Genomic DNA, 223,299 nt, shown 5'->3' with positions numbered 1-223,299 from the left:
CGCTGAGGCCCAGCCATTGCTCGGACAGCGCCACCGCATAGGCGCCCAGCCCGAAGTAGAGCCCGTGCCCGAAGGACATCAGCCCGGTGCGCCACAGCACCAGTAGCCCCAGCACAGCAGCGCCGCGGGCCAGGCCGAACATCATGTTGTTGACGACCCAGGCCGGCAGCATCAGCCCGGCCGCGGCCAGCGCCAGAAGGGCAAAGGCCGTGAGGCGCACGGTCTTGTCGGATAGAATTGCTTTATGCATCAGATTTTCCTCGCCTTGGCGGGTGCGAACAGCCCCTCGGGGCGCACGATCAGAACTGCGGACATCACCAGGAAGATCACGAACAGTTCCAGCTCCGGCAGTTTGTGGACCGCCAGCGCGCGCAGCAGGCCGACCAGCAGCGCGCCGATCAGCGCGCCGGGGATCGAGCCCATGCCGCCGATCACAACAACGGCAAAGCTGAGCACGATGACATCGACCGCGAAGCCGGGCGCCACCGACACGGTGGGCGCGATATAGGCGCCGCCAAGCGCACCCAAAACGGCGCCGGCGCAGAATGTGACGACGAACAGGCGGCGCACGTTGATGCCGACGATCAGCGCCATCTCGCGGTCATGGATGACGGCGGTGATCAGCTTGCCCCAGCGGGTGCGGGTCAGCATCCACCAGCTTCCCGCGGCGACGGACAGCGCCACGCCGAACAGGGTCAGCGAGTAGACGTCGCGGAAGATGCCGCCCACCTCGACGCTGCCGAGGGCCACCATCGGCTGATAGGCGAAATAGGGGTTCACGCCGAAGATCAGCAGGATCAGATCCTCGAGGATCAGGAACACCCCGAAAGTGGCCAGCACGATCAGGATTTCCTCGTGATCGTACAGCCTGCGCAGCACGATCCGCTCGATCAAGAGGCCCAGCACGATACCGACCGCCAGCGCCGATCCGGCGATGATCAGGAAACCGAACCAATCGGGAAAGCCCATTTCTGATGCGGAGCCGATGAAATAGGCGGCGGTGTAGGCACCCCAGGCGTAAAAACCGCCGTGGGCCACGTTCAGGATCTTCATCACCCCGAAGATGATGGTGAGACCCGCCGCGACGATGAACAGGTATGAAGCATAGACCAGCCCGTCCAGCAGTATGGTAAACAGTAGTTGCATGAGTATTTTCCTCCTCCCTTCTTCTCCAGCAGCGGACAGGGCAGGGCCGCCCCGCCCGTCACCGGGGAGAGCCGGGGTCAGCAGCTGGCGCCGGGCATGCCGGCCTCAAGCCATTCGATGCCTGTCTGGCCTTCGGGCGGCATGATGCAATTAGCGGGGTAGAACACGACGTCGGTGGCAACCGGTTCACCGCTGTCCTTGTTCCAGCCGGTGATGCCATAGCCCACCGGATGCACTGCTTGGTGGCCGCCACCGAGCGTCATTGAAATGCGGCCGCCGAAACTGTCCCATTCAAGTCCTGTCAAGGCGTCGATGATTTGCGCTTGCCCCGGGAAGCCGCCGACTGCCTCCGCGGCCTTGTCCATCGCGATCTTCAACGCCAGGATGGACTGGGCGTACTGATAGGACGGCCCCAGCGGGTATTCGCCGTATTTTTCCTTGTAGTGGTCGACGAACCAGCGGTTCAGCGGCGAGTCCATGTCGCGCACCAGGAGGCCGTATTCACCGCGGGTGCCAATCACTACGCCTTCGGGAAAGCCCTTGCCCAGGCGATCCACTGCCGAGGCGCCGAGCGTCGAGATGAAGGTTTTCTGCCGGAAGAAGCCGCGCACGTTGGCCTGCAGAACAAAGGCCTCCATGTCGCCGTCCCAGAAGCTGGAATGCACCAGCGGCGCCTTGTCGAGCGACAGGGTGGAAATCTCGGTGCCGAACTGGCCCGCGAACAGTTTCGGGAACTGCGGGTTGTCGGAGGCCTTGGTGTCCGGGTTGATGGTCTCCATCGCCAGGTCAAAGAACTTGTAGCTGTCCTGGCCCCAGGCGTAATTCTGGTTGATGCCGGTATAGGCAGGCGCATCGCCGAACTTGTCGCGAACATAGAGCGCGGCAGCAACGCCATCGCCAACCGCGTGGCCGGTGGTGCGGAAGACGTATTCCTTGCCGCCCTCCTCGAACAGACGTGGCGAACCGCAGACCGGGATGATGGTCAGCGTCTTCAGCTCTTCGGCGACCGGCGCCACCGACAGGCAGGACCCCGACGAGATATAGCCGATCACTGCGTCCACGCCCTGTTTCTGGACAAGGTTGCGGTATTCAGCGACCTGCTTGGTATTGCCGCCGGCCTCGTCCACGAAAATCGGGGCAAGCCGCGCCCCGGCAAAACCGGGGGTATTATAGGGGGCGGGCAGCTCGCCTGCGTTGATAGCTTCGATGACCAGTTCGGCGCCCTGGTGGCCCGGTACACCGAACGGCCCGGCGGCGGGGCCGGACAGAAAGGTGACGATGCCGACCTTGAATTCCTCCTTGGCGGCTGCGGGCAGCGCATTGAGCGCGGTGCTGGCCGCAAGGCCGAAGACGCAGGCAAGTTTCAACAGGTTGGGTTTCATGGTTTTTCCTCCCTTAAAGTGTTGCGGCCACGGGTTGATCCCCCAGCGCGATGTCATGGATTTCCAGCCCCGCGCCGTTCAGGCGCACGGCTTGTTTGCGCTGCCATTCGCCGGTCTCCTCCGGGAAGTCGCTGCGCATGTGGGTGCCGCGGGATTCCTGCCGCCTCCGCATCGCCAGGCACATGGCCTCGGCCAGACGGGCGACCCGGGCTAGGCGTTGGACCTCGGTAAAGCCGTCGAGATCGTCCCAGCCCAGTCCGGCAATTTCGCCCTGCAGGGTGCGGATCTGCGCCAGCGTTTCCGCCAGCAGCGCGTCGGAGCGGGCTGGGCCAAGGCCTTTCTGGGTGAGCTGGCGCACCTGTGCCAGCAGGCCCGCGGGGAGGGCGCCCTTGCCCGCGCGCCGGGTTGGGGGCGGATTGTCGGTGGAACGCGCCATGTTGGAACGCGGCTGCAGATTGGTGGCCGCGTGGCGGCCGGAGATGGCTCCATAGGTCATCGCCTCGACCAGCGCGGTGCCGCCGTGGCGGTTGGCGCCGTGCAAACCGCCGGCCACCTCGCCCACCGCATAGACGCCGGGGATCGAAGTTTGACCGTCGGTGTCCACCCGCACGCCGCCGATGGTGTAGTGCGACGAGGGCGAGATCCGGACCGGGCGTTCGCGGTAATCCGGCACGTGTTTGGACAGGAAGGTCGCGGTCAGCGAGTCCGGCGCCCATTCGGCGTCCTGGGTTTCGCGGAAGTCGATGAAGACCTCGCGCCCCTCGATGATCTCCGACTGGATGATGAAACTGAGGAAGTCCCAGTTGTGCAGCGCGGCAAGCGCCGACTGGCCGGGGCCCATGTGTTTCAGGATCAGGTCCTCGCCGTCGGAATTCACCAGCTTGGCGGTGGAAGGGTAGTCCGGGTAGAGGAAGATCGCGGGCGCGCCTTCTTCGTTCACCGCCAGCGGGTAGAACTGGATGAACTCCATGTCGACCAGCTCGGCACCCGCTTCCAGCGCCATCGACTGGCCGTCGCCCAAGAGGTTCTGCGGGGTGTCGGTGAACTCATAGACGCCCTGCATCCCGCCGGTGGCCAGGATCACTGCCCGGGCGGCGATTTTCACTGGTGAGCTGTCCACATCGGCCCAGACGCTGGGGCCCTCGCGGTGCAGCGACAGGGCGCTGCCCTTGATCCGGCGCACGTTGCTGGACTTGACCGCCTTGCGCAGCTGCGAGAACAGCGCGGTGCCATGGGTGGAGGAGAACTCCATCATCAGCCCGGTCATGTCCTCCGCACCGTCGCTGCCGTAGGTTTCGTCCAGGATGTCTTTGCCGCGCATGCCGGTGGACCGCCGCACCCGGTAGCCGCGCGGGGCGCGGTCGACGGGGATGCCGTATTTTTCGATGATCGCGCCCATTTCGGCGGGCGCCTCGTCCACCAGCCGACGCAGTAGGGCGGTGTCGCACAGCCCCTTGCCGGTCACGTCGGACATGGCATCGAAGACCTCCTCCTGCGGGAAGCCGTCATGCGCGGCATAGGTCAGGAAGCCGGTGGAGATCGCGGTCGAAGAAGCCTGCCCGTTGAACAGCAGGACAACATCGGCGCCCGCTTCGCTTGCTGCCAGGGCCGCGACCTGGCCTGCGCTGCCTTCTCCGATGACGAGAACGTCGGTTTCGATGATATTAGTCACTTGTTCCTCCTGATGTCTCAGCTTCAAGGCTACGGCTGCGGGGCGGCGGGGCCGCTGCTGAACCGGGGCAGGGGGAGAAAATAATTTCCTTTATTTATGAGCGACTTGCGTGGTTTCCGTCTGGCTGGCGCAAGTGAATGGTGTCGAAATTGACCCTATGTGGTATCAAAAATGATACCAAATCGGACTCGGGAGGCACCGGCATGAAACGCGAATCGGATATTCTAGACATGCTGCCCTTCGGGGTGCTCAGGCTGCAGGGGGAGCGGATCACCTATGCCAACCGGATGCTGCGCAGCCTGTTTGACGGCGGGCTGACGACGCTGTCTGAACTCGCCGACCGCTATCCGGAGCTGGAGGATCTGCGCCGCCGCGACGGGGCGGAGCAGGCGCCGGCCTGGATCACCATCAACGCCTCGGTGTTCTGCGTGGCCAGCGTCCGGCGCGACACTGCGGTGGAGCATTATTTCCTGCCCAGCTGGTTCGTCTCGGCCACCGACGAGGGGCTGAAAGCGCTGCAGGATAATTTCGACGATTTCGTCGAAATCTTTGAAAACTGCTTTGATGGCATCTACGTCGCGGACGGGGCGGGACGCACCCTGTGGATGAACGCCGGTTTCGAGCGCTGTTACGGCCTGAGCGCGCGCAACTTCCTGGGGCGCGACGCCAGCAAACTGGAACGCGAGGGGTATCTCGATCCGCTGATCACCTGGAAGATCATCACCACCAAAAAGCGCCAAACCGCGCTGCAAACAACGAAATCCGGGCGCAAGGTACTGGCCACCGGCATCCCGCTGATGGCGCCGGACGGCACGGTGCGGCGGGTCATCATCAATTCGCGCGACACGACTGAGCTGATTGAAATGCAGGGTAAGCTGACGGCTGCTGAACAGGAGATCCGAAACTACGAAAGCGAGCTGCGGGAAATCCGCGAGAACGCGGCGCAGGATGGTGAGTTGTTCTGGGCCAGCGAGGACATGCAGGAGACCGTCCGTCTTGCGATGCGGGTGGCGCGCACAGATGCGGCGGTGCTTATCAGCGGCCCGTCGGGTGTTGGCAAACGCAAGCTCGCGGATTTGATCTTCCGTTACAGCAAGCGCAGCCGCAAGCGGCTGCTGCGCTTCGGATTTGGCGGCTTACCGGAAGCCGCGGTTATGGAGGAGCTGTTCGGCAAGGAGGCAGCCGAGGCTGGCCGTGACGAGGGTCTGCTGGCGCGGGCAGTTGGCGGCACCATGATCTTGGAGCGGGTCGACCTGATGCCGCCGCGGGTTCAGGAAAGGCTGTCCTCTTGGCTGCGTACAGGAAAATCACGCCCTGGCCGCGAAGGCAGGGACCTGCGGTTGATCGCAACCAGCCGCGGCGATTTGAGCACGATGGTTAACGCGGGCAGATTCCGTGAAGATTTGTACTACCGCCTTGCAGTTGCTGAGATATGCATTCCGCCTTTGCAAGACCGCGTCGCGGACATTGCCGGGCTTGCGCAGCATTTCCTGGAAGCTTTCAACAAGCTGCACGGTGCGGAAAAATACTTTGACCGCGCGGCAATTAACCGTTTGGCGCGCTGGACCTGGCCGGGCAACGTGCGGGAGCTGCGGACCATGGTCGAGCGGATGGTTGTCACCGGGGAGGAGGCACGCATATCAGCGGTCATGGTTGAAGCCGCCTTTGCCGGAGCGACAAATCCGGTGATCCCGCAGGGTGGGATGTCAGGCCGGGTGCCAGCCGAAGAAGTGCGCGACAGGGTCCGGGCCTTTGAGGCTGATCTGCTGCACGATCAGGTAGCCCGCGCGGGCAGTATTCAAAAGGCGGCCGATGCGACCGGTATCAGCGTTTCCACGATCAAGCGGAAGCTTGCCTGGAGGAAGGTCTCGGAGGCAGCGGGGACAAAATTGTCAGAATGACCCCGCCTGGCGCCGGGCGCGGCCTTTCAGCAGAGCGGGCTGCGGTCCACATCATGCTCCTAGGCCGCGGGCAAACCTGCCTACTTCGCGGTGATGACCTCTATTTCGACCTTGAACTCTTCGCGTGTGAACCCGGAAACGATCAGCAGGGTTGAGCTGGGGACCCGCCCGGTTCCGGCCAGGAATTCATCCCGCGCGCGCATGTAGCCGGCCATGTGGTCGCGGCTGGTGACATAGGCGGAGATATGGGCGGTATCACCGGGCCTCATATCCCCCTCGCGCAGGATTTCCGTGATGTTTTCGAAGCAGACGAGGGCCTGATCATAGCTGCTTTCGGGGATCGAATCATCTGCCCGAATGCCAAGCTGCCCCGAGGTCACAATGACCCGTTTCCCCGCCGGAATCTCAGTGCCATGCGCATAGGCGGCGAAAGGCGGTCGAATAGTGGTTGGGTTTAAGGCTTTCATTTCATGTCCTTTTTTCCGATCGCTTAAAAGGCTTGCAAGAGGGAAAAGAGTTTGCAAGCCTAAAGACACTCTCTGGCACAGATCAACATCAGGGCCACGCAAAACCAATTCTCTGAAGGAGGGGGAATATGGCACCGCGTGTCCTTTTGGTGCGCCATGGCGATGAGCCGGCCGACGACCGTGTGGTTACCTGGCTGGCGGCGAACGGCTATGAGGCCGTGACCCGGAAACCTTTTGCGGGCGACCGCCTGGATGATGTGGGCGAGGTCGCGGCATCGGTGATCTACGGCGGTCTGTTCGACGTCTTTGAGAGGGAAAAATACCCGTTCCTGCTGGAGGAAGACCGCTGGATCGCGCAGTGCCTGGAGAAAGGCATCCCGCTGCTCGGAATCTGCCAGGGGTGCCAGCAGATCGCCTATCATCTTGGCGCTTGGGCGGGGGCGCCGGAGCGGGAATTTTTCGAGTTCGGCTATTACCCGGTTGAACCCGCTGAGGAGGCCGGAGAGTTCCTGGAGGCACCGCTGGTTGTTACCCAGGCGCATTACCACACATTTGACCTGCCCGCGGGGGCAGTCCGGCTTGCCGGAAATTCAGAATACCCGAACCAGGCCTTCCGCTATGGAGAAAACGTCTTTGGCTTCCAGTTCCACGCCGAAGTGACACCGGCCGGCTTCCGCCGCTGGCAGGACAGCAAGGCGCATGTTTACGGGCGGCCCGGGGTTCAGGACGTGCAATCCCAGAACCGGCTTATGTCGGCTCATGATGCGGAGCAGGCGCGCTGGTTCAACGGGTTTCTTGACAGTTTTCTGGGGCAGGCGGCATGAGCGTTCAGGGACATTGGGCTGAGCTGAAAGCGCCGGATTTCCAGGCTTTGCCGGCGGATTGCGTGGCGGTGCTGCCGCTGGGCGCGACCGAGCAGCATGGACCGCATCTGCCGCTGTCGGTCGATACGGACCTGACGCAGGCGGCGGTTAGGCTGATGCTGGCGGATCTCAGCCCTGAGCAATCGGTTCTGGTGCTGCCCGCGCTGACTATCACCAAGAGCAACGAGCACGACCGCTTTGCCGGGTCGCTGAGCCTGTCACCGGAGACGCTGCTGGCGGTGCTGCGTGACATCGGTGCCTCGGTGGCTCGTGCAGGTGTTGCCAGGCTGGTGTTGTTCAACGGGCATGGCGGCAATACCGCGCTGCTGCAGGTGGCAGCGCGTGAATTGCGCATCAGCCACGATCTGATCGTGGCCGTTTGCTCATGGTCGGGCTTTGCTGAATCGGAGGGTCTTTTCGAACCCGGCGCTTATGCGGTGGACCTGCACGCGGGCGACAGTGAGACTTCGGCGATGCTGGCCGCCCGGCCCGATCTAGTGGACATGGGCAAGGCAAAGAATTTCCGCACCGCAATGGAGGACTGGGCCGAGAATTTCCGTTTTATCGGACTAACCGGCCAGCCGGCTGCGCCGGGCTGGATTGCAGACGATCTGAACCCCGAGGGGGTGTGCGGCGATGCCTCCGCGGCCACCGTGGCAAAGGGGGAGGCGATGCTGGCCTCTGCCGGACGCAACTTCGCGCTGTTTCTTGCGGAGTTTGCCCGCTTTGATCACAGGAACGGCTCATGAGGGATACCCTTCCTGCAGATGCGCGCCTGCCCGGTGTGCTTATCCCGGCTGCACTGATCGCTGCGGCAGACCGGTTCGGCGGGCAGTTGTACGGCGATTGCCTGGCGGGCGACCTTGTCCTTCGGGACGGGCGGGCCGCTGGACTTGAACCGGCCTCGGCCCCGCTAGAGCAGCTGGTGCTGCCCAAATTCACCGAGCCGCATGTGCATCTCGACAAATGCCACACCATTGACCGGATGCAGGGGATCGGCGGCGGGCTGGGTGATGCAATCGCCGCACAGGCGCAGGACCGCAGGATATGGACAGCCGAAGACATCCACCGGCGGGCGGGTCGCGGACTGCAGGAGCTGCTGTCGGCAGGCTGTGCCACTGTTCGCACGCACGTCGATTGGGGTATCAGCCCGGACCCGGCGGCTGCACCATTAGCCTGGGACATCCTGCGGGAACTGAAGGAAGAGGCCCCGGCAGGGGTGATCCTGCAACGGGCGGCGCTGACCGGTGCCGACATGATGGCCGACATCAGCTATGCCCGTGCCTGCGCCCGCCGGGTGGCTCAAAGCGGCGGCGTTCTGGGCGCCTTTGTGCTGGGCCAGCCTGAGCGGCAGGCCGGAATTCTCAACACCTTCCGCGCCGCGGAGGAAGCCGGGCTTGCGCTGGATTTTCACGTCGACGAGGGCCTTGCGACCGGTCTCGACGGATTGGAGATGATCGCCGATGCGGCGCTGAAAACCGGTTTCCAGGGCCCGGTTCTGTGCGGTCATGCCTGCAGCCTGATGAATCACACCGATGAAGACGTGCAGCGTATCGCGGAGAAGCTGGCCCGTGCGAGGATTTCGGTGGCAGCACTACCCGCCACCAACCTGTATCTGCAAGGACGCAGCGCAGGCACCCCGGACCGCCGCGGGTTGACCCGCATCCATGAATTGCAGGCCGCCGGGGTCAATGTGGTGCTGGGCACCGACAACGTGCGTGACGCATTTTGCCCGTTGGGCAGCCACGATCCGCTGGCGACCCTCTCGCTGGCGGCACTGGCCGCGCATCTGGACCCGCCTTTTGGCAGCCATCTTCCGATGATCACCACCGGCGCCCGCAAGGCGCTTGGCCTTGCGCCCGTAACCGTCGACGGGGCTGCAATCGGGGATCTGCAGCTGTTCGACGCTCTCTCGGTCACGGACATTCTGGGCAGCCGTGCTGCCCCGCAACCTCTGGCCGAGGCCTTGCAAGGAGAACAACAATGACAGAGATGCCGCTGGAACACCCCCGCACCGATTGGGCCGCATTTGCCGACAGCCTGTCGCCGGTGGAGGTGATTGACGAGCCGGTGCTTGTGAAGAAACGCTCGCGCGATTTTTTCTGGTACAGCCCGGTTCTGAATGCACAGCTGAAGAAGTGCTTTGGCGATCTGGTTGCGGTGCCCAAGACCCCGGATGAAATGTGCCACTGCCTGCAGCGCGCCTTTGCGGCGGATGTTCCGGTCACCCTGCGCGGCGGCGGCACCGGCAATTACGGTCAGGCGGTGCCGCTGAAGGGCGGGCTGATCATCGAGACCACGAAGATGAACCGCATCCTCGAGATCGGCGAGGGCTATGTGCGGGCCGACGCCGGGGCGCTTATGGCCGATGTGAACGCTGCTCTGATTGAGCAGGGCTGGGAAATGGCGATGTTCCCTTCGACCCAGGACATTGCCACTATCGGCGGCTTCGTGGCCGGCGGATCGGCCGGGATCGGGTCGATCGCCAACGGCGCCCTGCGGGAAAAGGGCAATATCATCCAGCTAAAGGCGCTGTCGCTGGAAGCAGAGCCGCAGGAGCATGCTTTTGACGCCGAAGCGGCGCTGCAGATCCACCACGCCTGGGGGCTGAACGGCGTAATCACCGAAGTCACCCTGCGCACGGTTCCGCACCGCAACTGGATCGGCTGCATGGCCACCTTCGACAGCTACCGAGACTGCTATGCCGCGGGCTATGCGCTGGCGGCTGCGCCGGACATCGGCTGCAAGCTGGCCAGCACAGTCGAGGCGCGGATCGTTGACTATTTCCCGCGCCTCAAAGGGCACCTGCGGGAGGGCAGGCACCTGCTGGTCTCGCTTGTCCCGGCGGAGGATATGGACGCCTTCCGCGCGCTCATTGCGGCGCAGGGCGGCCATCTGGATCTGGCGATGAGTGATGCCGAGCGGCAGGCGGCAAAGCTGCCGCATGTTTTTGAGTTCGCGTATAACCACACGACCCTGCAGGTGCTGAAGGCGGACCGCTCGGCCACGTATCAGCAGATCGGGGTGCCGGATCCGTCGGACGCGGATGCGGTTGCCGCCGCGGGCGCGGCTTTGGGTGATGACGTCTGGCAGCACCATGAGTTTGCCCGGCTGGACGGCAGGATCGCCGCCTTTGATCTGCCGATCATCTGGTTCTCGGACGAGGCGCGGTTGCGCGAGATCAACAGCATCTACGAGCAGCACGGCCACAGCGTAGCAGACGCGCATACCTATTTCGTCGAGGGCGGTGGATTGAAGAACGCCGACTACCGGCATCTGGCGTGGAAAAAGCGAATGGACCCCAAGGGACTGCTGAACCCTGGCAAGTCACGGGCCTGGGAGAAGGTGAAACACCTCTCCGCTGAGGAAATCGAAGCAAAGGCAAAGGGCTAAGGAGACCCCAAATGACTACCATTCAGACAAAACCGCTGACGCCGAACTTTGGTGTCGAAGTAAGCGGTATGAACCTCTCCGACGTCAGCGAGGGGCAAAATTTCGCCGAACTGCGCGCGCTGTTCGAAGAACATTCAGCGCTGCTGTTCCGGGCGCAGGACATTAGCAACGCGGAGCATATGGCGCTAGCGCAGCTCTTTGGCCCGATCGAGGACCGCAAGGCAGATGAGCGGAAACCAGGCGAGAAATTCGAGGTACCCGAGGTCTCCAACGTGCAGAAAGACGGTTCCACGTCGGGTGAAATGGATCTGCACACGCTGAACCTCAAATCCAATTTCCTGTGGCATTCGGACAGCACTTTCCTGCCCACGCCCGCGCTGACCAACATCCTGATCGGCCGGGTTGTCACCAGCGAGGGCGGCGCCACTGAACTGGCCAGCACCCGTGCCGCCTGGGCGGCGATGCCGGAGGCGCTGAAGGCAAAGATCCGCGGCCGCGGTATCTGGCACCGCTACAGCCATTCCCGGCGAAAGATATCTCCTGAGCTGGCTGAATTGCCGATGTTCAACAAATGGCCCGACCAGCATTGGAACGCAGTCTGGCCGAACCCGGTCAATGGGCGAGAGGCGCTCTATATCGCCAGCCATGCCTTTAAGGTCGATGGCTATGACGAGACCGAAAGCCAGGCGCTTCTGGATGAACTGATGGCGTTCTGCACGCAGCCGGAATTCACCTATTCTCATCAGTGGGCTGTAGGCGATGTGCTGATTTGGGATCAGCGCGCGGTGCTGCACCGCGGCACGCCATGGCCGTACGAACAGCCACGCACCCTGTCCAGCATTTGCGCGTCGGTGACTGAGGACGACGGGATCGGCAGCATCCGCATGCCTGCATAAGCCCTGCACTGGCCGGGCGGGGTCCCGGCCAGTGCAATACTGCGCCGCAGAGCGCTTTCGGCCAGCCTCACGGCACAACAGAGAGGGAAACAATGACCTATTTTACCAGCACAGGAAAACCGCTGCCGGATTCACTTACACAGCAGGCCCGCCGCCTCGGAACTGATCCTGTCAGCCGCCGGGAATTCCTGGCAACGGCGTGCTCCTTTGGTGCAACCGCCGCAACCGCCTATGCGATGATGGGCCTGACTGCACCCGCACAGGCCGCAGCCAACGCGCAGATGGGGGGCACCGTCCGCATCCAGCAGCAACTCGTGGCGATGCGCGACCCGCGCAAGTTCGACTTCAACTCCCTTGCAACCTTCACCCGCGGCTGGCTGGAATACCTGGTGCAGTACAATTCGGACGGTACTTTCACCCCGGTCCTGTTGGAAAGCTGGGAGATCAGCGATGATGCCACCGAATACGTGCTTCATGTGCGCGAGGGTGTGACCTGGAACAACGGCGACCCCTTCACTGCCGAAGATGTTGCGGCCAACATCGCCCGCTTCTGCGACGGCACCGTCGAGGGCAATGCCATGGCCGGCAAGCTGCAGGTGATCATCGACCCGGAAACAAAAAAACTGCTGCCAAATGCGGTCGAAGTGACAGGCAGCCACACCGTGCGGCTGAAACTGCCGCAACCGGATATCTCGCTGATTGCGGGCTTTGCCGACTACCCCGCTGCCATCGTGCATCCCTCCTTCGACGAGGTGACGATGCTGGACAATCCGATCGGCACCGGCCCTTATTTGCCGGAATTCTACAGTACCGGCGACAGTGCCGCACTGGTGCGCAACCCGGACCACAAATGGTGGAATGCCGGCAACGGTGCCTACATGGACCGGGTCGAATTTCTCGACCTGGGCGCCGACCCGGCGGCGTTCTTCGCCGGTGCCGACGCAGATGAGTACGACGTCAACTTCGACACCGAAGGTGATTTTATCGCGTCCTTCGACTCGCTGGACGGCTGGACCAAGCATGAAGTCACCACTGCGGCCACGGTTCTGGCCCGCTGCAACCAGACCACCGAGGTGGATGGCACGGCCATTTATGCCGATGCGCGGGTGCGCCGGGCGCTGGCAATGGCGGTGGACAACGCGGTGGTGCTGGAAATTGCCTATGGCGGCCAAGGCCGTGCGGCGGAGAACCACCATGTATCGCCTGTGCATCCCGACTATGCCGATATCGGCGCGCCGGTGCGTGACCCCGAAGGTGCCATGAAACTGCTGGAAGAGGCTGGCATGGCGGACTTCGAGCATGAACTGATCTCGCTTGACTCCGCGTTCTGGAAGGCAACGGGCGATGCTGTCGCCGCGCAGCTGCGCGATGCAGGCATCAAAGTCAGACGAAAGGTTTATCCTACTGCGACATTCTGGAACGATTGGGCGAAGTACCCGTTTTCGGTGACCAACTGGAACCACCGCCCGCTGGGTATCCAGACACTGGCGCTGGCCTACCGGAGCGGCCAAGGCTGGAACGAGTCCGGTTTTGCCAATGCCGAGTTCGACGGTCTGGTCGAACAGGCTCTGGCAACCGCCGACCCGGCGGCTCGCAGCAGGATCATGGCTAAGCTCGAACAGATCATGGTGGATGAAGGCGTCATCATTCAGCCCTACTGGCGATCGCTCTACAACCACTCTAGGAGCAACCTTAAGGGGGCCGCGGTCCACATCTCCAACGAGCTTTACCCGCAGTACATGTACTGGGAAGCCTGACCTTTGAACACTCTGCCCGCCGGCCGGATTCGGCGGGCAGACAGCAGCGGAGAGCAGAGCATTGCTGGAAACCACCGTACTGGCCGCGCAGGCCGTCAGCGTTGCCTTCATGGCCGCCTGGCTAACAATTGGCGCGCTGGAAAATCTCCTGCACCCCTTTCTGAATGAAACCTACACCGCCGAGGTCATGGACATGACCCGCATGCGGGAGGAGTACCCGGAAGCCTACCGCTTTGTCGCCTATCGACGGGTCACCAGCAGCAGGCTGCGCCGCGTCCTGTTCCGGCTCATTGTCTCGTGGGAACTCACGGCCACTGCCGCGCTTTGGGCCGGTTCAGCCGCGCTTGCCATGTCCGCCGCCGGACGGCTGGCACAGGACACGGCCATTGCCCTGGGGCTGGCTGGAACCTTGATGTTTACCGCGACCTGGTGCGGGTTTCTGATCGTCGGGAACTGGTTTTGCTACTGGTTCGGGCACGAAGGCGGTCAGAACACGCATTTCCAGATGACGCTGTGGGGCATGCTCAATGCCGTGCTGCTGGTCGGTGGCGCCGTTGTTGTTCTCTAAAGCAGGCGGTTGAAGTGAAGAGCGGCCGTTCCTACCGGGCGGGGCCGGCTGCACCTATCAAATCTTCTGCAACTTCTGTCGGCCCCAAGGGTAGCCTGTGTTGTGGAACGCGGCCGTAAGATTTCTGCGGTGACAACGCAGGCCGGAAGGCTAAGGCCGGATATGCTTTGGCATGCCCGCGCCTTTTGCCATCCACCAAACTCCGCAAATCAGAGACGAAGCAAGGCAGATAGACGTTGTCGCAGATATTGCTTCTGACTGGTCATGACGACGCAGCTTTGAGAACAACGCCGAGAGGATTGCCCCGACAAAAGCAAGACCGTAGCGGAATGTCTCACATAGGCGCCTTTTGAGGCCGTACGCTATTATGCGTTTATATGATTGCGGAGAGGGCAGGTAGGATACGGCGGTTGCCTGCTCCCGCAACCAAACACATCACTGTAATAGCAGTAGCTTAATAGCCGCCCAAGGGGCGGCTTTTTGCCATCCAGAACAGCCCGGTGCTACAGCGGTGCTACGCAACGCTGCAAACAAGCGAAAAAACCTAAAGCCAAGCAGTGCGACTCGGAAAGCCGAAAACAGCCCCTTGGCGACATCCGTACCAGAAACAGCGGGCACACTCCGCTGCGGTCGCGAAACTCTGGGGCAACATTCCCGGAAGTAGGCGCCCGATGGATGAGGCGATGTGGCATGAACCGCACCGGGTTTGCCGGAGGCTTCAACTCCTGAGTAGGATGAAGCCACAATGAGCAAGACAACAAACAAGTATTCTCCTGAGGTCCGCGAGCGTGCGGTGCGTCTGGTGCTGGACAACCAGAGCCAGCACAGTTCCCGCTGGCAGGCAATCATGTCGATCTCCGCGAAGATCGGCTGTTCGGCGCACACGCTGAATGAGTGGGTGAAGAAGGCGGAAGTCGACAGCGGCAAGCGGGCGGGTGTTCCAACTGATGTCGCCGACAGGATGAAGGCGCTTGAGCGGGAGAACCGCGAGCTGCGCCAGGCGAACGAGATCCTCCGCAAGGCATCGGCGTATTTTGCGATGGCGGAGCTCGACCGCCGGTCGAAGTGATGGTGTCATTTATCCGCTGCCCGGCAGCACATGCGCAGCATGTGCGAGAGGGGACATGCATCGCGGTGAGCATGGGGTCGAGCCGATCTGCATTCGCCATTGTCTCTCGGACCACTGGCGTTCCAATGGCTCCTTCCTGCCGATTGCCCCTTCCACGTATTACGAGCATCTGGCGAAGCGGGCCGATCCGGCCCGGTTGTCGGACCGTGCCCGGCGTGACGCGGCATTGCGGCCCGAGATCCTGCGTGTTTTCGAAGAGAACTGGCGGGTCTATGGCGTGCGGAAGATCTGGCGGCAATTGCAACGGGAAGGTTTTGACGTCGCCCGCTGCACGGTCGCCCGGCTGATGAAAAGTATGGGGCTTCAAGGCGCTCGCCATTGTCCTCGGACCAATGGCGGACAAAGGCTCGCTCCGGGGCAAGCCGCACAAAACCACGGTGCCCGACAAGAAAGCCCCGTGCCCCCTCTCGCACATGCTGCGCATGTGCTGCCGGGCAGTGGATGGACAAGGTAAACCGGCAATTCCGTGTGCCCGCGCCCAACATGCTCTGGGTCAGCGATTTCACCTATGTCGCCACCTGGAAAGGGTTCGCCTATGTCGCCGCTCGCCATTGGGCTCGAACCAATGGCGCCTTCAATGGCTCGCTCATTGACGCCTATGCCCGCAAGATTGTCGGCCCCCTCTCGGCAGATTTGGCATGGCCAAATCGCCTGCCGGTCAATGGGTCGTGTCAGCACTTCGGCGCATGCCGGGTTCGTTCTCGACGCCCTGGAACAGGCTGTTCACGAGCGGCGGCGGACAAAGGCGATGGGGCTTGTTCATCACTCCGACCGCGGCAGCCAATACCTTTCGATCAAATACACAGAACGGTTGGGCGAAGCTGGCATCGAACCTTCCGTCGGCAGCGTTGGGGACAGCTATGAGTTCAAGCGGGTCTGCGCAGCGGATCAAATGATCCGGGGGGATCATTTGAAGGCGCAGAACGCGCTGGCTGAAACGATCAATGGCCTTTTCAAGGCTGAGGTCATTCACCGCCGCGGCCAATGGCGCAACTTCGAAGCCGTGGAATACGCAACGCTCGAATGGGGGGATTGGTTCAACAACCGCCGCCTGCTTGAACCCATTGGGAACATCCCGCCGGCAGAAGCAGAGGCCAATTTCTACGCCGCTCTGGAAACTGAGGACATTGCCGCGTAACTAACTGAAATCAGCCTCCGGCAAACCCGGTGCGGTTCATTACTGACTTTCTATCGTCCGGTCAGTGGCCGTAACCTTTACAGAAGCATCCTCCGGGAACCCGGTGGCTGCATATGTGGAATTTTTGGTCCCGGTCCACCCGTTTAAGGACGCCAGGTTTTTCCCGCGAATCCGCATCTTTGCGGCGAGGGAAACTCTCAACGCTCATCGACTCCCCACCAGCGCATTGTCTGACGGCAGTGGTGGTCGATTGCCTTCGCAGCCTGTTCGATGTCGTGCGCACGCAGGGCTGCAATGATGGCGAGATGCTCTTCCATGGCGCTGACAATGCGGTCAACCAGAAAGGCACGGGCGGCCTGAATCACCGACAGACGGTTACGGTTGGCATCATAGACGCCGCGCAGAAAAGGATTGTCCAGCCCGCTCGCCAGCAGGTCATGCAAGCTGAGATCGGTTTCGAGGGCCTGAGCCGGCAGATCGCCGCCGCTGCCGGATTGCGCCAGCTGCAGCATCGTTTCATGCGCGCCTCGCAAACGGTTGAGCGGCATCGGCACACCGGCCCGGATCAGACGGCAGGCCCCTTCCTTGTCCAGCAGCGCACGCATGTCCAAGCAGGCACGCGTCACTTCCGGGCTCGCGTCCATTACCACGATGCCGCGCTTGGGCAGGATACTGACTAGGGATTGTGTCTCTGCCCGCTTGACAGCCTCGCGGGTGGCGGCAATCGGAAAGCCGAGCAATTCGGCAAGTTTGGGCATGGAAATGAACTCATTGGCCCTGAGCGTGCCTTTCCGTAGGGCAGCCAGCAGCGCTTCGAACGCCTGGTCCGCCTGCAGCTCCTGTCCTGATCCGGTCGCGTCTTTCATGCTCAACCCTTTGAATATCAAATGAATCAATAAGTCCTTCAAGAAATCCGGATAGATGCTTTTCGGAATCCCTGATTGTCACAACCATAATATAGCACCTAACATTTTAGAGAAGATGTCAACAGGCATTTGATAGTGACGGCAAGGGAGGAACACATGTCAGCACAGCAACAGGAGATTGAAGCGGGAGTTCAGGAGGAGGGAATCCGAATGCCGCATATCTACGTGATCCTATTCGTGTTCACGGCGCTGGCCGCGCTGGCGACACATTTCGTGCCGGCCGGGCTGTACGACCGGGTGACCCTGGCGAACGGACGCAGCGCCGTCGATCCGGACTCCTTCCGATACGTCGAGGCCAGCCCGATCGGCTGGGAACAATTCATGCTGGCCGTGCCGAACGGTCTGGTAAACGCCTCGACGGTGGTGTTTTTCACCTTCATCATTGGCGGCATGTTCATGGTCATACGCCGCACCGGCGTGATTGATGTGGTTGTGGACAAGCTGACCCGGCGCTTCGCGGCCCGCAGCGTGCTGATGATACCCGCCCTGATGGTGATCTTTGCAGTCGTGGCGACACTGATCGGCACCCAGGAGCTGGCGCTGGTCTATGTGCCGGTGATCCTGCCGCTGATGATCGCGCTGCGGTTCGACTCGGTCACTGCGGTAGCCACCGCGCTGCTGGCGACAACCGCAGGCTTTACCGCCGGGGTGCTGAACCCGATCAACACCGGGCTGGGCCAGACCATCGCCGAGCTGCCGCTCTACTCCGGCGCCGGACTGCGGGCTTTGCTGTTCATTTGCCTTCTGGGCGCCGGGATAGCCTATCTGATGCGGTATGCGCTGCGGGTGCAGAAAAACCCGGAGGCGAGCCTGCTGGCCAATGACCCCAAGGAAGCCGCCAAGCGCGAAGCCTATGTGCATGACCTGGACGCGCCGGCAATGCGCTTTACCACCCGTCAGGCCTGGGCGGGGATTGCCGCGCTCATGTTCTTTGGCCTAATGGTCTGGGGCGTGCTGACCCGCGGCTGGTTCATGATGGAAATGGCGGGGCTGTTCGTGCTGATGGGCGCAACTGTCGGGCTGATTGCCGGGCTGACCCCGGGCAAGATCTGCGACGCCTTCAACGAAGGTTTCCGTGACGTGCTGATGGGCGCGATCATCGTCGGCCTGGCCCGTGCGGTGGCAGTCATGCTGGAGCAGGGCCAGGTGATGGATACGCTGGTTCATGGCTTGGGCAATCTTGTCGGCGACTTTCCTAGTTCGGTATCCGCGGTCGGCATGTTTGTGTCGCAGCTCGGCTTCAATTTCGTAGTGCCGTCGGGCAGCGGCCAGGCACTGGTCACCATGCCGATCATGGCGCCGGTGTCGGACCTGATCGGCGTCACCCGCCAGAACGCCGTGCTGGCCTATCAGCTGGGCGATGGTCTTTCAAACATCTTCTATCCGACCTCGGGCTACTTCATGGCAACGCTTGCGCTGGCTGGAGTGTCCTGGGACCGTTGGGTCCGGTTCTTCCTGCCGCTGTTCGGTCTGTGGATCGGGATCGCAACCCTGTTCCTGATCTACGCGCAGGCGGTGAACTGGACAGGCTGAGGCGAACACGGGAAACAAAAGGGAAATGCGGCGGCCGCTTGTCGGTCGCCGTGTGGTGTTTTTCAGTGTTGTGCTAGGTGCTGAGCAATATGCCGATCTCAGCCCGGAACGGACATAGACTTTGGGTGCCGCGCCAAGGATGCTGCCGGTGCGAAATTCTATGGCCACCTTCCCAGAAGCGGACGCTCGCCAAGGCGATGTCGCATTGTTTGATACTGCGGTCAGCACCAGCGGCAGTGATGCGCAGAAAGCACCAATTGCAAATCCCTTCCTGTCGCCAGATCAGGCCACGATTTTCGCCGCGGCGACGCGATCAAAAGCTGTCGCTCGTCGAGGGCGCAGCATGAAACTGGCATCGTGTGACCTGGTTGCGGGACAAAGTGAAAATTCGCTGCAAGCTGCTTCAAAGGCGGCGAACTGCGCATCTTGCCTGCGGCCGCTTCACTGGAAGGGCGGAAAGTGTGAATTCGCCGCAACCTACCCGACCAGTGAAAGCGGCCATTCGCAGCCGAGAGATCAAATTCTGTAATTCTGAAGGTAGCGGGCAGCCTGAGAGGCTGCCCGCGATGCGAACGGAGCCATCTTATTACGGCAAGAACGTAAGTCCGCATGCTAGGACTACGCCTGTCACGAGCAACACTACCAGGCAATAGCCCATGATATCCTTGGCCGACAGGCCTGCGATAGCTAGCGCTGGCAATGCCCAGAAAGGCTGTATCAGGTTGGTCCAGGTATCGCCCCAGGCTACGGCCATCGCTGTCCGCGCAGGCTCGACACCCAGCGCAGCCCCGGCTTCGAGCATGATCGGCGCTTGAACCGCCCATTGGCCGCCGCCGGAGGGCACGAACATGTTAACGATGCCTGCCGACAGGAAGGTGAACAGCGGCAGCGTGTCCGCAGTGGAGATCGAAACGAACCAGTTCGACATCGTGACCGCCAGGCCGGAGCCCACCATCATCCCCATGATCCCCGCGTAGAAGGGGAATTGAACGATGATGCCGCTGGCACCATCCACCGCCTCCTTGACCGAAGCGAGGAACTGCGACGGGCGGCCGTGCAGCAGGATGCCAAGGAACAGCAAGGTGAAGTTGACGATATTGAGGTTCAGCCCGGCGTCGGTCCCGAAGATGTAATAGCCGACATAGACCAGCCCCAGCACACCGGAGGCCATTGACAGGACCATGCTGTTCTCCAGCCGGGAAGAGGGAGAGTCCGGCCCGGCCCCGTCAGCGCCGCTGTCCTCTCCAAGCTTGGCCGGATCGATTGTCACCTCCTGGCCTTCCGGCGGGGTGATCAGCCAGTTGACCAGCGGGATAACGATAAACAGCGCCAGCAGGATGCCCAGGTTCATAGGCGAGAAGATGGTTTCGCTGGTTGGTACGACGCCGATTTTGTCGGCGGTGAAATGTCCGTCGGTGGCGATCACCAGCGGCACCGAGCCGGACAGCCCGCCATGCCAGACCATGAAGCCGCTGTAGGCGCTGGCGATGGCCAGACGGTAGTCCAGCCGCGGAAGGCAGCGAGCCAGTTCACGTGCGAACAGCGCGCCGATCACCAGGCCGAAACCCCAGTTGATCCAGGCTGCGACCAGCGAGACGAGGGTGACCAGGACAATGCCTTGCCGGGGCGTGCGGGCGGCTTTGGCCAGCACCTGAAGCAGCCGCTTGAACACTGGTGTGCTGGCTACCACAAAACCGGTCACCAGAATGAGCACCATTTGCATCGAGAAGCTAAGAAGGTTCCAGAACCCTTCGCCCCAGAACTGTGCCATTTCCACCGGTCCGTGACCCTGGATCAGCATTCCTGCTCCGAAGACGACGAGGGTCAGCATCAGAACCAGTACAAAAGCATCCGGCAGATAGCGTTCGACCATACTGACAGACGCGCGAGTGATACCCTGTATCATTGTTGAGTTCCTCCTTGATTATCACTTCTGCGGACGGATCGGCATCCGGGCGGCGAGCCCCAGCGCGGTCTCCAGAACCTGGGCGGCGGACAGCAGATCAAAATCGCCCTTTGGCTTGCCGATCAACTGCAGGCCCACCGGCAGCCCGCTGCGGGTGGTGCCGCAGGGGATCGAGACTGCCGGGCAGCCGGTCAGCGTGATAACAAAGGTCAGGAACATCCAGTCGATGTAGCTGGTCAGCTCCTGGCCGCCGATATGGGTCGGGAAACGCTGTTCAACGGGATAGGGCGGCACTGCCACCGTCGGGCAGGCCAGCACGTCGTATGTTTCGAAGAAGGCTGCGACATTGTGGAAAATGGCGGCACGGGTCCGCTCCGCGCGCAGCACCTCGTCCGCGGTGATGTTCTGGCCCTTTTCAATGTTCCAAATGATTTCCGGGGCGACCCGGTCGCGGTCGGTTTCCAGCAGGTCGCCGCGCAGGCTGGCGACCAGCACCGCGCGCAGGGTCTGGAAGGCCTCCAATCCGCCCGAGAAATCCGGGCAGGCCTCTTCGACCGCAGAACCGGCCTGGGCAAAAGCCTGGGTGCCGCTGCGGCAGATGTCGGCCACTTCCGGATCGACAAGAGACAGGTTCAGATCCGGCGTGAAGGCCACACGTCGGGGCGCCCTTGGTGCGCGCACCGCTTCGACAAAGGGGGTTGCGGGCGCCGGGAAGGACAGCGGGTCCTTGGGATGCGAATGAGCCAGAGAGTCCAGCATCAGCGCCGCATCAGCCACATTGCGGGCCATCGGACCCTCGACCCAGAGCGGATCGAAGGGCAGAAGGCCCGCCCCGCGCGGCACGCGGCCGACGCTGGGGCGCATGCCCACGATGCCGCAGTAGCTGGCCGGAATGCGCAGGCTGCCGCCAAGGTCGTTGCCGGTGGCCAGCCAGGCTTCGCCCGCTGCCAGCGCTGCGGCCGAACCGCCGGAGGAACCGCCCACGGTCATCCGCAGATCCCAAGGGTTGCGGGTGGCGCCGAAAACGGGATTGAAAGTGTTGGCCCCGGCGATTTCGGGAACGTTGGACTTCGCCATGGGAATGCCGCCGCTTTCTTCCAGCGTCTGCACCGTAAAGTCGGATGCCTCTGCCTTGTTTTCGGCAAAGATCGGCGAGCCGTAGGTCGTCACCTGCCCGGCGACATCATTGTAATCCTTGACCGCGACCGGCAGTCCCGCCAGCCATCCGGGCCGGTCGGCGCCGGGGTGCGGCTGCGAAGGAAAGGCTTTAGCGGCCTCGCGCGCCTCGTCAAAGAAGCGGATCGGCAGGGCGTTGACCGCCGGTTCAACCTCTTCGATCCGGGCGATTGCTGCCTCCACGAAATCGAGCGGCGTCGCCTCCCCCTTCTTCAGCACGAAAACCGCCTCGGTGGCTGTCATGCTGATGAATTCATCGGTGGTTTCTGGTTTTACTGTCATCTGGGCTCCTCCCCATGCGTAATGTTGGTCTGATGTTGGCCGCCGGCCAGTGGTTCAGCTGGCGGCGGGGGTGTGAAGATTGGCGAACTGGCGGCGTAGCTCTGCCTTTTGCACCTTGCCCATGACGTTGCGCGGCAGCGCATCGGCCAGCAGGACCGATTTCGGCTGCTTGTAGCGGGCCAGTTCGCCGGAGAGGGCCTTGAGCAGGGCGGCGGTGTCGAGCGACGCGCCGGGTTCCGGCACGACGATGGCCGCCACTGCTTCGCCGAAATCAGGATGCGGCACCCCGAACACGGCGGACTCTGCCACGCCGGGCAGCGCGTCGAGGGCGGATTCGACTTCCTTGGGATAGACGTTATAGCCGCCGCTGATCACCAGGTCCTTGTCGCGGCCGATGATGTGCAGATAGCCGTCAGCGTCGATGCGGCCCAGATCGCCAGTGATGAAGAAGCCGTCTTCGCGGAACTCCGCTGCTGTTTTTTCCGGCATGCGCCAGTAGCCCTGGAACACATTCGGGCCGCGGACCTCGATTGCGCCGGTTTCACCCCGCGGCAGGACAGCGCCGGTTTCGCGGCCGGTGATCCGGATCTCAACATCAGACAGGGCAAAGCCGACCGCGCCGGTGCGGCGCTCGCCATCATAGGGGTTGGACGCGATCATGCAGGTTTCCGTCATGCCGTATCGCTCCAGGATCACATGTCCGGTGCGCTCGGCGAATTGTGTATGCACATCCTGCGGCAGCGGCGCAGAGCCCGACACGAAGACCCGCATTGCTGCAGCCGCAAGCGGGTCCAGACGGGGCGACTTCAGCAGGCGGGTATAGAAGGTCGGAACCCCCATCAGCACCGTGGCATCGGCCATTTCATCAATGATCTGGTCGACGTCGAAGCGGGTCAGGAAGATCATCGTCGCCCCGGCGGCCAGCGCCATGTTGCAGGCCACGAACAGTCCGTGGGTATGGAAGATCGGCAGCGCGTGGATCAGCCGGTCGGCGCCGGTGAAATGCCAGGCATGGTTGAGAGCAACGGTGTTGGAAACCAGATTGCCATGGGTCAAAACTGCCCCCTTGGAACGCCCGGTGGTCCCGGAAGTGTAGAGAATGGCAGCAGGATCGTCCGCGTCGCGTTTGACCGGCGCGGACTGCGGCACAACCTGGACGGCGCGCTGCATCAGCGTGCCGTCGCCGGCAGCGCCCAGGCTTTCCACCGTCAACGCGGTAGAGGCGCGGGCCGCGTGCTGCGGCATCACTTCGGGTGCGCAGACGAACAGGCGCGGTTCCGCATCACGCAGAAAATAGTCAATCTCGGCGCCGGTATAGGCGGTGTTAAGCGGCAGGAACAAGCTGCCGGTGCGCAGGCAGGCAAGATACAGCAGCACTGCCTCCGGGCTCTTGTCCACCTGCACCGCAACCCGGTCTCCGGAACGCACACCCAGCTCCTCAAGCGCGGTAGCAAACCGCAGCACCAGATCATGGGCCTCGGCATAGGTGATGTGCGGCTGGCCCGGCCGTTCGAACATTACCTTGGCGCCATCCTTGCGGCAGCTGGCGTCGAACAATTCAGGGATGGTGCAGGTCATTTTCTGTCTCGCTTCACAATTGGTTTCGGTTATCCGGACGATTCAGGCGCCTGAGCCCTTGCCGCTCCGCAGGGCGCGCCGGACTGCGGGACCGCAGGCCACAGTGCCCTCGCCGGCGAGGGCCTCGTGGCGGGCTTCGATCTGATCCAGCTCGTAGAGGTAGTTGATCATCAGGCCATGAGCGCGCTGCAGCGCCCCTTCGGCAAGATCCGCCGGCCAGTTGATACGGTGCGCAGAAGCGCCGTTGCCCAGATGAAACCGCGCCACCGGATCCACGGGCAGGCCCGCGTCTGTTTTGCCGTGAACGAAATACTGCGCCGCCCAATCCTGAACCTTAGGTGCCAGCCTCTCACGCAGGTCTGCATCCTGCTGCCAGCTTTCCGCCGCCAGCTGTACCGCCAGTTCCTGTGCCCCGGCATCTTCCTGGCCGGCCAGCCAGCGTGCAAAACCCGGGGCCGGGGAAAGAGTGACGAAAGTGTGGATCTGCGGTAATTCCTGCGAGAGGCTGCGCACCACCTGCTTGATCAGGAAGTTGCCGAACGACACGCCCTTGAGGCCGGGCTGGCAATTGCTGATGGAATAGAACACCGCGGTATTGGCGGCTTCGCCCGCAGCATCGCTGCCCCCGGCCAACAGCGGCCCGATCGCGCCGGGGATGCCCTGGCACAAAGCAACCTCGACAAAGATCAGCGGCTCGTCGCCGGTCGCCGGGTGGAAAAAACCGTAGCACCGGCGGTCGGACGGCTCGAGCCGCCGCCGCAGGTCGTTCCAATCCCTGATTTCATGCACTGCCTCATAGGCAACGATTTTTTCGAGGATTGCCGCGGGCGAATTCCAGTCAATCCGCCGCATCACCAGAAAGCCGCGGTTGAACCAGGAAGACAGCAGGTGGCTGAAGTCGCTGTCCAGCGGTGCCAGTTCCGGCGCGCCGCGCATCAGCCGCAGCAGGTCTTGGCGCATCCGCACCAGTTGCAGAGTGCCGCCGGGAGGGTGGTTGAGCATGCGCAACAGGCTTTGCCGTTTAGGCTCCACAGCCTTGAACAGGCCTTCCAGAGCCTCTTCAGACTGGCCAGTTTCCCATTCCGCAAAAGCAGACCGGACAGCAGCAGGGTCTGCACTGTAGTCTTCCAGGAGCATCCGGAAGAAACGCGCCCTGCCTTCATCATCCAGCTCGCGATAGGCGGCAAGCGCCTGTTCTGCCACGGCGATCCGGGAAGCTTCGCCGCCTTTCCGCATGAGTTCGGCGCAGTCGCTGGCAAGCCGCTGTGCGGCAGGTTGCGATGACGATTGCGCAGCGGTCTTCGAACGCATGCGGTCTCCGATGCTCTGCAAAAGGTCGCTTAGCAACGTGATGTTCGGCCCGGTCATCGCCTCTCCTCCCTAGATTTCACTTTCTTATACATCAATACCGATTTGTTGTATATAACAGAACATCATGTGGATTAATCACGCTCAAGCTTCTATATTCCTTGCAGGATTTCAGGGGATCGCCGCGCATGGCTCGAAAATCAAACACAGTCCGCATCCGTGAAGCGCTCGAAAACGCCATTGTTAATGGCCGATTCGCACCAGGCATGCGGATTGATCCGGAAGCACTGGCTCAGGAGTTCGAATGTTCCCGCACCCCGATCCGCGATGCGCTCCAGCAGCTTGAAGCGTCAGGTCTGGTCCGGATCCATTCCAAGCAGGGCACTTTTGTAACTGAGTGGAGCGTGGAAGAGCTTGCCGAGCGGTTCGAAGCGATGGCTGAGCTGGAGGCCACCTGTGCCCGATTGGCCGCGCGGCGCATCACGGATGAAGAGCTGGCAGAGCTGGAGGCACGGCACGAGTCTTGCCGTCAACTGGCTGAAGAAGAGCGGTTTGACGACTACTATGCGGAAAACTCAGCCTTCCACGCCTGCATCTACCGGGCTACGCACAATGCCTTCATAGAGCAGGAAGCAATGCGCTTGCATTCAATGCTGCAACCGTACCGCCGCATCCAGCTGCAAGTCCGCAACCGGGTGAAGAGATCATTTCATGAGCATGATGCGGTAGTTTCGGCCGTTCGCAGCGGCGACGACCAAGCCGCTGAAAAGGCAATGCGTGACCATGTGCTTATTCAAGGCGACCGCTTTCATGATCTTCTTGCCGCACTGCGGATGGATGCCCAGCAAAGGAAAGAGAACGCTTCCTGATCCTGTGGACCGGCTCTCATTACAATGATTGGAGTCACTCTGTCACTCCTACGGATGAGGCGTGCGTACTGTTGCGCCGGGAGATCCATCTTAGATGATGCGCGTTAGCTAAACGGCCGTCTTGGAGAGGCCACGGTGCAGCAACTTAGAGGACAATCAATGTAAGGAAAGGGCTGACACTAATTCGGCCCATGGAGGCTTTGCACGCTTCTTACCCGTTCATGCCTCGTGCAGCATTCAGTAGTATGGGCTCACTGCCGCCATGCGGCGGCACAGCACCGAGAAACCAGCACAAGCCTGCCCCAGGCCAGCTGTGATCGGCTCAAGCCAGCCCTTTTGCGACATTCGTACCAGGTGCAGCGCGCACTCCGCTGCATGCGCGAAATTCCAGGGCCGCCTTCCCGCAAGCGGACGCTCGGTGAGGCAATGTGGCGTCCTTTGATGCTGCGGTTAGCACCAGGGGCCGCGAAGCGCAGAAAGCGGATTTTGCAAACTCAGCCTTCTGAAGCGTTTAGGTGATGCTTCATGCTGCGATTCCAAGCGCAAAAGCTGACGTTCGCCGCAGGTGCATCGACTGGGCATGGGCGAATGACAGCTGTGCCGGACAGGGACGAAGCCGCTCGCGCGGCACTGGTGCCTGTGGCAGGCGTTTTGCATTGATCTGACACCTGTGCATTTGGGAATGGGCGCGGCTGTCTTTCGATTGGGACCTCTCAATCGAAAGACAGGAGGTTCCCATGGCGGAGGAGAGAACAACGCCGCTGCGCGCGCGGATGATCGAGGACATGCGGATCAAGGGGCGGGGTGACAAATCTCAGAAGTCGCACATCCGGGCAATCAAGGACTTCGCAGGGTTTCTGGGACGGCCGCGTCATCGCACTGAGGTTCTTCTTCGAGACGACCTGCGGGCGGGCGAGAGTGCAGGCGGAAATGAAAATGATCCGGGGGATCATTTTCCCGCCAAACGCGGCATATGCAGTTCCGCACCCAGCCGCGCAAGCTCCCCGTGGTGTTCAGCGCCGAGGAAGCAGCGGCACTGCTGCGGGTCGCGCCAGGACCGGGGCTGAAGCACCGGGCGGCGCTGAGCATTTCCTATGGGGCCGGGCTCAGGGCGTCGGAAGTCTGCAATCTCAAGGTCAGCGATATCGTGCCAGAGGCGCGTCTCCGACACGCCAGCGACCGGATGCTGATCCATGTCGAACAGGGCAAGGGGCAGAAGGATCGGAAGGTCATGCTGTCGCCGGGATTGCTGAACCTGCTGCGCGAGTACTGGCGCGAGGCGCGGCCCGAGGGCTGGTTGTTTCCGGGCAAGCCCAAGATCAACCCCCTCTCGTCGCGCCAGCTCCATCGCGCCTTCAGCTCGGCAAAGCTCATCGCGGGGATCAAGAAGCCGGGCAGCACGCTGCACACGCTGCGGCACAGCTTTGCGACGCACCTTCTGGAGGCCGGGACGGACGTGCGGGTGATTCAGGTGCTGCTCGGGCATGCCAAACTCGAGACCACGGAACGCTACACACATGCCGCCACGAAGCTGATCCGTGACACGGCGAGCCCCTACGAGACGCTGGCCAAGCTGCAGGATCGAAGCCGGGAGTAGCGGACCGGGGCGGTGCCCCGCCCGCGGCTTGAAATCGCTGACGTCTTTCGCGCCCATGGTCCCGAATGGCGGCGGGGCAATGCCGGGCATGTCAGCCTCACCCAGCTCAGGGTGATGTCCACTGCCCGGCAGGGTCTTGCAAAGCAAGATCCCGAGAGGGGGCGATCGAAGCCTGCCGGACCGAGGCGCTCGGCGGGCATGTGGCAGCCTGCGCCAAATGCGGCCACCGGCACGTCGCGTACAATTCCTGCAAGATACCATTGACCGGCAGGCGATTTGGCGGCGCCAAATCTGCCAGGAGGGGGCACTGCCCGAAGTGCCAGGGGCCGGCCGCGCGCGACTGGATGGCAGCACGGGCCGATGACCTGCTGCCGGTGGAGTATTTCCACGTGGTTTTCACCCTGCCGGCGGAGATCGCACGGATCGCCTACTGGAACAAGAAGACGGTCTACCGCCTGCTGTTCCGAGCGTCAGCCGGGACCGTGACGACCATCGCCGCCGATCCCCGGTATCTTGGCGCCCGTGTGGGCATGACCTCTGTGCTCCATACCTGGGGTTCGGCGCTGACCCACCACCCGCATGTCCACATGATCGTGCCCCCTCTCGGCAGATTGCTGCGCAGTCGCCTGCCGGGCAATGGGACGGCGGCCTGTCACCTGACACTACACGCTGGATCGCCTGCCGCCCTGGTTTCCTTCTGCCCGTGCGCGTCCTGGCCCGGCTGTTCCGGCGCCTGTTCCTGGAAGGGCTGTCGGCGCTGCACAAGGCAGGGCAGCTTCAGTTCTTCGGTGATCTGGAAGGACTGGCCGACCCCGCAGCTTTCGCCGCCTGCCTCGCCCCGCTCCGCAAGACCGAATGGGTCGTCATCGTGCCGGAGGCGCGCCTTCGACACGACGCCAAACCGCCCTGCGGCGGGCCTGAGGCTGTCCTCGCCTATCTCAGCCGGTACACCCACCGCGTGGCGATCTCGAACCATCGCCTTGTCAGCGCTGATGCCGATACTGTGGCGTTCCGACGGAAGGATTATCGGATCAAGCGCGGCGACCGGATGAAGGTGATGCGGCTCAAGACCGGCGAATTCATCCGCCGGTTCCTGCTGCACGTCCTGCACCCTCTCGGGCATGCAGGCATACCCTGCCGGGCAACGGACGGCTTTCACCGCATTCGCCACTATGGCCTGCTGGCCGGCGCCACCCGCAAGGCCACTATCGCCCGCATCCGCGGCTTGCTTGTGAAGACCCCGGCGGAACAGGAAACGCAGGAGACTGCTGAAGCCGTACCGCTCACTCTGCGCAAGCCGTGCCCTTGCTGCGGCGGCCCGATGCGCATCGTCGAAATCTTCCGGCGCGGGCAAAAACCGATGAGCCGCGCGCCACCCAGGGAGCAGGCCGCATGACGAAACGCCCGTCCACGCCGCGAAGACTGCCCCGGTTCCAACTCGTGCTCCGGAACGCCCCCGGTGCGCCCGGTCCTGTGGCTGGCCCGCAATCACCCGGTCAACGGCTCCGCCGGCATCCGGAACGCATGATCACAGCCCGCTGGACAACCTTTCTCAACCGGCGCTTCCTGCCTGGCTGGCGCTCAGAACCGGCTCTCGCAATCACCCGCAGCATACTTTCCCCATAGACGCCGCCCAGCCTCCCACGGCTTCCTCCTTGTCAGGTTATTCAACACGGGCGGGGTTGCACTCGAACGCCACCGATGCGTCGCGGCCCGCATCGAAAAACCCTCGACGGAGCAGCCTTTTGCTCTTGCAGCTATTGCTGCCGCAAAAATTCCGCGCTCCCACAGCGCGAGACTTTCGGCAGCGCGGATTTCCTGCGTATCGGCGATCCAATGGATCTAAGCACTGGCATGGTGCCCGAACTCTTGATCCCGCTGGACTGAGCGTAGGGGACATCTAGGGAGACGTGAAAGGGGAAAGGAATTGCAGGAATATGGTAAGTGGCTGATTCCCCTTCGTTAAATAGTTTCTTTATTCCCTTGCCTTTACCGCGCGCCGCTCCCATTTCAGCGATAGGCAACTCATGGAGGGTTGCGGGGTCTCTGATGGAGAAACACATGAGCAGAGCAGCTTTTGGCGCTCTTCTCGCGGCCTTGGCGGCTGTTCCGGCAAATGCAATGAGCGCCGGAATTGATACCGATGGCGACGGCAAGGCGTCTTTGGAGGAACTGCAGGCTGTCTATCCCGGTGTGACCAGCGAATTGTTTGCTGAAATCGATGCAGATGCAGATGGCTTCGTGGACGACGAGGAGATGGCGGATGCGGTTGCAGCCGGGGTTCTGGAAAAACCGGTCAAGGAGTTGTAGCTGCAGGTGCAGCGGGCGTTCTTGCGGCCTGTTCCGTCTGAACCCTTGTTTCGGAAAGGGGTATCACCATGACTATTCGCAGACTGCTTGATGAACTGGAAACGGATATCCAATGGATCGCTCCGGTCTCACCCATGGATGTGGCCATCGCCCTGCTTGCGCAAAAGGACACCTCAGCGCTGCTGGTGTCCTCCGACAAGCGGTTGGTGGCGGGAATTCTGACCAGTAGCGACATTGTCCGCTATCTTGAGGCCCATCAAAAACTGCCGGTCAATCTGCGTGTGCGGAGCGTAATGACGCATCCAGTCATCTCCTGCGATGCTCGCCAACCCGTGCAGCGGCTGGAATGGCTGATGTCCAAGCACCATGTGCGTCATATTCCGGTTACCGAGGATGGGGAACCGGTTGCGGTGATCAGCATACTCGATGTCACCCGCTACCGGCTGCTGACCGCGGAGCAGGAGGCGGCTGAACTTCGGGACTATGTTGCTGGGGCATCCTGGCGGGCCAGACCGCGCCCGCACCGGCAGAATTGAAGCGGATCGAAACCGCGCCCGCCTGGCGTGGCGCATCTGAGGATTACGCATATGGTTTTGGCCGGCCATATCAAACTGGCAGCCGCCAGACAGGCGGCACATGATCTGGCGGAGAAGCTTCTGCGCCTGATCCCGCGACACGGTTCCCGCACTGCGTTGCGCGAAGAAGATACGCCACCGCCGCGTCCGGAAACCCTGATGGAGGATGGTTGGGAACCGGCGGAAACGCTGCAGAGGGAAGCGGCACAGCGGCGGTACCTGCCGCCTGATTGCGATGGCGGCATTGTGGAAAAAAGCGATACGCCAGGGCGCTATAGTGGTGGCCGGTACCGCGGCTGAACCGACAGAGGAAGGTTCACGCGCGGCGTCCTGTCAGCGGTCCAGAGTTTTCTCGTAGACCGCTTTGCCGTCGCCGTCGCGGTAGAAGTCAGGAAACTCGGCGCGCAGGGCGTAACCCATCCGTTCATAGAACTGGCGGGTTGCTGAATAGGGCGGGCTGCTGGATGTGTCGATATAGACCTTTCGGCCCTGCACTTGGCGAATTGCAGCCTCGACCCGTTCCATAAGTAGCCTGCCCAGACCGCTGCCTTGAAGGGACGGGGCTACTGCGATCCAGTAGAGATCCCAGCTGTGATCGCTGCCCGGCACCGGACCGAAGCAGGCGTAGCCCTGTAGCTCGGTGCCGCATTCGGTAAGCAGGAAGTGGTAACCGGAGGCAGCTCCGGCGCTGAGCCGCTCCTCTGCCAGCTCACCGGCGATTTCGATTTCCTCCTTGGAAAACTTTCCGGTTTCCGCAACCAGCCGCGTGATCCGGGCGGCGTCTCCGGCCCGCAGGGTCTTGCGCCAGCGGCGTTTCGGGGACGGGGCAGGGAGGGGCAGAACCTGCGGCTTCTGGCGCTGCACGATCCCCTCGGCCAGTCCGGTAAAGAAAGCTGCGGCGTTGTCGCCGAGAGTGCGCACCAGGTAGCCGCCTTCCTGAACCACAAGAATGGGGAACGGATGCCGGCCGATGCTGGCGCCTGCGAAGTGGAAATCCTTCGGCCTGAGCTTCCAGGTGCCGGTCGGGTCGCCGCGGCCAGTGTCGAAGCCGAGGCAGAGAACTAGATAGCCGGGATCGTGCCCTGCGATCCGCGCCAGCGCCTTCTCCATGGCGGTGTGGAAGTCTTCGGGCGTTGCCTGTTCGGCCAGAGGCAGGTTGAGGTTGTACCCGGCGCCGCTGCCTTGACCTGTTTCATCGCGAAAGCCGGTGAAATAAGGGTAGGCAAAGCTGGGGTCGCCGTGGACGGAGACCGTCAGCACGTCGGCGCGGCTGTAGAAAATATCCTGCTGGCCGTTGCCGTGGTGGTAGTCAATGTCGAGCATCGCGACCCGCCCGTGCTGGGACAGGAAGTTGGCGGCAATAGCGGCGTTAGAGAGGTAACAGAAACCGCCGAAGGTCTTGAATTCGGCGTGGTGGCCGGGCGGGCGGATCAGTGCATAGGCGGCTGGAGCGCCGTTCAGTTCCTCCTCTGCAGCGGTGAGTGTGCAATCGACAGCGCGACGGGCGGCAGGCCAGGCATTTCGGTTGATCGGGGTGAATGTGTCTATGCACCAGTATCCTGCCAGCACGGTGCGTTCGCGCGGACGGCGGGCCGTATTGCGGACCGGAAAGACATATGGGTAGACCGCGCCTTTCTCCGGCGCCTCTGCGCAGGCGCTGCGCAGGAAGTCGACCAGTTTCGGGTCATGCACCGCCTTGATCCAGCGGTCCGGGAAGTGCCGCGGCGGCTGGCGGGCGAACAAACCGGTGGCGTCCAGCGCGTTGGCGATGGTAGCGACCCGTACCGGGCTTTCAACATAGCCGCGGGTATGGACATGGTGAATGTCGTGGCGGTCGTTGATAATCATCGGAATCTGCAGCCCGGACGGCGGCGGCATGCTGACCGCGCGGACGGCATAGCGCGGCGGGCGCAGCCCGTAGCCTCCCGAGGTGACAGAGGCCACGACCTTCCGGACGTATTCCGGCGGGCAGAGGTCCGCGTATTTCCGTTCCAGGATGGCGCGGAAGATCTCCTTGAGCCGTTCGGCTTGCGGCAAGTCAAACTGGCCCAGGCCATCGAACACCAGATGCGGCATATCCGTGTCCTCTGGCGAGAGCGGCAGCTCATAGCCGGTGCCGGTGATGGGCCGGGCGCCGTAGCGTTCGTAGAATTTGAGCCGGGCCGCGTTCTGGGCCAGGGCGTATCGGTCCTGGACGTTTTCGGGGTCATCAGGCAGGCATTCGAAGTAGAGCCCCGCAGCCCCCAGCGCGGCTGCCTCCTGCCGGATCCGCTGATAGAGCGCTCCGCCGGTGCCGGAGCCTGCGGTCTCCACCGGGGTTGCCGCCAGAATGTCCAGGAATGCGAAATCGAGCTCCGGGTCGAACAGCAGCAGGGCAGTGCCGCGCACGTCGCCGCGTCCGTTTTCCGCTACAAAGAGCGACGGGATGAACCGTTTGGCAAACGGATTGTTCAGATGCTCCGGCAACGCGTCGATATCGGCGGACCGTTTGCCCGGAAACTGGGCGCGCAAGATCGCCAATGCCTTGCCAATTGCGGTCTGGCTGGCGGAGGCGTGGGCATCAGCAATCTTGCGGATGCGGAACATGGCGCGGGTCCTTTTCAGCTGCGGCGAGGGGGAGCGCTGCGAGATGCGCGATCAGGGCGTCATAGCCCATCCCGGTCTGTTCAGCGGCAGCGGCGAAACCTGCATCCGGCGCCAGGCAGGGGTTGGTGTTCACTTCCAGGATCCAGGGGCGGCCGCCCGCATCAACGCGGAAATCCACACGCGCATAGCCGGAAAGACCAAAAACCTCCCAGGTGCGCCGGGCGAGATCCGCAAGCAGGCCCAGAAGAGCATTGTCGCTGTTCGGAAAGGTGAACTGCCGCGGTGTGTGATGGTAGCTGTGTGCGGTTTCATCCCATTTGGCGGCGTAATCGACGATGCGGGGGGCATCGGGGGTGAAATCCTGAAACAGGATTTCGGCGGGCGGCAGCACTTTAACGTCTTCGCCGAATTCCAGCAGCGACAGGTTGAATTCTCGCCCTGGGATGTATTCCTCTGCAAAGAACCTGCCGCCGAAGCGGGCTTCGCGGCGAGCAATCTCCTTAACTGCGCGAGCGCCGGGCACAACTGATTGAGGATCGATCCCCAGCGAGGCATGTTCCGTAACGGATTTGACAATCACCCGGTCAAGCTTCGCGAGGGCAGGGCCGGACTGCGGCCAGGCCGGTGTCGGCAGGCCGTGCCGGGCCATTAGGCGCTTCTGCGCGGTTTTGCTGAGGGCAGCCAGCTGCGCCGCCGAGGAGCAGCCGGTATAGGGAATACCGTCTTCTTCCAGCAGCGGCAGCACCTCGGCCGCGCGCTGCATGTCGCGGTCGATGGCTTCCACCATGTTGAAAACCAGCCCAGGGCGGTCTCCAACTGCCCAGGGCAGCGTAGAAGGGCGGCCCGAGACATGCGCGAGCCGGGCGTCAAAGCCTCGCCGGCTCAGCGCGGCGCGGATTGCCTCCGCAGTATCGCGGGTGTCGCGTTCGTCGGGGTCGTCTCCGCTCGCCCCGTGCATAACGATGATGGAAAGCGGTTTCATAGCGCTGCGCAGAGCGCCTTTGTGCTGTCCGCCAGGCGGCAGCGGCGGACAGCGGCATCCAGAATGCCGCCGATCAGCCCCTGGTAGTCAAGGCCTGCCCTAGCCGACAGGATCGGCAGGTCGGAATGGCTGGGGTGCAGGCCGGGCAGGGTGTTCACCTCCAGAAAATTCGGAATGCCGGCTGCGTCGGAGCGCAGGTCGGTCCGCGCCGCGTCGCGGCAGCCGAGCGCACGGTAGGCGGCCAGCGCGGCGGCGCCGGCCGCACGCGCCTCAGCGTCATCGGCGAGGCGGTAGCAGACGCGGGTTTGCCAATGCTCCTTGTTCTGAAAGCTGTAAATTTCCGCCTCTGCGGTGTCGAGCAGCAGGATTTCCATCACCGCAATCACCCGCGCCTCCGACCCGTTGCCGAGGATCCCCGCAGTGAATTCGCGCCCGGGCAGGAAGCTTTCGGCTAGAACCGGCTGGCAGAAGCGCTGACGCAAAGAGCGGGCAGCGGCAGCGGCCTGATCCGCAGTGTTCACTTTGGATGCATGTTCGCAGCCCTTGCCGGTGCCTTCGGCCAGCGGTTTCAGGAAGACCGGAAACGGCAGGTTCAACCCGCCGTCATCCTCTGGCGTTTCCAGCACCGCAAAGGGCGCTGTCGGGATGCCGGCATCGCGCACGATCCGCTTGGCCATCGCTTTGTCCAGCCCCAGCGCCTGGGTCAGCGGGTCGGAAAAGGTATAGGGGATATCGAATGCTTCCAGCAGGGCAGGGACCTGCGCCTCGCGGGCGCGGCCCCGCAGCCCCTCGGCGATGTTGAAGACCAGATCCCAGCGGTCGCCTGCTGCCAGCCGCTGTGTCAGGATACGGACATGGCCGATCCGCTGGGTCTGATGTCCTGCTGCGCGCAGGGCAGTTTCGATGGCGGTGATGGTTTCCGGGCTGTCGAACTCGGCCATCGCCTCATCGCTGAGGCCGCTGCCCTGGTGGTCGTCGCGCAGGTCGTATGTCAGGCCGATCAGCATGGCCGGTGTCCCTTTGATGCGCCCAGGCTGCCGCCCGGGTCGGAGTAACGGTAGAGAGTGTTCTCGAAGTTGCGCAGGATTAGGTCGCTGCCGTCACGCCCCGCCACATAGTCCGGCAGCAGCGGGATCTTGCCGCCACCGCCGGGGGCGTCGATGACGAACTGCGGGACCGCATAGCCGGTGGTATGGCCGCGCAGGCCCTCGATGATCTTCAGCCCTTTTGCAACCGGCGTACGGAAATGGGCGGAGCCGGTGATCGGGTCGCACTGGTAGAGGTAATAGGGCCTGACACGCCGCATCAGCAGCGCCTGGTACATCGGTTTGAGGATATCAACACTGTCGTTGATCCCTTTCAGCAGCACAGTCTGTGAGCCAAGCGGGATGCCCGCGTCCGCCAGCCGCTTGCAGGCCTCAGTGGCCTCGGGCGTCAGCTCAGCCGGGTGGGTCACATGAATGGACATCCACAGCGGATGGTGCCTTTTCAGCATCCGCACCAGATCGCGGGTTATCCGCATCGGCAAGACGATCGGCATTTTAGTGCCAAGCCGGATGAACTCCACATGCGGAATCGCGCGCAGGCGGCCCAGAAGGTAATCTAGCTTGTCATCCGCGATGGTCAGCGGGTCGCCGCCGGACAGCAGCACATCGCGGACCTCCGGGTGCGCAGCGATGTAGTCCAGCGCCCGGTCCCACTGGGATACCGAAAACTGGTATTCACCGCCCGCCTGACCCACCATCCGTGACCGGGTGCAATAGCGGCAGTAGGTCGAGCAGGTGCCGGTGGCCAGGAACAGCACCCGATCCGGGTAACGATGGACCAGTCCCGGCACCGGGGTGTCGTGGTCCTCGCCCAGCGGGTCGCCTGCCTCGCCCGGGAGCTGCAGGTATTCCTGTCCGACGGGAATATGGGTGCGCCGCAGCGGCTCATCCGGATCATCCAGCCCCATCAGGCTGGCGTAATAGGGGGTGATGCCGACCGGCAGTCCGCCCTGATGCCGGGCCAGTGCTTCCTGTTCCCCATCGCTCAGATCAAAGATCCGGCTGAGCGCCTCCTGGCTGCGGATGCGGTTGCGCATCTGCCAGCGCCAGTCGTTCCAGTCTTCCGCGGCAGCCTGGGGGAAGAAGACCTTGCGGAAAGCTCTGGTCCTTTCCCCGGCCGGAAATTTTGGCGACCGGGGGTGGCGGTTTCGAAAATGAGGCGGGGAGATGCGGGCCTTTGAGCTGTCTCGCAATTGCAGATCAGAAGGGCTCGCGGTGGTCTCTGGAGGGTCCTGGCTTTCCTGAATGCCTGGGCCTGCAGCAAGGGGATGATCCATCCATGGGTTTCCTTGCGCCCAGAGTGCCGTCGCGCGCCAATCGTCGTTGCTGTCACAGCTCTGAGACAAGAAAAACCTGTGGCCGTTTCAGGTGAAAATCAAGCAGTTTTGCAGGCGGTTACACAGATACTTCGGCGGCTTTCCGCTAAGCGCCACGGCCTGCGGTCCATGCGTTGAAACCCCGCAGGCGAGAAGGCTGAAAAGAGTGTGCTTTCTATTCGTCCGTGACGGCGCGGGCCTTGGCAGCGCGCCGCTCCGGAGTGTTCCAGACCGGTACGAAGAGAGCCGATCCGTTGCGCCAGATGCGGGCAAGGACGGCCTCCTTGCGGCTGGAGGCCAGTTGGGCCGCGGCAGTGCGGAAAGCCGCCAGATCGGGCAGCGGCATGCCGTCCAGATGGGTGATCACATCGCCGGGGGCGAGGCTGCCGGGACGGTCCGCGCCGCCGGTCCAGACCAGCAGCCAGCCTTTCTCATCAGCGGGGATGGCCAGTTCGCGCCGTGTTTCGTCATCCGCTGGAACAGCGGCCAGCTCGAGACCTAAAAGAGAAAGTTCCGCCTCGCTCTGCAGTTCCGGCATGGCTATCCCTTCCGGGGCAGGGGCGATCCTGATCGCCTGTTGTGACGGCGTACCGTTGCGCCACAGCGACAGCTCTGCCACGCCGCCTTCCGGCAGTCCGGCAATCAGCTCCACCAGCTTTTGTGTGGCGGTAACGGGGGTGCCGTTCACCGCCAGAACGATATCTCCAGGCTGCAGCCCGGCGGCCATGGCCGGAGAGGCGGGCTCAACCCTGGTGATGATCTCGCCTGCCTGCCCCTGCGCATCTGTGAGCGCGGCCAGCCCGGGGGTAAGCGGCTGGCTCTGGGCGCCGATATACCCACGCAGCACCCGGCCGTTTTCCAGCAACTGGGCGGCGACCTCCATCGCGAGGTCGGCCGGCACCGCGAATCCCATTCCCGCGCAGCCCTCGCACCAGGACATCATAGCGGTGTTGACGCCCACCACACGGCCACCGGTATCGATTAGCGGGCCACCGGAGTCGCCGCTGACCACCGAGGCGTCGATCTGGATAAACCGGTCATAGGGGCTGGTCAGCAGATCGCGGTCCAGCCCGGCGATGATACCTTCGGTGGCCGAGAGGCCAAGGCCGAAGGGGTTGCCCAGCACCACCACCCGGTGTCCGGGTTTTAGGCTGCCGGGGTCGCCCCAGCTAAGCGCCGGCAGCGGCTTATCGGCAGCTATTGCCAGCAGCGCAATATCGGTGTGCTCATCCTGCCCGATCAGGCGGCCGCCGAAAACACGGCCGTCGTGCAGGTGGACGGTAATGGTGTTCGCGCCATTCACGACATGGGCATTGGTCACTATCAACCCGTCCGCACCGATGATGAAGCCGCTTGCCATTGTGCTGGTCTGATCCGGCTCGGCTAGCCCAGCTCGTCCCGAACGGAAGGCGGAAGGCCCGTCCTCTCCTGAAGCAAATCCGCCGTAAGTATTAATCATGACGGTTGCAGGCAGCAGCTCCTCTATGATCGGCGCAAAGGACCCGGTTGCGTCTAACTTAGACGAGGGCATGGCGGATTGCGCCTGGAGCGGTGAGGAAAGCAGGCAGGCGGTTGCGGTGAGCAGAACAGCTTTGCGGAAAGCAGCGGTTTTCATGGAGCAGTCATGCGGGACAGATTGCACACTGCGGCGTGATTTCTCCCGTCAGTCCAGTGGTCCGGCTGCGCGTGCCACGGTCCCGAAGAGCGGCAGCACAGTGCGGACAAGAGATTAGATGGCGCGTATGGCCAGAAAGAAAAGATACGGCTGTGCATATTTCTGCGCGAGGCCGGTAGATTCTTACAAGTGCGGTGAAAAAGCCTTTGGCAGCAGCGGGCACAGCTGCGGCAAAGGCAGTACAAGCGCCAGAATGAAGGGTAAGGTACTGGGATCAAGCGGGTATTAAACTCCTAGTTTATTTAGAGGGAAATCCGGCCGCTTTTTTGCAAGGCGCCTGCCCCGAAGCCTGTTTATCCTGTAGTCGAGTTGACCCTTCGACGAAAAGCTCTTCAGGCTTCCTGGCCTTCTGGGTGAACGCAGCCGGAGCGACCCAGGGGGGCGTGGGGCTGCGATACAGTTGCATGCGGGTTAGCAGTTGTTATTTAGCCGGTTGAAGAAAGAGAGCGGCCGTGAGGGTTGCCGCAGGGTGGTCATGGGACTGCGATGCGGCCTGTACAATTATACTGTGTGTGGGCTGCTGACGCCTTCGTCGTTGAACACATAACCGACACCTCGGATCGAACGTATCAGGTATGGCGCTTCTCCGGGTGCCTCGATCTTGCGCCGTAACCGGGCCACATGGCCGTCGATGGTGCGATCCAATGGCACCCAATCGCGCCCGTACAAAGCCTTTGACATGTCATCGCGGCTTAGCACCCGGCCGGGATAGCGTAGAAAGAGTTCCAGCACTTGCTGTTCCATGCTTGTAAGATCAACTGTCTCTCCATTCGGGCGCCGGATGGTTCCAAGCTCTAAGTCCAGCAAGTTGCGGCCCAGTGTGACCCGGCTGCCGGCCGCTGATGGTTTCCGGTACCGGTCCAGGATGGCCTCAATCCTCAGGATGATCTCTCGGACGAGGAATGGTTTGACCACGTAATCGTCGGCGCCGCTTTCAAGGCCCTTAACCCGGTCGAATGGTTCGGTCCTGCCGGAAATCATCAGGATTGGAAGGTTGCGTTGCTTGCGCAGTTCCCGGGCCAGATCCAGCCCGTCCTCCTGGCCCAGTTTCAGGTCCAGGGTGACAATGTCTATTTCGTAGTCCCTGATGGCCGCGAACAGGGTTTCCCGGTCCCAGGCCTCAACCACGGTCCAGCCCTGTTCCTCTAGCCCGATGCGCAGCGTCTCCCTCACATCGGGTTCGTCTTCAACGGCAAGGACAGAAATCTGTGCCATGAGAGCATATGTCCTGTTCAGGACCATTGTACCCATTTCCCACTTGCGAGGGAAGCCGCGGGGGGCGGTACAGCCATCAGTTGCCACAACCCTCTACGACCAGCAGCTGCAGTTTTCATTGACGGCTGTCATTGCGGGTTTTGCGGCACGGCGCACCATGCACTTATTCGCTGCTGCCTGGAGGCGTTTCCATGGCCCTAGCGCCAGGAGACTAACAATGGGCCGCGGCTCAACGAAAGCTTTGCACCAGGCCGGGGTCCACCAGGCCTTCGATGCGGCGCTATGGGACAGTACGAGTCATGAAAACGAACATCGCAAATGTTGATGAGCTTCAGCACCGCCTTGAAGAAACCGGACAGTTGCCGCTGTGCGGCCGCTGCGCTCAAAGCCGCTTGAAGCAGCAGCACGTCAAAACCGCAGTCTGGCGGGAAGCGGAACTGATGGTTGTGGAGAACATTCCGGCCTTGGTCTGCCCGGCCTGCGGCGAAGAGTTTATCGGTCCGAAAACCGAGGCTGGCTTGCAGCGGATGTGCAACAGAGAGGGTACAGTCGGCTTGGTCTCGCATCTGACCGTGCCGGTGATCGATTTCGCCGTGCTGAACCCGGAATGCGTATGACATTGTCAAATTCGGTGCTCCTTGCGCTGCTCATCTTACCGCGCCTTATCCTTTTTTAGGGCGGGCCCTTTGAGTGGCATGGTGAAATGGGTGGATCCGCTCCCAATAGGAGTAACTTGTCTTCCGGTGTCAGATGCGAAACGGCCCTGCTGGCGGGTGGTATCCGCACAGCAGGGCCGCTCTATTGTGATGGCTTCAGCCGCAGGTTCAATCCAGCGTGGCCAAAGTTCCGGCTTCAGCCGCGGCGTCCATTTCCTCCTGGTCGAGGCTGCCGTCCTCATTGGCGTCCATTGCGGTGAACTGGTCTTCAGTGACATCGGGGTAGACCGCTATCAGTTCCTCGTAGCTCGACATGCCGTCTTCGTCGGTATCGACGTCCGACATCGCAGCCAGGGCAGCACTAGCCGCCATGGCAATAACAGCAGCTGTAAATGCGTAAACTTTCATGGAAATCTCCACTGCAAAACGGTGCGTATTTTTTACGGACCGGCAACAGCAGGATAGATGCTGTCAAACGGGTTTCATTGACGGGCGTCAACGCTGTTTGCGGGCCCGTCCGGATCGGCGGGTTTACGCCTCACGGCTCTCTTCCGGCCAAACGCTTGTACGGTTCTTCGTGGCGATCACTTGACTGGCGTGGTGGTCCAGATTGCACCGCGCCGGAGCCAGGCAATGCTGAAGCACAGACACCGCCAGCCTGCGTGTTTCCAGGCAGCCCGCTGTGGCGGCGGCGTCGTATTCCGCGCCGTCCAGGAAATTGTCCCGGCTGAAGTCCATTGAGGCAAACAGAGTTCTGCTGACATCGGGGTAGGCCTGGGTCAGCTCCTGGTAGCTGAGTTTTCTGTCGTGGTTGGAATCGACATTGCCTAGGGGTTCGACCGGCGCTGCCAACAGGACAAAGGCGGCTGCAAGGGCAGCGGCCAGGCTTGGGACTGCGTAAGTAAACACTCTCATTTTCACCTCCAAAACAAAAAAGCGCGTTACAGACACGCGCCAGCGGTTTCAGCTTAGAAAGCGGCGCGATTCCGGCCATTGACAGCCGACAATGGTGGCGCGGCTGTGCCGAGGCTATAAGCGGAAACGGGGATATTTCCGGGCGGGAAGCTGCCGCCGTTGACGCCCGTCAATGTTGAGCAGCCCTGCGTCCCGTATCTGCTACCAGAGTTGTCTTTGCAGAGTGCCAGCCCAATGCCCCACCCGGAAAAACTGCCGCCGCGGCCCGCTGGTGATAACCAGGGGATTGCGCCGGAGAATACTCCCTGGACCTATGAGACTGGCGAAACTGGGGGAGCGCCGGGTGGTTTCTTGTCGATTGCGGAAAGATTGGAGCGGAGCCGGAAAAATATGTCGGGGCGCTGGCTGACTTGGGGCTGAGCTGTGCCGAAATAGCAAGCTATTACTCGGTGGAGCAGAGGTGTGTTCAGCATATGCTGAGGCGGCAGAAGGTGGCGCCGGGAAGGACCAAACTGCGCGCGTTTGCAAGGTTAATGCGAGACAAGCTGTTTCCCCGCTTGCAATAAGCGCGAACCGCAAGACTGTGGCCCGGTGCGGGTCCCTATCCGTACCGGGCGTCGAATGTACCGCAACTGAGGCCAAAGAGATCGAGGCCCGCTGCCAAGTGGTCGCATAGCATAGGAGTGCCACAGAGGTATCCGGCGGTTCTGCCGTTCTGATGGTCTTCTGCCATGGCGCGCAATTCCGGCCAGTCGTCAAGGCTGGTGCCGTCACGCCCCAGCCACATCAGTGCAACCAAGTCCATCTGCGCGTCCAAGCTGAGGTCGGATATGATAGAGATCAGTTCCTCCTCCACTGGGTCGGAGGGGCGGTCCTCAAGAATACCAAGCGCCATGTCGTCCTCGTCCATGCCGCTGGCAGAAGGGTCGGTGCAGTCCGATTTGCCGTCGTAGTCCCTGGCGAGGGCGATGATGTAACATACTGTGTCAAGTGGCACCTCCAGATCCGGTGGAGCGATCTCAGGCGCAGTGCTGTGGTCTAATATTGCCATGGCGGGTCTTTCTGCGGTTTTAGCGGGCTAGGACAACAGTGCATTGCGCCCGGCGCATCACCTGATCGGAGACGCTGTCATGCAGGAACCGCCGCACTAGTCCCAGTCCATTCCTGCCGATCACGATCATGTCGCAGTCTTCCAGTGCGGCGACGTTCAGGATTTCTTCGGCGTATTCACCAGGCAGGGTCAGGCGGCGAATGCTGCTGGCCCCTGCGGCGCGGGCGGTTTTCTCGGCCCATCTCTGAATCAGCCGTCCGATTGCTGTGACGGCCTGCGCAGTGGTGCCTGCGCGGCTGGTTTCGTTGAGTAGCTGGCCGATATTTCCAGGCACATTGGTGAGCGCCAATTCTCCCGCTACGTGGTCCACGATGTGCTCCACTTCGGCCAGATGCAAAAGGTCATCCGCGCGCCTCCCGTGCAGCAGAACATGAAGGATGATCAGCTCCGCCTTCAGGGCCGCGGCCAGGCTTGCGGCGACCTGAACCGCCCGCTCCGCTGCTTTGGAGCCGTCGGTTGCCACAAGAATTTTCTGAGTCATGGCAGGTTCCTTCCGCATCGGCAGGTACGCGGGCACCAGCCCGCCGGATTTTTGTCCGGCAGGCAGGCGCCGGGATGTGTCAAGCGTGGCCGCCGCGGTAAACTTCGAAGACGGTCCAGCCAGTAAGAGCGGCGACTATCAGACCGCTGACGACGGCATTCGCTGTTGCGGGAAACGTGGCTTGGAAGCCGAGTACCCAGGGTGAGATCAACAGCCAGGCACCGAGCGCGGCACCAATCCATTCCTCCCATTCGCGGAAGGCGAACAGCTCAAAGGCTGCGAGAACCGCGACAACAGCCCCAATGATTATGAAATTCCAGACCGCAGCTGGAAACCCGGGGACCGGTTCCCCACCACCGTCTGGCAAGCCGAGCAGCCGTGGGGACAGTATCAGCCAGATCCCAACAATCAGCGTGATCCAGTCTTGCCAGTGCTGTTTACTCAATTGCCGTTTCATTGGTTCATCCTCATGTCTTGAACCGCGGCCTTCTGCCGCCCTGGCGATATTGCCATGCTGGTGCGGATCCGCATTGACTGCTGTCAATCTGACCCCTTGCGACTGTGCTGCTCCCTTGAGGCGGCTTGCTGTGGTAACATCCAGTGGCACAGTACGGAGCGCAGTTGATGGCCAGGGAGAGACAGCCATCTACCGGACAGAAGTCTGCATCCCGCAGCGGCGGACTTGCGCAGTTCATTACAGCGGCACCGGCGGCTTTAGCGTTTCTGGACGCAGATCTTCGCTATACCGCGTGGTCGAAAGCCTGGGCACGATTGCACGGGTTCGGGGCCCGCGACCTCGCTGGCGTGCGGCATCAGCAACTGCGTCCAGACAGCCCCGCGGTCTGGTGTGAGGCACTGAGCCGGGCGCTGGAGACGGCCAGTGGCAGCTCAGGAATGGACAGTTTTGCGACCGGGGGTCGAAGGACGGTAACTCTGCGGTGGCGAGTAGAGCCTGCAGCGGACCCGGACGGAGCCGTGGCGGGGCTCAGCCTGTATTGCGAAGCGGCGGGGACGGGCAGTGACCATGACATGGAGCAATCCAAGCGGCAGTGGCTGGAACCCATCGGGCGGCTGGCTGGTGTTATCGCTCATGACTTCAACAACCTGCTGACGGTGATCCTCGCCGATCTGGAGCTGGCAGCATTCAGAACCCGGGATGAGGACGCGCGCGGCTTGCTGCGGCGGGCGAGCGAGGCGGCGGAGATGGGAGTCAGCTTCAACAAGCGGCTTCTGGCACTGGCAGGCGGTCGGAGGTTCGCACCGGCTGTGATAAAAGTGAACCAGCATATCACCGACACTTGGCAGGTTGTGGAAAGAATTCTGAGTGAGGATACCCGGCTGCAGTTCCATCCCGGTGCGGATGTCTGGCCGGTGAAAGCCGACCCAAGCGAGTTGGACGGTGCTCTTTTGAACTTGGTGGCGAATGCGCGTGATGCGATTAATGGCAGTGGTGAGGTCACGATTGCCACGAAGAATGTTCAACTGACGACTGCGGAGGCTGCCGGAATAGGTGGTGCGATGCCTGGTGATTTTGTGCGTATCTCCGTCGCTGACACCGGCAGCGGAATGCCGTCCGAAGTTGCCACGCAGGCGATGGAGCCGTTTTTTACCACTAAACCCGCCGGTGCAGGCAGCGGCCTGGGGCTGACGAGCGTCGGAATGACAGTGGCCCGGGCGGGCGGTTTCCTGGTGCTGGACAGCATACCTGGGGAGGGGACCACGGTCAGTCTATACCTGCCGCGCACCCTTGAGGTCGCGCAGGATCCGGACGACGGGAAGGATGCGGATCTGCCCTTTGGCGACGGTCAGTTGATCCTGGTCGTAGAAAACGACCCGCTGGTGCGGGAAGCGGTCCTGCAGCGGCTGGAAGTGTTAGGCTATGCCGTGCTGGAGGCCGCCGACGGCGAGACAGCCCTAGCTTTTCTGGAGCAGGGGGAACCGGTAGACTTGGTGTTTTCCGATGTTGTGATGCCGGGCAGACTTTCAGGCCATGGCTTGGCGTTGCTGCTGCGCCGCAGATTCCCGGGTGTCGGGGTTCTGCTAACCTCGGGCTATGCCTCCCGGATGTTGCCACGGCGGCGGCGGCTGATGGTGCGGGCCGAACTGATCGCCAAGCCCTATTCGCTGCAGGTGCTGGCGCGGGCGGTCCGACGAGCCCTGTTGGCAGCAGGAAAGGCGGAGAGGTAAGACGCAGGCCGGACAGCCGGGGCGGATCCGGCCTGCCGGAATGCCCGTGGCATCGCTAGGAACGGGGTTGCAAGGGCATTCGCTGTGCCGCGCGGCCCGTGCAGTGGGCGGCGGCCGCAGCAGTCTGGCAGCTTGCTCTGCAAAGTGCATTGACAGCCGTCAACGGCCGTGAAGAGAGGTGCAGTGTTTCAGGAGGAGAGTGTCTCGCGGATTGCGTTAGCCAGCGAATGGTAGGGCAGGCGGACCAGGTTCTTTGCAAATTCCCGTGTCACTTTCGCCTGCAGACTGTCCGGTACCTCGTCGCGCCAGACGCCCAGAATGTTCGGCGACGCAAACAGCACGAGCTTGTCAAATTTCTGATCACGTTGCACTGCGTTCAGGAATTCGGATACTTCGCGCAGGAATTCGCACTGGTCGGCCCGTTGCGGCGACTGGTGCGGTTGCGTGGCCGGAGGGCGTCCGCTGCCGGTGGAGGCAAAGGCGCGCCCAGGTTTGCCGGCGATGATGTCGCGGACGTGCTGTTCCGGAGCCTGCAGCACGATCTCCAGTCCGGCGGGGCTATGGGGTTTAGGCAGCCCCTGCAGGATCCGCGCACGGTGAGAATTGATGATGACATACCAGAGGCGGTCCGGGTTCACGAGGTGCTCCGGAACCTGTGCATTCAGCGGTGCCGGGGCTGTCGTGCCATGCTGCAAACTCTCTGGTCCGATGCGGGGAGTCGGCATGAAAACCAGTGTGGAACAGGTTGCTGTAGGTTTCTGAAGCGGTTCCTGGATTTGGCAAGCTGCTTTACGTATCGTGTCTGGTGCGGGCATGGCATCCTCGCTGGTTGCGGCTCCAATGATATCTTGAACGGCATTGCGAAGCGTGCATTGACAGCTGTCAAGGCGGAGGCGGCTGTTGTCTTCTGCGTCCCGCTGCCCGCTGCCCGCTGCCCGCTGGCGGCAAGGGTCAGGGCATGTTGTTCCAAGTGTTGTGCAGCAGCGATAGGCCTCCCATCAGCGCCAGCGCAGTTCCACAGATCAGAGACTGGGCCCGTGCGAAGGGGATCTGGTGAAACCCAAGCATCCAGGGCGCACAGGTTATCCAAAGCCCAAGCAGCAAGATGGCCAGTTCCAGACATCTGAGGAAGACACGCATTTCCAGCAAAGCTAGTGCCGATGCCGTCAGACCGGATGCGAAGGAGTTCATGGCGATATGCGTAAGGTAAAGGCCGGCGGGCCAGTCAATACGGAAAGCAAGCGGCGCCAGCAGGAGCCGGAGACCGGCGGTGAAACTCACGCAGTCCTGCCAATGGGCACGGTTCATTGGCAGGACCATTTCTGAAACGGGGGGATCACGGTTCCACGTTGAGACCATCGACCACGCTGCTGACGCCCGGCACTGCCCAGGCGGCGCGGCGGGCAGCATCCCGTTCAGCCTCGGTGCGGACCCGCCCGGTCAATGTGACCGCGCGGTCGTCGACTTTGATCAGAATCCCCTTGGCCTCCCTGGCGGCGTCGCGCCGCAGGGCGGTTTCAATGCGCATTCGAACGTTTGTGTGGCTGACTGCAGAGGTGATCCCGATCTGGTTGATGACTTGCTTTACCCCCGAAACCTTCTCCACGGCCCGTTCGGCGGCGGCTTTCTCATAGCTCCGACCGGCTTGGCCGGTGAGGGTCAAAACGCCGTGCTCGACCTCAACCTTTATTGCGTCCCTGGGGACCGAGTCGCTCCAGCGCAGCGCTTCTACCGCGCGCTTGGCGATCTTATCGTCTGCGTCCAGATGCTCGCCAATGGAGCGCACTTCGATCTCCATCACAACAGCGCGTACGCCGCTGACGCGTTTGACGGTCTTGCCGATTGCCTGTTTCTGTGCGCCGGTTGGAACATGGCCGGTGAGGGTCGCGATCCCATCCTCCACCGAGACGCCGATTGAGGCCGCGTCGATGCTGGGGACGAGGTCCAGTTCCTCGATGATTTCCCGTCGGAGTGTGGTGTCTTTCATAGTTGGCTTCCCGAACGCGCCGCAGCGCCTTTCGCCGCGGTGGCACCAGTTTGAACCAAATGCCGGAAGTTTCATTGACGGCGGGCAAGAGTGGCGTATCTGCGCTTCGGGACACGGATGGCTTCTGCTAGACTGTGCCGCCCGGCATTGGAGATGAGCCATGGATATCGAGCTGGCACGGACCTTTCTGGCAGTGGCCGAAACCGGCAGCTTTCTGGAGGCCGCGAAGCGGGTGCATGTGGCTCAGTCGACCGTCAGCCTGCGCATCCGGGCGTTGGAACAGCAGCTGGGGCGGAGCCTGTTTGACCGCAGCAAGACTGGGGCAACGCTGACAGAGGTTGGACGGCATTTCCAGCGCCATGCGCAGACATTGGCGCGAACTTGGATGCAGGCCAAACTGGATGCGGCGCTGCCTGCCGGGATGGAGGCGGTGCTGGCGGTCGGTGCGCCCTCCAGTCTGTGGGACGGGTTCCTGACCGGGGCCTTGCCGGGTCTGCGGCGGGCGCTTCCGGGATTGGCAGTGCGGGCCTCAGCCATGGCGTCTGACACTCTGGTCCAATTGTTCGGCCAAGGCGGACTGGATCTGATGGTCGCATACCGGCCGCAAGCGGCGGCGGGGCTGGCGGTGGAGCAGCTGTTCGAGGATGAATTTGTGCTGGTCAGCAGCAACCCGGATAGCAGCGCGGATCCGTTCGGCACTGAATATGTGCTGGTCGACTGGGGGCCGGAATTTCGCGCCGATCACCTGCTGGTCTTGCCGGACATTCGCACGCCGGGGCTGCAGCTGGACATTGGTACGCTGGCCTTGCAACACCTGAGGAACGTGCCGGCCTCTGCCTACTTTCCTAAACGGCTGGTTGCGGCGGATCTGAGGGCGGGCTGGCTGCGCCGGATAGAAGGGGCGCCGCGATTTGGCTATTCCACCTATGCCGTGACTAGTGCAGGCCAGCGCGGCGAGTATGCGGGGCAGGCGGCGCAGTTTTTGCGGCAGTATGCCCTCGGTGGCGGAACCAGGGTGCGGAATGGGCCTGCGGATGGCGTGTAGAACACTGGAAAATATGATGTATTTGAATTCTCGATAACACAGGCGAGAAAAAATCATCACTGAAGCGCTTTTACAGTTCAGGCGCATGGCACATTTTCGCGGTACGAGACAACTTTTGGCCGGATCAGTCCCATGGGTGCGAAAGACATCATTTTTTCCGAGAACGCCCGGCACCGGATGTTGGGCGGTGTCAATGTTCTTGCTGACGCGGTGAACGCGACGCTGGGTCCTCGCGGCCGCAATGTGCTGATCGAAAAAAGTTTTGGAGCGCCGCGCTCCACCAAGGACGGGGTGTCCGTGGCCAAGGCGATTGAGCTGCCGGACCCGGTTGAAAACATCGGAATCCGCCTGATCCGCGAGGTGGCCGAGCGTACCGCCAAGCTGGCAGGCGACGGCACAACCACCGCCACGGTCCTGGCTCGCTGCATCCTGCGCGAGGGCTGCAAGGCGGTTGCAGCGGGGATGAACCCGATGGACGTGAAACGCGGGATTGACCGCGGCGCTGCTGCGATGGTGGAAGCACTGGCGGGCTTTTCGCGACCAGTGAATACCAGCGCGCAAATCACTCAAGTTGCGACCATCGCTTCCAATGGCGACAGCGAAGCCGGACAGATCCTGACCGAGGCGATGGAGCGGGTGGGGCGGACTGGGGTGATCACCATCGAGGAGTCCCAGTCGCGCGAGACACGGCTGGAAACGGTGGAGGGCATGCAATTTGATCGCGGTTACCTTTCGCCCTACTTCATCACCAGCGCGGAAATCCTCAGCGTGGAGCTGGAAACTCCATTCATCCTTCTGTTTGACAAGAAAATCTCGAACCTTGCGCCATTCATTCCGGTGCTGGAAGCGGTGATCAAGCACGGCAAGCCTGTGCTGGTGATTGCCGAGGATGTGGACGGGGAGGCCCTGGCGGCACTGGTTGTCAACAAGCTGCGCGGCAGCCTGCAATGCGCCGCGGTGAAGGCGCCTGGTTTCGGCGATCGGCGCAAGGAGATTCTGCAGGACATTGCTGTGCTGACCGGTGCCACGGTCATTTCGGCCGATCTGGGCATGAAACTGGAGAATGTCACGCTGGACATGCTGGGGCAGTCGGTGCGGGTGATAATCACCAAGGACGACACCACGCTGGTCGGCGGCGGCGGTGCAAAACCGGAGATCGAGGCGCGCTGCAACGCGATCCGGCAGCAGATCGAAGAGACACAGTCTGACTATGATCGTGAAAAGCTGGAGGAGCGGCTGGCGAAGCTGAGCGGCGGTGTGGCGATTGTCGAGGTTGGTGGGGCCAGCGAAGCCGAGGTGAAGGAGCGCAAGGACCGGATCGAGGATGCGCTGCATGCCACCCGCGCGGCAACAGAGGAAGGGATCGTGCCGGGTGGCGGCGCAGCGCTGCTCTATGCTGCGCTGGCGCTGGATGGGTTGGAGGCCGCAAACGGCGATATGCGGGCGGGCATCGCCATCATCCGCAAGGCGGCGGCAGAACCGGTACGCCGGATTGTCCGGAATGCGGGCAAGGATGAAGCGTTGATCGTCGGCAAGCTTCTGGAGAAGAACGACACCGCCTGGGGCTATGATGCGCAAAACGATTGCTTGGCCGACATGTTTGAGTCGGGGATTGTGGATCCAGCCAAGGTGGTGCGGATTGCCTTGCAGAACGCTGTGTCGATTGCCGGTCTGATGATGACCACCGAGGCGGTGGTGGTGGATCACTCCAAGGCGGCTGCACACTCTGGTTACCCTGGCGGCTTGGACGGTAAGGATTTCTAACGCGGCCTAGCGGCTTGCCGGTACTGCGGGCTGAAGCCTTGCGGTGAAGTTGCAGCAGGGCGGCACCGTCTTTCGATGGGTTGGTTCCGCTGCCGCACAGACAGAGTGAGAAAAGCATGGCCGATACCAGGACAGATCCCGGTAACGTGGACGAGGCCGAAGAGCGGCTTAGCCGGGCGCGGGCAGAGCCGGACGGTACGGCGTTGGCAGACGTGCTAGAGCCGCTTGCACTAAGTGAAGCGCTGCGAGAGCCGACCAACCTTCCGCCAGAGGACCGGAGCCTTGCGCTGTCGCTGCTTCCTGCGGCACGGGCTGCGGAAATCGTAGAAGCAGCCCCGAACGAGCTGGCTGCCAGCTTGGTGGTGGGGTTGGAATCCGGGACCGCGGCCGGGATCATTGATTAGCTGGGGTCGAACATCAAGGCCGATGTGATCGGCGGTCTTGATGATGCGGAGGCTATTCTGGCTCGTTTGACGCCGGCTGATGCAGCTGACGTCAGGCGTCTTTCAAGTTACGATAGCCACGTCGCCGGCGGTTTTATGGCTGCGGAGGCCTTCACGTTTCAGGAATCTGACCGGGTCGGCGAAGTCTTGCTGCGGTTTGTTTCGGATACCGAGGATTTCGAACGGTATCGAGGTCAGCACCCCTATGTGTCAATCGGCGGTATCGTCCCCTTGTTACTGAAACGTGCCGATCAGGACCCTGCAGCCGCCAGCGGGCCGCTGTTGACCACGATCACGGACATGGCCGGGTTTTTCCTGGTCCTCAGCCTTGCCAGCGCGCTGATGCCGTTCCTGGTATGACACCTGCGCCACTAGCCAGCTCATGCAGCGGTTTCACTCCCTTGGTCCTGCGCCGCCTGCTGTGGCTGGCCGCCGAGGCTGAGCATGCCGCAAAGCCGCCCCTTTCCGTCCAGCACCGGCATGTGCCGGAACCGCCCGATCTCCATCAGGAAGACCGCATCATCCAAAGGTTCATCGGCGCTGCAATAGACCGGGTTGCGGGTCATAACCTCGCCGGCGGTCACCGTGGCGGGGTCCCCGCCAGCTGCCAGTACCCGGATCACGATGTCCCGGTCAGTAAGAATGCCAAGCAGGCAGTCCCTGCTGCCGATGACAACTGCGCCCGCGTTCTGCTGCTGCATGATACGCGCGATATTGCGGATAGGGGTATTGGCCCCAGCGGCCGCAGCTGCGCGCGACATGGCCTGTCTGACTATCATGGCTGCCTCCTGTGCTGAACGTTGGGAGGATAACCTTCTAGGCCGAAACGGCATTGACCGCCGACAACAGCCTGCTTGCCGCCGGTCAGAACTTTTCGTACCGGCCGAGCCGCCGCAGGAGATGTTCCCGCTGTTCGAGAAGGTCCAGCACCAGCGCCACGCCGGCGGTATTTATACCCAGATCGCGGCTGAGCCGCCGCGCCTTCTTGGCGCGGATGATGGACAGGCCGCGAAAGCGCCAGCTCGCCGCTCCAGTGCCTTCGGGATCCAGTACGCCCTGCTGCACCAGTTCCACGACCCAGTTTTCTTCGGTGCGGCAGAAACGGCATAATTCCTCCAGGTTAAGACTGTCGAGAACCTGGCTGCCCGATGCGGTGGCTTTCATGTGCTTATCCCCCAATGCTGGCACGCGGGTTGAACGGGATTTCCCGGGCCATTTGTTCAAACAGTCTGCGCGCGGCATCGGTCGTGACCTTGGGATTGACTATCCTGAGGGTGGCGTAGATGTCGCCGGAGGGCGACCCTGGCAGCCCTTTGCCCCTAAGGCGCAGCATCTGGCCATTGCGGGCGTTGGGCGGCACTTTCACCGCGAGGCTGCCAACTGGCGCTGGCATCCGGATTTTGCCGCCGAGCGCCGCCTCCCAAGGCGCCACCGGCAGATCGAGATACAGGTCCCTGCCGTCGGCCCGGTAAACCGGATGGGGTGCAAAGACCACCTCCAGCAGCAGGTCGCCGGGCGGACCGCCGCCGGGAGACGGCGGACTTTGGCCGGGCAGGCGGATGTGCTGGCCCTCCACAATCCCCTTGGGGATGTAGACCGGGATTTCGCGGGACTGCAGCTGCACGGTCCCATCTGCGGCTGCGACAGGTGTTTGCAGCGTCAGGACCCGGCTGCCGCCAGTGTAGGCGTCCTGGATATCGATCCGGATGCGGGCGTGCTGTCTGGTGCTGCGTTCGTGCTGTGTCTTGGTAAAGGGCGAGGGCCGCCGGAACAGGGTTTCGAAGAAGTCGCTGAAGACTTCGCCCCCTTCAGCGCCGCCGCTGGTAAAGCTGAAGCCCTGCCGCCAGCCAGGCGGCGGTGTGAAAGCCTTGCCGGAGGATTGTTGCTGCTGGTTCCAGAGCCGGTCATAGGCGGCGCGCCTTTCAGGGTCCTTCAGCACCTCGTATGCTTCGGTAATCTCCCGGAACCGCGTCTCGGCTTCGGGAGAGGCGTTGATGTCGGGATGAAACTGGCGCGCCAGCCTGCGGTAAGATCGCTTGATCTCTTTGCTGACGGCGTCCCTTTCCAATTCCAACGCCTGGTAATAATCCTTGAACTCCATACCAGCGCCTCCGCTGTTCCGGTCTTTCCGCAACTGTGCCACAGCGGGGCCGGGGGGCGATTGACCGCCATCAATGCCGTACAGCCGGGAATCTGCGACATATGCGTGGTACGCAGCTTGTCCCCATGACGGCTAAATGCAGCCGGAGCTTTCCAGCTGCCGCGGAACCTCCTTCAGCCGGGAATTCCTGCCAGGACACCCGGCTGAAGGATCAATTGGGCAGAGGAGAATAGGCGTGTTTAACAGTACGCGGTTTTCAGCTGGCAGAACAGGTGTCGCTAGGTGGGGACGGTAAGGTAGTAGTTGTTTGGGGCATGAGGCTGGTCGGGTAGCTGAGGACCAGGAGGCTTGTGTTCAGCAAAAGAATTTTTCTTTGTGACGCGTTTCAAGCCGGAAACGGCACAGGCTGAAGAACGGAAAATCGGGGTCTGTGCCGTCTGAAGATTCCTTTGTACAGCAGTGGTCCGCGGCAGGCCGAGAGGAGAGAAGACTGTTCGGGGGGAAGTCTGCTGCCAGCCGCGTATCACGATAAAATTTTGGACTGAAAGTTTCGCAGCTTTGGGAGCGCTTTGCGCACAATTCTTTACAAAACAGTCTATTCCTCAAAACGGCTGGCAGGCGCAGACTGGCACTCCGCTGGCAGCGCTGCGCCGCTGAGTCGCGCCGTGCCTGCTTGGTTCATCCTGTCTGGGGGGAGAGCCGGAATGCATTACGGGACATTGACAGCCACTGCTTCTGTAGGGCGATGCCGGGGGTGCCCGGTCAACCACGTGGGTATTTGCGCAGCAGCGGGAGAACAGGCCTCTGCTTCATTTTCAAGTCGGGCTCATCTGGCCGGATTCCGGGCGGGAGAAACGATTGTGCCGCAGGGCGAAGAGGCTGGGTACGGCGGCATCATCGTGGAAGGCACGGTGAAAATCGTAAACATCACGGAAGCCGGCGCGGCGCATGTGCTGCAGCTGCTGCAACCGGGTGAATGGGCTGGCCCGGCGTTTCCGGAGCGGCCGGGCGTTGCCTGGGATGCCGCGAGCGATGTCAAAATTTGCTGGATAGCGCTGCCTGCGCTGGAGGCACTGTTGCAGAAGGAACCCAAGCTGAGCCGGGCGTTGCTTGCCTCCGCCGCCCGCCAGCTGAATGCACAGTGGGACTGGGCGGTTTTGCTGCGTAGCGGCGGCACGTTGTGCAGGATTGCCAGCTGGCTGTTGCTCGAGGCAGGGGGGGCAGGCGCTGGTCTGAGCAACTGTAGCGAAGGTGCCGTTGTGGTTTTCGACCTGCGGCGCCGCGACCTGGCCTCATTACTGGATATGACGGTGGAGACCCTGTGCCGAGGGCTAAGCCAGCTGGAGCAACACCAGGCCATTGTCATGCTGACGCCTAAACAGGCGGCGGTAAGCAATATGGGTGTGTTGCAGCGGATCGCCAAGGGCGAGCGTGGTGCAGGGGAGGGAAAGGCAGAACCGATCGGGCCGCTGTCGAATAACTCTGCTTTGGTGAAGCACTCGCTTACTGCCACCGGCGAAGCTTCCATTAGCGGTGCCTAATCAGCCAGAACCCGCCCGGTTCCGATCGGGCAGGGCAGGAACCGGTCGTCCTATGACCGCTGTCAATGCCCCGTCGGCAGGGGTGTGGTTTGGGTGGCCTTGTTAAAACTGTTGCGGAGCAAAATCCCGGAGGGGGTCATGAAGGTGTCCAGTCAGCAAATTCAGAAGGAGCGACCGCCCGAGGCTGCGGATCGCGCAGTCCTTTTGCCAGTAGCGCAGGCAATGCAGGTCTGTGCAGAAGTCTGGGGGGAGGCCTGCAAATTCACAATGGCCCGCCTCGACGAATACGTTAAAACGCAGCACTGCATACTGGGCTGCATCAGTCTTGACGAGATCCAATTGGTGCAGTGGCGCCATGTCCAGAAGATGATGGATGATTACCACGAAGAAGCCGGGCGAATGGCCCGATACTGGCAGGGATTGCCAGAAACTCCGCGGTTTCAGCCTGCGCCAACAGGGCACCGTGGTGAGAAGGTGATAGAACAACCGGCCGGCAGTCAGGCAGCCTAGAGCCTGCGGCCCGGGGCGTTGATTGCCGTCAATGCAATCCTGTGCCAGTGCGGCAGACTGGCGGTAAGGCAGTTCGTTGCCATTTCGGGAAAGGACGCGCCGTTGAGACGCAAGCATTGGCAGAATTGGGTCATCACCGCCCTGGGTTGCTGGCTCGCCGTCACGTCGTGGCTTCATTATTCAGGACCGACCGACGGTGGCTTGGCCATCCCGGCCAGTTGGAGCTTCATCGCAGCCGGATCGGCAGCCGCAGTCCTGTCGGCGGCTGCCCAGTACACCAGCAACAACTGGGAGGAATGGGGCTGCGCGGCAATTGGTCTTTGGCGGGACCTCTCACCCAGGCCCCTTGGATTTACTGACAATGAGCCGGTGGCATGGACCGCGGCTCTAAGCGGCGGGTCTATCATGGTGCTGGTCGCTTGGTGCATCGCGCAGGGCCCCTGGCGGAGGAAAACCTGACCCAGAGCCTGGCAGGCGGATGCTCTGAGGCCTGCGGCAGAAACTCCGGGCAAGGAATACTAGGAACAATTTCTGGTGCAGCATGGACCAGCAGCCTCCCGAGAACATGATGCTTTCCGACGCGATTGCGCAGCTTGCGGCGACAGAGAAGTTCTGCCGCCAGCTGTTTCTGCTCACTTCCCTGCAAGACGGGCAGCCTTGCTGGGAACCGCCGGTGGATCTCTTGGAAACCAACGGCGAGCTGCTTGTTTATGTGGTGCTGCCAGGCGCCAAGGCCGATGACGTTGAGGTGCGCATTAGAAATGACGAACTGATCATCCGGGGGCAGCGGGAACCGCCGCCGGAGCTGTGCCATGCCACTGTGATCCGGCTGGAGCTGCCCTTTGGCCGGTTCGAGCGGCGTATTCCGATCCCGCCGGGCACCTATGCCGTCAAGCGGCAGACGGTGCGGGGGCATCTGCTGATCCGGCTGTCCAAGAGCGGACAGGGAGAGACGGCATGAATCAGGCCAGCGCTTCAGAAATGGCCCCGCTGCAGGAAATGCAGAACGTTCCGCTGCCGGAAGACGGGTTGATTCTGCTGCCGGTGCGCGAGGTGGTCGCCTTTCCCGGAACAGTCTTCCCGGTCTCTACCGGGCGGGCCAAATCCATTGCGGCAATCCAGCAGGCGATCCGCCAGTCGCGGCCTGTAGGGCTGCTGCTTCAGCGCAACCCGGCGGTCAGCGATCCGGGGGCAGAGGACCTGTTCCGCATTGGCTGCACTGCGAATATCCTTCGGCTGATGACCTCGCCCGACGGCGGGCATCATATAATCTGCCAGGGGGTGACCCGGTTCAGACTGATCGAATTGCTGAAGGGGCCGCCGTTTCCGGTTGGCCGGGTGCTGAGCCTGCCGGACGTGACCAGCCATCAGCCTCAGGTCGAGGCCCGGTTTTTGCATCTCAGAAGTCAAGCGGCAGAGCTGCTGTCGCTGTTGCCGCAGAGCCCTGCTGGCTTGGAAGAGGCAGCACATGCAGCCACCGAGCCGGGCGCGCTGGCGGATCTGGCAGCGGCTTATACCGACATCCCAATTGAGGAGCGGCAAGAGATCCTTGAAACCGTCGATATTGCTGCCCGGCTGGACAAGGTGTCGAAGATCCTGGCAAGGCGGCTGGAAGTGCTGCGCATCACCCGTGAGATCAGCGAACAGACACGTGCCGCCTTTGATGAGCGCCACCGCGAGGCAATCCTGCGCGAGCAGCTGGCGGCAATTCAGCATGAGCTGGGCGAGGATGGCGGCAATGCGGAGGAGATTGCTCAACTGGGCGAGGCGATCACCCGGGCGGGAATGCCGCCGGAAGCCGAGGCAATGGCCCGCAAGGAACTGGCCCGCTACGCGCGCCTGTCTGACGCTGCGGGGGAGGGGGCGGTTCTGAGAAACTGGCTCGACTGGATGGTGGAATTGCCCTGGCAGGTGCCAAGCAGCCAGCCGGTCAGCCTGATTCAGGCGCGGGGCATTCTGAACGCCGACCACTACGGATTGGAAAAAGTCAAAGCGCGGATCATTGAGTTCCTGGCTGTGCGCAAGTTGTCACCTGAGAGCCGGGCGCCGATCCTGTGCTTTGCCGGGCCGCCAGGGGTTGGCAAGACCTCCCTGGGCCAATCGATTGCGCGTGCCCTGGGGCGGGCCTTTGGCCGGGTCAGTCTGGGCGGTGTGCATGACGCGGCGGAGATCCGCGGCCACCGGAGAACCTATATCGGGGCGCTGCCGGGCAGCATTGTTCAGGCCGTGCGGCGGGCGCGCAGCCGCGACTGCGTACTGATGCTGGATGAAATCGACAAGCTGGGCCACGGCATCCAGGGCGATCCCTCTGCAGCGCTTCTGGAGGTGCTGGACCCGGAGCAGAACAGCACCTTCCGCGACAATTACCTCGGAGTGGATTTTGACCTGTCGCGGGTGGTGTTCCTGACCACTGCCAATATGCTGGAGGGCATTCCGCGGCCGCTCCTGGACCGGATGGAGGTAATCAGCCTGCCGGGCTACACCGAGGAAGAAAAGCTGGAGATCGCCAAGCGCTATCTGGTGCCGCGTCAGCTGAGGGCCAACGGACTAATGTATGAGCGTCTCCGGTTCACACCGCCGGCGCTGCGTCTGATGATCCGCAGCTACACCAGGGAAGCCGGGGTGCGGCAGCTGGAGCGCCAGATCGGGGCCGTCCTGCGGGCTGCCGCAGTCCGCTATGCTGAAGGCAAGCCGGCCAAAAGCAAGCTTGGGGCGGAGCAGGTGGAGGCCGCACTGGGGGCGCCGCTGTTTGAAAATGAGACCGCGCCTCGCACCAGCACGCCGGGGGTTGCCACTGGGCTGGCCTGGACACCTGCCGGCGGCGACATCCTGTTTATCGAGGCTAGCCGCGCACCGGGCAAGGGGCGGCTGATCCTCACCGGCCAGTTGGGGGCGGTGATGCGGGAGAGTGCCCAGACCGCACTGTCGCTTTTGAAGGCGCAGGCCGGGAGCCTGGGGCTGGAAGCCAATAGCTTTGACAGCCTTGACATTCACGTCCACGTGCCCGCCGGGGCCACGCCCAAGGACGGCCCTAGCGCCGGGGTGGCGATTTACACCGCGCTGGTTTCCTTGTTTTTGGACCGAACTGTGCGCAGCGATACTGCGATGACCGGAGAGATTTCGTTACGAGGGGTCGTTCTGCCTGTGGGCGGAATCAAGGAAAAAGTGCTGGCTGCCGCTGCGGCGGGGATCACCCGGGTGATGCTGCCTGCCCGCAACCGGCGCGATCTGGAGGACATTCCCGAGAGTACCCGCAAGCATCTTGATTTTATCTGGCTCGAAACTGCCGGAGAGGCGCTGCGCAAGGCGCTGCAACGCGCTGAGCGTAGAAAGGGCGCAGCGGCTGGAAATTCAGAAAGTTAGTCATCAAACATTGAAACGGGCGCCGGTTCCGCGGCGCCCGTGTGGTCATTTGCTTTGGGAAAATTCGGCTGTATCATTCGGCGAGTGCAAAACCATCTCTGTTGATCAGGACATGATCTTCGGGAAGAAAGGTTTGCTCGGTGCCGTCAGCCAGCGTCAGCAGGCAGCCTTTATCACATGCTTCCTCTGAGGATTCGCCGGGACCCAGATTAATGTCATGGGTATCGCCACCTGCCATGAACCGCACCGTGACCGGGTCAGCCCGAATGTTGGTGAGCGTAAGCGCCATTGCCTTCCCGGCAAGCGCCAAAATCACCACGGCAGGAAGACCGGTGCGGAATGCTCTGTAAATGGTTGTCTCCCGAAGAAGCAGGTTACGTTTTCCCAGTGTTTGCCACGGACCTGGACTGCTTGCCGGAGGTAGACTGGGAAGGTTTGCCAGTAGCAGATGCCGGTTTGACAGGTGCCGGCTTTGGTTTTTTCGGTGTGGATCTTGGATCAGTCATTCTGTTCACCTTGTCAGCGCGGGATCATTTCCCGCACCGTGACGGTGGCGGATCGCAGCGGAAGTTTCATTGACGGCAGGCAATAACTGGGGACCTTCGGTCGGTTGCCGCTGGTGTAAGGGCGGCGCGCGCCAGGGCACCGATAGTTGCTGTGGCTGCATTACGGTCAGCCTGGCCTGTAGGGAGCCAAGGGCGATCTGCTACCTACACAAGTCCTGCAGGCTGGTTGCGGTACAAAGGTTCAATCACCAAAAGCCGCAAAGCGGTCTGCCAAAGCTGCTGTTGAATGCGGTCGCACGATCAAAATGGCGAAAAAATGCTGTAAGGCGCAAAGAACTCTTCGGCTGATATTGCCCTTCTGATGATACCGACATTCAGGTCGCTGAAGCGCAAGACACACTTGTTGAATTTGGCAGGCTGCCGTTATGACAGCCTCCTCAGAAATAGACGTAGCGCCGCTGCCCCGAACTGCCCAAGGGATCGCCTGTGTGCTCACTGGAATGGTCCTGTTTGTCGGGCAGGACGTTCTGATGAAAGACATGCTGACCCATTATCCGGTGTGGATGCTGATTTTTGTCCGGTCCATCGTCGCCTTGTTAACTCTACTGCCGCTCGTCCTTTGGCTAGGTGCGCCGCATCGCATCTTCACCCCTCTCTGGCCGTGGTATTTGGCGCGCGCCGTGCTATTTGCCTCCGGATTCGCGATGTTCTATTCAGCATTTCCCTTCATGGGACTGGCTGAGGTCACTACACTGTTCTTTTCGGCACCTCTGATGACCGCGACGCTTGCGGCCGTTTTCCTGCAAGAAAAGATCGGGCTTCACCGTGCAGCAGCACTGCTTGTTGGCTTCGCAGGTGTTGTCATTGCGATGAACCCGGCAGGCGGCAGCTTTGACTGGATTGCCATCCTGCCGCTTCTGTGCGCTCTCACCTACGCAATCAGTCAGACAATTGTGCGCAAGATCGGAGAGCAAGACACCTCTCTGACCATCGGTCTCTACACCATCTCATTCTCGGGCGTTCTTATCATACCGATGGGATACGCGGTGTCGCAGATGATTGAGATCACACCTGAACTGAGTCACCTCCGTATGGGCTGGCCGGTACCTCAGGCGGAGGGCATCGCTATGCTCGCTTTATTAGGGAGTATCGGAACAGTGGCCTACACCCTGGTCTCCCGCGCCTATCAGATAGCAAATGCGAGTGTGATCGCACCTTTTGACTACAGCTATCTGCCTCTGGCTGCGGCCCTCGGCTATCTGCTATGGGGGGAGGTGCCGCCCAACACCACTTTCGTCGGAATGGTGCTGATCGTGGTGAGCGGGATGTATACCGCTTATCGGGAACTGCGCGTCAACCGAACCACCGCCGGCAATCCCCCCACCGCCCAGACGGTCTTCACCCCGGGCGCGCCCGCAGTGGTATTGGCGGATGCGCTTGATGCAGAGGCAGTAGAGCTGAATGAAGCTGACGAATAACTGACCTGAATGGCGGCCGACGAGGTCTAGGTATACTGCTTCCGGAGTCGTCTGCTCAGACATAAGATGGTTGGTGATGGTTTCGCGCTTTATCGCAGAAAATCGGCCCAAAGGACATGAACCGGACTTATTGCGGTGCAGCGCCTGATATTTGGCCAGTGGCAAGATCTTTGGCCGGTTGCGCTTGACGCAGAAGCAAAATGGGATGAGCCTCACACCCACTTAGCAGGTTAGGTGCTCAGCCCCTGCATCTGGCGGATCGGATTTGAGATGAATCGATCTGGCTCGGATGTCCAGATTTTGCAGATGTATTCGTAGGCTAAGGCTTAAGGCTGTTGAGGGCCCTGAGCCTACTCGCAAAGTTGTAAACCGCGGTGAAGGTGCCGAAGTGCTTGCGAAGCTGCGCGCGGTTGTCGGAGCAATTGCGGCGATCGGCAGTTGCGTCGCGCCTGTGTGAATTTTCGTTTCGGGTTTTCTGCACTCGGCATGAACTGCAGATTTCGCCGCTGCAAGGCAGCTCCGAAATTTTCGCAGTTGCCGTATTTTCTGTGCTGCGGGCGCGCAGCGAGAAAATCCAATGAGCAACTTGGGCTCACTGCCGCCTTTCGGCGCCGCGGCGACCAGGCAACCGCCCTGAAAGACCAGAGCGGATCTCGGTTGCTCCCAGGCATGACGGCAGCCAGCCGAGGGTGTGTGGAAACTCGCCTGGTTTCTCGACGATGAGGATGTTTCAGTCGATTTTGTAGAGGCAGCCGGATTTTGGGTCACTTTAGCGCCTTATTCGCCGGAGGGGGCTGAATCCGCGCTCTTGTGGCGTTTTTTGCTGTACGATTTGAGCTGAGCGCCGCCCATCAGGCCGGAATGGCAGTAAGAAGCCCACGTACCCCGATCAGGGCTATCATCCGCTTGGTGTTATAGGCGAGGACATGGAAGGCCATCTCGGTGCGGACGTTCTTGAGCGTTCGCATCCGGAAGTGCGTCGCTCCCATCCAGCTCTTGATTGTGCCGAATGTGTGCTCGACGGTTGAGCGGCGGAGGCCCATCAAGGCCGGGTCTCGGCTCAAACGGCCACGCATCTCGTCGACCAGATGCTCGTGTTCCGTAACCGCCCGATTTGAACCGCCTGCTCGTGTGTCCTGGAGATTGCTAAGAGACGTCCATAAAGACGTCTTTAATGACGTCTCCTACAGGGAGGGAGGCAGCTGTGCGGGGCGAAATTCTTGGCTTGGAGCGTCGGCGCCGCTGGAGTGACGACGAGAAGTTGGCGATTGTGCTTTCGGTCGGGGTGAACGGCGCGACCGTGTCGCAGGTCGCACAGCGCCACGAGATCAGGCGGCAGCAGATCTATGCCTGGCGATACGAGCTGAGGAGGAAGGGGCTTCTGACGCCAGACGACGCGACGCTATTCCTGCCCGTCGATATTACGTCGCCGCCGGAACCGCCGGAAGCGTGCGCCCCTGAAGCGAGCTTGGCGTTGATTGAGGTGGTTCTGCGCAATGGTCGCAGCTTGCGGGTCGATGCCCATGTGGATGCGGCGGTGCTGACCCGTTTGATCCAGGCGGTGGAGGCGGCATGATCGGCCCGGGCACCGGCATTCGCGTTTACCTGGCCTGCGGTCACACTGATATGCGCAAAGGTATCGCGGGGCTTTCAGCGATCGCGCAGGATGTCTTGAGGCAGCGGCCATCGAACGGTGCCGTGTTCGCGTTTCGAGGGCGCCGCGGCGACAGGGTGAAGCTTCTGTATTGGGATGGCCAGGGCTTTTGCCTGTATTACAAAGTCCTGGAGAAGGGTCGTTTCCCATGGCCTGCGGCGACGGATGGCAGCGTGCGTCTGACCGCCGCTCAATTGGCCATGCTCTGGGAGGGGATCGACTGGCGCAGGCCGGATTGGGGCGCGCCACCAGCCCGGACGGGCTGATTTATCTCTCTGGAATTGTTTGTTTTTATGGCGTCCGATCTGGGAGAATGGTATCCACCACCATGTCCGTAGAAGCCACGCCTCTCCCCAATGATCCCGCCGTTCTGAAGGCGATGATCGCCGCGTTGCAGGCGGAAAACCAAAAGATGTCCGCCAGTTTGCGGGCGCATGATCTGCTGGTTCAGGCGCTGCGCGTCCGGATTGCCAGATTGCAGAAGCAGAAATTCGGCTCCAGTTCGGAAAAGATCGAGCGGGAGATCGAGCAACTGGAACTGGCGCTGGAGGACCTGCAGGTTGCGCTCGCCGAGGCGGATGAACTGCCGCCGGAGGGCGATGATGAGCCGGAGACGGACAACCAGACCCCGGAACCAGCCGAACCGCGGGAGTCGAGGCGCCGCCGTCCGAAGGTGTCGCAGGACACGCCGCGCGAACGCCGCGAGCTTGACCCCGGCGACAGTTGCCCGGATTGCGGGGGCGATCTGCGTGTGGTCGGGGAGGATGTCAGCGAGCTGATCGACATGATTGCAGCCCAGCTGAAGGTCATCGAGATCGCGCGTATCAAGAAATCCTGCCGGCGCTGCGAGCGTATGGTTCAAAGCCCGGCACCCAGCCGTCCGATCCCACGGAGCATGGCGGGCCCGAACCTTCTGGCTTATGTGCTGACCTCGAAGTTCGACGACCACGTGCCGTTGTATCGTCAGAACGAGATCTTCGCCCGCATGGGGGCAGACATCCCTGACACGACCCTGGTCGACTGGTGCGGCGGGGCAATGAAGACGCTGGCGCCGCTGATCGAGAAGATCGAGGCCGAGATCATGGCCAGCAATCTTCTGCACGCAGATGACACGCCCATCCGGGTTCTCGATCGCGGCCGCCGCGACAAGGGGCTCGGAAAGGGCGTCAAGAAAGGCCGGATCTGGGCCTATGTCCGGGATCAGCGCCCATGGGCGGGCACGGCCCCGCCGGGTGCGGTCTATCACTTTGCCCCGGACTGGAAGGAAGAGCATGTCCTCGCCCATCTTAGCGAGACCAGCGGCATTCTCCAGGCTGATGGCTACAAGGGGTATGCCAAGCTCTATGCCGCGGACCTGGACGGCAAGAGCCAGTTCCGGGAGGCCGCGTGCTGGGCGCATCTTCGCCGCGACTTTCACGATGTCTGGACCGCGACGAAATCCGCAATCGCGCGCGAGGCGCTCGACCGTATCGGCAAGCTCTACGACATCGAACGGGAAATCAGCGGCAAGCCTGCCGAACTGCGGCTGGCCGTGCGCCAAAAGGAAAGCAAGCCCAAGGTTGATGCGTTCCGGGACTGGGCCGAAAGGCAGCTCACCCGTATTCCCGGTAAGAGTGATCTGGCCAAGGCGTTCCGCTACGGGCTGAGCCGCTGGGCTTCATTCACGCTGTTTCTGGAGGACGGGCGCGTGGCCATCGACAACAATCCCGCCGAGCGCGCGCTGCGGCCCATTGGCGTTGGCAGGCGGAACTGGCTATTCGCGGGTTCGGATACCGGCGGTGAAACGCTCGCCCGCGCCATGACCGTCATCGAGACGGCAAAGATGAACGGCCTCGATCCGCAGGCCTACCTCGCAGATGTCTTGGACCGTATCCACGATCACATGGTCAACCGGCTGGCCGAATTACTCCCTTGGAACTGGAAGCCGGCAGATCAGAAACGCAGCGAGGCTGCGTGATGGCAGCGACGACCTACGTCTGCTCCATCGCCCATGTCGCCAGCCTGCTGGGCGAGGATCCTGGACTTCTCGAGGCCATCGTCAGCAACGACGACAACCTCTCCTACGGCAACATCGTCAGCGTCCACATCGGACGGGACGACTACATTACGGCGCTGACCGACGAGGGCATCGACGAATTGCGCGACATGCTGGCATCAGCACGAGTGTCCGTTGAGGCATGGCACAGCTTCCTCGAAGACTTCGTCGCTGAGCCCGACATCATCGCCCGCGTCAACAATCAACCGCTGCGGTAAAAATCGGGCGCTTACCGTGTTCCCATCGGGTGATACGACGTTCCCTGCCGGTCGTGCAGCGCGCCTTGACAGGGCAGGCCTGACAGACGCTGGTCCAGTATCGCCGTACCACCAGGCCGCCTTCTTCGGTCGTGTAGCGGTATGTCAGCGTCTCACCTGCCGGGCATCGGTAGATATCCGCATCCGCGTCATAGGCAAAGTCGGCCTTCACATACATGCCCTTCTTGCGGTTGGCTTCACGTCATCCGGTGAGGCTGTCTCCGGAGATCGCCCGAGCCAGGAGGCAAACCGCTTGCAGGCCCGCAGGTGGCTGGTCTGCGACGCCGGTCCGAGATTGCGTGCCGGCATATCCGCTACAGGCGCGTCCACGTGCTTCTGAGACGGGAGGGCTGGGTGATCAACATGAAGAAGACACGCAGGATTTACAACGGGTTGGGCCTGAAGCTCAGGAATAAGCACCCCAAGCGCCGGGTGAAGGCATAGCTCAGAGAAGACCGTCAGGAAGCCGTCGGGCCGAACGGTGTCTGGGCGATGCACTGCCCGAAAGGCGATTGCGCTAGCGCAATCTGCCGGAAGGGACTTCGTTCACGACCAGCTCGCCCTGGGTAGGAGGTTGCGCATCCTGACCGTTGTCGACACGCATTCCCGGCTCTGCCCAGCGGCCGATCCGCGCTTCACCAATCGGGGCGAAGATGTTGTGCAGACGCTCGAACGGGTCTGCGGGCAGATCGGCTACCCCAAGACGATCAGAGTCGATAACGGCAGCGAGTTCATCTCGCGGGACCTCGATCTCTGGGCCTACGCCAACGACGTTACCCTCGACTTCTCACGGCCTGGAAAGCCCACGGACAATGGCTTCATTGAGGCGTTTAACAGCAAGCTCCGGGCGGAATGCTTGAACGCACACTGGTTCATGAGCCTTGCAGAGGCCCGCGAAAAGCTGGAGGATTGGCGTCGGCACTACAACGAGGACAGGCCGTACAGCGCAATCGGATACAACGTCCCGATTGCCATGCATTATCCCGATGGCGTCACCAGCCCGTCATCGTGACCGAGCCGGAAAAATCCAGCTTCTGGCGGTCCAAGGTTGGGGCTCAGAGCACGAGTGGGCAGACACTACAACATGGTGAAGGATATCACGGGGGGCAGGTCAGACGCTTTGCAGTGTCGGCAGATCCGCTCACCGAACCCTTCGCTCCAGAACGCGGTGTTGCAGCGAAGGCATCGGCGCTCCCGCGGCACGTCTCCGCAGGCCGGAGACAAGAATACTTCATTTTGGTCGGTATTGGCCAAAATTGGCCTGCCTCCATCATTAAGTGGTGCTCTTTTTGGGTCTGCGCACAAACTGCTAGTCATGCCGTTCGCCATCCGCCTCTGATATTCCCAATCCAGAGTAAAGGTGCCGGATCTGAGCTTCGGAGACACCGTCGGATTGCATAACGAGGCGCACCATCGGATCGGCAAGCATTTCCTCGAAAAGGAACGTCGACAGCTCTTTTCCAGAAAGCTTGTCTTTGGCCCGAGCACTGTCGAGATCCGCCAAAGAAACGGTCAGGCTCCTCACCAGACCAGGGTGTGATTTCCGGGGATGCAGATGCACCAGAACCGAAGCCTTCCAGGCTTGAGGATCCAGGTGGTCAGGAGGCGCGGATAATTCGGTTTCAATATCATATTCTCCGGCAGGGAGCGCCTCATCAAAGCCCGGCAAGGTGAAGGATCGGGAGAATACTGCGACGGTCCTGCTGCTGAACTGATCCATTGATCTATCTCTCCTCTGCTGCTGAGCTGTATTTGCACGGCCCATAGAGTGAATTTCTCCGCCGCTTGAAGATTTCCTTGACCTCCAAGCGGCAGGATTGGGCATTTCCGGGGTTATGAAAGACGCCCGAAGGCTGCCACATGAGCCATCCGGTCTTTGAGAGAGATGTTCCGATCGTCTGATTTCCGGAGCTATTTTCAGGCCGGAGGCGAGGCACGGAAAGATGCGCGACTGACACCAATATAGATATTCGCAGCACCATTTACTACGGAACGCCGCACAAGGAGGTCTCTGGCCGCGGTTTGGACCCGTGCTGCAAAAGAAACGCCTGCATCAAAAAAACTCCGGAAGCCGGCAATTGCGGCTGCCGGCCGCACCTTCTGTCAATGGTGTATTTCTGTGCAAAACTTTCGAAACATCAGGGGCTGCCATGGCGCGCACAAGGGCGCTGTAGCTCATTTGCAACGGCATCTCGCTGCCGATGCGAAGGGGGCAATTGGTCGTCTCAACCACAATGTGATCGCTGGTTGCACCGGCAAAGGTAACAGCCGGTGGAAAGGTCAGCCCTGCAGCGTCGGTGTCTTGCAGCCCGAGGGCCAGGATCGAGCGGGTTGTCCAATGATTGCCTGGCACCAGGCTCAGCGCCGAGAGGGCCGGGTCGGATAATTTCAGCGGTACCGGCTTTGATTTGATTTTCGTCTCGATCACCTCAGCCAGCAGTGTGAAAGCATCTGTATGAAGCCCGCTGATCGGGTGTCCCGAAACAGGGTCAGTTCCCAGCAGGATAGCCTCGCCTATGCGCAAATTGTTGATCCGGCCTGCGGGCGCGCCACCGAATGCCCATGGCAGGTTTGCGGAACTGCCCCCGGAAACCACTTCGGCGAAGGGGCCGCACACCTGCTCAATGTCATCAGCAAGGGATGAGAGTGCCGCCATCATCGCGGAGTTGGGGGCTGCATCAGCCAGACAGGCGAAATTTGCACCAATACCTTTGAGAAGCACACCCGGCGTCCTGGTGACGTGAAGGGCAGCGTCAGTCAGATCCTCGGGCATGATGCCCTCCCGCTGATCGCCCATTTCCACCATCAGAATTATCTCGTGGCTGGTGCCTCTGCGCAGGGCCGCAGCGGCAAGCTTCGCTATAATGCTGGTCTCTGTATTGAAGCTTGCTTCACAAGTTTCGACGATATGCCCGACCTGGCTCAGCATCGGGGTCCGGATCATCAGGATCGGACAGGTCAGCCCTGCTTTGCGCATGCGTCTTACACTTGCAAGCCGCGCATCTGCCAATCCGATCGCGCCGCCTTCAAGCATCGCCCTTGCAACACCAGGATGGCCGCACACGGCTTTTGTCACACCGGTCACGGTAATTCCGCAGGGCTTCAGGCGCTCCACGAGCCATCGTGTGTTGTCGCGGATTTTACCCAGGTCAATTTCGATACGCGGCGCGGTCATAGCGCTGCCGCAATATTCACCGGCCGCAACTGGGGATATGCGGACAGTACAAGTTCAGCCAGATGCGCCGCGGGACGGCTGAGGGCATCGCTGACAGGAAGGTCCAGAGTGCCGGCATGGTCCTTGATGGCGGCGGTGATTTCCTCTTCGGTCATCCCCTCGTGATTGAGCGTCACGCCGATCACCTTGGTGTCCGCAAAGGCCTCGATCAAAGCGATCTCGTCACCGGGATCAGGCATTGCCATGTTCGGAAAGTCGCAACGGTGCGCCCGTTTGGGTGCGTGCTGAAGGATCACTGCGTCCGGCTGGCTGCCGCGCAGAATGAATGCAGAGGTGCAGAATGCCGGATGGCTGAGTGCGCCCTGGCCTTCGATCAGAATGACGTCTGGCTGTTCACCTTCGGATGCCGCAACAATGGCCCCTTCAAGTTCCCCGCAGCAGAATTGCGGCGGCACAGCGTCCATTGCTACGCCGTATTTGGCACCCTGCATTAGGCCGGTCTGGCCGGTGCCAACCAGGACAGTCTTGATCCCTTGCGCATTCAGTTCGCGGGCAAGAAGCGTTGCCGTCGTCCGCTTTCCAATAGCACAATCGGTCCCTAGTACAGCAATACGGATTGCCTTCACATTCGCTACACTGCCGTCAAACAGGCGCATGTCCTTGCTGTTCCGGGGTTTGCGGATATCGCGAAGAGAGACGTTGCGCGATTTGGCAGCCGAGGCGATTTCCGGGTCGTCGCCAAGGTATTCATGCAGCCCGCTGACGATGTTCATCCCTAAAGATACTGCAACCAGCACAACACGGCGGTCATCCGCCGACAATTTTCCGTCTGACGGAGCCATCCCATAGATCAGCGTGTCAGGAATGGCTGCCTCGTGAGTAACTGCCGCTTCAAGATCGCCAAAGACTGGAATGTGGTTCAGGGCGCCGTCAAGGATCTGCCCGCTGTCGCCCCCTGCGTGATGGCTGTCGATCACCGAGAGTATGCGATAGGCGTGTGAGTGCCGGACAAGCCCGTTTGCTGTCTTGCCGTCGACACGTGCGAAATTCCCTTCGCAGTACACGATTGCGGTAGGGATGCGAGCGGCAGGGGGATCGCCCGGTTTCTGAGAGCGTTCAGATGATCGTAGTTGCGGACCGCTGGCATTTTGCCATACCGGCCTTCCCGCTTTGACTGCGGTTTCCATGGGATTTCCTTCTGAGAGGCCCGCGCTCAGGGCTTTGGTGCTCTTGATGCAGGTGTTGAGGCTGCCAAGCCGGCAGCCGGAGGTGTGACGCCTAGTTGTTCAGAACACAGCGGCCTTTCTTCTGCTGGAAATTCTTGTTGCACTCCCAACGGTTACCCGTCCTGGCAAGATGTGCATTTTCCGGCAGCTCAATCAGGATACAGAGGTCACCAGACACTGCGTAGCCGCGCTCGCATTTCCACTGACGACCATAAGCTGCCGCATCCAGGAAGGCGTGTTCAGGAACTTCAATAGCTGCGCAGACGTCGCCTCGAGCTTCGAAACCGCGGTCGCAAAGCCAGCTTGGCCCGTGTGTGCTGTTGGTCAAATAGGCGTTTGGCGGCAGAATTATTTTCTGGCAGATATCGTCAATCTTTCTAAAACCGCGCAGACAGTTCCACCGTGTTCCTGAGGGCGCGAGATACCCGCCTTCGGGCACAAAGACTTTTGCACAGGACGACCCCTCAACCTCAATGAAACCGTGCAAACACTCCCACCCTGAACCGTAGTTTCTATGCGTAGGGTACGCATTTTGCGGGACAACTACAGCAATGCAGGTGTCGTCCGCGGCCCGGTAAGACCGGTCGCATTCCCAGCCATCGCCGTAACTGCTCTTGTGTGCGTTCTCAGGCACTGAAGAATCGGCCGCTTGCGAATATGCAGGCACTGTGAAGACTGCCAACAGGCTGAACACCACAACGAGCCGCGTCATCAGGACTTGGGGAAAGCTCAATATTCTGATCAGCCGGTCGAACATCTCTGTACCGGCGTGGAGAAGCGGCATTGGCAAAAAGAAACTACGATGCATCCAAATCCAGCCCGGCAAGACAAGCCTGTGCAAGATCACGGTTCGGGCTCTCTGAGCCTGGGACCGTTGCCCAGCCAGTTGCGATAACGGCATCCCGTCGCTTGAACGACATCGCCTCCTGGATTGACGCCAGCTTGGCGGTCCGTTCGGAATCTGTTTCAGCCATGTTGACGCAAACCGGTACCAACGCAGCAATCAGTTCGTCATGGGACCTGGAGCTAGCCATTGATTCCGCTTGACCTCCAGTCACCCAGCCGCCCCAGGAAAAACCGACGATTGTAATAGAGACTGCACCGATCAAGGCACCATAAACGCCGGGTCTCAGCCATTCGGGATAGGTCATTTCTGGTCCTCCTGCGGAGAAAGCGCCGCCTCGCTATGATTGCTGTTTGGTGTCAAATCCGCTGTCGCGGTTCAGCGCCATTTCCAAGTCCTTCTGAGTGATCAGGCGCAGTTCGGTCCGGCCCGCGCGGCCGCCCCTGCCGTGGACCATCAGGTAAGTTGCTGTTGTTCGGTATGCTTCGAAGCTGAGCCCCTGAATAAGCTCCTCTTCCACGATCACTTCGTACTCTCCGGCAGGAAGTTCGTCTGCGTAACCCGCCAAAGAAAACGGATGGGAAAACGTCACCATCAGTCTGGACGACCGTGTGTTCATCCTGATTCTCATTGATTTCCTGTATGGCGATTGCTCGCAGCGGCTGCCACGGGACGTCTGGTGACCATTAGGGCGAGATCACGGCGACGCTGAGCTTCATCAAAGACTTTAAGGCGAAAGGGATGGTCACGTGCTGATCGATGTTAGCGCCTAACGGTTTTTCTAGTATAGCTGGTTCTATGTGTGGTTTTGATCAACCGAGGAGGCTGGTGCTGCCCTGCCGCTATTCTGTGCCAGAATACCATGCTCTCTGACGCCATAAGTTGATGCAGTGCCCGCCCCCAATTGGCCACGCCTTTCGCTGGCGGATGAAACTGATCTTTGACAGGCGTCCGCAACACGGCGCCGCTAGCTAACCTAGGTCAGTGCGCACTGATCAGGACCCATCTAATCATTTCAGACGGGCCGCGCATTTGCGAGCGTGAGTGTTACGAGTGCCAAGAAGCGCAGAGGATGTGCCGGCCCCAGTTGGCTCTGCATGTGATTTACGCTTCTTTTCTCCTCGGCCGCCGAAGAAAGGACAACCGAATGACACCCGAAACAAGAGAGTTATCCGTGAGGCTGGCCTCGGTCAGGGCTGCCTGCGAAAGAGCCCCCGCCGGGCCGCGAAAGGCTGCAGCCTGGAAGCATTACCGGCTGGCAGAGCTGGCGCAGAGTGAGGAGAACGACACCGAAATGTACAGGGAACTCGACGCGGCAATACAAGCGCTCGCGTAACTTCACCCTCCTGAACCGATCACCCGGCCGCCCAAGTATTGCCCGAAGGCCGCCGCTTCATGTAAGAAGCGGTCCAGTCTGATCCAGATATGCCGGGTCGAAATCCGCCAGCGCCACCAGGCGGTCGAAACTGCCGAACTTCACATAACCGTCGCGGAAGGTGACCAGATCTCGTTCCCGCAGTTGGCGCAGGACACGATTCACATGGACTGCGGTCAATCCCAGCGCGTCGGCCAGGTGGTATTGCGTTAACGGGCAGGCGTAGCCCGCTTTGCTTCCCATCCCGACGAGAGCCAGCCTCGCACCAAGTTCCAGCAGGAAATGTGCCATTCGGGCATCCGCATCACGGCGCCCAAGTCCCACAAGATGCTCAACCACCATTGCTTCGTCCCGGGACGCGGCCCAAAGTATGGCTGCCGCCAGCCTTGGCGTATCGGCAAATGCCCCTAGAAGGTCTTCCGCCAAAACTTCGGCGGCTTCGATCTCCACGATAGGTTCAATGCTATGGTCAGAGGTGCGCAGCAGAACGCTGCGCAATCCCAGGAAATCTCCCGGTATCTGGAAGTCAACGATCTGGCGCGATCCCTCCTGCTGGATCTTATAGGAGCAGGCCCAGCCGGAGGACAGAATGTAGGCAGCTTGTCCCGGCTGACCCTGATGCACAAGGTCGCTCCCGGCAGCAAAAATTCTGCGGCGCTGGTGCAAACGCTCCAGCACGGCAAGCTCATCTTCTGACAATACGGCAAAAGCTGATAGCTTTCTTGTAAACGGGCTGTTTTTGATGGCGTTCATGGCCCCCCGACAGACGCGGCAATTCAGAACGTCCCCAGGACAGGGACTGCTCTCGATCAGTCCAGCATACTCCGTTTTCTGCAAAGATGCCCTTGATCACCAGTCTGCCACATTGGCTTGATTTGCAATGCAAGAAAGGAAAATGCAGGATGCCTGAGCATTCCGGCAATGCTGGAATGGCCGCCCTATCAATTTGCGAGGCTCTGCTGCTTGCCATGAATGACCTCCAAATGATGCCGGAGCATGAAATCGCCGTAGGAGGTCATTCCACCATGGGGCAAGGTGCTTGACAGCTAACGCCCCAAAACGGAAGCCCGCCTCCTGCCCATTGCTCCCGCTAAGACCAGGCGCAGCATCCGGAACTTTGGGCTCTATCCGACCCACTGCTGCGGTGCGAATGCAGGTCCGGTCCGGGTTGGCGAACGGCACGTGCCGCCCGCCAACGTGGTTCTAATGTCGATTTGCTCGGCGATGCTCAAAACATCTTCAAGTTCGACACCGAGGTATCGCACAGTGCTGTCAACCTTTGTATGCCCCAGCAGCAGTTGAACCGCCCTGAGATTTCCGGTTTTCCGGTATTTCTCCGCTACGTTGGTCCGGCGCAGCGAATCCTCCCGCCAAACCCAGACATCAGCACCGCACTCACACCTCAGCTTACTGGTGGTTTGAATGGTCTTTGTCAGGTTGCTTTTTTTGGGGGAAACGCCGCAGACGCTTTGGGCAGCAGATAGCCCAACCCGTTCATGAACTAGAACGCGTCGTTCTAGATCTGTCATCCCGGGTAAAGAGGGTGTCAAAACAAAATTCATCCTTCGCCGCTTTTGTTTTCCGGGCCCTCAGACGCCTTGCCGATGTCAAGGGAGGCAAGGCAAGCCTGCGCGACGTCCAGGTCGGGCGTCATTGTTCCCGGTACGGTTGCCCAGCCAACCAAAACAAGGGCATCGCTCTGGAGATAGGTAGGAGCATTCTCGATTGCTTTCAGCTTAGCTGCCTGTTCCGGATCGGTTCGGGCCATGTTCAGGCAAACAGGCACCAAAGCCGTAACAACGTCGTCGCGGGACATGGCCATAGCCCTGCCGTGCGCCGTTGCCCCGGTCACCCAGCCGCCCCAGGTAAATCCACCGATGCCTAACAATGCCGCACCGGCAACGGCGCCGCAGATGCCAGGTGTAAGCCACTTGGAAGCGTTCATTGTAACTCCTCCGGCGGAGCAAGCGCCGCCACGCAATCTTCAGGTGTCAAGTTGAATGCCGTGGCCAAGCGCAGTTTCCAGGTCGGCCCGGGTTATTGGCCGCAACCCTGTCCGGCCCGGCAAACCCCCTTTGCCGTGTATGGCCAGGCAAATCGCCGTTCTGCAGTAAGCCGTGAAACTCAGCCCTTCGATAAGTTCCTCTTCGACCAGCACTTCGCATTCGCCGGCAGGCAGTTCATCCGGCTATCCGGGCAGGGTAAAAGACTGCCGGAAGGTCACGGTGGATCTGATTGAGCGAAAAGGCCATCACCGGTCTCCGCGATGTTTGCATGTCCTCCGCGCGGCCTTGGCTGCAGCATCCCGGTTGCAGAGTGGCAGCCGAGCTTTGCGGTCACCCAAAATTTATCCCAGAACAAAGCGGTGTGCGCTGACCCATGTTAGCGCCGCTGAGACCCCGGGAGATGGTATTCGTGCGGGCGAACCCGGACCTGCCGTGCTGTGTAACAGCAGGAGGCAGGCCGCTGGCTGATCTGCGTCAGCGCGTGCTCCGGGCGATGCGGGTATGATCGGAGTTATCCGAAGCTTTTTACCCGGCAAGGGGCGGCCCCGCACTTCCGGAACAGCCATTCCCAGATCCGGACACATCAAAAGGGAGGATATGCCGATGCCTGCAGCTGGCATTCATTACCCGCATAACCCTGAGTTTGACCGCTTTTTGCAAGCCTTCGTTGGCGAGGACCGGAATGGCAATGCCGTTACGGTTCTTTCGGCGCTTGCGAGACTTGAACTCGAACCTTGGGAGGAGGCAGCCGGGCTTGCCGCTTTGGAGAAAGAGGACGCGGGTTCGCGACTGGAGATGCTGCTGTCGCAATTCCGAGACGTGCCCGCACTCAAACAGGATTATGGATCGGTCGCGCGGAAGCTGACCCGCCTTCTCCCCGAACGCCGCAAGCGCTTGACGGCCGTTTCTGGCAGCGCAGAAAACGGGCCGGCAAATTTGTCCGGGTTGATCTGGGCGGCACTGACGATCTTCTTTCTGATATTGCAGTTAATGCTCGCAGGGACTCCGGGAACGGGCCAATGACCTTGGGCAAAGCACAGAACGGCGACCGCAGTGACGGTAAGGACAACGCGATCCTCTGGGATCTGGAGGAGCGGTGCTGGACCAGCGGCGCGGACAGCGCCCGCACCGTGACTGCAAAAAATGCAGTGATGGTACTTCCCTATCCGCCGGGCATCCTTCAGGGCGGGCAGATCCTGGAGCATGTGAAGCAAAACACGGGCTGGCGAACCGTGGAAATGAAAGACCGCAGCCAAATCAGGCAAGGGGCCGTTGCGGTTCTCGCCTACCGCGTATTCGCCGAAAAAACAGGCTCGCCAATCTATGAGGCGCTCTGCGCATCCACATATCTGCTGGACAACGGCCGGTGGCTGCGGCTGTCACATCAGCAAACCCCCACCACCTGACGCCAGCAGGATGAATCCTCACCTTGGGGCGATACCTTTAACGCACCTATCGGCATGTGAACCGGCTATAACACGCGGACCCACACCAAGCTAACCTGCGTCAGTGCTGCGGAGCAAAGAACATGGATATATGGCATCGTGCCCGCCGAATCTCCGGCGGTGCTCATTTCCGAACAGCAGAGAAGCGCAGGAAGCGTGCAGTTCCTCAAACGGTCTGCGTTGCCCTGCGCTTCTTATTCTCGGAATGTCCAGGAAAGGACACTCTCATGACACCTGAACAGACCAATGCTGCCGAGAAGATGACCTCGGTCAAAGCTGCCTGTGACAAGGCAATCGCCGGCCCCAAAAAAGACCGGGCTGTGAAGCACTATCAGGCGGCCGAGAAGGCGCACGCGGCGAAGAACCACGCCGAAACGAACAAGGAACTTGACGCGGCTGAAAAAGCGCTTTCGTGATACTCCTTTGTTTTAAATGAAGATTGGGTCGCCCCAAGTTATTCCGGGGGGGGGCGGCCTCTTTCATTTCAAGAGCGGGCCGGTCTGATCCAGATACGCCGGATCGAACCCCGAAAAGTCCACCAGCCCGTCATAGTTGTCGAACGTTACGCGGCCGTCCCGAAAGGTCAGCAGGCCGCTTTCGCGAAGCTGCCGCAAGACACGGTTCACATGAACGGAGCTTAAGCCGAGTGCATCAGCAAGATGATACTGTGTCAAAGGGCAGGCGTATCCGCGCTTGCTTCCCAATCCGACCAGCATCAGCCTCGCCCCCAGCTCCAGAAGGAAATGCGCCATGCGCGCCTCCGCGGCGCGCCGGCCAACTCCAACAAGATGCTCGACCACCATGGCTTCGTCCCGTGATGCCGCCCAGAGGATTGCTGCTGCCAGGCGGGGCGTCCTCTCGAAGGCTTCCAGAAGGTCGTCCGCGAAGACTTCCGCCGCCTGAATATCCGTGACCGGCTCGAAGCTGTGGTCGGACGTGCGCAGCAGCACGCTGCGCAATCCAAGAAAATCCCCCGGTATCTGGAAATCCACGATCTGGCGGGTTCCGTCCGGCTGAAGCTTGTAGGAACACACCCAGCCGGCGGCCAGAATGTAAGCGGCCTGATCCGACTGCCCCTGATGCACGAGATCACGCCCCGCCGTGAAGGACCGGCGGCGCAGATGCAAACGCTTCAAAACGTCCAATTCATCTTCAGACAAGGCGACGAAAACTTGGAGCTTCCGTGTAAGCGGGCTTTCTTGAATGTCTGCCATCGGCTCCTCGTAAGCCGGTCAAATACTCCCGAAGCAATCGCGCGGAGACTGCTTTCGATCAGCCCAGCATACCATTTTTTCTGCGAATATGCTTGGGATAAGCGAGGCCGCCCGGCCGCGCGTTGTTTTACCACTGCCTGGAAGGAAGCCCTAAAATGCGTAGCAAGAAGGACTTCTCAGGAATGGCTGCCCTCTCAATCTGCGAGTCGATGCTGCTGGCGATGAACGATCACAAGATCCTGCCCGAACGCGAGATCGTGGGTATCCTGCGCGATGCCGCAAAGACACATGAAAACGCAGCTGTTGCTGATGGCGAGGCAGAGGCGCATCGGGCCGTGGCGGTTCTCATCAACCGGATCATTGCCGGTGGTAACTCCGTTCGGAGGCCGCCGGGGTGACATACTCAATCGCAGCGGGTTAGACATCGCCTATGCCGCTTTCGTCCGACTCGTACGATGCACGGGGCCAACAGCCCGGTCAGCAGAACATGCCGGGTGGCACGGGCAGCCAAGACGGCAGCGTCCAAACTGACATGCAGAATTCCGGATCCGCCTCGACCGCGCGGCAAGCGCGGGTCCCGCCAGGACACTTGCCCGTCACGGGCAGGGCAACCGGCGCGGCACACCCTTCCGGTGTGACCGGACCGAGGCAGGAAGAGGCCCGGCTGACCGCATCAGACTGGACACGAACCCTGGTGAAATACCGGCAGCCAATTCCCTCACGCAGCATTTTCGAATTGACGGTCACGCTCGTGCCTTTCGTGGCAATAGGTGGCCCGCACCGCCGCAGGTACTGCGCTGTACTCTTCCCAAAACATCCGGAAGAAACGCGCCCTGCCTTCATCATCCAGCTCGCCATAGGCGGCAAGCGCCTGTTCTGCCACGGCGATCCGGGAAGCTTCGCCGCCTTTCCGCATCAGTTCGGCGCAGCCGCTGACAAGGCAATGCGCGACCATGTGCTTGTTCAAGGCGACCGCTTTCATGATCTTCTTGCCGCACTGCGGATGGATGCCCAGCAAAGGAAAGAGAACGCTTCCTGTTCCTGTGCGCCTGCCTGCTAAACTGTGAATAGTGGTCAGCTGAAACTCTTGCGGATCAAGTGTGTGTACTGCCGCATCGGAAGATGCAACTTAGTTGCTGCACGTTGGTTAAACGGCCGGTTTGGGGAAGCAGCAGTGCAGCAACTCTGAGGATAGACAACGGCAGGAGTGGGTCGGCACTGCTTCAGACAATGGCAGCTGTGTGCGTACCATACCAGATCGTGTCTCGCGCAGCATTCTGCAGGTCGGGCTCGGACCCGGCTTCACCGCGCGCCGGATGAACGGCAGATCCAGGGTTTTCAATACTTCGCTGCCCCTGGCACCAGTTCACGCGATGTGCTGACAGTGCGCCCTCGAATGGGCGCTAGAATTGACATTTTCAGTCCCCTGACCGATATAGCCTGCATGGTTGAGAAGGACATCCACATTGTCGCCCGGTTGGCCGGTAGCCCGTTGGCGGGATGCCGGGATGCCAATCACGCAAACTGACCACGCTGATTGCCAGCCTCGGCCTCGCCCTTTCGGACGAGGTTGTCAGGCGTGGATAACGTGCCTCGTCCTCCCTTTTTCCTGGAGACAAACATGGCACAGAATATCTACGACAATCCCGATTTCTTCGCTGGCTACAGCCAGCTACCCCGACAGGTTCACGGGCTGAGTGGTGCGCCGGAATGGCCCGCAATCCAAGCCATGCTGCCTGAGCTGACCGGCAAGCGCGTGGCTGACTTGGGCTGCGGCTTCGGCTGGGCTTCACGCTGGTTTCGCGACCAGGGGGCGGCTTCTATTCTTGGCTTTGATCTGTCACAGAACATGATCGAACGTGCAAGAACCGACACCGAGGTGTCCGGAATCGAATACCGCATAGCCGATCTGGAAACGCTCGAACTGCCCGAGGCGGCGTTCGAACTTTTCTACAGCGCCCTGGCCTTCCACTATGTGCAGGATTTCGACCGGCTGATCCGCATGATACACGCAGCGCTGGCGCCCGGCGGGGATCTGGTCTTCACCATTGAGCACCCGATCTTCATGGCGGCCGCCCGTCCGCAGTGGACGCTGGACGAAGACGGCCGCAAGACCTGGCCGGTCAATGGCTATTCTATTGAGGGTGGACGCCGCACAGATTGGTTCGCCAAGGGTGTATTGAAACACCATCGGACTTTGGCCACTACCATCAACACGCTGATCGGCGCGGGGTTCGAGCTGCGCCGGGTGGAAGAGTTCGCGCCCGCACCAGAACAGATTGCAGAGATCCCGGAGCTGGCTGAAGAGCTGGAGCGGCCGATGATGCTATTGGTTTCGGCTCACAAGAACTGATCTCGCCGCCGCCCGGTCTTTTCGCCTGGGCGGCGAGCTTGGCTGCGACTTTGGTTGTTCCAATATTTGCGTCTTAGGCTAAGGTTCATCTTGGTTGCGGCGTGACAGAGGGAAGGCAAGTTGGCCGCCTCGCAGGGCCCACAGTTCAGCAATCCCGATCAAGCGGGCAGCCGCACATCGGTCCATAGTCCTCTGGTGAACTCCGGGAGCGATAAATTGCAGGTCGGTGATAAGCTTATCTGGCAGATTGAGACACGGCTGAAGGATGATATTTCCCTCGAAGGGTTGGCCGGGCTATGCGGGGGCAGCCCTTATCACATGAGCCGCGTGTTCAGGCTGGCCACTGGCCTGTCTCCAATTCCTATCTGCGCAAACGCAGGCTGTCTGAAGCGGCCAAAGTGCTTGCATGGCAGGACACGGCCATTCTGGCGGTCGCGCTCGAGGCTGTTTAGGGCTCTCCCGCGAAGCGTTCACCCGTACCTTCGCAGCATGTTCCGGGGACCCGCTCAACAAGATCCGCGAGTCTCGGTCACTCTCGTCCCGGTCAACGATGGAGCTATTGCAAATGAAAAAGGACATGATCGTCACAGTCCCGGAACACGAAATCCGCGAGCGGGCGGCCTTCCGGGTGGTTGGCTTGAGCGTCGAATGCTCACTTGAAGATACCAGTGCAATCCCGGCACTCTGGCAATCGTTTAACGCACGGGAAGAAGACGTGCTGAACGCAGTCTCCGGAGCGGCCTATGGTGTCTGCTGCAATGCCGACGAGGCGGGCCGGTTCAAATACCTGGCGGGCCTTGAAGCCGTGCAAGGGACGCCCGGCATGGATTTCGTGGAGATCCCGGCGAACCGTTACGCGGTTTTCACGCACCGCGGCCATATCGCGGGCCTGCCCAAAACGGTTTACACGATCTGGAACAAATCGCTGCCGGATGCCGGTCTGGAGCCAGCTGAAGCGCCGGTTTTCGAGCTTTACGACAAGCGGTTTGACCCTGAGACCGGGCGCGGCAGCGTGGAGATCTGGGTCCCGGTCTCCTGATAACACCACGGCGGGAATGCCCTCCTCAGCTAGTGTGGGCCAGAACGTTCAGCAGTTTCCCGGCCGGGTCGCGGACGTAGAAGCGGCGCACGCCCCAGGGTTCGTCCGCAGGACCGTAGACGATATCAATACCGAGACTTTCCGCCCGTGCGAAAACCGTATCCACGTCATCAACTTCAATCGACAGGTCGGGCACCGGGGTACCAGATCCGCCATGGCTTGCGATGCTGATCTGGACGGAGGCGGCGGTTCCCGATGCGAGCGTCACGATCCAGCCGTGGTCCATGACGATATCCAGATCAAACAGCCGGGTGTAGAAATCCTGCACCTCGCACACCTCAGCAGCGGGCAGGTTTGCAACAATGCGCTTGACCGTCATTCAAGAGCCTTTCTCTGCCATCGACGCCATCATCGCGGCGGTTTCACGGTCCGCTGGAAAGAGAGCTTCGATGGTAACTTCGGAGAGGGTCACATCCACGGCGGTGCCAAATACCGTTGTTGTGCTCAGGAAGGCCAGCGGCCCCGTGTCGCCTTTCAGCCGCAAGGGAACGGCTATCCGGCTCTCTCCCGCCACACCGGACCGGCGGGGCGCAGGGGCGGCAGGCACGGGGAATGCTGCGAGTTCTCTGTGCAAGGCCACAAGTTTCGGGTCGGCCGAATGATCAATTTCACGGGCGAGCCGGGCCAGAATGTGGCTGCGCCACTCCGCCAGGTTGAGGATGCGGGGTGCCAGCCCTTCGGGATGCAGGCTCAGGCGCAGCACATTCACCGTGCCCTCCAGTAGTTGAGGGGCGGCGCCATCAAGCAGGGCATACACCGCGGCATTGGCCGCCAGAAGCTCCCAATGCCGGTTTACTGCCAGTGCCGGATGCGGCATGTACCCGTCCAGGAGCTGCCGGATGGTCGCATTTGCCGCGGAAAGTTCCGGCGCGTCGAGCGGGCGCTGCGGGTAATGCGGCGCGTGGCCCGCGGCCACCAGAATGGCGTTGCGCTCGCGCAAGGGAACCTCAAGCTCCTCGCTCAAATGAATGACCATATCGCGGCTGGGGCGGGCGCGGCCGGATTCCACAAAACTCAGGTGGCGCTGGGAAATCCCGGCCTCTGCGGACAGTTCAAGCTGGCTCATCCGGCGCCGCTGGCGCCACTGGCGCAGCAGCTGCCCGGCGGTGTCCTGTATCACATTCATAGCTGCAACCTATCCGGTCATTTTTTACCCGGCAATTACCTCCGGCGTAATCGACCCCAGAACATTCCTCCGCAATGATCAGCCTATCGCCCGGACATCCTGGCGGGAAACTCAGAGCAAAGGAACAAGTTCATGACCAATTCCGGTACGCAATTTCGGCTCCAATCCATCCTGAAACTCGACGCCGCCGCCTGCGCGGCATGCTTATTCCTGGCTCCGGCCCCGTTGCGCAGCTGACGCAGATCAGCGCGCCGCTACTGTTCTGGGCGGGCCTTCTGCTCATTCCTGTGGCAGGCTTCATGGCGGCCTGCGCCAGGGCAGACCACGTTCCCGTCTGGGCGGCCAAGGTGGTCGTGGCGGGCAATGCGCTTTGGGTGCTGGCCAGCCTCGCACTGCCGCTGGCCGGACTGATCGCGCCCAATGGGCTGGGCTGGTCCTTCGTTCTGATCCAAGCCGCTGCGGTTGCGCTGCTGGCCGGGCTGGAATGGCGCGCAGCACAGCATCGCCCCGCCGCAGTGTGAATGGCCAGCAAAAGGAGACAAGCCATGACCTGCTATGCCATTGGCCATCTGCGCCAGGTCGAAATGGGCTCGGGGATCATTGCCTATGTTGAAGGGATCGACGCCACGCTCGCCCCTTTCCAGAGACGCTTTATCATTCTCGGCGGCGAAAAGCAGATGCTGGAGGGGCAGTTTCAGGGGGATCTGATCGTGATTGCCTTCCCGGACCGTCAGTGTGCCGAAGCCTGGTACCATTCGCCGGCCTATCAGGCGCTGCTGCCCCGGCGCACGGAGCATTCCGAAGGCGAGGTGTTCCTCCTCGAAGGTGTCGATGCGGATCACAAGGCAACGGATGTGCTGCGGTGATACGCAGCCTCCGCCGCCCCGGGCTGCCTGCAAAGGGGGCTCACGGCATGGCGACCGGGTTCGGCTATGTTCACCCCGACAAGGCGCCGGAACTCTTCATTATCGAAGTGGGGGTTGCCGATGAATGGCGCAACCGGGGCTTGGGCAAGCGGCTTGTCACTGCCTTGCTTGACCACGCCCGCGGCCAGGGCTGCTGTGCAGCCTGGGTGCTGACGGAAGAAGACAACAGGGCCGCGCGCCGCATTTATGCCGCGGCGGGCGGGTCCGAGCAGCCAGGAGTGATCATGAACCTTTTCGAGTTTGAGTAGCGTGGCAAGCGGTTGCCCGGGGCAGAATGGTTTTCCGTGGCTGCCAGGCGGCACATAGTTTTGCCATTTGCGGCAGAACCTCTCCCTTTTCGTGTCTCCGGGACCCCGCCCGCGCCTCCTGTTCCGCCAGTGGCGAAGCCTTCCTGATTTTCACTTCGGAAGACCTGGTGTCTTCCTGAGGGCAAAGCAGGGTGGGCGCAGCCCGGACTGCGTCCGGATGGCAGGCGGACCGGTCAAACGGAAAATGCCAGGCGCGCTATAGCTTCCCTTCGCCACGCCGGCCGCAATCTCACACTGTGCGCAACAAAGCAGACCCGCCATTCTGTTTGGCTCTTCTCGTGCGTTTCAGACATTGCTCGTGCCGTCAGTGCTCGTCGGCAATGCGTCGGTTTCCGCCAATTTCTCCATATCCCCGAGCATCGCGATCGCATACGCGGCGTAAGGTCCGATCCATCTGGTTTGCAGGTCGTGGATCGGTAGCGCATCCAAGTGGTTCCAGCGTTCTCGCCCGCGCCGTTCGACCACCAGCAGCCCGGCTTTTTCCAGAACCGACAGGTGCTGCATCACGGTGCAGCGGTCAAGATCCGCCAGCGTGTCGCACAGGGCGCCCGTCGTCTTCGGGCCATCCTTGATCAGGTCGAGTATCCGCCTGCGCGCCCGGTGGCCAAGCGCCTTGAACAGCGCGTCGTGTTTTTCTTCGTTTGACATGTTATGTTTTTATAACATTATGAAGGGAAGGAACATAGGATTCGCATCATGGAGCTGAAATTCACAGTGGCGGGGCGCATATCCAAGCCGGTCGAGGAGGTCTTTGAAGCCGTGGTCTCTCCTGACTGCCTGTCGCAATACTTCACCACCGGCGGGGCCAGTGGGCGGTTGCAATCCGGGGTCGAGGTGACATGGGATTTTCAAGACTTCCCGGGCGCCTTCCCCGTTTTGGTACAGGAGGTGATCCCGAACAGAAAAATTGTGCTGCAGTGGGAGGCGGACGAGAAAAGCGCCACTTGGACGACCGTGACCATGGAATTCAGCCCGCTGGACGACGGCCGCACGCTGGTGCGGATCAGCGAGTTTGGCTGGCCGGAAACAGCGGCAGGTTTGAATTCGTGTTTTCTCAATTGCGAAGGCTGGACGGGGATGCTCTGCGCCATGAAGGCCTGGCTGGAGCACGGGATCAACCTGCGCGCCGGTTTCTACAAATGACCCTGCAGTTCCAGAGAAGGAAAGCGTAATATGGAGCCGGGAAAAAACATCGCCATCAAAGTCCCCCTGCATCTCTGGGAGGACACGGTGGCCTTCTACCGCGACAAGGTAGGCCTGGCAGTCACCCGTGAGCTGGACAATAGCACGGGGTTCAACTTCGGCAGCCTGACCCTGTGGATAGACCGCGTCCCGCAGCAAAGCCAGACGGATGTGTGGATCGAGCTGTTCGACGACGACCCCGACGCCGCCCTCTCGCGACTTGGCAGCCCCCGCCGGGACGAACTGGAGCCGCTGACCAATGTGACCGGACATTGGACATCGGATCCGGCCGGAACGGTGATCCTGTTGCGCAAAGAGCAGATGGCGTGAGTCATTGGATTGGTGGTGCCACCCGGTTGTTTCTCGGGTGGTTACGTTCAGCTTCGACGGTTTTCCGGGTTGCCGGAGTCCGGTCACGAATGTCGTTGAAGGGCTCAGAGTACGCGCTCAACCAAGATCTGGAACGCTCCTTGTCAGGGAGAAAATGGCACACGAACTTGGGCTCGTTCCCATATCTGGAAAGGCATTGAGCAGCGTCGCCTCCCGTGCAGCCCGCGCTATCCCTCTCGTCCGGGTTCGCCCGGATCGTTGGAGTACAGTGCGATCTTGTTGCCTTCAGGATCGCGCAGGCCGCCAACATAAAAATGAGGTCCATACGAGACACGGAAACCGGGCTGGCCCTCGTCAAAGCCGCCGGCGGCAAGCGCAGCGGAGTGAAGGTCGCGAACCTGCTTTTGACTGCGAGCCTCAAAAGCGATCATAGCACCGTTTCCAGCCGAGGCCGGACGTCCATCGAAGGTTGGTCTGACGCAGAAATCCGGCAGAGCAGCAGCCTGACCCGGTTGCTCGGACAGCGTGCAGCTGAGACCCTCAGGACCCTCCTGCAGCCCGTAATCAAAGGCTGGCAGGAACGCAGAAAAAAACCGTTCTGCGCGCGCGATGTCATCAGCGCCGACAGTGACGTAAGCAATCGTTCTGCGTGTTCCGTTCTTGGGGCTTGGTAACTGCAACGAGTTTACTGCACTATGGTAGGCCAACACGCTATCCGGCTCATTAACCGCTACACGAAACGACGCAAGTTCGACCATTTAGATATATTGCGGCGAAGGGCTTTGAGCGAGCGCTCGGCGAAAATCCGGAACGCCCCTGTACGGAGGGCGATGGGTGTTGGTCTTGCGTGCACTCCAGTAATTTCCCGGATTTTGAATGGTTTCGCATGGGGTATTTTGAATGGTTTCGCATAGGGCTCCGTAGCCATGGCAAACGTCTGGAGCCAGGTTGCCAGCGGCAAGACGATCACGGCTTCCGGACCATCGGGCGGCCCATTCTCAGCACAGAGTGCTGAGGTGCCCGTCAGATCAAGCCTGAAATTCCACACCTAATTCCTGGTGGTAGTCTTGCAACCCCCATGCCCCTTCATTGATCGATTGAATACAGGATGAGATCGAGCGCCGCTCCACGGGTGGCTCAACCTCAGGCTTTTCTTGACCCGTCCTCCAGATAGGCCCGGAAATTGTTCAGGATCGCCTGCCAGCCGTCGCGCTGCATTTCCAAGGGGTTTTGCTCTTCCGCGTCGAAGGTGGTCGCGACTTTTGTCTTGCCGCCAGCGGATGCGAACGTCGTTCGGGCCTTGCGCCCGTCCGTCATGGCCAGTGTGAGCGCCTTGTTGGGGGCGAGCTCCTCGTAGACGGCCTCGAATTCGAAACCAAAGCTGCCGTCTTTGGCTTCCATGCGGGCCTTGTATTTGCCGCCCAGTTTCAGATCCGCCTCGGCGCTTGGACAGCACCAGTCGTCGGAGGCAAAATTCCACCGGGTGATGTCGGCCGGTGTTGTATAGGCTTGCCAGACACGATCAATGGGTGCGTCGATTGTGGTGCCTATGGTGATCTGCTGCTTGTTCATGGTTAAGTCTCCTCAGCTTGCATACTGCTTTTTACCTCGACGACCGGTGCGAAGCCGCCATGGATCAGCCGTTTGCCGTGGGCACAGCGGTCACGAAGCCATCCATGCACGGCATCTTTTCCACCGGTTCGGATTTCTTTTACATCGAACGCCCGTCGACAGGCGTCGCGGACAGCGCCCGGGGATCGACCCCTTCGAGCGTATTGACATTGATTGCGGCAATCTCGCTGCCGTCCGGCATCCGGCCGTAGGAAAAGCTCTGAATGCCGCAGGTTTTGCAGAAGAGATGCGCGATCTCGCGCTTGTTGAAGCGGTATTCCGTCAGGTTCTCCGCGCCGGAATGAAGTACGAACTTGTCTCGCGGTGCAAAGGCCAGGACAACGCCGAGCGGCTGGCACCGCGAGCAATTGCAGGTGATCGACTGATCGAGGTCCAGGTCGGCCTCAAATGACACAGCCCCGCATTGGCAGCCGCCCTTGTAGTGTTTTTGCATCGGTTCAATCTCCTTTTGCCGCCGCCTCCAGCGCGGCGATGTCGATTTTTTGCATGGTCATCATTGCCTCGAAGGCGCGTTTGGCCATGCCGCGGTCGGCCCCCGTGGTCAGATCGAGCAGCAGTCTTGGCGTGATCTGCCACGAGTGCCCCCACTGGTCCTTGCACCAGCCGCAGGCGCTTTCCTGTCCGCCATTTTCGATAATCGCATTCCAGTAGCGGTCGGTCTCTTCCTGGTCCTCGGTCACGACCATCAAGCTGACGGCCTCGTTCGGCGTGAAGGCCGGACCGCCGTTCAGACCGACGAATTTGCGACCGAGCACGGTGAACTCGACGGTCAGTTCGTCGCCTTCCTTGCCGCCGGGATACCCGGAGGCCGCGGCGTTCACCCGGTCCACATGGCTGTCGGGAAAGGTCGCGGCATAGAACTCTGCCGCTTTCCTGGCTTCGCCGTGGTCGAACCACAGGCAGGTGACGAGGCCTGTCATGAGTTTTCTCCTGGTATCTGTTGCGGCCTGAGCCCTCGCGCCGGAATATGGTCCGATGCAGTGCTATTCAAAGAAGCCCTTCGGCGTCTCGCCCTGAAGGAAGGGCTCGATGAAGGCATGCAGTAGGCCGGGCTGATTGATGACCGCGGTGTGCGACGTTGCCGGCATCACGGCGAGACGGGACGCCGGCAGCGGTTGACCCATGTCGCCCATCATCCCGCCGCCAAGCAGGCGGAACATCGAGACCGAATGCTCAAGCGTCGCGACGTCAGCGTCGCCGGTGATGATCAGCACCGGGATGTCCAAAGCTTTCATTTCCTCGCCCCACGCCATTGGCTCGTGTTCGAGCGCAATCAATTTCTCGACCAGGGCCGGAAACCCGTCCGGATCAGCGGCCAGTTCGCGGTATTCCGCGGCGAACGGCATCTCCAGGAACATCTCGACGTTCATCTGCGGGATGAACTCCTTGAAGGCCGGCTGCCAACCCTCGAAATCGTACGCAGCCGAGGCTGCAACGAGCCGACCGACCTTCTCGGGGGCGTCGATGGCAAGCCTGAGCCCGGCGGCGGCCCCCATCGAATAGCCGAAGACGTCGGCCTTATCGATCCCGACCGTCTCCATGAAGGCGGCGACATCGCCCGCAAGGTTCGGGTAGGTGATCGGCCGGTCAATATCGGTCGTGCGGCCGTGGCCCTGGAATTCCAGAGCATATACCTGGTGGGATTCCGCCAGCATCGGGATGATCCGGCCCATCGACGGGATGTTCATGTAGGCGCCGTGCAGGACGATCAGCGGGTCGCCGCTCCCGGAAACCTCGTAATACATCTGCATGCCGTTGACCTCGACACGGCCGCCCGCCGGCGTATCTTCGGCCAAAGCCGGACCGGTTGCCGCGAGCATTGCGGCCACAAGGACAGCTCGAAACATGATTGCGTCTCCTTTCCTGAGGCGGGTTCGGTTCAGGCGGACCCCTTGCTGCCCTCGTAGTTGAGCATCCAGGGCGTGCCGTATTTGTCGGTGAACATGGCGAAGCGCTCGGCCCAGAAGGTTTCATCAGGCACCATTTCGACGGCCTCCGCATCCTTCGCCAGCGCGCCGTAGATGCGGTCGAATTCCTCGCGCGATGCCGGTGCGATCGAGACCCGGAAACCCTGCGGCTTGTCATACATCTCTTCGGTGCTGTCGGAAGCCATGACAATGGCGCTGCCCAGCGACATGGCCATGTTCATGATCATATCATCGCCGCCCGGCATGCGGCTTTCCGGATCCGGCGCATCGCCATTGCGGAAAACACCGCTGATCTTGCCGCCGAGAACATCGGCGTAATGGCTCATCGCCTCAAGGCAGTTGCCCTTGAAGAACAAATAGATTGTTGGTTCCATTTCTGTTTTCTCCCTTTCAGTTGAAATGTTGTTGTGTCAACGCCTGCCATTGCTCGCATCGCCGCCGCGGCGTTGAAGAATTTCTTTTGTGCATCGAAAGCGCGCCAGGCCGCGCCCGCCATCAGGCGAACGTTCGAAGACGGTGATGGTGGGTTTGCTTGGGGAAGCCATCATGGTCCTTCTCTTTCACCGGACGGGGCGAACAGCATTTCGATGTAGCGTTTCAAGTGATCGACGCTCTCGCGCGCGATGGCGCGGTCGCCTGTTGCCTTGGCGAGGATGAAGGCGCCCTGCAGTACCGCCTGGGTGTGGGCGGCGAGGCTGGCCGATGTCCAATCGGCCTTGATCCCGCGCTCTTTCATGGCCGCCTCGATGTCCGGCTCCAGCGTCGCCGCATGACCGAAGATGCTGGCGGCGCAGGCCTCGCGGATCGCCGGATGAGTGCCGTAGATCTCCTGCGTCATTGTGCCGGCGAGGCAGGTGAATTCGGCGAGATCGCCCGCGATGATATCCTTGCGGAACTCGGCATAGCCGATCACCCGGTCAAACGGATCGTCGTGCTGGTGATAAGGAGCGTCCGCAAAAAAGGCGGAAGTCGTCTCAGCCCAGTAAGCAGCCGCTGCCACGCCCAACGCCTGCTTGTTCTCGAAATGATGGAAGAAGGCGCCTTTGGTGACGCCGGCCGCCTTGCAGAGATCGTCGACCGTGGTCGCTGCGAAGCCTTGCGTTCGAATGACATCCCGGGCGGCTTCCAGCAGCCTCTTTCGTGCATCGCCGCGCTCGGGATTCTGTTTGGTTGGTCTGGGCATGCGAATTAATACCAACCAGTCGGTATTTATGTCAAGCCAGTGTCCGTCGCTCTAGACCCGTATCGAATGTCGTGGCCGGCCGTGCCGAAGCATCGGCACTTTTGGCAGTAGTGGCATCAGATGGCCGCTTGCGTGACCTGGCCTCCGTGCGGGAACCGGCCCTCCCGTCAAGCCTCTGAAGTCGCAAAGCCCGCGGGAAACTGCTTCCGCAGACCAGGTCTGGCGCGCGACAGGCGATGCCGCGAAATCGGCGGACCGGAAATTCCGCAAGGCATCGGCAGGGAAGCTCTTGAAAAGCGGTGTGCCGGCAGGGTTTCCCGCCCGTCTCGGAGGGGCGCCTGCCGCGGTCCCGGCGGGAGGGAGGATTTTGCCAATGACGGCATCTCTGCCGGACACGGCAATTGAACATGCGCAGGAGACGGAGCCAAAGGTTCTCGATGCCTCCACGCGACCCTTGTTCACCGGGTTGCACCGATACGGGGCTCGCCGAACTGTTTGATAACCGCGGCTTCGAAGTCACCGGCCGCACCGGCAGGCGGCGGCACGCCTGCCGGTGCGATTGCGGGGACGGCCGCCATTCACACAGTTGCGGGGGCATTCCTTATTCGGCCGGCTCAACTGCCGGCGCAAGCCCCTCGCCGGACGGTTGCACGGCCCCTGCGGCGTCAAGCTCCAGTTTCTGAGCGCGGGCCGTCTTGAAGACAGGTGCTGCGTCCAGGTCCTCGCGGGTCGCGTTGAGCACAAGCTTCATGCCGCCGCCTTCGGGGGTCACCAGCTTGATCTTGTTCAGCTCGATTGCCACCTCTTTCTCGCCGATGCCAAGGAAGCCGCCGACGCCGATAACAACGCCTTCGACGGCCCCGTCAAGGTTGACAATCAGGTTGTTGATGTCGCCCACAGGGTCTCCTTCGTGCGAGAAAACGGTCAGGCCGATCATATCCTTGGCCAGGATCGTATCCTCGCTTTGCAGGATGATCTGGCCCTCGACAGGAGCAATGGACGCCTCGGTTCCGCCCGTTGCGGGCGCGGTTTGTCCGGCAGGAGCCGGATCGGCACCTGCCGCGGGGTCCTCCGCTGGATCAGCAGCTTGCGAATAGGCGATTGCCGGGACGCTTGCGAGGACAGACACAAGCGCAATTCTTTCGAGAGTGCTACGCATATCTTTTCTCCATTTCTTCTGGTCGCCGCCTTGTGCCGGATTGGACCAAGCCGGTACCGATAAAACGCATTTCCGTAATTCCCAGTTCCCCGGGCCGCCTTGATAGGCGCATCCCCGGCCGGAAACCGCCTATCAAGGCGCTGTGTCTGCAGGCCGGGAACAAAGCAGGCCGGGAACAAAGCAGTGCCCTTGTGAGTTGCTACAGTGACAGCAACGAAGGAGACGGCCATGCCAATCCCCAATCCCAAATTGGAACAGATGCACGCCGAACTTTGCGCACGGCTCTCAGAACGCCAAGGCGAGCGGATCCGCACCCGGCAGACTGACAGCGCCGGAGGACGGTTGCTGGATAGTGCCGCGGCCGAGATCAGGAATTGGGCGGAGGATGCCGGCAGGATAAACGCCAGCGCCGGAGACTCTGAACAAATTGCAGAATTGATCGGGCGGGCGCGGCAGATCAGCATGACGCTCAACTGAGGCCGGCAGGAGATTGCGGAGTATCCGGAGATGTCTGTCGTCAGAGATTTTGGGCCAGTTGGCAGCCTGAGCGAAGAGAGGGTCTGGCTCATCTGGTTGGTTTGATTATGCGGCGGATCTTCGGTGAAGCAAGCGCCGGGTTTCGATAGTCTTTCGTTTGATCCTTTCTCGTTGTTTCAGGATGGTCTGGCCGCGCCCGAAGTAGACATCGGCCGGGGTGAGGTTCTGCAGGCTCTCGTGGTATCGTCGGTGGTTGTAATGCTCGACGAAGGCGTCGATCTTCTGCCTGAGATCGCCGGGCAGGAAGTAGTTCTCCAGCAGGATGCGGTTCTTCAGGGTCTGGTGCCAGCGCTCGATCTTGCCCTGGGTTTGCGGGTGATATGGGGCACCGCGGACATGATCCATCTGCCGATCTTCCAGCCAATCGGCCAACTCGCCCGAGATGTAACTCGACCCGTTGTCACTGAGCAGGCGGGGCTTGTGCAGGCCCTTCGCCTGATCACAACCCGAAGCCTGCAGCGCCAGGTCGAGCGTGTCGGTCACATCGCCTGACTTCATCGTCGTGCAAAGTTTCCAGGCGATGATGTAGCGGCTGTAATCGTCGAGGATCGTGGACAGGTAGAACCAGCCCCAGCCGATGACCTTCAGGTAGGTAAAGTCGGTCTGCCAAAGCTGGTTCGGTCGGGTCGTCTTGTCACGGAACTTGTCAGAGGCGGACAGAACCACATAGGCCGGGCTGGTGATCAGGTCGTAGGCCTTGAGGATGCGATAGACCGAAGCCTCTGACATCGAGCCATTGGAACGCCATTGGTCCGAGAGACAATGGGCGAGGATACTTTTCCGTGTCAGTGAATTGCACGGTCAACTCGCGCGGCGACAGATCGCTTTCCTGCAGGGCCAAGTCCTTGATCTTCTCGCGCACCGGCTCAGGGATGCGGTTCCAGACCCGCGACGGCCTGGGACTGCGATCTTCCAGCGCCTCAGGGCCGCCCGACAAATACCGATCATACCAGCGGTAGAAGGTCGTTCTGGGGATGCCGAGCTTGTCCAGCGTGCGCCTGGTCGGCAGGTGCGCCCCTTCCACCAGCCGGATGATCTCCAGCTTCTCAGATGCGGGATACCTCATTCGCCGTCGCCCCCATCCGCGATCATGCTTTTTTTGAGCAGCCGCAACTCCAGGGCCTGCTCAGCGACAACCTCCTTTAGATCTCGGGCTTCACGGCGAAGGTCTTTTACCTCGCTCGACGTCGCCGCACGCGCCGTATCGCCCGCCAAGCGTTTCTTCCCGGCTTCGAGGAATTCCTTGGACCGGCTGTAATACAAGCTCTGCGCAATGCCCTCGCGGCGACACAGCTCTGCAATGCTGTCTTCGCCCTTCAGGCCGTCCAAGACGATCCTGATCTTCTCCTCAGCTGAGTACTGCTTGCGGGTGGCGCGACGGATGTCCTTGACGACCTTCTCGCCGTGGCTCTGCTTGGTTCCGGGTTTCTGTCTCATCTCCACTCCTTGGTGGTTACGATGTGTCAGAAACTCTCTCTTATCAAATCACCCTAAACTGTCCCATTGGCGCTGACGTCAGACATTATGCAGAAGAGAACGCGGATATCGTGACCCGCTTCATGTCTGCCGCCATCGAGGCACAGAACATCCTGGTCGAAGACCCGGACCGCGCCGCAGAATTGCTGGAAACCGCGATGCAGCGCCGGGGCCGGGACCTGACCGCCGAGGTTCTGCGGCCGGGCCTGGACGATTTCGACTTCACACCGAAGATGGACGGCCAGGAAATCTCCGAGGCGCTGGGCGAGGTCTTCGACAGCCTGGCCGCCGAAGGCAAACTGCGCGGCGACAAGCCCGAATACATGGACTTCATGAACCCGCGGTTCTTCGAAGAAGCCGCCAAGACCGTTCAGCCCGCCGGGAGCTGACCCCCCTGAAATGGCTCGACCCGCCTCACGTGCCCCGGTGGGTACCGGGGTGCGAACACTCCCTCTTTGTCCGGAAGAAAGAACATGACGGATACCAACCTTCTCATCATCATGGATGATGAACACAGCGGCAATGCTCTGGGCTGTGCCGGACATCCTTTCGTCAAGACGCCCAACCTCGACCGCCTGGCGGCGCGCGGCACGCGGTTCCGCGATGCCTATACCAACTCGCCGATCTGCGTGCCGGCGCGCGCCGCCTTGGTCACCGGTGAATACCCGCACAAGACCGGCTGTTGGGACAATTGCATTGCCTATGACGGCAAGGTCCGCAGCAGGGGCCATGAATTGCAGGACGCCGGGCTGCGCACCGATTGGATCGGCAAGCTGCACTACCTTCAGAAGCCGGGCCAGCTTGGCTTTGACCGGGAACAGCTGCCGATGCGGCTGCTGAACCATGGCGACACCCACGGGCTGATCCGCGACCCGCTGCGCCGCCCGCATTGCCAGAGCTTTGCCGAAAAGATCGGGCCGGGCGAAACAGAATATATTGAATACGACAGGGCCATCCGCGACACCGCCTGCCAATGGCTGCCCTAAGACACCGGCCGGCCGGTGTTCAGCGAATACCACGCCACCGCCGCCAAGTCGGACGAATTCATGATCCGGCGCGGACGTTGCAAATACATCCACTATGCCGGTTTTGCACCCGAGCTTTACGATCTGGAAACTGACGCGGATGAGCTGAAGAACCTCGCGCTTGATCCGGCCTACAGCGGCCTTTTGGCCGAATTCGAACGGCAATTGCGCGATATCGTCCCGCCCGAAGAGGCCGATGCAGGCGCCAAGCGTGACCAGGGGCAGCTGATCAAGAAACTCGGCGGGTGGCAGGCCGTGGCGGAATATCTTTCGCCTGCTGCGACTCCCGCCCCGGCACTGGAGATGCAATCATGACCAAGACATCCCTTGCCACAGCGAAAGGAGCCCCCTCCATGTCCGCTGCCCGCTGATCCCGTCGCCCTACGACACATTGAAGGGCATCTTTTCCGGCAACCGGCTGACGCCGTTCTTTGCCATTCTCGGCTTCGGCCTGCTCTGGGAGGCCATGGTGCGCCTCGGCGGCGTCAACATGGTGATGATGCCGCCTCCCTCGCTGGTGCTCTTGCGGCTCTGGGACATGATGGGGCCCGGCGAAGGCGCCACCCCCGATGTCCTGATGCTGCGCCATATCGGCGTGACGCTGTTTGCGCTGCTGGCGGGGTTCCTGGGGGCGGCGGTGGTCTCGTCCGCCATCGGCCTGACCATGGGGATGAATTCCACAGTCTACGCCTGGCTGAACCCGATCATCTCCATGTTCATGGTGATCCCGAACATCGCCTTCGTGCCGGTGCTCGTGCTCTGGATGGGGCTGGGAATCGAAACGGTGATCGTCGTGGTCATCACCGGGTCCTGTTTCCCGATCATCTATACCGCGGCTGCGGGCGTGCAGAACGTGCCGACCCGGATGATCTGGGCTGCGCGACCGCAGGGGCCTCGCGCTGGCAGATCCTGCGCTCGGTGCTGCTGGGCGCGACCATGCCCTATCTGATCGCCGGTCACAAACTGGCGTTGGGCCGGGCTTGGCGCGCAGTGATCGCGGGCGAGATCTTTGCCGCCACCAAATACGGCGTCGGTTTCATGATCTACGATGCGCGCACTTTCCTCGACACCGAAGCCATGTTCGCAGGGCTGATCGTCGTCGGCGTGATCGGTGTCTCGCTGGAGCGCATCATGTTCGGCTTCATCGAGCGGCGCACGGTGGAGCGCTGGGGCCTGTCCACCAAGAAACGCATCTGAGGAGAGACGTCATGACCGATACGGTAATTTCCGCCCGCGATGTGGGCAAGCGCTTCAACCCTGGAACCGACAAGGAGGTTATCGCGCTTGGCGGCATCGATCTCGAGGTCAAGCAGGGCGAGTTCATTTCGCTGCTCGGGCCCTCGGGATGCGGCAAATCCACCTTTCTCTACATGGTGGGCGGGTTCGAGAAACCGACCTCCGGAAGCCTGACCATGCATGGCCAGCCCATCACGGGGCCCGGTGCGAACCGCGGCATGGTGTTCCAGGAATACCTGCTGTTTCCCTGGATGAAGGTGAAGGACAATATCACTTATGGCATGCGGATCGCCAAGGCGTCCAAGGCGGAGCAGGAGGCGAAGTGCCGAGAACTGGTCGAGATGATCGGGCTGGAAGGGTTCGAGGACGTCTACCCCGAAACGCTCTCGGGCGGCATGCGCCAGCGCGTCGCCATTGCCCGCGCCCTGGCCTATGATCCCGAGTTCCTGCTGATGGACGAACCCTTCGGCGCGCTGGATGCGCAGACCCGGTCGCGCTTGATCACCGACCTGATCCGCATCCACAAGGCGACGCAGAAGACCACGTTATTCGTCACCCATTCGGTGGAAGAGGCGATCCTGTTGTCAGACCGTGTCGCGCTGTTTTCGGCCCGGCCCTCGCGTATCAAGGAGGTCTTCGAGATCGACATGCCGTATCCGCGCAAAGTCACGGATGCAAAGTTCGTCGAATACGAAAAACGCATCCTCGGCAGCCTCGACGAGGAATCCACCTGCGCCCGCGAAGTGGCGTAACCCGGAGACAGGAGCTTGCCACGAAAGATCTACCGAACCCCGCCGCCTACGCCGCTTGGTCCGATTTCCACCGCGACGAGATTGCGGCCAATTGGACCAACCGCCAGGTCGGCTCCAGGATCGTGTCGGAACACGGCAAGACCCGTGTCTGGCACCTGAACCTCGCCCCGGGGGAGAGATTGCCCTTCCACCGGCACGACTGCGATTACTTCTGGACCGCGGTCACCCCGAGCCGCGCGCAGCCACTACCGCGATGGCGATATTCGCGAAGTCAGCAACAGCGCGGGCGATACCAAGCATTACGAGATCGCGGATGGCGCGTTTTTCATCCATGATCTGGAGAACACCGGCGACACAGCCTTGATCTTTGTGACCGTCGAATTCCTGCCGTGATCCCCCGCGCCGCCCCGGTCCCGAAAGGAGACGCGGGGCGGCGCTTGGGGACCGCTCAATTCTCTGGAATCATGCAACTTTCAGCAGCAGCGGGACTGGCTCAAAAATGTCGCCAGAAGTCCGGAAGCCCTGTAAGTCGGCGAGCGCAGCTGACCCTGTCGCATGCTTCGTGCATCTTGAGCCGATACGAAGCTGTATTTTGTGAGCGATACCTGCGCCACGGCCCGATGGCCTCTGAAGGTAGGGGGCGGCCAAGTTCGCAAGCGGTGTCCCAGCCCCGCATTGCAGCTCTTATCCCGGGCTGCGAGATGTTGCGCATCTCACGGCGGGGAGTGCGTCTCGCAATGCGCGCTGCAAATCCGTTTCTCAATTCGTTGGGCGGTGAGATCTACGCGTCTGTCACCGATGGTGAATGGCGTGGCGGCGCGGTATGAGGTCTTAGCGAACCAGCTATCGGCCTGGCGCCGGCTGGCGAAGCGGGGAACGCTGGTATTGCCAGCGGCGGAGCTGGACGAACCTGTCTTCGCCCCGCTGGTGGTCTGCGATGTGCCGGAGGCGCCGCCAGAGCCGGACATGGCGGTGTCTTTGCCCCCTAAACCCGGGCCACTGCTTTTGCCGTGGAAGGGGGACAGAAGATGGCTCGGAAACGGCATTCGGACGCGGACATCCTGAAGCTTTTGCGTGAGATCGAACTGAAGCTGGCGGATGGCGGCGGCGTACGCACTGCTTGCCGTGGTGCCGGTGTCAGCACGCGGCCTGCTGCACTTGGCGGCGCCGGTTCGGTGGCTCGCGCGTCTTGCGGCGAGTGTCTTTGGCGACCCCATCAGCCGCCGGTTTGTCGCCGGTTCCAGCTTTCCGTCTCATCTTCACTCCTTGACGGTTCAGATGAGCCAGAAACCTTCCGGTATGCAAATCCCTCAATCAGGCCCACAGGTGCTGATGTCAGACAGGATGAAAACCCATCCTGATGGTGTGGATCCGTGGACATTGGATCTGCTCGCGCGCAAACCGGCCCGCCTTGCCACCGTAGCCATGGCAAACAAAACTGCCCGGATTGTCTGGGCTGTCCTGACCAGGAACGATCACTACCGGCCACGCCCCGCCTGAGCTGAGGAGAACAGGGACCGGGACAGCAAGACCTTCGAGAAGTTTGAGCACAGTCAGCCCGCCCGCCAAGACACCCCGTCGAATGCCAGGGACACAACGTCGTCCGAGACTCCGTATGGGACTTGGCGTGCGGAAACCATCAGGGCCAGCGGCCGCATGTGCCGCGCAAAAAGGCCGGACACACGTCTGCTTCTGACCAGTGCGAAACCAGATCAGAAATGTCTTGCTCTGCAAGAGCAATCCACACAGGTCGCTCATTGCCACGGGAAGCTGGATTCATTCCGTCCCTGCCTGGCAGGTCAATCTTAGCTGCATGCTGAACTACTGAACCGGGCAGACCGTCTCCAGCGGCACCGGGACCGGTGTTCCGGTTACCGGGTCGGGATGGATTTCGACGGGCAGGCCGTAGACCTGTTCGATCAGTTCCACGGTCAATACCTGCTGCGGCGCGCCATGCGCCACCACCCGGCCTGCTTTCATGACCACGATTTCATCAGCATAGCGGGCCGCCTGCGGGATATCGTGCAGCACCGTGATGCAGCTCCGCCCCTCGCGGGCCAGGCTTCGCATCAGCCGCAGCACCTCTACCTGGTGGCGGATGTCCAGCCAGCTGGTCGGCTCGTCAAAAAGCATCGCAGGCGTGTTCTGGGCCAACACCATGGCGATGAAAGCCCGCTGGCGCTGGCCTCCGGACAGGGCCGCCAGCTTGCGCCCGGCCAGATCCTCCAGCCCCATCCGGGTAATGGCACGGGACACAACAGCCCGATCGGCGGCATTGCCGATGCCCAGCAGGTTCTGATGCGGTGCGCGGCCATAGCCTACCAGATCAGCCACGGTGACCCCGGGCGGCACCTCATTGTCCTGCGACAGCAGGGACAGCCGCCGGGCCAGTGCGCGGGGGGACAGGCGCGCGATATCTTCATCGCCAACGCGGATCCGCCCGCCCTCCGCCTTAAGCTGCCCGGATACCGCCTTGAATAGGGTAGACTTGCCGCAGCCGTTCGGGCCGATCAGCGCGGTCAGCTTGCCTGCGTCAAACCGCAAGGTTGCAGGGTGGAGGCGGAACGACCTGTAGCCTGCCACGAGATTCTCAAGCTCGATCATCCGGTGCCTCTCTGACTGCGATTTTCTGATATGAGAAGCCAAATGAAAAACGGCGCGCCCAGCAGCGCGGTGACAATCCCGGCGGAGATCTCGGCCGGCGGTGCGATGGCGCGGCCGGCAGCATCCGCGCCTGCGCAGAAGATCGCGCCGGTCAGCGCTGCGGCAGGCAGCAATGGCCAATGGCGCCCGCCGACCAGCCGCATGGCGATATGCGGCGCCATCAGGCCGACAAAGCCGATAACCCCGACCACGCTGACGGAAATGGCTGCCAGAAGGACTGCCACCAGAAAGGCGGCTCCGCGCTCCAGCCGGTTGCGCGCTCCCAGCGCCGCCGCTCGGGCGGGACCGAGATATTGCAGATCCAGCCGGAAGCTCAGCAGGAAGGCCAGTAAGATCAGCACGGACAGGACCGGAGCGACGCCGGCAAGATGCGTCCAGCCGCGGCCCCACAAGCTGCCTGTCAGCCAGATCATCGGCGCCGAAAACTCAGGCCCGGTCTGGGTGACCAGCAGGAATTCAACTGCAGCATCCAGTGCAAACCCGGTTGCAACGCCGATCAGGGTCAGCCGGGCGGCATCGACCTGTCCGCGGCTGGCCATGATCCACACCAGACCGCCAGCCGCAAGTCCTCCCGCTGCTGCCGCATAGGGGGCCAAACCGCTGGCGTGAGCGGGCAGGATCAATGTGCAACTGAGAACCGCAAAGGCGGCGCCGGAATTGATGCCGGCGATTTTCGGGCTTGCCAGCGGATTGCGCAGCAGCGACTGGATCACCGCCCCGGAGACAGCGAGCGAGGCACCGGTAAGGGCCGCCAGAAGGGTGCGGGGCAGGCGCAGGTTGAGGAGTATGAAATCCTGACGGGGCCCGTCAAAACCAAGCAGCGTGTTCCAAAGGACGCTGGCAGGGATGGGAACTGCGCCGCTGGTCAGGCCGAACAGCACCGCAGCAGTCAGAACCAGCGAGAGAAGGATCAGGGTACAGGAAGTCCGGCGGCTGCCGAAACGGTGATAGGGTAAAGGATCAGCGCGCATTGCCTGCTCCTTTGCCGCTGAGAACGGCCGCCAGAAGCCAGGGTGCGCCGATCAGGGCCACCACCACGCCTACCGGAATCTCCGCCATGCCTGGCCACAGTTTCGAAAGCGCATCGGCCCAGGCCAGCAGTCCGGCGCCGAGAAGCGCGGCCAGCGGCATCAGCCGGCGGTAATCCGGCACCGCCAGGCTTTTGGCGAGATGCGGCACCACCAGTCCGGCAAAGGCGATCGGCCCGGCGACGGACACGCTGACCCCGGTCAGGATGGCTGCCACAGCAGTGCCGGCGGCCAGCGTCCGGCGGGGGTCCGCGCCCAGCCCGTGGCTGGCGGCCTGTCCCAGCGCCATCAGGTTGAGCCGGTGTGCCAGGGCAAAGGCTGCGCCGCCGCCCGCCACCGCAACCAGAGCCAGCCGCCCCACGGCATCCATCCGAACTCCGGCGACATCGCCGACTGTCCAGCGCACGATCTGGCGCGACACGTCGTCTTCCAGCGTATAGCCGAGCCGCACCGCGGCAAACCCAAGTGCGCCCACGGCAATCCCGCCCAATATCAGGCGCATGGCATCGATACGCCCGGAAAATGCCCCCGAAATGGCAAAGGTCAGAGCTGCCGCAGCGAGGGCGCAGAACGTCGCCAGCAGCGGCAAAGGCACCGCCGCAAATCCGGGCGCCGCCACGCCCAGCACGATCCCCAGCGCCGCCCCCTGGTTGATGCCGAGCAGGCCTGGCGAAGCCAGGTTGTTGCGTGTCACCGCCTGGAGGAGCAGCCCGGCCATCCCGAGGTTGGCGCCCAGCAGCACCGCCGACAGGGTGCGCGGCACCCGGATATCACGCATGGTCTGTTCGGCCAGTGTCGCCTCGGCACCCCGGAACAAACCTGACAGGTCGGCTAGCCCGACATCACTGCGCCCGCCTGTGGCCAGCGAAAGCCCGGTGCCGCCCGCTATGGCTGCACATCCGGCCAGCATCCAGAATACCCGGTCCCAACGGGCCGTATGCCGCTCGCCGGCCTGGATCACACAGCGGGACCCGTTCACTGGAGCGACTTTGCGATGGCCAGAAGATCTGCTGCGGACTGTTCGGCGGTCAGCATGCCCCGCGACCGGGACCAGAGATCGGAAGAGACCTCGAAAACATGTCCTTTCCGGACCGCTTCAAGCTGCTGCCAAAGTGTTTCGGACGCCCAAGCCTGATCAATCGTATCCCCTTTGCCAGGTTTGCCCAGGATCAGGACGGCAGGATCGGTTTCCGATAGCTGCTCAAGCGTCACAGGCTGGTAGAGAGCACCGTAAGAGCCGCCCTCGGTCACAGGCCCGGCTGCCTCGAAACCCAGTGCGGACAGCAATGTGCCGGCATAGGATTGCGGGCTGTGCAGCCAGAGGCCCCGGCTGCCGGCGACCCCGAATTGCGCTGGGCGGTCATCGGCTGCAGGCGCGATTTGCTCGCGTATCGCGTTCATACGTGCGGCGTGACCGGTCTGAAATGCAGCCATTTCCTCATCCCGGCCCACCGCTTCACCGATACGGGCAGCCTGAGACAGCACGTCCTCGTAACCGCCAGTCAGGCTGTCGTAGAAGATCACCGGAGCAATCTGCTCCAGCGTGCTGCGGATTGTGCCATGCCGGGCGGTGTCTGCAATGATCAGATCAGGCTGCAGCGCGGCAATCACTTCCAGGCTCGGGGTTTTGCGGGTGCCGACGCTGGTCCAATTGTCCCCGATCAGGTCCCGAAGCACGGGCTGGATGCGCTCGGGCTTGTTGTCATCCGCAATCCCCACCGGCACCAGACCAGCCGCGGCCAAGGCATCGAGAAAGGAGAATTCCAGCACCACGATCCGCTGCGGTGCATCGGGGACCTGCGCCGTGCCAAGCGCATGAACCACCTCGCGCGCCTGAGCAGCGGCAGCGGCGAAACCAAGAACGACGGCAAGAATGAAACAGCGCATGTAACCGGGACCATAGCTTGTTCGCATACCTGGCTCGCCGGAAGGCTGGCTGATGGCTGCCGCAGTTACAGGCAAGGCCACGCGCCGTCAAAGTCTTTTTGTCGGAAAAGCGGTCATGCAGACTATCCGCGGTCCCACGGCCATAAACAGCCTGCAAAAAAAGTTTTTTTGTCAGGATTGACGCCGTAGGGGCTGCCACCTATGAGAGCCGGGACCCAGCCAAGCGGCAGCCCGTCAAGCCCGGTTGCATCAGGACCATGTGAACCGCGGCGAATACAGCCAGACAAAAGACAGAGAGACCTGCCGGTTGCCCGATGATCACGGGTGCCGGCCGGCGCAGAGAATGCGCTGACCAGCTCCTGCAAGCAGTTCTTCCGGATGCGAAATTCGATCGGAACGAGGAACACGAAAATGCGAACCACTCACGCAGGAAACACACACATACGGCCAGAGCGGTCTCTCGGCTTTCCAGTCAGCACCTTGGGGCTTTTGATGCTCTCAGCAGCCGGTTTGGGGATGCCGGCGGCTCTGCACGCGCAAACCGCCAATCAGACTGATGCCGAGGTCATCGAATTGGAGGCGATATCCGTTGACGGCAGCTGGCTGGGCGATTCCACGGAAGCAGAGGTCAAGCGTTACCCGGGCGCACGTGATGTCCTGTCTGAAAAGGACCTCCACCAGCAGGGCAACCGGACGCTGGACGATGCGCTGCGCAAGGTTCCCAGCGTCCGTGTCGAAGACGAGACCGGCACGGGCGTGCTGCCCAACATCGGGATCCGCGGCCTCAACCCGCTGCGAAGCGAGCGGGTCATGATGCTGCTGGACGGCATCCCGCTGGCGCTGGCGCCTTACACCGGAACCGGGCTCTCGCTGTTTCCGGCCAGCCTGGAAACGATCGCCCGGGCCGATATCGTCCGCGGCGGCGGCGCTGTCCGTTTCGGCCCGAACAATGTCAGCGGCGTGATCGACCTGATCAGCAAACCGATCCCGCAAGACCTCTCCGGCACCGCCAAGCAGAAATTCATCGTGGATGAGCGCACGGGCAACCTTCTGAGCGACACCTACTTCCGGTGGGGCGGCTTCGTGTCCCCCGACTTCGGCCTGCAGGCGCAGGTCAACGCCGTGACTGGCGACGGCGGCCGGGAGCATTCCGGAACCGATGTCCTGAACGTCATGGTTGATGGTGAATGGCGGATTGATGACCAGAGCAGCCTGAAGGGCCGCCTGCAGTATTACGATGTGGACGCGGAACTGCCCGGCGCGCTGTCGCCTCAGGCCTACGAACAGGATCCGAGCCAATCAACGCGCCCGCATGATGCCTTCGATGCAAAAACCCTGCGCGCATCTCTGACCTATGACCGCCAGATCGGCAGCAGCGGGGAATTCCATTGGGTGAACTTCGCGCACAAATCGGACCGGACCTTCGATTTCGGCCAGCCGTTCGATCCGGACACCCCGGCAACTGACGTGGCCAGCAGCCCGCGCGAGTTCACGGTCTACGGCACCGAGCCCCGCTACACGCATCTGTTCCACACCACAAATGCCTCGCACAAGCTGGTGGTCGGCGCCCGTTACGTGCGCGAAGAGGTCGATTTTGCCGTCGACCGCACCAATCTGGCCACCGGCACCACCACGGCCGCGCGGGACTGGTACTTCAAAACCGACGCCTATGCGGCTTACATCAGTGACACGGTTTCGCTGATGAATGACCGGCTGGAGATCACCCCCGGCCTGCGCTACGAATCCGTCGAGACCGATTTCAGCGACCGCATCAACAATACCGCGTCGGGCAACCGCACCACCGAACTCCTGCCCGGCCTGGCGCTTGGCTTCCAGGCGGCGGACAGCGTCTTCCTGTTCGCCAATGCCAACAAGTCCCTGCGCGTTCCGCAGGTGGCGCAGGTGACCCGCGGCGCTCCGGTCAGCAACGAACTGGCGTGGAACTACGAGCTGGGGATGCGCTATGAGCCAACATCGGACATCAGCCTCAGCGCTGCGCTGTTCCGGATCGATTTCTCCGACCAGATCGAGTTCGACCGGGCCAGCCTGCAGTTCCAGAACCTGGGCGAAACCCGTCACCAGGGCGTGGAACTGACCGCGGCGTGGCAGCCCTATACGGTGCCGGGCCTGTCGCTGAAGGCGCATTACACATTGACCGATACCGAGCAGCTTTCGGGGCAATTTGCGGGCAACGAAGTGCCCTACGCCTCGGATCATCAGGTCAATGTGACGGCCGAGTACGAGTTGGACAGCTGGGCTTTCGGCCTCAATGGCCATTACCGCAGCGCTGCTTTCAGTGACGCTGCCAATACCCAGGTTGAAACGGCCGATGGCTCGGCTGGCCCTCTGCCGTCAGCCTGGGTGTGGAACCTGCAGGCGTCCAAGGAGCTTGGCGTTTCCAACCGGAATGTCCGCCTTACCGCAGCGATCAACAACCTCTTTGATGAGGACTATTATACCCGGGGTGTTGACGTGAGCCCGATCGGCCGTGTTGCCCAGCCTGGACGCAGCCTTGTTGTTGCGGTCCAAGCTGACTTCTGATCGGCGGCCGAGGTAAAAAGCGCACCATCGCCGGTCAGGGCGCCGTCATTCCATCGCTCATGGAACGCACGCCTGGCCGGCACCTCCGGACCGATCCCAGTCTCACGTGCCCCAACTGCAGCCAGTTCCAGAAAGCCGGACTGAGGAAATTGCGTGTCAGACGGTCAGCAGCTTCCGGGGGCGCTCAGCATTGCGCGCCGGGAAAAGACTGCACGGGGCCTGGAGCCTTTATGATCTTTCGGCTGAAATCGGCATGCAGGTCCGAGGGTGCCGCGCTTTGCTCCGGCTTCTGCGCCGGGATATCCTTCCGCTTTTGTCACACGAGGCGATCACACCAGGCTCATTTGTTGCTTTGGCTTAAGCAGAGGCCTGACCAGCTCGTCTCGCGGGTAAGCTGGATTGCGCGCCATGCAATCGTGCCATGGCGCGCAGGCCAGAGGAGGCGGGCACTCGGCTTGGAATGAACACCTTCGCCGCAAGCGCCTTGGCGAGGATCTTGAATGAGAACGGTGATCCGCCGACGTTCACCGGACAATTTCTTCAGCCGCTCGCGCAACTTGGTGTCCTCAGGCCGGGCCGGCTGCCGCCGGCAGACACGCGGATCGATGCCGGCCAGGGCCCAGGCCCGCCGCTGGTTGTGGTTCTTCTTTCTCATGGCCCAGTCCACAGCTCGCCTCCGTGAACCAGGCTTCGGATGTTTTTCCGGCATTTCCTTCAGCGTGGCCACGTCGGGCATCTGCTCCGCCAGCGTTCTACGCGCTTTCGCGGCCCCTTTGGGGGCGCGTGACTATAATCAACCATCCCTGGACGAGCCGCCAGGTTGAACGGTGATCCGCACAATCAAGGAGGCCTCCGTCCAGCGGTACCGCTCCGAGACCCATGCTGCGCCGGAAGGCCGCCTCGACGGGTTCATCGCCGCCTATAACTATGCGCGCCGTCTGCAGACGCTAAAGGGGCAAATGCCATGCGAATACATCTGCAAGATATCGACAAACGAGCCGGATCGTTTCATCGCTGATCCGAGCCGCCACGCCCCAAGGCTAGACATCTAGCTGTCCTGGCTGCCGACGAACATCCGGTCCTTGGCGGCGGTGATGTGGTGACGCATGGTGGCTTCGGCGACCTCGGGCTGCTGCAGGCGGATCGCCTGCAGCACCGCGCGGTGCTCGGCCAGCACCAGCTCCTGGCGCGCGGGCTTGTCCAGCAGCGTCAGCGAGCGCGACAGCTTGACCCCGAAGGCGATCTGCTCGCCCAGCGATTCCAGCACCGAGGCAAAGAACGGGTTCTTGGTGGCGCGCGCTACCGCCAGGTGCAGCATCTGGTCGGCCTCGACGCCCAGGCCGCTTTGCTCATAGGTTTCTTCCATCACCTGATAGGCGTGGTCCATCGCCGCCAGATCCTCGTCGTCGCGGCGGCGGGCGGCCCAGGCGGCTGCGGCGCCTTCGACGTCGATGCGGAATTCATAGCAGCGCTGCACGTCGGAGATCGATTCCAGCGGCGCAAAGCTGATCAGCTGGCGGTCGGGCTGGCGCAGCACATAGCTGCCGGAGCCGCGGCGCGATTGCACGATGCCATCGTCGCGCAGACGCGACAAGGCGGCGCGCACAATGGGTCGGGAGACGCCGAAGGTCTGCGCCAGAACCTCTTCGGCGGGCAGGCGGCTGTGCACCGGGTATTCCTCGTCGAGGATCTTTGCCATGAGCTGATCGTAAACCTGATCCGCCAGCGTAGGGCGTCGTGTCTCTGCCAACGTGGTCTCCTTTGTTTCGGTTCGGGCCTGTTCCTGGGTCGGGCCGGGCGCTCGGGCTGGACCGTTCTCTCCTTTATAGGCGCAAACGCGGCCGTTGGAATGGCCCGGCGGTGCATGTGCCGCCGGGCCGGTGATCAGGCGCCCCGCCGGAGCGGGGGCGGGCTACCTGGCCCCGGCGGCGGCCGGTTTGCCGGCCGGTTTGCGGATCACCAGGAAGTAGACGAAGACCAGCGTCAGCAGCACGAAGAACAGGCTGTCGAGATTGGTGAAGAAGGTCGTCGGATCACCATTGGACAGCGCCAGCGAGCGGCGCAGGAATTCCTCGAGATTGGGGCCGAGGATATAGCCCAACAGCATGGTGATGACCGGAAATCCGTTGCGGCGCAGATAGAAGGCCAGCACCCCCAAGGCCAGGGCCATGAACATCTGGAACGTCGAATAGGTGGCCACATAGCTGCCGACCACCGCCAGCAGCGCGATCACGGCATAAAGCACATCCTTGCGCAGCGCGACGATGCGGATGAAGTAGGGGCCGATCAGGTAGAGCGTCAGCGGGATCAGCACCACGGCGCTGAACAGCAGCGCGGCCAGCATCGGCGCGATCAGACCGGCCTGTCCGGCCATCAGCTGCGGCCCCGGCTGGATGCCGTTGATGACCAGCACCCCCAGCATGATCGCGGTAATCGGATCGCCCGGGATGCCGAAGGTCAGCATCGGCACCATGGCACCGCCGCAGACAGCATTGTTGGCGCTTTCGGAGGCGACGATGCCCTTGGGGTTGCCCTTGCCGAAGCTCTCGGGGTCGTCGGAGGTGCGCACCGCCTCGGTATAGGCGAGGAAGGACCCCATCGAGCCGCCGGCCCCCGGCAGCGTGCCGACGAAATAGCCGATCAGGCAGGATTTCAGATAGCAGCCCAGCCCGATTTTGCGGATGTCGGCAAGCGGCGGCAGGAAATCGCGGCGCTTGATCTTGACCTTTTCGGCGGCGGCGGTGAGCAGGCTGGTATCGCGCGAGGCGCTGGCCTGCATCAGCACTTCTGCGATGGCGAAGGTGCCGATGATCACCGGCATCAGGTCGATGCCCGCGGTCAGGTTGGCATTGCCAAAGGTGAAGCGGGTGACCGGCTCCATTGCGTCAAGCCCGACGGTGGCCAGCATCAGCCCGATGCAGGCGGCCAGCCCGGCCTGGGCGATGCGGCCGCGCTGGGCGATCACCACCACGATGATGGCAAAGGCGAGCAGGGCGAATTTGCCGGTGGTTTTGACCAGCAGCGACAGTTCGGCCACGAAGGGCGCCACCGCGATCAGCAGCAGCGCGCCGACGGCACCGCCGAACATCGACCCCAGCGCCGCATGACCAAGCGCCAGCGCGCCCTTGCCCTGCTGCTGCATCGGATAGCCGTCCAGCGCCGTCATCATCGATGAAGGCGCACCGGGGATGTTGATGGTGGTTGCGGTGATGCTGCCGCCGCACATGCCGGCCATGTAGATGCTGGCGCAGGCCATCAGCGCGGTCTCGACGTTGAGGGTGTAGGTCACCGGCAGCAGCAGCGCCATCGCCAGGGTGGCGGTGAGGCCGGGAATGGCCGCGAAGATGGTGCCGATCACAAAGCCCAGGACCACATAGGTCAGGTTCATGGGCTCCAGGAGCAGGGAAAAGCTGCTCAGGACAAGTAAGATGAAATCCATGGTTTACCCCCAGAGCGTCGGGAGGCGGACCCCGAACAGCTGCTGAAACATGACATAGGCGATGCCGGTGATCGCGGCGGAGAGGGCGGCCTTCTGCAACAGCTTTTCAAACGAGGAGAACAGCAGGATGATCGCAAAAACGAACAGGCCGGAAGAGAGGAAATAGCCCAGCGGCTTGAAGGCGAGGATGTAGACAAAGACCGCCGCCGCCACGCCGAGGTGGGTCCAGCTGTGCGGTGCCTCTGCCGCGGGGGCAGCGGGCCCGGCCTGTCCGGCGCGCAGCCGCTGCAGGATCAGAATGGCGGAAAACAGGACCGCGGCGGCGCCCACCAGGATCGGGAAGAAGGAGGGCGTCAGGCCGCTTTCGGACATCGGGGAGCCCAGGCTGAGCGCCGAAATGAGGTATCCGGCGGACACTGCAAGAGTGACAAAATAGAATAGCAGTTGCCTGTTTAAGAGCATCGTCTTCTCCCGGGCTGGGGTGGTGGGTCGTGAGTGGTATGCGGGTGCCGGAACGGGGGGCGGGGTGCAGTCCAGCCTGCCGGTCCGCGCCGTTTCGGCAAAAGGGCGGGCCGCTGGGTGGGGCAAGCTGGCGCCGGGCCGGGCCGGGCGTCATGTCCCCGGGGGCAGGCCGGGGACACGGGGGAGCCTCTGCGGCAGTGCCTTACAGGCCCAGCTCGTCCATCAGCGAGAAGGTCTTCTGCTGCAGATCGTCCTTCCAGGAGGTGACCTCGTCAGAGCCGAGCCAGTCGGGGGTGACACCGACCTGCTGGAGCCAGCCCTGGAATTCGGCGCTGTCGTAGGCTGTCTTGAAGGCGGCTTCGAGCGTGCCGATTGCTTCTGCCGGGGTGTCCTTGGGGGCGGCGAGCACGATGAAGCTGCCGGTCTGCAAATCATAGCCCTTGGAGGCGATGGTGGGCACGTCTGTGTAGGTCAGGTTCTGCACCGAGGTCAGCTCCACCACGCCCTTGGCGTCGCCGGATTCGATGATGCCGCTGAAATCGCCCAGGCTGGAGATCGCCGCGTCCAGCTCACCCGACAGCAGTGCCTCGGCTTCCGCGGCGGAGGAGCCTGCATAGGTGATCACGTTGAAATCGACGCCCAGCAGTTTTTCCAGCTGGCTGGCCGACAGATAGGGGCCGGAGCCCTTGGGGGCGACGCCGAGGCGCACCTTGCCGGGGTTGGCCTTGGCGGTTTCGACCAGCTCTTCAAAGCTGTCGATGCCGGAGTGTTTGGACACCACGATGGCGTCGGCCTCGCTGGTGATGCGGGCGATCGGGATCATGTTGTCCAGCGAATAGCCCGGCACCATCTGGCCGCGGGGCAGGGTGATGATGCTGTCATAGGTCAGCACGCCGACCGTGTGGCCGTCGGGACGGGCATTGGTCATCTGCATCAGGCCGGTTGCGGTGACCGCGCCGGCGATGTTTTCGACGTAGATGGATTTGGGCAGTTCCTGCTCGGCAATGTTGCTGATCTTGCGCGAAATCGCATCGGCGCCGCCGCCGGCGGGCCACGGCACGATCAGCCGGATGTCGCGGGCCGGAAAGTCCGCCGCGGCAACCGAGGTGCCGAAGATGCAGGCGCCGAGCGCTAGTGCCAGTTTGTGTTTCAAGCCCGTAGAAAACATAGACCTGTTCCTCCTTCACAGATGTTGTCGTCCAGATAAGTTCCGCAAATTGCGGGGTCCGGGCGGCGGGATCCGGCTGGATGCCCGGCCGCCGAGGGTCGGTGGTGATCTTTTGTGTCGATTGGCAGAAGATGCGCGTCCGGCTGCGGGTGCTGCCCGGCTGAAGCGCCTTTCGGGGCGGGACAAGCCCGCGCTTGAGATGCGACCGTTAACATCCTCCCATATGCTGTCTGGTCTTGGCCTGGGGCGACGTGCTGCGTGCGCTGCGAGCCATGGTTCACTGTACTGAGTTGAATTTTACAAATCAACGCTAAAAATTACCAATTAGGCGGGATTTTGCGTCCAAAAGTGCCTAATTTGTAAAGTTTGACTACAGGTTGCGTCAGCTCGCGCAGTTGGTGCGGTGATTTTTTGCGGAGTTGATAGAATCTGTAATGCTGGCAGGGGATGCCCGATGCAGGGTCTGGGCGGGCGGCCCGCCTTTGGCGGCGGGCCGGAGGGCTGCGCCTCAGACAGCGGCGAGATCGGCCGGCAGCAGTGCCTCAGGCAGGTTCTGGTAGCAGACCGGGCGCAGGAAGCGGCGGATCGACAGGGTGCCGACGGATGTCGCGCCAAAGTTGGTGCTGGCGGGGTAGGGGCCGCCGTGGACCATCGCATCGCAGACCTCGACCCCGGTTGGAAAGCCGTTGGCCAGCACCCGGCCGGCCATGCGCTCCAGCACCGGCAGCAGCTCTTGCGCCAGGGCCAGATCGCTGTCGTCCATCTGCAGGGTTGCGGTCAGCTGGCCCTTGAAGCTGCGCCCGAGCGTCACCAGCTGCTCCGGGGTTTCGGCGCGGATCACCAGACCAAGCGGGCCAAAGACTTCCTCGGCCAGATCTTCGTTCGACAGCCAGTTTTCAGCGGAAACCTCGAACAGCTGCGGCGTGGCGGCGCGGCCGTCGCAGGGCGGCGGCAGCAGGGTGTTCACGCCGGCGCCCTCCGCCATCCGCCGCGCGCCGCTGCGGTAGGCCTCGGCCATGGCGCCGGTCAGCATGGTCTGCGGACCCGTATCGGCAAGCGCGGCGGCGGCCGATTGCACAAAGGCATCGGCATCGGGTCCGTCCAGAACAATGGCAATGCCCGGATTGGTGCAGAACTGGCCTGCGCCCATGGTCAGGCTGGCGGCCCAGCCGGCGCCCAGCTCCGCCGCGCGGGATGCGGCGGCGGCGGGCAGGACGAACATCGGGTTGACGCTGCCCAGCTCGCCGAAAAACGGGATCGGTTCGGGGCGTGCGGCGCAGAGATCGAACAGGGCGCGGCCGCCGCCAAGGCTGCCGGTGAAGCCGACCGCCTTGATCCGCGGATCGGTCACCAGCGCAGCGCCGACGGCGCGGCTGCCACCCTGCACCAGGCTGAAGATGCCCGCATCCATGCCCAGCTTGTCCAGCGCGGCAACGATGGCGTCGCCGACAATCTCGCTGGTGCCGGGGTGGGCGCCATGCCCCTTGACCACCACCGGGCAGCCGGCCGCCAGCGCCGCGGCGGTGTCGCCGCCTGCGGTGGAAAACGCCAGCGGGAAGTTCGACGCGCCGAAAACCGCCACCGGGCCGATGGGGCGCTGCACCATGCGCAGATCCGGGCGCGGCAGCGGCTGGCGGCCGGGCAGGGCGGCGTCGTGGCGGCGGTCCAGGTGAGCGCCGTCCAGAATATGCTGGGCAAACAGCCGCAGCTGGCCGGTGGTGCGGCCGCGCTCGCCTTCCAGCCGCGCCTCGGGGAGGCCGGTTTCCGAGCTGCCGATCTCGGTGATCCGGGCGCCGCGGGCGTCGATCTCGCCGGCAATGGTGTTCAGCAGCGCGGCGCGCTGCTGGCGGCTGCTGGCGGCAAAGCCGGCAAAGGCGGCCTCGGCGGCGGCGCAGGCCTCGGCCACCACCGCAGGCGTGCCCGCGGCATAGTCGTGGGCCGGGCCGGATGCGGGCGCCGAGGTGAAACGCTGCGGCGCGTCGATGCGCCGGCCTGCGATCAGGTGATTTCCGTGCGGTGCAAAGGTCATGTCAGCGTCCCGCCTTTTCGCGCCAGGTGTCGAATTTCACGAGGTTTTCTTCCTCCGTGGCCGGGTAAAGCCCGATGATGCCGGCGCCGGCCTGCACCTGTTCCAGCACGAAATCCTCATAGGCTTCCATCTGGGTGCATTCTTCGGCGATTTCTTCGGCCAGATGGGCGGGGATCACCATCACCCCGTCGCCGTCGCCCAGCATCACGTCGCCCGGAAACACCGGGGCATCGCCGCAGGAAATCGGCACGTTGATGTCGATTGCCTCGTGCAGGGTGAGGTTGGTGGGCGCGGAGGCGCGGGCGAAATAGGCAGGTATGTCCAGCGCGCCGATGCCTTCGGCGTCGCGCACGCCGCCGTCGGAAACCACCCCGGCAACTCCGCGCTGTGCCAGCCGGGTGACCAGGATCGACCCCGCGGTGGCGGCGCGGCTGTCCTTGCGGGCATCCATCACCAGCACGTGGCCTTCGGGGCAGGTTTCCACCGCCACGCGCTGCTTGTGATCGCGGTCGCGGAAGACGGCCAGCGGATTGCGGTCCTCGCGCGCGGGGATGTAGCGCAGGGTGAAGGCCTGACCAACCATGCGCACGGGTTTGCGCGCCACCGGCGGCACGCCCTGCACGAACTGGTTGCGCAGGCCGCGCTTGTAGAGAGCGGTGGCGACCGAGGCGGTCGACACCTTCTTCAGATTGTCGCGGGTTTCGGCTGGCAGGATGTAGTCGCTCATTGCTGGTTCCTATCGCGTGGCATGTTCTGTCTTCCCGGGCGGCGGCGCACGGTGCCGCCAATCGTGCGCGCCGCAGTGCGGGTTGCGCCCGAGTTGTCAGGATTAGTACGCGAGGCTCGAGATGTTTGTCAATATTAGTAATGATAGATTACAGATTGGGGCGCGAAATCCGCTTTGTGGCTGGTATTTCTGCTATTATTGTTTACATATATGCTTGAAGCTCTGCCAGGAACCGCTTTCCCGAGCCGCCGGTCCAGCGTGTGGTCCAGCGTGTGGTCCAGCGCGCAGTGCGGCGGGCGTGCGCCTTGGCGCCGGCCGCGATGGTGATGGCCTCGCCTGGCGCGCCTTCGAAGAGATTGTGCGCGAAGAAGGCCTCAAAGCATTCCACAACAAGAAAGAACGGCGAAAGCTCGGCCTATGACCTGAGCCCAGCAAGGCTTTTCAGCCCTTCGATATGTGGGGTCTACGGGCTGCAAAGCAGGAACGTCACGCCTCTTGGTGACGTTCCTGCTTTGCAGAACCAGTGACATTTCTGAATGGCGTTTACACGCCCTCATGGAATCGGCTGGGAACAGGGGGGCGGCCTGACCTGCATCCAGCCCGGAAAACCTCGACAGAACGCCTCCGCAGAGCGCTATAACCGGACGGTCCGGCATGAGCGGCTCGACCTCTGCATTTTCGAAAGCATCGACGCAGTGCAGCAGAGTGCCACTGCATGGCTGTGGTCCTGCAGCAATGAACGCCCCAACATGGGCAACGGCGGGATGACCCCCGCCCGGAAGCTGAAGATGGCCGCGTAAATTCTACGACCAAGCCTCCGTAAAAATGGGGGACTACCAGAAAACGGGGGGATTTCCGGATGGCGGAACTACTCCCCCTGCACGCGGATTGCCTACGCTGCAGCCTCATGCTCTTCAAGCATCAGAATGGCTCGCTTGCGCGTGAAGATCTTGCTGGTCTGTCCTTCCGGCAGAGAAAGTTTCTGCAGATAACCCGTGCATCTTCAGGAGACCAAGTAACGGCGCCGCGCCATAAAAAGCTTGGCTGCGGCGCCATTCGCCTTCACCTTTTTCCGGCCACGATCCGGTCGAGGATCAGGGCGCAGAACAGGATCGCCAGACCGGCCAGGATGCCTTGGCCGGCAGCCGCATATTGCAGCGCTTCCAGCACGTCCTCACCCAGCCCCTTGGCGCCGATCAGCGAGGCCACGACCACCATCGCCAGCGACAGCAGGATGGTCTGGTTGACGCCGGCCATGATTGTCTTGCGCGCCAGCGGCAGATCCACCCGCCACAACAGGTAGCGCGGGGTGGCGCCAAAGGCGAGCGCCGCCTCGCGCACGGTTTCCGGCACCTGCTGCAGGCCCAGCACGGTGAAGCGGATCACCGGCGGGCTGCCGAAGATCATCGTCGCCACCACGCCCGCGGGCTTGCCGGAGCCGATGAAGGCCACCACCGGGATCAGGTAGACGAAGGAGGGCATCGACTGCATGAAGTCCAGCACCGGGCGCACCACCGCAAACACCTTGGGGCGGCGGGCGCAGTAGATGCCAAGAGGAATGCCCAGCGTGATCGAGATCAGCGCTGCAGCCCCCAGGAGGGCAATGGTGGTCATCGCCTTTTCCCAGAAGTCCAGAAGGCCGAGATAGGCCAGCGCGGCGCCGGTGAAGATCGCCACCCGGGCGCCTGCGGACAGATAGGCCAGCATCACGGTCACCAGCGCCACCACCGGCCAGGGAGTATCGACCAGCACCACCTCGATCCAGTCCAGAAGGGTACGCATGCCCGCGGTCAGCCCGTTAAAGAAGCCGCGGCCCGAGGTCTTGGTCCAGTCGAATGCCGCCTGCACCCCGTCGCCCACGTTCAGCCGCCAGTCGCGGTTGGTGGGGAAGGCGTTCAGCAGCGAGAAGGCATCGGGCATCGCGAATTTCAGCGCCGACAGCACAACCACCGCCGCCGCCAGCACGGCGGAGACCGCCAGCCGCGGCATTGACCAGCCGCTGGCCACGCGGCGGTCGGAGCGCCAGCGGGCAAACTGCCCCTCCAGCGTCCAGTTCGCGAGCGAGGCCGCCAGGAGTTTGACCGCCAGCAGCAGCGCCGCGCCGGCGATCAGATAGATGATGCCGCTGGCATTGGCCGCTGCCGCCGCCTGCTGCGCGCCGGCCAGCGCCGCCTCAAGCGATTCCGCCGCGCGTTTCAGCGCCTCCAGCGAGGACGCGCCCGAGGCCTCTGCCGCGGCGATCTGCTGGTGCCGCAGGTCCAGCGTCTGGGCGATCTGCTCCGCGCGCAGCCGGGAGTCCCGGCCGAGGTCGCCGAACAGCCCCATCGCGATCTGGATGTAGGCCAGCGTTTCCAGCAGCAGAAAACCCAGGAACCAGGACCACAGGCCCCGGGCGCCGAACCAGACCGGCCCCAGCACCGCGGCGGCGCGGTTCAGGGTGAAGCGGTAGCCCGGCGCTTCCATCATGTGGCTGAAGACCCGCTGGTAATAGGCCTGCGACTGGCCGGTGAATTCCCCCACCAGCGCGTTCAGGCGCCCGGCGGTCTCCGGCTGGATCTGTGATTGATCGATATGTTTCATCATCGCCTCCTTACGCCTGGCTGTCCTGAATGGCGCGGATCAGGCCCGCGCGGTTGATCACCCCCACGGTGGCGCCGCCGTCGGCAACCTTGACGATGCCGTGGCCGTCCACCGCCAGTTCCATCAGGTCGCTCAGGTCCATGTCGGGCCTTGCCACCATGGCATCGGCGGGCAGGGCGCCGTGGGTGGCCTCGAACTCGGCCACCGGTTTCATCACCGAATGGGCAAAAATCATGTTGAGCTTGGAAATCCCCGCCACGAAGTCCGCCACATAGTCATCCGCCGGATTGAGGATGATCTCCTCCGGCGTGCCGGTCTGCACGATGCGGCCGTCTTTCATGATGGCGATGCGGTGGCCGATGCGGATCGCCTCATCGAGGTCATGGGTGATGAACATGGTGGTCTTGCCGAGCTTGCGGGACAGCTCCATGAACTGGTCCTGCAGCTGCTTGCGGATCAGCGGATCCAGCGCCGAGAACGGCTCGTCCATCAAGAGGATCTCGGGGTCCGAGGCGATGGCGCGCGCCAGCCCCACCCGCTGCTGCATGCCGCCCGAGAGCTCATGCGCGTATTTGTCCTCCCAGCCCGACAGCTCCACCAGCTCCAGCACCCGGTCGGCTTCCTCCCAGCGGCGGGCCTTGCCGGTGCCGCGGATTTCCAGCGGCATCGCCACATTGTCGCGCACCGTGCGGTGCGGCATCAGGCCGAAGTTCTGGAACACCATCGCGACGCGGCGGTTGCGCAGGTCGCGCAGGCCCTCGGCGTTCAGCCCCATTACATCGTCGCCATTGATGTAGATATGCCCGTCGGTCGGCTCCAGCAGCCGGTTCACATGGCGCACCAGCGTCGATTTGCCGGAGCCCGACAGCCCCATCACGCAGAACAGCTCGCCCCGTTTGATCTGGAAGCTGGCATCCGCCACGCCGACCACGCAGTTGAACCGCTCCAGCACCTGCGCCTTGCTCAGGCCTTCCGCATGAATGGCCCGCAGCGCCTCGTCCGCGCGTGCGCCAAAAATCTTCCAGACGCCGCGTGCGTCAATTGCGATGTCGTCCGCCATGGCCTCCCCCTGTCTTTGAAGTCTCGTACGGGCACCTGCAGCCGGCTGGGCTGCAGGGCCAAGGATCGGGATCAGTTCAGGCCCAGCCAGCCGTCCACGATTCCGCCATTCGCCGCCAGCCAGTCCGACACCGCCGCGTCGATCTCCTGGCCCTGGATCACCACCTGATAGGTGAGTTTGGACAGCTCGCCCGCATCCATGTCGATCTGGCTCAGGAAGGACGCCGCCGCCGGGTTCCGCTGTTCCAGCGACTTGGAATAGGCCACGGTCACCGTTTTCACCTGGTCGCCCGAGGTAATCGAGGATTTGCTGTACCAGTCCGCGTCCTGATCGGGCTGGATGATGGTATAGGCGTTCGGGTCGTGCTCCGGCTCTTCAATCATCGTCACGTCATAAAGCGCATGCACGTAATGCGGCTTGTAGCAGTAGAAGACGACGCCCTCTTTCTGCTCCACCGCATCCTTAAGCCGCGAATAGAATACGGTTTCATCCTCGGAGGACGGCTCCAGGAAGGTCTCGATTCCGTAGTCGCGCACCTTCACCTTGTGCACATTGGTCGAGGCCCAGCCGGAGGCGCCCACCCAGATCTCGCCCTTGCCGTCGCCATTGGTGTCATAAGCCTCCTGCGCCGCCGGGGTGGCGAGGTCGAAAATCGACTTCATGCCGTGCTCCTCGGCCATATAGGTCGGCGTGCAGAACCCCGAGCGCCCCTCGTAACTGCCTGCGGACAGCGCCACGGTGCCTTTCTGGTCCACATATTCGTCGGTGAAGGACGCCTGGTTCGGCAGCCAGACATCGGGGTGCACGTCGATGTCGCCGCGGCCGCCGTCCATCGCGGCAAAGATCACCGCGTTGGCGCCGGGGGCGTAGCCTGTCTCACCGCCCAGGCGGGTTTCGATCACCTGGCCGATGATCCGGCTCATGATCTTGGCGCCGGGCCAGCTGGGCTCGCCCACCATGACCTTCTCCTGCGCCATGGCGCCGGTACCGATGCTGAGGGCCGCAAGTGCGGTAAGCGTTTTCAGCGGTTTCATCTTTTCTCTCTCCTGTTGGTCTGTGGTTCAAGCGCCTCAGGCGCGGGCCCGCTTGCGCTGCGGGTCTATGAAGGGAATGTCCGTGACGGTGGCGCCAAGGCGCTTCATCCGCCCGTCGAGCTGGCCGATTTCCAGCCGGGCGCCGTTTTCGGCGTGCTCGACGTTCAGCCGGGCGATGGCGATGGCGTGCTCCAGCGAGGGCGAGCGGGTGGCCGAAGTCACAGTGCCGACCTGCCGTTCGCCGTCGTAAACCGGGCTGCCGTGCAGCGGCACGTCGTTGCAGCCCAGCAAAAGCCCCTTCAGCACCCGGCGCGGCTCGCGCGCGTTGCGTTCCAGCGCCGCCTTGCCGGTAAAAGAGGGCTTGCTCAGATCGACGGCAAATCCCAGCCCGGCCTCGAATGCATCCACGCCCGGCGCGAATTCCGCATTGGCGGCAGCCAGCCCGGCCTCGATCCGGATAATGTTCAATGCGGCGGAGCCCATCGGGGTGATCCCGAATTCCTCGCCCGCGGCCATCACCGCGTCCCAGACCGCCACCGCGTCTGCCTTGGCGCAGAAGATCTCAAAACCCAGCTCGCCGGTGTAGCCCGAGCGCGCCAGCATGAAGGGCGCGCCTTCGCGGTCATGCAGTCGGGCCACCGTGACCCCGAACCACTTCAACTGGTCCAGTGCCGGCACATGCGGCTGGGTAAAGGCGATTTTGCGCAAGAGATCCCGAGACTTGGGGCCTTGAATGGCCAGATTCGGCATCGCCCCGCGCATGTCATGAATACGGACCTGCAGGCCCGTCTGCTGCGCCAGCGTTTCCAGCACCCGGCCGCTTTCCTCGGAGCCGCAGCACCAGCGGAACAGGTCGGGGGCCAGGCGGAACAGGGTGCCGTCGTCGATTACCGTGCCGGCCTCGTCGCACATCAGTGTGTAGAAGCCGCGCCAGACCGCCAGCTTGGCCACGTTGCGGGTGGTCGCCCGCTGCAGCAGCACCTCGGCATCGGGGCCGGCAATGTCGTATTTGCGCAGCCCGCTCATGTCCTGAACCGTGACCGCGTTGCGGCAGGCCCAGTATTCGCCGGTGGTTCCATGCGACGGGAAACTCACCGGCGCCCAGAGATCGCGCGCGGGGGCAAAATGCTGGGTCAACGGTTCAAGCCGTTCATGGAATGCGGAGTTCTGGCTGATCGACATCGGGGCGTCTTCCTTTTCGCGGTAGGCAACAGCGCGGCGCAGGGGTGTTTCGGGGCGGTAGATGCGGATATGCACATCCGTCGGGTTCCAGCCGTTGATCGGATCGATGTCGTCCGGGCAGGCGGTGGAGACGCAGACAAGATCCTCCAGCGCCCGCATCGCCACATAGTCACCGGGGCGGGAGTGGGATTCCTCGGTCAGGATGTGATGCGAATGCGGATCGACCCAGGTGTTCCAGAAGAAGTTGATGGCCGGCCAGGCCGACCGCCGCGCCACGCCAAACCGCGCCAGCGCATGGGAAATATTGTCGGAGCAATTCACATGGCCGGGAAAGCCGCGCTCCTCATAGCCGCGGGCGGTGCAGGCGAGGCCAAAGGTGTCGTGCCGCCCGCAGGTATCCTGCACCACGTTCAGCAGGGGGCGCATCTCGCGGTCAAAAAACTTGTCCAGCAGCCCCGGCCCCGGATAGGCGCGGCGTACCATCGACCGCGTGGCGGTGCCGTCGATCATCAGCTCCTCGCCCCGCTGCAACGCCGCCGCATTGAAGGCGGTGAAGTCCGAACACTGCTGCCCCTCGACGTCGATGATCTGGACAATCTCCCCCTGTTTCACCTCATAGGACATGGCGGTGGCACGGCTGACGGTGAATTCCTCGCGGGTGTCGCCCAGCAGCGGCGGCAGCAGCGGCCCCGTTCCCGCCGCGGGCTGCCAGGTCACCCTGGCATTACCCGCCACCCCGCCATGGGCGAGCTGACGGCACTCCGCCGGGCAGCTGATCCACACGGTGGCAGCCGCCCCGGCCTTCAGCACCAGCGGTTCTTCGGGCATGTCCAGCGTGCAGGCCGGGATGTCCGCCGCAGCCTCACCGCCGTTGCCGGCGATCCAGCCCAGCAGCTCCGCGGCGTCGCAATCCGCCAGGGGCATCGGCGCGTCCGCCTGCAGCCCCAGCGCTGCCAGCGCCGGCCGTCCGCCATCATCAAAGGCAGCAATCCGCAGCGCGGCACCGCCCTGCGGCGCCTCCAGCGACAGAAGGTCCCCGGCTCGCATCTCCTGCTTCAGCAGTTCGCGCGGCGCCAGCACCCGGGACACCCCGCTCTGCCCCTTGGCGAAGCCCGGAAAGGCCCTTTCCGGAGTCTGGAACCCCATGTTGTCGAAGTCGTGAAGCACGGCGTAGCGGGTCATTGCGGTATCCGAATCTCAGGTTTGAAACTAGTTACATGGTTGATGAAACCAGTTACATGTGTCAATGTTTTCTTTAACGCCGGAATTCAGGACTGTAGATGGCAGGCAGGGATGAGCAGTAAGATGACCAAAAAACGGGCGAACCTCAGGGATGTTGCTGCGGCGGCAGGCGTTTCCGTTGCCACCGCGTCGCGGGTCATGAATACCCCCGAGGCGGTGTCCGAGGCGACACGCCAGAAGGTGCAGGCGGCGATGGACAGCCTGCGGTTCATGCCCAGTGCCGCCGCACGCGCCATTAACAGCGGACGGTCCCGTTTCGTCGGGGCGCTGGTGCCAACGCTGGACAATGCGATTTTTGCCCGCTACCTGTCCCGGCTCGAAAGCCAGCTGGACAAGCACCGCCTGTCGCTGGTGGTCTCCACCACCGACGGCATCCCGGGCATCGAAGCAGAAAAGGCCCGCACGCTGGTCGACATTGGCGCCGAGGCGCTGATCGTGTCCGGGGTCACCCACGGCGCCGCCCTTTTTGAGCTGATCGACCGCGGCGGGATCCCGGCCATCGCCACCTCCTGCTATGATCCGGACTTTGCCCTGCCCACCATCGGCTATGACAACGCTGCTGCGGCCCTAACCGCGCTCAGCCATCTGAGCGGGCTCGGCCACAGCCGCATCTCGGTGATCCACGGACCGACGGACACCAACGACCGGACCGGCACCCGCGTCGAGGCGCTGCGCCGCCGCCCCGGCGGCGCCCAGCTGGAATTCCACCTCGAGCCGCTGTCGATCGAGGGCGGCTGCAACGGCGTGCAGAAAGTGCTGCAGGCCCGGCCGGACACCACCGCCATCCTTTGCATGTCGGATGTTCAGGCCACCGGCGCGCTGTATGAGCTGCAGCGCCGCGGCATCCCGGTGCCGGGCGGGGTGTCGCTGATGGGGATCGACGACCTGCCCGGATCCGCCCACCTCTGCCCCGGGCTGACGACCGTGCATCTGCCGGTGGCCCGCATGGGCCTGGCGGCGGCGGACGCGATTGCCGGCTGGGTCGAAACCCGGAAAGTGCCCGAGCCAAGCCTGTTGAAATCGGATCTGGTTGTCAGGGCCTCGACAGCACGCACAGGGGCAATTGACGGACAGCGCGCTGCCGGAAAAGCGAGGACGGACCTGGGCAAATAGGCCATTCTGTGATCCGCCTGGCACGTTCGTTCACAGCGGACCCCCAGGCAATCCATTCTCCAATATCCGGCTGCTGGTCACATCGGGCCGCTTCTGTGATGCTGCCGTTCGCCCAGTCTGCAGCATCCGTCCCTTATGGGATGTACCGGCTGCTTCACCCGGCAGGTCAGGCTTTGCCTGTCTCTGCAAACAGGAAAAGCAGTCATGAAATCCAGGAACCCGGGAAACCCGGACGAGATTTCCGTCATCGGCATTGGCACCGGCATCGGGCGGGAGATCTTTCACTTCGCCGGGGTTGATCGCTCAGGCCAGCCTGTTGAGCGCAGGAAGATCAAGCGTTCGGCGCCGAGGCCGGCCTTTGGGAAACGGCCGCGCGGCGGTGTCGGCACGGACGCCTGCCTGAGCGCTCATTTTGTCTGCCGATTGCTCCGGGAGCCTGCTTTGGCAGCCGCGGATCATCCCTGCGGTTTACCTCAAGCCGTTCAACAAGGGACCGAAGAACGGCGGCAATGATGCTGAGGCAAGCAAAGCGGTCTGAGGCCGGGGCAGAAGCGCAGCACCCGCCTTCCGGACACGGCGCAAGCAAACGTCTTGATCGGGACATGTTCTCCTGCTTGCTCGAATGCCCTCGCGCTGCAGGCGGGATTTTCATGGTCCTTCCACCAAACGAAACGACGTATCCGCTTGTTCCCAGGGCGGTGCAGCTGCCCGGCGAACAAAGGGTTTCAAAGACGCGCTGGGGAGCGGGTTTGGGCGTTCCGAACTTGTCCTAGCCTTCGGGGATCCCCGCCTTCTTCAGGCTGGCAAGCACCATCTCGCGTGAGCCGGGGTTCCGGATCGGGAGGACCTTCCTGTAATGCGACACGTTCGCTTCCGGGCAAATAGCCAGCAGGCGGGCGGCAGTCGCTTCGGCGTCCTGCGGGCGGCCGAGCATGGCATAGGCGGCAATCAGCACCCAGTAGGTAGAGTCCCATCCGGAGTTCCGGGCCAATGACCGCTGCGCCAGTTCGATGGCATGTTCGGGGCGGTTGCAGAGAAAGTGGCCATAGGCCGCCACGGTCAGGAAGCTGAAAAAATTGGGATCCTTCGGGCACAGCTCCATGGCGCGGTCCAGCAGCTTGAGGCCGGCCGCGGCATCGTCTCCGAAAATCAGGGCACAGCCTGCCATGGCGTTGACAAAACCGGATCCGGGGTTGATCTCCACCGCGCGTCTGACGGCGTCCAGCCCGGTCAGGTGGTCTTGCCGCAGCATGGACAGAACAAACCCGCCCAGCACGACCGCATGCGCATCGCCGCTTCCAAACGCCAGCGCACGGCGGGCCAGGGAAACCGCCAGGCCTGTGTCGTCGCCGCTGTAGGGCTCCCAGGTGCGGGTTGCCCGCTGAACCAGGCACCAGCCCATATGCGCCAGCGCCGGCGCATATTCCGGGTCCAGCTCAATCGCCCGGCCGAGCAGGTCCAGAGCTTTGGCGTTTTCCCCCGGCTGCACAGTGTACACATGCGGAAGGGCCTGAAGATACAGATCGTAGGCGCCCATGTGCTGCACGGGTTTGCGGCGCGCCCGCTCGATCTCGGCCTTGCGGACGGTGGGTTCTATCGCACCCACAACGCTGGCGGTGATCTGATCCTGCAGCTCGAACACATTTTCGAGCCTGCCGTCGAACTTGTCCGCCCATAAATGGGCGCCGGTGCCGGCGTCGATGAGCTGCCCGGTAATACGGACCCGGTCCCCCGCCTTGCGCACACTGCCTTCCAGCACATAGCGCACGCCCAGGTCCTGGCCGGCCTGTTTGATGTCCACCGCCTGCCCCTTGTAGACAAAGCTGGAATTGCGGGCGATGATAAACAGCTGCTCGAACCGCGACAGCGCCGTGATAATGTCTTCCGCCATGCCATCGGCGAAGTATTCCTGTTCGGGGTCGCCCGACATGTTGGCAAAGGGCAAAACGGCAATCGAAGGTTTTTCCGCAACGGCAGGGCCTGCCGTGGCATCCGGCTGGCGGGGTGCCATCCCGGCAGGCGTTCCCACGTCCAGCGCATAGACGGTCAGCGCCTCGGCAATGTTCTTCAGCGCTTTCCTGCCCAGATCGGTGGCCGGCACGCCAAGCCGGGCCCTGACCTGGCGGTAGGCATCTTCCGACAGGCAGATGCCGCCCGGATCGGCAATGCCTTCCAGCCGCGCCGCGATGTTGACGCCATCGCCCATCAGATCGCCGTCGCGTTCCTCGACAACGTCGCCGATGTGGATGCCCATGCGGAACTCGATCCGGCGGTCCTGCGGCAGGCCGGCGTTGCGCGGGATCATCGCGGTCTGAATTTCGATTGCGCAGCGTACGGCCTCAACAACGCTGCGGAACTCCACCAGCGCACCGTCGCCGGTGCGCTTGACCACCCGCCCGTTGTGCGTTGCTACCGCCGGGTCAACAACATCGCTCCGCAGCACCCGCAGCTGTGCGAGCGTGCCATCTTCGTCCAGGCCCGCCAGACGGCTGTAGCCCGCGATATCGGCAACCAGGATGGCAGCAAGTTTTCGGTTCTCTGGCACGTGCGGCTTTCCTCCGACATCTTCCCGGCCGTGCGCCGCAGGATCCTGCGGACCCCGGCCGCGGCACTCAGGATGCGCCTTTGACAAGCTCCCAGAACTCGGTCCGGTTATTGGTCCGCGGGAATGGTTCGTCCGGAACCGGAACCCCCAGAAAAGCGCAGAGCGGCTCCCATCCGTCCTTGGCCTCGAATACCAGCAGGCGCGCGGCTGGTATCTCGGCCTTTACCGCTTCGGCATGTGCGGTGAAGGCGTTCTCGAGACCCGCAACATCCAATCCCGGCGGTATGCCGTTCTGCGAGATCAGCTCGGTCACCATTGCCAGCCATTCACGCTGGTTTTCGGGGGCGTTTTCAACCCCGGACAGCAGCTGGTATATGGTCTGCGAGAAGCTTTCGGCCCAGCTTCGCGGGCTGCGGTAGCCGAGGATGAACTTGGCGTCCGGATATTCGGCATTCAGTTCGCGAAAGAACCGCGCTGTCGGCCAGTCAACGGCGCTTTGGTAGCCCTTGAAGACCGCCGCCCAGTTGGGGCTTCCGCGCACCGCATCCTGCCACAATGGCAATTGCGACGGCATGTTCAGCAGCACCTCTTCCATGTGGTAGCACGGGCCGAACCCCAGCCGGTTCAAGGCAATCCTGAGCGAGTAGGTCCCGGTGCGTCCTATTCCCGCACCTATAACTTTCAGTGTCATGCGCACGTCCCTCCAGGCTGCTTATGGTAGCGCCGATGCGCTGCAGTGCAAAAGCAAAGCACGGAAACAGGGGGGGCGTTGCCGGTTCACCTGGTATCGGACGCCGCCGCCAGCCCGCGTCTCAGGCCATCGATCCAATAGAATCAAGGCCAAGGATGCGCGACCAATCCGCTTTGACCAGTCAGATGAGGCCGGCCGGAAGCCCCAAAGCTGAGCAGAGCGGATGGGTAAGCGGGGGGGCATCTGGCGCAGGCCGCAAACGGCCCGAACGCGCTGATGCGGACGTCGAAAACAAAAGATTTTAGCCTCGACTTTCGAGGCTAGGGAAATCTTAGGAAGCAGGACCTAAGAGGTAGAAAATTGCCCCATGCAAAGGACCCTTTCAATATGCCTGCATTCTTCTACCGTCTCCCGGTGCGGATCTATGCGCTCGCCGCGCTTGCACTTGGCTTGACGGCCCTTCTGACCTTCCTGCTGCTGTCCCAATCCGTCAAGAACGCCTATGAAATGCGCTATGCGGAACTGCACAATGTCACTGACACTGCAGTCAGCCTGCTTCGTGATCTGGAGGAAGGGGTGAAATCCGGCCGCTTTACCGAGGAGGAGGCCCGCGCCATCGGGCGCGAGCGGCTGACCGCTCTGCGCTTTGGCGACGCCGGCTATGTGTTTGTCTTCGACCATGATCTGGTGGTGCAGGCGCATCCGACCGTTCCCGCCTGGAATGGCACCAACCAGGGGGCCTACGAGGATGTGACCGGCATCAAAGTGTTCCAGGAACTGGAGAAGATTGCCGCCAGCAAGGGGGCAGGGGAGCTTACCTACTACTTCAAGAAGCCGGATTCCGAGGTGATCGAAGCCAAGATCGGCTATGTGCAGGCCTATAAGCCCTGGGGCTGGATCGTCGGCACCGGCGCTTATGTTTCGGATATCGAGGCTGACGTGGCGCTGATGCGCAACGAGGCGCTGATCATCCTTGGTGTCAGCCTGATTGCGCTGTCGCTTGCCGCCTTCTTCATCACCCGCAGCGTCACCGGCCCCCTGAACGGGCTCAAGAACCGCATGCAGACGATGGCAGACGGCGACACCGCCAGCGAAATCCCCTCTGCAAATGCGCGCAGCGAACTGGGGGAGATTGCCCAAAGCCTTGATGTGTTCCGCCAGGCGCTGATCCGCCAGAAAGATCTGGAAGATGCGCAGAAGGAGCGCGACGAGACCCGCGGCAAGGTGGTGAGCGCGCTCAGCAGCAAGCTGGCGGCGCTGTCGCAGGGCGACCTGACGGCGCGGATCACCGAGACGTTCCCGGAGGATTACGAGCAGCTGCGCCAGGACTTCAACACCTCCGCGCAGAATCTGAGCTCAACCGTGGAGCAGGTGATTGCGGCGGCCGGCAGCATCCGCAGCGGCGCGGCGGAAATCAGCCAGGCCTCGGATGACCTGTCGCACCGCACCGAAAGCCAGGCCGCCACGCTGGAGCAAACCGCCGCCGCGCTGGATGAGCTGACGGCGTCGGTGAAATCCGCCGCCGAAGGCGCCCGCAGTGTCGAGGCCACGATGGAAGAGGCCAAGGCAGAAGCCCGCACCAGCGGCGAGGTGGTGCAAAGCGCGGTGGCTGCCATGACCGAGATCGAGGAATCCTCGGCGCATATCTCGCAGATCATCTCGGTGATCGACGACATCGCGTTCCAGACCAACCTGCTGGCGCTGAACGCCGGGGTCGAGGCGGCGCGCGCGGGCGAGGCCGGGCGCGGCTTTGCGGTGGTCGCGAGCGAGGTGCGGGCGCTGGCGCAGCGGTCTTCGGACGCGGCGATGGAGATCAAGACCCTGATCGGCAACAGCTCCGGGCAGGTCGCCCGCGGCGTGGACCTGGTCGGCAAGGCGGGCGATGCGCTGCAAAGCATCGTGTCGCAGGTGAGCCACATCTCGCAGCTGGTCTCCGGCATCGCCGAAGGCGCCGCCGAGCAATCCACCGGCCTGCATGAGATCAACACCGGCGTCACCCAGCTGGACCAGGTGACCCAGCAGAACGCGGCGATGGTGGAACAGGCCACCGCGGCCGGCCATATGCTGAAGTCCGACGCCTCCAAGCTGAGCGATCTGGTGGCGCATTTCAAGATCCCCGCCGGCGGCCGGACGGCCGCGCCGGCGCGGCCGGTCAGCGCTCCGGCGCCGGTACCGTCCGCTCATGGCAGCGATGACTGGGACGTGCAGCCTGCGCCGCAGCCCGCCGCCGCGGCTGATGGCAATGCAGCCCGGGATCTGTGGCAGAACTTCTGAACCCGCCGCTGGCTGCCGCAATTAAAAACGCCCGGGCTTGCCCGGGCGTTTCCAGTTCCGGACGGACCGGAAAGATCAGCCGATGATCGCATTCAGCGTGGCTGACGGGCGCATCACCCGGGCCTTCAGCTCCGCGCTGGGGCGGTAGTAGCCGCCGATGTCTGCCGCCGCGCCCTGGGCTGCGGCCAGCTCGGACAGGATCTGCTCCTCCTTGGCGCCCAGCTCTTCGGCGATGGGGGCGAAATGCGCCGCCAGTTCGGCGTCATCGCTTTGCGCCGCCAGCGCCTCGGCCCAGTAGCGCGCAAACCAGTAGTGGCTGTCGCGGTTGTCCGGCTCGCCGACTTTGCGCGAGGGCGAGCGGTTGTTGTCGAGGATGCCCTGGGTGGCGTCTTCGGCGGCGGCGCCCAGCACGCCTGCCTTCTTGTTGCCGGTGCTGTCGGCAAGGAAGTTCAGCGATTCCCCCAGCGCGCAGAATTCACCCATCGAATCCCAGCGCAGATGGTTTTGCTCGACCAGCTGCTGCACGTGCTTGGGGGCCGAGCCGCCGGCGCCGGTTTCAAACAGCCCGCCGCCCTGCATCAGCTTGACGATCGACAGCATCTTGGCGCTGGTGCCCAGTTCCAGGATCGGGAACAGGTCAGTCAGGTAGTCGCGCAGCACGTTGCCGGTGATGGCGATGCTGTCCTTGCCCGCGGTGATGGTTTCCAGCGACTGGCGGGTGGCCTCGCGCGGCGCCAGGATCCGGAACTTGTCCGCAACGCCTGCGGCTTCCAGCGCCGGCGTCACGTATTTGATCAGCTCGGCGTCATGGGCGCGGTTTGCGTCCAGCCAGAAGATCGCTTCCGAGCCGGTCAGCCGCTGACGGTCCATCGCCAGCTCGATCCAGTTCTCGATCGGCGCCTTCCTGACGGTGCAGGAGCGCCAGATGTCGCCCCCCTCGACCTCATGCGAATGCAGGGTTTCGCCATTTTCCAGAACCACCCGGATGGTGCCGTCGGCGGGGGCCTCAAACGTGGTCGGGTGCGAGCCGTATTCCTCGGCCTTCTGCGCCATCAGGCCGACGTTGGCGACCGCGCCCGCGGTGGTCACGTCCAGCGCGCCGTTGGCCTTGAAGAAGCGGATGGTCTCGTCATAGACGGTCGAATAGCAGCGGTCGGGGATCACGCAGTTGGTGTCGCCCTTGCTGCCGGTCTGATCCCAGCCCTTGCCGCCGGCGCGGATCACCGCGGGCATCGAGGCGTCGATGATCACGTCCGAGGGCACATGCAGGTTGGTGATGCCCTTGTCGCTGTCGACCATATACATGTCCGGGCGCTCGGCGCGCACCGCGTCGATGGCGGCCATGATCTCCGGGTTGTCCTTGACCCGGTTCAACAGGTCGCCGAGGCCGGAGTTCGGATCGACGCCGAGGGCGTCCATCTGTGCGCCGAATTTGTCGAACACCGGCGCCAGCCAGGCCTTGACCGCATGGCCGAAGATGATCGGGTCGGAGACCTTCATCATGGTGGCCTTGAGGTGCAGCGAGAACATGGTGCCGTCGGATTTGGTGTCCTCGATGGCATCTTTCAGAAACGCCGACAGCGCCTTGGCGGACATGAAGGCGGCGTCGGCCACGGTGCCCTCTGCCAGCGGCCAGCTGTCCTTCAGCACGGTGACGGCGCCGTCCTTGCCGACAAACTCGATCTTTGCGTCACCGGCCTGCGCGGCGGTGATGGTCGCGGATTTCTCGTTTGCGTAAAAGTCGTTGCCCGGCATCGACGAGACCTTGGTCTTGCTGTCCGCCGACCATGCACCCATCGAATGCGGGTTCTTCTGAGCGAAATTCTTCACCGCCTTGGCGGCGCGGCGGTCGGAGTTGCCTTCGCGCAGCACCGGGTTCACTGCCGAGCCCTTGATCGCGTCATAGCGGGCGCGCACGGATTTCTCGGCGTCGGTTTTGGGTTCGTCCGGGTAGTCCGGGATGTCAAACCCCTGGCCCTGCAGCTCGGTGATCGCGGCCACAAGCTGCGGCACCGAGGCGGAGATGTTGGGCAGCTTGATGACATTGGCGCCGGGCGTCTTCACCAGCTGGCCCAGCTCGGCCAGGTCGTCGCTCTGGCGCTGCGCGTCAGTCAGGCTCTCCGGGAAGGCGGCGAGGATGCGGCCGGCCAGCGAAATATCCTTGGTGCCGACAGAGACACCGGCGGCGGCGGCGAACTTGCGGATGATCGGCAGGAAGGATGCCGAGGCCAGTTCGGGCGCTTCGTCTACAATGGTATACAATATGTCCGGGGTTTGATTTTCTGCCATGTTCCACAACCTTTCAGCGATCTCGGAGGCTTTGATGTCGTCAGCGCAGCGGGGCTGCGCCGGTTTGGGTAGTCCGGTGCTGCCGCAGCGGGACCCTTGGCGGGAAGGGCCGGAACCGGCTGTGGCAGCCATAGGCATGGCCCCCGTTTAGAACACGATTGCTGCGGGTGCAATGGTTTGGCGCATTCCCGCGCTTGCGCGGATTGCCGCAACGCTGAAAAAGGAGGCAGGAAGGGGCGCTGCCCCGCAGGTTTAAAAGGAAGAGGGGCGCTGCCCCTCTTGGCCTCACGGCCAATTCACCCCGGAGTATTTGCCCCAAAGAAGAAGCGCAAAGGGAAGCGCAGCTGGTCAGGGGAAGAGGAGGTTACTCGCGCAGCTCGTCCGGGGCGACGCCCCAGAGCTTCTTCTTCGGCGCCCAGCCGCTGTAGCCGCCGGCCGAGATTTCGCACCAGCTGGTTCCGCATTCGCCAAGCCGCGCCACCACGCCGAGTTCGAAGGCGGCGGTCACCGGCGCGCGGCTGTCGGGGCGGGCGTGCACGGTCAGCATGTCCTCCTCGACCAGCACTGTCCGCACGCCGGACAAAAGCGCGTAATGCACCCAGCCGCCGGCGCCTTCGCGGTCCTGCACCCGGCGCCAGTGGCCGTATTCGGCGGTGATCTCCAGCGGCATGCCGCGGCGTTTGAACACCCAGTCGATCTTGTGCGTCAGCGACGGCCCGCGGCGCACATTGCCGGCTGCCGCCTTCATCGAGACATAGCGGGGCAGCGGCAGGTTGGTGACCGGGCCGCGGGCTTCAGCCGCGCAAACGGCGCCCGTCAGCGCCAGAACCAGGACTGACGCTGCCAGATGGCGCAGTGCCATTGCCGCTTTTTTCACTGCCTGCCCGCCTCTTCTTGCCCGGCCGGTTTGTGCCCAGCCTCTTGTTCCGGTCTTCTGCCAGTCTTCCGCCTGCCGCTGCCGGCAATGCTCCGGCCGGCGGCAAGGGAATGCGCGTGGGTTCTTGTGCCCGTCCGCGTCCTGCGCCACGATGCCATGGAGGCGTAGGAAATGAAAAGCCCAAGGGAGAGCGCAAGTGCCAAGAGACCGACTGAGTGTTGTTGTTACGCGACGGTTGCCGGAACCCGTGGAGACACGATTGAGCGAGCTGTTCGACGTGCGCCTGCGCGACGATGACACGCCGATGACCCGGGCCCAGCTGGCGGCCGCGCTGAAGGATGCCGATGTGCTGGTGCCCACCGTCACCGATACCATCGATGCGGGCCTTCTGGGCCAGGCGGGCGAGCGGCTGCGGCTGATCGCCAACTACGGCGCCGGCGTCGATCACATCGATGTGGCGACGGCCCGCCAGCGCGGCATCCTGGTGTCCAACACGCCGGGCGTGCTGACGGATGACACCGCCGACATGGCCATGGCGCTGATCATGGCGGTGGTGCGGCGGATGCCGGAGGGCCTGGCGGTGATGCAGAAGGGCGACTGGCAGGGCTGGGCGCCGACCGCGTTTCTGGGCGGGCGGATTGCCGGGCGGCGCCTTGGCATCCTTGGCATGGGCCGCATCGGCCAGGCGGTGGCCAAACGCGCCGCGGCTTTCGGGATGCAGATCCATTACCACAACCGCCGCCGCCTGCGCCCCGAGACCGAGGAGAAGCTCGAGGCCACCTATTGGGAGAGCCTCGACCAGATGGTGGCGCGGATGGACGTGATCTCGGTCAACTGCCCGTCGACGCCGTCGACCTTTCACCTGCTGAACGCGCGGCGGCTGAAGCTGATGAAGCCCTCGGGCGTCATCGTGAACACCTCGCGCGGCGAGGTCATCGACGAGCACGCGCTGACCCGGATGCTGCGCGCCGGTGAAATCGCCGGTGCCGGCCTCGATGTCTATGAGCACGGCACCGACATCAACCCGCGCCTGCGCGAGCTGCCGAACGTGGTGCTGCTGCCGCATATGGGCTCCGCCACCATCGAGGGGCGGATCGAGATGGGCGAAAAGGTGCTGCTCAATATCAAGACCTTCGAGGACGGCCACCGCCCGCCGGACCAGGTGGTGCCCTCGATGCTGTAAGCGCCCGCACCCGGCCCGGAATTTGAGAAAGGACTTTTCCATGAGGCATCTGATTCTGGCCTTCATCGCCTGCGCGGGCAGCGCTGCCGCGCAGCAGGCCGCCGACGCCGTTGCGCCCGAGGCGGCCGCAGCCGGAACCATCGAGGCGCTTTCCCCCGCAGCCGCCGCCGCGATCGAGGCCAAGGCGGCAGGCCAGGTTGTGGAAGCGGAGAACTGGATGGTCGCCGCGGCCAATCCGCATGCGGCGGAGGCCGGGGCGGACGTGTTGCGCGCGGGCGGCACCGCGGCGGATGCGATGGTGGCGGTGCAGACCGTGCTGGGGCTGGTGGAGCCGCAGTCCTCGGGGCTGGGCGGCGGCGCGTTCCTGGTCTGGTATGACGCAAAAACCGGGCAGCTGACGACTTTGGACGGCCGCGAGACCGCGCCGCTGGCGGCAACGCCCACCCTGTTCCAGGATGAGGCCGGCGCGCCGATTACGTTCTTCGACGCGGTGGTCGGCGGCCGTTCGGTCGGCACGCCGGGCACCCCTGCGCTCTTGGAAGCGGCCCACCGCCGCTGGGGCCGCGCCAACTGGCCGTCGCTGTTCGAACCGGCCATCCGGCTGGCAGAGGACGGTTTTGCGGTGTCGCCGCGGCTGGCCGCGCTGGTGGGGGGCGACGCCGAACGGCTGGCGCGGTTCCCCGCCACAGCCGCCTATTTCCTGCCGGATGGCGATCCGGTCAGGGAGGGGGCGACGCTGCTGAACCCGGACTATGCCGCAACCTTGCAGGCGCTGGCAGAGGAGGGGGCCGCGGCGTTCTATGCCGGTCCCGTTGCCGCCGGCATCGTCCGCACGGTTGCCGAGGCCGCCGGCAATCCGGGCGTGCTGTCGGCCGCCGATCTGGCGCTCTACCGGGTCAAGGAACGCCCGGCGGTCTGCGTCGCCTACCGCGATTTCGAGGCCTGCGGGATGGGGCCGCCGTCCTCCGGGGCGCTGACCGTGGGGCAGATCCTGGGGATGCTGGACAGCTATGACCTGGCGGCGCTGGGACCGGACAGCGCCGAGGCCTGGCGGCTGATCGGCGATGCCTCGCGCCTCGCCTTTGCCGACCGGGGGCGCTACATGGCCGACAGCGACTATGTGCCGGTGCCCGTGCACGGGCTGGTGGCGGCGGATTACCTGGCCGCGCGCGCAGAGCTGCTGCAGGGCGATGACGCGCTGCCCGAGGCGGCGCCGGGCGCGCCCGAGTTCGATCATGCGCTGCTGCTGGCGGATGACGAGTCGATCGAGCTGCCCTCGACCTCGCATATCTCCATCGTGGACAGCTACGGCAATGTGCTGTCGATGACCACGACGATCGAAAACGCCTTTGGCTCGCGGCTGATGTCGGGCGGTTTCCTGCTGAACAACGAGCTGACCGATTTCTCCTTCCGCACCCATTCCGACGGGGTGCCGGTCGCCAACCGGCTGGAGCCGGGCAAGCGGCCGCGCTCCTCGATGGCGCCCACGATCCTGCTGCGCGAGGGCAAGCCGGTGCTGGCCATCGGCTCGCCCGGCGGCAGCCGGATCATCGGCTATGTGGCGAAATCCATCATCGCCTGGGCCGACTGGGGGCTGAATTTGCAAGAGGCGCTGGCGCTGCCGCATCTGGTCAACCGCTTCGGCACCTATGACCTGGAGGCCGGCACCGGTGCCGAAGCGCAGGAACAGGCGCTGACGGACATGGGCTATGAGGTCAACATCCGCGACCTGACCTCGGGCCTGCACGCGATCGAGATCGGCGAAAAGCTGAAAGGTGCCGCAGACCCGCGGCGGGAGGGCATCGCCCTGGGCGGATAAACCCCCGCCCGCCCGCTCGCCGCGCCGCCGGGCCGGGCTGCTACCGGTTACTGGGTATTGAAGAACCGCAGCGGCAGGGCGTAGGTTAACACGTGAATTTTTTGCCGGACCACTGACCCCGAGGAGACCCGCCATGGTGCAAGCCACATCACTGCCGCGCAACGAGGCCGGGATCGCCGCCGCCATCGAAACGCTGCAGCAGCGTTTCGGCGACCGGCTGCAAACCGGCCAGGCAATCCGCGAGCAGCACGGCCATACCACCACCTGGATCACCAACCAGGCGCCGGACGCGGTGGCCTTTCCGGTCTCCACCGAAGAGGTTTCGGAGATTGTCTCGGTCTGCGCCGAACATGGCGTGCCAGTCATTCCCTTCGGCACCGGCACCTCGCTGGAGGGGCATGTGAACGCACCCGCCGGCGGCATCTGCATCGACATGATGCGGATGGACAAGATCCTGAAGGTCCACGCCGAGGATCTGGACGTGGTGGTGCAGCCCGGTGTCACCCGCGAGCAGCTCAACACCTATCTGCGCGACCAAGGCCTGTTCTTCCCGATCGATCCCGGCGCCAACGCCTCGCTCGGCGGCATGGCGGCGACGCGCGCCTCCGGCACCAACGCGGTGCGCTACGGCACCATGAAGGACAACGTGATCGCGCTGGAGGCGGTGATGGCCGACGGCGGCGTGATCCGCACCGCGCAGCGGGCCCGGAAATCCTCGGCCGGCTATGACCTCACGCGCCTCTTGGTCGGCTCCGAGGGCACCCTCGGCCTGATCACTGAACTCACCCTGAAACTGCAGGGCATCCCGGAGGCGATCCGCTCCGCCCGCTGTTCCTTCCGCTCGGTGGATGAAGCCTGCCGCGCGGTGATGATGACGATCCAGTACGGCATCCCGGTGGCCCGCATCGAGCTGCTGGACGAAATGAGCGTGCGCGCCGCCAATGCCTATTCCGGCCTCGACCTGCCGGAAACGCCGCTCCTGCTGCTGGAATTCCACGGCTCGGACGCGGGCGTGGTGGAGCAGGCGGACATCTTTGCCTCCATCGCCGGTGAATTCGGCGGCTTTGACATCGCCGCCACCTCGACGGCCGAGGAGCGCAGCAAACTGTGGCAGGCGCGCCACGACATGTACTGGGCCAGCCTGCAGCTCAGGCCCGGCGCCAAGGGGATCTCCACCGATGTCTGCGTGCCCATCTCCAGACTGGCCGAATGCGTCGGCGCGGCGCGGGAGAAGGCCGAGGGCATGGGCCTGCTGGCGCCGATGGTCGGCCATGTCGGCGACGGCAATTTCCACGCGCTGCTGCTGATCGACATGGACAGCGACACCGAGCGCCGGAAGGCGGATGAATATATCGGCTGGCTGAACGAGATGGCGATCGCGATGGAGGGCACCTGCACCGGCGAGCACGGCATCGGCCAGGGCAAGCGTCCCTATCTGCAAAAGGAACTGGGCGCGGCGACCCGCTACATGGCGGCGGTCAAGGCGGCGCTGGACCCGGAGAACATCATGAACCCGGGCAAGATCCTGGAGATTTGAAGCCCGGCCCAGGGCCCGTCCGGGAGCCGGAAACCTGCGCTGGCATCCCGCGCCGTGCGGGGTGTTGCGCCCCCGGCGCACGCCGCCCTCACGGCATCTTAAGCCCGCCCTGCCATGATCTCCCCTGATCGCGGTCACCGCCGGGCCTGACACCCCCGGCGCTCAGGAACAGGGCCCCTTGGCAGGGGCACGCAGAGATAACGTTGAGCGTGCGGGAGGAACCTCCCGTCCCGCCTCCGCCCCTTGGCGGCGCCGCCATTCCTTAGCGCTGAAGATCAGCGCATCAGAAACAGCACAGGCAGAACGCAGCAACAGCAGCCGGCAGGGCAGGCCCTGGCCGGGCCGCTGCAATTGCACTGCACTCTTCCCTGAAAAGCCGGAAAGCTGCCGCAATTCTGCGCCAGGTCCTGGTCCGGGATGGTGCTGCAGCATTTCGCGGAACTGGAGAGCAGAGATGGGACTGAAGAAAGCGGCGGGCATTCTGGTGTTCAGCGTGCAGGCAGTGATCGGCGCCGATTACTATTTCCAGACCCGCGATGCAGGCCTGAACTGGGGCGATCTCAGCGCCACCGATTACGGCACCATCGTCCAGGACCGCTTTGCCCGCGCCCGCGCCGCCAGGGCAGATGGCGGCTCCGCCGGGCTGCCTGAAACGGCAGCGGGCGGCGGGACGGTCTGGAGCGAGGCGGCCAGCTATGGCAGGCGCCTGCTCACAGGCGGCGAGCAGGTCGCGGAGGCACAGAGCGGCGAAGAGGCGCCGCAGCCTGTCTGCATCCGCCGCGGCAATGTCGCCGACTGCTGACCCGCCGCAGCGCAGCCAGACACCGGAGCACCGCGGTTTCCAGCGGCGGCAGCGGGCTGCAGCCGCCCTGCCGCTGCGCGGAAAAACGCCATTTCCGGCAAGGCTGGCAGAAGATTCCTGTACACTATGGCGCGCAAGGTCGGTTTTTGCGTTTTTTGCGTCGGATGGATTTCGCGCGTTGCCTTACGCTTGGGCATAAGCAGTCTCAAGAATCTCACAAAGCTGGAGAGCGGGAGAATGAAAACCCAAGTCAAAGCACTTGTTGTTGGCGGCGGCGCCGTCGGCACCTCGATTGCCTATCACCTGGCCAAAGCCGGCTGGGAAGACGTCATGCTGATCGAGCGTGACGAGCTGACCTCCGGCTCGACCTGGCATGCAGCCGGCCTTCTGCCGCTGTTCAACATGTCCTATGCGACCACCCACATCCACAAGTACTCGGTCGATTTCTACAAGACCCTGGAAGAGGAAACCGGCCTGAACGCCGGGTTTGCCGTGGTCGGCAACCTGCGCATGGCGCAGACCCAGGAGCGCATGGACGAATACATGCTCTATGCCTCCACCGCGGAAACCTGCGACGTGGCCTATGAGTGGCTGACCCCGGACCAGATCAAGGAGCGCTGGCCGCTGATCGAGACCGGCGACCTGAAGGGCGCGATCTACCACACCGAAGACGGCTACATCAACCCGGCGGACGTGACCCAGGCGATGGCCAAGGGTGCGCGCCAGCGCGGCGTCGAGATCGTCCGCAAGATGCAGGCGGATGCCTTCCACTGGACCGGCACCCACTGGGAAGTCACCTGCACCAAGATGGTCGAGAAGGGCGGCAACCTGGTCGAGTCCGACGAGAAGGTGGTGATCACCGCCGAGCACGTCGTCACCGCTTCGGGCAACCACGCGCAGCGCACCGCCAAGATGCTGGGCATCAAGATGCCGGCGATCCCGGTTGAGCACACCTTCATCGTCATGGATCAGGACCCCGAGCTGGTCAAATGGCGCGAAGCCGGCAATCCGGAGCACCCGGTTGTGCGTGACGCCGACAATGAATCCTATGCCCGCGAAGAGCGCGGCGGCTGGATCCTCGGCATCTACGAGCGCGGCGCACCTGCGCGTTTCGAACATGGCGTTCCGGACAGCTTCCGCGCCGACCTGTTCCCGCTGGACCTGGACCGGATCGCCGACCAGTACATGGCGATGGCAGAGCGCGTTCCGTCCTGCGCCGAATCCGGCCTCAAGGACGACTTCAACGGCCCGATCTGCTACACCCCCGACGGCAACCCGCTGGTCGGCCCGGCACCGGGCCTGCGCAACATGTGGCTGGCGGAAGGCTTCTCCTTCGGCATCACCGCCGCGGGCGGCACCGGCTACTACCTGGCGCAGATGATGGTGGACGGCGAGGCCGAGATCGACATGGCGTCGCTCGACCCCAAGCGCTACTCCTCCAACTGGATGACCACCGAGTTCGCGGCCCGCAAGAACGAAGAGTGCTATGAGCACGTCTACATCCTGCACCACCCGGACGAAGAGCGCCCGGCAGCCCGCCCGCTGCGCACCGCGCCTGCGTTCGACCGCCAGAAGGCCCGCGGCGCACAGTTCGGCTGGGTCAACGGCTGGGAACGCCCGAACTACTTCGGCCCCCTGGACGCACCGGAAAACTTCGACCACGACGCCCGCTCCTTCCGCCGCGGCGGCTGGTGGCAGCACGCTGTGGACGAAGCCAAGGCAATCCGCGAAGGCGTTGGCCTGGTGGATGCAACCGCCTTTACCAAGCACATCGTCAAAGGCCCCGGCGCGACGCAGTTCCTGGACTGGTTCACCTGCAACAAACTGCCCAAGGTCGGCCGCATCAACCTGACCTATGCGCTGACCGTTGCCGGCACCACCCGCACCGAATACACCATCGTCCGCCTGAAGGACGACGAGTATTACCTGGTGTCCGCAGGCGCCTGGTCCGAGTATGACGCCGACTTCCTGAAGAAGGCGATCGAGGACAAGGAAGCCGAGTTCGGCCGCATCGAGCTGCAGGACGTGACCACCCAGTGGGGCGTGTTCGCCATCGCAGGCCCCAAGTCCCGCGACGTTCTGAAAGAGGTGATCGTCGACGCCGATCCGGAAACCGCGCTGTCGAACAAGCGCTTCCCCTGGCTGTCCGCCCGTCAGATCGAACTGGGCATGTGCCCGGTCAACGCGATCCGCGTGGCCTACACCGGTGAGCTGGGCTGGGAACTGCACCACCCGATGGAGATGCAGAACTACCTCTTTGACCTGCTGGAGAAGGCAGGCGAGAAGCACGGCATGAAGCTGGTGGGTGCGCGCGCCCAGAACTGGCTGCGCCAGGAGAAATCCTACCGCGCCTTCGGCAACGAGCTGGGCCGCGACGCGACCCCGCTGGAAGCCGACCTGCCGCGCTTTGTCGACCTCGGCAAGGAGTTCCACGGCAAGGCCAAGCTGGAAGAGACCGGCGTGCGCGTCAAATGCTGCACCCTGCTGATCGACGGTCCGTCGGACGCCGATCCCTGGGGCCGCGAGGCGCTTTATGCCGAGGACGGCACCCGCGTCGGCCGCCTGACTTCCGGCGGCTACTCGGTGGCCTTCGAGAAATCCATCGGCATGGGCTATGTCAAGCCCGAGCACGCGGTGGAAGGCACCCGGCTGAAGGTCAAGATCCAGGACAAGCTGTGGGATGCGGTCGTCACCTGCGACAGCCCCTACGATCCCAAGAACGAGACCATCCGCAAGGACGGCTGATGTCCGCTCCGGGCCCCAAGGGGTCCGGAAAACGGCAAGCACCAGAAAGCCCCGGCCCGCGCCGGGGCTTTTTCCGTGCGGGCTCTGCCGCCGGGCTTCGGCGTGAAGTTCATTGCCGGACAGGCAGTTCGGCCTTAGGGTTGTGCAATGACTTCTGTATCCCTTGAAGATGATTGGAGCCTCCGCTCCGACGGCGCACTGGCGGAATTCATCCGCCATTCGCGGCTGCCGTTGTGCATCACCGATCCCAACAGTCCGGACAATCCGATTGTCTTTGCAAACCCCGCCTTCAGCGAGCTGACGGGATACCCGCCGGACGAGGTGACGGGGCGCAACTGCCGTTTTCTGCAGGGCCGCGAGACCACTCCCGGAAGCATCGCCGCAGTCCGGCAGCTGCTGGACGATCAGACGGTCGGCACGGTGGAAATCGTGAATTACCGCAAGGACGGTTCGATGTTTCTGAACGCCTTGCAGATCGGCCCGGTGCTGGACCAGACCGGCCGGGTGAAATATTTCTTCGGCTCGCAGCTGGACATCACCGCGCAGCGCGCCGCCGAGCGGCAGGCCCGGGCGCTGGCCGACCGCGAACTGCGCCACCGGCTCGGCAATATCGTCAACGTGATGTCGGTGATCATCCGGATGACCGCCCAGGAAGAGACCGGAAACGCCGCCCTGGGCCGGATCCTGACCGGCCGCCTGGAGGCGCTGGGCAAGGCGCATATCGACACCATCGTGCAGCCCGAGCGCAGCGCGCCCGGAGTGCGGGCGCTGGCGCAGCGGCTGCTGGCCGTCTATGCGCCGATGGGCGAGCGGCAGTTTGCATTGTCCGGCCCCGAGCTGGATTTGCCGGAGCACCTGATCTCGCCCCTGACGCTGGTGCTGCATGAGCTGGCCACCAATGCGGTGAAATACGGCGCGTTCAGCTGCGCGGGCGGCACAGTTGGCCTGTCCTGGTCTGCAGAAGGGGCATCCCTGCAAGTGCGCTGGCAGGAGGCCGGCGGCCCGGAAGTGTCGCTGCCGCGCCGCCAGAACGGCTCAGCCATCATCCGCAAGCTGGTGGCGGCCTCGGGCGGCTCGCTGGAATTCGACTGGCAGGCCACCGGTCTTGTGGTCACTGCCTCCTTCACGCTCTGACACCGGCTGGCCGGTCATCCGCCCGCCCGGCGGCAGCGCCTTGGGGCGCGGCGTTTGGCGCTCGTGTACCATCGGTCACCCCCGGTTCTGTGGCGTCTCATTGCGGCCGGATCCTTTTGCCTCGGCCGGTTGACGGCAGCTGCACTCCCCTTCACTGTCCAGTGCTCAAGACACCAAAGCAGGGCACGCAGGCAAGATGAGCGATGATTGGAACGACTACGCCGACGGTTGGGACGGCAACAGCGATGTCCGGCATTATGCCAACCGCGCTTTTGCCGCGCTGGACGAAGACGCGGGCATCTCCGGCGGCGGCTGGCAGGCCAGGCGGGTGCTCGATTTCGGCTGCGGCACCGGGCTCTTGAGCGAAAAGCTCGCGCCGCATGTGAAGGAGGTGGTGGCCGTTGACACTTCGGAGCGGATGATCGCGGTGCTGCAGGACAAGGCGCTGCCCAACGTGAGGGCGCTGCACGCGGATATTCTGGACGGCAGCGCAGGCGGGGCCGGCACCGGGCTCAGCGGCTTTGACCTGATCTGCGCCTCCTCGGTTTGCAGTTTCCTGCCGGACTACGGCGGTGCCGTGGCGGTGCTGGCGGGGCTTTTGAACCGCGGCGGGATGTTTGTGCAATGGGACTGGCTTGCCTCCGGTGAAGATGCCTCCGGATTGACTTTGCAGCGGGTGCGGGACGCGCTTGGCGCGGCTGGCCTCGGCTCTGTCCGGGTGGAGCAAGCGTTTGAGATGGGCAGCGGCGGCCAGGTCATGCCGGTGCTGACGGGAGTGGGTTTCCGCGCTGCGGAGTGAGCGGGAACCCGGCGGGAGGAGCCGGACAAGCCCGTCCGGGCAGCTCCCGCCCGTCCGCCTCCGGATTTGAAATCCGAAGGGTCCGGTTGGGCGAGGCAGGGCGCGCCGAAGGCGCGCCCTGCCTCGCCCGTGGCGACGGGCGCAGCCCGGCGCAAAACCTGATTGGCGGCGTCAGTTCTCAGCCGTTTCCGCCAGTTCCATGTGGCCCCAGCCGCGCGACAGCACCCGGCGCAGGATCGGCTCGAAGAATTCCAGCGGTTTGGTCGGGTAGTCCGGGTCAAACGAGCATTGGTCATATTTCTCGCAGAAATACCGGCAGTCCTCCCAATGCGGGCTGTCGCGGTATTTGTCCCGCGCGTTGCGGTCGCCGCCGAAGTAGTGGTTGTAGTAGAAGCCCTGGAACACGCAGTGGTGCTTGAGGATCCAATAGGTCTTCTCGCTGACGTAGGGCTTCATCATCGCCGCCGACAGCTCGCCGTGGTTGTAGGGCGACAGGATGTCGCCGGTGTCATGCACCAGCGCCGCCACGATGATCTCGTCATCGGCTCCGTCCTCATAGGCGCGGGTCGCGGACTGCAGCGAGTGCTGGTAGCGGTTCACCGGGTAAGGGGTCCAGTCCTCGTCCAGCGAGCGGATCGCATCGAGGATCCGGTCGGGCAGGGCGGCGTTGTAGGCCTCTTCGTATTTCTCCACCGCCGCCCAGTCCTCGGGCGTGGCGTCCTGGAAACTGGTCCAGGTCGGCTTGTGGCTTTTGTCCAGCATGTCGCGGCTCCTACGGTTGATGTGACGGGAGGGTAGCGAAAAGTGCGTGATCAGGAAAATGAATTGATTTGCTCAATCCGAGCAGAAATAATGCTTGCTATGCAGATCAACGCCTTTGCGACATTCCTGGCCATCGAGGCTGCGGGCAGCTTCCACGGCGCGGCGCGGCAGCTGAACATCACCCAGACGGCCGTCAGCGCCCGGATCAAGGCGCTGGAGGAGGCCCTGGGCGCCAGCCTGTTTGAGCGCGGTCCGGGCGGCACGCGGCTGAGCGCGGCGGGGCGGCAGTTCCTGCCCTATGCCGAGCAGATGATGCGCACCTGGGAGTTTGTGTCGGGCGATTTGCGCGCCAGCCTGGCGGGGCGTGTCTCGCTGCGGCTGGGGGCGCAGCTGTCGGTCTGGGATCCGCTGCTGGTGGATGTGGCGGTCTGGCTGGAGCGGGCGCAGGGAACGGTGCCGTTCACGCTGAACTATGATCACGGGCTGAACATGGCCGAGGCGGTGGCGCGGCGGCTGCTGGACCTGGCGATCGTCAACGAGGTTCCCGCAGGCACACGGCTGGGCGTCGAGGATTTGCAGCCGGAGCCGCTGCTGCTGGTGGCGGACCAGCCGCTGCGGCTGGGACGGGACGCGCTGCCGCTGTTCATCAACCTGGAATTCGGCAGTGAATATGCGGCGCAGCTGCAGCAGGTGCTGCCGCAGCGCAGCCGCCAGCATATCGTGCTGGGCAATGCGCCGATGGGGCTGCGCTACCTGATGCGGCGGGGCGGCATGGGGTATTTTCCGGCCTATATGGCGGCAGAGGCGCTGGCCGCCGGGCAGATCCACGCGGTGGAGAGCGCACCGGTGATCCGCCTCAGCTGCAAGGCGCTGTATCTCCCCGACAACCCGGCCCTGGAGCAGATCCGGCAGGTGCTGCAGGGGCTGCGCGAGGTGCGGGCGGCAGGCCAGGAGCAAAGTTCCGGGGCGGGATTATAGCCGGAAACCGGGTGTTTTCCGCTCTGTGCTCCGGGCCGGCCTTCAGCGGCCCTGCCGTTCCGCGGCCAGTGCCAGGTTGTTGGCGGGCATCTCCACCGCCTGCAGCAGCTCCAGCCCGGCGCCGTGCAGCCAATCGATCACGTCGAAGTCATCCTTGTAGCCGATTTCGGGGTCATGGGCGGAGAGCGCTGCGTGGAAGGCACGGTCGCCGTCGCTGGTCAGCTCGCCGCCGCGCATGAAGGGGCCGTAGATCACGAAGCGCCCGCCGGGGGTGAGGGCGGCGGCGGCCTCGCGGATCAGGGTGCGGGCCTCGCGCTCGCTGATCAGATGCAACAGGTTCACCAGCACGATCAGGTCCTGGCCGGGATGCGCTGCGCCCCAGCCGGGGGCGGTGGCGTCGAGCTGAACCGGCGGGAGGACGTTCTTGAGGCCGCTCTCTTCGGCATAGCTCCGGATACTTGCCAGGCGGACGTCCTCCACCTCGCTGGGCTGCCACGTCAGGCCGGGGAGGCGGGCCGCATAGGCTGCCACGTGCTGGCCGGTGCCGCTGGCCAGTTCCAGTGCGCGGCCCTTGGCGGGGGCCACCTCTGCCAGCAGATCGCACAGCACATCGCAGTTGCGGGCGGCGGCGGGGGCAAACAGCTTGCCGTCCTCAGGTGCCGCCACCGAGGCCGAGCCGGGAACGGAGCGCACCGGCATCAGCGCAGCCGGGCGGGGGACAGCGCCGCCACCGTGTCCGCGTCCAAGACGGGCATGCGGCCTGCCACCAGGTCGGCAATCAGCTGCGAGGCTGCGGGCGCGGTCATGATACCGTAGCCGCCCTGGCCGGCGCACCAGATGAAGTCCGGCACATCCGGGTCCGGACCCAGCACCAGGGTGCCGTCGCGGACAAAGCTGCGCAGGCCGGCAAAGTTGCTTTCGACCCGGGTGACCGGCTCGGTCACCATTTCCTCGTAGCGGGCCAGCCCCTCGGCCAGCACCATGTCGTCGGCATAGGCGTCATGCGGATCCACCGGGTCGGCATCGGCCGGCGAGACCAGCAGCTTGCCGGCATCGGGCTTGGCGTACCAGGTTTCGCCGGTGCCGATCATCATCGGCCAGCCGCTGACATCATGGCCGCCCGGCGCCGGCAGCCGCGCCATCGAGCGGCGCTTGGGCTGCAGGCCGATCGCCGCCACCCCGGCCAGCGCCGCCACCCGGTCCGCCCAGGCGCCGGCCGCGTTGACCAGATGGCGGGCCTGATAGGTCTGCCCGCCCGCGGTGACCTGCCAGCCGGAGGCGGTGCGGGTGATGGCACTCACCGGCGCCTTGGTCACGATCTGCCCGCCCGCGGCGCGCAGGGCCTTGGCAAAATCCTGCAGCATCCGGTCGGTGTCGATGTCCTCGGCGGCGCCGCTGATGGCGGCAAAGCCCACGGTTTCGGGATTGAGGATCGGCACCATCGCGCGGGCCTCGTCCAGCTCCAGCGTGGCCATCTGCAGCTCATCCACATCGCGGGCAAACCCGTCCGGGTCGCCCTTGGCCCCCACCAGCATCAGCCCGCGCGGCGACAGGTAGCCGCCTTCCCGCAGATAGGCGGCGCTGGCGCGGTTCAGGGTGACAGTCGGGCCGTGGCCGTAGTTCTCCTCGAACAGCGCGGCGGAGCGGCCGGAGGAATGATAGCCAAGCGCGTCTTCCATCTCCAGCAGGGTGACGCGGCCCAGGTCGGCAAGGCGGGCGGCGGCGCTGGCGCCGGCCATGCCGCCGCCGATGACGATGAAATCCTGCATGGGTCTATTTCTGTTCTTCCAGCCGGTCAGTTGCGGGCGCAGGCCGCGGGCTGAGCGCTTCGATTGTGCAATAAAGCTCCGGGTCCATTTTGAAATCCAGCGCCGCCAGCGAGGGCTGCAGCTGCCGGGCATTGCGGGCCGAGAGGATCGGCACGGGCGCCGCAGGATGCGCGGCGGCCCAGGCCACGGCCAGCGTGGCCGGATCGGTGCCGCGCGCGGCGGCGAGGGCCGAAAGGCGCCGGGCGGCCTCATGCATGAAGGCGGGGCCGTAGCGGGTGCGGTAGCCGTCGTCCTCGGTGATGCGCCCGCTGCCGCCGGTGGCGTATTTGCCGGTCAGGAGCCCGCCGCCCAGGGGGGAATAGGGCACCGCGGCAATGCCCTGGTCGGCGCACATCGGCAGGATCTCGACCTCGGCCTGGCGTTTCACCAGCGAATACATCGGCTGCAGGATGTCCACGCCGGTGCCGCAGGCCAGCCCCGCCATCTGCGCCTTCATCACCTGCCAGGCGGCAAAGTTCGACAGCGCCGCATAGCGGATCAGCCCTTCGTCCTTCAGCGCGGCGAAACACTCCATGGTTTCGCGCAGGTCGGTGTCCGGGTCGAACCGGTGCAGGTAGAACACGTCGACCATGTCCAGGCCCAGCCGGCGGCGGCTGTCGTCCAGCTGGGCGCGCAGGTTGGCAGCGCCGGCGCCGCCCTGGTAGCCCGCCTTGGTGGCGATCAGCAGGCTGTCGCGCTCGGCCCGGATCAGGCGGCCCAGAATCTGTTCCGCGCGGCCGCCGGTATAGACCCAGGCGGTGTCGAAGTGGTTGATTCCGGCGCCGCGGCAGGCCGCGTACATCTCGGCTGACTGCACCTCATCCGCACGGCCGCCGAACTGCATGGTGCCAAAGGCAAAGCGGCTGGCCGGGGTTCCATCGGGGCTGGTCGGATTCTTCGTCATGGGCGCAGAGTGGCACGCAGGCGCCGGCAGGCAAAGGGAAATCCGCGCCGCGGGCCGGGCAGAAAACAGTTTGCGAAACCGCTGCCGGGTGCAACTATGGATGGCAGTTATTTAGGAAATTGATGACGGGGGACAGATGATGTCAACGCCCAATGCCCACCCGATGGCGACGGGGCATATACCTTCTTATGTCACCGCTGCGGACGGCAGCGATTTTCTGTTCAGCTTCATGGCGGTGTTCACCGCCGTCCTGATCCTGCTGATCGGAGTTGCCTATTTCACCCTGCATGCGCTGCCGGAGCGGATGGCGCATAAGAACAACCACCCGCAGTTCCAGCTGGTCGGCATCCTGGCGCTGCTGGCGCTGTTCACCCACAACAACGTGTTCTGGGTGGCGGCGATCCTGATGGCAGGGTTCCAGATCCCTGATCTGGCCGCACCGCTGCGCGCCATCGCCGATGCGATCCGGGACCGCGGGCCGGGGGCCGCCCCCGCAGAGGAACCGGACAGCGGCCAGGCCGGGGCGCCGCCGGCACCGGCAGCCGACGTGCAGGCGGAACCAGCGGCAGAGGGGCACTGAACCATGATCGAGACACTTCTGTGCGCGCTGGTGACCATCCTGCCCGATTTCCTGTTCCGCCGCTTTGTGCAGGGCAAGCGGATCGGTCGTGAGCTGACGCTGTTTTCCATCTGGTATGAGCTGCGCTGGGGGCTGACCGCCTGTGTCATGCTGACCCTCACGGTGATCACCACTTTGTTCTATTTCCACCCGGCAACCAATTCGGTCGCGTCCTACTTCCGCACCGTCACCATCCTGCCGCAGGTGGGCGGCCGGGTGGCCGAAGTCTATGTCGAGAACAATCAGGAGGTCGCGGCCGGCCAGCCGCTGCTGCGCCTGGAGGGGCTGTCGCAGAAAGCCGCGGTCGAGTCCGCACGCGCCGCAATTGCCCAGGTCGAGGCGTCGCGCAGCCTGGCCGATACGGATCTGGCCAAGGCCGACGCGGGCATTGCCCAGGCGCAGGCCGGGCTGGCGCAGGCGCGCGACGATCTGGAACGCAACCAGGAATTGCGCGATCAGGGTTCCAGTGCGGTGCGGTTGAGCGAAATCGAACGGCTGGAAAACCTGGTCAATGAACGCATGGCCGCCTTGGATGCGGCCAGGGCGCAGAAGGCGGCTGTGCAGCAGCAGATCGAGGTGCTGATCCCGGCCCAGATGGCCAGCGCCGAGGCGCAGCTGGAACTGGCCAATGCCGAGCTGGGCAAGACGATGGTCGCGGCCGGCGTAGACGGGCGGGTTGAACAGTTTGCGCTGCAGGTCGGCGATTACGTCAGCCCGGTTCTGCGCCCGGCGGGCATTCTGGTGCCGCTGTCTTCCGGCCGGAACCGGTTCCAGGCGGGGTTCAGCCAGATGGCGGCCCAGGTGATCAAACCGGGGATGATCGGCGAGATCGGCTGCATGACCAAGCCGTTCACGGTGATCCCGATGGTGGTGGTCGGGGTGCAGGATGTGATCGCCTCGGGCCAGCTGCGGCCCACCGACGAGCTGCGCGATCTGCAGAACAGCCGCCAGCCGGGAACCATCACCGTCTTCATGGAGCCGCTTTACGAGGGCTCCGCCGAAGCCGTGCCGCCGGGCAGCAACTGCATTGCCAATGTCTATACCAGCAACCACGAGCGGCTGGAGCATGATGACAGCCTTGGCGCCGGCCAGCGCATCTTCCTGCATGTGGTGGACACCATCGGCGTTGTGCATGCGGCGGGCCTGCGCCTGCGCCTGCTGCTGATGCCGGTGCAGACGCTGGTGTTCTCGGGCGGGCATTGACAACGGGCCTGTCCCGGTCCCTCCGGCGCTGCGGCGCCGGAGGGTCTGCGGTGCCGCCGCAAGCATGTCATACTCCGGCCCGAATTCCGTGCGATGGGTTTCTTTTGCGAACTGGAAGGGCCGGAATGAAACTTGCGATGATTTTACCGGCTGCCGCCCTGCTGGCAGCCTGCGCCGCGCCGGAGACGCCGGACTACTGGGCGGCGACCCGCACCGGATTTGGTGCCCAGGCCGGTGCTCACGCTGCGGGCGGCACGGATTACCGGGCGTCCGCGGCGGCGGAACTGGCCCCCGCTGCGGCGATGCGCCCGGGGCTGCACAAGACCCGCACCGGAGCGCCCTGGCTGGTCGCCCATTCGGCCGGCTTCCAGGCCGGCGGCGCGCGGCTGGCAGGCGGCGGCGCCGCCGCGGCGGCATTGGCCTACAAGGCATCGGAGCGCAAGTCGCCCTATGCGGCCAAGACCCATCTGGCAAGTGCAGAGACGCGGTTCCGCATCGTTACCGTGGATGGCAGCAGCTTTGCCGTGCTGTTTGCCATCAGCATGCCTAAGAAGGAGCTGCAGGCCCGCGACAGCGCCGCCCTGCGCGCGCTGACGGCGCATGCGGCGCAGATCTCCGGCTGCGCGGTGACCGGCGCAGCGCTGGCAGAGCGTGACGGCGGGCAGGTCCGCAGACTGGCGGCACCGGTGCGCTGTTCCTGACCGTCCGACCGGCGGCCCCGATGAAAAAGGCCCGCCGGATGGCGGGCCTTTCCGTTTCCGGTGCAGCCGTGGCTTATTGCGGGATGTCGCCTTCGAGGCCTTCGACATAGAAGTTCATGCCCGCCAGGGTGCCGTCATCGGCCGTTTCGCCCTCGGCCAGCCAGGGGGTGCCGTCCTGCTTGTTCAGCGGGCCGGTGAACGGGTGGTACTCGCCCGAGGCAATCGCGTCCTTGATCGCCAGCGCCGCTTCCTTCACCTCGGCCGGGACCGCGTCGGAAATCTCGCCGATGCCCACCATGCCGGCACCGATGCCGTCCCAGGTGTCAACGCTTTCCCAGGTGCCGTCCATCACCGCCTTGGTGCGGGCGATGTAGTAGGGCGCCCAGTCGTCGATGATCGAGGAGACCCGCGGCTTGGGCGCGTATTCCGCCATGTCGGAGGCCTGGCCGAAGGTGTAGACGTTGCCGGCCGCCTGGGCTGCCGCCTGCGGCGCGGTGGAATCGGTGTGCTGCAGGATCACGTCGGCGCCCTGTTCGATCAGCACCTTGGCGGCGTCCGCTTCCTTGGCCGGGTCGAACCAGGTGAAGGCCCAGACGATTTTGAATTCGACGTCGGGGTTCACCTTTTTGGCGTGGATATAGGCCGAGTTGATGCCGCGCACCACTTCCGGGATCGGATAGGAGCCGATGTAGCCGACGATGTTGCTTTCGGTCATGTGGCCCGCAATGGTGCCCTGCACCGCGCGCCCCTCGTAGAAGCGGGCGGAATAGGTCGAGACGTTGTCGGCGCGCTTGTAGCCGGTGGCGTGCTCGAACTTCACGTCCGGGAACTTCTTGGCGACGTTGATGGTCGGATCCATGTAGCCGAAGGAGGTGGTGAAGATCAGGTCGGCGCCCTGCAGCGCCATCTGGGTCATCACCCGCTCGGCATCCGGGCCTTCGGCCACGCTTTCCACGTAGACGGTTTCGACCTGGTCGCCGAATTCGGCTTCGACCGCCTTGCGGCCCTGGTCGTGCTCATAGGTCCAGCCGCCGTCGCCGACGGGGCCGACATAGACAAAGCCCACCTTGGTCTTGTCTTGGGCCCAGGCCGCGCCCGCGGCGAGGCCAAGCGCCACTGCGGCGCTGGTCAGGAGGTTGGTCAGTTTCATCAAAGGGACTCCCCAGTTGGTTTTGATTGGCCCCGGCAGCCGGGGCGGGCAAAAAGCCCCCCGGCTAGCGGGAGGCGTGGAAATTGCGGCCAAGCGAAGCGGGTGCGCTGCTCTTGTCCGCGGAAAGGATAACAAGCACCAGAATGGTAATCAGATACGGCGACATTGCCAGATACTCGACCGGGATGGCAACGCCCGCCGCCTGCAGATTGAGCTGCACCACGGTGACGCCGCCAAAGAGATAGGCCCCGAGCAGGGCGCGCCACGGCTTCCAGCTGGCAAACACCACCAGCGCCAGGGCGATCCAGCCGATGCCGGCGGTCATGCCCTCGGTCCACTGCGGCACCCGGATCAGGCTGATGTAGGCGCCGCCAAGGCCGGCGCAGGCGCCGCCGAACATGATCGCCGCAAGGCGGATGCGGATCACCTTGTACCCCAGCGCATGGGCGGCGTCGTGGTTCTCGCCCACCGCGCGCAGCACCAGACCGATGCGCGAGTACTTCAGCACCCACCAGACCGCGGCGGTCAGGGCAATGCCGAAGTAGAGAATGATGTCATGGCCGAACAGAATCGGGCCGATCACCGGCAGGTCGCTGAGGACGGGGATGTCGATGTCGCCCATCCGCGGCGGCTTAACGCCGACATAGGATTGCCCCATCAGCGCCGACAGCCCCAGCCCGAACAGCGTCAGCGACAGGCCGGAGGCGACCTGGTTGGCCTGGGCAAACTGGGTGAGGATGGCGAACAGCACCGACAGCGCCGCGCCTGCGATGGCGGCGGCGACGAAGCCGAGCAGGGGCGAGCCGCTTTCCACCGCCACGGCAAAGCCCGCGATGGCGCCCACGATCATCATCCCCTCGACGCCGAGGTTCAGCACGCCGGATTTCTCGACCACCAGTTCGCCGATCGCGGCCAGCAGCAGCGGGGTTGCCGCCACCATCAGCGAGGCGATCAGCAGGACCGGGTTGATTGCAGACAGATCCATGTTACGCCACCTCCGGCTTGCCGATTGCGATGCGGAAGTTCGTCAGCAGGTCGAACGCCAGCAGGAAGAACAGCAGCATCCCCTGGAACACCTGGATCGCCGCCGCGGGCAGCTGCAGGTTCGATTGCGCAATGTCGCCGCCAATATAAGTGAGCGCCATCAGCCCGCCTGCCAGCAGGATGCCGACCGGGTGCAGCCGGCCCAGAAAGGCGACGATGATCGCGGTGAAGCCATAGCCCACGTTGAAGTCGATGGAGATCTGGCCGGAGGGGCCGGAGACCTCGAACATGCCGGCCAGCCCGGCCAGCGCGCCGGAGGTGCCGAGGCAGAACAGCACCAGCCGCGCCGGGTTGACGCCGGCAAAGCGCGCCGCCCGCGGTGCCTCGCCGGTCAGCCGGATGTGGTAGCCGGTCATGTGGCGGTTCAGCAGCACATAGGCAAAGATCACCGCGATCAGCGCCGCCACCACGCCCCAGTGCATGCCGGAGCCGGCAATCAGCTCGGCGTTATGGGCGCTGTCCCAGGACTGCAGGTTGCGCGAGCCGGGAAAGCCGAAGCCCTCGGGGTTCTTCAGCAGCCCCAGAGAGACCGAGGCCAGGAACTGCTCGGCGACATAGACCAGCATCAGGGAGACCAGGATCTCGTTGGTGCCGAACCGGGTTTTCAGGATCGCCGGAATCATCGCCCAGACCCAGCCGCCAAACGCGCCGGCAATCACCATGATCGGGAAGATATAGAACGCCTCCAAAGGGTAGAAGGCAAGGCCGGCACCGGCGCCAAAGATGGCGCCCATGATGTACTGGCCCTCGGCGCCGATGTTCCAGATGCCGGCGCGGAAGCCCAGGCTGAGGCCGATGGCAATCAGCACCAGCGGCGCGCCTTTGACCAGCAGCTGCGGCCGGTAGTAGAAGGCGAACTCGCCGAACAGCGGTTCCCAGAAAATGGTGCGGATCGCCTCCACCGGCGGCTTGCCAAGGGCGGCGAACAGCAGCCCGCCAAAAAACATCGTCGCCAGCACCGCCGCCAGCGGCGTCGCCACCGGCCAGGTGCGCGACGGCTGCGGCCTCTTCTCAAGCCGGATCATGAAGCGGCTCCCTGTTTTGCGTTCTTTATTCTGATGCTCTTGCTGGCGGCGTTCCGCCCGGCCTGCAGGCCGGGCTGCGCCCGGCCCGCCCCCCACGGGGCGGGCGCTTTGCTCCCCCCCCGACGGGCCGGACGCTGCCCTTTGCGGACACCGAAACGGTTACACATGCGCCACCTCCATGCCGTGGGCGCCGCCCATCATCAGGCCGATTTCGTCCACCGTCAGACCCATCGCCTCGCGCGGGGCGCTCAGGCGGCCCTCGTTCAAGGCGGCAAAGCTGTCGGAAATTTCCATCAGCTCATCCAGATCCTGGCTGATGCAGATCACCGCGGCGCCCTTGGCGGCCAGATCCAGCAGCGACTGGCGGATGGCGGCGGCGGCGGAGGCATCGACGCCCCAGGTCGGCTGGTTCACCACCAGCACCTCGGGGTCCTGCAGCACCTCGCGGCCGATCACGAACTTCTGCAGGTTGCCGCCCGACAGCGACCGCGCCGCGTTGCCGGGGCCGGGGGTGCGCACGTCAAAGGCCTTGATGATGCGTTCGGCAAAATCGCGGGTCTTGCCCCAGTCGAGAAAGCCGTTCTTCTCCAGCCCCTCGCGCACCGAGCCGGTGAGCATGGCGTTTTCGGTCAGGCTCATGTCCGGCGCGGCGGCATGGCCGAGGCGTTCCTCCGGTGCCGCCAGCACGCCGAGGCGGCGGCGGGCGGTGGGGCCGAGGCGGCCGATGGGGTCGCCGTGCAGCTTGACCGCGTCCGGGTCTGTCAGGGTTTCCCCCGACAGGACGCCCAGCAGCTCATCCTGGCCATTGCCGGCCACGCCGCCAATGCCGAGAATCTCGCCCTTGCGCACTTTCATGTGCACGTTTTTCAGCGCGGTGCCGAACGCCGAGGGGGCGGGAACCGACAGGCCGGTGATGTCCATCGCAACATCGCCGAACTCGCGGGTTCCGCGCTGCGGCGTCTGCAGGGTGCTGCCGACCATCATCTCCGCCATGTCGCGGGCCGAGGTTTCCGAGGGCGTGCATTCGCCGACGTTCTTGCCCAGGCGCAGGATGGTGGCGTGGTCGCACAGCGTGCGGATCTCCTCCAGCTTGTGCGAGATATAAAGGATCGAGGTGCCTTCGGACTGCAGCTTCTGCAGGGTCTTGAACAGGATATCCACCTCCTGCGGGGTGAGCACCGAGGTCGGCTCGTCCATGATCAGGAGTTTCGGGTCCTGCAGCAGGCAGCGGATGATCTCGACGCGCTGGCGCTCGCCTGCGGAGAGGTCACCGACGGTGCGGAACGGGTCCAGCGGCAGCCCGTAGGTTTCCGACACTTCGCGGATGCGGGCGGCGAGGTCGCGCATCTCCGGCGGGTTTTCCATCCCGAGCGCGATGTTCTCGGCCACGTTCAGCGCGTCAAACAGCGAAAAATGCTGGAACACCATGGCGATGCCGTCGGCGCGGGCGGCACGCGGCTCGGCCGGCGCAAAGGGGGCGCCGCGCAACAGCATCCGGCCGCTGTCGGGCTTCACCAGGCCATAGATCATCTTGACCAGCGTCGACTTCCCGGCGCCGTTTTCGCCAAGCAGGGCGTGCACTTCGCCCTCGCCGATGTCAAAGGAAACGGTGTCATTGGCCACAACCCCGGGGTAGGCCTTGGTCAGGCCCTGCAGGCTCAACAGTGGTACACTCACGCGCGCCGGTCCTCTCTCTGTTCGTCTTCTTTTCCGTGCCGCAGCAGCTGCGCCGCCACGCCGACCGCAATCATCTGCGGATGTTTTCCAAGGTCCGGATCGCCGATCGGGCAGGTGATCCGTGCAATAGCCCCGGGGGCGTGCCCCAGGGCGGCAAGGCGCGAGCGGAACCGCGCCCATTTGGTTTTGGAGCCGATCAGCCCGGCAAAGGCGAACCCATGGCTCAACAGCGCGTGGCATAGCGCCAGATCCAGCGCATGGGAATAGGTGAGCACCAAATGCGCAGCGTTTTCAGGCGCATGGCGCACAAGCAGCGCAGGATCTGCGGCCGGAACCGCAGTCACGCCGGCGGGGATTTCCGCCGGGAACCGCTCGGCGCCGGTGTCCGCCCAGGTGATCTGCAGATCCGGCAGCGGCGAGAGCACATCAACCAGCGCCCGGCCGACATGGCCCGCGCCCCAGATCCAGAGCGCGGTCTGCGGCTCATGCACCGGTTCGATCATCCAGCCGTCCACCAGCTGCGGGTCCGGCGCCAGGCCCTGGCTGCGGGCGGTGGCGAGAATGCGTTTCACCGCCATCGGCACCGGCGCCGGGCTGGCCGGGCGGGCGATGACTCCGCCCGCAAGGGCCGCCATATCCGCCGCTTCATAAATTTCGCTGAGCAGCGTCACCGCGCCGCCGCAGCACTGGCCCAGGTCCGGCCCCAGCGCATGGGTGCTGAACCGCTTGGGGATCAGCTGCGCACGGGCCGCCTGCGCAGCCTCGTATTCCAGGGTGCCGCCGCCGATGGTGCCGGACTGGCCGGTCTGCCAGACCAGCATGGCGGTGCCGGTGTCGCGCGGCGAGGAGCCGCGGACGGCGGCAATCACCACCCGTGCCACGCGGCCATGCTCGGCGACCGCCCGGCGCAGTTCCCCGATGTCAAATCCCATCGCGCACCCTCCGGATTGCGCGCCAGACCTCTTCTGCGGTGGCCGGCGCGTTCAGCGCCGGATAGGCATCGCCAAAGGCGGCGACCGCATCGCTTAAGGCCAGCCAGGCGGAGATGCCGAGCATGAAGGGCGGCTCGCCCACCGCCTTGGAGCGGTAGATGGTGTCCTCGCGGTTCTGGCCGTCAAAGAGCGTGACGTTGAACACGTCCGGCCGGTCGGAGCAGGCGGGGATCTTGTAGGTCGAAGGCGCATGGGTGCGCAGGCGCCCGGCATCGTCCCAGACCAGTTCCTCGGTGGTGAGCCACCCTGCGCCCTGCACATAGCCGCCCTCGATCTGGCCGATGTCCAGCGCCGGGTTCAGCGAGGCGCCGGCGTCATGCAGGATGTCGCAGCGCAGGATGCGGTTCTCGCCGGTGAGGGCATCCACCGCCACTTCGGTTACCGCGGCGCCATAGGCAAAGTAATAGAACGGGCGGCCGCGGCCCTTGATCCGGTCCCATTCCACTTTTGGCGTCTTGTAGAACCCGGTGGCCGACAGGCTGACGCGGCCCTGGTAACAGCTCATCGCCGCCTGTTCGAAGGTCATCTCATGCTGGCCGATGTGCACCTGGCCGTTTTCAAACACCACATCGCCGGGGCTGGCCTGATGCTGCAGCGCCAGATGCTCGGCCATGCGGTCGCGGATGGTGTCGCAGGCGGCCTTGACCGCCATGCCGTTGAGGTCGGACCCGGAAGAGGCCGCCGTGGCCGAGGTGTTCGGCACTTTGGCGGTGTCGCTGGCGGTGATCTTCACCTTGTCCAGCGGGATGCCGAACCGGCTGGCGGCAACCTGCGCCACCTTCTGGAACAGCCCCTGGCCCATCTCGGTGCCGCCGTGGTTCAGATGCACCGAGCCGTCCTGATAGACATGCACCAGAGCGCCCGCCTGATTGAGATGCGTCAGCGTGAAGGAAATGCCGAATTTCACCGGCGAGAAGGCGATGCCCTTCTTGATGTGCTCGTTGCCGCGGTTCCATTGGCGGACCGCCGCGCGGCGCTGGGCGTAGTCTGCGCTTTGCACCAGCTGGCCGGTCATTTCGTGCAGGATGAAATCCTCGACCGGCATGTGGTAGGGGGTGGTCTGTGCGCCCGCGGGCGGCGCCGGCGGTGCGGCGGGCGGCGGCGGCGCCCCGCGCGAGGCGAGGTCGGCGTTGCCATCGGCGGGCAGGCTGTGCTGGTCGCGGGGTTTGCCGGGGGCTGCATCCGGGGTCCGCATCGGCGCGTAGTAATTCAGGCGGCGCAGCTCCAGCGGATCGCGGCCCAGATCATGCGCGATATGGTCCATTACCCGCTCGATCCCCACCATCCCCTGCGGGCCGCCAAAGCCGCGGTAGGCGGTGGCGCTTTGCAGGTTGGTGCGCAGCCGGTGGCTTTCGATGCGGATATTGGGGATCAGATAGGCGTTGTCGGCATGCAGCATCGCCCGGTCGGCCACCGGCAGCGACAGGTCCTGCGCCCAGCCGCAATCGGCCAGATGCAGGAACTCGACGCCCTGCAGGCGCCCGTCCTCGTCGAACCCCGCACGGTAGCTGATGCGGAAGGCGTGGCGCTTGCCGGTGATCACCATGTCGTCGTCGCGGTCATAGCGCATCTTGCACGCGCGTCCGGTCAGCCGCGCGGCGACGGCGCAGGCCACCGCCAGCGCATTGCCCTGGCTTTCCTTGCCGCCAAAGCCGCCGCCCATGCGCCGGGTCTCGACGCGCACGGCATTCATCGGCAGGCCGATGGCCTCGGCCACCTTGTGCTGGATCTCGGTCGGGTGCTGGGTGGAGGAATGCACGAGCATGCCGCCATCCTCCTGCGGCAGGGCCATCGCGGCCTGGCCTTCGAGATAGAAATGCTCCTGGCCGCCGAGTTCGAAGGTGCCCTCGACCAGGCGCGGAGCGGCAGCGATGGCGGCGGCGGCGTCGCCTTTCTGATAGATGCGCGGGCCTTCCTCGAACCGGCTGTCTGCGGCCAGCGCCGCGTCCAGGGTCAGCAGGGCGGGTTCCTCGGCGTACGTCACATGGCCCTTGCGGGCGGCGATGCGGGCGTTGCGGTGGGTGTCGGCCACCACCAGGAACACCGGCTGGCCGACGTAGTTGACAGTGCCGGCCGCCAGCAGCGGCTCGTCATGGATCGACGGGGAGACGTCATTGGAGAACGGCAGCCCCTTGGCGGTCATCACCGCCGCCACGCCGGGGCTGTGCTGCACCTCGCTGAGGGACATGCCGGTGATGTGGCCGCGGGCGATGGGCGAGAGGCCGAAGGCCAGATGCAGCGTGCCGCGCGGCGCGGGGATGTCATCGACATAGCGCGCGGCGCCGGTCACATGCAGCCAGGCGGAATCATGGGGGAGGGGTTTGGCGACGCTCATGGCCTCACCTCCAGCACCGAGACCGCCGCGCCATTCTGTTCGGCGAAATACCGGGTCAGCATGTTGCGGGCGGCCTCCAGCCGGTAGGCGGCGGAGGCACGCATGTCGCTCATCGGGGTGAAGTCCTGGTCGAAAGCGGCCGCGGCGGTCTGGATCGTGGCCTGATCCCAGGGCTGGCCGGTGAGGGCGGCTTCGACGCGGGCGGCGCGTTTCGGGATGCCCGCCATGCCGCCAAAGGCGATGCGGGCGGCGGTGATGGTGCCGTCCGCCACGGTGACGTTGAAGGCGCCCAGAACCGCGGAGATGTCCTGATCGAAGCGTTTGGAGAGCTTGTAGACCTTCAGGGCATCGGGCTGGCGCGGGAAGCTGACGGCTTCGACAAACTCGCCCGGCTGGCGGTCCTGTTTGCCGTAGTCGAGGAAGAACGCCTCCAGCGGCAGTTCGCGGCGGGTCCCGCCCTTGCGCAGGTGCAGGGTGGCGCCGAGGGCAATCAGCGCGGGCGGGGTGTCGCCGATCGGCGAGCCGTTGGCGATATTGCCGCCGACGGTGGCGGCGGCGCGCACCTGCTGGGAGGCAAAGCGGCGCAGCATTTCGGCGAACGACGGGTGCAGCGGTTGCATCGCTGTGCGCAAGGCGTTCAGGTCCGCCATGGCGCCGATGCGGACGGTGCTGTCCGTGACGTCTATGTCCTTCAGGTCGGCGCAGCCGTCGAGGAAGATCATCTGCGGCAGGCGGCGGAGCTGCTTGGTGACCCAGAGGCCAACGTCGGTGGCGCCGGCCACGAGGGTGGCATCCGGGCGGGCTGCATAAAGTTCGGCCAGTTCGTCAGAGGAGGCGGGCAAGAGCGGGGGCGCTGCCTCGGGTTTGTTAGGAGGGGGCGCTGCCGCGGGTTTGTTTGGAGGGGGCGCTGCCCCCCGGCCTGCGGCCTCCCCCCGGGATATTTCCGGCCAGATGAAGGATCCTTCCTGGCTGATCCAGTCGGGGACCGGGGCGGCCCTGGCGGCCTCGGCGGCGCGGATGATCGGGGCGTAGCCGGTGCAGCGGCAGAGGTTGCCGGCCAGCTGGTCGTCATAATCCGTGGCGCCATTGGCGTGGGCGGTGACCATCGACATGATGAAGCCGGGGGTGCAGAAGCCGCATTGGCTGCCGTGGTGGTCCACCATCGCCTGCTGGACGGGATGCAGGCGGCCGTCCGGACCGGCGGCGCCCTCGACGGTGCGCACCGATTTGCCCTGCAGCTGCGGCAGGAACAGGATGCAGGCGTTCAAGGCTCTGGATCCGCGTGAATCGGTCACCATCACGGTGCAGGCGCCGCAATCGCCTTCGTTGCAGCCTTCCTTGGTGCCGGTGAGCCCCTTTTCTTCGCGCAGCCAGTCCAGCAGCGTTACCGAAGGGTCCGCCTCCGTGATGTGAACCGCTTCACCGTTCAGACGAAAGGTGAGTGCCATCTTTCCGAGACCCGCCGCGTTACCCCGTTGACCCGATGTGCCTTCCTTCGATGCGGCGTAGAAGGAAAGGCGGGCTGTTTTTTGCTTGCTGGTACCAGCCTAGGGAGCATCCCCTTGTCAAAGCAAGGAAAACCGCCGCCGCACTGCAGTATTTTATGCGCAAGAATGTTGCGGCGGCCGTGGGTATGGCGTTCATATTGTTATGATTTATCTGCACCTTTCAAAGCACCCGGCGCTCTGCCGGAGAAAGAGTTTCAACAAAACGGATAAAATGCAGGCCTCACCATGACGGTTTTTAAGGGTGATGGGGGCGCAGTTCCCCCTTTCACCGCGTCGCGGCAATAAGATAGCGTGGCGGCATGACAAGCTCTCCCCGATTCATCCACCTGCGCACCCACACCGAATATTCCCTGTTGGAAGGGGCCTTGCGGCTGAAAAAGCTGCCGGACCTGTGCCGGAAAAACGGCATGCCCGCGATTGCGGTCACCGATACCAATAACCTGTTTTCGGCGCTGGAATTTTCCGTGTCGGCCAGCGGTGCGGGGGTGCAGCCGATAATTGGCTGCCAGGTGGATCTGCGGTTCACGGAACCGGCGCCGGGCGAGCGGCCCAAGCCGCCGGCGCCGCTGGTGCTGCTGGCCCAGAACGAGGCGGGATACGAGCATCTGATGAAGCTGAACTCCTGCCTGTATCTGCGGCAGGGCGGCGAGCTGCCGCATGTGACGCTGGAGGAGCTCGCGGCGCATTCCGACGGCGTGATCTGCCTGAGCGGCGGGCCGGACGGGCCGGTCGGGCGGCTCTTGCAGCAGGGGCAGCGGCCGGCGGCGGAAGAGCTGATGCGGCGGCTGAAGACGATTTTCCCGGACCGGCTGTATGTGGAGCTGCAGCGCCACCCGGGCGAGCACGGCCAGCCGGAGGCGGAACAGCAGACCGAGCGCGGCCATGTGGAGATGGCCTATGCGATGGAGCTGCCGCTGGTGGCCACCAATGACGTCTATTTCCCCAATACGGAGATGTACGAGGCGCATGACGCGATGATCTGCATCGCCGAGGGCGCCTATGTCGACCAGGCGGAGCCGCGCCGGCGGCTGACCGCGCAGCATTACTTCAAGAGCCAGGAGGAAATGGCGGCGCTGTTTGCCGACCTGCCGGAGGCGATTGAAAATACGGTGGAAATCGCCAGGCGCTGTGCCTTCATGGCGTACCGGCGTGACCCGATCTTGCCGAAATTCGCCGATGACGAGGTGGCCGAACTGCGCCGCATCGCCAACGAGGGCCTGCAGAAGCGCCTGGCGGTGATCCCGCATGCGGTGAGCGTCGAGGACTACCAGGCGCGGCTCGATTTCGAGCTGGGCATCATCGAGGGGATGGGGTTCCCCGGCTACTTCCTGATCGTTGCGGACTTTATCCAATGGGCCAAGGACCACGACATCCCGGTGGGGCCGGGGCGGGGGTCCGGCGCGGGCTCGCTGGTGGCCTATGCGCTGACAATTACCGACCTTGACCCGCTGCGGTATTCACTGCTGTTCGAACGCTTCCTCAACCCGGAACGGGTGTCGATGCCGGACTTTGACATCGACTTCTGCATGGACCGCCGCGAGGAGGTGATCAAATACGTGCAGGAGAAATACGGCCGCGACAAGGTCGGGCAGATCATCACCTTCGGCGCGCTCCTGTCCAAGGCGGCGGTGCGCGACATGGGGCGGGTCCTGCAGATGCCCTATGGCCAGGTGGACCGGCTGTCCAAGCTGATCCCGGTCGAGGGCGTGAAGCCGATGTCGATCGTCGATGCGCTGAAGGAAGAGCCGCGGCTGCGCGAGGAGGCCCAGAACGAGCCGGTGGTGGACCGGCTGCTGACCTACGGCCAGCAGGTCGAGGGGCTCTTGCGCTCGGCCGGCACCCACGCGGCGGGGGTGGTGATCGGCGATAGGCCGCTGGACGCGCTGGTGCCGCTCTACCGCGATCCGCGCTCCGACATGCCGGCCACCCAGTTCAACATGAAATGGGTGGAGCAGGCCGGGCTGGTGAAGTTCGACTTCCTCGGGCTGAAGACCCTGACGGTGATCCAGAACGCGATGGACCTGATCTTCCAGTCCGGGCGCGACCTGCATATCGCCGCGGACGGCAGCCAGCTTTATGATCCGCCGGAAGGCGCCGAGAACCAGATCAACGCCATTCCGCTGGACGACAAGGTTACCTACGACCTTTATTCCCGGGCCAAGACGGTGGCGGTGTTCCAGGTGGAATCCACCGGCATGATGGATGCGCTGAAGCGCATGAAGCCCACTTGCATCGAGGACATCGTGGCGCTGGTGGCGCTGTACCGCCCGGGGCCGATGGAAAACATTCCGGTCTATTGCGAGGTGAAGAACGGCCAGCGCGAGATCACATCGGTTCACCCGCTGATCGACCATATCCTGGAAGAGACCCAGGGCATCATCGTCTATCAGGAACAGGTGATGCAGATCGCCCAGGTGATGGCGAATTACACCCTTGGCGGCGCCGACCTTTTGCGCCGGGCGATGGGCAAGAAGATCAAGGAGGCGATGGACGCCGAACGCCCGAAGTTCGAAAAGGGCGCAGCGGAGAACGGGGTTCCGGCCAAGAAAGCCTCCGAGGTCTTCGACCTGCTGGAGAAATTCGCCAACTACGGCTTCAACAAGTCGCACGCGGCGGCCTATGCGGTGGTCAGCTATCAGACCGGCTGGCTCAAGGCGAACCACCCGGTGGAGTTCATGGCCGGCGTCATGAACTGCGATATCCATCTGACCGACAAGCTGGCGGTCTACTTCGAGGAAGTGAAGAAGGGGTTGGGGCTGAAATACGTGCCGCCCTGCATCAACCGCTCGCTGGCGACCTTCAACGTGGTGAACGGTGAGCTGGTCTATGCGCTGGGCGCGCTGAAGAACGTCGGTGTCGACGTGATGCGGCTGGTCGCTGAGGCGCGCAAGGAGGGGGACTACGAGAAGCCCTTTGTCAACGTCTTCGACTTTGCCCGCCGGGTGAACCTGAAGAAAGTCGGCAAGCGGCCCCTGGAGATGCTGGCGCGGGCGGGGGCCTTTGACCAGCTGGACAGCAACCGCCGCCGGGTGTTCGAGAGCCTTGGCGCGCTGGTCGACTACTCGGCCGCGGTGCATGACCAGCGCAATTCCAGCCAGGTGTCGCTGTTCGGCGAGGCCGGCGAGGATCTGCCCGAGCCGCGGCTGCCGAACGTGCCGGACTGGCTGCCGGCCGAGCGTCTGTCTGAGGAATTCAAGGCGATCGGCTTTTACCTGTCGGGGCATCCGCTGGACGATTACATGCCGGCGCTGAAGCGCAAGGACGTGATGACGCTGGACGAGGTGACCGCCAAGGCCGAGCGCGGCGCCTGCATTGCCAAGATGGCGGGTGTGGTGGCCGGGCGGCAGGAGCGCAAGTCGGCGCGCGGCAACCGCTTTGCCTTTGCCCAGCTGTCGGACCCTTCGGGCGCCTTTGAGGTCACGCTGTTCTCGGAAGTGCTGGAGAAGTCCCGTGAATTCCTGGAGACCGGCTCCAAGGTGGTGATCACCGCCGAGGCGACGATGGAGAGCGATCAGCTGAAGCTGCTGGTGCGCTCGGTCGGGCCGGTGGATTCGGCGATTGCCGATGCCGGGCGCAGTTCCCTGCGGGTTTATCTGAACGATGCGGCGGCCGTCGGCACCGTGGCGCAGGTGCTGGAGGACGCCAAGGCGGCGGCCCGCAATGCGGCACGCGGCGAGGTCTATATGTACCTGCAGGATCCCGGCCTGCCCGGCGATGTGGAGATGGACCTGGGCCAGCCGTTCCCGATCAACCCGCAGATCAAGGGCGCGCTGAAGTCGCTGGACGGGGTGATGGACGTGGAGGAGATCTGAGGGCGGCTGGCGGCTCTCCCCCGGACCCGGGCAAACTGCCGCGCACAGCTGCCGAAGCGCCAGCCGACGGGCCGCCGGAGGCCCGTTCGCGGGGCGCGCGCCGGGGCAGAGGCGGCAGATTTTTCAGAAAAATCTGGCCAAGAATTTTTGGAAAATTCTTGTTGCGCCCGTAACCGGCCTCAGTAATGCGGCGGGCGTTCGTCGCCGAAGACCACGCCGCCGGTGCCGTCCTGCTCGCGAGTGGCTTCGCGCTGCATCAGCATGGCAACGCGGCGGGTCAGCACGTCGATCTCCTGCTGCTGGCGGGCGATCACGTCGCTCATCTCATCCACGCTGCGGGTCAGATGGGCGATTTGCTCTTCCAGATGCTGCATGGTTCGGGGCCTTTGATTGCGGATGCGCTTAAATAGGTGCGTTGGCGGACAAGGTCCATGGTTTCCCGGCAAAAAACGAGGGCCGCGCCTGCCTGGGCGGGCGCATCGCGCCTCCGGGGGGCAGGCAGGCGCGGCCCGGCCTGGCGGCCGGGCGGAAGGCTGGTTTTTCCGCTGCTGCGTCACCGCGCGCCGAGGCTCCTTCTTGCCGCCACGGCTTGCATCCGTTAGACCGCCACGCGAGTGAAACCGCTACCCGTGAGGAGGCCAAACATGGCCAAAGTGAAGAAACAGCCCCGCCCCAAGGCGCAGACGCCCAAGGGGTTCCGTGACTATTTCGGTGCGGAGGTGACCCAGCGCAGCGAGATGCTGCGGGCCATCGCGGGCGTGTATCATCATTACGGGTTCGAGGCGCTGGAAAGCTCGGCGGTGGAAACCGTTGAAGCGCTGGGCAAATTCCTGCCCGACGTGGACCGCCCGAACGAGGGCGTGTTTGCCTGGCAGGAAACCGAGGACGACGGCAGTTCAAATTCCGGGGGCGACTGGATGGCGCTGCGTTATGACCTGACGGCGCCCTTGGCGCGGGTCTATGCCCAGCACCGCAACGACCTGCCGACGCCCTACCGCCGCTATGCGATGGGGCCGGTCTGGCGCAACGAGAAGCCGGGGCCGGGCCGCTTCCGCCAGTTCTACCAGTGCGATGCGGATACCGTGGGCACCGCCTCGATGGCCGCCGATGCCGAGATCTGCGCGATGCTGTCGGACACGCTGGAGACCGTCGGCATTCCGCGCGGCGACTACCTGGTGCGGGTCAACAACCGCAAGGTTCTGAACGGCGTGCTGGAGGCCATGGGCCTGGGCGACGGCGACACCAAGCGCGATGACGTGCTGCGCACCATCGACAAGTTCGACAAGGTGGGCGAGGCCGGCGTACGCGAGCTCTTGACCAAGGGGCGGCTGGATGCTTCCGGCGCCTTCATCGAGGGGGTTGGCCTGTCGGATGATCAGGCCGCACCCGTGCTGGCGTTCCTGACTTCCAAGGCAGCGGAGGCTGCCGGGACCATCGCCAACCTGCGCGCCGCGGTCGGTGACAGTGCGGTGGGCCAGGACGGCATCGCCGAGCTGGAGCAGATCGGCGAGCTGCTGGCCGCGGGCGGCTATGGCAAGGACCGGATCGAGATCGACCCCTCGGTGGTGCGCGGCCTCGGCTATTACACCGGGCCGGTGTTCGAGGCAGAGCTGACATTCGAGATCCTGGACGAGAAGGGGCGCAAACGGCAGTTCGGCTCGGTCGCGGGCGGCGGGCGCTATGACGGGCTGGTGAAGCGTTTCACCGGGCAGGAAGTGCCTGCGGTGGGTGTTTCCATCGGCGTCGACCGGCTGCTGGCGGCGCTGCATGCCAAGGGGCGGCTGACGGCGGAGGCCACTGGTCCCGTGGTCGTCACCGTGATGGACCGCGACCGGATGGCGGATTACCAGGCGATGGTGGCGGAGCTGCGCAATGCGGGCATCCGGGCCGAGGTCTACCTGGGCAATCCCAAGAACTTCGGCAACCAGCTGAAGTATGCGGACAAGCGCAATTCTCCGGTCGCGGTGATCGAAGGCGGCGACGAGAAGGCCAATGGCGTGGTGCAGATCAAGGACCTGATCCTGGGCGCCAGGATCGCCGAGAACGCCACATTGGAAGAGTGGAAGGAACGCCCCAGCCAGTTCGAGGTGCCGCGCGCGGAACTGGTCGCCAAGGTGCGTGAAATCCTCGACGGGCAGGGCTGATCATGGCGGTACGTTCGCAAATTCAGGCCCGCGCCGCGATGCTGCGGGTCCGCTTCGAGGCTGCCGGCGCGCAGGTGGTGGACACGCCGCTGCTGCAGCCCGCCGATACGCTGCTGGATCTTTACGGCGAGGACATCCGGGCGCGCGCCTATATGACCTCGGACGCCTTGCGCGGCGAGCAGATGCTGCGCCCGGATTTCACCGTGCCGGTGGTCGAGGCGCATATGCGCCACGGGGCGGAGCCTGCGCGCTATACCTATTCGGGCGAGGTGTTCCGCCGCCAGGAGCATTTCCCGGACCGGCCCAATGAGTATCTGCAGGTCGGCTACGAGGTGTTCGAGCGCAACGATGCGGCGGCGGCGGATGCCGAGGTGTTTGCGCTGTTTGCGCTGCAGGTGCGCGGGCTGCCTTTGCGGGCGGCAACCGGCGACATCGGCATCCTGATGGCCGCGGTCGAGGGGCTGAACACCACGGAGAAGCGCAAGGCGGCGCTGATGCGCCACATCTGGCGGCCGCGCCGGTTCCGCTCTCTGCTGGACCGCTTTGCGGGCCGGACCCCGATGCCGGAAAGCCGCAAGAAGCTGCTGTCGACCGAGGGCGATCTGACCGGCTCGGCAATGGAGCTGGGCAAGCGCCGCGCGGCAGAGGTGCAGGCGCGGGTGGATGCCTTGCGCGAGGATGCCAAGGCGCCGCCGGTTGCCGAGCATGAGCTGCTGGCGCTGGAGGCGCTGATGGCGGTGCGCGAAACCGTGCCTTATGCCATTGAACAGATGCGCGACATTGCGGTGGACCTGCCGCAGATCATTCCGGCGCTGGACCGGCTGGATGCGCGCACCGCGGCGATGAAGGCGCGCGGCGTGGATGTGGACAACCTCGATTTCGAGGCCTCCTACGGGCGCACCTCGATGGAGTATTACGACGGGTTCGTCTTCGGCTTCTATGCCGAGGCGCGCCCCGATCTGCCGCCGGTCGCCAGCGGCGGGCGCTATGACGCGCTGACCCGGCGGCTGGGGCAGGGCGAGGAAATCCCGGCGGTCGGCGGCGTGCTGCGCCCCGACCTGATGCTGCAGCTTGAGGAGACCCGCAAATGACCCTGAAGCTGGGCGTGCCGTCCAAGGGGCGGCTGATGGAAAAGACCTTTGACTGGTTTGCCAAGTGCGGCGTGACGCTGTCGCGCACCGGCTCCGACCGGGAATATGCCGGCGCGGTCGAGGGCGTGTCGAACATGGAGCTGGTGCTGCTGTCGGCGGGGGAGATCCCGCGCGAGCTGGCGGCGGGGCGGATCCATCTGGGCGTCACCGGCACCGATCTGGTGCAGGAGAAGCTGCCGCGCTTCGAGCAGCAGGTGGAGGAGCTGGCGGAGCTGGGCTTCGGCCATGCCGACCTGGTGCTGGCGGTGCCGCAGTTCTGGATCGACGTGGACACGCTGGACGACCTCGATGCGGCGGCCGCGGCGTTTCGCGCGCACCACGGCCACCGGCTGCGGATCGCCACCAAGTACCACCGGCTGGTGCGCGAGTTCCTGACCGATGCGGGGGTGGCGGATTACCAGCTGGTCGACAGCCAGGGCGCCACCGAAGGCACGGTGAAGAACGAGACCGCCGAGATGGTCGCCGACATCACCTCGACCGGGGAGACCCTGCGCGCCAACCACCTGAAGCTGCTGGCGGACGGGCTGGTGCTGAAGTCCCAGGCGACCCTGTGGCGCAGCCGGGTGGCGAAATACGGCCCGCATGAAAAGGCGGCGCTGAACACGCTGCTGGACCTGCTGGAACACCGCAAGTAGGCGCCGGACCGCCGGTTTGCGGCGCATGGCGGCTCCGGACGGCCTTTCGCAGGGCGTCCGGGTTTCAATCCTGTCGATCCGCCATAGGTGGGGTGGGGTACACTCCGGCCGAAAGGACAGGTTATGAAAATTCTGATGGTTCTGACATCGCACGATCAGCTCGGGGACACCGGGGAGAAGACCGGGTTCTGGCTGGAGGAGTTTGCCGCGCCCTATTATGTGCTGCGCGATGCCGGTGCAGCCATGACCCTGGCCTCGCCCAAGGGCGGCCAGCCGCCGCTGGACCCGAAGTCGGACGCGGAAGATGCCCGGACCGGGGCCACCCGGCGGTTCAAGCAGGATGACGCGGCGCAGCAGGCGCTGGCCAATACGCTGAAACTGTCCAGCGTCGACGCAGGCCAGTTTGATGCCGTGTTCTATCCCGGCGGCCACGGACCGATGTGGGATCTGGCCGGCAGCGCGGACAGCCGCAAGCTGATCGAGGATTTCGCAGCCGCGGGCAAGCCGGTCGGCGCTGTCTGCCATGCGCCAGCGGTGTTCCGCGATGTGCGGGACAAGAACGGCGCGCCGTTCGTGAAGGGGCGGCGGGTGACCGGCTTCAGCAACAGCGAGGAAGAGGCGGTCGGCCTGACCGGCGTGGTACCCTTTCTGCTGGAGGACATGTTGAAGGAGAAGGGCGGCGATTTCCGCCGCGGCGATGACTGGGGGCCGCATGTGGAAGTGGACGGCACCCTGGTGACCGGCCAGAATCCGGCCTCCTCGGAGGAGGCGGCGAAAGAGCTGCTGGCGCTGCTGACGTGATTGCTGCGGGGCGGGCGGGGCGCCGCCTGTCCCGTCAGCCGCGGCCGGGTTTCAGATCACACCGATTTCGGCCAGCGCCTGCGACAGTTCCAGCGGCAGCGGCTCTTCTTTATTCTTGCCTGCGGGCAGGTCGGCGGGCGACTCGTCAGTCTTGAGATACCGCCAGCCCTGGAACGGGCGTTTCGGCGCGGTGTGGGTGCGGTGCAGCTCCGGGTCCAGCACGATGGCGCAGCGGCGGATGCCGTCTTCGCCCGTCACTTCGTCCAGCCGCAGGATGCGCTGGCGGCATTGGATCAGCCCCTTGATCACCCAGTAGATCGAGCCGCCGTTGAGAATTTCGGCCTCGCGCTTGGGCCACATGCGGGTGACGTGGCGGGGCAGGCTCTCGGGCAGTTCCCGGCGGCGCATCTCCTGCCAGGCTATCAGGCTTTCGACGCTTTCGGTGCCGACCGACAGCTTCACCAGATTCACGCGCTTATCCACAGGTTCCCCACAGAGTCGTCCAGAGTTTCAACTTTATATTGTAGCTCAAGGGCTGCCGGGGGCAAGGTCTTGTGTCTTGAAGGGTGCGCGTGCCGATAAAAAGTGCTAAGATTTGGCTAAACGCCGTTGAGGCAGCGCGCCGCAGCGGCTATCCAGACGCCCACTCAATTATCACGACCGACCATAGGGATTCGCCATATGAGCCGCTTTGCCGCCCCCATCGCCGAGCAGATCTGGGATATGAAATACCGATTCAAGCAGGCGGACGGGACGCCGATCGACGTCACCGTCGAGGACACCTGGCGGCGCATCGCCCGCGATCTGGCGCGGGCCGAGAAAAAGCCGGACGTGTGGGAAGAGAAATTCTTCGGCGCGCTGGAGGATTTCAAATACCTGCCCGCGGGCCGGATCACCGCGGGCGCGGGCACCGCGCGGCAGGTGACGCTGTTCAACTGCTTCGTGATGGGCACCGTGCCGGACAGCATGTCGGGGATTTTCGACATGCTGAAGGAGGCGGCGCTGACCATGCAGCAGGGCGGCGGCATCGGCTATGACTTCTCGACCATCCGGCCGCGCGGCGCCGATGTGAAGGGCGTGGCGGCGGATGCCTCCGGCCCGTTGTCGTTCATGGATGTCTGGGACGCGATGTGCCGCACCATCATGTCGGCAGGCTCCCGCCGCGGCGCGATGATGGCGACGATGCGCTGCGACCACCCGGATATCGAGCAGTTCATCACCGCCAAGTCCGACCCCGCCCGGCTGCGCATGTTCAACATGTCGGTGCTGGTGACGGACGCCTTCATGGAAGCGGTCAAATCCGACGGCTCCTGGGATCTGCAGTTTGACGGCAAGGTCTATCACACCGTGCAGGCGCGCGACCTGTGGAACAAGATCATGCAGGCGACCTATGATTACGCCGAGCCAGGCGTGATCTTCATCGACCGCATCAACAAGGCCAACAACCTCAGCTATGTTGAGCAGATCGCGGCCACCAATCCCTGCGGCGAGCAGCCGCTGCCGCCCTATGGCGCCTGCCTGCTGGGTTCGATCAACATGGCGCGGCTGGTGGCGGACCCGTTCGAGACCAACGCCCACCTGGACCAGGAGGCGATGCAGGAGCTGGTCGCCACCGCGGTGCGGATGATGGACAACGTGGTGGACGTGTCCAAGTTCCCGCTGGACGCACAGGCGCAGGAAGCCAGGAACAAGCGCCGGATTGGCCTGGGGGTCACCGGCCTGGCGGATGCGCTCCTGATGCTGGGGCTGGAGTACGGCACCGACGAAGCGGCGCGTCAGACCGACGAATGGCTGCATAGCATAGCCCGCGCCGCCTATCTGGCGTCGGTGGATCTTGCCAAGGAAAAGGGTGCCTTCCCGCTGTTTGACGCCGAGAAATACCTGGCGTCCGGCAACATGATGAACATGGACGAGGATGTGCGCGACGCGATCCGCGAGCATGGCATCCGCAACGCGCTTTTGACCTCGATCGCGCCGACCGGCACCATTTCGCTTTATGCGGGCAACGTGTCCTCGGGGATCGAGCCGGTGTTCGCCTATGCCTATACCCGCAAGGTGCTGCAGAAGGACGGCTCGCGCACCGAGGAAGAGGTGGTCGACTATGCGGTGCAGATGTACCGCGAGAAGTTCGGCGCCGATGCCAAGCTGCCCGGCTATTTCGTGAACGCCCAGACGCTGAGCCCCGCGGCGCATGTGAAAATGCAGGCGGCGGCGCAGAAATGGATCGACTCGTCGATTTCCAAGACCATCAACTGCCCCGAGGACATCTCCTTTGATGCCTTCAAGGACGTCTACATGCAGGCCTGGGACCAGGGCTGCAAGGGCTGCACCACCTACCGTCCGAACGACGTGACCGGCTCGGTCCTGTCGGTGAGCGAAAGCGCTGACACCGCCCCGGGCGAGACCGCCAAGGCGCCGCATGAGAGCGGCCTGGCGGCGGACGGGGCGGAAGTCGTCTACATGTCCGAGCCGCTGGACCGGCCGCAGAGCCTGGAGGGCCACACTTACAAGCTCAAGTGGCCGGATTCCGAACATGCGATCTACCTGACCATCAACGACATCATCATCAACGGCCACCGCCGCCCCTTCGAGGTGTTCATCAACTCCAAGAACATGGAGCATTACGCCTGGACGCTGGCGCTGACCCGGATGATCTCGGCGGTGTTCCGCCGCGGCGGCGACGTGTCCTTTGTGGTCGAGGAACTGAAGGCGGTGTTCGACCCGCGCGGCGGCGCCTGGGTGCAAGGGAAGTACATCCCGTCGATCCTGGCGGCGATCGGCGGCGTGATCGAGACGCATATGGTCAAGACCGGTTTTCTGGAAGGCGAGGGCATGGGGCTGAAGTCCGACCCGCAGGCACAGGTGGTGAACCTGAACGCGCCGCGCGGCAAGGCCTGCCCGAGCTGCGGCCAGTTCGACATGCAGATGGTCGAAGGCTGCATGACCTGCCGCAGTTGCGGCCATTCGAAATGCGGCTGAGGGGGCTGCCTGACAGTCAGAGAAAGCAAATGAATGCGCAAACGAAAGCATAAGTCTGCGCAAGGGGTGTCAAGGGGGTAAATGAATGCCCCTTCGGCCCTCAGCTCTGGCCACCTTTATGAACTTATTGAGTTGGCGGAGCATTGCTTCTGCCAGCTCTTTGTTTCTCGGCCGGGCCGTGTTCCACCCCCAAAACAAAGGGCATTTCGGAGCTTTTTGTCCGCGTTGAGGGCGACAGGCGTCGGTTGACGCAAGCGCAGGCTGGACCTGCGTGTCTCGATCGGAAGCTAGGATCAGGATTCATAACCAATAGATGACGATAGCTGCGAGGGCGATGGCCGAGAGGAATACCTTGGGACAGCGGTCATAGCGTGTTGCGACGCGCCTCCAGTCCTTGAGCCTGCCGAACATGATCTCGATCCGGTTTCGCCGCTTGTACCGGCGCTTGTCGTATTTGACCGGGGTTTTGCGCTGCTTCCGACCGGGGATGCAGGCGCGTATCCCTTTGTCTTGCAACGCTTCTCGGAACCAGTCAGCGTCATAGCCGCGATCCCCGAGCAGCCATTTGACGTTTGGCAGGCCGCAAAGCAACGCCCGCGCGCCGATGTAGTCGCTCACCTGACCGGCGGTGACGAACAGGTCGAGCGGGCGCCCCTGGCTGTCGCAAATGGCGTGCAGTTTGGTGTTCATACCACCCTTGGTGCGACCGATCAGACGGCCGCGCCCCCCTTTTTCGCGGCCATGCTGGTCGCTGTGCGGTGGGCTTTGAGATAGGTAGCGTCAATCATCACGGTCTGTTCTTCGCCGTGCCCGGCGGCCAGGCCCGCCATCATCCGCGCGAAGATGCCTTTCTCGCTCCAGCGCTTCCAGCGGCTGTAGAGAGTCTTGTGCGGGCCATAGGCTGCAGGGGCATCGCGCCACCTTAACCCATTGCGGTTGATGAAGATAATCCCGCTCAAAACCCGCTTGTCATCAACCCGAGGCTTACCATGCGACTTCGGAAAGAAGGGTTTAAGACGCGCCATCTGCGCATCGGTCAGCCAGAAAAGATCAGACATATCGCCGCTCCGTTTTCGGAACCGTGAAGCACGCGTTGCAGCGGAAATCAATGCATCCTGACCCTAAGGAACTTAGATAAGGTGGGCTTATGAACAGATTCCGTCCTCATCTGCCGCCGCTGGATGCGCTGGTGCTGTTCGAGGCGGCGGCGCGGCTGGAAAACTTTTCCGCCGCGGCGCGGGAGCTCAACATTTCCCAGTCCGCCGTCAGCCAGCAGGTGAAGCTGCTCGAAGACCGTGTGCGCGTCGATCTGTTTGCCCGCGACGGACGGCGGGTGAAGCTCACCCATCTGGGCAAGGAGTACCAGACGGTGGTGACGCGGGCGCTGGGAATGGTGGCGGATGCAACGCGGGAACTCAGGTCGACCCGCGGCAGAAAGAGGATCACCCTGGCGGCGGATCAATCGATCGCCTGGATGTGGCTGATGAAGCGGATGCCGGTGATCCAGAAACACCATCCCGCCGTCCCGATTCGCCTGATTGCATCCGACAGCCTGGCGGACTGCCTGAGCCCCCAGGTGACGATGGGGATACTGCATGGCTCCGGCGACTGGCCGGGATACGACTCCCGCCTGCTCTTTCCAGAAGAGGTGTTCCCGGTCTGCAGCCCGGACTATCTGCGAAATGCCGGACCGCTGCGCAACGCTGCGGACTTGCAGAACCACAACCTGCTGCACCTGGAGGACGACCAGTGGCAGTGGATGAACTGGCGGGTGTGGATGACGGAGAACGGCCTAACGGATCCGAACAGCCAGCACGGCCTGGTGATCAACAACTACCCGCTGCTCATAGAGGCGGCGAAATCCGGCCAGGGCGTCGCCCTGGGCTGGCGGAACCTGATCGACGAAGCACTGGTGTCAGGCGAGCTGCTCAGGCCGGTGCCCGGCACCGTCCGGACCGAGGCGGGCTACCACATCGTCTGGAGCCAGGAGCGCCCGCTGCCGGAGGAAGCGGTGCAGCTGGCCGGCTGGCTGGCGGCCGAAGCTGCCGCTGAGCGCGCACTGGCCGCAACACATGACACTGGCCGGACAAATGCGCATCCCGTGGAAGAGGATTGAGTACATCAATTCGCCGCTCCATCCCTTGATCAGAAGGATCCGCGCAACTGGCGCCCCGACCCTGCCGCATTCGGCAACGGCAATCCGCGCCGGATGTTGCCGGCCGAGCGCAGGAAATGCCCCTCCGCCCTCGGCATCGGTGCAACTGTAATGAGAAACCGGAGCGGTTTGGGGATAAGACAAGTATGCACCGCCATGGAGACCAGTTACGGCCGCTACGGTTACCGGCGGATCGCGGCCTTGCAGAGGGATGCAAGCTGGCAAGTGAACGACAAGCACGGGTGCAAGCGCCAATACAAGCGGCGCAGCCGAATTGAGATCATGTTTGACAGGCTCAAGGATCGGAGGCGCGTGTCGACCCGTTATGACCGCTGTCCCAAGGACTTCCTTTCAGCCATCGCCTTCGCAGCAACCGTCACCCTCGACCGGGAAACCACCCTGCGTTCCGCTGATGGTGAAGTGGAAACCGGCACGCCGAGTTTCGATGTCAATGTGGTGCTCGAAGATGGCATTGTTCTGGACCTGGATATTGATCTGGGGATACTCGGTGCAGGTGTGGACCTCAGTGTGGCTGCAGCACAAACGGGCGCTGAGTACGCTGCTAACGCGCTCACTCCGGTTGAAGACCTGGCTGCATCATTTGACGCCGCTTCGGTCACGCCAGTTGATGATCACGGATCACCTGTACTGTTCTGACTGTGCTGGCCGAATGTGGTCCTTCACTGTGTAGAACCTTGCGGTTCAGAACATACCGAACTGAAGTTCACATTTCTGACCGCTGGGTCGCACGCGCATCACCGACACCATGATGCAGGAGGTGACGGCCAAGCAGAACCGCTCGCTTGAGCCCTGCTATCCGGTGGTGCTCATGGATGCGATCCGGGTCAACATCCGCAGCGACGGCGCGGTCTCGAAATATTATCCGTCTGCTGTGCCATTCCGTGAGTTTTGCCAGCTAGGAGGACCGAAAGACCGTCAACAAGTCCGATACCGGTGATGCTGAAGGGCTGGCGCATCTGGCCCGCACCGGCTGGTTCAGCCGCGCTCACATCAGAAGCGAAGCATCGGAGCGGGTACGCGTTCTTATTGGCGCACGGGAACGCCTGGTCAGGATGCGCAAGGAGCTGGAAGCGCATGTTCGCGGTGTGCTGAAGGTTTTCGGAATCTGTCGGGGGCCAGCAGGCCGGGCAAACCTGCGGCAGGGCTTTCGCGACCAGCTCGCCGAGGCAGGTCAGGCCGACCCGGCTCTCGGCGTGATGGCGGATATGTTCGTCCCGATCCACAGTTCCCTGTGCGCGGCCGCGGAAGCGATGGATGAAGAGCTCAGGATCATCGCGCGCCAGAGCGGCCTTGCCTGCCGCCTCATGACCGTTCCGGGCGTCGGGTCTGTCGTCGCGCTGTCCTTCATCGCTAACCGGACGGTCCGGCATGAGTGGCTCGCCCTCTGCATTTTCGAAAATATCGACGCTGTGCAGCAGATTTCCACCGCATGGCTGTGGTCCTAAAACAATGAGCGCCCCAATAGGGGCAACGGCGGGATGACCCCGGCCCAGAAGCTGAAGATGGCCGCGTGAATTCTACGACCAAGCCCCCGTGAAAATGGGAGGATTCCCCAAGCTCTGGGCAGCCTGAACGCGGGGGGAGGCATTTCGTGCAAAAGAACTCAGGGCTTTTGGTGGTCTCAGCAGTTGGACTTGGGGTATTGACCGGACTGGGAGTTATACACCGGAGCAATGCCGCATCAGATCAACGGCCGCCGTTCGGGCGCGGTCAGCTCGATCATCGCGACGTCTGCAAGCGCGGAAAGGTTCCTGATCGTCAGACTTCCATTCTGCCATTTCGTAAGTTTGCTGTCCCGCAGCGTCTTCAGCATCTTGTTGGTATGCACCAGCGACAGGCCCAGCGCATCTGCGAGGTCCTGCTGGCGGTAGGGGAGTGGCACTGTATCCTTCACTTCCATGCCAACAGATTTGAGCCGCTCGTAAATCCGCACCAGGGCCCAGGCAATGCGCTGCGAGGCATCCCGCTGCCCGAGAGACGCAATGGTTTCGCCCAGGAAGTGCTCTTCGACAGCGGCGATCCACGTCATGTGGTATGCGCGCTCTGGCTGTTTCTGGAAAAGCTCATACAGCGCAGCGCGGCGGAACACGCACAGCGTCATCGGGGTGGTTGCCTCCACTGAATGCTTCATCTCACCCATCAGGCTGGCCTGCAGCCCGGCAAAATCGCCCGGAAAAAGGAAGTTTATCACTTGGCGGCGGCCATTTTCCAATGTCGTGTAGCGTGTGCCCATGCCGTTTAGAACTGTATAGAGCTGCGGGCTGTTGGATCCTTCCAGCAGGATTGTCGTGCCTGCATCCACCGTAAGCTCCCCGGATTTAAACCCTTGGGTGAAGATGACTTCCTCACGCGACATCGGTGCAAAAACGGGCCGCTTGCGCAGCGGGCAGTTCTGGCAGGCGGTCGGCGGCATGGCCTTTCTCCCTTTGCAGCTATGTCACAGTTTAATGCGCCGGAACCAGAAAGGTTCCAAAATGCTTGAGTGTAGGGGGGCAGAAGCAATGAAAATGCCCAATCAAGACAGAGCAGATGTCTATCTGATCGTGTCCAGGAACTATCTGATCACTTGCGATATCTGTGATGCCATCACGGACTTCGATCCGACAGCCGAAATCAGCGTTCAGAAGGGGCATTCAAACGCGCTGACGTCGATCAAGCCATACAGGCGGATTGCTGTCGCCTTTGTTGAGGCAGGATCCGAACAAGTTTCCAGGCTCAAGATCGATCAGGCCGTTCAGGGCCGCGGCGGGCGGCTTGTCCTTTTGGGCAATGCGGCCGAGGACGAGCTGGACGGGCATTCACCGCGGCTTAGATGGCCGGTGCTTGCCCGGCCGGTTTCCACCCGGATGATTCTGGCGCAGCTGGTGCCGGAGCAGTGCAGGAAGCGGAACAACTGCAGTGTTGCCGGACTGAGATAGGGCTTGCACTGATCGCTGCACCGCTCAGACTTGCCGCCGCTTCTTCTGCGCTCATGGGTTAAGTCTGCGGGGCCTGAAATAGCCGGCTTGCTTACTATGCAATCTCATCCATTGCGCGGCCGACGGTGAAGCCGTGCAGCATGGTAGAGAGCAGGATGGTCAGGCCAATAAGGGCCCATAAATCCAGTTCATTCACAAATTCCAAGTGTGCCCCGGCATAGCAGAGGTAGTAGATTGAGCCGATCCCCCGGACCCCGAATACGGATACCACCAGACGGTCGCGCTTGTTGAGCTGCGAACCAGCCAGCGCTAACCAGCCTGCCAGAGGCCGGATCACAATGATGAGCAGAAGCGCCAACAGGACATGTGTCCAGGTCAGGTCTTCGAGAACAACCGGCAGGATATAGCCAAGGGCAACTAACAGCAGCGCTGTCAAAGCGTGTTCGATCGTTTCGCAGAAATCATGCAGCCTGCGGTGAAAGCGGTGTTCATTTTCGATCCGGCGCAGTGTCAGGCCCATAACCGCAACGGCGATGAACCCGTAGCCTTCAACGAGTTCGGTGGATCCGTAGCAAAGCAGCACCCCAGCGGCCGCCACAACGCCCGAACCCGTGTCAGCCAGAACTGCGGAACGGGGAAACCGAAACAGCACTTGCCCCAGCGCCCAGCCGCCGCAGACACCCATCACAACACCTGCCGAGATGCGGTACGCGACATCAATTGCCAGCCAGTCAGCCAGCCACGCCTGAGGGCTCACCCCCTGCATGGCAACAGTGAGGCCAAGGTAGACGAAAGGGAAGGCGAGCCCGTCATTGAGCGCCGCTTCAGTTGTCAGAGTGAAGCGTACGGGGTGCTCTTTGCCTTCCATTGGCGGACCAACCTGCACGTCGCCCGCAAGCACCGGATCTGTCGGGGCCAGCACAGCCCCCAAGAGTATCGCACCGGCAGCTGTCATGCCGCCTAGTCCCCAGCCCAGCAGGGCAACCGCCAGAATTGTGAGCGGCATCCCGAAAAGGAGAAGCCGGGCTGTCGGAGCCCATTTTTTCCATGGCTTCAGGCTGTCGAGGCGGAGGCCGGCTGCAAACAGCGCAACAATCACGGTCACCTCGCTGACGACTTCCCATGGCTTCGGATGAACGCGCGGGTCAGGAATGTCAGGCAGGCCCGGAACCAGCCAGTAAGCCGCCATGCCCAGCAGGATGAGAAGCGGTGCGGCGGCAGGCTCGCGCGCTGAGAACAACCGCGGCGACCAATGAGCAAGAATGATCACAACGCCCATGGCCGCAAGCATGAGGTGATAGGAGGCTAGGCCGAAGAAGTCAGTATGGTCCATGAGCGCCATTGAGCAGTGTTATGCGTCGCCAGACCCGCCTTGGTCAGCACGGCGGGCCGGCTTTTAGAGTGCAGAAGAGCGTTCGGCCTAGCCTGATCAGAACTTCAACCTGCCGGAACTTCCAGTCCATCTTATCGGGCTTCGGTTGCTTGAGGCGACAATTATTCCTCCGTCTCCCAATCCTAACGGTGGATCGGTTCAGTTGGGGGGCTCATTTCCACAGCTGGTCTGTGGCAGCTGCTTGGCCGCCCGGTCTGGGGCACATGTCAGATGTTATCCAGCAAGCGGTCGACGGTCTGGCGGACTTCATCCTTGGTCTTGCCCAGTTTCTGCTGCAGCAGCCCTTCCAGCTGCTCGCGCTCGCCTTTGGCCTGCTCCAGTTCGTCGTCGGTCAGGTCGCCATAGGCCTCGCGCAGGCGGCCCTTGAGCTCGGTCCATTTGCCGGTGAAACGGTCGTTGTCCATGTCGTGTTCTCCTGTGAAATAGGGATGGAAACCAGGGTGTGCCGCGGCGCGGCGCCCTCAATAGGGAAACGCCGCAGCAGCCCGGTGGTTCCATGATCCGTCGGCGTTTTCCGGCTCGCGCAGACTTGCTGGCTCTATCTCGTCCAGCGGGTGGCTGGTCAGTACCATGGGCATGTCCAGTATCAGCTTGTCCGCCACTTCGGGGTGCATTTCATCGCGCCGCGCGCCGAGCACCGGGCGGCTGGCCGCGATCAGCAGCGTGCCGGACTTGCCCGCGCGGGCTGCTATAAACAGATCTTCCGCCAGCGATTTGGCAAAGCGGATCTTGTCCAGTTGGTGCCAGCCGGTGTCGTCGACCGCGGAGCATTGCGCCCCTGGGCCGTCATGGAAGCGGCCGGGGCGGCTTGGGGTTCTCCAGTTCTTTCTTGCGCCGCACGGCCAGGTTGATTTTGTATTCATCGCCCTGATTGACCAAGTACAAAGCCTTCTCGCCGTCGGCGATGACCACCCAGACCCCGTACAGAATGCCCTGAGCCGTCATCGCTGCTGCCCTCCTGGTCCCTGGATTTCGTCACCCGGGTTGCTCCGGCCGGTTTCTCCTGGGCGCGCGTCAGCTCGTCCTCGGTGCCGATACCGCGGGCGAGGCGGCCGCCGGTGCGGCCCTGGTGGGCAACGCCGCCCTTTTTGCCGGGGAATTCCTCGGTTTCCTTGCGTCCGTCTTTGGATTTGTGCCGTTCAGCTGTAATATTTTCCGTTCATCCAAAGTGGCGGTGAGAGCGCAAGAAAAAGGAGCCGTCAGGCACGGCTTTTTGCTAATTCCGCGTCGGCAGCGGCGCCCAGCAGCATAGAAAAGGCCGAGAGCCACAGCCAGGTGAGCAAGATGATGACGCCGCCAAGCGCGCCGAAGACCTGATTGTAAGAACCGAAGGATTCAGCGTAGATCGTGAAACCTACGCTGGCAGAAAACCACAGGGCGCAGGCAGCAATGGCGCCTTTGGTGATCCAAGGGCGGCCGACCGCCGGGCGGTCGGGGCCGTAGCGGTACAAAACCGAGATCCCGAAAGCGCCGGTCACCAGCAGCACCGGCCAGCGGGCCAGTTCGGTCACCTGTTCAAACAGGCTGCTGCCGCTCCAGCGGGCAATGGCCGGCAGAGCGCCCGTCACCGTGACAGCCACAATCAGCAGGATGATTGCAAACAGGGTCAGCCCCAGCTTCAGCGCGGTCACAACTGCGAAGCCGCGGCTTTCTTCCAGGCCGAGCACCGCGTTCAACCCGGTCATGGCCTGGCCGGTCGCCTTGGACGCGGAGTAGAGCGCCAAGCCAAGGGTGGCGAAGGCGGCGATGCCTAGGGTTGTGCTGTCCGCCGCCAGAACCTCGCTCAGCTCCCCGAGAAGGATGGAGCCGACTTCTTCCGGCAGTACTTTTGTCAGGGTTTGGGAGTTCTCTGCGAGCACGCTGGGGGACAGCGCCATGCCGGCCAGAGCCGCCCCGGCGGTGATGGCGGGGAACAGGGACAGAAGTGCGTAAAAGGCGATGCCCGCCGCCAGAAGGCCTGCGTTGGCATCGTTTTGCCGCGCCCAGATCCGGCGCATGAGACTGATGATCCCGGGTGCCGGGCCGCGTGTGTCCTGCATGGCAACTGGCATCCTCCTGCGCTGCGGGCTCACAAGCCCAACGCGCGGGCAGGGGAAGTGGTTCCAGCTTTTGCGCCTCCGCCGCACAGGAGGATTTTGCGGTCAATACGGGAATCCCCCGGCACAGGCAGCTGCTTTGAGGGAAGAGGACAGCAGCAAGAAGCCGGTTTCCGGAGCGCAAGTGCGCCTCCCTTCAGAGCCGGGGATGACCTTCATTCATGGCGCCCGGCAGCTCTATTCGCCGACCATCTGCATCACAGCATCCAGATGGGATGTCTTGAACGGGCGGGTGAGCATGGGCAGGGACTGCAGTTCCGGTTCGGCGGTATCCCCGTTTACCAGGATGATGCGCCAGTTCTTGGACAGCGCGGTGAACAGCCAATCGCGTGCCGCCGGATCGCTGAGCGGGAAGGCAAAGAACACCAGCCGCGGCGGCGGCAGGCCGTCATTCAGGAAAGCGGCACATTGCTCGATTTTGGTTTCGCTCAAAACGGCATCCAGACCGCGGCGCATCAGATAATCGCTTATATCAACCGCCTCAAACGCATTCTTGGTGAGGATCAGTACCGGCGCTTCCGCGCCGCGAGTTCCAGTACCCATAGGGCCTCCATTAACTTGTGGAGGAGCCATGGCACCGCACCGGGCGGCTCGCATTAAACTATGACATATAACGTTTCAAAAAATGCTGTCAGAGCGTTTTTTGCCCGGACTCTGCCGCGAGGTGCCGGACCCGAGTGCGGCAATGACGAGTGCCAGTCAATGCATTGATTAACAAGGGTTGCAGTGCAGTGCCGTGGAATAATCCGCTCGGAAGAGGGAGGTCATCTGCAGGAATTCCGGACGCAGCTGCGGCCAATGCCATTTGTCACAGGACACTTCGCTCCAGAGAGGCACGCGAGGGGCTTTGCTCCCCGGATCTGCGCGGGTTTTGGAACGTTATATGGCGGATATGCAACGTGTCCCGGGCTGCACGGCACGGGTGCCGCCAGGCGTGTTCAAGGCGGGGGGACTGCTTTATGAATTTAGGATGAGGGCCAGTCCGCCTGCGGGGGCAGTCGCGTGCAACGGCCTTGGATTTGAATGTGAGGATGCGGAATTGTACCGTAGAGTGAATCATACCGGGCCGCACCCGGGAAGCATCCCAGCGCCAGGGCCGGGACTGAAGGCGCTTTTGCTTTGCGTCGTTGTGTCGGCTGCACTCTGCCTGGACGCGGGCGGCAGCCAGGCACAGTCCGCGGCGGATCCGGTTCAGACCGACGGCTTGATCGAAGTCGGCGATGCGGCAGTGCGCGATAGCGCGATTCTGAGCAGGATCGAGAAACTGCTCGCTCAAATCGATGGATACAGTGCCGTGACGGTGTCGGTTTCCGAGGGGGTCGTCCGTGTCACCGGCCAGGTGATCGACAATGCAGCGCAGGACCGGCTGACGCAGATCGTCAACCGTGTCACCGGTGTCGTGGCAATTGAGAATGAAACCGAAATCAGCGGCACTCTCGAAGAGCGGCTGGCACCTGCGGTGGACCGGATTGCCGCACGCACGCGAAACCTGCTCGCGAACGGACCCATTTTCCTGGTTGCGGTGACGGCCTTCTTCCTGGTGGCGGCAGGAGGCTGGCTGCTCACGACACGGATCGGCATCTGGACCCGGCTGGCGCCTAACCCTTTCATCGCGGATGTCTACCGGGCGGTGGCGCGTATCCTGTTCATTCTGACCGGATTGGTTCTGGCGCTGGATATCATGAACGCAACAGCCTTGATCGGTGCGGTGCTTGGGGCGGCAGGTGTGGTTGGCCTCGCGCTGGGCTTTGCGGTGCGTGACACGGTGGAGAATTTCATTGCCTCCATCCTGCTCAGCCTGCGCCAGCCGTTCCGGCCAAATGATTATGTGGATATCCAGGGCGATCAGGGAACGGTGGCGCGGCTGACCTCGCGCGCGACCATCCTGATCTCGCCGGAGGGCAACCACATCCGCATACCCAATGCCACCGTGTTCAAAGGGCGTATCGTGAATTTCACCCGCGATCCCCGGCGCCGCTTCGGATTCGATCTGGGGGTGGATGCCGATGCCGATCTGGCAGCGGCGCTGTCCACCGCCGTGGCGGCGCTTGAGGCGCAGCCGTTTGTGCTGGAGGATCCTGAGGTCGGCGCCTGGATCAGCGAGGTCGGGGATTCCAACGTGATCCTGACTTTCACCGGTTGGGTGGACCAGACCCAGGTGGATTTTGCCAAGGCGCGCGGCGAGGCGATCCGGGCCGCCAAAATGGCGCTGGAAGGCGCGGGTTTCGGCCTGCCCGAGCCGATCTACCGGGTTCGGTTGGACGGGGCGCAGGGCCAGTCTGCTGCCGCACCGCCAGAGGACGCCGGGCCCCGGCAGGCTGCAGCGGAGGCCAGCAGCGCGGATCTGCCCAAGGCCGCTGATCCGGCACGTGCCGAGCTGCCCTCCGAAGGCGCAGCAGAGCGGGAGCGCGAAGGGCTGGATGGCGGCGAAAACCTGCTGGATGCCCAGCAGCGGGGCGAATAAGGGGCATTGCCGCCCTTTGCCAGCGCTCCGGGCGGCAGCCTGTCAGATGACCTTGTGCAGGGGATCGTCCAACTGCTGTGCCGGCCGGTTGTCGCGCGTGTCCAGCATGACACCCAGCCACAGCAGCAGCGGCAGCGCCACGAAGGCACCGATCGGCCCCCACAGCCACAGACCGAACACGATTGCCAGGAAGATCAGCAGCGGGTTCACTGCCAGGCGGTTGCCGACCATCATCGGAGTAACGATATTTGCCTCAGCCAGGTTGATGATCAGGAACAGTATCGGAGGCAGAACCGCATACAGGCCGTGAAACTGCAGTGCTCCGGCAATCGCCAGTCCGACCATTATCAACAGCGGGCCAAGGTACAAAACATAGTTCAGCAGAGCCGCCGCAAGCCCCCAGAGAATGGCATATTCCACCCCCGCAGCCATCAGAACCACTGCCGTCACGGCGCCTAGGCCGGTATTCACCACGGTGATGGCGGCGAAGTAGCGGGCCACGGCCTTGTCGGCATGCTTGAGCCGGTCATAGAGCGGGCCGGTGAGGCGGTAGAGATCATCTCTGGTCAGCGTGTAGAAAAACAGCGTGCCCATAAAGATGAACACTTGGGAAACAAAGCTGGGCGCCAGCCACAGGGCATCCCCCACCGATGGTATCGCCGTCTGCGGCTCGACTGCTTCAGCACCGACGGTGTTCTCGATTTCCTCGCTGATCGTCTCTATCCCGCGCAGCAGGGAGGAAGCCTTGCCGATCAGTGAGGACATGACGGCCTTGATGCGCGGCAGCTCCTCGATCAGCACGTTCACCACCGGCTCGATCAGCAGCATGACCGTGGCTACAAACAGGGTGCAGATCAGCAGCAGGGACAGCGCAATCACCAGCCGCGGCACGCCAAAATGCGCCAGCTTGTCTGCAAGTGGCGAGACGACGATGCCCAGCACCAGCGCAAAGCTCATCGGCGCAAGGATCTGCTGTGCCAGCTGCAGCGCAGCAGTGATGCTGATGATCGTGAGAATCATCAGCATCACCCGCACCCCCCGGCCGCTGAGCGTGGTTTTCAGGATTCCTGGCATTGCCGTCAGCCGGCGGCCGTGTGCGGTGCCGGGCGGGGAGTTTGCGGTTCCAGACTGGCGCTGGCGGTGCGGTGCAATTTGTCCAATTCCTCGCGCAGGGCTGCCTCGGCTTTGGCGGCCAGCGCATCGCGGTGTGCGCCAAGCAGTTCGTCTTCCTGGCGGGTAGAGGGCAGCAGGGCCCCGATCAATGCGCCCAGGCCGAGGGCTATGGCACCGGCGGCCAGCGGGTTCTGATCAAAAAAGGTCCGCGAGCGGGCCGCGGCCCTGGCGGCATGGGTTTCGACCTTCTCCTGCGCGTGCAGGGCAGCGGTGCGCGCCTTCAGCACCCGCTTGCGGGCGGCGTCAGGCAGCGCGTCCAGGCCTGCGTTCAGTGTCTCGCGCATCTTGCCAGCGCGGAGGTTTTCTTCAGTCATACCGGTCATCTCCTGTTTCATGGCGGCATCCGCCGCGGCGACTCGCTCATCGAAACCGGCGAAAGCGGCTTCGGGGGGAACCGCAGCGGGCGGCGGCACGGCAGTGCGGGGACGGCTGCTGCTGCCGGTTCCGGTGAACAGAAGGGCCAACCCGGCTCCGGCCAGCGCCAGGCCAGCGGGATTTCGCTTGGCTGCGGCGATGGCCTGGCGCCCGAGTTCGCCGCCATAGCCGTTTGCCGCAGCCGAGAGCTGTTCGGTGACTGACTGCGGTGCAACGGTCTCCGACAGGCCGGACAGCGTTTCCGCCAGGCGGCGGCGGTTTGCATGCACGCGCTGTTCGATGTCTTCAGGATCGGGCATTTGCGGCCTCCTTGATGCTGGCAGCATCCTGTTTGACGTTGCGGATGGTGCGGTTTGGCATGAGCGCTTCGCTGCTGAGCCGCGATTTGCCGGCCAGCACCAGACCCAGTGCAATGGCGATCAGCCCGCCTCCGACGATCAGCGCGGCCCACCCGGCGGACAGGCCCGCGGACGCTATCCAAGCGACCAGTGCCGCCGCGAGAACATGCATGCCTGCCAGCGCCGCCAGCGCAGCGAAGGCGAAACAGGCCAGCCCGGTTCCGGCACGGGCGGCGTTCTCCTTCAGCTCGCTCTTGGCAAGCTCTGCCTCGCTGCGCAGCAACGCCGCAAAATGCTGCAGAGTTTCCAGGAACAATTCCGGCGCCTGGCGCAGATTATGGCGTGCCATGCCCGGCCTCCTGGGTCATCTGTGTGTGGCCGGCATTGCGGCTGTCCGGTTCGCTTGCCTTAAGGAAGCGAGTGGCGGCAAACCCGGCCAGCGCGGCGCCGCCGAGGAACAGCAGCGGATTGCGGCGCGCAAAGGCACTGACATCCCGCACGGTTCGCTCGACATCCACGGTGCGCACCCGGTGGGCGGCATCCTCAAGGTACCCTGCAACCACCTGCGCGGCCTGCGCTTGCATGGTGCCGGGGTCAAATGTATCTGCCGCGGCCCCGGCAGCGTCGGCTGTTGCCTGCACTTCGCGGGCGGCCTGCGACTGCACTGCATCAGCGGTATCGCGGACTTTGTCCGCAACCGCGGCTTTGGCCTTGCGGCCCAGATCGGCAGCTTGGGCACGGGCCTGCGTTTCCAGATCAGACGAAACGGTCATATCATCGGCCTCTTTGCTATCAGGGTTCAAATGGGAAACGCGCGCTGGCGCTCTTTGTTCCCTGGGTTGAAAGAAAGCAGCCCGGCGTCAGAAGGCCGGGCCGCGTCATGTCACTTGCAGCCCTGTCAGATGTTTGCGGCAGAAGACTTCGGACCTGCGATCAGCCAGATGATGAAACCCAGCACTGGCAGAATGAGAATGAGCAGCGTCCACAGGATCTTGGCCGCGGTGGAGGCGCCCGAGGATAGGATCTGAATGATTGCGTAGATGTCAGCAGCCAGCACCAGCAGCCCAATAAGTCCATATTCCATAATTCGCTCCCTTCACTCTGTTGTTCCGGGAAAGGAACGCATGGTGCAGGAAGAAAGTTCCCGGTTCAGGGAGAATTACGTTTTTCGGCACCAGCGCAGGCCGCTGCAGGCGGTTCGCCGAAATGCCGAAGCCGCGCTGACAGGCGCGGCTTCGGCTGGTTGAGTTCGAGGCCAGACAGGTTCGAGGCCAGAAAGGTCAGAAACGGCTGCGCATTGCGAGGCCGAGCAGGACCCCGGCACCGAGGGCCCCGGCAATGGCGAGGCTCGGATTTTTCTGAACAAATTCCCGCCCCTCTTGGGCAAGGCGCTGCATTTCACCAGAACTGTACTGCAGCCCGGCGTCAATTTGCTCTTGCGCCTGCTGAACCGTCTGTGCCGCCTGCTCCTTAACCCGCCCGGTAAGGTTGCCGGACCCGGTGCTGCCTTTGGTTTTCTGCTGTGCTTCGGCTGTGTTGGTCATGTGCTTTTTCCTTGTGTTCGATGCCATTCTGCTGGGCGCGGGAGGCGGATCAGGTCAGCCTTTGAAAAGGCGGGCAATGATCGAGAAAACGAAAAGCGCGAGGAAAATCACAAAGAGGATCTGTGCGATCCCTGCGGACGCGCCTGCGATGCCGCTGAACCCAAGAACTGCGGCGACGAGTGCAACAATAAGAAACGTGATTGCCCAACCAAGCATGGCTCTTTTCCTCCATGGTTCGCGCCCTGCGATGAGCGCCATCTGGCTAGTCAACGGCTGAACGGGCGAATGGTTCCGGACTTCCTTTGCCAAGACTGAAGCGCAGCGGATGCTGCGTATGAAAAAGCGCAGCGGCCGGCGCTGCGCTTTGCGAATCCGGTCGGCTTGATCAGCCGCCGTCGCGGGCATCTTCTTCTGGGCTCTGAATGCCGATGGCGGGGACGGCCACTTGTTCAATGCCGGTTTCGATGCCAGCGACGGCGGCAAGAACAATAGGAGGTTTCATGATACTGTACTTGCGGGGTGTTTCATCCAGCCAACGTGCCCGCGGCCGGAAAGCTTCCGTGAAAAGCTGCCGGATGCAGCAAAATGCGGCATGTCCTTGCAAGGCTCAACGCGCTGAGTGCCAAAGAAAATGACCCCCGCCGGCGCAAAGGCGGTGCGGGCCGCCAGCCAGGCAATGTGACGGATCAGACCAGCGGGCGCTCACGGACGTGGCTTTCCTCACCTGCAAGCTCTTCCAGCTTTTCCAGATCATGGATAGTCAGCGAACCTTGCTGCCAGCTCAGAACGCCGTTCTTGCGCAATTTGGCGAGCTGCTTGTTGGTGTGGACAAGAGAAAGGCCCAAAGCGTCTGCAAAATCCTGCTGGGTAAAGGGAAGGGGGGCCGCGTTCTTACGACCCAGACCAGTACCTTCGGCACGGCGGTAGAAGCGGGCGATTGCCCAGGCAATCTTCTCATAAGCCGGGCGCTGCCCGACAGCGGCCAGCGCATCGCCCAGGAAATGCTCTTCCACCGCGGCCAGATGGGCAACAGCAAAGGCGCGTTCGGGATGGGAGGTAAACAGATCCCAGATGCCGGCCCGGTTGAACACGCACAGCGTCATATCCGTTACCGCTTCAACCGAGTGGCCCATTTCCCCCATCACCCCGGCCTGGAGGCCCAGGAAATCTCCGGGCATCACAAAGCCGACCACCTGGCGGCTGCCATCGCTGAGCATCTTGTACTTCAGCCCCATGCCGGACAGGGCGGTGAACAGCTGTGGTGATTTTTCACCCTGGGTCAGAAGGTGGGTTCCGGGTTCCGCCTGCATTTCGCCAGTCTTGAATCGCTGCATGAAGTCAGCTTCTTCCTGCGAGAACTCCAGGAAGAGGGATTGCCCGCGCAACGGGCAGTTTTCGCATTTGGTTGCCATATCCGGCCTCGCGGGCTGACGCGCAGTTCCGTTCTGCCCGTTCAGATGCCCGGGCGGATGCGCCTGAGCTATTATTGCCACCCGGCCCGGCTGCTGGGAAGAGCGGAGGCACATGAAGAATAGCGCGGCTTGTTTGGGTTTGCGCAATACTTTGAAACAGATCGAACACTCAGATCGCTGGCTTGCTGGACAGAATGCCGGCAGTCACGCTGTCGGTCAGCTCCAGTGCCTCATCATCCTCGAGGTGCAGCAGGTCCACAAGCGCAGCACGGGCACGCCCGACGCGGCTCTTGATCGTGCCGATGGCAACTCCGCAGGTTTCTGCAGCTTCTTCATAGGAAAACCCGCCAGCGCCCACCAGAATCAGCGCCTCGCGTTGGGTGTCCGGCAGCTGGTCGAAGGCCTGCATGAAATCGCGCATGTTCAGGCGGCCGTCGTGATCGGGCTTGGAGGCCAGCGCCAAGGCCAGTGATCCGTCGGCATCGTCAATCTCGCGCTTGCGCTTGCGGCGCAGCGAATAGAAAGTGTTGCGCAGGATGGTGAACAGCCAAGCCCGCATGTTGGAGCCGGGTTGGAACTTGCCGATGTTGGTCCAGGCCTTGATCAGCGTGTCCTGCACCAGATCATCGGCGGTTGCGGAATTCCGGGTGAGACTGAGCGCGAAGGCGCGCAGCGCACCGAGGTGCTCGGTCAACTCGTCGCGCGGATCAGCGGTCATTGGATGTCCTTCTTATGACGTTCAGCTTCGCGCAGCTGACCAAGCAGATCGGTAAACCGTTCCGGCAGCGGGTCTGTTGCCAGGTCGTCAAAGGCCTTTTTCAAGTTGCGGTCGATATGGTCCGCAACACGGGGCACATAGTGGGGATATACTAGACTTGTCATTCTACTCTCTGCTCGCCGCTCACCGGAAGCCAACGCGCCAAGATGAAGATGGTTCCCGCCGGGGCAGCAAAAACCGGAGCAGGTCGGATGAGCACTCCACCCGCTGCAGATAGCAGTTGGCGGGGCGATGCCGGCTTGCCTGGCTGCGCGTCCAACCTGGGTGGCAAGGACCGCCATCAGCCGGGCACCGATGCCGGTTCCGGCAACTTCCTCTTCAGGGTGCAGCAGCGACTGACCCTTGGTGTTCGACAATTCAAGCTCCAGCCAGTTTTCAGCTGTTTCGCGCAGGCTGACCCGGATTTCCGGCCGCCCGCCTTCGGGCCGGCCGATGTATTTGACCGCGTTGGTCATCGCCTCGGAGACCAGCATCGACAGGGTGACCCCCTGATCCTGGCTGAGCGGCATTTGGACAAGATCCGTTTCGATCACCACATCCTGTCCGGTGCCGGCGTTCATAGTCCCGATTTCCGCGATCAGTTCCTGGATCAGCTCGCGGCTGTCCACGGTAGCGACGCCGGGGTTGGTGTTCAGGCCGCGGTGGACGGTCGCCAGGCCGCGCACCCGCCGCTGCAGTTGCGACAGCATCCGCCGGGCTTCGGGCGTCTGTGCGGTCCGGCCCTGCATGTTCATGATCGATGCCACCAGCTGCAAGTTGTTCTTCACGCAGTGACGCACCTCACGCAGCAGCATGGTCTTTTCCTCAAGATCCCGTTCGCGCCGCTGTTCCGCTTTGCTGAGGTGGTGCATCACCATTTGCTGCAGGCCGAGGACCGCGACGGAATTCCCGGCAATCCACATCAGCACCGGAAAAGCCAGAGCCATCCACGAGGTCGGGCTGGCACTCACCGGCATGGCATTTTCCACCGGCCAGCTGCCAACAACAGCAACCTGGCCTGGGAGGATTTCACTCACCGCAAAGAAACGTTCCTGGCAAGAACGCGCGTCCTCAAAGAATGTGCCGCCGGCGCGCTGCAGCAGTTCCCGGCGCGGTAGCGAAACCGGCAGTGCTTGTGCGGCTTGCAGCTTTGGCGCGCTGGCGGATAGGATCTCTCCTTGCGCGTCCAGGGTGACAAACCGGATATGGGCCAGCAGCGATGCGTGCGACAGCCGGTTTGGCTTCAGCCACCACCGCGTTGGTCTGCTACAGCGCGATCAGGCCCTGCGGCAGCAGCGCGATGGTCATCAGCGCTTCCAAGCGCGTATTAGCAGACTGCCGGCCTGCAGCCGAGGAAATGCGATCATGCGGCGCTCTGCTGGGCGACAATCCCAGCGGTGACGCTGTCGGTCAGCTCCATCCGGCTGTCGTCGCCCAACTCCATCAGCTCGGCCAGACGGGTCCGGGCCCGGTTCACCCGGCTTTTGATGGTGCCGGTTTTCACGCCGCACATCTCTGCCGCTTCCTCGTAGGAAAAACCGCTTGCGCCGACCAGGACAAGTGCTTCGCGCTGTTCGTCGTTCAGCTGCGCAAAGGCGGTGTTGAAATCGCGCATGTGGAGCCGGCCGTCGTGGTCCGGCTTTTGCGCCAAGGCGCCGGACAGCGCCCCATCAGTGTCTTCGACCTCGCGTCTGCGCTTGCGGCGCAGCGAGTAATAGGTGTTGCGCAGAATGGTGAACAGCCAGGCCCGCATGTTCGAGCCGGGATTGAACTTATCGATATTGGTCCAAGCCTTGACCAGCGTGTCCTGCACCAGGTCGTCGGCGGTGGCACTGTTGCGGGCGAGGCTGATGGCAAAGGCGCGCAGGGCGCCCAAGTGATTGACCAGCTCGTCTCTCGGATCGGGCAAGGCATCAGTCATCGGAGCGGTTCTCCTCCGGCTGGTCCGGGGCGCGGGGCGCGCGCGTTTCCTTTTCCTTGAGCTGCTTCAGCAGATCAGTGAACCTGTCGGGCACAGGCTCGCTCGCGATCTGATCGAAGGCCCGCTTGAGATTTTCGTCTATTTCGCGGTCGGCCTGTTCATTGCGCGGCCGGGCGCGTCGTGGCTGTGTCATTCAATCCATCGGGTTTTTGCGCAGTTTCTGGAACCAAACGCACGGCAGCGCGTATAGTTCCATGTATATTGCAAAAAAAGGGACTACGCAAAATGACCGCTCAATCGGGAGAACTGATCGCCAGCCAGATTGGTGCAAACCTGCCCTATCTGCGCCGTTATGCCCGGGCGCTGACCGGCAGCCAGAGCAGCGGTGACAAGTATGCACTGGCTACGCTCGAGGCCATCCTGGCCGGCGAGGGCCACTATGACCGCGAGCTTGCTCCCAAAGCCGCACTGTTCCGCGTCTTCCACGCGATCTGGTCCTCTTCCGGCGCCCCGGCCGGCGAATATGAAGACGAGTCGAACCTGGCGGCCAAGGCACAGAAACACATGCGACGGCTGACGCCGAACACCCGTGAAGCGCTGCTGCTGCACACAATTGAAGAGTTCAGTGCAGCCGATACCGGCGCCATCATGGGGGTGAGCAAACGCGAAGCCTCCGAGCTGATTACGATCGCTTACGAGGAAATGTCGCGCGCTACAGCAGGCCAAATTATGATTATTGAAGACGAGGCAGTTATCGCGATGGATCTCGAAGCTATCGTGACGGGAATGGGCCACAGCGTCACAGGTATTGCCCGCACTGAGACCGGTGCGCTTGATCTGGCCGCCAAGGCCGCGGCTGAACTGATCCTGTCGGACATCCAGCTGGCGGATAACTCAAGCGGCATCGACGCCGTCAACAGCATACTGGCCAAGCACGGCGAGCGCCCGGTAATATTCATTACGGCCTATCCCGAACGCCTGCTGACCGGTGAAGGGCCGGAGCCGGCATTCCTGATCTCAAAACCCTACACCGAGGATCAGGTGCGTTCGGCGGTGAGCCAGGCGATGTTCTTTTCCTCGACCGAAACGCTGAAAGCCTGATCCTGTCCGGGGATGTGAAACGCCAGGCCCGGTCCGAATTTCGGACCGGGTAAGACGTGGCAGTTGAGCTCAGGCGTCTTCAGGTTCAACGACCGGTCGCGGGCAGAAACCTGAGAGATAGCCTGAATTCATGGCGGCGCAGTTCACTCGGGGCAGGGGGGAACGATGCCGAAACCTGGAGTGATAATATCTGCCGGGCCAATACCGGTGCCCCAGCCGTGCAGTTCAGCCGCGTTGTGCCCGGAGCACGGTGGGGTACTCCGTCCAGCAGTAACTCCATCAGAGGTCCGCGTTGATTTCTTGAGCCGCATCGATCGTGCCCCGCCCCACGTCAGCGGAGAGTTTCCCCGGACAGGCTTCATGGCGGTGGCCCAAGTCTGACGCTGGCCGAGTGGTCGTCTGCCAGTGGCCGGTTGTGACGTTCGATAGTTAGCGCTCCTGGCCAGACCTCCGATCTCCGGAGGAGGTTGGTTCGCTGTGGGAACAGCGGAAACACATCGCCATGCGGAGCGGAGCGAGAGGTCGTTCAGAATCTTGAATGCCGCGGTTCGCGCCATGAGTTGATCTGAAGGTGGGTGAGCGATCAGGAAACACACGCTTGGCGCTATGATCAAATCTTGCCCATAACCCTCGTAATTGCTGGCCTTTTAGCGCCACTTCAAGGGGTCGGGGCCGCCGGTGTCTTTTGTGAGAAAAAGAGAAATTTCGCCTTGCATCCCGTATGCTTGCGCTGATAGACGGGTCAGCGGAGACGTGGCCGAGTGGTCGAAGGCGCTCCCCTGCTAAGGGAGTAGGCGGGAAACCGTCTCGTGGGTTCGAATCCCATCGTCTCCGCCATTCACCATTGATAACATTGGGGAAATTGGCGCTTTTGCCAAACTACCCGCCAAAACACCCGCCAAACGATTTGCGCTTGGGTGCGACGCGAAGCGACGGCGTTGAGATTTGCTTCTTCACTAAAGTTCTGGATCGAGCGTTCTGCTATTTTTCAGGCGGCAGATAAGACTGCGTAATTTCATCCAGCTGTCCCGGCGCATCTCTCCAGATTGATCTGCCCCCTTCTCCCCGCAGCAATTCAATCTGAAGATAGCCATTGTGGATCCGCGTCTTGGGGTCTTCAGGGGGCTCCATCTTGTACTTTGTAATGAGAGGGTTGGCGCACAGAAGGGTGTCTGACTTGCGGAAGAAGAGCGACATAACCCACCAGAACGCATTGGATAGCTGCAAGGGGAACACCTTTGAAACGACCGGTTGCATCCTATCGTGGCAGGTCGCAGTGCGATTGAACAGGGATTCAGTTCCGCACCAGGAGAGGAGGGCGCGGGGTTCCTGCGGGTTAGACCCCTCGAATTCTCCGGGCTGAGAAGCTTGCCGGTTCAGAGCTTCGACCGGTAGTGTCCGCACAACAAAACTAGAGGCGCATCACATGCTCACAGGCAACATCCGCAATCAGGTCGATCAGATCCCGAAATAGGTCCGGGCCGCGGGGAACAGCCCCCTGATGGGGCAGGGTGCGCAGGTCGGCGGCCTCGGCACGCCACCACCATCGCGTGCAACAAGAAGGCGCTGCCTATTTTCCTGGAACTCGATTGATGTCCTTGCTGCGCACCCTGGCTTACCTCTCCGCCTTCTTTTTGGCCGCCTCTCCCGCCTTTGCAGACGCCTGCGACTACCGGCCTTCGAAGCTTGCGGGGAAAACGGTGAGTGCCGCCGCGGCCGCCTTGGGAGGTGGTGCCGCGGCCACCGGAGCCGGGCTGCAGGCCGCTGGCTATTACACGCTGGTCCACTCCACATCAGGCCTGACGATGCTGGGATCGACGGCCGCGGGCGCCTCCGCAGCCGGGACGACCGGTATTGTGGCGGGTTCGGCCGGTGCCGGCGCAACGGCCGCAGGGCTTGCTATGGCGCCAGCGACGATTGTCATCGGCGCCACTGCGGCCGTAGTAATCGGCGGCTTTGAAGGTGTCTGCTACTTCAAGATCGAGCGGGTGACCGATCCTTTCCACATCATGGAAATCATTAAGAGCATCGCCGCCCAGGACCCGGCCATCTCCATTGCCGAAACGCCGGATGGTCCAATGATGGTTGTGGGCTCCGGGGGTGAAGAAAAGCGGTACCTGATCCGCAAGCTCTACATTGCCGACGGCGACCTGAAGCACCGCGACTGGTTTTTGAACTCCAACCTCGGGCCGGCTGCCTATGTGGTGCCGGAATAAGCGCGATTGACGAGGCCTCCTTCAGCCCCTGTTGTATAGGCAGCGGGCCTGCCTCCCGGATGGGGGGGCATCCTTTTGTAATCTCCGGCTAACATTGGAAGCGTTTATATTAGCTGGAGCGGACATTATTCACACACGCCCCCTATCTGCGTTCCGCGTGTCATGCTGCTGCGTCCATTTTGCCAGCCAGCATCTCGCGAGCGATGCCGCTGACGCCGTCGACCCGGAGCCAAACGCTCAAGCCGTCCAAGCTGACGTCCACGCGCTCCACCAGCAGCGCCACGATCCGCGCCTGCTTGGCGGGGAAAAGTTCGTCCCACACCGGTGCCGGTAAAGCCGAGGCTCTGGAGTATGGGTTTCCTGCCTCTGATCTCGAACAGAAAAGTCAGAGAAAATTGGATTTCAGGCCCGTTCCCTCCGCCATCACATCTAAGTGTTAAATTTTCAGGTGAAAAATGGCCGTGGTCCATTGACCCCTGAAGAGCATGATGGACCACATGAACAATTCAGCCACCTCGCCCTAGAGGGAAAGTCCGACATGCGGCATCTGATGAAGCCGCGTTGCAAAGGCTGTACCTTCACAATGGTCATGCCCGGCAACTTGATCGAGACGAGGAACCCATGGACGGGCAAGCCGTTCGTCAAACCCTTATATGTCGATCGTATTAGCGGTGGTCAGCGCATCTCCTGGTTCTACCCGCTAAGGCTGTGGCCCGCACGCAGTGGACTCGCGCAGCACCAGGTCCGGAAGCGGGGCGCTGACAGCCTCGGCTATCCCGCCGCCGATCGCAGCCATCAATAGCCCGACAGCTTGGTCTGCGATGGCCTCCAGGTGCAGTTCCACGGCTGTCAGCGGCGGCTGGGAGAGCTTGGCACGCAGCCCGTCGTAGCGCGTTGCGATCTTGATATCCTGCGGAATTTTCAATCCCTTGGCCGTTACTGCCGTGACCGCGCCCGAGGCGAAGGCATCAACCGGTACAAACATCGCGTCAAGGTCCGGAATGCTGGACAGCAAACCAGCCACCGCTTCTGCGGCGAGGACTTCGCCGCCGGTCTCATCCAACTGCAGGAATGCAGGCTCGGTGCCGGTCTCATCACAAAATGACCGGTAGGCGGCCTCTGTCTCGAGATAGGAATTGCGCCGCTGCGCGCCGGTGACCAGCCCGATGCGGGAGGCACCGGAGGCGCGCAGATGCTCCAGCACCAGCCGGGCGGTGCCGTGGGAATTCAGATCTACATGGGGGATGTCGCCGCGTCCGGGAACGCGGCCAACCGAAACAACCGGCACTCCCAGACTCGTGAAATGCTGCACCAGCGGATCATCCTGGAACGGTTCGACCAGGATTACCCCGTCCGGTGTGATGGCGTCCAGTTGCGCCCCGGACTGAAACGGCGGGATCAGGCACAGCGCCATGTTCCGCGTTAATGATGCCACCGCTGCAGTGGCCGCGATCTCCATCAGGAAACCAAGCCGGGAGGGGCCGGCCGCCACCGAGAAGGGCATCGACGATGCCAGTGCAATCATCCCGGTCCGCCCGGTGCGCAGATGCTGCGCGGCCCGGTTCGGCCTGTAGCCGATCTCCTGCGCGATTTTCTCGATGCGCTGGCGGGTTTCCGGGTCCACGTGCCGCCGCCCGCTGAAGGCGTGGGAGACCGTGGTTTTCGAAACCCCCGCCGCCTGCGCTAGATCGCTGATTGTCGGTTTCTTCATCGCTGCCTCATCCCGCTGCCCGGCCATGGCCAGTGCATGCTGTTTAGCAAATCGGTTTGCGCGAATCAATTTCCGTGCTAAGCCAAATCATCATGCAAATCGGTTTGCATGTAATTTTGCACGGTTTGTTCCGGTTCTGCCCGTGGGATGGCGGGCTCCAAAGGGAGGAAAAGATGTCAACACACTCGCAAACGCATACCCGCGACCCCGCGGACGAGATGCTGCCGCCGCGCAGCCTTGCCATTTACGGGCTGCAACACGTTCTGGTGATGGCGGCCTCGCCGATCACGGCGGTGTTCCTGGTGTCCCGCGCGCTCAATTTCGATGAAAGCCTGACCGTTGCGCTGATCAGCGCCACCTTTCTGGTCTGCGGTTTCGGCACCCTGCTGCAAAGCTTCGGCCCGCGCGGCTTTGGCGCCCGGCTGCCGTTCATCATGGTGCCGGGCGGGGCGCCGATCTTCATTTTCATGGCGATTGCCGTGCAGACCGATGTGCAAACCGCTGTGGGGGCGGTGATCATGACGGCGCTGTTCTACTTCGCGGCGCTGCCGGTGTTCAGGCGGCTGATCGTGTTCTTCCCGCCGATTGTTGTGGGCACCATGCTGCTGCTGGTGTCGGTCAAGCTGGTCAAGATCTTCGGCGGCACCATCACCGGCAAGCCGGGCACCGAGGGCTATGCCGATCCGATCAAGATTGCGCTGGCAGGGGCGACCATCCTGCTGACCATTCTCTGCGCCCGTTTCCTGTCCGGCACGCTGCAGCGGCTGGCGGTGATGCTGGGCCTGGTCGGCGGCACGCTGATCGCGCTTACCATTGGCGAGGCGGAAATCACCGGCCTGTTCACCGGTCCGGTGATCGCGGTGCCGCAGCTGCTGCCCTACGGGATGCCCAAATTCGATATCTTTGCCTCGCTGCCGCTGATCATCTTCTCGATCATCTCGATGGCCGAAGCCACCGGCCAGACCCTGGCGACCGCTGAAATCGCGGGCCGCAGCGGCAATGCGCAGGATATCGTGCCCTCGACCATCCGCGGCGATGCCATCACCTCGCTCATTGGCGGGCTGTTCGGCACCTCGCTGATCATCACCTCGGGCGAGAACATCGGTATCGTGCGCGCCACCAACGTGAAATCGCGCTATGTGACCGCAGCTGCCGGCGTGATCCTGATCCTGATCGCCATCCTGGCCCCGGTCAGCCGCCTGGCGTCCGCCTTGCCCGGCCCTGTCGTGGGCGGCACCGCCGTCATCGTCTTTGCCATCATCGGCGTGATTGGCATCGACATGCTGCGCCGCGTCGATCTGCGCGACCACGGCAACATGTATACGCTGGCTGCCGCGCTCACCATGGGGCTGCTGCCGACCCTGATCCCGGATCTCTACAGCCAGTTCCCGAAGTGGTCGCAGATGATCCTCGGCAACGGCCTGGCCATGGGCACGATCACGGCCGCGGTGGTGAATGCGCTTTTCATACACGTGGGGCGCGCAAGCCGCCCCGGTGAACCCGAAGCCATCACCGTCGAAGCGGAGGCAAGCAAATGACCGCCCTCAAGAATCGCCTTGCCACCAGCGGCGACCTTCTCCTCCTGCCCGGAAAGCTCCTCCATCAGGGGGAGTGCCGGAGCGGCCTGGGCGTTCTGGTCCGCGCGGGCCGGTTCCATGACATCGATACTGCCGGGGCGCTTTGCGCCCGGCATCCCGAGCTGGACCCGGTGCGCCTGCCGGACCATCTGATGATGCCGGGATTCATCGACAGCCACACCCATCTGACCCAGTCGCTGGGCAAGTCGCTGGTGTTCGGCGAGCCTTCGGAAATCTTCCGCCGCATCTGGGTGCCGCTGGAAGCCAGCCTGAATGAGCATCTGGTCTACCTGTCGGCCAAGCTGGCGGCGCTGGAGTGCTTGCGCGGCGGTTTCACGGCTGCGGTGGATGCGGGCACCCGATCCGACGGCTGCATCGGCGCGCTGGCGTCCGCGGCGCGGGAAACCGGCCTGCGCAGCGTGGTGGGGTACATCTGCAACGACCTGGGCGGCACCGCCAAAGTGGCGGATCGGGCCACGATCCTGGCGCGGGCGGAGCAGCACCTGGCCGCCTGGGAAGGTGATCCGCTGGTCCACCCCTCCCTGGCGGTTTCCATTCCGGAAGTGGCGACCGACGCCATGCTCGCCAGTGTTTCAAGCCTGTCTGCGGAAGCGGGCGTGGTGTTCCAGTCCCATGTGAACGAGCATCTGGCGGCGGTGGAGCGTTCCCTGGTGGCACGCGGCCGCCGCCCGCTGGAGCATCTTGCAGCCCTTGGGGCCTTGGGGCCGCATGTGCTGATTGCTCATTCCACGCTTGTGACGCCGCAGGAGCTGAACCTCCTGCGCGACAGCGGCACCGCGGTGGCCTACAACCCCGTCGCCAGTGTCTGGAAAGGCAACGCAATTGCGCCCGCATTGCAGATGGAGGCGCTGGGCATCCGGTTTGGCCTGGGGACCGACGGCACCCGCGCCGACGGCTTCCGCCTGATGGATGCAGGCGAAAGCCTGCAGCGGGCGGGCTTCGGCCTTGCCACCGGCGACAGCTCCTGCGGCGGCGGCTGGCTGTGGCTGGAGGCCGCTACTGTCCGTGCTGCCGATGCGGCAGGGCTTGGCGCGGTCACAGGCGACATAGCAACCGGGCTGGCGGCGGACTTCCTGCTGGTCGATCTGGACCGGCCCGAGTTCACCCCCTCGCATGACCTGATCTGGGAGCTGGTACGCTATGGCAGCCGGGACCAGATCGATGCGGTCTTCACGCAAGGCGTGCTGCGCCTCTGGCAGGGCTGGCCGCTGGACTGGGATGCCAAGACGCTGATGGCTGAGGTGCGCGAACTGTCTGATGCTGCAATCGCCGGGGCAGGCATCCAGCGCATCCATCCGGTCTCTACGGAACACCGGGCTCAGATGCTGCAGAAACAGGCGGGGAACAAGTGACTTTCGACGTTATGCTGATCCTGTCGGCCGTGGTTTTTGCCGCGGCCTTCATCCAAGGCGCGCTGGGTATCGGCTTTGCGCTGATCGTGGCCCCGGTGCTGGGGCTGGTGGAGCCGTCGCTGTTGCCAGTCACGCTGCTGATCCTGATGCTGCCGCTCAACAGCCACGTAGCCTGGCGTGAGCGCGAAGAGGTCGACTGGAACGGGGCAGGGTGGATCACGCTGGGCCGTTTTGCGGGCACGTTCGCGGGGCTGTGGCTGCTGGTTATGCTCAGCGGCCGGCAGCTTGACCTGGCGGTCGGCTGGTTCACCATCATCGCCGCCGGGGTCGCGCTGCTTGCGCCGCGCTTCGACCCAACCCGCCCCGCCGCCTTGGGCGTTGGTCTCTTTACCGGAGTCACAGAGACTTCCACCGGGATCGGCGGCCCGCCGCTGGCGCTGCTCTACCAGCACGCCGCAGCTCCCGTACTGCGCTCGACGGTGGCGATCTGCTTTCTTGCGGGCGAGGTGATTTCCCTGATTATTCTTGCGCTCGCCGGACGCATGGAAGCCGTGCAGCTGCAGGCGGCCGTATACCTGTTCCCGGCTGTCATGCTGGGCAGCGCGCTGTCACGGATGACGCACAGCAGGATCGGTGGACCAGGTCTGCGGATCGCGGTGCTGCTGTTTGCCATCGTCAGCGGCCTTTACCTGATCGCGGGCTGACATGCCTCAAGCCTCGCAGGCTGGCATCGGGCAGCATTTCCGCTGCTTCAGGCGGATTGGGTGGCACTGTCCCGATGCCCCTCCATCGATCAGCCGTCCCGATCGGGCGCTGAAGATAAGCCGCGGCCCCCGGGGTTTGGAAGCTCGCCGGGTCTTCTGATCGGGAGGTCCCGCAGCCGCAGCTTCTGAACTATTTCCTCTGGCTGGTGTTGCTTGTCCGCCGGCCTCAGCCCCCCGGTTTCCTGACTCTAAGGGTGGATCACCTCAGATGCGGCATTCCCGCCGCAATCAGCGCGGAAGGCCGCTCCGGCGCGCGCCACCTTTCGCTGCGCCGTTCGCGAGCTCTGGCAAGGCGCAGCGGTACCGCCATGATGGCAGCTTGGTGATATGCCGTTGCCAAACAGGGAGTGCGAACATGACTGTCAAACGTATCGTTCCGAACATTGCCGCGAGTTCTGTCGGGCAGGTCAGAGAATTCTATTCTGACCTGTTCGGATTGAGCGTTGTCATGGATCATGGCTGGATCGTGACGCTGGCGTCGGGCGAAACCGCCCAAACTCAGATAAGCATCGCTTCGGAGGGGGGGCGGGAACTCCGGTTCCCGATCTCTCGATCGAGGTCGAAGACGTTGATGCTGTCTATCAGCGTGCCAAGAACCTTGGGCACGCTATCGAATATAAACTGAAGAACGAACCCTGGGGTGTTCGCCGGTTTTATCTTTTCGACCCCATGGGAAAGCTCCTCAACGTGCTTTCTCACTCAACCTGAGGATCGGCACATCAATGCAATGACGCACGATCTGCCTTACATGGGGCAGGCTCTCACACTGCTGCACCATATTCATAGCCGGCTCCAGCCCGGCATGCAGCTTGCCGAGAAGCCAGCCGCATGGGCCTTCGCGACCGGCAATGCGCCCAGCACCCTAAGGGCGTCGCGGCGCATGGTTTCCAGCGTGACCGGCGCGCCATGCAGCGGCGGGTGGCCATGCCCCTGCTGTTCAGCGCCAATCGCCGGCTGGCCCCGTGCCAGCTCAGGGATCATTACGCCAAAGGCAGCATCGAAGCGGCCGCGCCCAAAGTCATGTTCCTCAACCTTGATATCTCCGGAAACGCACGGCCTTCGCGGGGGCCTTCGGCAGGTCAGCCCCGCCGTGCCTCTTCGATTGCAGCAACGTCGATCTTCTTCATCCCGATCATCGCCTTAAACACACGCTCCGCTTCGCCTCCGCCCGCAGCCATCGCTTCCATCAGGACCTGCGGCGTGATCTGCCAGGAGACCCCCCATTTATCCCTGCACCACCCGCAGGCACTTTCCTCGCCGCCACTGCCGAGGATGGCGTTCCTGTAGCGGTCGGTCTCTTCCTGATACTCGGTGGAGACCTGGAAGGAGAAGGCTTCGCTGTGTTTGAGCGTCGGCCCGCCGTTCAGGCCCAGGCAGGGGATGCCAAGAACGGTGAACTCAACCATCAGAACATCGCCGGCCTTGCCGGATGGAAAATCGCTGGGCGCATTACGCACTGCCTTTATCCCGCTGCCGGGGAAGGTTTCGGCATAAAAACGGGCCGCAGCCTCGGCGGCGCCATCATACCAGAGGCACACCGTATTCTTCGCAACGTTCATTTGCATTCCTCCTCACACAAACTGGTTCAGGGCCGGCCAGACTTCACCAGCGGCGGCACGGGCGGCACCAGTTGCCGGTGCAGGACCGGAAACTCCGGCATCCGTTCTGCAAGCACCCTTGTCTCCCTGTGGATGACGCCAGCCCCGACCGTGTTCCGTGCGGCGAACAGCCACTGCGGCACCTGCTCAATCGGCGGCATCTTCCGGTGTGCCGCGCCTGGGATGAGCGGCAAGCTCTCAATCTGGTAAATGCGGCTGCGCTATGCCGTCGCCTGCCGCTTGCGCTGCCGCTCACGAACCCGCGGGGAAACCCGGGCAGCCAGTCTCAGGTGATGAGCGTGAGCGTCATGATTTCAGTTTTCTCCGGAATCGAAAATCGGCTCGAACCCAGCCCACATCATCCGCATGCCGTCGAACGGCAGCTGAGATGCGTCGAAATCGCTCATCTCCGCCTCCATCGCCTTGGCGGCGGCGTCACAGGTGGCACGGTCAGGCCAGGCAGACCAGCTGAACACCGGCACCTCGCCCTCTGCAGCTTTGGTGGCGCGGTAAAAATCAGTCTTCTTGCCGTGCGGCACATCCTCGCCCCAGTTCTCGATCAGGCCAAGCGCGCCGCCCTTTTCGAACATCTTCCAGCCTTCCTCCGCCATCTTGGCATAGGCCGCCTTGTTCTTTTCCGGCACTGCCAGCAGGAAACCCTGATAATACCCCGCGCCGGTGTGATTGCCCCGCTCGAAGACAGGCGAGAAGCCGCCGTAAATCATGCGGCTGCCGTCAAAGGGCATCTCCGCCAGGGCCTTCATCGCAGGATCGCTTTCCATCTTTGCCCACGCCGCATCCGCCGTTGCCTTATCCGGCCAGGCGATCCAGGAGAACACAATGGCTTCATCCGCCTTGGCATTCACGGCGCCGAAGAAATCAGTGACCTTTCCTTTCGGCACATCTGCGCCCCAGGTCTCTACCATGCGGGCAGCGCCGTAGGATTTGAACAGCGGCCAGGCGGCCTTCACGTGATCAAGGTATTTCTGCTTGTTTGCAGCCGGAACAGCCGCGGTGAAGCCGGTGTAATAAGTCACTTTGACATCCTTTCACTCAAACACATGCAGGCGAATCCCGCCTGCAGATCCAACGTGCCAGTTGCAGTAGTAAAAAACAACTGATAGTACTTTAAAATGACCAAGCAAGGCAAATCCCCGCGTATCCGTTATGATGAAGGCTGCCTGGCAGCGCATGCGTTGAACCTGATCGGCGACCGCTGGGCGCTGCTTGTCGTGCGCGAGCTGATGTTTGCGCCAAAGCGGTTCCAGATGATCCGCAATGGGCTGCCGGGCATCACCGCCAGCGTGCTTGCCGGGCGGCTGGAGCAGCTGGCGGCGGTGGGCGTGGTGGACCATGCGGAACGGCTGGGGATCTACGCGCTGACGGATGCGGGCCGCAGTCTGCTGCCGGTGCTTGAGGCGTTGTGCCGCTGGGCGCTGACGGTGCCGGGACACGACCCCAGCCGCTTCATCAGCCCCTCGGCGCTGATGATTTCGATGGGGGTGAACCTGATGCGGGACAGGACCGGAGGCCGCGAGGCGCTGGCCGGCTTCGATTTCGGCAGCGAGGCCTTTGAGATGCGGTTGTCCGGCGGTCGGCTGCAAACCACTGTGGTCACCTCCCCGGAGGCGCCCTTTGTTCTATCAGGCACTGGCAACACGCTGGCGGCCGCCGTCTACGGCAGCACCCCTCTGGCGGATCTTGCATCCACGGGTGCCGTCCGCGCAGAGGGCGACTTCGCAGCGGCCGAAGGTTTTCTCCTCCTGTTCAAGCTCGGCCTTCAAACGTGAACACCAGCGGGCGGCAAATCCGCGTTTGCTGGCGGCCTGGAGTGCAGCGCAAACGAATAGAGGCACCAAAGCTGTGGTCTTGAGAGACTTTTGCCGGTTAGCTGATCCCAAAGCGCTTTGTGCGCCAAGAGACGCAGCAGGGGGCAAAACGGTCAAACCTGCAAATGAAAGAATTGAAACATGAGGGATATCAACCAATGCCGATGATCACTGACTCCGATGATTTCTTCACAAGGGGTTGCGGCAGGTGCGACAGGTTTGCCACGCCCGATTGCTCTGCCAGACAATGGAGCCAGGGCCTTGATCAACTGCGCCGTATCTGTCTCGGCATGGATCTGCAGGAAACGGTGAAATGGGCCCACCCCGTTTACATGTTCGCAGGCCGCAATATTGCGCTTTTGGGCGCCTTCCGGGACGACTTCCGCCTGACCTTCATGAACGCGGGTCTCCTGGAGGACACCGAACGCGTTCTTGAGCCGCAAGGGCCGAACAGCCGTTCGCCGAGTATGCTCCGTTTCATCAGCGCCGGGCAGGTTGCTGTTATGACACCTGTAATCCAGGCCTATCTGCAACAGCTGATGGACCACGCCAAGGCAGGCACGAAGCCGCCAAAGATCCAAAGCGAGATCCCTATGCCTGACGAATTGGGCGAGGCACTGGGCGCAGATCCGGAACTGTCCGAGGCATATTATGCACTGACACCGGGGCGGCAGAGAAGCTACATGTTCAGCATCGCCCAGGCCAAGAAACCGGCAACCCGCAACGCCCGGATCGAAAAATTCCGTGACAAGATCCTAGCAGGCAAGGGGGCAATGGAGCGCTAGACCATTCGGCAGCCGGTTAACGGGTCAATCAGGGTGCAAGGGAACGCTGAGCGCAGCGGGCATGAACGGCGCCCAGACGGACTGTCCCCAACCTTACATGCTTGGACTTCCATGATGAATGTGTCCGTATCTTCGATGCGTTCGCACTCCTTGAATGCACCGTCAGAGATCCCGTGATCGCAAAGGGGGACGAGGACGAGGCCAGGGGTGATGTCCTTCCGCCGGCCTGGAATTCCTGCTATTGCGTCAAGCGAAGCAATCGTTCGAATGCGAAGGTCAAGGGGACGCCGAGCCGCTCACGCGCACCTCACCCAGCAGCCAGTCTTCGAATTGCCTTTGTCGGCTTGAAACCGGAACGCCAGATGGGCTCACCAAGTAGTAGCCGCCTGGAAAAGGTTCGCTCACAAAATTTGTCGGATTTATCAAGGCGCCGGATGCCTTCAGATCGTCGACCAGTGGTGAACCCAGGAGGGCTATGCCTTGCCCGCTTAGAGCGGCTTGAACCAATGCCGGGTATTGATCCATGACAAGACGCTTAATTCCGGCCGGGAATTCCGCTGCATGGGTCCGCAACCAGGTTTGCCATGTCATGTCGACAGGGATCTCTAGGTCGAGCAGGGATTCCTTCAGAAGTTCCGAAGGGTTGGAAATCTTTGGACGGTTCCGCCAGTAATTCGGGCTGCACAGTGGCTCGATTTCCGAGCCGAACAAGTGCTTTTGCCGCAGATAGGGCCAGTCTCCGCCGCCATACCGGACCGAAAGATCAATGCCCGTCAGGCGCAGGTCAACAAGCCGGTCCTCAATGGCAAAGCGCAATTCGATATCGGGGTGCTGCTGCCGGAACAGCGCGATCCGTGGCATCAGCCAATAGGTTGAGAATGCTGCGGTGCAGCCAATGACCAGCGGGCTTCCCGCGGAAGACTTGGCAAGGTTCAACGCCGTTTCGGCCAGATTTTTCAGGCTGCTGCCAACAGCAAGGTGGTACTGAATTCCCTCCCGGGTCAAAACAACCGAGCGGTTGCGCCGCTCAAACAGAGAAAATCCCAAAAACTCTTCCAGAGACTTGATCTGGCGGCTGATTGCCGCCTGCGTCACCCGAAGTTCAGCCGCGGCCGCCGTGAAGCTCAGATGGCGGGCCGCCGCATCGAAAGCAACCATCAAGCCAAGAGACGGAATATTCCTGCGATATCCATGCATAACAAAAACATTATGGAAAAATACATATTTTGCAAGGCGACTCACTCATTTCCCCATGGCAGGTTCACACCGTAAACAGCTAGTTTCCGGAGAAATCATGCCAAACCCAAAATATTTGCAGGATCGCGTCGCGCTGGCAGCTGCATTTCGGCTTGCATCACGCAATGGCTGGCAGCGTGCTGTCGATAACCATTTTTCCCTGGCGGCCGACGACGGCTTGTTCCTCGTGAATCCCCGTGGGCTCCACTGGTCAGAAGTGACCGCTTCGTCCCTGTTGCTGGTCAATCAGCAAGGTGAGGTCATCGAAGGCGATGGCGAGATCGAAGCGTCTGCCTTCTACATCCACTCGCACATTCACCGCGAAGTGCCGCGCGCACGGTGTGTTCTGCATGCCCACCCGACCTATTCGACGGCGCTGTCCTGCATCGAGGGCGGCCGTTTGCAGAACTTTCATCAGGACGCGCTGCGGTTCTATGGGCAAGTGAGCTACGATTCAGACTTCAATGGATCCGCCTTTGACGACAGTGAGGGCAGCCGCATAGCGCGGATGATTGGCGACGGAAAAGTCGTTGTCATGGCGCATCACGGAGTAACAGTGATCGGCCCCACCGTGGCTAAGACCTATGACGATTTCTACTTTTTCGAAGCCGCCTGCGAATACCAGATTACAGCGATGTCGTCCGGGCTGCCGCTGAAGCTGCTGCCGGACGGCAAAGCCGCCAGGATGGCGGCAGAAATGTTCGACGAGGCGCAGGTTGATTTCCACTTCCGGGCGATGCGCCGGCTCTTGGACAAGACCGAGCCTGACTACGCGTCCTGAGCAAGACCTTGGGCAGGGGCTCGTGAAACAGCGCCTGACCTGATTGCCACCAATCACCAGGGAGGAAACTGTGAATATCAAACTCATCGCCGCCATTGCCGCGGCAACCACTGGCTTCGGCGCGAATTCGGCATGGGCCGGCTGCGGGGAGGTTTCGATCACTGAAATGGACTGGGCATCATCTGCTGTCGTTACGGCTGTTGCCGGGTTCTTGATGGAAAACGGCTACGGCTGCTCAGTCACCACCGTGCCGTCTTCGACACTTACCGCGATGGCCTCGATTTCGGAAACCGGCGAACCCGATATCCTGACAGAGTTATGGACAAACACCTCGCCCGTCTACGAAGAGCTGCGCGGCGAAGGCAAGCTCGTCGAGCTGAGCCCGGTGCTGTCTGATGGCGGGGTTGAGGGGTGGTGGCTGCCGGCCTATCTCGTTGAACGGCATCCCGAGTTGGCAACGCTGGATGGCATTCTGAAAAACCCGGATCTGGTCGGCGGCCGTTTCCACGATTGCCCCTCGGGCTGGGCCTGCGAAATAGTGAACACTAACAACGCTTTGGCCGTAAACATGGCAGGGGCGGATATCGCCAGGTTCCAGCCTGGTTCCGGCGAGACCCTCGCGACCTCCATTGCGGCGGCTTATGCTGATGAAAAGCCTTGGTTCGGATACTATTGGGCTCCAACGGCAGTTCTGGGCAAGTATCCCATGGTACTGGTCGATACCGGGCCCTTCGATGCCGAGGCGCACGCGTGCAATACCGATGCGACCTGCTCCGCACCGCGCCTGTCTCCGTATCCGACATCCAAAGTTGTAACCGCCGTGGCCCCCAGCCTTCTGGAGCGCGAACCCGAGGTTGTCGAGTTTCTGAAACGGATGTCCTTCACCAACGATCAGATGGGCGCCGTGCTGGCCTGGCAAGAAGAGAAAGGCGCCTCATATGAAGAAGCCGCCGTGCATTTCCTGACAACCTATAAGGACACCTGGAGCGGCTGGCTTGATGACACCGCGCGCGGCAATCTGAGCGCTTTGCTCCAGTAATCCATAGAACCCGCGGCATGCTCCCGCCGGTTCCGCCCGGCGGAAGCTCCCTAGGCATCAGAATGAGAGAATGATGGCATTTTACGACGGGCTGTTTGATGCGCTTGGCCTGCGCGAATGGTGTGATCAGGGCGCGGGTGGCGGGCCGATGTCCATGACGCAGCTTTTGGGGCAAGTGAACGGAAAAACCGAAGACCCGGCTTCCATAACCTTCCCGTTTCCGTCGCTCGACACCCTGCATGAAAGCTGTTTGCAAATTGCTCAGACCCGCGAGATGACTGCGGCGATAGAACGTATGTTTCTAGCCGCCAAAGACGGATTGAAGCTGGTCCTCGACCCGTTGACCCAGCCATTATCCTGGGCGCTGGATTCCGCTCTTTTTGTTTTCTCGGCGGCTCCCTGGTGGATCCTTGTCCCTTTGCTTGTGCTGCTGGTCTGGGTCTTGTCGCGCTCCTCCGCTGTCACCGGTTTCGTGTTGGGCGCTTTCGTCTTCCTGGGATTTATCGATCATCTCGATGTGGCCATGCAAACCCTGTCGATCATTTTCGTATGCACCGGAATCTGCGTGGTCCTGGGAGTTCCAATCGGGATTTTGATATCCAAGTCGAACAGGCTGCAAAGTGTCGTTTTGCCTGTTCTGGACCTGCTTCAGACACTACCCAGTTTTGTCTATCTGATCCCGCTCATCTTCCTGTTCTCGGTGACCGAGTCGAAGCTCTATGGCATTGCCATAATCCTTTACGCCATTGTTCCCGTGATCCGCTTGACCGATCTGGGCATCCGGCTGGTCGACCAGGACCTGATCGAGGCAGCGGATGCCTTTGGAATGAACCGGCGCCAAAAGCTACTGGGAGTCGAGCTGCCGCTTGCGCTTCCCAACATCATGGCGGGTGTGAACCAGACGATCATGATGAGCCTGGCGATGGTTGTGATCGCCTCCTTGGTGTCGGCGCCCGGGCTTGGTGTCCTGGTGCTGCGCGGCATCCGCAATCTTGAACTTGGTGTTGGCATCGTCGCCGGACTCGGCATCGTGCTGCTTGCAATCATTCTTGACCGGACTTCAAAGGCCGCGCTTTCGCGGCTCAACGCCACCCATGATACGCATTGAGGACACGCCCATGATCAGCACTTCAAAAGTCCAGCTGCGCGGCCTTTACAAGATTTTCGGTGCAACCCCTGTTGCGATGATGCAGCATGTCAGGGCAGGGGTGGGAAAATCCCAACTGCTGGCCAGCCACAAACACGTGCTGGGCCTTCAGGACATCAATATCGATATGCCGGCAGGTAAAACCACTGTCGTCATGGGCCTGTCAGGATCGGGCAAATCCACGCTGATCCGCCACCTGAACCGGCTGATCGAGCCCACCGCCGGTGAAATTCTGATTGACGGGAAAGACGTCATGGGGCTGTCGCAGACCGACCTTCGAGAGCTGCGGCAGAAACGCATGTCGATGGTCTTTCAAAAGTTTGCGCTTTTCCCGCATCGCACGGTTCTTCAGAACGCTGCCTTGGCGCTTCAGGCGCAAGGGGTTGATCAGGATGCACGCGAAAGCGAAGCACGGCAATGGTTGGCGCGGGTTGGTCTGGAAGGCTATGAGAGCCGCTACCCGGCGCAGCTCTCTGGCGGGATGCAGCAACGTGTCGGAATCGCCCGCGCATTGACTTCGAATTCCGACATCATGCTGATGGACGAAGCGTTTTCGGCGCTTGACCCCATGATCCGCACAGACATGCAGAACCTCCTGCTGGAGTTGCAGGAGGAACTGCACAAAACCATTATTTTCATCACGCATGATTTGGATGAGGCGTTGAAACTGGCCGATCACCTGGTGATCCTGAAAGACGGCGGTGTGGTCCAGCAGGGCGAGCCGCAGAGCATACTTCTCAATCCCGCTGCCCCCTATATCGAAGACTTCGTCAGCGACATCAACCGAGCCCGGGTGTTGCGGGTCCGTTCGGTAATGAACGAAACCCCGCCGGAATTGGGATTCGAGGCAGATGTAAGTGCTGAAGATACCCTGGAAACGCTTATCACCCTGTCCGGAGGGGATGCGTCCAAAATTTTCCGGGTTCTGGATAAGGGCAAGCCTGTCGGAACATTGGCCATGCTTGATCTCGTGAAAGCACTGGTTCCGAGAATGCCGGCAGCGGCTGCCCGGACCTCGGCTGACGTGCTGTCCAAGACCTTTTCCGGCTGAGACGGAAGCCGTTCCCTCAGGACTTCGGGAGGTGTTTTGGCGATGTTGCCGGTTTCTGACGCCGGACACCTAGGGCGAAGTGCGCGACAATGGCGTGGTGCTCTGCACTTCGGCAGATCTGACCTAGATCCGCAGCCCGATGACCGAGGTGGGCGGCATGATCGGCGATCAGGTGCGCATCAACCCTCGGATGGCGATTTCCTCTAGTGACATGAATTGCGGAAAATCCTCAATCATCTGCCGCGTCCCAGAGAGATGCATGGAAAACCTTTGCCATAGCAATCATCCAACGCTTAGTGTCCTCGGCAGTGCAGCGGTTCAAACCGGACTTTTGGTTTGCTGCGAAGCGTTTCCGGCCGGCCGATGCTTGCCTTGAGAAACGAGGACGGCGCAGTTTCCTTAACCGGGTGGTTGGTGTCAGCCGGGTTCTGGCACAAAAACGAAGGCGAGGCGGATTGGCCGCTCGCGCGACGGGAACGCCGGCGTTTTGCGGGGCGCCATGAAGCAGAGGAGCGCCTGCGCCGGTACACTCGCCGGGTCTCCCTGTATGCCGCCGCATGGGCGCCTGGCCTGGCCGGGGGCAATGTCGGGATGCTGATTCATGCCGGTCATCCGCGGCTTGCTCGCGCAGAGACCGCCCGGACAGAAACGCAGGAGACCGCTGAGACCGTCCCCGCTCACCCTGTGCTGGCCGTGCCCCTGCCGCGGCAGCCAATGCGCATCGTCGAAATCCACCGGCACGGCCACAAGCTGATGTGCCGTACGCCCTCCCTGGGAGTCAGTTTCATGACGAAACGACCGTCCTTGCATCGAAGACTGCGCCGGTTTCAATTTCCGCTCCGGCGGAACCTGGAGCGTACGGCCGCAGCCAGCTGCACACTTGCCCCATAGCCGCCGCTCAGCCCCCCGCGGCTTCTTCCTTGTCAGATTTCCAGTCAAGAGCCGGGCTGCACACGAACGCTACCGAAGCACCGCGGCCCGCATCGAGAAACCTTCGGCAAAGCCGCCGCCGGTGTCGCTGGCAAAGAGGTCTGCTTTGGACATCGCCCTGGCTCGGAGCGGCGCGTGCGCCGCGCTGCTGTTCAGGCGCCTTTCTTTGGCTTTCCTGCTGGTGATGGCTGTGCCGGACGCTGGCATCGTGATCAATTCCGAATCCCCCTGGACCCGCCAAGCCAATAACCTCCGTCAAGGCCGTCTTCTTTGCATCAATGAATGCGCGGCACCCGGCTTTCGTGCTACGCGAACTCACGGCGTTGCAGCACATGCTTTCCGGAAGTTGTGGTGCTACCTGCGAAACAGGGTGTATATTTTCCGCGCGTCAATTATGATAGTAAATACATTTCAGGCATGTCCATATTGGCCTTGCCATACCCCGTGCAAACAAAGCGAGCACCTTCATGGATGGCAAAAAGATAAGGAACATGGAGGAATTCGCCGCGGTTAGCGGCATTTCACGTCCGACGCTGTCGAAATTCTTCAACGATCCATCCAGCGTGAGGGCTTCGACCAGAAAGCGCATCGAGGCCGCGCTTGACCGCTACGACTACCGGCCCAATCTCTATGCGATCAATCAGAACCGCAGGCTGACAAAAAATATCGGCATCGTTGTGCCCTATCTTGCCGATCCCTTCTTTGCTGAAATTGCGCGCAACGTCGAGGAGCACATTCTGGGCACAGGGTACCGCCCGGTCCTGCTGGGGTCCCATGGCAGCCCCGAACAGGAGATCGAAAACCTGGAAAACCTGCGGCTGCTCAAACCGGCCGGTGTTCTGCTGGCGCCGTTGGGGCGGGCGTCTGACCAGGCGCGCATTGCTGCCTTCTGCGAAGAGGTGCCGACGGTGCTGTTCGACGCCAGCGCCGGTTCTGCAGGTGAGGCGTTTGTTGGCTCCAACAATGACCAAAGCATTGGCCTTATTGTGGATTATCTGTGCCGGACAGGTGAGCCGCCGGCATTTTTCGAGATGAGAGACCCAACGAACCCGAACGCCTACAAGAGGCGCAATGCTTATCTCTCGGCTATGGAACGGCTGAACCACAAGCCGCACCTGATCCAGGCTGCCGGAGAAGGCTGGGAGTTTGAAGAAATCGGTTTTCGGGAAGGAACCCGGGTTGTGCGCGACAGGAATCTGCCGACCAATACGATCCTTTGCAGCAACGACCGCCTGGCGATCGGCTTTCTGTCGGCCGCCTATGAGGCAGGGATACGGGTTGGGCTCGGGGCTGACTGCACCATGCGTGTTGCCGGGCATGATGATCACCCCTTCTCCCGCTACACCTGCCCGACATTGACGACGGTGTCGCAGGATTACGGGGCCATCGCCAGGAAAAGCGCCGAGACCCTGATGGAACTGATCGAGGCGGAAAACCCGCCTGATTCGCGGCAGGAATCCCTCTTTGACGGCCGGCTGGTCATGCGGGGGTCCGCCTAAGCCGCTGATTTTCCGGGTACGCTCAAAACTTTACGCGCGTAAAAAATTAAATTGACGCAGGCACAGCTGCATCGCTATTCTTGGGATGGCATCTCAACAGGGAGGTAGAGGATGTTTGCTAACTACGCATTGGGTGCGGCAACTGCCATGTCGCTGATCGCAGCAGGCAGCGCTTCTGCCGAGACCATCACCATCGCAACGGTGAATAACGGCGACATGATCCGCATGCAGGGCATGACCGGGGACTTCACCGCCAAGACCGGCCATGAAGTGGAATGGGTGACGCTGGAGGAAAACGTGCTGCGCCAGCGTGTGACCACCGACATCACCACCAAAGGCGGCCAGTTCGACATCATGACCATCGGCATGTATGAAACCCCGATTTGGGGCAGGAACGGCTGGCTGCTGCCGCTGGATGACCTGCCGGCCGAATATGATGCCGGGGACATCCTCCCTGCGATGCGCGGCGGTCTCAGCGTCGACGGCACGCTTTATGCGGCACCCTTCTACGGCGAAAGCTCGATGATCATGTACCGCGCCGACCTGATGGAGCAGGCGGGGCTTGAGATGCCCGAGGCGCCGACATGGGATTTTGTCGCCGAGGCTGCCCGCGCCATGACCGATAAGGACAACGGCATTTATGGCATCTGCCTGCGCGGCAAGGCCGGCTGGGGCGAGAACATGGCCTTTCTCACCGCCACCGCGAACGCCTTTGGCGCACGCTGGTTCGATGAGAACTGGCAAGCCCAGTTCGACCAGCCGGAGTGGAAGGAAACGCTGGAGTTCTACGTCAACCTGATGAACGACGCCGGCCCTCCGGGCGCGTCGAACAACGGTTTCAACGAGAACCTGTCGCTGTTCCAGCAGGGCAAATGCGGCATGTGGATCGACGCCACCGTGGCGGCGTCCTTTGTGACCGACCCCGAGGATTCCACCGTGGCCGACAAGGTCGGCTTTGCGCTGGCGCCGGACACCGGCAAGGGCAAGCGCGGCAACTGGCTGTGGGCCTGGGCGCTGGGAATACCGGCCGGCACCCAGAAGGCCGATGCCGCCAAGGAGTTCATCCAGTGGGCCACCTCGAAGGAATACATCGAGCTGGTTGCTGAGAAGGACGGCTGGGCAAACGTGCCGCCGGGCGCGCGCAGCTCGCTCTATGAGAACCCCAACTACAAGGATATACCCTTTGCCCGGATGACGCTGGAGAGCATCCAGTCGGCCGATCCGACCAATCCGACGGTGGATCCGGTGCCCTATGTCGGCGTGCAGTTTGCCGCGATCCCCGAATTTGCCGGCATCGCAGGCCAGGTCGGGCAGGAATTCGCCGCGGCACTGGCCGGCCAGCAGAGCGTCGACGAAGCCCTGGAAAAGGCCCAGGCGCTGACAACTGATGAAATGGAAGCCGCGGGCTACTGATCTCCCGCACGGACACCCGGGGGCGGCCAGAGCGCCGCCCTCTGGCCCCAGCGATCCCCCAGAGCGCATAATCGTCCAAGGCGGCCCGCGTGCCGTCAACGGAGGAGGTACACCAAATGGCAACGCAACACTCCCAACCCGCGGACCGGCTGACGATGGCCCCGCCCAAGGCGGCAAGCCAGCCCGCCGCGGCGGATCACAAAGGCGGCACGAAACACGCCCGCACCGCAGCCCGGCTGATGATGGCGCCGGCCGTGATCCTGCTTCTGGGCTGGATGCTGGTGCCGCTGACGATGACGCTCTACTTCTCGTTCAAGAAATTCCTGCCGCTGCGCGGCGGCGACCTGGGCTGGGTCGGTTTCGACAACTATGTCCGGTTTGTCTCCTCCAGCGCCTTCTGGCCCAGCGTTCAGGCGACGCTGGTGATCGTCGGCGGCGTTCTGGCCATCACCGTGGTCCTGGGCGTGCTGCTGGCGATCCTGCTCAATCAGCCGATGTGGGGCCGCGGCATCGTCCGCATTCTGGTGATCGCGCCCTTTTTCGTGATGCCCACCGTGTCGGCGCTGGTCTGGAAGAACATGTTCATGGATCCGGTCAACGGCCTGCTCGCCCATGTCTGGCGCGCCTTCGGCGCCGAGCCTTTGGTCTGGCTGACCGAGGCTTCGACTCAGTCGATCATCCTGATTGTCAGCTGGCAGTGGCTGCCGTTCGCGACGCTGATCCTGCTGACCGCCATCCAGTCGCTGGACAGCGAACAGCTTGAAGCGGCGGAAATGGACGGCGCGCCGCCGGTGAAGCGCTTTGCCTATATCACCCTGCCGCATCTGTCGCGCGCCATCACGGTGGTGGTTCTGATCCAGACTATTTTTCTGCTGTCGATCTTTGCCGAGATCTTCGTCACCACCCAGGGCGCCTTTGGCACCAAGACCCTGACCTATCTGATCTTCCAGCGGGTGCTGGAGAGCCAGAACATCGGGCTGGGATCCGCTGGCGGTGTCTACGCCATCATCCTCGCCAACATCGTTGCCGTCTTCCTGATGCGCATCGTCGGCAAGAACCTGGACGCCTAAGGAGGCCCTCATGGCACGTGCAATCACATCGCAACGCAAAGCCCTGAATACTGCCCTGGCATGGGGTGTGGGCCTCTTGATCTTCTTCCCGATCCTCTGGACGATCCTGACCAGCTTCAAGACCGAAGCCCAGGCCATCGCCGATCCGCCGGTCTTCCTGTTCTTCGACTGGACGCTGGAGAACTATTCGGTGGTGCAGGAGCGTTCCAACTACGGCCGCTTCCTGTGGAACTCCATCATCATCGCCGGCGGCTCCACCATCCTCGGCATCCTCATCGCAGTGCCCGCCGCCTGGTCGATGGCCTTTGTGCCTTCCAAACGAACCAAGGACATCCTCCTGTGGATGCTGTCCACCAAGATGCTGCCTGCCGTCGGCGTGCTGTACCCGATCTACCTGATCTTCATCAAACTGGGTCTGCTGGACACCAAGATCGGCCTGGTGATCGTGCTGATGCTCATCAACCTGCCGATCATCGTCTGGATGCTCTACACCTACTTCAAGGAGATCCCCGGCGAGATCCTGGAAGCGGCCCGGATGGATGGCGCCAGCTTGCGGGAAGAGGTTCTGTATATCCTCACGCCGATGGCCATTCCCGGCATCGCCTCCACCCTGCTGCTGAACGTGATCCTGGCTTGGAACGAAGCCTTCTGGACGCTCAACCTGACTGCGGCCAAGGCGGCCCCGCTGACGGCCTTCATCGCCAGCTACTCCAGCCCCGAGGGCCTGTTCTACGCCAAACTGAGCGCGGCTTCCACCATGGCCATTGCCCCGATCCTGATCCTCGGCTGGTTCAGCCAGAAACAACTTGTCAGCGGCCTGACCTTCGGCGCTGTGAAATAAGGAGACATCGACATGGGACGCATCACTCTGGACAAGGTCTCCAAAAGCTTTGGCGACGTGCAAGTCATCCCGCCCCTGGATCTGACCATCGATGACGGCGAATTCACGGTTTTCGTTGGCCCCTCGGGCTGCGGCAAGTCCACCCTTTTGCGGCTGATCGCCGGGCTGGAAGACGTGACCTCCGGCCAGATCCGCATTGACAAGCAAGACGCCACCCATGTGCCACCCGCCAAGCGCGGCCTGGCGATGGTGTTTCAGTCCTACGCGCTCTATCCGCATATGTCGGTGCGCAAGAACATCGCCTTTCCGATGCGGATGGCCAAGGTCCCGGTTGAGGAGCAGAACCGCCGCATCGAAGCCGCGGCCAATGCCCTGAACCTCACCGATTACCTGGACCGCCGTCCTGGCCAGCTGTCCGGCGGCCAGCGCCAGCGGGTGGCGATCGGCCGTGCCATCGTGCGGGAGCCTTCGGCCTTTTTGTTTGATGAGCCGCTGTCGAACCTGGACGCCGCCCTGCGCGTGGGCATGCGGCTGGAGATCTCCGAACTGCACGAGCGGCTTGAAACCACAATGATCTATGTGACCCACGACCAGGTCGAAGCCATGACCATGGCCGACAAGATCGTGGTGCTGCATGCCGGTGTGATCGAACAGGTCGGCTCGCCGCTGGAGTTGTACCACACTCCGCGCAACAAGTTCGTGGCTGGCTTTATCGGCTCGCCCAAGATGAACTTCATCGAGGGCGCGGAGGCCGCCAAACACGGTGCCCATACCATCGGCGTCCGTCCCGAGCATATCGAGGTCTCGGGCGAGGCGGGTGCGTGGTCGGGTGTGGTCAGTGTTTCGGAACATCTGGGATCTGACACGTTCTTCCATGTTCACGGCACCGGTCTGGCCGAGACCATCACCGTGCGGGCCGGCGGGGAGGTCGGGTTCCGCCACGGAGACCGTATCTTCATGACGCCGCGCGCCGATGTGATCCATAAGTTTGACGCAGAGGGGCTGCGGATCGCATGAAGCGGCTGGCAGGTAAAACGGCGCTGATAACCGGCGGCGCCCGGGGCATCGGGCGTGCCTTCGCCGGGGCCTACGTGCGCGAAGGCGCCCGTGTGGCCATCGCCGACATTGATTTCGAAGGCGCGCAGACAGCAGCGGAAGAACTGGGCGGCGCTGCCATCGCCGTCCGGCTGGATATCACCGATCAGACCAGCATTGGTCAGGCCGTGGCCGAAACGGCCGCTGAGCTGGGCCGGATCGACATCCTGATCAACAACGCGGCCGTCTTTACCGCAGCACCGGTGACGGAGATTACCCGCAACGACTATGACCGCGCCTTTCCCGTCAATGTCGCCGGCACGCTGTTTACTCTGCAGGCGGTGGCAAAGCACATGATAGACCGCGGTGAAGGCGGCAAAATCATCAACATGGCCAGCCAGGCAGGCCGGCGGGGGGAACCGCTGGTGGCGGTCTATTGCGCCACCAAGGCCGCTGTCATCAGCCTGACCCAATCGGCGGGCCTGAACCTGATCCGGCACGGCATCAACGTGAACGCCATCTCCCCCGGTGTGGTCGAAGGTGAGCATTGGGACGGCGTTGATGCGCTCTTTGCAAAGCATGAGCGCAAGGCGCCCGGCCAGAAGAAACAAGAGGTCGCACAGGCGGTTTCTTACGGGCGCATGGGACGGGCGGAGGACCTGACCGGCATGGCAGTTTTTCTGGCCTCGGACGAGGCCGGCTATGTCGTCGCCCAAACCTACAACGTGGATGGCGGACAATGGATGAGCTGATGGAACGGGAAACAGCACAACGCGCCCCGGTGAAACTGAGCCAGGAGGCGCTGAAGGACCTGCCCGAAGGTGTTGCAGGCCCCGGATACGACCGCGCCGCGCTGAAGCCGGGGATCATCCACATTGGCCTTGGCAATTTCCACCGCGCCCATCAGGCCTGGTACCTGCACCGGCTGATGCAGCAGGGATTGGCACGGGACTGGGCCATCATCGGCGCGGGGGTGCGCCCCTATGATGCCGCGATGCGGGAAAAGCTGCTGGCGCAGGACTGCCTGACCACCCTGATTGAACTGGCGCCCGGCAGCGTCTCGGCCGAGATCACCGGCGCGATGATCGATTACCTGCCGATAGAAGACGGAAACGGCGCGCTGATCCGCGCCATGTCGGATCCGGCGATCCGCATTGTGTCGCTGACCGTGACCGAGGGCGGCTATTTCGTGGACCCGGGCACCGGCGGGTTGGATGCGCGGCACCCCGACATTCGTCATGACGTGGAGAATCCAACCCGTCCCTGCACTGTTTTCGGAGCCATTGCAGCTGCGCTGAAAACCAGGCGCGATGCCGGAGCCGGCCCATTTACCGTTCAAAGCTGCGACAACCTGCGCGGCAATGGCAACGCCACCCGGCAGGCGGTGGTCTCGCTGGCACGGCTCACCGACCCGAAGCTGGCGGATTGGATCGATCAGACCTGCAGTTTCCCGAATTCGATGGTCGACTGCATTGTGCCCGCGACCGGCCCCAATGAGATCGCCCTTGCCCGCAAGCTGGGCATTGAGGATGCCGCCCCCGTCACCCATGAAAACTACCGCCAGTGGGTGATCGAGGATGACTTCTGTGCGGGCCGGCCCGACTGGGATAAGGCAGGGGCGGTGTTCACACCCGCCGTGCATGACTACGAGGTGATGAAAATCCGCATTTTGAATGCGGGCCACCAGGTTTTGGCCAATGCCGGAGAGATGTTTTCGTTGGAGACCATCGCCGACTGCATGGAGCATCCGCTGATTGCCGCGCTGTTCCGCAAGGTCCAGCAAGAGGAGATTGCCCCTTACGTTGCAGCAGTTCCGGGAATGAACCCGCAAGACTATGCCGAACTGATCGAGCGGCGGTTTTCCAACCCCGCCATCCGCGACACGGTCCGGCGGGTCGCCTTTGACGGCTCCTCCCGGCACCCGGGATTTGTCCATCCCATCCTGCGTGACGCGCTGGCAGCAGGCGGACCGATCGCAGGACTGAGCCTGGTCGAGGCGCTTTGGGCGCGCATGTGTGCAGGGACCCGGGAGGACAGCACCGGGATTGAGGCCAACGACCCCAACTGGGAAGCGCTGGCTGAGGCTGCAATGGCCGCAAGGCTGCGCCCGCAAGCCTGGCTCGAACAGCATGATATCTACGGTGATCTGGCCGGCAACCAATGGTTCGCTGTGGAGTTTTCGCGCTGGCTCAGCCTGATCTGGTCGGAAGGATGCGAAGCTGCATTGTGCACCTATACCGGGCAAGAGCAGGCCAAGGGGGGCTTGGAAACATGATCCTGTGCTGCGGAGAAGCCCTGATCGACATGATCCCCGCGCCAACTGTGGACGGGGCGGAAGGATTCGTGCCCCATCCCGGCGGGGCGGTGTTCAACACGGCCATTGCGCTGGGACGGCTCGGGGTGCGGGTCGGCATGCTGACCGGCCTGTCCGCCGACATGTTCGGGCGACAGCTGGCCGAGGCGCTGAAGGCCAGTCACGTTGACACCTCGCTGGTGATCCAGTCCGGCCGCCCCACCACGCTGGCCTTCGTGCGCCTGGCGGATGGCCATGCCACCTATTGCTTCTTCGACGAGAACTCAGCCGGGCGCATGCTTGCGCCTGGCGACATGCCCAAGCTCCCTCAGGAGGTCTCGGCGCTGTTTTTCGGCGGGATCAGCCTGGCCTCTGAGCCTTGCGCCGGTGCCTATGCCGCGCTGCTGGAGCGCGAGGCCGAGGGGCGTGCAGTGATGATCGATCCGAACATCCGGCCGCGGTTCATTCAGGACATCGAACGCTACCGCGCCCGGCTGGACAGGATGGTGTCGCAAGCGGATATCGTGAAGGTCTCCGACGAAGATCTGAACTGGCTGCAGCCGGAACCGCTGTCGCTGAGCGAGAAAGTGTCCTTCCTTCTGGAACGTGGGCCATCCGTACTGATCCTGACACGCGGCGGCGAAGGTGCAACCGGCTATCTTGCGAACGGCGGTGAAGTGCGCGTGCCTGCGGTCAGGGCCAAAATCTCCGACACCGTCGGGGCTGGCGACACATTCAACGCAGGCGTTCTTGCCAAACTGTCTGAGCTTGGGCGGCTGACGAAACCCGAGCTGGCCGCCCTGCCGCCTGACGTTCTGCAACAGGCAATGGAGCATGGTGCAAAAGTGGCGGCGGTTACGGTGTCCCGCGCCGGTGCCAACCCGCCTTGGGCCGGGGAGCTGTAAATGCGAACTTTTCCCTCCCCTTTTCCGCGCACAAATGTTAGCGCTACCAAAAGTGCTCCGCATCGCGGTGTCCGTGATGCGGTCCAAAGGAGGAAAGCCCCATGACCATCAAGTGTGCCATATTTGGCCTGGCCCGCGGCGGCAGGACGCCGCGTCCGGCCGCGGGGCCGAAAGGGACGGGCTGAGCCGATGGTGTCCCGCGTCATTCCCGTCGACCCCTTCGATCTGGTCCTGTTCGGCGCTACCGGCGATCTTGCCCGCCGCAAGATCCTGCCCGGATTGTTTCACCGGTTTGCGGTCGGGCAGATGCCGGAAGGCGCGCGGATCATCGGCAGCGCCCGCACCGCAATGAACCGCGCGGAATTCACCGAAGCGGTGCATGCCTGCCTGCTGGAATTCGCGCCGCAAGCCGTGCAGCAGGCCGGGATGCTGGAAAAATTCCTGGCCGGCCTGGATTACGTGCGTGTCGATGCCGACGGCGGCGAGGGCTGGGATGCCCTGGCGCAGGCGCTGCGGCCGGAGGTCGTACAGGCGTTCTACCTGTCCGTCTCGCCCGCGCTGTTCGGCACCATCGCCGCCAATCTGAGAGACAGGGACATCGCCTCGGCCGACAGCCGGATCGTGGTGGAGAAACCCTTTGGCCATGATCTGGCATCGGCCCGGAAACTGAACGCAGACCTGCGCCGGAACTTCGACGAGCATCAGATCTACCGGATCGACCACTATCTGGGCAAGGAAACCGTGCAGAACCTGATGGCGCTGCGCTTTGCCAACGCCCTGTGGGAGCCTTTGTGGAACTCCACCCATGTGGACCACGTTCAGATCACCGTGGCCGAAAGCCTTGGCGTTGAGGGGCGTGGCGAGTATTACGACCGCTCCGGTGCGATGCGGGACATGGTGCAGAACCACCTGATGCAGCTATTGTGTCTGACCGCGATGGAGCCGCCGTCCCGCTTTACCTCCGACGCGGTGCGCGACGAGAAGGTCAAGGTGATCGAGGCACTGGAACCGGTGGCACCATCGGACATCGTGCGCGGCCAGTACCGCGCCCAAGGCAGCGCAGGCAGCTACTGCGACCATGCCGGCAACCTGCACAGCAGCACCGAAAGCTTCATCGCCATGAAGGTGAATATCGGCAACTGGCGGTGGGCGGGCACGCCATTCTACCTGCGCACGGGTAAGAAGCTGCGGGCGCGCTGTTCCGAAATTGCGGTGGTGTTCCGCGACCCGCCGCACATGATTTTTCCGGACATGGCCGGGCGGCGCAGCAACGCAATGATCATCCGCCTGCAGCCGGATGAAGGCATCACCCTGCGCAACACGATCAAGGAACCGGGGCCGGGGGGCTTCCGCCTGGCCGAGGTGTCGCTGGACATGACCTTTGCCGAAGCGCTGGGGGAGAGGGCCGAGCCGCAGGATGCCTATGAGCGTCTGATCATGGACGTGATCCGCGGAGACCAAACTCTGTTCATGCGCGGCGACGAGGTTGAGGCCGCCTGGGCCTGGGCGGATCCGATCATTGCCCGCTGGGAAGACACCGGGCCGGCCCCGTCGCCTTATGATCCCGGCGGTTCCGGACCGGAGGATGCCCTGATGCTGCTGCACCGCGAAGGACGGCGGTGGCGCGAGATCGGGGGCTGAGCCATGCCCCAGGATTGCAAGTCGCGGCCACCGGCCAAGCCGCACCCCCTATGTGGCGTCCCGGCCAATAATTTTCCCAAGGGAGCACGCCAATGAGCAAGCTCAATGACACCCTGCTGCGCGTGACTGAGCGCATCATAGCCCGCAGCGAACCAACCCGGGCCGCCTACCTTGAACGCATGGAGCAGTCCGCGGCAAAGGGCCCGGCCAGGGCGCATTTGTCCTGCAGCGGCCAGGCGCATGCCTTTGCCGCCAGCGGCGGTGACAAGACGCAATTGGCTGGCGGCAGCGCCGGCAATCTCGGCATTGTCACCGCCTACAACGACATGCTGTCGGCGCATCAGCCGTTTGAACATTACCCGGCCCTGATCAAGCAGGCCGCCCGCGAGGCCGGCGGCACCGCACAGGTGGCCGGCGGTGTGCCTGCCATGTGCGACGGCGTCACGCAGGGAGAGGCGGGCATGGAATTGAGCCTGTTTTCCCGCGACGTGATCGCGCTCGCCGCCTCGGTCGCCCTGAGCCATGCCACGTTCGACGCCGCGGTCTTTCTGGGCGTCTGCGACAAGATCGTGCCCGGGCTGGTGATTGCGGCGCAGGCGTTTGGGCATCTGCCGGCGGTGTTTCTTCCCGCCGGCCCGATGACCAGCGGCCTGGCCAATGATGAAAAGGCCAAGGTCCGCCAGCAGTTCGCCGCAGGCGAAGTGGACCGGGACACGCTGCTGGCTGCCGAGATGGCCGCCTATCACGGGCCGGGCACCTGCACCTTTTACGGCACCGCCAACACCAACCAGATGCTGATGGAGTTCATGGGGCTGCACCTGCCCGGCTCTTCCTTTGTCACCCCTGGTACGCCCTTACGCGAGGCGTTGACTGTCGAGGGTGCGAAACGGGCCTTGTCGCTCAGCGCGCTTGGCAACCACTATACGCCTGTCTGCAGCATTCTCGATGAAAAGGCCTTTGTGAACGGCATTGTCGGGCTGAACGCCACCGGTGGCTCCACCAATCTGCTGATCCATCTGGTGGCGATGGCGCGGGCGGGCGGCATCGTGCTGGACTGGCAGGATTTCTCGGATCTCTCCGAAATCACCCCGCTGCTGGCGCGGGTTTATCCAAACGGGCTGGCGGATGTGAACCATTTCCACGCCGCAGGCGGGCTTGGCTGCATGATCGGCGGGCTGCTGGAGGCCGGTCTTCTGCATCCGGACACCGTGACCGTGGCGGGCCAAGGATTGGAGACCTACACCCAGGAGCCCGTCCTGAACGAAGGCGTCCTGGCATGGCGCGATGGCGCCGGAGGCAGCCTCAACGAAGCCATCCTGCGCCCGCCCTATGATCCGTTCCAGCCGACCGGCGGCCTCAAACGTCTGACCGGCAGCCTTGGCACCGCGGTGATGAAGGTTTCAGCGGTGGCGCCCGAACATCAGCAGGTCGAGGCGCCGGTGCGCGTCTTTGCCGATCAGAACGCGGTCAAAACCGCCTTCAAGGCAGGAGAACTCACCGGCGATGTGATCGTGGTTGTGCGCTTTCAGGGGCCAAAGGCCAACGGCATGCCTGAATTGCACAGCCTGACGCCGCTGCTGGGGATTCTTCAGGGCCGCGGTCAGAAGGTTGCACTGGTCACCGACGGCCGCATGTCCGGTGCCTCCGGCAAGGTGCCTGCCGCGATCCATGTCAGTCCCGAAGCGGTGGACGGCGGCGCCATCGCCCGCCTGCAGGACGGAGATATCCTGCGGGTGGATGCAGTCGCCGGAACGCTTGAGATCCTGACCAAAGGGGTGTGCGTGCGCCCTGCCGCAACCGCAGACCTGACCGCCGGCCAAGCCGGAACCGGCCGCGAGCTGTTCGCAGCCTTCCGCAACACCGTCAGCGCCGCCACGGACGGCGCCACAATCTTCGGAGCCTGACACATGACGCTTTCCCCCAAAGACGCCAGCCGGCTGACCCGCGAGCTTTGCAGCCTCGCCCCAATCGTGCCGGTGCTGGTCATCGACGATGCCGCCGCCGCGCGCCCGCTGGCCGAAGCTCTGGTTTCCGGGGGTCTTCCGGCACTGGAAGTCACCCTGCGCACCCCGGCTGCGCTGGAAGCAATCCGCGCCATGTCCGAGGTGCCGGGCGGCCGCGTCGGCGCCGGCACGCTGATCACCCCTGAGGATGTGCGCGCTGCCAAAGCAGCCGGGGCTGCCTTCGGGGTTTCCCCCGGCGCCACGGATGAGCTTCTGGCCGCCTGCGAGGCGGAACAGCTGCCGCTGCTGCCGGGGGCGGCAACCGCAACCGAGGCCATGCGGCTCCTCGCGCGCGGCTACGACATGCTGAAATTTTTCCCCGCGGAGGCCTCTGGCGGCGCACCGGCCTTGAAGGCAATCGGCGCACCGCTGCCGCAGATCGCCTTTTGCCCCACCGGCGGCATCAGCCCCGCAAACGCCGGCAGCTACCTTGCCCTCAGCAATGTGCTTTGCGCGGGGGGCAGCTGGATCGCGCCGCCGGACCTGATCGCCGCCGGGGACTGGGGCGGGATTGAAACCCTGGCCAGACAGGCCGTGCAATTGGGGGACGTCAGATGAGCGATATCTGGAACAAACTGCAGGAAAACCATAGCGCGGCAGACGGCCGGACGATCATTTCCCTGTTCGACGACCCGGAGCGCTTTGACAGGTTCTCCGTCGAGACCGACGGGCTGCTGCTGGATTTCTCCAAGACCGGCATCGACCGCGCGGCGCTGGATCTGCTGCAGGACCTCGCCGATGACCGGGGCGTCGCCGGGAAACGCGACGCCATGTTCCGCGGCGAGAGGATCAACCGCTCCGAAGACCGGGCTGTCCTTCATACGGCTTTGCGCGCGAGCGGCAGCGAACCGCTGATCGTGGACGGCGAAGACGTGCGCCCTGGGATCAGAGAAACCCTGCGGGCAATGGAAAATTTCGCCGACGGTATCCGCTCCGGCCGTATCCCCGCGGCAAAGGGCGGGGCGTTCACCGATGTGGTGAACATCGGCATCGGCGGCTCCGACCTGGGGCCGGTCATGGCGGTCCGGGCCCTGAGCCCGTATCACAACGGACCGCGCTGCCATTTCGTTTCCAATGTCGACGGCGCCCAGATCTCGGACACGCTGCAGAAACTCGACCCCCGTTCGACGCTGGTCATCATCGCGTCCAAGACCTTCACCACGATCGAGACGATGACCAATGCGGAAACGGCCATCAGCTGGCTGAAAAACGCATTGGGCAGCAAGGCCGTGTCACATCTGGCCGCAGTCTCGACAGCGCTGGACAAGACCGCCGGCATGGGGATCAGCCCTGAGCGGGTCTTTGGCTTTGCCGACTGGGTGGGCGGACGGTATTCCCTCTGGGGGCCGGTGGGCCTGCCGATCATGCTGGCCATCGGCCCGGCGGAGTTCCGCAATTTCCTGGCCGGGGCGCGGGCCATGGACACCCATTTCCTGACTGCCCCGGCAGACCGGAACATGCCGCTGCTGATGGGACTGGTTGGGATCTGGCACCGCAACATCTGCCGCTATCCGACCCGCGCAATCCTGCCCTACGATCAGCGTTTGGCCAAATTGCCCGCCTACCTGCAGCAGCTCGACATGGAGAGCAACGGCAAGCGCGTTTCGAACCGCGGAACACCGTTGGAGCGCAGTTCCGGTCCAGTTGTCTGGGGCGAAGCGGGAACGAACGGGCAGCATGCATTCTATCAGCTGCTGCACCAGGGAACCGAAATCATCCCTGCCGAGCTTCTGGTGGCGGCCGGCAGCCATGAACCCAGCCTGAGGGATCACCACGATCTGCTGAAGGCGAATTGCCTGGCCCAATCCGAAGCCCTGATGCTTGGCCGCTCGCCGGAACAGGCCTTGGAAATGGCCGCAGCGCTCGGCTATACCGGTGAAGAACAGCGCGTTCAGGCGGCATACCGGACCTTCCCAGGCAACCGCCCTTCGATGACGCTGGCCTATCCACTGCTGACGCCGTTCTCACTAGGCCAGATCATCGCGCTTTACGAACACAGGGTATTTGTGGAAGGCGCCATCTGGGGGATCAATTCCTTTGATCAATGGGGTGTGGAGCTGGGCAAGGAACTGGCCAGCGCCTTGGTGCCTATGATCAAGGGCGCCCCGGCCGAGGACAAAGACCTGTCAACTCAAGCCCTGATCCGGAAACTGTCTGTGTGAAAGGCCTTTCGGATTTCCCCGTTGCCGGCAAAGGCCGCTATTTTAACGCTTCTGAGAAAATCGCAAACGAGTGTTTCGTATGGAGGCTGCATCCACTGAAGCTGATTGCCGACATTCAGGCGGTTTTCACATCGGTGATTGTTCTGCGCCGCAGTATGGCAAGGCAAAGCTAAACCGTCGGGCTGGGATAAACCGGCCGCATGGTGTTTGGATCTCAGTCCAGCAGCAGGCCAAGGCCACTGCCGTCGCGGATCGCGGCGACCTTGGCCCGGCCCAGCCGCTCGCTAAGCGTTGCCAACGGATACCCCAGGAACTTGCAGGAACAGATACGGGCGCCGCTCTCACGGTTGTTCAGAACCAGCCGGCCCATGTTGAATCCTAAGTCGAACCCTTTGCCCGCAAGCCGGCGGCGCAGGCCGGCCCAACTGGTGGATTGCCGAAATACCGGTTCCAGAACCCTGCGCAGCAGAACCCCGGTTTCGCAATCGAGACGATTGCTGTCTTCGGGTCCGCGCCACCGGGTCTGCAAGGGACCGGTTTCCGCGACTAGGTCAGGTTGATACATCATTCTTCGATCCTCCGATACCGCACGCGGCGTCTCCTGATGCGGAAGCGGTAAAACATGGCCGGGGCACCCATATCCCTGCGTTCCAATGCGTGACCAAGTCTTGCCCCGAACCCGTGAAACGCGCGTGATTACGGAAAACGTCATGCAATCACGGTTCCAGATTGCGGCGGCTTGGGCGGTTCAGATTCTGGAGGGGAAAAACAGTCTGATTTTAATTGATTTTTTATGCGAAATAATTTCCAGAAGCGCGGGCGCGTGGCAGAATTTCAGCGCCAAGCCGCCGCGGATCTGTTGCGATACGTTTCGGGAATTACAGTCTGACTTGCCGGAGTTGAAACACTATTCAGCCCCGGAGCAACTCAAGATCCCGTGGCAAAGGCGCTGGCCAGGCCATTCATGACCTGCGCACGATAACGGATATCCTCCGCCTCTGACAGAAAGCACAGGCGCGGGCCGGTGATGGTGAGAAGAACCATCCCGACACTGCGGCGATTGTCGTCGGAAATCACGAACAACCCCTGGCCAGAGCCGCGGTAACGATGCTCTTCGATGAAGCCGGGCAGGGCTTCGCTTCCGGGCCAGGGGGCGGATCCGGTCGCCGGCAACATGCGCGCCAGCGCCGGAGCGTCCTGTTGCCGGGCCGGGCGGAGCGACAGGTTGCCTGCCCTGAATGCCGGGGGATGCAGCAGGTGCCATTGTTCGGGCGCCATGACGTAGTCACGGCAAGGCTCGGAGGTTTGCGTGCCGTGAAAAAACATGCGCCTTGCGGCGGGGCAAAGTGAAAATCCAAGTCCGGTCAGAAGCGCGCGCGACGCGGTATTATCTGCATGACAGGTGGCGGTCAGCGGCGGACCAGCGCTGGCAAAGCGGGCCGCAACGGCCAGTTTCAGCGCCCGCCGCATCAGACCCTGGCGCCAAAACTCCGGTGCCAGCCAGTACCACAGCGATGCGCCGATGCAGAGCCCGCCCGCCACCCTGTCCTGGTATTCGATGATCCGCAGGTTTTCTCCGGGATGCGCGCCGTGGGCCAGAAGCTGGTGCGCTGCCTCGGATCCGAAAGGCCGGGCGACCGCGGCCAGCCAGCGGGCAATGCGGATATCGTTGAAATGTCCTGTGACCACGGTCAGGTCCGCCGCGGTCAACGGGCGCAGACGCAGGTCGCCCTCGGTCAGAATGTCAGGAAATCTATCCATCATGCCCCGTTTTCCGGCTGCCGTTCCCTGCCAGATGAGCGCAGATCCGGTGCTCGAATCAAGCCGGTGATTCGGATGCTTATCATGTTCGGAAAAATCTTCTGCGGCGCGGCGAAACCGGCTTTGAAACAGGCCGTTACAAAGCCGCTCGCAAAACGTAACGCAATTTTACACATTTTCGGAACGGCCCGCGGAAACCGCAGAAAAACGCGGCTTCCGGTCCTTTCTGATTGCGTCAACGTGCCGCTCGGATACCCTGTGTGCCACCCGGAAAAACGGGGCCCGTGGGAGGGTGGCCAATGCAGAAAATCTCAAGCAGGCAGCGCAACAGATCACTGGGGGCTTCAGTTCGGCCGACCGGCGCCCGGCGCCCCGGGCAGGGAGTCCCAGATCGCGGAAAGATCGCTGACCATGCGCAGATGGACCTGCCGGAGAAGGTCGCTCTTGAGAGGACCGTCCAGCAGTTCAACGGCCTTGCGCGCCGCCTGCATGTCCAGAGGATCGCCGGTTTCCAGCGCGCGGTTGATGGCGTCGCGGCAGCTTCGATCGACACCTTCGGCGGCGCTGCAAACATCCTTCAGCGCCCGGAAAAAGCGCAGATCGGCGGGGTCGGTCATCGGGTTTGCCTTTCGCTGCAAAAACCGGCGCCGGTTTACAGGGGGTGTTCATGACAGGTCAATCACGCAAAACCGGCGATATCCTTATGGACCGGGTGAAGACCATCCAGGCGATCGCCCAGGCCAATACCGAACAGCTGCGGCTGAACCAGAAAGCCAGCGGCCTGATGGTACTCGACATGAAGGATGCGCGGGACGGGGTCGAAGACCACGCCCACGAGGACGCGCAGGCGCAGAACGACGCGGCGCTCGAAGAAAACACTGAAACGATCAACCGGCTAGAGGCCAGGCTATCCGCTCTGGACGAGGAACTGGAAGCCGCGATGAAGGAGCAAAGCTGAATGACACAGCACCAGCCGCCGCAAGCGATGACGCTTTTCGACCTGATTGCCCGCACATGGGACGTGAAAACCGAGGTGCGCGCGCTTCAGTTCAATGCCAAGGGGACGTCATTGGCCGCGCAACTGGCCGATGGCCAAATGGCCTTTGTCCCGGTCCAGGACGCCGAGAGCCCGGACAGCCGGGTACGGGTCGAGGCCGATACCGGGCGGTCGAGCATCCGGCCCCGGTCCAAGCCGCTCCCGCCACCGGTGTTCAGCGAAGCGCCCGTGGCGCGCGCCGATGTGCCACTGTGCCGGCTTGGCGATCAGGGCTTTGCCTTTCCCCATGCCGGGACGGGTGTCCTGTGGCGCGCAACCGCGCGAGGCCAGACCCTGGCAATGAAAGCAGCGCGCCAGGACGCGGTCACTGCGCTGGCGGCCCTTTCGCGCTCTGGTCAGGTGGCCGTCGCGCATGGGACACGCCTGGCCTTGGTGGCCGAAACCGGCGGGGCTGAGGTGGCAGGTATCAAGCTGGATCACAGCGTTGCCCGGATTGCAGTTTCTGGCGATGAATCCCTGTTGGCCTGCTGGGGCGCGGGGCAGGTGAGCATCGTCCGTGTCGAAGACATGACCTGCCAGGCGCAGATCGCCTGCGACGGCAAGGTGCTGTGCCTCGAATGGTCGCCCTGCCAGCGCTGGCTGGTGGCGGGCTGCGAAGACAAGGCGGTGCTGCTGGCCGATGTGACCGCGGGGGCATCGGACCGGATCGTCGATTTCCCGGCGCCGGTTCTGTCTGCGCAGTTCAGCGGCAAGGCCAAGGCGGTCATCGCCTCGGGCGCGTTTCGGGTTGTGGGGTGGTCCTTGCCGGACCTGCCGTTCGGCGGCAACGCCGGCGCGCCGATCGAGACCGGAAAGCCGGGGCTGACGATTGTCGACCGGGTGGCGTTGCATCCCAAGCGGGATCTCTGTGCGGTGAGCTATGGCACCGGCCTCGTCATGCTGTGCCGCATCGGGCACCCGGATGAAATGCTGGTGCGCGAAGGCACTGGCGCGTCGGTTACTGCGCTGGCCTGGTCTGACGACGGCGCGCATCTTGCCATTGGCGGGGAGGACGGCAGCCTGTCGATCGCCACCTTCCCCAGCAACATGTTCAAATAATTGAAGGAAGAAGACACATGTCACAAGCACTGTCCGCTGAAGAGCAAAGCAAGGACCGTTATTTTCAAAAACTGGCTAAGGTTGCCGGCGAGATGGTCGAGGAGCACGGCAAGGACTTTGCCGCTGGAGCGCTGGTTCTGGCCGCGCGTTGGGTCTCGGAAAACCGTCTCAGTAAGACAGAGGATGTCAAGCACTAGTGATGTTTGGCCCTCTCGCGTGGCGCGGTTGCCGGTGACGATAGGCACTGAATCTGGTTTACGAGTACACCGCTTAGCGGCGCGGCCAGCTCGGCAAGCGGGCTGGTCGGCCTTGTAGCATTGGCGGCCGCCCAAAGCGCATCCGTCAACTCAGGCTCAACGAGCTGTGCATAGGCGCAAAGCTCATGAATGCGGAAGGTCGCGAAATGCAGACTGTCGCCATTCAGCAGGATCTCGCCATGGGGGCGTTTCGGCAATTGAGTGTTCAGCGCATTGCTGTGGACCGCCGCGCCCAGCGTGGTCAGCACCGACTTTCGCCACTTGGCGTAATCGGTGTCGTCGGAATGGTCGATGCCCACCGCATAAAGCTTTTCGGAAATCGCGCGGAAGGCGCGGCCCCCGGCGATGTGGCGGCGCCAGAAATCGCTGGCCTCCTCGGCGCTGCGGCAGGCGGCGAAACGCTCCGCCAGCTTGCGGCGGATCAGGATCACCAGCGCCATGTCCACGTCTTCCGACAGCGACCGGGCGATCTGCATCGCGGGCATCGGCAGGTCAGTCAGCGCCAGAAGCCGCAAGGCTGCCAGCTGTTCGGTCAACCGGGCAGAGAGCGCCGCCAGCCCGTGCCATTGCGCCGCGGTCAGCCCGCCGGTCTGGTGCTGACGTCCGATGGCCGCGGCCTCGTGCAGGGCCCGAACCCAGAGCACCGCCTGATCATAGACAAACACCAGGTCGACATCGGTGCTGGCCGGAGCCGTTTCGACCCGGGGCAGAGCGCGGAACCCCGGCAGGCTGCGCACGCCCGCGCGCCAGCCATGGTCGAAATCCAGACCGGCGGCGGACCAGAGTTGCCGCACTCGCGCCAGAAGCTGGGGCGAATGGCCCGGATAGGACAGTTCCGGCGCGGTTCCGTCGAGCGGGACAATACCACCGATGGGGAGATGCGGGCTCATCTTACTGCTTTTCAATGGTTTCTTTATCTCAGGATAGCGCGGCGCCTGGCCTCGGGGCCAGCTTTTTGTCGGCTGTCCGGACAGGAGGCGGCACCATGCCTTTGAAGACTCAGCTGCGTGCGAAACACAGCCAGGTGTTCCGGCTGGGTCAGATCGTTACCCTTTTGCAGATGTCCGCGGCCGAACTCGATGAGCATCTGGCCGCAGAGGCGCAGGAGAACCCGATGCTGGTTTTGCGCCAGCGGCGGGCCGCCGGGATGAGCGCCACGGATGTTCTGGAATTGACCGCGGTGGAACAGGCAAACAGCCTTTATGACCATGTGTTCCGCGAACTGGCCGGGCTGATCGGCCAGGGCGGGTTGATGGAAAAACTCATCACCGCGCTGATTGCGGAACTTGAGCCGTCGGGCTGGCTGGGACGCGCGCCTGCGGCGATTGCCGAAAGCTTGGAACTGAGTGGGGAGTTGGTGGAAACCGCATTGCGGGTGGTTCAGAAACGGGTCGATCCGGTGGGGTTGTTCGCGCGCGATCTCAAGGACTGCCTGCGGTTGCAGCTGGAGGATCGGGACGCGATGACCGAGGACATGGAGCTGGTGCTGGATCATCTTCCTGCGCTGGAAAGCGGCGGCCCGGCAGCACTGGTCCGGGCGACCGGACTGCCGCGGGATAGGGTACAGGACTGCCTCGCGCTGCTCCGCCGGCTCGACCCGAAACCAGGCAGCGCCTTTGTCTCGGATCCGACGCTCACACGTGAACCCGATGTCCGGATCACGCCGTCGGGCGAGGGCTGGGAAATCGAATTCCTGTCGTCGTGGCAAGGGGATATCGAGGTCATCAATCTTCCGCGCGGCGGCAGGGCAAGCGAGGCCTCAGAAGCGCTGGCCAAGGCGCGGGCGCTGAAACATGCGCTCCATGCGCGCGCGTCCGCCCTGAAACAGGTGGTCGGGGAAATCGTGAAGCGCCAGGGCGCCTATTTCCGCCTTGGCGACCGCGCTCTGGCTCCGATGACGCTGTCCGAAATTGCACTGGAAACCGGATTTCACCTCAGCACCGTCAGCCGGGTGCTGAACGGTTTGCTGATCGAAGGGCCGAACGGCATTGTTCTTGCGCGCACCCTGTTCACCGGCACGGCGTCAGCCCGGACGACCCAATCCAAGCCGCAGGTCCAGGCGCGCATCCGGGCGCTGCTGGCCGGCGAAGACCCGAAGAAGCCGCTGTCCGACCGGCGGCTGACGGCCATTCTGCAGGCCGAAGGGATCGCGGTGTCGCGCCGTGTCGTGTCGAATTACCGGCAGGACATCGGTATCCACGCCGCCGCGAAGCGCCGGCTGCGGGCCTGACGCCGCAACCCCTCGGCGCGGTATGACGCCACAGAAGCGGACATCCGGATGCAGTCGCCGACCCGCATGGTTCCGGCGATGCCGCAGTGCAGAAAGTCCGATATCTTTCAGAGATTTGCGCTGACCGGGGCCGTGCTTTCGGGGGGCGCGATCCGGGATGTATACCGCGGGTGTTTCAGCAGGTGTAACGAAGCGTAAAATCCCTGGAACGGCGATTGTAACGTTATGCGACAACCTGTCCGTATGCTTCGCCCGGCCTCGTTCTTAAGCAAAGCGTCCCGCGAAAAATTCATCGAAAAATATTACGCAAAATCAGTCAGATAATAGACTTTTTTGCGATGCTTTGAGCGTCTGCCGAATTCTGGAACCGGCCTTGCCAGAAGAGAACCACAAGACGCCAGCGCCCGGACAGGACGCTCAAAGAACGAAGGACAGGGAGAGAGACCAGCAGCCGCCGCAATGCAGCGGGCGCGTCGACCTTCTCAACCTTTGCCGAGAACCGGTGCCTCAAGCGGGCGCCAAACCGAAACGGCAAAAGCCGCCAACC

At 63.0% G+C, this 223,299-nt stretch carries 211 protein-coding genes, 1 tRNA gene and 18 pseudogenes (1 of these 230 only partly in view); 115 read left to right on the top strand and 115 right to left on the bottom strand.

Going from position 1 to position 223,299, the window contains the following annotated elements; all coding sequences use genetic code 11:
- The 4 genes from OKQ63_RS14520 to OKQ63_RS14505 form a co-directional block, all read right to left on the bottom strand.
- On the bottom strand, positions 1-250 hold the beginning of the coding sequence (locus OKQ63_RS14520; RefSeq protein WP_264210770.1) for a branched-chain amino acid ABC transporter permease. 710 nt of this gene lie to the left of the window's left edge; only the first 250 of its 960 coding nucleotides appear in the window; it begins with the start codon at positions 248-250; its stop codon lies off the left edge, out of view.
- On the bottom strand, positions 250-1,146 hold the full coding sequence (locus OKQ63_RS14515; RefSeq protein ID WP_264210769.1) for a branched-chain amino acid ABC transporter permease: 897 nt from the start codon (positions 1,144-1,146) through the stop codon (positions 250-252). Before OKQ63_RS14515 ends, OKQ63_RS14520 begins: the two co-directional genes overlap by 1 nt.
- A gap of 77 nt (positions 1,147-1,223) precedes the next feature.
- Positions 1,224-2,528, bottom strand: a complete 1,305-nt coding sequence (locus OKQ63_RS14510) for an ABC transporter substrate-binding protein (RefSeq protein ID WP_264210768.1) — start codon at positions 2,526-2,528, stop codon at positions 1,224-1,226.
- 13 nt (positions 2,529-2,541) lie between these two features.
- Positions 2,542-4,200: an FAD-dependent oxidoreductase gene (locus OKQ63_RS14505; RefSeq protein WP_264210767.1), complete on the bottom strand. Its 1,659-nt coding sequence runs from the start codon at positions 4,198-4,200 to the stop codon at positions 2,542-2,544.
- 287 nt (positions 4,201-4,487) lie between these two features.
- Here OKQ63_RS14505 and OKQ63_RS14500 point away from each other — a divergent pair, with 287 nt between their 5' ends.
- The gene (locus tag OKQ63_RS14500) at positions 4,488-6,101 is read left to right on the top strand and encodes a sigma 54-interacting transcriptional regulator (RefSeq protein ID WP_264210766.1); all 1,614 of its coding nucleotides are present in this window, start codon (positions 4,488-4,490) and stop codon (positions 6,099-6,101) included.
- A gap of 80 nt (positions 6,102-6,181) precedes the next feature.
- Here the strand turns inward: OKQ63_RS14500 and OKQ63_RS14495 are convergent, their stop codons facing one another.
- Complete coding sequence (locus OKQ63_RS14495; RefSeq protein WP_264210765.1) at positions 6,182-6,568, bottom strand: RidA family protein; 387 nt, start codon at positions 6,566-6,568, stop codon at positions 6,182-6,184.
- A gap of 128 nt (positions 6,569-6,696) precedes the next feature.
- Here OKQ63_RS14495 and OKQ63_RS14490 point away from each other — a divergent pair, with 128 nt between their 5' ends.
- From OKQ63_RS14490 to OKQ63_RS14455, 8 genes and pseudogenes are all read left to right on the top strand, one after another.
- Positions 6,697-7,392, top strand: coding sequence for a glutamine amidotransferase-related protein (locus OKQ63_RS14490; protein WP_264210764.1), 696 nt, complete (start codon positions 6,697-6,699; stop codon positions 7,390-7,392).
- The gene (locus OKQ63_RS14485; protein WP_264210763.1) at positions 7,389-8,180 is read left to right on the top strand and encodes a creatininase family protein; all 792 of its coding nucleotides are present in this window, start codon (positions 7,389-7,391) and stop codon (positions 8,178-8,180) included. The genes OKQ63_RS14490 and OKQ63_RS14485 overlap by 4 nt, the downstream gene beginning before the upstream one ends.
- Positions 8,177-9,418: an amidohydrolase family protein gene (locus tag OKQ63_RS14480; RefSeq protein WP_264210762.1), complete on the top strand. Its 1,242-nt coding sequence runs from the start codon at positions 8,177-8,179 to the stop codon at positions 9,416-9,418. The genes OKQ63_RS14485 and OKQ63_RS14480 overlap by 4 nt, the downstream gene beginning before the upstream one ends.
- Positions 9,415-10,824: an FAD-binding oxidoreductase gene (locus OKQ63_RS14475; RefSeq protein WP_264210761.1), complete on the top strand. Its 1,410-nt coding sequence runs from the start codon at positions 9,415-9,417 to the stop codon at positions 10,822-10,824. The genes OKQ63_RS14480 and OKQ63_RS14475 overlap by 4 nt, the downstream gene beginning before the upstream one ends.
- Before the next feature lie 11 nt (positions 10,825-10,835).
- Positions 10,836-11,720: a TauD/TfdA dioxygenase family protein gene (locus OKQ63_RS14470; protein ID WP_264210760.1), complete on the top strand. Its 885-nt coding sequence runs from the start codon at positions 10,836-10,838 to the stop codon at positions 11,718-11,720.
- A gap of 92 nt (positions 11,721-11,812) precedes the next feature.
- On the top strand, positions 11,813-13,477 hold the full coding sequence (locus OKQ63_RS14465; RefSeq protein WP_264210759.1) for an ABC transporter substrate-binding protein: 1,665 nt from the start codon (positions 11,813-11,815) through the stop codon (positions 13,475-13,477).
- 61 nt (positions 13,478-13,538) lie between these two features.
- Positions 13,539-14,045 carry a DUF2165 domain-containing protein gene (locus OKQ63_RS14460; RefSeq protein ID WP_264210758.1) on the top strand — a complete coding sequence of 169 codons (507 nt, stop codon included), beginning with the start codon at positions 13,539-13,541 and terminating at the stop codon, positions 14,043-14,045.
- Positions 14,046-14,790: 745 nt separating this feature from the next.
- Positions 14,791-16,312: pseudogene (locus tag OKQ63_RS14455) on the top strand (transposase).
- Between the two features lie 197 nt (positions 16,313-16,509).
- Here the strand turns inward: OKQ63_RS14455 and OKQ63_RS14450 are convergent.
- The gene (locus OKQ63_RS14450) at positions 16,510-17,220 is read right to left on the bottom strand and encodes a GntR family transcriptional regulator (protein ID WP_264210757.1); all 711 of its coding nucleotides are present in this window, start codon (positions 17,218-17,220) and stop codon (positions 16,510-16,512) included.
- A gap of 168 nt (positions 17,221-17,388) precedes the next feature.
- Here OKQ63_RS14450 and OKQ63_RS14445 point away from each other — a divergent pair, with 168 nt between their 5' ends.
- Entirely contained in the window at positions 17,389-18,771 is a 1,383-nt protein-coding gene (locus OKQ63_RS14445) for a YfcC family protein (protein ID WP_264210756.1), read from the top strand.
- Between the two features lie 160 nt (positions 18,772-18,931).
- Positions 18,932-19,300 carry a hypothetical protein gene (locus OKQ63_RS14440; RefSeq protein ID WP_264210755.1) on the top strand — a complete coding sequence of 123 codons (369 nt, stop codon included), beginning with the start codon at positions 18,932-18,934 and terminating at the stop codon, positions 19,298-19,300.
- 57 nt (positions 19,301-19,357) lie between these two features.
- Here the strand turns inward: OKQ63_RS14440 and OKQ63_RS14435 are convergent, their stop codons facing one another.
- From OKQ63_RS14435 to OKQ63_RS14420, 4 genes are read right to left on the bottom strand one after another with little or no spacing between them, the layout of a single operon-like run.
- Positions 19,358-20,677, bottom strand: coding sequence for a short-chain fatty acid transporter (locus OKQ63_RS14435; RefSeq protein ID WP_264210754.1), 1,320 nt, complete (start codon positions 20,675-20,677; stop codon positions 19,358-19,360).
- Between the two features lie 21 nt (positions 20,678-20,698).
- Positions 20,699-22,135, bottom strand: a complete 1,437-nt coding sequence (locus tag OKQ63_RS14430) for an amidase (RefSeq protein ID WP_264210753.1) — start codon at positions 22,133-22,135, stop codon at positions 20,699-20,701.
- A gap of 54 nt (positions 22,136-22,189) precedes the next feature.
- Positions 22,190-23,713: a malonate--CoA ligase gene (locus tag OKQ63_RS14425; RefSeq protein ID WP_264210752.1), complete on the bottom strand. Its 1,524-nt coding sequence runs from the start codon at positions 23,711-23,713 to the stop codon at positions 22,190-22,192.
- A 42-nt stretch (positions 23,714-23,755) separates the two neighbouring features.
- Positions 23,756-25,024: a malonyl-CoA decarboxylase gene (locus OKQ63_RS14420; RefSeq protein WP_264210751.1), complete on the bottom strand. Its 1,269-nt coding sequence runs from the start codon at positions 25,022-25,024 to the stop codon at positions 23,756-23,758.
- Between the two features lie 185 nt (positions 25,025-25,209).
- Between OKQ63_RS14420 and OKQ63_RS14415 the strand changes: the two genes are divergently transcribed.
- From OKQ63_RS14415 to OKQ63_RS14390, 6 genes and pseudogenes are all read left to right on the top strand, one after another.
- Entirely contained in the window at positions 25,210-25,890 is a 681-nt protein-coding gene (locus OKQ63_RS14415) for a GntR family transcriptional regulator (RefSeq protein WP_264210750.1), read from the top strand.
- Positions 25,891-26,627: 737 nt separating this feature from the next.
- A pseudogene (locus OKQ63_RS14410) lies at positions 26,628-27,487 on the top strand (tyrosine-type recombinase/integrase).
- 12 nt (positions 27,488-27,499) lie between these two features.
- A pseudogene (locus OKQ63_RS14405) lies at positions 27,500-28,883 on the top strand (IS91 family transposase).
- Positions 28,884-29,431: 548 nt separating this feature from the next.
- The gene (locus tag OKQ63_RS14400; protein WP_264210749.1) at positions 29,432-29,797 is read left to right on the top strand and encodes an EF-hand domain-containing protein; all 366 of its coding nucleotides are present in this window, start codon (positions 29,432-29,434) and stop codon (positions 29,795-29,797) included.
- 68 nt (positions 29,798-29,865) lie between these two features.
- Positions 29,866-30,333: a CBS domain-containing protein gene (locus OKQ63_RS14395; protein WP_264210748.1), complete on the top strand. Its 468-nt coding sequence runs from the start codon at positions 29,866-29,868 to the stop codon at positions 30,331-30,333.
- 51 nt (positions 30,334-30,384) lie between these two features.
- Positions 30,385-30,672, top strand: a complete 288-nt coding sequence (locus OKQ63_RS14390) for a hypothetical protein (RefSeq protein WP_264210747.1) — start codon at positions 30,385-30,387, stop codon at positions 30,670-30,672.
- 33 nt (positions 30,673-30,705) lie between these two features.
- On the opposite strand, the gene OKQ63_RS14385 is transcribed toward OKQ63_RS14390, so the two are convergent.
- From OKQ63_RS14385 to OKQ63_RS14360, 6 genes are all read right to left on the bottom strand, one after another.
- Positions 30,706-32,958 carry a GNAT family N-acetyltransferase gene (locus OKQ63_RS14385; protein ID WP_264210746.1) on the bottom strand — a complete coding sequence of 751 codons (2,253 nt, stop codon included), beginning with the start codon at positions 32,956-32,958 and terminating at the stop codon, positions 30,706-30,708.
- Positions 32,933-33,940, bottom strand: coding sequence for a D-alanine--D-alanine ligase family protein (locus tag OKQ63_RS14380; RefSeq protein WP_264210745.1), 1,008 nt, complete (start codon positions 33,938-33,940; stop codon positions 32,933-32,935). The genes OKQ63_RS14385 and OKQ63_RS14380 overlap by 26 nt, the downstream gene beginning before the upstream one ends.
- Positions 33,937-34,947, bottom strand: coding sequence for a D-alanine--D-alanine ligase family protein (locus OKQ63_RS14375; protein ID WP_264210744.1), 1,011 nt, complete (start codon positions 34,945-34,947; stop codon positions 33,937-33,939). Before OKQ63_RS14375 ends, OKQ63_RS14380 begins: the two co-directional genes overlap by 4 nt.
- Positions 34,941-36,023, bottom strand: a complete 1,083-nt coding sequence (locus OKQ63_RS14370) for a KamA family radical SAM protein (RefSeq protein ID WP_264210743.1) — start codon at positions 36,021-36,023, stop codon at positions 34,941-34,943. The genes OKQ63_RS14375 and OKQ63_RS14370 overlap by 7 nt, the downstream gene beginning before the upstream one ends.
- A gap of 454 nt (positions 36,024-36,477) precedes the next feature.
- Positions 36,478-37,662, bottom strand: coding sequence for a trypsin-like peptidase domain-containing protein (locus tag OKQ63_RS14365; RefSeq protein WP_264210742.1), 1,185 nt, complete (start codon positions 37,660-37,662; stop codon positions 36,478-36,480).
- Positions 37,663-38,478: 816 nt separating this feature from the next.
- Complete coding sequence (locus OKQ63_RS14360; RefSeq protein ID WP_264210741.1) at positions 38,479-39,192, bottom strand: response regulator transcription factor; 714 nt, start codon at positions 39,190-39,192, stop codon at positions 38,479-38,481.
- A gap of 299 nt (positions 39,193-39,491) precedes the next feature.
- Between OKQ63_RS14360 and OKQ63_RS14355 the strand changes: the two genes are divergently transcribed.
- Entirely contained in the window at positions 39,492-39,809 is a 318-nt protein-coding gene (locus OKQ63_RS14355) for a YgiT-type zinc finger protein (RefSeq protein ID WP_264210740.1), read from the top strand.
- Between the two features lie 207 nt (positions 39,810-40,016).
- Here OKQ63_RS14355 and OKQ63_RS14350 read toward each other — a convergent pair whose 3' ends face one another.
- From OKQ63_RS14350 to OKQ63_RS14330, 5 genes are all read right to left on the bottom strand, one after another.
- Positions 40,017-40,256: an EF-hand domain-containing protein gene (locus OKQ63_RS14350; RefSeq protein ID WP_264210739.1), complete on the bottom strand. Its 240-nt coding sequence runs from the start codon at positions 40,254-40,256 to the stop codon at positions 40,017-40,019.
- 123 nt (positions 40,257-40,379) lie between these two features.
- The gene (locus OKQ63_RS14345; protein WP_264210738.1) at positions 40,380-40,763 is read right to left on the bottom strand and encodes a hypothetical protein; all 384 of its coding nucleotides are present in this window, start codon (positions 40,761-40,763) and stop codon (positions 40,380-40,382) included.
- 601 nt (positions 40,764-41,364) lie between these two features.
- Positions 41,365-41,814 (bottom strand): DUF3775 domain-containing protein, encoded by a 450-nt coding sequence (locus OKQ63_RS14340; protein WP_264210737.1) that lies wholly within the window; start codon positions 41,812-41,814, stop codon positions 41,365-41,367.
- A gap of 19 nt (positions 41,815-41,833) precedes the next feature.
- Positions 41,834-42,355: a universal stress protein gene (locus tag OKQ63_RS14335; RefSeq protein ID WP_264210736.1), complete on the bottom strand. Its 522-nt coding sequence runs from the start codon at positions 42,353-42,355 to the stop codon at positions 41,834-41,836.
- 79 nt (positions 42,356-42,434) lie between these two features.
- Complete coding sequence (locus tag OKQ63_RS14330; RefSeq protein ID WP_264210735.1) at positions 42,435-42,812, bottom strand: SPW repeat protein; 378 nt, start codon at positions 42,810-42,812, stop codon at positions 42,435-42,437.
- 167 nt (positions 42,813-42,979) lie between these two features.
- Here OKQ63_RS14330 and OKQ63_RS26135 point away from each other — a divergent pair.
- Both OKQ63_RS26135 and OKQ63_RS14325 read left to right on the top strand, forming a co-directional pair.
- Positions 42,980-43,294 (top strand): annotated as a pseudogene (locus OKQ63_RS26135) (PAS domain-containing protein); the annotation flags it as partial.
- Between the two features lie 36 nt (positions 43,295-43,330).
- Complete coding sequence (locus OKQ63_RS14325) at positions 43,331-44,542, top strand: ATP-binding protein (RefSeq protein WP_264210734.1); 1,212 nt, start codon at positions 43,331-43,333, stop codon at positions 44,540-44,542.
- A gap of 188 nt (positions 44,543-44,730) precedes the next feature.
- On the opposite strand, the gene OKQ63_RS14320 is transcribed toward OKQ63_RS14325, so the two are convergent.
- The 3 genes from OKQ63_RS14320 to OKQ63_RS14310 all read right to left on the bottom strand — a co-directional run bounded on the left by OKQ63_RS14320 (position 44,731) and on the right by OKQ63_RS14310 (position 46,529).
- A complete protein-coding gene (locus OKQ63_RS14320; RefSeq protein ID WP_264210733.1) occupies positions 44,731-45,357 on the bottom strand; it encodes a host attachment protein in 627 nt (208 codons plus the stop codon).
- Between the two features lie 136 nt (positions 45,358-45,493).
- On the bottom strand, positions 45,494-45,850 hold the full coding sequence (locus tag OKQ63_RS14315; protein WP_264210732.1) for an SPW repeat domain-containing protein: 357 nt from the start codon (positions 45,848-45,850) through the stop codon (positions 45,494-45,496).
- A gap of 28 nt (positions 45,851-45,878) precedes the next feature.
- Positions 45,879-46,529: a BON domain-containing protein gene (locus tag OKQ63_RS14310; RefSeq protein ID WP_264210731.1), complete on the bottom strand. Its 651-nt coding sequence runs from the start codon at positions 46,527-46,529 to the stop codon at positions 45,879-45,881.
- A gap of 160 nt (positions 46,530-46,689) precedes the next feature.
- On the opposite strand from OKQ63_RS14310, the gene OKQ63_RS14305 reads away from it, so the two are divergent.
- From OKQ63_RS14305 to OKQ63_RS14290, 4 genes are all read left to right on the top strand, one after another.
- A complete protein-coding gene (locus OKQ63_RS14305) occupies positions 46,690-47,574 on the top strand; it encodes a LysR family transcriptional regulator (RefSeq protein WP_264210730.1) in 885 nt (294 codons plus the stop codon).
- Positions 47,575-47,706: 132 nt separating this feature from the next.
- Entirely contained in the window at positions 47,707-49,338 is a 1,632-nt protein-coding gene (gene groL / locus OKQ63_RS14300; protein ID WP_350356284.1) for a chaperonin GroEL, read from the top strand.
- Positions 49,339-49,454: 116 nt separating this feature from the next.
- Positions 49,455-49,742 (top strand): hypothetical protein, encoded by a 288-nt coding sequence (locus OKQ63_RS14295; RefSeq protein WP_264210729.1) that lies wholly within the window; start codon positions 49,455-49,457, stop codon positions 49,740-49,742.
- Positions 49,743-49,766: 24 nt separating this feature from the next.
- A complete protein-coding gene (locus OKQ63_RS14290) occupies positions 49,767-50,141 on the top strand; it encodes a magnesium transporter (protein ID WP_264210728.1) in 375 nt (124 codons plus the stop codon).
- Between the two features lie 20 nt (positions 50,142-50,161).
- Here OKQ63_RS14290 and OKQ63_RS14285 read toward each other — a convergent pair whose 3' ends face one another.
- The 3 genes from OKQ63_RS14285 to OKQ63_RS14275 form a co-directional block, all read right to left on the bottom strand.
- Positions 50,162-50,560, bottom strand: a complete 399-nt coding sequence (locus OKQ63_RS14285; RefSeq protein WP_264210727.1) for a CBS domain-containing protein — start codon at positions 50,558-50,560, stop codon at positions 50,162-50,164.
- Positions 50,561-50,645: 85 nt separating this feature from the next.
- Positions 50,646-50,945 carry a chaperone modulator CbpM gene (locus OKQ63_RS14280; RefSeq protein WP_264210726.1) on the bottom strand — a complete coding sequence of 100 codons (300 nt, stop codon included), beginning with the start codon at positions 50,943-50,945 and terminating at the stop codon, positions 50,646-50,648.
- Positions 50,946-50,949: 4 nt separating this feature from the next.
- Positions 50,950-51,882, bottom strand: coding sequence for a DnaJ C-terminal domain-containing protein (locus OKQ63_RS14275; RefSeq protein ID WP_264210725.1), 933 nt, complete (start codon positions 51,880-51,882; stop codon positions 50,950-50,952).
- A gap of 704 nt (positions 51,883-52,586) precedes the next feature.
- Between OKQ63_RS14275 and OKQ63_RS14270 the strand changes: the two genes are divergently transcribed.
- The 5 genes from OKQ63_RS14270 (at position 52,587) to lon (ending at position 57,296) form a co-directional block, all read left to right on the top strand.
- Entirely contained in the window at positions 52,587-53,423 is an 837-nt protein-coding gene (locus tag OKQ63_RS14270; RefSeq protein WP_264210724.1) for a Crp/Fnr family transcriptional regulator, read from the top strand.
- A 138-nt stretch (positions 53,424-53,561) separates the two neighbouring features.
- A complete protein-coding gene (locus OKQ63_RS14265) occupies positions 53,562-53,933 on the top strand; it encodes a hypothetical protein (RefSeq protein WP_264210723.1) in 372 nt (123 codons plus the stop codon).
- Between the two features lie 18 nt (positions 53,934-53,951).
- On the top strand, positions 53,952-54,392 hold the full coding sequence (locus tag OKQ63_RS26130; protein WP_350356283.1) for an SPW repeat protein: 441 nt from the start codon (positions 53,952-53,954) through the stop codon (positions 54,390-54,392).
- Positions 54,393-54,498: 106 nt separating this feature from the next.
- Positions 54,499-54,894 carry an Hsp20/alpha crystallin family protein gene (locus tag OKQ63_RS14260; RefSeq protein ID WP_264210722.1) on the top strand — a complete coding sequence of 132 codons (396 nt, stop codon included), beginning with the start codon at positions 54,499-54,501 and terminating at the stop codon, positions 54,892-54,894.
- On the top strand, positions 54,891-57,296 hold the full coding sequence (lon, locus tag OKQ63_RS14255; protein WP_264210721.1) for an endopeptidase La: 2,406 nt from the start codon (positions 54,891-54,893) through the stop codon (positions 57,294-57,296). Before OKQ63_RS14260 ends, lon begins: the two co-directional genes overlap by 4 nt.
- Positions 57,297-57,369: 73 nt before the next feature.
- Here the strand turns inward: lon and OKQ63_RS14250 are convergent, their stop codons facing one another.
- Positions 57,370-57,585, bottom strand: coding sequence for a hypothetical protein (locus OKQ63_RS14250; RefSeq protein WP_264210720.1), 216 nt, complete (start codon positions 57,583-57,585; stop codon positions 57,370-57,372).
- Between the two features lie 50 nt (positions 57,586-57,635).
- Between OKQ63_RS14250 and OKQ63_RS14245 the strand changes: the two genes are divergently transcribed.
- Together OKQ63_RS14245 and OKQ63_RS14240 are read left to right on the top strand one after the other, a co-directional pair.
- On the top strand, positions 57,636-57,875 hold the full coding sequence (locus tag OKQ63_RS14245) for a hypothetical protein (RefSeq protein WP_264210719.1): 240 nt from the start codon (positions 57,636-57,638) through the stop codon (positions 57,873-57,875).
- Positions 57,876-58,332: 457 nt separating this feature from the next.
- Positions 58,333-59,280: a DMT family transporter gene (locus OKQ63_RS14240; protein WP_264210718.1), complete on the top strand. Its 948-nt coding sequence runs from the start codon at positions 58,333-58,335 to the stop codon at positions 59,278-59,280.
- A gap of 851 nt (positions 59,281-60,131) precedes the next feature.
- Here OKQ63_RS14240 and OKQ63_RS14235 read toward each other — a convergent pair.
- Positions 60,132-60,380 (bottom strand): annotated as a pseudogene (locus OKQ63_RS14235) (transposase); the annotation flags it as partial.
- A gap of 170 nt (positions 60,381-60,550) precedes the next feature.
- Between OKQ63_RS14235 and tnpA the strand changes: the two are divergent.
- The 4 genes from tnpA to OKQ63_RS14215 all read left to right on the top strand — a co-directional run bounded on the left by tnpA (position 60,551) and on the right by OKQ63_RS14215 (position 63,187).
- Positions 60,551-60,856, top strand: a complete 306-nt coding sequence (gene tnpA / locus OKQ63_RS14230; RefSeq protein WP_264213929.1) for an IS66-like element accessory protein TnpA — start codon at positions 60,551-60,553, stop codon at positions 60,854-60,856.
- Entirely contained in the window at positions 60,853-61,200 is a 348-nt protein-coding gene (gene tnpB / locus OKQ63_RS14225) for an IS66 family insertion sequence element accessory protein TnpB (protein ID WP_141889229.1), read from the top strand. Before tnpA ends, tnpB begins: the two co-directional genes overlap by 4 nt.
- A 62-nt stretch (positions 61,201-61,262) precedes the next feature.
- Positions 61,263-62,891 (top strand): IS66 family transposase, encoded by a 1,629-nt coding sequence (gene tnpC / locus OKQ63_RS14220; RefSeq protein ID WP_264213928.1) that lies wholly within the window; start codon positions 61,263-61,265, stop codon positions 62,889-62,891.
- Complete coding sequence (locus OKQ63_RS14215) at positions 62,891-63,187, top strand: hypothetical protein (RefSeq protein WP_264210717.1); 297 nt, start codon at positions 62,891-62,893, stop codon at positions 63,185-63,187. Before tnpC ends, OKQ63_RS14215 begins: the two co-directional genes overlap by 1 nt.
- A 16-nt stretch (positions 63,188-63,203) precedes the next feature.
- On the opposite strand, the pseudogene OKQ63_RS14210 reads toward OKQ63_RS14215, so the two are convergent.
- A pseudogene (locus OKQ63_RS14210) lies at positions 63,204-63,419 on the bottom strand (transposase); the annotation flags it as partial.
- A 77-nt stretch (positions 63,420-63,496) separates the two neighbouring features.
- Here OKQ63_RS14210 and OKQ63_RS14205 point away from each other — a divergent pair.
- Positions 63,497-64,238: pseudogene (locus tag OKQ63_RS14205) on the top strand (IS3 family transposase); the annotation flags it as partial.
- A 297-nt stretch (positions 64,239-64,535) separates the two neighbouring features.
- Here OKQ63_RS14205 and OKQ63_RS14200 read toward each other — a convergent pair.
- From OKQ63_RS14200 to OKQ63_RS14170, 7 genes are all read right to left on the bottom strand, one after another.
- Positions 64,536-64,946, bottom strand: a complete 411-nt coding sequence (locus tag OKQ63_RS14200; protein WP_264210716.1) for a hypothetical protein — start codon at positions 64,944-64,946, stop codon at positions 64,536-64,538.
- A 333-nt stretch (positions 64,947-65,279) separates the two neighbouring features.
- Positions 65,280-66,401 carry an alanine/ornithine racemase family PLP-dependent enzyme gene (locus OKQ63_RS14195; protein ID WP_264210715.1) on the bottom strand — a complete coding sequence of 374 codons (1,122 nt, stop codon included), beginning with the start codon at positions 66,399-66,401 and terminating at the stop codon, positions 65,280-65,282.
- Complete coding sequence (locus OKQ63_RS14190; RefSeq protein ID WP_264210714.1) at positions 66,398-67,588, bottom strand: N-acetyltransferase DgcN family protein; 1,191 nt, start codon at positions 67,586-67,588, stop codon at positions 66,398-66,400. The genes OKQ63_RS14195 and OKQ63_RS14190 overlap by 4 nt, the downstream gene beginning before the upstream one ends.
- Before the next feature lie 91 nt (positions 67,589-67,679).
- Positions 67,680-68,435: a hypothetical protein gene (locus OKQ63_RS14185; protein WP_264210713.1), complete on the bottom strand. Its 756-nt coding sequence runs from the start codon at positions 68,433-68,435 to the stop codon at positions 67,680-67,682.
- Positions 68,425-68,778 carry a hypothetical protein gene (locus OKQ63_RS14180; protein ID WP_264210712.1) on the bottom strand — a complete coding sequence of 118 codons (354 nt, stop codon included), beginning with the start codon at positions 68,776-68,778 and terminating at the stop codon, positions 68,425-68,427. Before OKQ63_RS14180 ends, OKQ63_RS14185 begins: the two co-directional genes overlap by 11 nt.
- A gap of 33 nt (positions 68,779-68,811) precedes the next feature.
- Positions 68,812-69,090 (bottom strand): hypothetical protein, encoded by a 279-nt coding sequence (locus OKQ63_RS14175; protein WP_264210711.1) that lies wholly within the window; start codon positions 69,088-69,090, stop codon positions 68,812-68,814.
- A 774-nt stretch (positions 69,091-69,864) separates the two neighbouring features.
- Positions 69,865-70,599 carry a Crp/Fnr family transcriptional regulator gene (locus OKQ63_RS14170; protein WP_264210710.1) on the bottom strand — a complete coding sequence of 245 codons (735 nt, stop codon included), beginning with the start codon at positions 70,597-70,599 and terminating at the stop codon, positions 69,865-69,867.
- A 149-nt stretch (positions 70,600-70,748) separates the two neighbouring features.
- On the opposite strand from OKQ63_RS14170, the gene OKQ63_RS14165 reads away from it, so the two are divergent.
- Positions 70,749-70,889, top strand: a complete 141-nt coding sequence (locus OKQ63_RS14165; RefSeq protein WP_264213969.1) for a hypothetical protein — start codon at positions 70,749-70,751, stop codon at positions 70,887-70,889.
- 162 nt (positions 70,890-71,051) lie between these two features.
- Here OKQ63_RS14165 and OKQ63_RS14160 read toward each other — a convergent pair.
- Both OKQ63_RS14160 and OKQ63_RS14155 read right to left on the bottom strand, forming a co-directional pair.
- Positions 71,052-71,207: pseudogene (locus tag OKQ63_RS14160) on the bottom strand (integrase); the annotation flags it as partial.
- Positions 71,208-71,404: 197 nt separating this feature from the next.
- A complete protein-coding gene (locus OKQ63_RS14155) occupies positions 71,405-71,791 on the bottom strand; it encodes a hypothetical protein (RefSeq protein WP_264210709.1) in 387 nt (128 codons plus the stop codon).
- A gap of 562 nt (positions 71,792-72,353) precedes the next feature.
- Here OKQ63_RS14155 and OKQ63_RS14150 point away from each other — a divergent pair.
- From OKQ63_RS14150 to OKQ63_RS14140, 3 genes are all read left to right on the top strand, one after another.
- A complete protein-coding gene (locus tag OKQ63_RS14150; protein WP_264210708.1) occupies positions 72,354-72,875 on the top strand; it encodes a hypothetical protein in 522 nt (173 codons plus the stop codon).
- A complete protein-coding gene (locus tag OKQ63_RS14145; RefSeq protein WP_264210707.1) occupies positions 72,872-73,258 on the top strand; it encodes a hypothetical protein in 387 nt (128 codons plus the stop codon). The genes OKQ63_RS14150 and OKQ63_RS14145 overlap by 4 nt, the downstream gene beginning before the upstream one ends.
- Before the next feature lie 266 nt (positions 73,259-73,524).
- Complete coding sequence (locus tag OKQ63_RS14140) at positions 73,525-73,713, top strand: hypothetical protein (RefSeq protein WP_264210706.1); 189 nt, start codon at positions 73,525-73,527, stop codon at positions 73,711-73,713.
- A gap of 63 nt (positions 73,714-73,776) precedes the next feature.
- Here the strand turns inward: OKQ63_RS14140 and OKQ63_RS14135 are convergent, their stop codons facing one another.
- Complete coding sequence (locus OKQ63_RS14135; RefSeq protein ID WP_264210705.1) at positions 73,777-74,511, bottom strand: Crp/Fnr family transcriptional regulator; 735 nt, start codon at positions 74,509-74,511, stop codon at positions 73,777-73,779.
- Positions 74,512-74,666: 155 nt separating this feature from the next.
- Here OKQ63_RS14135 and OKQ63_RS14130 point away from each other — a divergent pair, with 155 nt between their 5' ends.
- Positions 74,667-74,909 (top strand): hypothetical protein, encoded by a 243-nt coding sequence (locus OKQ63_RS14130; RefSeq protein ID WP_264210704.1) that lies wholly within the window; start codon positions 74,667-74,669, stop codon positions 74,907-74,909.
- Between the two features lie 320 nt (positions 74,910-75,229).
- On the opposite strand, the gene OKQ63_RS14125 is transcribed toward OKQ63_RS14130, so the two are convergent.
- Positions 75,230-75,529 (bottom strand): hypothetical protein, encoded by a 300-nt coding sequence (locus OKQ63_RS14125; RefSeq protein WP_264210703.1) that lies wholly within the window; start codon positions 75,527-75,529, stop codon positions 75,230-75,232.
- Positions 75,530-76,132: 603 nt separating this feature from the next.
- On the opposite strand from OKQ63_RS14125, the gene OKQ63_RS14120 reads away from it, so the two are divergent.
- Both OKQ63_RS14120 and OKQ63_RS14115 read left to right on the top strand, forming a co-directional pair.
- Positions 76,133-76,864, top strand: coding sequence for a class I SAM-dependent methyltransferase (locus OKQ63_RS14120; RefSeq protein ID WP_264210702.1), 732 nt, complete (start codon positions 76,133-76,135; stop codon positions 76,862-76,864).
- 577 nt (positions 76,865-77,441) lie between these two features.
- On the top strand, positions 77,442-77,903 hold the full coding sequence (locus OKQ63_RS14115; protein WP_264210701.1) for a GyrI-like domain-containing protein: 462 nt from the start codon (positions 77,442-77,444) through the stop codon (positions 77,901-77,903).
- Between the two features lie 25 nt (positions 77,904-77,928).
- Here OKQ63_RS14115 and OKQ63_RS14110 read toward each other — a convergent pair whose 3' ends face one another.
- Both OKQ63_RS14110 and OKQ63_RS14105 read right to left on the bottom strand, forming a co-directional pair.
- A complete protein-coding gene (locus OKQ63_RS14110) occupies positions 77,929-78,282 on the bottom strand; it encodes a VOC family protein (RefSeq protein WP_264210700.1) in 354 nt (117 codons plus the stop codon).
- A complete protein-coding gene (locus OKQ63_RS14105; protein WP_264210699.1) occupies positions 78,283-79,089 on the bottom strand; it encodes a helix-turn-helix domain-containing protein in 807 nt (268 codons plus the stop codon).
- Between the two features lie 200 nt (positions 79,090-79,289).
- Here OKQ63_RS14105 and OKQ63_RS14100 point away from each other — a divergent pair, with 200 nt between their 5' ends.
- From OKQ63_RS14100 to OKQ63_RS14090, 3 genes are read left to right on the top strand one after another with little or no spacing between them, the layout of a single operon-like run.
- On the top strand, positions 79,290-79,610 hold the full coding sequence (locus OKQ63_RS14100; protein ID WP_264210698.1) for a hypothetical protein: 321 nt from the start codon (positions 79,290-79,292) through the stop codon (positions 79,608-79,610).
- A 24-nt stretch (positions 79,611-79,634) separates the two neighbouring features.
- Positions 79,635-79,955 (top strand): DUF1330 domain-containing protein, encoded by a 321-nt coding sequence (locus OKQ63_RS14095; protein WP_264210697.1) that lies wholly within the window; start codon positions 79,635-79,637, stop codon positions 79,953-79,955.
- Positions 79,956-80,002: 47 nt separating this feature from the next.
- Positions 80,003-80,263, top strand: a complete 261-nt coding sequence (locus tag OKQ63_RS14090) for a GNAT family N-acetyltransferase (protein ID WP_264210696.1) — start codon at positions 80,003-80,005, stop codon at positions 80,261-80,263.
- A gap of 345 nt (positions 80,264-80,608) precedes the next feature.
- Here OKQ63_RS14090 and OKQ63_RS14085 read toward each other — a convergent pair whose 3' ends face one another.
- Positions 80,609-80,971: an ArsR/SmtB family transcription factor gene (locus OKQ63_RS14085; protein ID WP_264210695.1), complete on the bottom strand. Its 363-nt coding sequence runs from the start codon at positions 80,969-80,971 to the stop codon at positions 80,609-80,611.
- A gap of 48 nt (positions 80,972-81,019) precedes the next feature.
- Between OKQ63_RS14085 and OKQ63_RS14080 the strand changes: the two genes are divergently transcribed.
- Both OKQ63_RS14080 and OKQ63_RS14075 read left to right on the top strand, forming a co-directional pair.
- On the top strand, positions 81,020-81,466 hold the full coding sequence (locus OKQ63_RS14080) for an SRPBCC family protein (RefSeq protein WP_264210694.1): 447 nt from the start codon (positions 81,020-81,022) through the stop codon (positions 81,464-81,466).
- A gap of 30 nt (positions 81,467-81,496) precedes the next feature.
- Positions 81,497-81,835, top strand: coding sequence for a VOC family protein (locus OKQ63_RS14075; RefSeq protein ID WP_264210693.1), 339 nt, complete (start codon positions 81,497-81,499; stop codon positions 81,833-81,835).
- A gap of 227 nt (positions 81,836-82,062) precedes the next feature.
- On the opposite strand, the gene OKQ63_RS14070 is transcribed toward OKQ63_RS14075, so the two are convergent.
- The 8 genes from OKQ63_RS14070 to OKQ63_RS14035 all read right to left on the bottom strand — a co-directional run bounded on the left by OKQ63_RS14070 (position 82,063) and on the right by OKQ63_RS14035 (position 87,737).
- The gene (locus OKQ63_RS14070; RefSeq protein WP_264213927.1) at positions 82,063-82,476 is read right to left on the bottom strand and encodes a VOC family protein; all 414 of its coding nucleotides are present in this window, start codon (positions 82,474-82,476) and stop codon (positions 82,063-82,065) included.
- Between the two features lie 502 nt (positions 82,477-82,978).
- On the bottom strand, positions 82,979-83,407 hold the full coding sequence (locus OKQ63_RS14065; protein ID WP_264210692.1) for an SRPBCC family protein: 429 nt from the start codon (positions 83,405-83,407) through the stop codon (positions 82,979-82,981).
- 139 nt (positions 83,408-83,546) lie between these two features.
- Positions 83,547-83,900, bottom strand: a complete 354-nt coding sequence (locus OKQ63_RS14060) for a GFA family protein (protein WP_264210691.1) — start codon at positions 83,898-83,900, stop codon at positions 83,547-83,549.
- Positions 83,901-83,904: 4 nt separating this feature from the next.
- Complete coding sequence (locus OKQ63_RS14055; RefSeq protein ID WP_264210690.1) at positions 83,905-84,387, bottom strand: VOC family protein; 483 nt, start codon at positions 84,385-84,387, stop codon at positions 83,905-83,907.
- Between the two features lie 63 nt (positions 84,388-84,450).
- Positions 84,451-85,314 carry an alpha/beta fold hydrolase gene (locus OKQ63_RS14050; RefSeq protein WP_264210689.1) on the bottom strand — a complete coding sequence of 288 codons (864 nt, stop codon included), beginning with the start codon at positions 85,312-85,314 and terminating at the stop codon, positions 84,451-84,453.
- A gap of 32 nt (positions 85,315-85,346) precedes the next feature.
- Positions 85,347-85,769, bottom strand: a complete 423-nt coding sequence (locus tag OKQ63_RS14045) for a VOC family protein (protein ID WP_264210688.1) — start codon at positions 85,767-85,769, stop codon at positions 85,347-85,349.
- Between the two features lie 170 nt (positions 85,770-85,939).
- Positions 85,940-86,578 carry a TetR/AcrR family transcriptional regulator gene (locus OKQ63_RS14040; protein ID WP_264210687.1) on the bottom strand — a complete coding sequence of 213 codons (639 nt, stop codon included), beginning with the start codon at positions 86,576-86,578 and terminating at the stop codon, positions 85,940-85,942.
- A gap of 601 nt (positions 86,579-87,179) precedes the next feature.
- Positions 87,180-87,737 carry a PRC-barrel domain-containing protein gene (locus OKQ63_RS14035; RefSeq protein ID WP_264210686.1) on the bottom strand — a complete coding sequence of 186 codons (558 nt, stop codon included), beginning with the start codon at positions 87,735-87,737 and terminating at the stop codon, positions 87,180-87,182.
- A gap of 228 nt (positions 87,738-87,965) precedes the next feature.
- On the opposite strand from OKQ63_RS14035, the gene OKQ63_RS14030 reads away from it, so the two are divergent.
- The gene (locus OKQ63_RS14030) at positions 87,966-88,214 is read left to right on the top strand and encodes a hypothetical protein (RefSeq protein WP_264210685.1); all 249 of its coding nucleotides are present in this window, start codon (positions 87,966-87,968) and stop codon (positions 88,212-88,214) included.
- Positions 88,215-88,319: 105 nt separating this feature from the next.
- On the opposite strand, the pseudogene OKQ63_RS14025 reads toward OKQ63_RS14030, so the two are convergent.
- Positions 88,320-89,711, bottom strand: a pseudogene (locus OKQ63_RS14025) (IS3 family transposase).
- 110 nt (positions 89,712-89,821) lie between these two features.
- Here OKQ63_RS14025 and OKQ63_RS14020 point away from each other — a divergent pair.
- The 7 genes and pseudogenes from OKQ63_RS14020 to OKQ63_RS13990 all read left to right on the top strand — a co-directional run.
- Positions 89,822-90,139 (top strand): substrate-binding domain-containing protein, encoded by a 318-nt coding sequence (locus tag OKQ63_RS14020; RefSeq protein WP_264210684.1) that lies wholly within the window; start codon positions 89,822-89,824, stop codon positions 90,137-90,139.
- Between the two features lie 84 nt (positions 90,140-90,223).
- A complete protein-coding gene (locus OKQ63_RS14015) occupies positions 90,224-90,736 on the top strand; it encodes a sulfatase-like hydrolase/transferase (protein ID WP_264210683.1) in 513 nt (170 codons plus the stop codon).
- Positions 90,737-90,751: 15 nt separating this feature from the next.
- Positions 90,752-91,090, top strand: coding sequence for a hypothetical protein (locus OKQ63_RS14010; protein ID WP_264210682.1), 339 nt, complete (start codon positions 90,752-90,754; stop codon positions 91,088-91,090).
- A 76-nt stretch (positions 91,091-91,166) separates the two neighbouring features.
- On the top strand, positions 91,167-91,724 hold the full coding sequence (locus tag OKQ63_RS14005; protein WP_264210681.1) for an ABC transporter permease: 558 nt from the start codon (positions 91,167-91,169) through the stop codon (positions 91,722-91,724).
- A complete protein-coding gene (locus OKQ63_RS14000) occupies positions 91,712-91,972 on the top strand; it encodes an ABC transporter permease (protein ID WP_264210680.1) in 261 nt (86 codons plus the stop codon). The genes OKQ63_RS14005 and OKQ63_RS14000 overlap by 13 nt, the downstream gene beginning before the upstream one ends.
- Before the next feature lie 11 nt (positions 91,973-91,983).
- A complete protein-coding gene (locus tag OKQ63_RS13995) occupies positions 91,984-92,763 on the top strand; it encodes an ABC transporter ATP-binding protein (protein ID WP_264210679.1) in 780 nt (259 codons plus the stop codon).
- Between the two features lie 1,374 nt (positions 92,764-94,137).
- Positions 94,138-94,263: pseudogene (locus tag OKQ63_RS13990) on the top strand (IS110 family transposase); the annotation flags it as partial.
- Between the two features lie 321 nt (positions 94,264-94,584).
- Here the strand turns inward: OKQ63_RS13990 and OKQ63_RS13985 are convergent.
- From OKQ63_RS13985 to OKQ63_RS13970, 4 genes are all read right to left on the bottom strand, one after another.
- Entirely contained in the window at positions 94,585-95,367 is a 783-nt protein-coding gene (locus OKQ63_RS13985; protein WP_264210678.1) for an ABC transporter ATP-binding protein, read from the bottom strand.
- A complete protein-coding gene (locus tag OKQ63_RS13980; protein ID WP_264210677.1) occupies positions 95,364-96,398 on the bottom strand; it encodes a FecCD family ABC transporter permease in 1,035 nt (344 codons plus the stop codon). The genes OKQ63_RS13985 and OKQ63_RS13980 overlap by 4 nt, the downstream gene beginning before the upstream one ends.
- Positions 96,388-97,365: a FecCD family ABC transporter permease gene (locus tag OKQ63_RS13975; RefSeq protein WP_264210676.1), complete on the bottom strand. Its 978-nt coding sequence runs from the start codon at positions 97,363-97,365 to the stop codon at positions 96,388-96,390. The genes OKQ63_RS13980 and OKQ63_RS13975 overlap by 11 nt, the downstream gene beginning before the upstream one ends.
- A gap of 65 nt (positions 97,366-97,430) precedes the next feature.
- Positions 97,431-98,369, bottom strand: coding sequence for an ABC transporter substrate-binding protein (locus tag OKQ63_RS13970; RefSeq protein WP_264210675.1), 939 nt, complete (start codon positions 98,367-98,369; stop codon positions 97,431-97,433).
- A gap of 465 nt (positions 98,370-98,834) precedes the next feature.
- Here OKQ63_RS13970 and OKQ63_RS13965 point away from each other — a divergent pair, with 465 nt between their 5' ends.
- Positions 98,835-100,883, top strand: a complete 2,049-nt coding sequence (locus OKQ63_RS13965) for a TonB-dependent receptor family protein (protein WP_264210674.1) — start codon at positions 98,835-98,837, stop codon at positions 100,881-100,883.
- 514 nt (positions 100,884-101,397) lie between these two features.
- Here the strand turns inward: OKQ63_RS13965 and OKQ63_RS13960 are convergent.
- From OKQ63_RS13960 to OKQ63_RS13930, 7 genes and pseudogenes are all read right to left on the bottom strand, one after another.
- Positions 101,398-101,649 (bottom strand): annotated as a pseudogene (locus tag OKQ63_RS13960) (IS3 family transposase); the annotation flags it as partial.
- A 282-nt stretch (positions 101,650-101,931) separates the two neighbouring features.
- Entirely contained in the window at positions 101,932-102,633 is a 702-nt protein-coding gene (locus OKQ63_RS13955) for a FadR/GntR family transcriptional regulator (protein ID WP_264210673.1), read from the bottom strand.
- 162 nt (positions 102,634-102,795) lie between these two features.
- Positions 102,796-104,322 (bottom strand): tripartite tricarboxylate transporter permease, encoded by a 1,527-nt coding sequence (locus OKQ63_RS13950; protein ID WP_264210672.1) that lies wholly within the window; start codon positions 104,320-104,322, stop codon positions 102,796-102,798.
- A gap of 3 nt (positions 104,323-104,325) precedes the next feature.
- The gene (locus tag OKQ63_RS13945) at positions 104,326-104,784 is read right to left on the bottom strand and encodes a tripartite tricarboxylate transporter TctB family protein (RefSeq protein WP_264210671.1); all 459 of its coding nucleotides are present in this window, start codon (positions 104,782-104,784) and stop codon (positions 104,326-104,328) included.
- A gap of 202 nt (positions 104,785-104,986) precedes the next feature.
- Positions 104,987-105,952 (bottom strand): Bug family tripartite tricarboxylate transporter substrate binding protein, encoded by a 966-nt coding sequence (locus OKQ63_RS13940; protein ID WP_264210670.1) that lies wholly within the window; start codon positions 105,950-105,952, stop codon positions 104,987-104,989.
- 508 nt (positions 105,953-106,460) lie between these two features.
- A complete protein-coding gene (locus tag OKQ63_RS13935) occupies positions 106,461-107,981 on the bottom strand; it encodes an aldehyde dehydrogenase (NADP(+)) (protein WP_264210669.1) in 1,521 nt (506 codons plus the stop codon).
- Between the two features lies 1 nt (position 107,982).
- Positions 107,983-108,708: a ribonuclease activity regulator RraA gene (locus tag OKQ63_RS13930; RefSeq protein WP_264210668.1), complete on the bottom strand. Its 726-nt coding sequence runs from the start codon at positions 108,706-108,708 to the stop codon at positions 107,983-107,985.
- A 584-nt stretch (positions 108,709-109,292) separates the two neighbouring features.
- On the opposite strand from OKQ63_RS13930, the pseudogene OKQ63_RS13925 reads away from it, so the two are divergent.
- Positions 109,293-109,508, top strand: a pseudogene (locus tag OKQ63_RS13925) (integrase core domain-containing protein); the annotation flags it as partial.
- 262 nt (positions 109,509-109,770) lie between these two features.
- Here OKQ63_RS13925 and OKQ63_RS13920 read toward each other — a convergent pair.
- From OKQ63_RS13920 to OKQ63_RS13905, 4 genes are all read right to left on the bottom strand, one after another.
- The gene (locus tag OKQ63_RS13920; RefSeq protein ID WP_264210667.1) at positions 109,771-111,288 is read right to left on the bottom strand and encodes an ABC transporter permease; all 1,518 of its coding nucleotides are present in this window, start codon (positions 111,286-111,288) and stop codon (positions 109,771-109,773) included.
- A 10-nt stretch (positions 111,289-111,298) separates the two neighbouring features.
- Positions 111,299-112,348 carry a quaternary amine ABC transporter ATP-binding protein gene (locus OKQ63_RS13915; protein ID WP_264210666.1) on the bottom strand — a complete coding sequence of 350 codons (1,050 nt, stop codon included), beginning with the start codon at positions 112,346-112,348 and terminating at the stop codon, positions 111,299-111,301.
- Between the two features lie 71 nt (positions 112,349-112,419).
- A complete protein-coding gene (locus OKQ63_RS13910) occupies positions 112,420-113,382 on the bottom strand; it encodes an ABC transporter substrate-binding protein (protein ID WP_264210665.1) in 963 nt (320 codons plus the stop codon).
- Positions 113,383-113,418: 36 nt separating this feature from the next.
- Complete coding sequence (locus OKQ63_RS13905) at positions 113,419-115,746, bottom strand: DUF1989 domain-containing protein (protein ID WP_264210664.1); 2,328 nt, start codon at positions 115,744-115,746, stop codon at positions 113,419-113,421.
- 123 nt (positions 115,747-115,869) lie between these two features.
- On the opposite strand from OKQ63_RS13905, the gene OKQ63_RS13900 reads away from it, so the two are divergent.
- Together OKQ63_RS13900 and OKQ63_RS13895 are read left to right on the top strand one after the other, a co-directional pair.
- Positions 115,870-116,919, top strand: a complete 1,050-nt coding sequence (locus tag OKQ63_RS13900) for a substrate-binding domain-containing protein (protein WP_264210663.1) — start codon at positions 115,870-115,872, stop codon at positions 116,917-116,919.
- A gap of 204 nt (positions 116,920-117,123) precedes the next feature.
- Positions 117,124-117,442: pseudogene (locus OKQ63_RS13895) on the top strand (IS110 family transposase); the annotation flags it as partial.
- 246 nt (positions 117,443-117,688) lie between these two features.
- Here the strand turns inward: OKQ63_RS13895 and OKQ63_RS13890 are convergent.
- Positions 117,689-119,464 carry an adenylate/guanylate cyclase domain-containing protein gene (locus OKQ63_RS13890; protein ID WP_264210662.1) on the bottom strand — a complete coding sequence of 592 codons (1,776 nt, stop codon included), beginning with the start codon at positions 119,462-119,464 and terminating at the stop codon, positions 117,689-117,691.
- Between the two features lie 67 nt (positions 119,465-119,531).
- Complete coding sequence (locus OKQ63_RS13885; protein ID WP_264210661.1) at positions 119,532-120,155, bottom strand: sulfotransferase family protein; 624 nt, start codon at positions 120,153-120,155, stop codon at positions 119,532-119,534.
- 387 nt (positions 120,156-120,542) lie between these two features.
- On the opposite strand from OKQ63_RS13885, the gene OKQ63_RS13880 reads away from it, so the two are divergent.
- Positions 120,543-122,429 (top strand): methyl-accepting chemotaxis protein, encoded by a 1,887-nt coding sequence (locus tag OKQ63_RS13880; RefSeq protein ID WP_264210660.1) that lies wholly within the window; start codon positions 120,543-120,545, stop codon positions 122,427-122,429.
- 75 nt (positions 122,430-122,504) lie between these two features.
- On the opposite strand, the gene OKQ63_RS13875 is transcribed toward OKQ63_RS13880, so the two are convergent.
- Positions 122,505-124,718: an NADP-dependent isocitrate dehydrogenase gene (locus OKQ63_RS13875; protein ID WP_264210659.1), complete on the bottom strand. Its 2,214-nt coding sequence runs from the start codon at positions 124,716-124,718 to the stop codon at positions 122,505-122,507.
- 364 nt (positions 124,719-125,082) lie between these two features.
- The gene (locus tag OKQ63_RS13870; RefSeq protein WP_264210658.1) at positions 125,083-125,580 is read right to left on the bottom strand and encodes an SH3 domain-containing protein; all 498 of its coding nucleotides are present in this window, start codon (positions 125,578-125,580) and stop codon (positions 125,083-125,085) included.
- 211 nt (positions 125,581-125,791) lie between these two features.
- On the opposite strand from OKQ63_RS13870, the gene OKQ63_RS13865 reads away from it, so the two are divergent.
- From OKQ63_RS13865 to OKQ63_RS13835, 7 genes are all read left to right on the top strand, one after another.
- Positions 125,792-126,778, top strand: coding sequence for a 2-hydroxyacid dehydrogenase (locus OKQ63_RS13865; RefSeq protein ID WP_264210657.1), 987 nt, complete (start codon positions 125,792-125,794; stop codon positions 126,776-126,778).
- A gap of 40 nt (positions 126,779-126,818) precedes the next feature.
- A complete protein-coding gene (gene ggt, locus OKQ63_RS13860) occupies positions 126,819-128,597 on the top strand; it encodes a gamma-glutamyltransferase (RefSeq protein WP_264210656.1) in 1,779 nt (592 codons plus the stop codon).
- 133 nt (positions 128,598-128,730) lie between these two features.
- Positions 128,731-130,134, top strand: coding sequence for an FAD-binding oxidoreductase (locus OKQ63_RS13855; RefSeq protein ID WP_264210655.1), 1,404 nt, complete (start codon positions 128,731-128,733; stop codon positions 130,132-130,134).
- A gap of 454 nt (positions 130,135-130,588) precedes the next feature.
- Entirely contained in the window at positions 130,589-130,936 is a 348-nt protein-coding gene (locus tag OKQ63_RS13850; protein ID WP_264210654.1) for a hypothetical protein, read from the top strand.
- A gap of 237 nt (positions 130,937-131,173) precedes the next feature.
- Positions 131,174-133,681, top strand: a complete 2,508-nt coding sequence (locus OKQ63_RS13845) for a GcvT family protein (RefSeq protein WP_264210653.1) — start codon at positions 131,174-131,176, stop codon at positions 133,679-133,681.
- Between the two features lie 147 nt (positions 133,682-133,828).
- Positions 133,829-134,815, top strand: coding sequence for a PAS domain-containing protein (locus tag OKQ63_RS13840; RefSeq protein ID WP_264210652.1), 987 nt, complete (start codon positions 133,829-133,831; stop codon positions 134,813-134,815).
- 196 nt (positions 134,816-135,011) lie between these two features.
- The gene (locus tag OKQ63_RS13835) at positions 135,012-135,614 is read left to right on the top strand and encodes a class I SAM-dependent DNA methyltransferase (RefSeq protein WP_264210651.1); all 603 of its coding nucleotides are present in this window, start codon (positions 135,012-135,014) and stop codon (positions 135,612-135,614) included.
- Positions 135,615-135,785: 171 nt separating this feature from the next.
- Here OKQ63_RS13835 and OKQ63_RS13830 read toward each other — a convergent pair whose 3' ends face one another.
- Entirely contained in the window at positions 135,786-136,376 is a 591-nt protein-coding gene (locus OKQ63_RS13830) for an HD domain-containing protein (protein WP_264210650.1), read from the bottom strand.
- Between the two features lie 90 nt (positions 136,377-136,466).
- Between OKQ63_RS13830 and OKQ63_RS13825 the strand changes: the two genes are divergently transcribed.
- Positions 136,467-137,354, top strand: coding sequence for a LysR family transcriptional regulator (locus OKQ63_RS13825; RefSeq protein ID WP_264210649.1), 888 nt, complete (start codon positions 136,467-136,469; stop codon positions 137,352-137,354).
- 42 nt (positions 137,355-137,396) lie between these two features.
- On the opposite strand, the gene OKQ63_RS13820 is transcribed toward OKQ63_RS13825, so the two are convergent.
- The 3 genes from OKQ63_RS13820 to OKQ63_RS13810 are packed head-to-tail and all read right to left on the bottom strand — an operon-like array spanning position 137,397 to position 140,066.
- Positions 137,397-138,053 (bottom strand): class I SAM-dependent methyltransferase, encoded by a 657-nt coding sequence (locus OKQ63_RS13820; RefSeq protein ID WP_264210648.1) that lies wholly within the window; start codon positions 138,051-138,053, stop codon positions 137,397-137,399.
- The gene (locus OKQ63_RS13815; protein ID WP_264210647.1) at positions 138,053-139,123 is read right to left on the bottom strand and encodes an NAD(P)/FAD-dependent oxidoreductase; all 1,071 of its coding nucleotides are present in this window, start codon (positions 139,121-139,123) and stop codon (positions 138,053-138,055) included. Before OKQ63_RS13815 ends, OKQ63_RS13820 begins: the two co-directional genes overlap by 1 nt.
- Before the next feature lie 4 nt (positions 139,124-139,127).
- Positions 139,128-140,066, bottom strand: coding sequence for an aldo/keto reductase (locus tag OKQ63_RS13810; RefSeq protein WP_264210646.1), 939 nt, complete (start codon positions 140,064-140,066; stop codon positions 139,128-139,130).
- A 139-nt stretch (positions 140,067-140,205) separates the two neighbouring features.
- Here OKQ63_RS13810 and OKQ63_RS13805 point away from each other — a divergent pair, with 139 nt between their 5' ends.
- The 3 genes from OKQ63_RS13805 to OKQ63_RS13795 all read left to right on the top strand — a co-directional run bounded on the left by OKQ63_RS13805 (position 140,206) and on the right by OKQ63_RS13795 (position 142,589).
- A complete protein-coding gene (locus tag OKQ63_RS13805; RefSeq protein ID WP_264210645.1) occupies positions 140,206-140,646 on the top strand; it encodes a hypothetical protein in 441 nt (146 codons plus the stop codon).
- 3 nt (positions 140,647-140,649) lie between these two features.
- The gene (locus OKQ63_RS13800; RefSeq protein WP_264210644.1) at positions 140,650-141,888 is read left to right on the top strand and encodes an HlyD family secretion protein; all 1,239 of its coding nucleotides are present in this window, start codon (positions 140,650-140,652) and stop codon (positions 141,886-141,888) included.
- A 125-nt stretch (positions 141,889-142,013) separates the two neighbouring features.
- Entirely contained in the window at positions 142,014-142,589 is a 576-nt protein-coding gene (locus tag OKQ63_RS13795) for a hypothetical protein (RefSeq protein WP_264210643.1), read from the top strand.
- Between the two features lie 73 nt (positions 142,590-142,662).
- Here OKQ63_RS13795 and OKQ63_RS13790 read toward each other — a convergent pair whose 3' ends face one another.
- From OKQ63_RS13790 to xdhA, 7 genes are all read right to left on the bottom strand, one after another.
- Positions 142,663-143,739 (bottom strand): BMP family ABC transporter substrate-binding protein, encoded by a 1,077-nt coding sequence (locus OKQ63_RS13790; RefSeq protein WP_264210642.1) that lies wholly within the window; start codon positions 143,737-143,739, stop codon positions 142,663-142,665.
- A gap of 64 nt (positions 143,740-143,803) precedes the next feature.
- Positions 143,804-144,724, bottom strand: coding sequence for an ABC transporter permease (locus OKQ63_RS13785; RefSeq protein ID WP_264210641.1), 921 nt, complete (start codon positions 144,722-144,724; stop codon positions 143,804-143,806).
- Position 144,725: 1 nt separating this feature from the next.
- Positions 144,726-145,808: an ABC transporter permease gene (locus OKQ63_RS13780; RefSeq protein ID WP_264210640.1), complete on the bottom strand. Its 1,083-nt coding sequence runs from the start codon at positions 145,806-145,808 to the stop codon at positions 144,726-144,728.
- 159 nt (positions 145,809-145,967) lie between these two features.
- The gene (locus OKQ63_RS13775) at positions 145,968-147,485 is read right to left on the bottom strand and encodes an ABC transporter ATP-binding protein (RefSeq protein ID WP_264210639.1); all 1,518 of its coding nucleotides are present in this window, start codon (positions 147,483-147,485) and stop codon (positions 145,968-145,970) included.
- The gene (gene xdhC, locus OKQ63_RS13770; protein WP_264210638.1) at positions 147,482-148,417 is read right to left on the bottom strand and encodes a xanthine dehydrogenase accessory protein XdhC; all 936 of its coding nucleotides are present in this window, start codon (positions 148,415-148,417) and stop codon (positions 147,482-147,484) included. The genes OKQ63_RS13775 and xdhC overlap by 4 nt, the downstream gene beginning before the upstream one ends.
- Complete coding sequence (gene xdhB, locus OKQ63_RS13765) at positions 148,407-150,812, bottom strand: xanthine dehydrogenase molybdopterin binding subunit (protein ID WP_264210637.1); 2,406 nt, start codon at positions 150,810-150,812, stop codon at positions 148,407-148,409. Before xdhB ends, xdhC begins: the two co-directional genes overlap by 11 nt.
- Positions 150,809-152,260: a xanthine dehydrogenase small subunit gene (gene xdhA / locus OKQ63_RS13760; protein ID WP_264210636.1), complete on the bottom strand. Its 1,452-nt coding sequence runs from the start codon at positions 152,258-152,260 to the stop codon at positions 150,809-150,811. Before xdhA ends, xdhB begins: the two co-directional genes overlap by 4 nt.
- A 359-nt stretch (positions 152,261-152,619) precedes the next feature.
- Between xdhA and dnaE the strand changes: the two genes are divergently transcribed.
- On the top strand, positions 152,620-156,132 hold the full coding sequence (gene dnaE, locus OKQ63_RS13755) for a DNA polymerase III subunit alpha (protein ID WP_264210635.1): 3,513 nt from the start codon (positions 152,620-152,622) through the stop codon (positions 156,130-156,132).
- A 179-nt stretch (positions 156,133-156,311) separates the two neighbouring features.
- Here the strand turns inward: dnaE and OKQ63_RS13750 are convergent, their stop codons facing one another.
- Complete coding sequence (locus OKQ63_RS13750; RefSeq protein ID WP_264210634.1) at positions 156,312-156,506, bottom strand: SlyX family protein; 195 nt, start codon at positions 156,504-156,506, stop codon at positions 156,312-156,314.
- A gap of 270 nt (positions 156,507-156,776) precedes the next feature.
- Between OKQ63_RS13750 and hisS the strand changes: the two genes are divergently transcribed.
- The 4 genes from hisS to OKQ63_RS13730 all read left to right on the top strand — a co-directional run bounded on the left by hisS (position 156,777) and on the right by OKQ63_RS13730 (position 160,863).
- The gene (hisS, locus tag OKQ63_RS13745) at positions 156,777-158,276 is read left to right on the top strand and encodes a histidine--tRNA ligase (RefSeq protein ID WP_264210633.1); all 1,500 of its coding nucleotides are present in this window, start codon (positions 156,777-156,779) and stop codon (positions 158,274-158,276) included.
- A gap of 2 nt (positions 158,277-158,278) precedes the next feature.
- Positions 158,279-159,367 carry an ATP phosphoribosyltransferase regulatory subunit gene (locus OKQ63_RS13740; RefSeq protein WP_264210632.1) on the top strand — a complete coding sequence of 363 codons (1,089 nt, stop codon included), beginning with the start codon at positions 158,279-158,281 and terminating at the stop codon, positions 159,365-159,367.
- Positions 159,364-160,062: an ATP phosphoribosyltransferase gene (gene hisG, locus OKQ63_RS13735; protein ID WP_264210631.1), complete on the top strand. Its 699-nt coding sequence runs from the start codon at positions 159,364-159,366 to the stop codon at positions 160,060-160,062. Before OKQ63_RS13740 ends, hisG begins: the two co-directional genes overlap by 4 nt.
- Before the next feature lie 123 nt (positions 160,063-160,185).
- Positions 160,186-160,863, top strand: coding sequence for a type 1 glutamine amidotransferase domain-containing protein (locus OKQ63_RS13730; RefSeq protein WP_264210630.1), 678 nt, complete (start codon positions 160,186-160,188; stop codon positions 160,861-160,863).
- A gap of 51 nt (positions 160,864-160,914) precedes the next feature.
- On the opposite strand, the gene OKQ63_RS13725 is transcribed toward OKQ63_RS13730, so the two are convergent.
- Entirely contained in the window at positions 160,915-161,346 is a 432-nt protein-coding gene (locus OKQ63_RS13725) for a DUF1489 family protein (RefSeq protein ID WP_264210629.1), read from the bottom strand.
- 198 nt (positions 161,347-161,544) lie between these two features.
- Here OKQ63_RS13725 and OKQ63_RS13720 point away from each other — a divergent pair, with 198 nt between their 5' ends.
- On the top strand, positions 161,545-163,842 hold the full coding sequence (locus tag OKQ63_RS13720; protein WP_264210628.1) for an adenosylcobalamin-dependent ribonucleoside-diphosphate reductase: 2,298 nt from the start codon (positions 161,545-161,547) through the stop codon (positions 163,840-163,842).
- Between the two features lie 300 nt (positions 163,843-164,142).
- Here the strand turns inward: OKQ63_RS13720 and OKQ63_RS13715 are convergent.
- A protein-coding gene (locus OKQ63_RS13715; protein WP_264210627.1) for an IS5 family transposase occupies positions 164,143-164,900 on the bottom strand; the annotation gives its coding sequence in 2 pieces (ribosomal slippage) (positions 164,143-164,576 and positions 164,576-164,900; 759 coding nt in all).
- 89 nt (positions 164,901-164,989) lie between these two features.
- Between OKQ63_RS13715 and OKQ63_RS13710 the strand changes: the two genes are divergently transcribed.
- The 4 genes and pseudogenes from OKQ63_RS13710 to OKQ63_RS26240 form a co-directional block, all read left to right on the top strand.
- Complete coding sequence (locus OKQ63_RS13710) at positions 164,990-165,958, top strand: LysR substrate-binding domain-containing protein (protein WP_264210626.1); 969 nt, start codon at positions 164,990-164,992, stop codon at positions 165,956-165,958.
- 285 nt (positions 165,959-166,243) lie between these two features.
- Positions 166,244-166,375 (top strand): annotated as a pseudogene (locus OKQ63_RS13705) (transposase); the annotation flags it as partial.
- 388 nt (positions 166,376-166,763) lie between these two features.
- The gene (locus OKQ63_RS26245; protein WP_434086013.1) at positions 166,764-166,955 is read left to right on the top strand and encodes a transposase; all 192 of its coding nucleotides are present in this window, start codon (positions 166,764-166,766) and stop codon (positions 166,953-166,955) included.
- A pseudogene (locus OKQ63_RS26240) lies at positions 166,936-167,532 on the top strand (hypothetical protein); the annotation flags it as partial. The gene OKQ63_RS26245 and the pseudogene OKQ63_RS26240, both read left to right, overlap by 20 nt.
- A 167-nt stretch (positions 167,533-167,699) precedes the next feature.
- On the opposite strand, the gene OKQ63_RS13690 reads toward OKQ63_RS26240, so the two are convergent.
- Positions 167,700-168,431 carry a Crp/Fnr family transcriptional regulator gene (locus OKQ63_RS13690; RefSeq protein WP_264210625.1) on the bottom strand — a complete coding sequence of 244 codons (732 nt, stop codon included), beginning with the start codon at positions 168,429-168,431 and terminating at the stop codon, positions 167,700-167,702.
- On the opposite strand from OKQ63_RS13690, the gene OKQ63_RS13685 reads away from it, so the two are divergent.
- Positions 168,430-168,936 (top strand): hypothetical protein, encoded by a 507-nt coding sequence (locus OKQ63_RS13685; protein ID WP_264210624.1) that lies wholly within the window; start codon positions 168,430-168,432, stop codon positions 168,934-168,936. The two genes, OKQ63_RS13690 and OKQ63_RS13685, sit on opposite strands and share 2 nt — an antisense overlap.
- A 94-nt stretch (positions 168,937-169,030) precedes the next feature.
- On the opposite strand, the gene OKQ63_RS13680 is transcribed toward OKQ63_RS13685, so the two are convergent.
- The 5 genes and pseudogenes from OKQ63_RS13680 to OKQ63_RS13660 all read right to left on the bottom strand — a co-directional run bounded on the left by OKQ63_RS13680 (position 169,031) and on the right by OKQ63_RS13660 (position 172,968).
- Positions 169,031-170,278, bottom strand: coding sequence for a cation:proton antiporter (locus tag OKQ63_RS13680; RefSeq protein WP_264210623.1), 1,248 nt, complete (start codon positions 170,276-170,278; stop codon positions 169,031-169,033).
- A gap of 257 nt (positions 170,279-170,535) precedes the next feature.
- Positions 170,536-170,733, bottom strand: a complete 198-nt coding sequence (locus OKQ63_RS13675; protein WP_264210622.1) for a CsbD family protein — start codon at positions 170,731-170,733, stop codon at positions 170,536-170,538.
- Positions 170,734-170,790: 57 nt separating this feature from the next.
- Positions 170,791-171,274, bottom strand: a pseudogene (locus OKQ63_RS13670) (host attachment family protein).
- A gap of 254 nt (positions 171,275-171,528) precedes the next feature.
- Positions 171,529-172,368 carry a YihY/virulence factor BrkB family protein gene (locus tag OKQ63_RS13665; RefSeq protein WP_264210621.1) on the bottom strand — a complete coding sequence of 280 codons (840 nt, stop codon included), beginning with the start codon at positions 172,366-172,368 and terminating at the stop codon, positions 171,529-171,531.
- A 234-nt stretch (positions 172,369-172,602) separates the two neighbouring features.
- Complete coding sequence (locus OKQ63_RS13660) at positions 172,603-172,968, bottom strand: hypothetical protein (protein ID WP_264210620.1); 366 nt, start codon at positions 172,966-172,968, stop codon at positions 172,603-172,605.
- Positions 172,969-173,539: 571 nt separating this feature from the next.
- Here OKQ63_RS13660 and OKQ63_RS13655 point away from each other — a divergent pair.
- Positions 173,540-174,889 (top strand): mechanosensitive ion channel domain-containing protein, encoded by a 1,350-nt coding sequence (locus tag OKQ63_RS13655; RefSeq protein ID WP_264210619.1) that lies wholly within the window; start codon positions 173,540-173,542, stop codon positions 174,887-174,889.
- Positions 174,890-174,931: 42 nt separating this feature from the next.
- Here the strand turns inward: OKQ63_RS13655 and OKQ63_RS13650 are convergent, their stop codons facing one another.
- From OKQ63_RS13650 to OKQ63_RS13590, 13 genes and pseudogenes are all read right to left on the bottom strand, one after another.
- Positions 174,932-175,963 carry an AI-2E family transporter gene (locus OKQ63_RS13650; RefSeq protein ID WP_264210618.1) on the bottom strand — a complete coding sequence of 344 codons (1,032 nt, stop codon included), beginning with the start codon at positions 175,961-175,963 and terminating at the stop codon, positions 174,932-174,934.
- A gap of 5 nt (positions 175,964-175,968) precedes the next feature.
- On the bottom strand, positions 175,969-176,736 hold the full coding sequence (locus tag OKQ63_RS13645; protein WP_264210617.1) for a hypothetical protein: 768 nt from the start codon (positions 176,734-176,736) through the stop codon (positions 175,969-175,971).
- Positions 176,723-177,124 carry a phage holin family protein gene (locus OKQ63_RS13640; RefSeq protein WP_264210616.1) on the bottom strand — a complete coding sequence of 134 codons (402 nt, stop codon included), beginning with the start codon at positions 177,122-177,124 and terminating at the stop codon, positions 176,723-176,725. Before OKQ63_RS13640 ends, OKQ63_RS13645 begins: the two co-directional genes overlap by 14 nt.
- Entirely contained in the window at positions 177,111-177,548 is a 438-nt protein-coding gene (locus OKQ63_RS13635) for a hypothetical protein (RefSeq protein ID WP_264210615.1), read from the bottom strand. Before OKQ63_RS13635 ends, OKQ63_RS13640 begins: the two co-directional genes overlap by 14 nt.
- A gap of 125 nt (positions 177,549-177,673) precedes the next feature.
- On the bottom strand, positions 177,674-177,859 hold the full coding sequence (locus OKQ63_RS13630) for a PLDc N-terminal domain-containing protein (protein WP_264210614.1): 186 nt from the start codon (positions 177,857-177,859) through the stop codon (positions 177,674-177,676).
- Positions 177,860-178,055: 196 nt separating this feature from the next.
- Complete coding sequence (locus tag OKQ63_RS13625; RefSeq protein ID WP_264210613.1) at positions 178,056-178,319, bottom strand: hypothetical protein; 264 nt, start codon at positions 178,317-178,319, stop codon at positions 178,056-178,058.
- A 54-nt stretch (positions 178,320-178,373) separates the two neighbouring features.
- The gene (locus tag OKQ63_RS13620) at positions 178,374-178,535 is read right to left on the bottom strand and encodes a DUF1328 domain-containing protein (RefSeq protein ID WP_264213926.1); all 162 of its coding nucleotides are present in this window, start codon (positions 178,533-178,535) and stop codon (positions 178,374-178,376) included.
- A 470-nt stretch (positions 178,536-179,005) separates the two neighbouring features.
- Positions 179,006-179,731 carry a Crp/Fnr family transcriptional regulator gene (locus tag OKQ63_RS13615; RefSeq protein WP_264210612.1) on the bottom strand — a complete coding sequence of 242 codons (726 nt, stop codon included), beginning with the start codon at positions 179,729-179,731 and terminating at the stop codon, positions 179,006-179,008.
- A gap of 169 nt (positions 179,732-179,900) precedes the next feature.
- Positions 179,901-180,449, bottom strand: a complete 549-nt coding sequence (locus tag OKQ63_RS13610) for an RNA polymerase sigma factor (protein ID WP_264210611.1) — start codon at positions 180,447-180,449, stop codon at positions 179,901-179,903.
- A complete protein-coding gene (locus OKQ63_RS13605; protein ID WP_264213925.1) occupies positions 180,446-181,042 on the bottom strand; it encodes a NepR family anti-sigma factor in 597 nt (198 codons plus the stop codon). Before OKQ63_RS13605 ends, OKQ63_RS13610 begins: the two co-directional genes overlap by 4 nt.
- Before the next feature lie 93 nt (positions 181,043-181,135).
- Positions 181,136-181,237, bottom strand: a pseudogene (locus OKQ63_RS13600) (histidine kinase dimerization/phosphoacceptor domain -containing protein); the annotation flags it as partial.
- A 614-nt stretch (positions 181,238-181,851) separates the two neighbouring features.
- A complete protein-coding gene (locus OKQ63_RS13595; protein WP_264210610.1) occupies positions 181,852-182,409 on the bottom strand; it encodes an RNA polymerase sigma factor in 558 nt (185 codons plus the stop codon).
- Positions 182,402-182,602, bottom strand: a complete 201-nt coding sequence (locus tag OKQ63_RS13590) for a NepR family anti-sigma factor (protein ID WP_264210609.1) — start codon at positions 182,600-182,602, stop codon at positions 182,402-182,404. The genes OKQ63_RS13595 and OKQ63_RS13590 overlap by 8 nt, the downstream gene beginning before the upstream one ends.
- Before the next feature lie 92 nt (positions 182,603-182,694).
- On the opposite strand from OKQ63_RS13590, the gene OKQ63_RS13585 reads away from it, so the two are divergent.
- The 3 genes from OKQ63_RS13585 (at position 182,695) to OKQ63_RS13575 (ending at position 185,726) form a co-directional block, all read left to right on the top strand.
- Positions 182,695-183,510, top strand: coding sequence for a response regulator (locus OKQ63_RS13585; RefSeq protein ID WP_264210608.1), 816 nt, complete (start codon positions 182,695-182,697; stop codon positions 183,508-183,510).
- A 747-nt stretch (positions 183,511-184,257) separates the two neighbouring features.
- Positions 184,258-184,347 (top strand) — tRNA-Ser (locus tag OKQ63_RS13580).
- A 755-nt stretch (positions 184,348-185,102) separates the two neighbouring features.
- Positions 185,103-185,726, top strand: a complete 624-nt coding sequence (locus OKQ63_RS13575; protein WP_264210607.1) for a hypothetical protein — start codon at positions 185,103-185,105, stop codon at positions 185,724-185,726.
- Between the two features lie 160 nt (positions 185,727-185,886).
- Here the strand turns inward: OKQ63_RS13575 and OKQ63_RS13570 are convergent, their stop codons facing one another.
- Together OKQ63_RS13570 and OKQ63_RS13565 are read right to left on the bottom strand one after the other, a co-directional pair.
- Positions 185,887-186,009, bottom strand: a complete 123-nt coding sequence (locus OKQ63_RS13570) for a hypothetical protein (RefSeq protein WP_350356282.1) — start codon at positions 186,007-186,009, stop codon at positions 185,887-185,889.
- 417 nt (positions 186,010-186,426) lie between these two features.
- A complete protein-coding gene (locus tag OKQ63_RS13565) occupies positions 186,427-187,437 on the bottom strand; it encodes a LacI family DNA-binding transcriptional regulator (protein ID WP_264210606.1) in 1,011 nt (336 codons plus the stop codon).
- 173 nt (positions 187,438-187,610) lie between these two features.
- Here OKQ63_RS13565 and OKQ63_RS13560 point away from each other — a divergent pair, with 173 nt between their 5' ends.
- The 5 genes from OKQ63_RS13560 to OKQ63_RS26125 all read left to right on the top strand — a co-directional run bounded on the left by OKQ63_RS13560 (position 187,611) and on the right by OKQ63_RS26125 (position 191,859).
- Positions 187,611-188,975 (top strand): uracil-xanthine permease family protein, encoded by a 1,365-nt coding sequence (locus OKQ63_RS13560; protein WP_264210605.1) that lies wholly within the window; start codon positions 187,611-187,613, stop codon positions 188,973-188,975.
- On the top strand, positions 188,972-190,387 hold the full coding sequence (locus tag OKQ63_RS13555; protein WP_264210604.1) for an amidohydrolase family protein: 1,416 nt from the start codon (positions 188,972-188,974) through the stop codon (positions 190,385-190,387). The genes OKQ63_RS13560 and OKQ63_RS13555 overlap by 4 nt, the downstream gene beginning before the upstream one ends.
- Complete coding sequence (locus OKQ63_RS13550; RefSeq protein WP_264210603.1) at positions 190,384-191,091, top strand: sulfite exporter TauE/SafE family protein; 708 nt, start codon at positions 190,384-190,386, stop codon at positions 191,089-191,091. Before OKQ63_RS13555 ends, OKQ63_RS13550 begins: the two co-directional genes overlap by 4 nt.
- Before the next feature lie 415 nt (positions 191,092-191,506).
- On the top strand, positions 191,507-191,776 hold the full coding sequence (locus OKQ63_RS13545; protein ID WP_264210602.1) for a VOC family protein: 270 nt from the start codon (positions 191,507-191,509) through the stop codon (positions 191,774-191,776).
- On the top strand, positions 191,704-191,859 hold the full coding sequence (locus OKQ63_RS26125) for a VOC family protein (RefSeq protein WP_350356311.1): 156 nt from the start codon (positions 191,704-191,706) through the stop codon (positions 191,857-191,859). Before OKQ63_RS13545 ends, OKQ63_RS26125 begins: the two co-directional genes overlap by 73 nt.
- Positions 191,860-191,931: 72 nt before the next feature.
- Here OKQ63_RS26125 and OKQ63_RS13540 read toward each other — a convergent pair whose 3' ends face one another.
- The 3 genes from OKQ63_RS13540 to OKQ63_RS13530 all read right to left on the bottom strand — a co-directional run bounded on the left by OKQ63_RS13540 (position 191,932) and on the right by OKQ63_RS13530 (position 193,786).
- Positions 191,932-192,132, bottom strand: coding sequence for an alpha/beta fold hydrolase family protein (locus OKQ63_RS13540; protein ID WP_264210601.1), 201 nt, complete (start codon positions 192,130-192,132; stop codon positions 191,932-191,934).
- 98 nt (positions 192,133-192,230) lie between these two features.
- The gene (locus tag OKQ63_RS13535) at positions 192,231-192,710 is read right to left on the bottom strand and encodes a VOC family protein (RefSeq protein ID WP_264210600.1); all 480 of its coding nucleotides are present in this window, start codon (positions 192,708-192,710) and stop codon (positions 192,231-192,233) included.
- A 353-nt stretch (positions 192,711-193,063) separates the two neighbouring features.
- Positions 193,064-193,786, bottom strand: coding sequence for a DUF1428 domain-containing protein (locus OKQ63_RS13530; RefSeq protein WP_264210599.1), 723 nt, complete (start codon positions 193,784-193,786; stop codon positions 193,064-193,066).
- Between the two features lie 96 nt (positions 193,787-193,882).
- Between OKQ63_RS13530 and OKQ63_RS13525 the strand changes: the two genes are divergently transcribed.
- Both OKQ63_RS13525 and OKQ63_RS13520 read left to right on the top strand, forming a co-directional pair.
- Complete coding sequence (locus tag OKQ63_RS13525) at positions 193,883-194,539, top strand: winged helix-turn-helix transcriptional regulator (protein WP_264210598.1); 657 nt, start codon at positions 193,883-193,885, stop codon at positions 194,537-194,539.
- Positions 194,540-194,736: 197 nt separating this feature from the next.
- Complete coding sequence (locus tag OKQ63_RS13520; protein WP_264213924.1) at positions 194,737-195,363, top strand: YdeI/OmpD-associated family protein; 627 nt, start codon at positions 194,737-194,739, stop codon at positions 195,361-195,363.
- 276 nt (positions 195,364-195,639) lie between these two features.
- On the opposite strand, the gene OKQ63_RS13515 is transcribed toward OKQ63_RS13520, so the two are convergent.
- Positions 195,640-196,605: a LysR substrate-binding domain-containing protein gene (locus OKQ63_RS13515; RefSeq protein WP_264210597.1), complete on the bottom strand. Its 966-nt coding sequence runs from the start codon at positions 196,603-196,605 to the stop codon at positions 195,640-195,642.
- Between the two features lie 52 nt (positions 196,606-196,657).
- Here OKQ63_RS13515 and OKQ63_RS13510 point away from each other — a divergent pair, with 52 nt between their 5' ends.
- From OKQ63_RS13510 to pgi, 17 genes and pseudogenes are all read left to right on the top strand, one after another.
- Positions 196,658-197,380 (top strand): class II aldolase/adducin family protein, encoded by a 723-nt coding sequence (locus OKQ63_RS13510; RefSeq protein ID WP_264210596.1) that lies wholly within the window; start codon positions 196,658-196,660, stop codon positions 197,378-197,380.
- Between the two features lie 70 nt (positions 197,381-197,450).
- Positions 197,451-198,419, top strand: coding sequence for an ABC transporter substrate-binding protein (locus OKQ63_RS13505; protein WP_264210595.1), 969 nt, complete (start codon positions 197,451-197,453; stop codon positions 198,417-198,419).
- Positions 198,420-198,492: 73 nt separating this feature from the next.
- Positions 198,493-199,527 carry an ABC transporter permease gene (locus OKQ63_RS13500; protein ID WP_264210594.1) on the top strand — a complete coding sequence of 345 codons (1,035 nt, stop codon included), beginning with the start codon at positions 198,493-198,495 and terminating at the stop codon, positions 199,525-199,527.
- A 10-nt stretch (positions 199,528-199,537) separates the two neighbouring features.
- A complete protein-coding gene (locus tag OKQ63_RS13495; RefSeq protein WP_264210593.1) occupies positions 199,538-200,617 on the top strand; it encodes a quaternary amine ABC transporter ATP-binding protein in 1,080 nt (359 codons plus the stop codon).
- A gap of 610 nt (positions 200,618-201,227) precedes the next feature.
- A pseudogene (locus OKQ63_RS26235) lies at positions 201,228-201,385 on the top strand (IS91 family transposase); the annotation flags it as partial.
- Positions 201,386-202,014: 629 nt separating this feature from the next.
- Positions 202,015-203,046 (top strand): LacI family DNA-binding transcriptional regulator, encoded by a 1,032-nt coding sequence (locus OKQ63_RS13490; RefSeq protein WP_264210592.1) that lies wholly within the window; start codon positions 202,015-202,017, stop codon positions 203,044-203,046.
- A gap of 111 nt (positions 203,047-203,157) precedes the next feature.
- Positions 203,158-204,459 carry an ABC transporter substrate-binding protein gene (locus OKQ63_RS13485; protein ID WP_264210591.1) on the top strand — a complete coding sequence of 434 codons (1,302 nt, stop codon included), beginning with the start codon at positions 203,158-203,160 and terminating at the stop codon, positions 204,457-204,459.
- A 239-nt stretch (positions 204,460-204,698) separates the two neighbouring features.
- Positions 204,699-205,529 (top strand): carbohydrate ABC transporter permease, encoded by an 831-nt coding sequence (locus OKQ63_RS13480; protein WP_264213923.1) that lies wholly within the window; start codon positions 204,699-204,701, stop codon positions 205,527-205,529.
- Between the two features lie 10 nt (positions 205,530-205,539).
- Positions 205,540-206,370, top strand: a complete 831-nt coding sequence (locus tag OKQ63_RS13475; RefSeq protein ID WP_264210590.1) for a carbohydrate ABC transporter permease — start codon at positions 205,540-205,542, stop codon at positions 206,368-206,370.
- Between the two features lie 12 nt (positions 206,371-206,382).
- Positions 206,383-207,387, top strand: a complete 1,005-nt coding sequence (locus tag OKQ63_RS13470; RefSeq protein WP_264210589.1) for an ABC transporter ATP-binding protein — start codon at positions 206,383-206,385, stop codon at positions 207,385-207,387.
- The gene (locus tag OKQ63_RS13465) at positions 207,384-208,157 is read left to right on the top strand and encodes an L-iditol 2-dehydrogenase (RefSeq protein ID WP_264210588.1); all 774 of its coding nucleotides are present in this window, start codon (positions 207,384-207,386) and stop codon (positions 208,155-208,157) included. Before OKQ63_RS13470 ends, OKQ63_RS13465 begins: the two co-directional genes overlap by 4 nt.
- Positions 208,145-209,680, top strand: coding sequence for a mannitol dehydrogenase family protein (locus OKQ63_RS13460; protein ID WP_264210587.1), 1,536 nt, complete (start codon positions 208,145-208,147; stop codon positions 209,678-209,680). The genes OKQ63_RS13465 and OKQ63_RS13460 overlap by 13 nt, the downstream gene beginning before the upstream one ends.
- A complete protein-coding gene (locus tag OKQ63_RS13455) occupies positions 209,677-210,603 on the top strand; it encodes a carbohydrate kinase family protein (protein WP_264210586.1) in 927 nt (308 codons plus the stop codon). The genes OKQ63_RS13460 and OKQ63_RS13455 overlap by 4 nt, the downstream gene beginning before the upstream one ends.
- A gap of 189 nt (positions 210,604-210,792) precedes the next feature.
- On the top strand, positions 210,793-212,244 hold the full coding sequence (gene zwf / locus OKQ63_RS13450) for a glucose-6-phosphate dehydrogenase (RefSeq protein WP_264210585.1): 1,452 nt from the start codon (positions 210,793-210,795) through the stop codon (positions 212,242-212,244).
- A gap of 92 nt (positions 212,245-212,336) precedes the next feature.
- Entirely contained in the window at positions 212,337-214,148 is a 1,812-nt protein-coding gene (gene edd, locus OKQ63_RS13445) for a phosphogluconate dehydratase (RefSeq protein ID WP_264210584.1), read from the top strand.
- A gap of 3 nt (positions 214,149-214,151) precedes the next feature.
- Entirely contained in the window at positions 214,152-214,805 is a 654-nt protein-coding gene (gene eda / locus OKQ63_RS13440) for a bifunctional 4-hydroxy-2-oxoglutarate aldolase/2-dehydro-3-deoxy-phosphogluconate aldolase (protein ID WP_264210583.1), read from the top strand.
- On the top strand, positions 214,802-216,409 hold the full coding sequence (gene pgi / locus OKQ63_RS13435) for a glucose-6-phosphate isomerase (RefSeq protein WP_264210582.1): 1,608 nt from the start codon (positions 214,802-214,804) through the stop codon (positions 216,407-216,409). Before eda ends, pgi begins: the two co-directional genes overlap by 4 nt.
- A gap of 214 nt (positions 216,410-216,623) precedes the next feature.
- On the opposite strand, the gene OKQ63_RS13430 is transcribed toward pgi, so the two are convergent.
- The 3 genes from OKQ63_RS13430 to OKQ63_RS13420 form a co-directional block, all read right to left on the bottom strand.
- Positions 216,624-216,977, bottom strand: coding sequence for a hypothetical protein (locus tag OKQ63_RS13430; protein ID WP_264210581.1), 354 nt, complete (start codon positions 216,975-216,977; stop codon positions 216,624-216,626).
- A 359-nt stretch (positions 216,978-217,336) separates the two neighbouring features.
- Positions 217,337-218,173 carry a GNAT family N-acetyltransferase gene (locus tag OKQ63_RS13425; RefSeq protein ID WP_264210580.1) on the bottom strand — a complete coding sequence of 279 codons (837 nt, stop codon included), beginning with the start codon at positions 218,171-218,173 and terminating at the stop codon, positions 217,337-217,339.
- Between the two features lie 341 nt (positions 218,174-218,514).
- The gene (locus OKQ63_RS13420) at positions 218,515-218,787 is read right to left on the bottom strand and encodes a hypothetical protein (protein WP_264210579.1); all 273 of its coding nucleotides are present in this window, start codon (positions 218,785-218,787) and stop codon (positions 218,515-218,517) included.
- A 50-nt stretch (positions 218,788-218,837) separates the two neighbouring features.
- Between OKQ63_RS13420 and OKQ63_RS13415 the strand changes: the two genes are divergently transcribed.
- The 3 genes from OKQ63_RS13415 to OKQ63_RS13405 are packed head-to-tail and all read left to right on the top strand — an operon-like array spanning position 218,838 to position 220,462.
- Positions 218,838-219,128, top strand: coding sequence for a hypothetical protein (locus OKQ63_RS13415; RefSeq protein WP_264210578.1), 291 nt, complete (start codon positions 218,838-218,840; stop codon positions 219,126-219,128).
- Positions 219,129-220,265 carry a WD40 repeat domain-containing protein gene (locus OKQ63_RS13410; RefSeq protein WP_264210577.1) on the top strand — a complete coding sequence of 379 codons (1,137 nt, stop codon included), beginning with the start codon at positions 219,129-219,131 and terminating at the stop codon, positions 220,263-220,265.
- Between the two features lie 17 nt (positions 220,266-220,282).
- Entirely contained in the window at positions 220,283-220,462 is a 180-nt protein-coding gene (locus OKQ63_RS13405; RefSeq protein WP_174149211.1) for a hypothetical protein, read from the top strand.
- Here OKQ63_RS13405 and OKQ63_RS13400 read toward each other — a convergent pair.
- Positions 220,459-221,412 carry a hypothetical protein gene (locus OKQ63_RS13400; RefSeq protein ID WP_264210576.1) on the bottom strand — a complete coding sequence of 318 codons (954 nt, stop codon included), beginning with the start codon at positions 221,410-221,412 and terminating at the stop codon, positions 220,459-220,461. The two genes, OKQ63_RS13405 and OKQ63_RS13400, sit on opposite strands and share 4 nt — an antisense overlap.
- Before the next feature lie 95 nt (positions 221,413-221,507).
- Here OKQ63_RS13400 and OKQ63_RS13395 point away from each other — a divergent pair, with 95 nt between their 5' ends.
- Positions 221,508-222,752, top strand: a complete 1,245-nt coding sequence (locus OKQ63_RS13395) for an RNA polymerase factor sigma-54 (RefSeq protein WP_264210575.1) — start codon at positions 221,508-221,510, stop codon at positions 222,750-222,752.
- Positions 222,753-223,299 lie beyond the last annotated feature (547 nt).

It is taken from the genome of Leisingera thetidis (genome assembly GCF_025857195.1).
Lineage (GTDB): Bacteria > Pseudomonadota > Alphaproteobacteria > Rhodobacterales > Rhodobacteraceae > Leisingera > Leisingera thetidis.
Note: the sequence above shows the minus strand (reverse complement) of the source record. Positions and strands in the feature narration are given on the sequence as shown.

Bases quoted from the DNA above. Each gene is read 5' to 3' on its own strand.
- OKQ63_RS14075 (WP_264210693.1), top strand. From the start codon at position 81,497: ATGGAGCCGGGAAAAAACATCGCCATCAAAGTCCCCCTGCATCTCTGG.
- OKQ63_RS14395 (WP_264210748.1), top strand. From the start codon at position 29,866: ATGACTATTCGCAGACTGCTTGATGAACTGGAAACGGATATCCAATGG.
- OKQ63_RS14050 (WP_264210689.1), bottom strand. From the start codon at position 85,314: ATGTTTCGAGCTGTCCTTGTGGCCGCAATGCTCGCGGCAACCGGTCCG.
- OKQ63_RS14110 (WP_264210700.1), bottom strand. From the start codon at position 78,282: ATGACGGTCAAGCGCATTGTTGCAAACCTGCCCGCTGCTGAGGTGTGC.
- groL (WP_350356284.1), top strand. From the start codon at position 47,707: ATGGGTGCGAAAGACATCATTTTTTCCGAGAACGCCCGGCACCGGATG.
- OKQ63_RS14045 (WP_264210688.1), bottom strand. From the start codon at position 85,769: ATGGAACCAACAATCTATTTGTTCTTCAAGGGCAACTGCCTTGAGGCG.
- OKQ63_RS13985 (WP_264210678.1), bottom strand. From the start codon at position 95,367: ATGATCGAGCTTGAGAATCTCGTGGCAGGCTACAGGTCGTTCCGCCTC.
- OKQ63_RS13780 (WP_264210640.1), bottom strand. From the start codon at position 145,808: ATGATCCGGCTTGAGAAGAGGCCGCAGCCGTCGCGCACCTGGCCGGTG.
- OKQ63_RS13720 (WP_264210628.1), top strand. From the start codon at position 161,545: ATGAGCCGCTTTGCCGCCCCCATCGCCGAGCAGATCTGGGATATGAAA.
- OKQ63_RS14490 (WP_264210764.1), top strand. From the start codon at position 6,697: ATGGCACCGCGTGTCCTTTTGGTGCGCCATGGCGATGAGCCGGCCGAC.
- OKQ63_RS14190 (WP_264210714.1), bottom strand. From the start codon at position 67,588: ATGGAAACCGCAGTCAAAGCGGGAAGGCCGGTATGGCAAAATGCCAGC.
- OKQ63_RS13660 (WP_264210620.1), bottom strand. From the start codon at position 172,968: ATGGGTACTGGAACTCGCGGCGCGGAAGCGCCGGTACTGATCCTCACC.
- OKQ63_RS13415 (WP_264210578.1), top strand. From the start codon at position 218,838: ATGACAGGTCAATCACGCAAAACCGGCGATATCCTTATGGACCGGGTG.
- OKQ63_RS14385 (WP_264210746.1), bottom strand. From the start codon at position 32,958: ATGTTCCGCATCCGCAAGATTGCTGATGCCCACGCCTCCGCCAGCCAG.
- OKQ63_RS14360 (WP_264210741.1), bottom strand. From the start codon at position 39,192: ATGGCACAGATTTCTGTCCTTGCCGTTGAAGACGAACCCGATGTGAGG.
- OKQ63_RS13830 (WP_264210650.1), bottom strand. From the start codon at position 136,376: ATGCTGGACAAAAGCCACAAGCCGACCTGGACCAGTTTCCAGGACGCC.
- OKQ63_RS14105 (WP_264210699.1), bottom strand. From the start codon at position 79,089: ATGAATGTGATACAGGACACCGCCGGGCAGCTGCTGCGCCAGTGGCGC.
- OKQ63_RS13420 (WP_264210579.1), bottom strand. From the start codon at position 218,787: ATGACCGACCCCGCCGATCTGCGCTTTTTCCGGGCGCTGAAGGATGTT.
- OKQ63_RS14340 (WP_264210737.1), bottom strand. From the start codon at position 41,814: ATGGCAATATTAGACCACAGCACTGCGCCTGAGATCGCTCCACCGGAT.
- OKQ63_RS13400 (WP_264210576.1), bottom strand. From the start codon at position 221,412: ATGAGCCCGCATCTCCCCATCGGTGGTATTGTCCCGCTCGACGGAACC.
- OKQ63_RS14015 (WP_264210683.1), top strand. From the start codon at position 90,224: ATGACGGATACCAACCTTCTCATCATCATGGATGATGAACACAGCGGC.
- OKQ63_RS13710 (WP_264210626.1), top strand. From the start codon at position 164,990: ATGAACAGATTCCGTCCTCATCTGCCGCCGCTGGATGCGCTGGTGCTG.
- OKQ63_RS13620 (WP_264213926.1), bottom strand. From the start codon at position 178,535: ATGCTTGGTTGGGCAATCACGTTTCTTATTGTTGCACTCGTCGCCGCA.
- OKQ63_RS13675 (WP_264210622.1), bottom strand. From the start codon at position 170,733: ATGGACAACGACCGTTTCACCGGCAAATGGACCGAGCTCAAGGGCCGC.
- OKQ63_RS14140 (WP_264210706.1), top strand. From the start codon at position 73,525: ATGACACCTGAACAGACCAATGCTGCCGAGAAGATGACCTCGGTCAAA.
- OKQ63_RS13730 (WP_264210630.1), top strand. From the start codon at position 160,186: ATGAAAATTCTGATGGTTCTGACATCGCACGATCAGCTCGGGGACACC.
- OKQ63_RS14150 (WP_264210708.1), top strand. From the start codon at position 72,354: ATGATCGGAGTTATCCGAAGCTTTTTACCCGGCAAGGGGCGGCCCCGC.
- OKQ63_RS13485 (WP_264210591.1), top strand. From the start codon at position 203,158: ATGTTTGCTAACTACGCATTGGGTGCGGCAACTGCCATGTCGCTGATC.
- OKQ63_RS14440 (WP_264210755.1), top strand. From the start codon at position 18,932: ATGGCCACCTTCCCAGAAGCGGACGCTCGCCAAGGCGATGTCGCATTG.
- OKQ63_RS13430 (WP_264210581.1), bottom strand. From the start codon at position 216,977: ATGATGTATCAACCTGACCTAGTCGCGGAAACCGGTCCCTTGCAGACC.
- OKQ63_RS14430 (WP_264210753.1), bottom strand. From the start codon at position 22,135: ATGACAGTAAAACCAGAAACCACCGATGAATTCATCAGCATGACAGCC.
- OKQ63_RS14195 (WP_264210715.1), bottom strand. From the start codon at position 66,401: ATGACCGCGCCGCGTATCGAAATTGACCTGGGTAAAATCCGCGACAAC.
- OKQ63_RS13900 (WP_264210663.1), top strand. From the start codon at position 115,870: ATGACCAAAAAACGGGCGAACCTCAGGGATGTTGCTGCGGCGGCAGGC.
- OKQ63_RS13870 (WP_264210658.1), bottom strand. From the start codon at position 125,580: ATGGCACTGCGCCATCTGGCAGCGTCAGTCCTGGTTCTGGCGCTGACG.
- OKQ63_RS13640 (WP_264210616.1), bottom strand. From the start codon at position 177,124: ATGGCACGCCATAATCTGCGCCAGGCGCCGGAATTGTTCCTGGAAACT.
- OKQ63_RS13540 (WP_264210601.1), bottom strand. From the start codon at position 192,132: ATGATCCCTGAGCTGGCACGGGGCCAGCCGGCGATTGGCGCTGAACAG.
- OKQ63_RS13945 (WP_264210671.1), bottom strand. From the start codon at position 104,784: ATGCTCTTAAACAGGCAACTGCTATTCTATTTTGTCACTCTTGCAGTG.
- OKQ63_RS13475 (WP_264210590.1), top strand. From the start codon at position 205,540: ATGGCACGTGCAATCACATCGCAACGCAAAGCCCTGAATACTGCCCTG.
- OKQ63_RS14245 (WP_264210719.1), top strand. From the start codon at position 57,636: ATGCTCTGTAAATGGTTGTCTCCCGAAGAAGCAGGTTACGTTTTCCCA.
- OKQ63_RS13495 (WP_264210593.1), top strand. From the start codon at position 199,538: ATGATCAGCACTTCAAAAGTCCAGCTGCGCGGCCTTTACAAGATTTTC.
- zwf (WP_264210585.1), top strand. From the start codon at position 210,793: ATGGTGTCCCGCGTCATTCCCGTCGACCCCTTCGATCTGGTCCTGTTC.
- OKQ63_RS13425 (WP_264210580.1), bottom strand. From the start codon at position 218,173: ATGATGGATAGATTTCCTGACATTCTGACCGAGGGCGACCTGCGTCTG.
- OKQ63_RS13685 (WP_264210624.1), top strand. From the start codon at position 168,430: ATGGCCTTTCTCCCTTTGCAGCTATGTCACAGTTTAATGCGCCGGAAC.
- OKQ63_RS14365 (WP_264210742.1), bottom strand. From the start codon at position 37,662: ATGGCAAGCGGCTTCATCATCGGTGCGGACGGGTTGATAGTGACCAAT.
- OKQ63_RS13630 (WP_264210614.1), bottom strand. From the start codon at position 177,859: ATGGAATATGGACTTATTGGGCTGCTGGTGCTGGCTGCTGACATCTAC.
- OKQ63_RS13965 (WP_264210674.1), top strand. From the start codon at position 98,835: ATGCTCTCAGCAGCCGGTTTGGGGATGCCGGCGGCTCTGCACGCGCAA.
- OKQ63_RS14200 (WP_264210716.1), bottom strand. From the start codon at position 64,946: ATGGATCAGTTCAGCAGCAGGACCGTCGCAGTATTCTCCCGATCCTTC.
- OKQ63_RS14165 (WP_264213969.1), top strand. From the start codon at position 70,749: ATGCCTGAGCATTCCGGCAATGCTGGAATGGCCGCCCTATCAATTTGC.
- OKQ63_RS14480 (WP_264210762.1), top strand. From the start codon at position 8,177: ATGAGGGATACCCTTCCTGCAGATGCGCGCCTGCCCGGTGTGCTTATC.
- OKQ63_RS14470 (WP_264210760.1), top strand. From the start codon at position 10,836: ATGACTACCATTCAGACAAAACCGCTGACGCCGAACTTTGGTGTCGAA.
- OKQ63_RS14345 (WP_264210738.1), bottom strand. From the start codon at position 40,763: ATGAGAGTGTTTACTTACGCAGTCCCAAGCCTGGCCGCTGCCCTTGCA.
- OKQ63_RS13465 (WP_264210588.1), top strand. From the start codon at position 207,384: ATGAAGCGGCTGGCAGGTAAAACGGCGCTGATAACCGGCGGCGCCCGG.
- OKQ63_RS13915 (WP_264210666.1), bottom strand. From the start codon at position 112,348: ATGGCGGACGACATCGCAATTGACGCACGCGGCGTCTGGAAGATTTTT.
- OKQ63_RS14515 (WP_264210769.1), bottom strand. From the start codon at position 1,146: ATGCAACTACTGTTTACCATACTGCTGGACGGGCTGGTCTATGCTTCA.
- OKQ63_RS13995 (WP_264210679.1), top strand. From the start codon at position 91,984: ATGACCGATACGGTAATTTCCGCCCGCGATGTGGGCAAGCGCTTCAAC.
- OKQ63_RS13535 (WP_264210600.1), bottom strand. From the start codon at position 192,710: ATGAACGTTGCGAAGAATACGGTGTGCCTCTGGTATGATGGCGCCGCC.
- OKQ63_RS14060 (WP_264210691.1), bottom strand. From the start codon at position 83,900: ATGCAAAAACACTACAAGGGCGGCTGCCAATGCGGGGCTGTGTCATTT.
- OKQ63_RS13910 (WP_264210665.1), bottom strand. From the start codon at position 113,382: ATGAAACCGCTGAAAACGCTTACCGCACTTGCGGCCCTCAGCATCGGT.
- OKQ63_RS13545 (WP_264210602.1), top strand. From the start codon at position 191,507: ATGACTGTCAAACGTATCGTTCCGAACATTGCCGCGAGTTCTGTCGGG.
- OKQ63_RS13575 (WP_264210607.1), top strand. From the start codon at position 185,103: ATGTCCTTGCTGCGCACCCTGGCTTACCTCTCCGCCTTCTTTTTGGCC.
- OKQ63_RS13930 (WP_264210668.1), bottom strand. From the start codon at position 108,708: ATGAGCGACTACATCCTGCCAGCCGAAACCCGCGACAATCTGAAGAAG.
- OKQ63_RS14100 (WP_264210698.1), top strand. From the start codon at position 79,290: ATGCTTATTCCTGGCTCCGGCCCCGTTGCGCAGCTGACGCAGATCAGC.
- OKQ63_RS13470 (WP_264210589.1), top strand. From the start codon at position 206,383: ATGGGACGCATCACTCTGGACAAGGTCTCCAAAAGCTTTGGCGACGTG.
- OKQ63_RS14375 (WP_264210744.1), bottom strand. From the start codon at position 34,947: ATGCTGATCGGCCTGACATACGACCTGCGCGACGACCACCAGGGCAGC.
- OKQ63_RS13790 (WP_264210642.1), bottom strand. From the start codon at position 143,739: ATGAAACTGACCAACCTCCTGACCAGCGCCGCAGTGGCGCTTGGCCTC.
- OKQ63_RS13665 (WP_264210621.1), bottom strand. From the start codon at position 172,368: ATGCAGGACACACGCGGCCCGGCACCCGGGATCATCAGTCTCATGCGC.
- OKQ63_RS14510 (WP_264210768.1), bottom strand. From the start codon at position 2,528: ATGAAACCCAACCTGTTGAAACTTGCCTGCGTCTTCGGCCTTGCGGCC.
- OKQ63_RS13840 (WP_264210652.1), top strand. From the start codon at position 133,829: ATGACTTCTGTATCCCTTGAAGATGATTGGAGCCTCCGCTCCGACGGC.
- OKQ63_RS13615 (WP_264210612.1), bottom strand. From the start codon at position 179,731: ATGGCAACCAAATGCGAAAACTGCCCGTTGCGCGGGCAATCCCTCTTC.
- OKQ63_RS14350 (WP_264210739.1), bottom strand. From the start codon at position 40,256: ATGAAAGTTTACGCATTTACAGCTGCTGTTATTGCCATGGCGGCTAGT.
- OKQ63_RS13740 (WP_264210632.1), top strand. From the start codon at position 158,279: ATGGCGGTACGTTCGCAAATTCAGGCCCGCGCCGCGATGCTGCGGGTC.
- OKQ63_RS14260 (WP_264210722.1), top strand. From the start codon at position 54,499: ATGATGCTTTCCGACGCGATTGCGCAGCTTGCGGCGACAGAGAAGTTC.
- OKQ63_RS14425 (WP_264210752.1), bottom strand. From the start codon at position 23,713: ATGACCTGCACCATCCCTGAATTGTTCGACGCCAGCTGCCGCAAGGAT.
- OKQ63_RS13460 (WP_264210587.1), top strand. From the start codon at position 208,145: ATGGATGAGCTGATGGAACGGGAAACAGCACAACGCGCCCCGGTGAAA.
- OKQ63_RS14145 (WP_264210707.1), top strand. From the start codon at position 72,872: ATGACCTTGGGCAAAGCACAGAACGGCGACCGCAGTGACGGTAAGGAC.
- OKQ63_RS13750 (WP_264210634.1), bottom strand. From the start codon at position 156,506: ATGCAGCATCTGGAAGAGCAAATCGCCCATCTGACCCGCAGCGTGGAT.
- OKQ63_RS13795 (WP_264210643.1), top strand. From the start codon at position 142,014: ATGAAACTTGCGATGATTTTACCGGCTGCCGCCCTGCTGGCAGCCTGC.
- OKQ63_RS13490 (WP_264210592.1), top strand. From the start codon at position 202,015: ATGGATGGCAAAAAGATAAGGAACATGGAGGAATTCGCCGCGGTTAGC.
- OKQ63_RS13590 (WP_264210609.1), bottom strand. From the start codon at position 182,602: ATGACACAGCCACGACGCGCCCGGCCGCGCAATGAACAGGCCGACCGC.
- OKQ63_RS26245 (WP_434086013.1), top strand. From the start codon at position 166,764: ATGATGCAGGAGGTGACGGCCAAGCAGAACCGCTCGCTTGAGCCCTGC.
- OKQ63_RS14185 (WP_264210713.1), bottom strand. From the start codon at position 68,435: ATGCATCGTAGTTTCTTTTTGCCAATGCCGCTTCTCCACGCCGGTACA.
- OKQ63_RS14335 (WP_264210736.1), bottom strand. From the start codon at position 42,355: ATGACTCAGAAAATTCTTGTGGCAACCGACGGCTCCAAAGCAGCGGAG.
- OKQ63_RS13480 (WP_264213923.1), top strand. From the start codon at position 204,699: ATGATGGCGCCGGCCGTGATCCTGCTTCTGGGCTGGATGCTGGTGCCG.
- tnpB (WP_141889229.1), top strand. From the start codon at position 60,853: ATGATCGGCCCGGGCACCGGCATTCGCGTTTACCTGGCCTGCGGTCAC.
- OKQ63_RS14280 (WP_264210726.1), bottom strand. From the start codon at position 50,945: ATGAAAGCCACCGCATCGGGCAGCCAGGTTCTCGACAGTCTTAACCTG.
- OKQ63_RS13525 (WP_264210598.1), top strand. From the start codon at position 193,883: ATGACCAAGCAAGGCAAATCCCCGCGTATCCGTTATGATGAAGGCTGC.
- OKQ63_RS14155 (WP_264210709.1), bottom strand. From the start codon at position 71,791: ATGAACGCTTCCAAGTGGCTTACACCTGGCATCTGCGGCGCCGTTGCC.
- OKQ63_RS14090 (WP_264210696.1), top strand. From the start codon at position 80,003: ATGGCGACCGGGTTCGGCTATGTTCACCCCGACAAGGCGCCGGAACTC.
- OKQ63_RS13565 (WP_264210606.1), bottom strand. From the start codon at position 187,437: ATGAAGAAACCGACAATCAGCGATCTAGCGCAGGCGGCGGGGGTTTCG.
- OKQ63_RS13690 (WP_264210625.1), bottom strand. From the start codon at position 168,431: ATGCCGCCGACCGCCTGCCAGAACTGCCCGCTGCGCAAGCGGCCCGTT.
- OKQ63_RS13555 (WP_264210604.1), top strand. From the start codon at position 188,972: ATGACCGCCCTCAAGAATCGCCTTGCCACCAGCGGCGACCTTCTCCTC.
- OKQ63_RS13625 (WP_264210613.1), bottom strand. From the start codon at position 178,319: ATGACCAACACAGCCGAAGCACAGCAGAAAACCAAAGGCAGCACCGGG.
- OKQ63_RS13610 (WP_264210611.1), bottom strand. From the start codon at position 180,449: ATGACCGCTGATCCGCGCGACGAGTTGACCGAGCACCTCGGTGCGCTG.
- OKQ63_RS13835 (WP_264210651.1), top strand. From the start codon at position 135,012: ATGAGCGATGATTGGAACGACTACGCCGACGGTTGGGACGGCAACAGC.
- OKQ63_RS14320 (WP_264210733.1), bottom strand. From the start codon at position 45,357: ATGCCCGCACCAGACACGATACGTAAAGCAGCTTGCCAAATCCAGGAA.
- OKQ63_RS13645 (WP_264210617.1), bottom strand. From the start codon at position 176,736: ATGCCCGATCCTGAAGACATCGAACAGCGCGTGCATGCAAACCGCCGC.
- OKQ63_RS14030 (WP_264210685.1), top strand. From the start codon at position 87,966: ATGCCAATCCCCAATCCCAAATTGGAACAGATGCACGCCGAACTTTGC.
- OKQ63_RS14330 (WP_264210735.1), bottom strand. From the start codon at position 42,812: ATGAAACGGCAATTGAGTAAACAGCACTGGCAAGACTGGATCACGCTG.
- OKQ63_RS14305 (WP_264210730.1), top strand. From the start codon at position 46,690: ATGGATATCGAGCTGGCACGGACCTTTCTGGCAGTGGCCGAAACCGGC.
- OKQ63_RS14240 (WP_264210718.1), top strand. From the start codon at position 58,333: ATGAAAGACATGCTGACCCATTATCCGGTGTGGATGCTGATTTTTGTC.
- pgi (WP_264210582.1), top strand. From the start codon at position 214,802: ATGAGCGATATCTGGAACAAACTGCAGGAAAACCATAGCGCGGCAGAC.
- hisG (WP_264210631.1), top strand. From the start codon at position 159,364: ATGACCCTGAAGCTGGGCGTGCCGTCCAAGGGGCGGCTGATGGAAAAG.
- OKQ63_RS13560 (WP_264210605.1), top strand. From the start codon at position 187,611: ATGTCAACACACTCGCAAACGCATACCCGCGACCCCGCGGACGAGATG.
- OKQ63_RS14370 (WP_264210743.1), bottom strand. From the start codon at position 36,023: ATGCGCAACCGCATCCGCAGCCAGGAGGCGCTCAGCCGGATCTTTGAT.
- OKQ63_RS13950 (WP_264210672.1), bottom strand. From the start codon at position 104,322: ATGGATTTCATCTTACTTGTCCTGAGCAGCTTTTCCCTGCTCCTGGAG.
- lon (WP_264210721.1), top strand. From the start codon at position 54,891: ATGAATCAGGCCAGCGCTTCAGAAATGGCCCCGCTGCAGGAAATGCAG.
- OKQ63_RS14055 (WP_264210690.1), bottom strand. From the start codon at position 84,387: ATGACAGGCCTCGTCACCTGCCTGTGGTTCGACCACGGCGAAGCCAGG.
- ggt (WP_264210656.1), top strand. From the start codon at position 126,819: ATGAGGCATCTGATTCTGGCCTTCATCGCCTGCGCGGGCAGCGCTGCC.
- OKQ63_RS13975 (WP_264210676.1), bottom strand. From the start codon at position 97,365: ATGCTGGCCGGATGTGCAGCCATAGCGGGCGGCACCGGGCTTTCGCTG.
- OKQ63_RS14420 (WP_264210751.1), bottom strand. From the start codon at position 25,024: ATGCGTTCGAAGACCGCTGCGCAATCGTCATCGCAACCTGCCGCACAG.
- OKQ63_RS13850 (WP_264210654.1), top strand. From the start codon at position 130,589: ATGGGACTGAAGAAAGCGGCGGGCATTCTGGTGTTCAGCGTGCAGGCA.
- OKQ63_RS13970 (WP_264210675.1), bottom strand. From the start codon at position 98,369: ATGCGAACAAGCTATGGTCCCGGTTACATGCGCTGTTTCATTCTTGCC.
- xdhA (WP_264210636.1), bottom strand. From the start codon at position 152,260: ATGGCACTCACCTTTCGTCTGAACGGTGAAGCGGTTCACATCACGGAG.
- OKQ63_RS13595 (WP_264210610.1), bottom strand. From the start codon at position 182,409: ATGACTGATGCCTTGCCCGATCCGAGAGACGAGCTGGTCAATCACTTG.
- dnaE (WP_264210635.1), top strand. From the start codon at position 152,620: ATGACAAGCTCTCCCCGATTCATCCACCTGCGCACCCACACCGAATAT.
- OKQ63_RS14065 (WP_264210692.1), bottom strand. From the start codon at position 83,407: ATGAACAAGCAGCAGATCACCATAGGCACCACAATCGACGCACCCATT.
- OKQ63_RS13585 (WP_264210608.1), top strand. From the start codon at position 182,695: ATGACCGCTCAATCGGGAGAACTGATCGCCAGCCAGATTGGTGCAAAC.
- OKQ63_RS14170 (WP_264210710.1), bottom strand. From the start codon at position 70,599: ATGAACGCCATCAAAAACAGCCCGTTTACAAGAAAGCTATCAGCTTTT.
- OKQ63_RS13920 (WP_264210667.1), bottom strand. From the start codon at position 111,288: ATGAAACATATCGATCAATCACAGATCCAGCCGGAGACCGCCGGGCGC.
- OKQ63_RS14390 (WP_264210747.1), top strand. From the start codon at position 30,385: ATGGTTTTGGCCGGCCATATCAAACTGGCAGCCGCCAGACAGGCGGCA.
- OKQ63_RS13395 (WP_264210575.1), top strand. From the start codon at position 221,508: ATGCCTTTGAAGACTCAGCTGCGTGCGAAACACAGCCAGGTGTTCCGG.
- OKQ63_RS14380 (WP_264210745.1), bottom strand. From the start codon at position 33,940: ATGAAACCGCTTTCCATCATCGTTATGCACGGGGCGAGCGGAGACGAC.
- OKQ63_RS13455 (WP_264210586.1), top strand. From the start codon at position 209,677: ATGATCCTGTGCTGCGGAGAAGCCCTGATCGACATGATCCCCGCGCCA.
- OKQ63_RS13805 (WP_264210645.1), top strand. From the start codon at position 140,206: ATGTCAACGCCCAATGCCCACCCGATGGCGACGGGGCATATACCTTCT.
- OKQ63_RS14465 (WP_264210759.1), top strand. From the start codon at position 11,813: ATGACCTATTTTACCAGCACAGGAAAACCGCTGCCGGATTCACTTACA.
- OKQ63_RS14485 (WP_264210763.1), top strand. From the start codon at position 7,389: ATGAGCGTTCAGGGACATTGGGCTGAGCTGAAAGCGCCGGATTTCCAG.
- OKQ63_RS14115 (WP_264210701.1), top strand. From the start codon at position 77,442: ATGATCGTCACAGTCCCGGAACACGAAATCCGCGAGCGGGCGGCCTTC.
- OKQ63_RS13940 (WP_264210670.1), bottom strand. From the start codon at position 105,952: ATGTTTTCTACGGGCTTGAAACACAAACTGGCACTAGCGCTCGGCGCC.
- OKQ63_RS14265 (WP_264210723.1), top strand. From the start codon at position 53,562: ATGAAGGTGTCCAGTCAGCAAATTCAGAAGGAGCGACCGCCCGAGGCT.
- OKQ63_RS14355 (WP_264210740.1), top strand. From the start codon at position 39,492: ATGAAAACGAACATCGCAAATGTTGATGAGCTTCAGCACCGCCTTGAA.
- OKQ63_RS14180 (WP_264210712.1), bottom strand. From the start codon at position 68,778: ATGACCTATCCCGAATGGCTGAGACCCGGCGTTTATGGTGCCTTGATC.
- OKQ63_RS13785 (WP_264210641.1), bottom strand. From the start codon at position 144,724: ATGGATCTGTCTGCAATCAACCCGGTCCTGCTGATCGCCTCGCTGATG.
- OKQ63_RS14415 (WP_264210750.1), top strand. From the start codon at position 25,210: ATGGCTCGAAAATCAAACACAGTCCGCATCCGTGAAGCGCTCGAAAAC.
- OKQ63_RS14040 (WP_264210687.1), bottom strand. From the start codon at position 86,578: ATGCCCAGACCAACCAAACAGAATCCCGAGCGCGGCGATGCACGAAAG.
- OKQ63_RS13815 (WP_264210647.1), bottom strand. From the start codon at position 139,123: ATGCAGGATTTCATCGTCATCGGCGGCGGCATGGCCGGCGCCAGCGCC.
- xdhC (WP_264210638.1), bottom strand. From the start codon at position 148,417: ATGGGATTTGACATCGGGGAACTGCGCCGGGCGGTCGCCGAGCATGGC.
- OKQ63_RS14270 (WP_264210724.1), top strand. From the start codon at position 52,587: ATGCATTACGGGACATTGACAGCCACTGCTTCTGTAGGGCGATGCCGG.
- OKQ63_RS14295 (WP_264210729.1), top strand. From the start codon at position 49,455: ATGGCCGATACCAGGACAGATCCCGGTAACGTGGACGAGGCCGAAGAG.
- OKQ63_RS14285 (WP_264210727.1), bottom strand. From the start codon at position 50,560: ATGATAGTCAGACAGGCCATGTCGCGCGCAGCTGCGGCCGCTGGGGCC.
- OKQ63_RS13935 (WP_264210669.1), bottom strand. From the start codon at position 107,981: ATGACCTTTGCACCGCACGGAAATCACCTGATCGCAGGCCGGCGCATC.
- OKQ63_RS14215 (WP_264210717.1), top strand. From the start codon at position 62,891: ATGGCAGCGACGACCTACGTCTGCTCCATCGCCCATGTCGCCAGCCTG.
- OKQ63_RS14120 (WP_264210702.1), top strand. From the start codon at position 76,133: ATGGCACAGAATATCTACGACAATCCCGATTTCTTCGCTGGCTACAGC.
- OKQ63_RS14500 (WP_264210766.1), top strand. From the start codon at position 4,488: ATGCTGCGCAGCCTGTTTGACGGCGGGCTGACGACGCTGTCTGAACTC.
- OKQ63_RS13845 (WP_264210653.1), top strand. From the start codon at position 131,174: ATGAAAACCCAAGTCAAAGCACTTGTTGTTGGCGGCGGCGCCGTCGGC.
- OKQ63_RS13500 (WP_264210594.1), top strand. From the start codon at position 198,493: ATGGCATTTTACGACGGGCTGTTTGATGCGCTTGGCCTGCGCGAATGG.
- tnpC (WP_264213928.1), top strand. From the start codon at position 61,263: ATGTCCGTAGAAGCCACGCCTCTCCCCAATGATCCCGCCGTTCTGAAG.
- OKQ63_RS13635 (WP_264210615.1), bottom strand. From the start codon at position 177,548: ATGACCGTTTCGTCTGATCTGGAAACGCAGGCCCGTGCCCAAGCTGCC.
- OKQ63_RS13410 (WP_264210577.1), top strand. From the start codon at position 219,129: ATGACACAGCACCAGCCGCCGCAAGCGATGACGCTTTTCGACCTGATT.
- OKQ63_RS13880 (WP_264210660.1), top strand. From the start codon at position 120,543: ATGCCTGCATTCTTCTACCGTCTCCCGGTGCGGATCTATGCGCTCGCC.
- hisS (WP_264210633.1), top strand. From the start codon at position 156,777: ATGGCCAAAGTGAAGAAACAGCCCCGCCCCAAGGCGCAGACGCCCAAG.
- OKQ63_RS14315 (WP_264210732.1), bottom strand. From the start codon at position 45,850: ATGAACCGTGCCCATTGGCAGGACTGCGTGAGTTTCACCGCCGGTCTC.
- OKQ63_RS13980 (WP_264210677.1), bottom strand. From the start codon at position 96,398: ATGCGCGCTGATCCTTTACCCTATCACCGTTTCGGCAGCCGCCGGACT.
- OKQ63_RS13405 (WP_174149211.1), top strand. From the start codon at position 220,283: ATGTCACAAGCACTGTCCGCTGAAGAGCAAAGCAAGGACCGTTATTTT.
- OKQ63_RS13800 (WP_264210644.1), top strand. From the start codon at position 140,650: ATGATCGAGACACTTCTGTGCGCGCTGGTGACCATCCTGCCCGATTTC.
- OKQ63_RS14035 (WP_264210686.1), bottom strand. From the start codon at position 87,737: ATGCGTAGCACTCTCGAAAGAATTGCGCTTGTGTCTGTCCTCGCAAGC.
- OKQ63_RS13855 (WP_264210655.1), top strand. From the start codon at position 128,731: ATGGTGCAAGCCACATCACTGCCGCGCAACGAGGCCGGGATCGCCGCC.
- OKQ63_RS13905 (WP_264210664.1), bottom strand. From the start codon at position 115,746: ATGACCCGCTACGCCGTGCTTCACGACTTCGACAACATGGGGTTCCAG.
- OKQ63_RS13825 (WP_264210649.1), top strand. From the start codon at position 136,467: ATGCTTGCTATGCAGATCAACGCCTTTGCGACATTCCTGGCCATCGAG.
- OKQ63_RS14095 (WP_264210697.1), top strand. From the start codon at position 79,635: ATGACCTGCTATGCCATTGGCCATCTGCGCCAGGTCGAAATGGGCTCG.
- OKQ63_RS14000 (WP_264210680.1), top strand. From the start codon at position 91,712: ATGCCCTATCTGATCGCCGGTCACAAACTGGCGTTGGGCCGGGCTTGG.
- eda (WP_264210583.1), top strand. From the start codon at position 214,152: ATGACGCTTTCCCCCAAAGACGCCAGCCGGCTGACCCGCGAGCTTTGC.
- OKQ63_RS14130 (WP_264210704.1), top strand. From the start codon at position 74,667: ATGCGTAGCAAGAAGGACTTCTCAGGAATGGCTGCCCTCTCAATCTGC.
- OKQ63_RS14275 (WP_264210725.1), bottom strand. From the start codon at position 51,882: ATGGAGTTCAAGGATTATTACCAGGCGTTGGAATTGGAAAGGGACGCC.
- OKQ63_RS13810 (WP_264210646.1), bottom strand. From the start codon at position 140,066: ATGACGAAGAATCCGACCAGCCCCGATGGAACCCCGGCCAGCCGCTTT.
- OKQ63_RS13820 (WP_264210648.1), bottom strand. From the start codon at position 138,053: ATGCCGGTGCGCTCCGTTCCCGGCTCGGCCTCGGTGGCGGCACCTGAG.
- OKQ63_RS14250 (WP_264210720.1), bottom strand. From the start codon at position 57,585: ATGGCGCTTACGCTCACCAACATTCGGGCTGACCCGGTCACGGTGCGG.
- xdhB (WP_264210637.1), bottom strand. From the start codon at position 150,812: ATGAGCGTCGCCAAACCCCTCCCCCATGATTCCGCCTGGCTGCATGTG.
- OKQ63_RS14475 (WP_264210761.1), top strand. From the start codon at position 9,415: ATGACAGAGATGCCGCTGGAACACCCCCGCACCGATTGGGCCGCATTT.
- OKQ63_RS14495 (WP_264210765.1), bottom strand. From the start codon at position 6,568: ATGAAAGCCTTAAACCCAACCACTATTCGACCGCCTTTCGCCGCCTAT.
- edd (WP_264210584.1), top strand. From the start codon at position 212,337: ATGAGCAAGCTCAATGACACCCTGCTGCGCGTGACTGAGCGCATCATA.
- OKQ63_RS13650 (WP_264210618.1), bottom strand. From the start codon at position 175,963: ATGCCAGGAATCCTGAAAACCACGCTCAGCGGCCGGGGGGTGCGGGTG.
- OKQ63_RS14175 (WP_264210711.1), bottom strand. From the start codon at position 69,090: ATGAACACACGGTCGTCCAGACTGATGGTGACGTTTTCCCATCCGTTT.
- OKQ63_RS13875 (WP_264210659.1), bottom strand. From the start codon at position 124,718: ATGGCAGAAAATCAAACCCCGGACATATTGTATACCATTGTAGACGAA.
- OKQ63_RS13520 (WP_264213924.1), top strand. From the start codon at position 194,737: ATGCCGATGATCACTGACTCCGATGATTTCTTCACAAGGGGTTGCGGC.
- OKQ63_RS13680 (WP_264210623.1), bottom strand. From the start codon at position 170,278: ATGGCGCTCATGGACCATACTGACTTCTTCGGCCTAGCCTCCTATCAC.
- OKQ63_RS14445 (WP_264210756.1), top strand. From the start codon at position 17,389: ATGCCGCATATCTACGTGATCCTATTCGTGTTCACGGCGCTGGCCGCG.
- OKQ63_RS14310 (WP_264210731.1), bottom strand. From the start codon at position 46,529: ATGAAAGACACCACACTCCGACGGGAAATCATCGAGGAACTGGACCTC.
- OKQ63_RS14080 (WP_264210694.1), top strand. From the start codon at position 81,020: ATGGAGCTGAAATTCACAGTGGCGGGGCGCATATCCAAGCCGGTCGAG.
- OKQ63_RS14435 (WP_264210754.1), bottom strand. From the start codon at position 20,677: ATGATACAGGGTATCACTCGCGCGTCTGTCAGTATGGTCGAACGCTAT.
- OKQ63_RS13885 (WP_264210661.1), bottom strand. From the start codon at position 120,155: ATGACACTGAAAGTTATAGGTGCGGGAATAGGACGCACCGGGACCTAC.
- OKQ63_RS13510 (WP_264210596.1), top strand. From the start codon at position 196,658: ATGCCAAACCCAAAATATTTGCAGGATCGCGTCGCGCTGGCAGCTGCA.
- OKQ63_RS14135 (WP_264210705.1), bottom strand. From the start codon at position 74,511: ATGGCAGACATTCAAGAAAGCCCGCTTACACGGAAGCTCCAAGTTTTC.
- OKQ63_RS14085 (WP_264210695.1), bottom strand. From the start codon at position 80,971: ATGTCAAACGAAGAAAAACACGACGCGCTGTTCAAGGCGCTTGGCCAC.